The organism is Altererythrobacter sp. CAU 1778, from assembly GCF_054482795.1.
The window spans coordinates 396,138-618,441 of sequence record NZ_JBTLRP010000002.1 but is presented as its reverse complement, the minus strand read 5'-3'; the positions used below and the strand labels follow the sequence as shown (position 1 = coordinate 618,441).

Below are 222,304 nucleotides of genomic sequence, written 5' to 3'. Positions count from 1 at the left end.
GATTGGCCCGACGTCGCAAAGCTTCATTTCGCAGCGCACGCGGCTGCATTACGTCGACTGGGGCAATCACGATGCGCCGCCACTGATCCTGCAACACGGCGGCCGCGATCACTGCCGCAGCTGGGACTGGGTGGCAGAGGAACTGCGCAAGGACTGGCACGTCATCTGCCCCGACCTGCGCGGACATGGCGACAGCGGCTGGAACAGCCACGGTCATTACAACACCATCAATTACGTCTTCGATCTCGCGCAGCTTATCCATCAGCTCGACCTCGCGCCGGTCACGATCGTGGCGCATTCGCTCGGTGGCAACGTCGCGATCCGCTACACGGGCCTCTATCCCGAAAACGTGCGCAAGCTGGTTGCGATCGAGGGCCTCGGTCCCAGTCCCAAGGTCCGGGCCAAGCAGCGCGAAGTGCCCGCGCACAAGCAGTGGATCGACTGGATCGACAAGAAGCGCGACGCCTCCGCGCGCCAGCCCAAGCGCTACACCAGCTTCGAAGACGCGCTCGACCGGATGCACGAAGCGAACAGTTATCTCAGCCGCAAGCAGGCCGAACACCTCACTCGCCAAGGCGCCATCCGCAACGAAGACGGCACCTGGAGCTGGAAGTTCGACCCCCACCTCCACGCCTGGCCACCCGACGACATGGCGATGCGCCAGCAGCACGAGCTGTGGGGCCGTATCACCTGCCCCACCCGTTTCATCTACGGTGCGGACAGCTGGGCTTCCAACCCGGAGAAAGACGGGCGGATGAAGCACTTCGGCGACAATGTCTCGGTCACCGAATACGAGCGTGCCGGACACTGGGTCCACCACGACCGGTTCGACGATTTCGTCGCGGAGCTGCGCGACTTTCTCTGATCCTCCTGCCGCATTGCCAGCGTGGTCGGCCCATCCTATCGCCTTGGCAAAGACACGAGCGAGAGGATCACTGCCATGGCCGAAGCCTACATCATCGACGCCTGCCGAACGCCGCGCGGGATCGGCAAGGTCGGCAAGGGATCGCTGGCGGAGCAGCACCCGCAGCACCTCGCCGCCACGGTCCTGCGCGCCATTGCCCAGCGCAACGGCCTCGACACCGCCACCGTCGACGATGTCATCTGGTCGACCTCCAGCCAGAAGGGCAGCCAGGGCGGCGACCTTGGGCGCATGGCCGCACTCGACGCGGGCTATGACGTCACCTCCTCCGGCATGACGCTCGACCGGTTCTGCGGCGGCGGCATCACCACCGTCAACCTCGCCGCGGGCCAGGTCATGAGCGGCATGGAGGACTGCATCGTCGCGGGCGGGACCGAGATGATGAGCTACACCGGCCAGCGCGCGCGCGAGGAGCAGGCCGCCGGCCTCCCCCCCGCCATGATGGGCGCGGGCAACGCACGCCTCCAGGCCAGCCACCCGCAGTCGCACCAGGGCGTGTGCGGCGACGCCATCGCCAGCATGGACGGCTTCACCCGCGAGGAACTCGACGAGGTCGGCTACCGCAGCCAGCAGCGCGCCGCGCAGGCCATTGCCGAGGGACGCTTCGACAAATCGATCGTGCCCGTAGTGGACGACGATGGCAACACCGTGCTCGACCACGACGAGTTCCCCCGCCCCCAGACCACGCGCGAGGCACTTGCCGCGCTGGAGCCCAGCTTCGCCAGGCTTGCCGACGTGCCGCTCGACCAGCAGGGCACCACTTTCCGCAAGCTCATCAACGCCAAGTACCCCGACCTCGACATCCGGCACTTCCACCACGCCGGCAATTCCTCCGGCGTCGTCGACGGCGCGGGCGCGGTGCTGGTCACTTCGGGTGACTATGCCCGCAAGCATGGCCTCACGCCCCGCGCGCGGATCGTCGCCTTCGCCAACATGGGGGACGACCCCACGCTGATGCTCAACGCCCCCGTCCCCGCCGCGCGGCGCGTGCTGGAGAAGGCGGGCATGACCATCGACCAGATCGACCTGTTCGAAATCAACGAGGCCTTCGCCGTGGTCGCCGCCCGCTTCGTGCGCGAGCTGGGGCTCGACTGGGACCGGGTCAACGTCAACGGCGGCGCCATCGCACTGGGCCACCCCATCGGCGCGACCGGCGCCATGCTGATCGGCACCATGGTGGACGAGCTGGAACGGCAGGAGAAGCGCTACGGCCTCGTCACCATGTGCGCGGCGGGCGGCATGGCCCCGGCGATCATCGTCGAGCGTGTGAGCGCGCTAGCCGACTAGAGCTGCCGCCCGAACGGCATCTTCCCGCCCTGCCGCGCCCGGAAGCGAAGCTCACCACAGGTGACACGCCGTCTGCGGAGAAACCCGCGCCGCCTTGCAGGCGAGCCGCACATTGCCGTTGAACTGGAGACTGGCAAGAAACTCCGCCTGCCGCGCAGGCGAGAACAGCGCCGAGCCGGACAGCGAAGCCCCCGCAGAGGCACTGGAAGGAGCAGCCGCCACCCCCTCCCCTGAAGCCTGCGCGAGCGCGAAGTCGGGATGGGCGATGATGGCGTTCATGGTTCACCTCATGGGTTTGGGGGAACCGGGTTAGTTAGGCTGGGAATGGGGTGTAGGACAGCAGGGATTGACCAATCGGACTTCACCGTAAGGACGCAAGTCAATCAACTATAGCACGCAGCAGTGGATAACTCGCTAAAATAAAAACCATCGCTGATTTAGGTGCTATAAGGTGGAGAAGGGTAAGTTTGAAGCGTTTTAAACAGGGTTATCCACAGAATGGCACAATCCGAAGCATATTTAAGGGGGATTCTCGGTCTCTTGGCTAGACGCGAATTCCCGCCCGACGTCCTTGCCGATCTGGTAGGAGCCAAGAAGCAGCGGGAGGCCTACAATATGTGCGACGGCACTTTGGGGCAGGCGGAAATCGTCAAGAAGCTTAAGCTGGACAAAAGCAATTTCCGAAAAACGCTCAACCGTTGGGTCAATGAAGGCATCGCAATCCGGATCGAACATGAGAACGAAGTCCGTCCGATGCATCTCTATCCACTACCCGCATCGCACCTGAAGTAGGTTGAATACTATGCAAAATGACGAAGTATTGGCTGACAAGCTAGACATTCTCATTCGCCTTCAAGCAGCCGCGCTGGTCCGTGACTTTGACACACAGAAAGAGAAGATCGCGTTTCTAGCTCAGGCTGGCTTGGCCTCCTCAGCAATCGCCGAACTCCTCGGCACCTCCCGCAACACGGTGAGCGTAGCGATTTCGAATATGAAGAAAGGAGACAAGTCTAATGCCAAAGGCAAGTGACCCGCAGCTCGACGAGCTCAGCACCATACGAAAATTGTTGGTGTTGGCGCTCCTGCGATCCGGCATGACCCAAGGAGAACTCGGGGCCGCGCTTGGAATACACCGGACACAGGTTGGTCGAATGTTTCCGAAAGGAGCGCTCGTCGGAATAAAGAAGGATGGCGACTGATGGCAGAAGCTGATCAAAATCTCATAGCTGAGATGAAAGACGTGAAGCTATTGCTCATTATGCAGCTTCTCCGAGACGGCGTTACACAATCACAAATTGCGAGAACGTTGGGCATTAGCGATGCAAAACTGAGCAAAATGCTTCCGAAAGGCCTTGGAAGGGAATTGGCCAAAGGTCGGAAGGTGCCGGACGAGGAGGCCTGACTGATGAAAGATGAGCTAGCAGAAGGTATACTCTCCGAGCTTCAAATGCTCAGAAAATTGAAAATGATCGAGATGCTCGATGCGGGGTATTCTCAATCGAAGTTAGCAAATGCTTTGGGCGTTAGTCAGTCCACGATCAGTCGCATGATGGCGCCGACCAAAAGCAAAGAAAAGGCAAAGCCTGACTGATGCAAATAGTATCTGATCCGACTGCCAACCGTCCCGAGCAACTTGAGGATGCGGTGAACACGATTGGGCGCTCGAAGCACAAGCTAGACGTCTTTAAGGCCATCTATCGTGGTCAAAAACAGATGAAATCGGTGTCGGAAATCGAGAAAATTACGGGGCTTCCGAAACGCCGAGTTCTTGATGCCGGCAAGGCCTTGGCCGACGGGAATGTCGTACAGCAGACTCGAGATACAAAAGGCGAGACTGCTTATGCTAAGCTAAGGGCCATATCCTTTATTCGCGATAAAATTATCTCGGGAGTTGCGAAACCTGAGAAAATTGCCGCCATGGCAACCAAACGTCGACCTCCTGATGCAAATGCCCAGAAGCTATTTAAAACGAACTCACGAACGGTTAGAAAAACTCGTTCATTAAAGGCAACAAGCGCGCAGCATCGAATAGCAATGTTGACAGCAAGCCCTATCGGTGAAGATCCAATTGATGTTTCACTGGAAGCTAGGGAAATCGAAAACGAGCGGCAAAAATCTGCTGCACGCGATAAATTTGATGTACGGCTGTTTCCTGCAGCGACGACCGAGAGTCTCCTTACTGCAATCAATGACTATCAGCCCGAAATCTATCATTTCTCAGGTCATGGAAGTAGCGCGGGCCTGTCCTTTGACAACTCCACAATTAAGGACGTTGGCGGCACTCACGTACAGTTTCCCATACTTCGCAAGCTCATGATGACGGCACCTCAGAGACCTAAGCTAATTTTTCTGAATGCTTGTGAGAGTTTCGGCGGCTCCACTGACCTCACTGAAGTCGCCGACGTCATAATCTCAATGAGCGATAGCGTAACCGATTCAACTGCGTTTCACTACTCTCGCAGGTTTTACGCATCGTTGTTTTCTGGACTAAGTATCGCAACCGCTCATGATCAAGCCAAAGCGATACTAGAAATTGACGATGCCTCCGGAGCACTACTCCCAAAGATTACGTGTGCTGAAGGGATCGACGCCGCCAAAATCTCATTTTCGTAAGGATCACTCCGCAGCCTCCCGCTGCCGCTCCAGCATCGGCTTGAGATACGCCCCCGTATAACTCCCCTTCACCTCGGCTACCTCCTCCGGGGTGCCTTGCGCGATCACCTCGCCGCCCCGCACGCCGCCGTCCGGGCCGAGGTCGAGGATGTGGTCGGCGACCTTGATGACGTCGAGATTGTGCTCGATCACCACCACGCTGTTGCCCTGGTCGACCAGCCGCTGGAGCACCTCCAGCAGCTTGCGCACGTCTTCGAAATGCAGGCCGGTGGTGGGCTCGTCGAGGATGTAGAGTGTCTGGCCGGTGCTGCGTTTCGACAGTTCCTTGGCCAGTTTCACGCGCTGCGCCTCTCCTCCCGATAGCGTGGTCGCCTGCTGGCCGACCTTGACGTAGCCGAGGCCGACTTCGTTCAGCATGTGCATCTTGTCGCGGATGGGGGGGACGGCCTTGAAGAAGCCCTCCGCATCCTCGATCGTCATGTCGAGCACGTCGGCGATGGAGAGACCCTTGAACTTCACCTCCAGCGTTTCGCGGTTGTAGCGTTTGCCGTGGCATTCCTCGCACGTCACGTAGACGTCGGGCAGGAAGTGCATCTCGATCTTGATGAGGCCGTCGCCCTGGCACGCCTCGCACCGGCCGCCCTTGACGTTGAAGCTGAAGCGGCCGGGCTTGTACCCGCGCGCCTGCGCTTCCGGCAGGCCAGCGAACCAGTCGCGGATCTGGGTGAAGGCGCCGGTATAGGTCGCCGGGTTCGATCGCGGGGTGCGGCCGATGGGCGACTGGTCGATCTCGATCACCTTGTCGCAATATTCGAGGCCGGTGACCTTGTCGTGCGCACCCGCGACCACCCGCGCCCCGTTGAGCGTGCGCGCGGCGGCGGCGTAAAGCGTGTCGATGGTGAAGCTCGACTTTCCGCTGCCAGATACGCCGGTGATGCAGGTGAAGGTGCCGAGGGGCAGGCTGGCCGTGACGTTGTTGAGGTTGTTCGCCCGCGCGCCGTGGACGGTCAGCTTCTTGCCGTTGCCCTTGCGCCGCGTGGTGGGGACGGCAATCGCCCGCCGCCCGGTGAGGTAGTCCGCGGTGAGAGACTTCTTCGACTTGAGCACCTGCTTCAGCGTGCCCTGCGCCACCACCTCGCCCCCGCGCACGCCCGCGCCGGGGCCGAGATCGACCACGTGGTCGGCGGTGCGGATGGCATCCTCGTCATGCTCGACCACGATCACCGTGTTGCCGAGGTCGCGCAGGCGCTTGAGCGTTTCCAGCAGCCGGTCGTTGTCGCGCTGGTGCAGGCCTATGCTCGGCTCGTCGAGGACGTAGAGTACGCCCGAAAGCCCGCTCCCGATCTGGCTGGCGAGGCGGATGCGCTGGCTCTCACCACCGCTCAGTGTCCCACTGGTCCGGTCGAGGTTCAGGTAATCCAGCCCGACATTGTCGAGGAAGCCCAGCCGTTCGTTGATTTCCTTCAAAATCGCCTTGGCGATCTGCGCCTGCGTGGCGTTCAGCTGCCCGTCGAGACCGAGGAAATAGGCCTTCGCGTCGGCGACGCTCATCTGCGTGGGGGTGGCGATATCCGTGCCCGCGACCTTTACCGCGAGCGCTTTCTCGTTGAGGCGTTTGCCATTGCAGGTCTCGCACGGCTGCGCGGTCTGGAACTTGGCCAGCTCCTCACGCATCCACGCGCTTTCGGTCTGCAGCATCCGGCGATTGAGATTGCCGATCACGCCTTCGAACGGCTTGTTGACCGTGTACTGCTTGCGCCCGTCCTTGAACGTCAGCGGCACGCGCTTGCCCTTCGTGCCGTGCAGGATGACGTCGCGATGCTCCGCCTCCAGCTCTTCCCACGGCGTGGTGAGGTCGAAGCCGTATTCCTTCGCGAGAGACCCAAGCACCTGCATGTAATAGGGCGACGGCGGATTGCTCTTCGCCCAGGGCACGACCGCGCCCTTTTTTAAACTCAGCGCCTCGTTGGGTACGACCAGTTGCGGGTCGAACAACTGCTTTTCGCCGATGCCGTCGCACGTCGGGCAGGCCCCCTGTGGAGCGTTAAAGGAAAATAGACGCGGCTCGATTTCCTCGATGGTGAAACCGGAAACCGGGCAGGCGAACTTCTCGGAAAAGACGATGCGGTTGGCGGGCAGGCCAGCGCCTTTCATCGCCCCGCCCGAAGCGCCGTCGTCCTCGCGCCCCGGCACGACGCCATCGGCCAGGTCCACGTAAGCCAGCCCTTCGGCCAGCTTGAGCGCTTGTTCGAAACTGTCCGCCAGCCGGGTCTCGATACCTTCCTTTACCGCGATCCGGTCGACGACCACTTCGATGTCGTGCTTGAACTTCTTGTCGAGCGCGGGAGCTTCCTCGATCGCGTACATCTCGCCGTCGATCCGCACGCGCGTGAAGCCCGCCTTCTGCCATTCGGCCAGTTCCTTGCGGTATTCGCCCTTGCGCCCGCGCACGACCGGCGCGAGCAAATAGAGTCGCGTGCCTTCGGGCAGTGCCATCACCCGGTCGACCATGTTGCTGACCGTCTGCGCCTCGATCGGCAGGCCGGTGGCGGGCGAGTACGGGATACCGACGCGCGCCCACAGCAGGCGCATGTAATCGTAGATCTCGGTGACGGTCGCCACGGTGGAGCGCGGGTTGCGGCTGGTCGTCTTCTGTTCGATGCTGATTGCTGGCGAAAGCCCGTCGATATGCTCGACATCGGGCTTCTGCATCATCTCGAGGAACTGGCGCGCATAGGCGGACAGGCTCTCGACATAGCGTCGCTGCCCCTCCGCATAGATCGTATCGAAGGCGAGCGATGACTTGCCGCTCCCCGAAAGGCCGGTGATCACGATCAGCGCATCGCGCGGCAGGTCGATGTCCACGCCTTTGAGATTGTGTTCGCGCGCCCCGCGCACGGAGATTTTCGTAAGAGCCATGAGGGCCGTGTTCCGGTAATGTTCGCGTGTGTCAAGAGAGCCGCAATGCCGCTCCCCCGCGCAGGGATATGGTGAGCAGCCGATGTGGTGGATGCGCGCCGGATTGCAATGCGACGCGACCCGGCCCGGCGCTTGGTTCCGTATGCGGATCTGCAACGCCGCGATGCGAGGTCGGTCCGACATTCCTGCACATGACGCGGGTCCGAAGAGCTTTTTGTCGTGTCGGCGGAGCTTTGCGAAAGCGGAGTCGTTGTCGCGAAATGACGAGTTTCGATCTGGCGGTCGATCCGCCCGCCCTGCCGCGAGAACCTGCGGGGCGACCCTTCGACGACATCAGGCTCGCCCGCGCGCGGATCGCTCTGACGTATCTCTGGGGTCATCGCCGGTTTCCCGACCTTCACCGCGCGCTGCGCTTCACGGAAATGGTCCAGCTTCGCAAGCTGCACGATCGCTCCGCCGCCCTGCCCGTTTTGATGGACAAGATCGCCGCCAAGGCGCTCGCGTCGGAGGTGCTGGGGCCGGAATGGACCATACCGACCGCGTGGAGCGGAACGCGGCTGCCTGACGATCCCCCTTTTGCGGTGCCCGCAATCCTCAAGGCGCGGCATGGCTGCAACCAGAACATCGTGTTTCGCGAGGCGCCGACGCGCGTCGCGTGGCAAATTGCCCGCACAAGTTCCACGCAATGGGTGAAGCGACCCTACGGCAAATGGCTCGACGAATGGGCCTATCGCGACGTGCCGCGCGGCCTGATTGCGGAACCGCTGGTGGGCGATGGCCCCGAGTTGCCGGTGGATTACAAGATCTACGTGTTCGGCGGCCAGGCAACCCATGTGCAGGTTCACCTTGGCAGAGGCCGACGCCATCGCTGGATCCTGCACGACCGCGACTGGCAGCAGCTGGTACCCTGCGGCGACGCTCCTCCGCCACCTGACAAACTGAGTGACATGCTGTCCGCTGCGGAGGCGCTGGCGCGCGACGTCTCGTTTCTGAGAGTCGATTTCTACGAAGTTGCGGGCCGCCCGCTGTTCGGGGAGTTTTGCCTCTATCCCGGCTCAGGCCTCGATCCCTTTGCCGCGGACTGGATCGATTTCGAACTCGGAGAACTATGGGCGAATGCCCTCTGCGCTTTTACGCGTCGATGCTTCCGTACGCCGTGCACCAGACCCGGTGAAGCGTGGACCTTTCCGGTGGGCGCAATCGTTGAATAAATGACAGCAAGATTATTGCCTGAACGGAACTGCGGCCAAGAAAGCGGAGGGGGCCGTGTCCCGAGGGTTCAACACCGGACCACGAAGGAGCCACCATCCATAGATTAGACATACCCTCCCGCACCTATTCGAAGAAGTTTCCCCCGACAGGCCTGATAGATACTCGCCCCGTCCACCGAGATTGGGGCAAATCAGCGGCGCTCGTGCAAAGGCTCAAGGAACGCCGTAAATATCGGCGCGACCTGCGCCTGATGCGTATCCGCCAGGGTCTCCGCGCGTCACGGCGCAATCGCAAACTGGCGCTAGCCCTGTCCGCCGGGACGCTGGCGCTTCATGGGACAGCACTGAGCGCGCAATATTACGACCTCTCCCCGCAAGTGAAGCGGATCGGACCGGAAGACCGGCGCCACAGCAGTTTTCTCAGTGCAAGCGACCTTTTGAAACGCGCCATCGCACAAGAAGAAGGTTTGCGGCTCACCGTCTACCGCGATGTGGCAGGCTATCCGACCGTGGGTGTCGGCCATCTCGTCACTCCGCAGGACCGCCTTTCCGTCGGCGACACGATCACCGAGGCGCGCGCGCTCTCTCTGCTGGAACGCGACCTGCGCACGGCGGAAATTGGGGTGCGCGACCTCGTTGGCGATCTTGCCATCAACCAGTTCGAATTCGACGCGCTGGCGGACCTCGTCTTCAATGTCGGCCGTGGCAATGTCGATGAGGACAGCAGCCCGCGCCTCAATGCCGCGATCCAGGCAGGCGACCATGACGCGATTGCCGAGGAACTGGCCTATCACAACGCCGGAGGAGAGGTGGCCGGTGGCCTCGTCCACCGCAGCGACCGGCGCGTGGCGATCTTTCTCGCGGGCGATTACCGCGACCCGCGCTCCGCCAGCCGGCAGACCTGACGCCAGCTTTAGCTAACCGTTGCAATTGCAATCAATCTGTCGTTCAAGCGCGGCAGGTTAACCCCTTCGGGTTTCTCAAAAGCGGTCGGCGTCCGCCGACCCTTTCCCCGTTATTTTCAGGAGTATTCCATGACCAAGGCCCCTTTCCTCGCCGCGGTGGCTGGCGCCGCGCTGCTTGCAGGATGCACGACCATGAACAACGCAACCGATCCGATCGCCTCGGCGCAGGCCGCTGCCGATTACAACCCGGACATCCCGGAGGGCACCGGCTATTTCGCGCAGCCGAGCACGCTGCCGTTCCACGCGCCGGACTTCACCAAGATTTCGGAAAATGACTACCTCCCCGCATTCGAGCAGGCGATGACGATTCACTCGGCTGAGATCGAGGCGATCAAGAACGATCCGCGCGCGCCGGACTTCGGCAACACCATCGTTGCGCTGGAAACCAGCGGCAAGATGCTCAACCGCGTCGGCGCGGTATTCTATGCGCTCACCGGCTCGAACACGACCGACCGGCTGGACGAGATCGACGAGGAAATCGGCCCGAAACTGTCACAGCATTATGACGCCATCGTGCTCGACCCCGTGCTCTTTGCCCGGGTGAAGACGGTTTACGACAATCGCGCCGCGATGAGCATGACGCCCGAAGACGCGAAGCTGCTGGAGGAAACCTACGACGGCATGGTTCACGCCGGAGCGATGCTGAACGAGGCGCAGAAGGCCGAAGTGAAGCAGATCAACAGCCGTCTGACCGAGGTGACGACGCAGTTCAGCCAGCAGGTCCGATCCGCCACCAACGACCAGATGCTGGTGGTCGACAGCCGCGCCGAACTGGCTGGCCTTTCGGATGCCGAAATCGACGCCGCCGCCAAGCTGGCAGCCGAGAAGGGCATGGCGGGCAAGTTCGCCATCGCGCTTCAGAACACCACTCAGCAGCCTCTGCTGCCGACGCTTTCGAACCGCGCCACGCGGGAAAAGCTGTTCCGCCTGTCCTACGACCGTTCGGACGGCACGAACGACTTCGACACGCGCGCGCTCGTTTCCGAAATCGTGCAACTTCGTGCGCGCAAGGCAGCGTTGTTCGGCGAACCCGACTGGGCGAGCTACGTCATGTACAATCGCATGGCCAAGAACCCCAAGACCGCGCTCGATTTCATGGAAGCGATGGTCCCCGCCCTTGCCGCGACGCAGCGCGAGGAAGCCGAAGTGCTCAACGCGCAGATCAAGGCCGATGGCGAGAACTTCGAGGTCCAGCCGTGGGATTGGTACCGCTACGCCAACCAGGTGAAGGCCGAACGCTACGAACTGGATGAAGACGCCGTGAAGCCGTATTTCCAGCTCGACAAGGTGCTGGAGGACGGCGTGTTCTATGCCGCCAACAAGCTGTACGGCCTGACCTTCGAACGGCGCACGGACTTGCCGCTGTACCACCCCGACACCAGCACCTGGACCGTGCGCGACAACGACGGCAGCGAACTGGCGATCTTCTACTTCGACCCGTTCCAGCGGGAATCCAAGCGCGGCGGCGCGTGGATGAGCAACTTCGTCGACCAGAGCCACCTCTACGGCACCAAGCCAGTGATCTACAACGTGCTCAACATTCCGAAGGCGAACGCGGGCGAAGTCCAGCTCGTCAGCTTCGACAATGTCGAGACGATGTTCCACGAGTTCGGCCATGCGCTGCACGGCTTCTTCGCCAACCAGCGGTATGCCAGCCTGTCGGGCACGGCGACCGCGCGCGATTTCGTGGAATATCCGAGCCAGGTCAACGAGGTCTGGGCGACCGAGCCCAGCGTGCTGGCGAACTACGCGAAACACTACCGCACCGGCGAGACGATCCCGGCATCGATGATCGAAAAGATCAAGCAGGCCGCGCAGTTCAACCAGGGCTACGACTTCGGCGAGGTGGTGGAAGCCGCACTGCTCGACATGAAGTGGCACGCGCTTAGCCCTCAGGAAGCCGCGGCGATCAATACGCCCGAAAAGGTCGACGCGTTCGAGGAGAACGCGTTGAAGGAGCTTGGGCTGGAGATAGGCCTCGTGCCGCCGCGCTACCGCAGCACTTACTTCAACCACATCTTCTCCGACCCCGCCGGTTATTCGAGCGGCTATTACAGCTATCTGTGGACCGAGATGCTCGACCGCGACAGCCGCAAGTGGTTCGCCGACAACGGCGGCCTGACCCGCGCCAATGGCGACCATTATCGGGCCACCGTGCTGAGCCAGGGCGGGACGCAGGACTATTTCGAGATGTTCCGCAAGTTCGCCGGGCGCGAACCTGACGTGCAGCCGATGCTCGAAGCGCGCGGCCTCACCGGCGGCGACGGCGATGCGGAAGCCAGCACCAGCGACGGCAAGCTGCCTGCCTCAACCGTGGGCGAGTAAGCTGCGTTCTCCGGGGTCGCCCAGCCACCGCGCGGCGACCCCCCAAACGTTGCCGATGATTTCGGCACACAGCGCCTGCTCGGCCGCACCGTCTGCGACGAGCGCGCCTTCGTGCAGCACCAGAACGCGGTCGGCGTGGTTCATCGCGAGCGCCAGATCGTGCAGCACCAGGACTACGCCGGTCCCTCCGGAAGCGGCAGCCCTGAGGTAGCGGATCAGCCTCAACTGGTGCCCTATGTCGAGCGCGGCGAGCGGTTCGTCGGCGAGGATCCATTCCGGCTCGCCTGCCAGCACCCGCGCCAGCAGCGCGCGCGCCTTTTCGCCGCCGGAGAGGCGCGAAACGGGGCGCTCCTGCAACTCGCCGAGATCGAGCGCGGCGATGGCCGCGTCGATCGCCTCTTCCCCCCGGTCGCCATGCGGCAGCCGCCCCAGCGCGACGAGATTGCGAACCGCGACATCCCACGCGACATCCCCGTCCTGCGCCAGATAGCCGATCCGTCGGGCGCGCTCCCGCAAAGATATGGCGCTGAGCGGCGCGCCGGCGAGTAATACCTTGCCGCCATCCGGTGCAATCAGCCCGGCGAGCGCGGACAGCAGCGTCGATTTGCCCGCCCCGTTCGGCCCGCAGATAGCGGTAATCCCGCCCCGTTCGAGGCTGGCGGACACGCCTTCGAGGCGTTGTCCGATTGCAAGGTTTTCGGCAGCAAGCGTCACAGCAGCCCTCCCCCTACACCGCGCCGCATCTTGAGCAGCAGATGGAGAAAGAACGGCGCACCCACGAGGCTGAGGGCGATGCCCAGCCGCAGTTCGCTTGCCAGAGGAAGCACCCGGCAGACCACGTCCGCCACCAGCACCAGCAGCGCGCCCGCCAGCGCACTCGGCAGCAGCAGGCGCGAGGGCCGCCGGTCGGTGAAGGGGCGCACCAGATGCGGCACCACCAGTCCGACGAAACCGATGATCCCGGCCACCGCCACCCCCGCGCCGACAGTCAGGCAGACGCTCGCGATCAGCCAGAGTTGCAGGCGGCGCGTATCGATGCCGAGCGAGCGCGCGCTCGCTTCACCCAGCGTCAGCGCGTCCAGCCCGCGTCCCGCCATGGCGAGGCAGGCGACGCCCGCCATCGTCAATGGCGCTGCAAGCCAGACGTCGCCCCAGCTACGGTCGGTCAGCGCCCCCATCAGCCAGGTGACGATCTGCGACTGCGCAAACGGATCGGGCGCGAGGCTGATCGCAAGGCTCATCAGCGATCCCGCAAGGCTCGCAATCATCAATCCCGCAAGCGTGAACAGAGCGATGCCGCCAGTGCGCCCCGCGATCAGCGCGAGCAGCGCCATGGCCCCGCCAGCGCCGATCAGCGCGAAGGCCGGCAGCACCCACACCGCCGCGGCATAGCCGAAATAGAGGCTGAACACCGCCCCCAGCGCTGCGCCGGGCGCAATGCCGAACAGGCCGGGATCGGCCAGCGGATTGCGTAGATACCCCTGCATTGCCGCCCCCGCCGCGCCGAGACCCGCGCCGACGACAAGCGCGAGCAAGCTGCGCGGCAGTCGCAACTCTGCGAGAATGACGGCGGCATTGGGCGTCGTCGCGGGGTCGAGCCACACGCGCCCCGCCAGCAGCGACAGCGGCAGTGCGATGGCAATAGCGACGAGCAGGAGAGGCATGGGTTTGCTCATCGCGCCGCTTCTTCATTCAAACGGTCCGTTACCGGCAACGCAGACCGTATGGCCGCCAACCGCTCTGCCGCGCGGATGATCGTCGGTCCGCCGCAGTACAGCAGCGAGGGATCGAACCGCTCGACCCGCGTTTCCTGCAACTCCGCAAGTGCGGGGTGGGCCAGCATCCGGTCCTCGCCACGCACATCCCCTCCGGCGGCAAGAATGACGCGCGGCGGGTCGGCCAGCACCTCCTCCAGCGGCAAGCGGTCGGCCTGCCCCAGCCCGCGCGAGGCGGCGAAATTGGCAAAGCCGGTGCTGCGCAGCAGGTCCGCGATCAGCGTCGCCTCCCCCGGCACGAGGCCGCCAGATTGCCAGACGAGCGCAGGGACCGGTGCGCCGTCGCTGCGCGCGCTTGCCAATGCCGCGTCGATCCGTGCGATCATCGCATCGCCAGCCGCCTCGTCGCCCGCCAGCAGGGCGAGTTCGCGCACTTGCGCCCTGCTCGCGGCGACGTCGCTGGCGATGCCGAAGGTCCGCACTTCGATCCCGAGCCGAGCGAAGGCGGCGCTGGTGGCGGGCGGCAGGAAGCTGCCCGCCACCACCATGTCCGGGTCGAGCGCCAGCACTTCCTCTACCGTCCCGCCGGTGGCAGCAAAGCGATGCGCGACATCGAGGTCCATAGAGCTGGAGGCCGGGTCGTGACTGTAGTGACTGATGGCGAGCAATTGCCCCGGCGCAGCCACTTCCGCCAGCACGGCGTCGGTGCAGGGGTTGAGGGTGACGATGGTGGGGTGCTCGCCCCCCGCCCGCCCGGTGGTGGCGGCAGGAGCGCATCCCGCCGCCAGAACACCGAGCAGGGCGGCGAGCAGCCTCACATCGCGATCCTTGCTCCAATATAGGCCGCGCGCCCCTGCGTCGCATATCCGGCCACCGTCCGGTAGTCCGCATCGGTCACGTTCTCAATCCGTCCGAACAGCTCGAACGTCTCGCCGACCGGCAGGCTGGCGCGCACATCGCCCAGCGCGTACCCGTCCAGCCGGGTGAAATTGCCCGCGTCGTCGAAGCTGTCGCCGACCATCCGCACGTCGCCACCCAGTGTCAGTCCGGCCAGCGGAGAGGTCCAGTCGGCGGAGACGGTGATCGCATGGCGCGGGCGGCGGGCCAGCCAGTTGCCTTCGTTCGCATCGCCGCGCGTGCGGTTTTCCGCATCGAGATAACTGTACGCCGCGCCGAAGCGCCAGTTCTCGCTCGGCGAAACACCCAGCTCGACCTCGAACCCCTGCGCCGTGGCCCTGGCGGTGTTGTCGTATGTGCCGAAGGGACGGTTAGTGCAGATCGCGTCGGTCACGCCGAAGCAGGAAACGTAGGAGATCAGATTGCGGCTGTCGCGCCGGTACAGCGTCAGCGCGGCGTATACTGGATCGGAGCGTCCGCCATACGCGATTCCCAGGTCATAGCTCGTCGCGCGTTCCGGCTGCAAAGCCTCGTTGCCGTAGTCACTGAACAGCTGGAACAGCGTCGGTGCCTTGAACCCTTCGCCCACGCTGGCGCGCAACCGCCAGTCGGGCGCGATCTCGTAGCTGATGTCCGCGCCAAAGCTCGTCTCTCCGCCAAAGCGGCGATGGTCGTCGTGACGTGCGCCGATATGCGCTGCGAGAGCGCCATATTCGATACCGGCCTGAGCGTAGACGCCTGCGATCGCCGTCGTCTCGCGCGCGTCCGTCGCGGTCTCGTAAGCCAGCCACTCGTACTCGCCGCCGAAGTTCACGATCAACGGGCCAAGCGGGCGCCATTCCCCGCGCAGGTCCACGCGGTCGGAATGGCCGTCGCTGGCAAAGGTCGGGTCGCTGCCGAAGGCGGGGTCGAAATTCTCCCGCTCCGTATCGGCGAAGCTGTAGCGCCCGGTGACGTAGAGCGCGCCGCTGTCGTAGGCGAGGCCCGCGGCGGCGGAATATTGGCGCGTCTCCTGCGTTTCTGCCGTGTCTGCCAGGAGGTAATTCGGCGCAGGGAAACCGTCGATGTCAAGATCGCCCTCCGCGTAGCGCGCATTGGCGAAAGCTTCGAGTTCGTAGGACAGCCGGACGTTACCCTTGGCGGATAGCGCCCATTGCTCGAAGCCGTCGGGCTCGGTGCCATTGGCGGCGGCGGAGAAGCCGTCCGAGCTGTAGTAGCTGCCTGCCAGGCCGACATAAGCGTCGTCGTCGCCCAGTCCGCCCGCCGCACTGGCGATCACGGTATCGTCAGTGCCGTATTCGGCGCTGGCGGAAAGGCCGCTCTCGCGCCGCGTTGTCACGGCGAGCACGCCTCCAAGCGCATCCGCGCCCCAGATGGTGGAGTTCGCGCCGCGCAGCAGGTCGATCGTATCGATGTTGAGGCTGAGCAGATTGCCGAAGTCGAACCCGCCGCCGGGCGAGGCCGGGTCGTTCACCCGAACCCTGTCGACAAGCACCAGCAGCTGCTCCGCTTCCGCCCCGCGCACGCGCAGGCCAGTGAAGGCTCCGGTGCCGCCGTTGCGGCTGAAGGTGACGCCGGGCGCGCGGCGCAGCACGCGGGTGAGGTCCGCGCCCTGCACCACCTCGATCTCCTCGCGCCCGATGACGGTGACCGACTGGCCGGTGTCCTCGACCTCGATCGGCGCGCCGGTGGCGGTGACGGTGATGGTGGTGGGGTCGATTTGGACATCGGAGAAGTCCATCACGATTGGCTCGTCCTGCGCCGCGGCGGGCACGGCGAGAGCCGACAAACAACAACCCAAAAACAGATAATTACGCACAATTCCTCCTATCATAAGCCAAGTCGCTCATGACGGAGGCGCGCCGCGAAATCGCGCTCTCCCGCTTGCCTCCGGTGCACCCCGCCCGGCCTGCGCGAACGACCGTCTCGGGCAGGTCTCCTGGCTCCCGGATCAATGGCCCGCCCCGCCTTCCCGCTTGCGCAGTGGCTGTGTGGAGCGGCCCTCCCCGGTCACAGTTGCGGGGGCAGCCGGGGATTGTGACCCCGTTCCCTCTTAGGCCCGATCCCTCGGGCACCCGTGACGATGGCGCGGCGGTTAGCGGCGCGTTGCCGCTTCGGCAAGCCCCGTCGCGTCAGCGCAGGCGCGCGCATTGGCCGTTAACTTTTGTCCGGCAGGAGTCCCGCGCAGAGACGCGCCCGATTCCACCACTGCAATCGCGCACGCGACGCGTTACGCGCTGTGCGCGACCGCACAAAGGATCACGATGACTGCCACGCCGCCCCTGACCGACGACCGCCCGCGCGACTTTACCGCGCGGATGAGCCGTCGCGGGCGTGCGAAGCCCATATCCGCGAGCGCCCGCAACGCACGCCGCGGTCGCAGCGCGCTGGCGCTGGCAGCGGCCGTGGCAGTTCCGGCCATGGCGACACCATCGGACTGGCCGTTCGGCACACCGGACCACGAAGCCCGGCCCATGGCGGAACCGATGGCGTTCGAAACGCCCGGCGAAAGCTTCCCCGGCTCGGCCTTCTACTACATGGTCGAAGAACCCTACGCCGCGCTGGTCGACTACCGGAGCGACACGCCGCTGCTGGCGAACACCTACACAGATGCGGAGCCCGCCCCGACCCTGCCCGGTCCGGTCGGAGCCGCCGCGCAGCCGCTGGTCGCTGCGGGAAGCGCGCTCGATCGCACGCGCGCGCTCGAGTGCCTGACGATGGCGATCTATTACGAAGCGCGCAGCGAACCCGACGCCGGGCAGCGCGCCGTGGCGCAGGTCGTGCTCAATCGGGTCAAGCATCCAAGCTATCCGAACAGCGTGTGCGGCGTGGTCTTCCAGGGATCGCAGCGGCAGACGGGCTGCCAGTTCAGCTTCACCTGCGATGGCTCCATGCGCCGCCAGCCCGCGAAGCTGTGGTGGGACCGCGCGCGCGGCGTGGCGCTATCGGCGCTGGGCGGCGCGGTCTATCGCCCGGTGGGCCTGGCGACACATTACCATACCACCGCAATTCATCCCTACTGGGCGGACAGCCTGCTGCGGGTCGGCACCATCGGCGCGCACCACTTCTACCGGTTCGGGAATGCCGCGGGTCAGCCCGCCGCATTCCGCAGCGCCTATGTCGGCAGCGAGCCTGCTGCCCGCGCCTTGCCCCGGACGCAGCCCGATCTCGCCAATGCCGCGCCCGATCCGCTCGACGTGGTCAAGGCCTACGAAGAGGCTTATCAGCGCGCGGTGACCCAGCATCAGGCGACGGCGGGGACAGTCGGCAGCGCGCCCGCCGCGACGCCATCCCCAGCGCCGGTCTATTCCGAGGCCGTGCGCGCACGCGGAGGGGAGGATCTCTACAAGGCCCAAGGGCCAGCCGGCTCGGGTTCGGTCCGGCCCGAATACGCCAATTCCGGCAAGTGGCTCGGCGATCCGCCCCCGGGCGATACCCGCCGAGGCGACAGGTAAAGATTGCGGCAACCATGCCGCGAGACGGGGCGTTAGGCTGTCAGGTTTAGAGACCGGCACAACAGGTCGCCAACAAGAGAAAACCTTCATGTCGCTTCGCTTTGCCGCCGCCCGCCAGTTCCCGCGGGCGCGCATGTCCCGTCACCAGGTTCGCAGTGCCATGCGCACCCCCGCCAATGATTGCGGCGCCGCTCCGGCAGAACTCGACGAGGTTCTGCGCGCGGCTCTCTCACATCTCACCCAGCATGGCCTTGACGCGCCCAAGGCTGCGCACCGTCATGCGCTGGCGGCCCTGCGCGCGGGTGATCGCGAAGCGTTCAAACGCTGGACGGCGATCTGCCGCACCTTCGATCGCCGAGCCGCTCGCGCATTGGACCGTCTGGACGCCCACCAGTCGCAAGGCGAGACCGCCTCGTCGCTCTGAGGGAAACTGCGGGAACAGTCCGCCTGCCCACCAGTCTGCACTCTAGGCCGGAGTATTCCGGAACCTTCCGCGCGCGCCCAATATGCACAGGTGTCGGCACAAGCTAATTGCTATTGCGAACCAATTGCATTTAACTATGTGAAATTAGACTTTTTGCCGGTTGCAATCCCTATTTCACGCGCCTAGGCCGCATGGCGAGTTTCCGGGCGCGGCTTCCTCGCGGGACGCGAGCGTGCGCCATTCGGTCTGCCACAGCGGTCCCGTGCGTTTGGAAGGACGGATTCCCTTTATGGCTCGCAAGAAGATCGCTCTCATCGGCTCCGGCATGATCGGCGGCACCCTCGCCCATCTCGCCGCGAAGAAGGAAATGGGCGACATCGTCCTGTTCGACATCGCCGAAGGGATGCCGCAGGGCAAGGCGCTCGACCTCAGCCAATGCGGCCCGATCGAAGGCTTCGACGCGAAGATCACCGGGACCAACGACTATGCCGACATCGCCGGCGCGGACGTGGTGATCGTAACCGCCGGCGTGCCGCGCAAGCCCGGCATGAGCCGCGACGATCTGCTCGGCATCAACCTCAAGGTGATGAAGGCCGTCGGCGAAGGCATCAAGAACAACTGCCCCGACGCATTCGTGATCTGCATCACCAACCCTCTCGACGCGATGGTCTGGGCGCTGCGCGAATTCAGCGGTCTGCCGCATAACAAGGTCGTCGGCATGGCAGGCGTGCTCGACAGCGCGCGCTTCGCGACGTTCCTGGCATGGGAATTCGGCTGCTCGGTGAAGGACGTCAATGCCTTCGTTCTCGGCGGCCACGGCGACACCATGGTCCCCGTCACCAGCTACACCACGATCAACGGCATCCCGGTGAACGACTACGCCAAGATCAAGGGCGTTCCCGCAGAGCGCATCGATGAAATCGTGAAGCGCACCCGCGCAGGCGGCGGCGAGATCGTCCAGCTGCTCGGCAATGGCTCCGCCTATTACGCCCCCGCCACCAGCGCGATCGCGATGGCGGAAGCCTATCTCGGCGACCAGAAGCGCGTCCTGCCCTGCGCCAGCTATGTCGAAGGCAAGTATGGTCTCGACGGTCTCTATGTCGGCGTCCCCACCGTGATCGGCGCGGGCGGCACCGAAGAAGTGATCGAGATCGAGCTTTCGGACGAAGAGAAGAACAACCTCAAGGTCAGCACCGACGCGGTCGAGGAATTGCTCGAGGCCTGCAAGGGGCTGGACGAAAGCCTGAAGTAAGCCGTCATCCCGGCGCAGGCCGGGGCCTCTATCGGCCTAGCGCCGGATTGCGGAAGGTTTCAACCTCCGCTGGGACTCGACGAAGGGACAGATTGAATGAGCATCCTCGTAGACAAGAACACCAAGGTCATCACACAAGGGATGACCGGCGATACCGGCACTTTCCACACGCAGCAGGCGCTCGATTACGGGACGCAGATGGTTGCAGGTGTGACGCCGGGCAAAGGCGGCACGACGCATATCGGCCTGCCCAACTACAACACCGTGGCCGAGGCCAAGGAAGCGACCGGCGCGACCGCATCATGCATCTACGTGCCGCCGCCGTTCGCAGCCGACGCCATGCTGGAAGCCATCGCGGCGGAGATCGAGCTGATCGTTGCGATTACCGAAGGCGTTCCGGTGATGGACATGGTCAAGGTCAAGCGCGCACTGCAGGGCAGCAAGAGCCGCCTGATCGGCCCCAACTGTCCCGGCGTTCTGACGCCCGGCGAATGCAAGATCGGCATCATGCCGGGTTCGATCTTCAAGAAGGGCAGCGTCGGCGTCGTCAGCCGCTCGGGCACGCTGACCTATGAAGCGGTCCACCAGACCACGCAGGTCGGCCTCGGCCAGACCACCGCTGTCGGCATCGGCGGCGACCCCGTCAACGGCACCAACTTCATCGACGTGCTCGAGATGTTCCTCGCCGACGATGAAACCAAGTCGATCATTATGATCGGCGAGATCGGCGGCAGCGCCGAAGAAGAAGCCGCGCAGTTCATCAAGGACGAAGCTGCCAAGGGCCGCCGCAAGCCGATGGTCGGCTTCATCGCGGGCCGCACGGCACCTCCGGGCCGCCGCATGGGCCACGCGGGCGCAATCGTGTCCGGCGGACAGGGCGGCGCAGACGACAAGATCGAAGCGATGGAAAGCGCCGGCATCCGTGTCAGCCCCTCGCCCAGCGAACTCGGCACCACTCTCGAAGGGCTGCTGAAGGAACTGGCGTAGTCCGCGACGCGTACCGAAAGGGCGCAGCATTTTTTGTGAGGCCCCATGGGTAACGAACAGCACGATTTCGATCTCGACGAACGCCAGCAGGGCCCATCGTGGGCGCGCAGCGGATGGCCGCTCGTGGGCGGCGATGCGGAAGACGACCTTACGCAGGCGCTCGACCCGACCACGCTGAAAGTCGCGATCGCCAATGCCAGCGCGAAGGCGGGCAAGCCCGTCGACACCAAGAGCATCGAGCAGGCGGCTGACAATTCGATCCGCGCGATGCTGCTGATCCGGCTGTACCGCGTGCGCGGGCATCTGGCGGCGAACCTCGACCCGCTCGGCCTGTCGCATCGCGAGGCGCCCGACGACCTGACGCTGAAATGGCACGGCTTCGATGGTCAGGAAGACCTGGAGGTCTACGTCGGCGGCGTGTTCGGCTTCGAATGGATTTCCATCGGGGAACTCTACAAGGCGCTGCGCAGCACCTATTGCGGCAATGTCGGCCTCGAATACATGCATATCGCCGACACCGAGGAACGGCGCTTCCTGCAGGACCAGTTCGAAAGCCCGGAAGAAACGATCCAGTTCACAAACGAAGGCAAGGAAGCCATCCTCGCCGCCGTGGTGCGGGGCGAGGAATACGAGAAGTTCCTCGGCAAGAAATACGTCGGCACCAAGCGCTTCGGCCTCGACGGCGGGGAATCGATGATCCCGGCGCTCGAAGCCGTCATCAAGTATGGCGGCGCGATGGGCGTGCGCGAGATCGTCTACGGCATGGCCCACCGCGGGCGGCTGAACGTTCTCGCCAACGTCATGGGCAAGCCCTACCGCGTGATCTTCCACGAATTCCAGGGCGGCAGCGCCAATCCGGAAGACGTCGGCGGATCGGGCGATGTGAAATACCACCTCGGCACCAGCACCGACCGTGAATTCGACGGCATCAACGTGCATATGTCGCTCGTCCCCAATCCCAGCCACCTCGAAGCGGTGAACCCCGTCGTGCTGGGCAAGGTCCGCGCGCAACAGGCCATGCGCGAGGATCTCGCGGCGCACGAACAGGTGCTACCCGTGTTGCTGCACGGCGACGCGGCCTTCGCCGGACAGGGTATCGTATGGGAATGCCTCGGCTTTTCCGGCGTTCGGGGATACAACACCGGTGGGTGCATTCACTTCGTCATCAACAACCAGATCGGTTTCACCACGAGCCCGCAGTTCGCGCGCAGTTCGCCCTATCCCAGCGATGTCGCGAAGGGCGTCCAGGCGCCGATACTGCACGTCAACGGCGACGATCCGGAAGCGGTCACCTTCGCCTGCAAGCTGGCGGTCGAATATCGCCAGAAGTTCAAGCGCGACATCGTGATCGACATGTGGTGCTACCGCCGCTTCGGCCATAACGAGGGCGACGAGCCCAAGTTCACCCAGCCGCTGATGTATGACGCGATCCGAAAGCACCCGAGGGTGAGCGATCTCTATTCCGAAAAGCTCATCAAGCAGGGCGTGATCGACCCCGGCACCGCGCCGAAGCTGCGCGGCGAATTCGACAGCCTGCTGGAAGACGAATTCGAAGCGGCGAAAAGCTACAAGGCCAATCGCGCCGACTGGTTCGGCGGTCGCTGGGCCGGGCTCAACAAGCCGGCCGACGACGAGACCGCGCGCCGCAACGTCGAAAGCGCGATCGACAAGAAACTGTTCGACAGCCTCGGTCGCACGCTGACCACGGTGCCGGACGATCTGACGATCCACAAGACGCTCGGACGCGTGATCGACGCCAAGAGGGCCATGTTCGACAGCGGGGAAGGCTTCGACTGGGCAACCGCAGAAGCGCTCGCCTACGGTAGCCTCGTCACCGAAGGATATGGCGTTCGGCTGTCCGGGCAGGATTCCGGGCGCGGTACCTTCAGCCAGCGTCACGCCGTCTGGGTCGACCAGAACACGGAGCGGAAATACATTCCGCTGACCACGCTGCCGCACGGCAAGTTCGAGGTGTACGACAGCCCGCTGTCCGAATATGGCGTGCTCGGCTTCGAATACGGCTTCGCGCTGGCCGATCCCAAGACACTGGTGCTGTGGGAAGCGCAGTTCGGCGATTTCGCCAACGGCGCGCAGATCATGATCGACCAGTTCATCGCCGCGGGCGAGGTGAAGTGGCTGCGCGCCAACGGCCTCGTCCTGCTGCTGCCGCACGGTTACGAAGGCCAGGGGCCGGAACACTCCTCCGCCCGCCTGGAACGCTTCCTGCAATTGTGCGCGAACGACAATATCCAGGTCTGCAACATCACCACGCCGGCCAATTACTTCCACGTCCTGCGCCGCCAGATGTTGCGCCAGTTCCGCAAGCCGCTGGTAATCATGACGCCCAAGTCGCTGCTGCGCCATCCGATGGCGAAGAGCGCGGCGAGCGAGTTCATGGGCGATCACCAGTTCATGCGGATCAAGTCCGACACGGCAGACATCGCGGACGAAAAGATCCGCCGCCTCGTCCTGTGCAGCGGGAAGGTCGCCTACGACCTGCTGCAGAAGCGCGACGAGGAAGGCGTGGACGACGTCTCGATCGTGCGGCTGGAACAGCTCTATCCGTTCCCCGGCGAACCGCTGGTCAAGCGGCTGGAGCGGATGACCAACCTTCAGGAGGTCGTCTGGTGCCAGGAAGAGCCGAAGAACAACGGCGCGTGGTTCTTCGTGGAAAGCCAGATCGAACAGGCGCTGGGCGAAGCCGGGCACGACGGGATGCGCCCGACCTACGCGGGCCGCGAAGTCGCCGCCTCCCCTGCCACCGGCTTTGCCGAACGGCACCGGATGCAACAGGAAGCGCTGGTGCAGATCGCGCTCGACCTGGCCGATGGCGGGCAGAGTGTGCGCGACAAGCGCTCCGCCGTCCCGCCGCCCGAAACCCGCGGCAAGTAATCCGGGGCTGAACCTCTCCCCAGCTCTCAACCGGTCTCACCGATAGGAAGTGCAATTCCATGGCAACCGAAGTCAAAGTCCCCACCCTCGGCGAAAGCGTCACCGAAGCGACCGTCGGCGAATGGCTGAAGCAGCCCGGCGATGCGGTCGCCGCTGACGAGCCGATCTGTAGCCTCGAAACCGACAAGGTCGCGGTGGACGTACCCTCGCCCGTCGCTGGCGTGCTCGGATCGCATTCGGTCGCGGTTGGCGACACGGTGGAAGTCGGCGCGGTGATCGCGCTGGTCGAGGAAGGCGGCGCTCCGGCGGCGAAATCCGACGACGCGGCCAAGCCTGCTGCGGAAGGGACGCCCGCGCCGCAGCCCGCGCGCGCCGCGCAGGACGTTGCCAAGTCCGATCCGACCGACAGCCAGAGCGGCGATGCGGCGACCACCATGTCGCCTGCCGTGCGCCGCGCGGTGCTCGAACACGGGGTGGACCCGACTACGATCAAGGGCACCGGCAAGGATGGCCGCCTGACCAAGGAAGACGTGATTGCTGCCGCGAAGGCCAAGGGTGGCCGCCAGGACAGCGGCACGATCGACGATGCCGCGCCGGCCCAGGCCGTGACCAGGTCCGACCCCTCTGCCGCCGGCAGCCGCGGCACCGAACGCGTGCGCATGACGCGCCTGCGCCAGACGATCGCCCGACGCCTTAAGAGCGCGCAGGAAGAAGCCGCCCTCCTCACCACATTCAACGACGTCGACATGACCGCGGTCATCGAAGCGCGCGAGAAGTACAAGGACGCCTTCGTCAAGAAGCACGGCATCAAGCTCGGCTTCATGTCCTTCTTCGCCAAGGCCAGCACGCTCGCGCTCAAAGACGTTCCCGCCGCTAACGCGCAGATCGACGGCGACGAAATTGTCTATCACGATTACGTCGACATCTCGGTCGCAGTCAGCGCGCCGAACGGTCTGGTCGTCCCGGTCGTGCGCGACTGCGACAAGAAGAGCTTCGCGCAGATCGAACTCGACATCGCCGATTTCGGCAAGCGCGCCAAGGACGGCACGCTGACGATGGACGACATGAGCGGCGGCACCTTCACCATCTCCAACGGGGGTGTGTTCGGTTCGCTTATGAGCACGCCGATCATCAATCCTCCGCAAAGCGCCGTTCTCGGCCTCCACCGGATCGAGGATCGCCCCGTCGTGGTCGACGGCGAGATCGTCGTGCGCCCGATGATGTATATCGCGCTCAGCTACGATCACCGCCTGATCGACGGCCGCGAAGCTGTGACCGCGCTCAAGATCATCAAGGAAGCGATCGAGGATCCGACGCGCATCCTGATCGATTTGTAAACGAAACCACCCTCGTCACCCCCGCGCAGGCGGGGGTCACGCCCCCTTTTGCGGGGCGGTGATGGAAGAAGACGGTATCTCCGGCTTCGCGGGAATGACGGAAGAAGTTTGATGAGCAAAGAATACGACTACGACGTTCTTGTCATCGGTGCCGGCCCCGGCGGTTATGTCGCGGCGATCCGCGCGGCGCAGCTGGGCCTGAAGACCGCCTGCGTGGAAAGCCGCGCGACGCTCGGCGGAACCTGCCTCAACGTCGGCTGCATTCCGTCCAAGGCGATGCTGCACGCCAGCGAGTATTTCGACGCTGCCGCAAATGGCACGATGGCGGAAATGGGCGTCGAAGTGACGCCGACGCTGAACCTCGACAAGATGCACGCCCAGCGCCTCGACGCTGTAGAAGGTCTGACCAAGGGCGTCGCCTTCCTGTTCAAGAAGAACAAGGTCGACTGGAAGCAAGGCCATGCCACCTTTCAGGATGCCCATACCGTGAAGGTCGGCGACGAAACGATCACTGCGAAGGAAGTGGTGATTGCCACCGGTTCCTCCGTCACCCCGCTGCCCGGCATCGAGGTCGATAACGACAAGCAGGTCGTGGTCGACAGCACCGGCGCGCTGGAACTGCGTTCCGTCCCCAGGAAGATGGTCGTCATTGGTGGCGGCGTCATCGGGCTGGAGCTTGGCAGCGTCTGGCGGCGGCTGGGTGCGGAAGTCATCTGCATCGAATATCTCGACCAGATTCTTCCCGGCATGGACGCCGACATCCGCAAGGAAGCCAACAAGATCTTCAAGAAGCAGGGCATTCAATTCAAGCTCGGCACCAAGGTCACCGGCTGCACGGTGGAAGGCGACACCGCGACGCTGACGATGGAGCCGGCTGCGGGTGGCGAAGCCGAAACGATGGACGCGGACTGCGTGCTCGTGTCCATCGGTCGTCGGCCCAACACAGAAGGCCTCGGCCTCGACGCGATCGGACTGGAAGTGAACAAGCGCGGCCAGATCGAAGTCGATCACGAATTTCGCACCGCCGTCGACGGCGTGCGCGCGATCGGAGACGTCATCCCCGGACCCATGCTCGCCCACAAGGCAGAGGACGAAGGCATTGCCGTGGCCGAATGGATCGCGGGCCAGACCGGCATCGTCAATCACGACGTCATCCCGAGCGTCGTCTACACTCTCCCCGAAATCGCCGGTGTCGGCCTGACCGAGGAAGAGGCGAAGGAAAAGGGCGCGATCAAGACCAGCAAGTTCCCGATGATGGCGAACAGCCGTGCCAAGACAAATCACGAGCCTGATGGCTTCGTGAAGATCATCGCCGATGCGGAAACCGACCGCGTGCTGGGCGTCTGGGCGATTGCCAGCGTTGCGGGCACGATGATCGCGGAAGCCGCGCTGGGCATGGAATTCGGCGCGACGAGCGAGGATATTGCTTACACCTGCCACGCCCACCCGACCCATGCGGAGGCGATCAAGGAAGCCGCGATGGGCGTGCAGGGCAAGCCGATCCACATCTGATGGTCCCGATACGGGATCGCCTGCCCGCCCTCGCGGCGCTTGCGATCCCGGTGTCGGCGGGTGCTGCGTGGATGGCGGCCGGCGGCGCGCCTGCGCATTACCCGCTCGTCAATCTCGGCGCTCTGGCGCTCGCGTGCCTCTGGGCGCTGGTCGGGCGCGGGCCGCATACACGCATGAGCCGCCACCTGCTGTGGATCGTGCTGATCGTCGTGATGCTCAGCCCGCTGGCGATCGGACCGCGCGCCATCTCCATCACGGGTGAAAGCGTGGCGCGCTGGGTGCCGATCGGCCCGATCAACCTACATACCGGAATGCTCGCTGCCCCGGCGCTGTGCATGCTCGCCGCGCGCAACCGGGTGATGGCGCCGTGGATGCTCCTGTCCGGCATGGTGGCAGCGACCGTTCAGCCGGACGCCGCCACTGGCTTCGCGCTGACCTTTGCCGCGGCAGGGCTGTACCACGTCACGAAGGACTGGCGCGTTGGCCTCGTCACCGTTCCCGGCTTTCTCGGCGCGATTTACGCGGCGCTGCATGGCGAATTGCCACCGCAACCCTTCGTGGAGCGCCTGTTGATCGAAGCTGCCGCGCAAAGCGCCGCGTGGTCGGTCGCCCTCGCCGCTGCCTTGCTCGCGGGCTTCCTGCTGATCCTCTACACAACCCCATTCGACCGGGCCAAGCGTTTCGCCCTGGGCGGTGCGCTGTTCGGCTTTGTGGCCATGGCGGTCATGTCGCATTACCCTTACCCGCTGATCGGATACGGCGCCGCACCGATTCTCGGCTTCGGTCTCGCGCTCGGCCTGCACAGGATACCCCTACGATGACGCTTCACCCCTTCCACCTCGCCTTTCCCGTTCACGACCTGATCGCGGCCCGCGCCTTCTACGGCGAGGTTCTTGGCTGCCCGGAAGGACGCTCCGACGCGGACTGGTGCGACTTCGATTTCTTCGGCCACCAGATCGTCGCCCACCAGGCGCCGTCGGTGGTCGCCAAGGGCGCGAGCGGCAGCAATCCGGTGGACGGACACGACGTGCCGGTGCCGCATTTCGGCATCGTCCTGCCGATGGCGGACTGGCGCGTGCTGGCCGACCGGCTGACGGCGGCGGAAGTGGACTTCGTGATCGAGCCGACCGTGCGCTTCGCCGGCGAGCCGGGAGAGCAGGCGACGATGTTCTTCCGCGACCCGAGCGGCAACGCGCTGGAGATAAAGGCGATGGCCGATCCGGCCAACCTTTTCGCGAAGAACTAGCGAGCGGCCGGGTTCGGCGCTAACGGCGCTGGCATGGCATCGCAGAAAACCATGTCCCGCTTCGCCCGCTGGCATATCTGGCTGGCGTGGCTCACGGGCATTCCCATCCTGATGTGGACGCTGACCGGGCTCGTAATGGTCGCCAAGCCGATCGAGGAAGTTCGCGGAAACCACCTGCTTATCGAGCGCACGGAACCGTCGCTGCCAACCAACAACGGCATCACGATCGACCTCGCCCCCGCGGTCCGCAAGCCGGTGAAGGAAATCACCGCGACTATGTGGCGCGGCGCGCCGGTGACGCGGATTACCTTCATGGACGGCAGCATGGAGCGTTTCGACGCGATGGGCCGCCGGATGCCCGCGCTCGACGAGCCGGAGATCCGCGCCATCGTGGCCGAGCAGATCGTCGGCGGCGACCGGATCGAGACGCTGACCTTCTTCGATGCGGACGAAGTGCCGCAGGACTTCCGCCGCCCGTCGCCCGTTTGGCAAGCACGGCTGGCGGATGGCACCCACGTCTATATCGGCGCTCAGTCTGGCGAGGTCGAGGCAGTTCGGACGCGCTGGTGGCGGGTTTTCGATGTCATGTGGGGCCTGCACATCATGGATCTTCAGACGCGCGAGAATACGCATCATCCGACGCTGATCGTCTTTGCGGTGCTTGCCCTGTTGGGATCGTTGTTCGGCACGGTGCTGATGTTCCGGCGGCGCAAGGCGCGCGTGAAAGTGCCGCGGAAAGCCGCAACCCATGCCTGACACGCCACTCGGTCCGCTGTTCGGCATTCTCGACCTTGCCGGGATCGCGGTCTTTGCGCTGACCGGCGCGCTGATCGCGGCGCGGGAAAAGCAAACCTTCGTCACCATGGCATTCTTTGCGCTGATCACCGGGGTCGGCGGCGGTTCGGTGCGCGACCTGCTGATCGGTGCGCCGGTGTTCTGGATGCGCGATCCGCTGGTCGCCCCCGCCTGCCTCGCTGTGGCGCTCATCGCCTGGGTCACGCCGAACCGCTGGTGGGAAGGCAAGCTGCTGGAATATGCCGACGCTGCGGGCCTTGCAGCCTACGCGGTGCTCGGCACGGCCAAGAGCCTCGCCTATGGCATAGCGCCGGTTCCCGCGGTGCTGATGGGCGTTATCAGCGGATGCGTCGGGGGCATATTGCGCGACGTGATCGCGGGCCGCCCCTCCATCCTGATGCGTCCGGAGCTTTACGTGACCGCCGCCGCATTGTCCGCCAGCACGGTTGCAGCGCTGCTCGCGCTGGACGTGACGCGTCCCGTCGCATGGACGATCGCGGCGCTCGCCGGTTTCGGCCTGCGCGCTGCGGCGGTGCGGTGGAAAATAGAACTGCCCGCCTACTCGAGGTAGGCGGGCAGTCGGAAAATCTCAGGCGAAGAGGGTTCAGCCGGACTGGCCGAAGTCGCCCTGCTGGCCGACGGAGTAACGGTCGTCGCCACCGCCCTGACCCGTATCTTCCGGCGCAGCGTCGTATCCGCCCTGGTAATCCGGAGCGACATCGCGCCCGGCGCGCGCGCTGCGATAGGTCTCGTCGTCGAACTGGCGATCGTCCGCCACGGCGGCGCTGTCGCTCCAGTGGCGCTGGTCATCGTAGCGATTGTCGCTGTATTCGCCCGCGTTGATATCGACGTCACGAATGCGGCCATTGTTGTCGATCTCGCAATCGAAACCGCCGCCACGTTCAAGCTGACCGGTCACGCTCCACCCTTCGCCCGTGCGGCGGGCGTTATCGACGGTGGCAACGCGGTCCTCGCCGCGCTCGACCTCGTTCACGCACATATCGACCGCGCGGTCCATGCCACGGGCATCGGCGCCCAGATCGCCGCGCTGGTCGTAGCGCCGATCCTGTTGGCGGTACCGGTAGTCGTCCTGCCGGTCGGGGTAGCGATAGCGATAATCGCGCTCGTCCCGGTCGCGATAGCGGCGGTTGTTCTTCGTCGCGGCATTGGCGATTGCGGCAACCGTGCCGATGACAAGAACGCCGGTCAGGATGTCGCCGACATCGGTACGGTTGCGATAGCGGTACCCGCGATAATCGCGATAGCGATGGTTGTTCGCGACCTCCGCCTCTGCGTCATAGGCCGTGGCTGGGGCGGACGCGTGCGCCGGACCGGCCGGTGCGGCAATGTCCGCGCCGAGCGCAGGGGTTGCAACCAGCGAGAGGCTGGCGGCGGTGGCAAGGAATGTGGTCAATCGGGCCATCGGTTATCCCCCCGAATATGGCGCTGACAGGTGCAGTATGGACGACGAAATAGGCGGTCCAGGCTGGCTAGAGCCTGAACCGCCGGTGCGTCTGCGTGCAGAAGGGAGATCAACGCAGACCGCGAATGCTCTTGAAGTCGATGTCCACGACGCGGCCGTACTGGACGTCGCAGCTGAACTTACCGCTGTCGCCGCGATAACGGCGATCGTAGCGCCTGTCGTATCGGCTATCGTAGCGCGAATTGTAGCGGTTTGAGTAGCCGTAGCCGCTCTGGCCATCGACCACGACGCGACCCTTCACGCGCCAGCCGCGGCGCTTGTCGTCGACGTCCTCGATCTCGGTCACGTCGGCATAGCGATAACCCGCACGGCGCGCCTGGCTCTCGACGGCGCGGACGCACTGGTCGACCGCGCTGCGGCCGGTGTTGCGATAGCGGCCGTTGCGATAGTTGTAGCGGCTGTCGCGATAATCGTAGCGGTCGCGATTACCGACGGAGCCAGCAACGGCTGCGATACCGCCGAGGATCAGCGCACCGGCGATGATCTCGCCTGCGTCGATGCCGTCGTCATTGCGGTCGCGATAGGATTGCGCGGCGACGGGTGTTGCCGCCATGGCCATCGCACCCGCGGCGATGGCTCCGGTCAGTGCTTTGGTCATGAGCGTCATAGGTATCCCTTTCAAATTCTCGTGGGGCGGGTTTTCCGCCATCCGACAATCAAAGTTATACCACTTCGCCGTGAGGTCTCGCTGAACCTCGTTTTCAGCAGCCGTTCAGCTAGTCGAGGTCGAAACTGAACGGCTGCATTTTGGGCAGAAAGCTGATTTTATTCGCTCTTTGGTTCAAGTCCGGTCCATGCGGCGAGGAAAGAGAGGACATCCGCTGCTTCCGCGATCGCCTTGTCGGTGGGCTTTCCTGAACCGTGACCCGCGCGAGTCTCGACCCGGATGATATGCGGCTTGTCGCCCGTGTCGGCCGCCTGCAATGCCGCTGTGTATTTAAAGCTGTGGCCCGGCACCACGCGGTCGTCCGTATCTGCGGTGGTGACCAGAACTGCGGGGTATTCCGTCCCGCTGCGGATGTTGTGATAGGGTGAGTAGGCGCGCAGGATGCGGAAATCCTCCTCCTTGTCGGGATAGCCGTAATCGTCCACCCAGTATCGCCCGGCGGTCCAGCGGTCGAAGCGCAACATGTCCATCACGCCGACGGCAGCGTTGGCGGCGTCGAACAGGTCGGGCCGCTGGTTCGTCACCGCTCCCACCAGCAGACCGCCATTGGAGCCACCCTGAATGGCGAGGCCATTCTCGGTCGCGATCCCTTCTGCCTTCAGGAATTCGCCCGCGGCAATGAAGTCGTCGAACACGTTCTGCTTGTTCGCGCGGCGTCCGGCATCGTGCCATTCCTTGCCGTATTCTCCGCCGCCGCGAAGATTTGCGAGCGCATAGGCTCCGCCCGCCTGCAGCCATGCCATGCGGCTAGCAGAATAGCCCGGTGTCAGCGAGATGCTGAAACCGCCATACCCGTAGAGCAGCGTCGGCGCGGCCTGCCCCGCTTCGGCAATGGAGCGCTTGCGGACAATGAACATCGGCACCTTGGTACCGTCCTTCGACGGGTAGAAACGCTGTTCGACCACGAAATCGTCGGGATCGAAGGCGACTTCGGGCTCGGCAAAGGTGGTCGTCTCTCCGCTCGCGAGATCGAGGCGATAGACCGCGCCCGGCCGGTTGAAGCTGGAGAAGGAATAGAAGGTCTCCTCCTCGTCCGGATCGCCGGTGAAGCCGCCAGCGCTGCCAATCCCGTTCAGCTCGATCTGCCCAACCATCTTGCCGGTCAGATCGTGCATGACCGCCTTGGAGGCCGCGTCCTTCAGATAGGACACAATCATGCGGCTGCCGACCAGCGAGACGCCGTCGATCGGCTCTTCCTTCTCCGGCACGACCACGTCGAAGCGAGGGTTCGCAGCGGCCATGTCGATGGCGACCACCCGCGATTTGGGCGCACCCTGGTCCGTGCGGAAGAACAGGCGCGAACCGATACCATCGATCAGCGACCAGTCGTTTTCGAACCCGGTCACCAGCGGCGTGGCGGTCCAGCCCGCCGCGTCGCGCCTGGAGAGGTCGATGAGGTGCGTTTCGTACTTCGCATCGGTGCCCAGCGAACTGGTGATGACCGCCCAGCGGCCGTCATGCGTGACAGCGGCGGCATGCCCGCGCTCGCGGTGTTCCGGCGTTTCGAACACCAGCTCGTCCTGGTCCTGCGTCGTGCCGAGCTTGTGATAGAACACCTGCTGGCCGTAATTCAGTGCCTGGAAATCCTGTCCGGCTTCCGGCTCCGGGAAGCGCGAATAGAGGAAACCGTCGTTGCCGACCCATGCGAGGTTAGAGAACTTCACCCAACGGGTGTCCTCGCCCACGGTCTGCCCGCTGTCGACGTCCAGCACGCGCACGATGCGCCAGTCGGTTCCGCCGTCCTGCACGCTGTAGAGCACGTACTTCCCGTCGGGTGAGGGCACCCACCCGCTCAGCGCGGCGGCGTCGTCCTCCGACCAGGCGTTGGGATCGATCAGCAGGCGTTCCTCGCCCGCCAGCCCTTCGCGCACGTACAGTGGCGACTGGTTCTGCAGCCCTGTGTTGCGGGTGTAGAAATAGCGATCCCCGGCGCGCGTGGGCGTCGAAAAGCGCTCGTAATTGTAAAGCTCGCCTATCTTCTCGCCAAACCACTCCCGCGCAGGCAGCGCGGCGAGATAGCCTTCCGACACGCGGTTCTGCGAGGCGACCCAGTTGGCGACTTCGGGATTGTTGCGAACGTCGTCTTCCAGCCAGCGATACGGATCGGCAATCGTCTCGCCGAAAATCTCTTCGCTGACATCCTGGCGATAGGTGTCGGGATAGTCGGCCAGCGGTACTTCGGTCGCGTCTTGCGCTGCGAGCGGGCTTGCAGTGGGAATGGCAGTCATCAGGGCAGTGGCTGCCAGTAGGGTGTAGCGGCGCATGGCGAACTCCGTTTTGTCATTTGCTTGCCGATGTAACGACCTCGGCCCCGGTTGCAACCGCAGTTCCGCAAGCTGCAATTGCGCGTGGCGCCGCGCACGATTAGCCATCCGGCATGAGCGATGCCCTGCCGATTGCCGAAGGACAGGCGCTGATCCTGTTCGACGCCGAATGTGTGCTGTGCAGCGCCAACGCGCGCTTCGTGCTGACCCGCGACCGGGCAGAGCGCTTCGTGCTCGCTTCCATGCAAGGACAGCTGGGCGCCAGCCTGTTTGCAAAGCATGGCATCGATCCCGCCGATCCGACCACGATCCTCGTCATCGAAGGCGGGATCGAGCATGGACGCGTCCGGCAAAACAGCGATGCGGTGCTCGCGATCTACGAAGGGCTCGGCTGGCCATGGCGCGCGGCGGGCGTGTTCCGGGCGATACCACGCCCCTTGCGCGACGCGGTTTACGGTTTCGTCGCCCGCAACCGCTATCGCATCTTCGGCAGACGCAAGACCTGCTGGGTTGCGCCACCCGAATATCGTGCGCGGGTGCTCTAAAGGGGGAAGGCTCGGTGAAGATCCTGATACTGGGCGGCTACGGCGTTTTCGGCGGTCGGCTGGCGCAACTCCTGCGCGACGAACCGCGGGCGACCCTCCTGATTGCGGGACGCAATGCGGCGAAAGCGCGGGGCTTTTGCGAAAGCTTCGACGGGGCGGCGACCGCCCTCCCCGCCCCGCTCGACCGCGCCGACATCGCGAGGGGACTGTCGCAGTGGCATCCTAACCTCGTGGTCGACGCATCCGGACCGTTCCAGGACTATGGCGCGCAGCGGTATCGTGTCATCGAGGCCTGCATCGCAGCGGGCTGCGACTATCTCGACTTTGCCGATGCCGCAGACTTCGTTTTCGGCGTCGATCGATACGATGCCGCGGCAAAACAGGCGGGCGTGTTTGTCCTCTCGGGCGTCAGCAGCTTCCCCGTGCTCACGGCCGCCGTGCTGCGCGCGTTGTCGCGGGACATGACGATCGAGCGGGTCGAGGGCGGCATCGCCCCATCCCCTTATGCCGGGATCGGCCTTAACGTGATGCGCGCGGTCGTGGGTTATGCGGGCGCGCCGGTGAAGCTGGTGCGCGGCGGGCGCCCTTCGCACGGCATCGGGCTGGCGGAGAGCCGCCGTTATACCATAGCCCCGCCGGGCCAATTGCCGCTGCGCAATATCCATTTCTCGCTGGTCGACGTGCCTGATCTGCAAGTGCTGCCGCCCGAACACATCGAAATGACCGACATCTGGATGGGTGCCGGGCCTGTGCCAGAGGTGCTGCATCGCGCGCTCAACCTGCTCGCCAAGGCGCGGCACCGGTTTCGCCTCCCCTCACTAGAGCCGCTTTCGCCGCTGTTCTACCGCGTGCTGAACCTCCTGAAATTAGGCGAGCATCGCGGGGGCATGTATGTCCACGCCCACGGCCATCGCGACGGCTCCCGGATCGAACGCAGCTGGCACCTGCTGGCGGAGGGCGACGACGGCCCCTTCATCCCGTCTATGGCAGTGGAAGGGATCGTCCGCAAACTGCTGGCCGGCGAGCGTCCCGAGGCCGGAGCGCGGGCTGCCACAAGAGCGCTGGAGCTTGAGGATTACGATGACCTCTTCGCGGGCCGCGCGATCACGACGGGCTTCCGCGAGCACGGCGGCGCAGTGTCGCTTTACCGGCAGCTGCTGGGTTCGGCGTTCGATACCCTGCCGTCGCAGGTGCAGGCGCTGCACGACAGCGCGGCGGAGCGGGTGTGGAAGGGATCGGCCAAGGTCACGCGAGGCCATGGCCTGCTGGCCGGACTGGTCGCCCGCACCTTCGGCTTTCCACGGTCGGCGGGGGAAGTCGCCGTCAGCGTGCACTTCAAGCCTGAGGCAAACGGCGAGCTATGGTCTCGCGACTTCGGCGGGCAGCGCTTCTCGTCTTATCAGTCCGCGGGAACAGGCAGGAACACGCACCTGCTGGTCGAACGTTTCGGAGCCGTGCGAATCGCGCTGGCGCTGGTCGTCGACGGAGAGCGATTGAAGCTTATCCCACGCCGATGGTCTTTCGTCGGCATCCCCATGCCCAAGGCTCTGCTGCCACGCGGCGAAAGTTTCGAGACGCAGACCGGCGGACAGTTCACCTTCGATGTTACCATAACGCTGCCGCTGATCGGCCATGTGGTGCGTTATTGCGGGACGCTCGCCCCGGTCTGATCAGCAGACAGAAAAGGGGCCGCCGGATCGCTCCGACGGCCCCTCAAATCTTTTGCGAGGGAAGCGCCTCAGGCGTCTTCCATTTCCTCGTCAGCGTTCGTCACCGGACCGCTGTCGACGCCCTTGGCAGCTTCGTCGCGGTCGACGAGTTCGATCACGGCCATCTGCGCCGCGTCGGAGGCGCGGTAGCCGGCCTTGATGATGCGGGTGTAGCCACCTTCGCGGTCGCCGTAACGTTCCGCCAGGGTCTCAAACAGCTTCTTTTCCTGCGGAGCGTCGAGCAGGCGAGCGTGCGCGAGGCGACGGTTGGACAGGCCACCCTTCTTCGCCAGCGTGATCAGCTTTTCGACGTAGGGACGCAGTTCCTTGGCCTTGGGCAGGGTCGTGGTGATCTGCTCGTGCTTGATCAGCGCGGCGGCCATGTTGCGCAGCAGGGCCGTACGATGCCCGCTCTTGCGACCCAGCTTACGCTGCGAAATTCCGTGACGCATATCTCTTCTCTTTCGTTCGTTAGGAGCCCGTATGAGGTAGCCCGTACCCGGTGACCGTTCAGGCCGTCACCTCCGCCATTTCGATCCGCTGCGAGCCGCAAGGGATCATGGGCTCCGGGACAAATCCCGGAGCTCATGCAATCATCAGCCGAGCAGTTCCTGCTCGAGCTTCTTGGCCATTTCCTCGATGTTCTCGGGCGGCCATCCGGGGATGTCCATGCCGAGGCGAAGGCCCATGCTGGAAAGCACTTCCTTGATCTCGTTGAGCGACTTGCGGCCGAAGTTCGGCGTGCGCAGCATCTCGGCTTCGGTCTTCTGAACCAGATCGCCGATGTAGATGATGTTGTCGTTCTTGAGGCAGTTGGCCGAACGGACCGACAGTTCCAGTTCGTCGACCTTCTTGAGAAGGTAGCGGTTCAGCTGGTTGGCGTCGTCTTCCTGCGGCGCTGCGGCCTGGCCGATCATTGCCGACTGCGGCTGCGGGATGCCGTCTTCGAAGTGGACGAACAGGGTCAGCTGGTCCTGCAGGATGCGCGCGGCATAGGCGATCGCATCTTCCGGGGTGACCGTACCGTCGGTTTCGATCGTCAGGCTCAGCTTGTCGAAGTCGAGTTCCTGCCCGACGCGGGCATTCTCGACCTTGTAGCTGACCTGGCGAACCGGCGAATACAGGCTGTCGACCGGGATCAGGCCGATCGGCGCGTCGGCCGGACGGTTGTTGACCGCGGGAACGTAGCCCTTGCCGGTGTCGGCGGTGAGTTCCATGTTCAGCGTCGCGCCTTCGTCCAGGTGGCACAGCACCAGGTCGGGGTTGAGCACTTCGATGTCGCCGGTGACGGCGATGTCACCAGCCTTGACGTCGCCCGGACCGGTCGCGGAAAGCTGGAGCCGCTTGGGGCCTTCGCCTTCCATCTTCAGCGCGATCTGCTTCACGTTGAGGACCATGTCGGTGACGTCTTCACGCACACCGGCGAGGCTGGAGAATTCGTGCAACACGTTCTCGATCTTGATCGAGGTGATCGCTGCACCCTGCAGCGAGCTGAGCAGCACACGGCGCAGCGCATTGCCCAGCGTCAGGCCGTAGCCACGCTCGAGCGGTTCGGCGACGAAAGTAGCCTTACGCTTCTTGTCGTTGCCTTCCTTGATGTCGAGGGTGTTCGGCTTTTTCAGTTCCTGCCAGTTCTTCATATTGACGGACATGGATATCCCCTGGGGTGTTGGTTCTTGCAAGGACGGCCGCTGAGCGCTGGGAAGCGCCGCGGCCGATCCGATTGATCGGCGGGCCGAAGCCCGCCGGGCAGGTTCGAAATCAGACGCGGCGGCGCTTGGACGGCCTCACGCCATTGTGCGGGATCGGCGTTACGTCGCGGATCGAGGTAATGGTGAAGCCGACGGCTGCAAGACCGCGCAGCGCGCTTTCGCGGCCGGAGCCCGGGCCCTTCACTTCGACTTCCAGCGTCCGCACGCCGTGTTCGGCAGCCTTCTTGCCGGCGTCGTCCGCTGCGACCTGCGCGGCGTACGGCGTCGACTTGCGGCTGCCTTTGAAGCCCATCATGCCGGCGCTGGACCAGCTGATGGCATTGCCCTGCGCGTCGGTGATGGTGATCATCGTGTTGTTGAAGCTGGCGTTGATGTGCGCCACACCACTGGTGATGTTCTTCTTGTCACGCCGCCTTACTCGGCCGGGTTCGCGTGCCATAATGTTTATCCTGTCTTCAGAGAATCGTAAGTCGAAGAAGTCGAAGCAAGCCTAGCGGCTTACTTCTTCTTGCCCGCGATCGGCTTCGCCTTGCCCTTGCGAGTGCGCGCATTGGTGTGCGTGCGCTGGCCGCGGACCGGAAGGCCGTTGCGATGACGAAGGCCGCGATAGGACCGAAGGTCCATCAGGCGCTTGATGTTCATCGCGGTGTTGCGGCGAAGGTCGCCCTCGACCGTGTAGTCGCCGTCGATCGTTTCACGGATCTGCAGGACTTCACCGTCGGTCAGGTCCTGAACGCGGCGGGTGTGATCGATGCCCAGCTTGTCGGCGATATCCACAGCGGTCTTGCGGCCGATTCCGTGGATGTAGGTGAGCGCGATAATCACGCGCTTGTTGGTGGGGAGGTTTACCCCGGCAATACGTGCCACTTACGTCTCCATGCTCCACAGCGGACATCGACATGATGCCGCCATCTCATAGCGGTTTCCCGACAGGGCAACGGGGCGGTCCCCGGTGCTGAAACGACAAAAAGCCCGGTTGGCGCACCTGTAGGGCTGGCGCCGCCCGGACACGATTGTCACTGTCGAATGAAAGGCGCACTTACGGTGATTCGCGCGCGACGTCAACCGGCGAGTGGAGGCGCAAGGCCCCACTCCCGTCCTGATAACGGCCATTGTTAGCGCAAATGCAAACAGGCGTCAAAACCCGGCATCCCTCGCCCCGCCGAACGGAGCGAACAATCCGGCGAGCCGGGCGCCGATCGACCGGCTCAGCCTTCCAGCACGCCTTCGATGGCGGCGGTGACCGTTTCCATGTCGGACATGCCGTCGATCCGCGTCACGATGCCGCGTTCGTCGTAGATCGGCAGGATCGGCGCGGTCTTCGCGCGATATTCGTCCATGCGGGTGCGGACGGTTTCCTCTTTGTCATCGGGACGGCGCTTGAACTCGGTCGAGCCGCATTCATCGCACACGCCCTCCACCTTCGGCGGCTTGGCGGTGTCGTGGTAGAGCGCACCGCAACTGGCGCAGGAGAACCGGCCCGTGATGCGTTCGACCAGCGCGTCGATATCCACTTCCAGCTCGATCACGTGGTCGAGGGTGCGGCCGTGCTTGGCCAGCAACGTGTCGAGCGACTTCGCCTGCGCTTCCGTGCGGGGATAACCGTCGAAGAGCGCACCGACGCCCTCACCAAGGGCGGCGAGTTCCGCGTCGATCAGGTCCGAGACGATTTCGTCCGAGACGAGTTCGCCCCGGTCCATCACTTCCTTGGCCTTCACGCCGACCGGCGTCTGCGCCTTGACGGCGGCGCGCAACATGTCGCCGGTGGAAAGCTGGCGCATGCCGTGATGTTCGACCAGGCGCTGGGCCTGGGTGCCTTTGCCGGCACCCGGAGGCCCGAGAAGAATGATGTTCAAAGCGTGTCCCCCATGGACCTGTTCCGATTCGGGCCGAGCGGCCGGTCTCGGCAAAACCATGCCCTAGCGCAGTCGACCCTTCAACTTCGCCTTTTTGATGAGATCGCCGTACTGGTGCGCCAGCAGATGCGACTGGATCTGGGTGATCGTATCGACCGTGACGTTGACGACGATCAGCAGGCTGGTGCCGCCGAGGAACAGCGGAACCCCGGTCTGTGCGATCATGTATTCCGGTATGATGCAGACCAGCGCGAGATAGATCGCACCCACCACGGTGATGCGCGTCAGCACGTAGTCTAGATATTCCTGCGTGCGCTTGCCCGGCCGGATCCCCGGAATGAAGCCGCCGTTCTTCTTCAGGTTCTCGGCCGTCTCTTCGGGATTGAAGACCACGGCTGTGTAGAAGAAGGCGAAGAAGATGATGAGCGCGCCATAGAGCGCCATGTAGAGCGGCTGGCCGTGCTGAAGATACTGCAGCATCGACTGCAGGATGGTGCCGGTGGTGCTGCTGGTATCGAGGTTGTTGCCGGCAAACTGCGTCACCGTAAGCGGCAGCAGCAGCAGCGAGCTGGCGAAGATCGGCGGGATCACGCCCGCGGTGTTGAGCTTCAGCGGCAGGTGGCTGCGATCGGCCTGCATCATGCCGCGCTGCGTGGCGCGCTTGGGATACTGGATCAGCAGGCGACGCTGAGCGCGTTCGACGAAGCAGATCACCAGAATGACGACCACGATCATGATGATCAGGCCCGCTACGATGGCGGGATTGATCGCGCCCGAACGGGTGCCTTCGAACATGTTGGCCGTAAAGGTCGGGAACTGGGCGACGATGCCCGCCATGATGATCAGCGAAACGCCGTTGCCGATACCACGTGCGGTGATCTGCTCACCCAGCCACAGCAGGAACATCGTGCCGCCGATCAGGCTGATGACCGCGCCGATGCGGAACATGAGGCCGGGATCGACCACGGCCTGAATGCCGCTCTGCACGCCCAGCGCCTCGAGGCCTGTGGCAATGAACCAACCCTGGATGCCGCACAGCAGCACGGTGCCGTAGCGGGTGTACTGGTTGAGCTTCTTGCGCCCCGCCTCGCCTTCCTTCTTCAAGGCCATCAAGGATGGATGCAGGGCCGCGGCCATCTGCACCACGATCGAGGCGGTGATGTAAGGCATGACGCCCAGCGCGATCAGGCTCATGCGCTCCAGCGAACCGCCGGAGAACACGTTGAACATGTCGAGAATGCCACCGCGCTGCGTGTCGTAGAGCGAAGCCAGCGAAACCGGATTGACCCCGGGCAGCGGCACGAAACTGAGGAAACGGAAGACGATCAGCGCACCGATCGTGAACCAGATCCGCTGGCGCAGCTCCGTGGCCTTGCCAAAGTTGGACAGGTTGAAATTGCTTGCGAGAGCGTCGGCGCGTGAAGCCATGACCGGTATCGTATCCTAGCGTTTCGCCGGTCCCTCCCGGCATAGAGGGGCTAGATAGGAAGCGGGGGCCGACTTGTCGAACCCCCGCTCCACATTATTCGCTTATTCCGCGGCCGCCTTCTTGGCGTTCTTGCCCTTGGGGGCCTTTTCCGCCTTCGGCTGCTTGGGCGCGATCACTTCGACGCTGCCGCCAGCCTTTTCGACCGCCTGGATGGCACCCTTGGATGCGCCGGCGACGACGAACTTGGCCTTGGTCGTCAGCTCACCCTTGCCGAGCAGGCGGACGCCGTCCTTGCCACCGCGCGCGAGGCCAGCGGCCTTCAGCGCAGCGTGGTCGACGTCGTTCTTGGCGTCGAGCTTGCCCGCGTCGATGAACTTCTGGACCATACCCAGGTTCACTTCGGCGTAATCCTTGCCGAACGGGTTGTTGAAGCCGCGCTTCGGCAGACGCATGTGAAGCGGCATCTGACCGCCTTCGAAGCCCTTGATGGCGACGCCCGAACGGCTCTTCTGGCCCTTCTGGCCACGGCCACCGGTCTTGCCCTTGCCCGAGCCGATACCGCGACCCACGCGGATGCGGGTCTTGCGGGCGCCGGGATTATCGCGGATGTCAGTCAGTTTCATAGTCTTGCACTCGCTTTCGCTTTGTTCGCGCTGGAAATGGAAAGCGGCCCGCTAACGCAGCAGGCCGCTTCCGTCAAATTATGCTTTCGCGTCGATCAGTCGACGATCTGGACCAGATGCGGGACCTTGGCGAGCGCGCCGCGCACCTCGGGGGTGTCCAGGCGGGTCACGGTCTTGTGCATCTTGTTCAGGCCAAGACCGATCAGGATCTTGCGCTGGCTCTCGGGACGGCGAATCGGCGAACCGATCTGCTTGAGAGTGATGGTTTTATCTTTGGCCATCGATCTTACTCCGCAATCGCTGCAGCGTCGGCTTCAGCCTCTGCCACGCTGGCGCCGCCGCGACCCAGCAGATCCGCGACCTTCTTGCCGCGACGCTGAGCCACCGACTTCGGCGAGCTCTGGTTGGTGAGCGCGTCGAACGTGGCGCGGATCATGTTGTAGGGGTTCGAAGTGCCGACCGACTTGGTCACCACGTCCGCAACGCCCAGGCTTTCGAAGACGGCGCGCATCGGGCCGCCCGCGATGATGCCGGTACCGGCCGGAGCCGACCGCACGGTGACCTTGCCAGCGCCGAAACGGCCCTTGCCGTCATGGTGCAGCGTGCGGCCATCCTTGAGCGGAACGCGAATCATCTTCTTGCGCGCCGAAGCAGTCGCCTTGGTGATCGCCTCGGGCACTTCGCGAGCCTTGCCGTGGCCGAAACCGACCCGGCCCTGACCGTCGCCGACCACGACCAGCGCAGCAAAACCGAAGCGCTTGCCGCCCTTCACCGTCTTGCTGACGCGGTTGATGTGGACGAGCTTTTCGATGATGCCGTCGTCTTCTTCCTCTCGGCGTCCGCCACGACGGTTGTCACGACCACCGCGGCCACGGCCACGATCGTTGCCGCCGTCGCGACCACCACGGCCACCACGGCCCTGACGCTCGTTCTGGCGCTCGCGCGGCTGACCCTCGGCGCCCTGTGCGGGCGACTGGTTGTCGGCAGCTTCGGAAGGGGTGTCGGCAATGGCCGGCTCTTCCTTGGTCACCGCGTGCTCGGTTTCCGCCGTCACGACCTTGTCTTCGGTCTGTGCCTCGGGGGTCGCCTCGGGGGTGTTGTTTTCGTCAGCCATCATCAGAACTCCAGCCCGCCTTCACGGGCGGCATCGGCCAGCGCCTTGACGCGGCCATGGAACAGGAACCCACCGCGATCGAACACGACAGTGGTCACGCCGGCCTTCTTCGCAGCAGCGGCGATATCCTTGCCGACCTGCACCGCAGCATCGACATTGGCGCCGGAAGCCTTGGCACCCAGCGTCGAGGCGGCTGCCACGGTCTTGCCTTCGGCATCGTCGATGACCTGGGCGTAGATGTGGCGACCGGTGCGGTGGACCGACAGGCGCGGACGCGAACCGGCGCGGCTCTTCAGAGCGCTGCGCACGCGGCGGCGGCGGCGTTCGAACAGGGAAAGCTTTGCCATCTTACTTCTTCTTCCCTTCCTTGCGGAAGACATACTCGCCGGCGTACTTGATACCCTTGCCCTTGTAGGGTTCGGGCTTGCGCCAGCGGCGGATTTCGGCGGCGAACTGGCCGACCTTCTGCTTGTCGATGCCCGACACTTCGATCGTGGTCTGATCGGGCGTCTTCACATCGAGGCCTTCCGGCACGTCGAGGTCGACATCGTGGCTGTAGCCGAGCTGAAGCTTCAGCTTCTGGCCCTGCGCCTGCGCACGGTAACCGACGCCGGTTATCTGCAGAGTCTTCGAAAAGCCGTCGGTCACGCCTTCGACCAGGTTCGACACCAGCGTACGCTGCATGCCCCAGAAGGAACGCGCCTGCTTGCTGTCGTTGGCCGGCTTGACCTGGATTTCGTCACCTTCGACCTTGTAGTCGATCAGGTCAGACAGGCCGAGCGAGAGGGTGCCCTTGGGGCCCTTCACGTTAAGCGTGCCGTTGTCGATATTCGCGGTGACCCCGCTGGGGATCGCCACCGCGCGCTTGCCGATGCGGCTCATCAGAACACCTCCGCCAGCACTTCGCCGCCGACGTTTTCGCTGCGCGCTTCCGCGTCGGAAAGCACGCCCTTCGGCGTCGAGACGATGGTGATGCCAAGGCCGTTGCGCACGTTCGGCAGTTCCTTGCTGCCCGAATATACGCGGCGACCCGGCTTCGAAACGCGCGAGACGTGCTTGATAGCCGGCTCGCCTTCGAAATACTTCAGCTCGATACGCAGCTGCGGGTGCTTGCCCGATGCGTCGTCGCTGTAGCCACGGATGTAACCTTCGCGCTGGAGCACTTCCAGAACGTTGGCACGAAGCTTCGACGCGGGCGAGAGGACGGAGTCCATCTTCGCGCGCTGGCCGTTGCGGATGCGGGTGAGCATATCACCCAGGGGATCGGTCATTGCCATCTATCGTGTCCTCACCAGCTCGACTTGGTCAGGCCCGGAATCAGGCCCTTGTTGCCGAGGTCGCGCAGTTCGATACGGTTGATGCCGAACTTGCGGTAATAGCCGCGCGGGCGGCCGGTGGTGGCGCAACGGTTACGGATCCGGGTCGGATTCGCATTGCGCGGGATTTCAGCCATCTTGAGGCGCGCGATCAAACGCTCACCATCGTCAAGCGAGGTGTCGTCCGCGATAGCTTTCAGCTTCGCGTATTTGTTCGCGTACTTCTTGACGAGCTTCTTGCGACGCTCGTTCTTGTTGATGGAACTCAGTTTCGCCATGGACTTAAGCTCTCTTCCTTAGCGGCCTCAGGCCGCTTCTTTCTCTGCGTCGGCCGAAGCATCAGCCGGGAACGGGAAACCGAACAGGCGAAGCAGCTCGCGCGCTTCTTCGTCGGTCTTTGCGGTGGTGGTGACGATGATGTCCATGCCACGCACCTTCTCGATCTTGTCGTAGCTGATCTCCGGGAAGATGATCTGCTCCTTGATGCCCATGGCGTAGTTGCCACGGCCGTCGAACGAACGCGGATTGAGGCCACGGAAGTCGCGGATGCGGGGCATCGCGATCGTCACCAGACGGTCGAGGAATTCGTACATGCGGTCGCGGCGCAGGTTCACCTTGCAGCCGATCGGCATGCCGTCGCGCAGCTTGAACTGTGCGATCGACTTCTTCGCCTTGGTGATGACCGGCTTCTGGCCGGCGATCAGTTCCATTTCCTCGGCGGCGGTCTGGACCTTCTTCTTGTCCTGGCTCGCTTCGCCCACGCCCATGTTGAGCGTGATCTTGTCGAGCTTCGGAACCTGAAGACGGTGCGTGTAACCGAACTTCTCGGTCATCGCCTTGACGATTTCGTCTTCGAACTTCTTCTTCAGACGAGGGGTATAATCAGCCATCGATGGTCTCCCCACTCTTCACGGCTACGCGGACCTTCTTGCCGTCCTTCGTTTCGAAACGGACGCGGGTCGCCTTGCCATCCTTGGGATCAGCCAGTGCAACCTTGGAGATGTGCATCGGCGCGGGATTGCGATCGATGCCACCCTGCGGGTTCGCCTGGGTCGGCTTGCGGTGACGCACGGCCACGTTCACGCCGTCGACAACGACCTTGCTGTCGCGGGGCATGACCTGGAGCACGGTGCCGGTCTTGCCCTTGTCCTTGCCGGACAGAACGACGACCTCGTCACCCTTCTTGATCTTCGCAGCGGACATTACAGCACCTCCGGAGCGAGCGAGATGATCTTCATGAAACCGCGGCCGCGCAGTTCGCGCACGACCGGGCCAAAGATACGCGTGCCGATCGGCTCTTCGTTCTTGTTGACGAGGACCGCGGCGTTGCTGTCGAAGCGGATCACGCTGCCGTCGGCACGGCGCACGTCCTTCTTGGTGCGCACGATCACCGCACGGTGAACGTCGCCCTTCTTGACCTTGGCACGCGGCTGGGCTTCCTTCACGGAAACCACGATCACGTCGCCTACGGAAGCAGTCCGGCGCTTCGACCCGCCCAGTACCTTGATGCACTGGACGCGCTTTGCGCCGCTGTTGTCCGCGACGTCGAGATTGGATTGCATCTGGATCATCGATCCGGTTCCTTCTCACTGGCTTTCCGGGACCCGCCTTGACTGGCCCGGAAGTTCCAAAAACAATTACGTCGTGCTGGCGGCAGCCGCTTCGACTTCGATGTCGGCTTCAACGGCCTGCGTGCCGCCTGCAACGACCCGGTCCTTCACGGCCCAGGTCTTGGTCTTCGAGATCGGCTTGGTCTCCTCGATGCGGACGACATCGCCAATCGTGTATTCGTTCTGCTCGTCGTGCGCGTGATACTTCTTCGAACGACGGATGATCTTCCCGTAGAGCGGGTGCTTCACCTTGCGTTCGACCAGCACGGTCACGGTCTTGTCGGTCTTGTCGGAGGTGACGGTCCCGGTCAGGATACGTTTCGGCATCGTTTAACTCCTCAAGCTTTCGCAGCAGTGGCGCGTTCGCCCTGCAGCGTCTTGATGCGGGCGATCTCGCGACGGACTTCCTTGATCCGCGCGGGACGCTCCAGCTGGTTGGTCGCGGACTGGAACCGCAGATTGAACTGCTCGCGCTTCAGCTCGACGAGCTGGTCGCTGAGCTGGTCGTCGGTCTTCGTCCGGAGGTCTTCTACCTTGCTCATCTATCAGCCCTCCAGGTGCGAGGTGTCGCCGAGACGGGCAACGACCTTGGTCTTGATCGGCAGCTTCATGGCCGCACGGCTGAACGCTTCGGCAGCGAGCGGACCCGCGACACCGTCGAGTTCGAACAGGATGCGACCCGGCTTCACGCGGGCAGCCCAGAATTCGACCGAACCCTTGCCCTTACCCTGACGGACTTCGGCAGGCTTCTTGGAAACCGGCACGTCGGGGAAAACGCGGATCCATAGACGACCCTGGCGCTTGATGTGACGCGTGATCGCACGGCGAGCCGCTTCGATCTGGCGGGCGGTGATCCGCTCCGGCTCCAGCGCCTTCAGCCCGTAGGAGCCGAAGTTGAGCGCGGTGCCACCCTTGGCGTCGCCCTTGATCCGGCCCTTGAAGGCCTTGCGATACTTGGTTTTTTTCGGTTGCAGCATTGCTCTTACCTAACTCAGCGTGCCGGCCGGACGCCGGACGTCTGGGCTTCCATCATGAGGCGGTCCTGGGCCATCGGATCGTGACCGAGGATTTCGCCTTTGAAGATCCAGCACTTGATACCGATGATGCCATAAGCGGTCAGCGCCTCGGCCTCGGCATAGTCGACATTGGCGCGCAGCGTGTGAAGCGGAACGCGGCCTTCGCGATACCACTCGACGCGCGCGATTTCCGCGCCGCCAAGACGGCCGCCGCAAGTGATCTTGATGCCTTCGGCACCCAGACGAAGGGCCGACTGAACGGCGCGCTTCATTGCACGGCGGAAGGCGACACGGCGGATCAGCTGATCGGCGATGCCCTGAGCGACGAGCTTGGCGTCGATTTCCGGCTTGCGGATCTCGACGATGTTCAGCTTCACTTCGCTGTCGGTCATCTTCGCCAGCTTGGTGCGCAGCTTTTCGATGTCTGCGCCCTTCTTGCCGATGATGACGCCCGGACGGGCCGCGTAGATCGAGATGCGGCAAAGCTTAGCCGGACGCTCGATCACCACCTTCGAGATCGCGGCCTGCGGCAGCGAGTCGATGATGTACTTGCGGATCTCGATGTCTTCCTTGAGCAGCTTGGCGTAGTCGCGCCCTTCGGCGTACCAGCGGCTGTCCCAGGTGCGGTTGATCTGCAGGCGCAGACCGATCGGATTGCTCTTCTGGCCCATCTTACGCCTCTTCCTGCTCGCGCACCACGATCCGCAGCCGGCTGAACGGCTTCAGGATGCGCGTGCTCTTGCCGCGGCCACGCGTGTGGAACCGCTTCATGGTGATCGACTTGCCAACGCTCGCTTCGGCGACGACCAGGGCGTCGACGTCGAGGTCGTGGTTGTTTTCCGCATTGGCGATCGCCGAAGCGAGTACCTTGCTGGCGTCGCGTGCCATGGCCTTCTTCGAGAACGCGAGGATATTCAGAGCATCCTCGGCCTTCTTGCCACGGATCAGCGCCGCCACCAGGTTCAGCTTCTGCGCCGAACCCCGGATGGTGGTGCCGACTGCCAGCGCCTCGTTATCGGCGACGCGGCGGGGTGCTTTCTGCTTGCTCATCAGCGCTTGCCCTTCTTGTCGGCGGCGTGGCCGGGGAAGTTGCGCGTGGGCGCGAATTCGCCGAGCTTGTGGCCGACCATGTCTTCGTTGACCGAGACGGGGATGAACTTCTGGCCGTTGTACACGTTGAACGTGAGACCAACGAACTGCGGCAGGATCGTGCTGCGGCGCGACCAGGTCTTGATCGGCTTCGCATTGGTGGCGTCCTGTGCGTCTTCGGCCTTCTTCAGAAGGCTGAGCTCGACGAACGGACCTTTCCAGACGGAACGTGCCATGTCCGATTACCTCTTCTTCTTGGCGTGGCGCGAACGGATGATCATCTTGTCCGTCTGCTTGTTCTTGCGGGTGCGAGCGCCCTTGGTCGGCTTGCCCCACGGGGTCACCGGATGGCGGCCACCGCTGGTGCGGCCTTCACCACCACCGTGCGGGTGGTCGACCGGGTTCTTCGCGACACCGCGCGTCAGGGGCTTCTTGCCCTTCCAGCGGTTGCGACCGGCCTTGGCCAGGTTCTGGTTGGCGTTGTCGGGGTTCGACACCGCGCCAACCGTGCCCATGCACTCGCCACGGATGTAACGCTGCTCGCCCGAATTGAGGCGAACGATCACGAGACCGCGGTCGCGGCCGACCAGCTGAACGTAGGTGCCTGCCGAGCGGGCGATCTGGCCGCCCTTGCCCGGCTTCATTTCCACGTTGTGGCAGATCGTGCCGACCGGCATCTGGCTGAGCAACATCGCGTTGCCCGGCTTCACGTCGGTCTTCTCGCCGGCGATGACCTTGTCACCTACGGCAAGACGCTGAGGCGCGATGATGTAGGCCAGTTCTTCGTCGGCATACTTGATCAGCGCGATGAAAGCGGTGCGGTTGGGATCGTATTCGATCCGCTCCACGGTGCCTTCGACGTCCCACTTGCGACGCTTGAAGTCGACGAAGCGGTACTTCTGCTTGTGACCGCCGCCGATGCCGCGCGAGGTCACGTGGCCCTTGTTGTTGCGTCCGCCGGTCTTGCGCTTGCCTTCGGTCAACGCCTTTACCGGCTTGCCCTTGTAGAGCGCCGACTTGTCGACGAGGATCAGGCCGCGGCGTGCCGGGCTGGTCGGGTTGTAGTTCTTGAGTGCCATTGTCCTGGTCCGCCTCAGATACCGCTGGTGACGTCGATGGACTGGCCTTCGGCCAGCGTCACGATCGCCTTCTTCATGTCGGTGCGCTTGTAGGGCTTGCCCTTCCAGCGCTTCGTCTTGCCCTTGGTGACGATGGTGTTCACACCCATCACCTTCACGTCGAACAGCGCTTCTACCGCTTCCTTGATCTGCGGCTTGGTCGCGTCGTTCGCCACCTTGAAGACGACACCGTTATGCTCGGAGAGCAGGGTCGACTTCTCGGTGATGTGCGGAGCGAGGATCACGTCGTAGTGACGCGCATCGATTTCCTGCTTCTTAGCCATTGAAGCGCGCCTCCAGTTTTTCGACCGCGTCCTTGGTCAGGACCAGCGTGTCGTGCTTGAGAATGTCGTAGACGTTGGCGCCCATGGCCGGCAGCACGTTGACACCCGGCAGGTTGCGAGCGGACTTGGCGAAGCCGTCGTCCACGCTCTCGCCGCCGATCACCAGGACCTTGCCGTTCCAGCCATTCTTGTCGAAGTGGCTCTTGAGCGCCTTGGTCTTGGCGTCCTTGAGTTCCAGCGAGTCAACGACCACGAGGCCGTCCTTCGCCTTGCTCGACAGGGCCATCTTCAGGCCGAGTGCGCGGATCTTCTTGTTGAGCGACTGCTCGAAGTCACGCTTGCGCGCACCGTGAGCCTTACCGCCGCCGATGAAGATCGGAGCGCCGCGATCGCCGTGACGAGCGCCGCCCGAACCCTTCTGCTTGCCGAACTTCTTGCCGGTGCGGGCAACATCCGAACGCTCGCGCGTGGGACGTGCGGTGGCGCGGCGGTTTTCCAGCTGCCAGGTGACGACGCGGTGCAGGATGTCCGCACGCGGTTCGACACCGAAGACGGCGTCGTTCAGTTCGACGTCGCCGGCGGCCTTGCCGTCCAGTTTCTGAACCTTGACCTTCACGATCAGGACTCCTTGTTTTCGTCAGCCGCCGGAGCATCCGCTGCGGTGGTGGTTTCGGTGTCGGCACCGGCTTCCTGTTCGGCGGCCAGCTTTTCCTGCTGCTCGGCCGAAACTTCGGTGTGCACTTCGTGCTCTGCAGCGCTCTCGACCAGACCCGGAGCAGCTTCGTCGCTCTTGGTTTCGTCGGCGTTGCGACGCATGGCGCCCGGGAACGGAACACCTTCGGGAAGCGGAAGCTTCACGGCGTCCTTCACCAGCAGCCAGCCATTCTTCGAACCGGGGACAGAGCCCTTTACGAAGATCAGGCCACGCTCGGCGTCCGTACGGACGACTTCGAGATTCTGCTGCGTGCGCTGACGGTCGCCCATATGGCCGGCCATCTTCTTGTTCTTGAAGACCTTGCCCGGATCCTGACGCTGACCGGTCGAACCGTGCGAACGGTGGGAGAGCGAGACGCCGTGCGTCGCGCGCAGACCCCCGAAGCCCCAGCGCTTCATCGCGCCGGCAAAGCCCTTACCGACGGTGTGGCCGGTGATGTCGACCTTCTGGCCGGCAATGAAGTGATCGGCGGTGATCGTGGCGCCCACGGGAAGGAGACCTTCCTCGTCAGCGACGCGGAATTCCGCGACCTTCTTCTTCAGGCCGACTTCCGCCTTCGCGAAAGCTTCGCGCTGCGGCTTGGCGACGTTCTTCTGCTTGGCTTCGCCCGCGCCGAGCTGGACGGCGAAATAGCCGTCACGGTCGCCCGTGCGCTGTGCGGTAACCTGGCAATCTTCCAGCGACAGGACGGTGACCGGCACGTGGCGGCCATCCTCCTGAAACAGGCGGGTCATCCCGACTTTCTTTGCGATCACGCCAGTGCGCATCGTCAAAACTCCTACACAGAGGCACACGAGGCCCATCCCCGCGTGCATGCCAGCCCGTTTTATGATGCGTCGCCCCGTCCGGGCTGAGTTGCCCTCCCCTTGCGGAAGAGAGCGAGACGGGGGACGCAGGCCCGGACAGATCGTCCGGCGGTATCCCGATGTCTTGCCGAACCTTGCGGTGCGGCGGGGCTATCGAGTGCCCCTGAAAATTCCGGCTGGCTTAACGTCCCGCCGGGGACGGCACGAGATCAGGCGAGCTTGATCTCGACGTTCACGCCAGCGGCCAGGTCGAGCTTCATCAACGCGTCGACGGTCTGGGCGTTGGGCTGCACGATGTCGAGCAGCCGCTTGTAGGTGCGCACCTCGAACTGCTCGCGCGACTTCTTGTCGATGTGCGGACCGCGGTTCACGGTGAACTTCTCGATACGCGTCGGCAGGGGAATGGGGCCGCGAATAAGGGCGCCGGTACGACGTGCGGTGTCTGCGATTTCGCCAGTCGCCTGGTCGAGAACGCGGTGATCGAACGCCTTCAGGCGAATACGGATATTCTGAGCTTCCATTACCTATACCGATGCGAAAGAGCCAATGGACCGTTGGATTTGAGGCCTCTGATCCACAAAAAAGAAAAGCCCGCCCCGCTGGACCCGGTTTTCCGGATGCGGGCGGCCTTCCCTGAAATTCGTTTCGGTCGCTGACGAATCTGCAACCGTTGGCGCGCGTATACGTATCGACCCGCTTCCTGACAACCCCCGAAAGCCGGGAAATTCGCTGTCAGCCCGCGGAGCCGCCACGCTGCCTGCCCGAAAGCAGGATTGCGCACTCATAAAAAGGCAAGGGCCCGCCCCTCTGACTAGAGGAGCGGGCCCTGCTTTTGCAAACCGGCCAAGGCCGGAAGCCAATTACTTCGTGATGTTGGCCACGACGCCCGAGCCGACGGTGCGACCGCCTTCACGGATGGCGAAACGCAAACCTTCGTCCATGGCGATCGGTGCGATGAGCTTGACCGAGATGGTCACGTTGTCGCCCGGCATCACCATTTCGGTGCCTTCCGGCAGGATCACTTCGCCGGTCACGTCGGTGGTGCGGAAGTAGAATTGCGGACGGTAGTTGGCGAAGAACGGCGTGTGACGGCCGCCTTCGTCCTTCGACAGGACGTATACTTCTGCGCTGAATTCCGTGTGCGGGTTGACCGAACCGGGCTTCGCGAGAACCTGTCCACGCTCCACGTCTTCACGTGCAACACCGCGGATCAGGGCACCGATGTTGTCGCCGGCTTCGCCGCGATCGAGCAGCTTGCGGAACATTTCGACGCCGGTGACGGTCGTCTTGCTGGTGTCCTTGATGCCGACGATTTCGACTTCGTCGCCAACGTTCACGACGCCGGTTTCGACGCGGCCGGTGACAACCGTACCACGACCCGAGATCGAGAACACGTCTTCGATCGGCATCAGGAAGTCCTTGTCGACCGGACGATCGGGCTGCGGGATGTGATCGTCGACAGCCTTCATCAGCTCGATGATCGAATCCTTGCCGATGTTGTCGTCACGGCCTTCGAGAGCGGCCAGAGCCGAACCCTTGACGATAGCGATGTTGTCGCCGTCGAAGTCGTAGCTCGAAAGCAGTTCGCGGACTTCCAGTTCGACGAGCTCGAGGATTTCCTCGTCGTCGACCTGGTCGACCTTGTTCATGTACACGACCAGAGCCGGAACGCCGACCTGACGGGCAAGCAGGATGTGCTCGCGCGTCTGGGGCATCGGGCCGTCGGCTGCGTTCACGACCAGGATCGCGCCGTCCATCTGAGCGGCACCGGTGATCATGTTCTTCACGTAGTCGGCGTGACCCGGGCAATCGACGTGCGCATAGTGGCGCGCTTCGGTTTCGTACTCGACGTGTGCGGTCGAGATCGTGATACCGCGCTCACGCTCTTCGGGAGCCTTGTCGATGTTGGCGAAGTCGACGGCCGAACCGCCGTAGGTTTCCGCCATGACCTTCGTGATAGCCGCGGTCAGCGTGGTCTTGCCGTGGTCGACGTGACCGATGGTGCCGATGTTGCAGTGCGGCTTGTTCCGCTCGAATTTTTCCTTAGCCATTTTTCAAATAACCTCTGATTGAAATTGAATCCCTGCGGGGAGAGAGTCGGCACCCGCCGAAACAGGCGCCGCCCCTAGCTGTATCGCTCGCCTTAGGCAAGCTTCTCCTTGACTTCCTGCGCGACGTTGGCGGGCACTTCGTCATAGTGGCTGAACTGCATCGAGTACTGCGCGCGTCCCTGGGTGAAGGAACGCAGTTCGTTCACGTAGCCGAACATGTTCGCGAGCGGCACGTTGGCCTCGACCGCCTGGGCATTGCCGCGGCTGTCGGTGCCCTGGATCTGGCCACGACGCGAGTTGAGGTCGCCGATGACGTCGCCGAGGTAATCCTCGGGAGTCACCACTTCCACCTTCATGATCGGCTCGAGCAGCTTGATGCCGGCCTTTTCGGCGACTTCGCGCATCGCACCGCGACCCGCGATTTCGAACGCGATCGCGCTCGAGTCGACGTCGTGGTACGCACCGTCATACAGGTTGACGGTGAAGTCGATGATCGGGAAGCCGACAAGATGGCCGCTCTCGGCCTGCTCGCGGAAGCCCTTTTCGATCGCCGGGATATATTCCTTCGGAATGTTACCGCCCTTGATCTCGTCTTCGAAGACGAAGCCCTGGCCGCGCTCACCCGGGGTGACCTTGACCTTGACGCGGCCGAACTGGCCGGAGCCGCCCGACTGCTTCTTGTGGGTGTAGTCGACGTCGACCGACTTGCCGAGATATTCACGGTAAGCCACCTGCGGTGCGCCCACGTTCGCTTCGACCTTGAATTCGCGCTTCATGCGATCGACGAGAATGTCGAGGTGAAGCTCGCCCATGCCCTTGATGATCGTCTGACCGCTTTCGTGGTCGGTGCTGACGCGGAAGCTCGGATCCTCGGCAGCCAGGCGGTTGAGCGCAACGCCCATCTTTTCCTGGTCGGCCTTGGTCTTCGGTTCCACCGAAAGCTCGATCACCGGCTCGGGGAATTCCATCCGCTCCAGAATGATCGGCTTGGCCGGATCGCACAGCGTGTCGCCGGTTGTGGTTTCCTTCATGCCGGCAAGTGCGACGATGTCGCCCGCGAATGCTTCTTCGATGTCCTCACGGTTGTTGGAGTGCATCAGCAGCATGCGGCCGATCTTTTCCTTCTTGTCCTTCACGCTGTTCAGGACCTGGCCCTTGGAGAGCTTGCCCGAATAGATGCGGGTGAAGGTGAGCGAGCCGACGAACGGATCGTTCATGATCTTGAAGGCCAGCGCGGCAAACGGCTCGTCGTCGCTCGACGGACGGGTCGCTTCTTCGTCGCTGTCGGGCAGGACGCCCTTGATGGCCGGAACGTCGAGCGGGCTCGGCATGTAGTCGACCACGGCGTCGAGCAGGGGCTGAACGCCCTTGTTCTTGAACGCCGAGCCGCACAGCACGGGCACGAAGTCGCGCGCCATGGTGCCCTTGCGGATCAGCTGCTTGAGCGTCGCCGCGTCGGGTTCTTCACCTTCGAGGTAGGCTTCCATCACGTCGTCGTCCTGCTCCACGGCAGTCTCGACCAGCTTTTCGCGATATTCGGCAGCCTTGTCGGCCATGTCTTCGGGGATGTCGATGAACTCGTACTTCGCGCCGAGATCTTCGTTCTGCCACACGATGCCGCGCATGTTCACGAGGTCGACGACGCCCTTGAGGTCGCTTTCCGCGCCGATCGGGAGATACAGCACCAGCGGGGTCGCGCCGAGGCGTTCGACGATCGAGTTCACGCAGTAATAGAAGTCGGCACCGGTCCGGTCGAGCTTGTTGATGAAGCACATCCGGGGAACGCCATACTTGTCGGCCTGGCGCCACACGGTTTCCGACTGCGGCTCGACGCCGGCAACGCCGTCGAACACGGCAACCGCGCCGTCGAGCACGCGCAGCGAACGCTCGACTTCAATCGTGAAGTCCACGTGGCCGGGAGTGTCGATGATGTTGATGCGGTGCTTGGGCTGGTCGGCACGCAGATCTTCCGGGGCCGAGCGCGGGTCCATGGTCGGATCTTCCGCGGTCCAGAACGTCGTGGTCGCAGCCGAGGTGATGGTGATGCCGCGTTCCTGCTCCTGCTCCATCCAGTCCATCGTTGCGGCGCCGTCGTGGACTTCGCCGATCTTGTAGGACTTGCCGGTGTAGTAGAGGATACGCTCGGTCGTGGTGGTCTTGCCGGCATCGATGTGCGCCATGATGCCGATATTGCGATAACGCTCCAGCGGATAATCGCGGGCCATAAGGAATTCCTCGAAGGTTCGGGGTGAGTGGTCGCCCGCCCCATATAGTTACGTATGTGACAGCTTGAAGGCCGGGACGCAGCGCCCCGGCCCGTCAAGCCAACGCCTTACCAGCGGTAATGCGAGAAGGCGCGGTTCGCGTCCGCCATGCGGTGCGTGTCTTCGCGCTTCTTGACCGCGTTTCCGCGGTTGTTGGCGGCATCCATCAGCTCGCCCGAAAGACGTGCGGCCATGGTGGTTTCCGCACGCCCGCGCGAGGCCGAGATCAGCCAGCGAATGGCGAGGGCCTGAGCACGCTCGGCGCGAACTTCGACCGGCACCTGGTAGGTCGCACCACCGACACGGCGGCTGCGGACTTCGACCTGCGGCTTGATGTTGTCGAGAGCGGTATGGAACAGCTGGATGGGATCGGCCTTGGCCTTGGTCTCGACCACGTCGAGCGCGCCATAGACGATACGCTCCGCAGTGGACTTCTTACCGTCGAGCATGAGGTTGTTCATGAACTTCGAAAGGACCTGATCACCAAACTTGGGATCGGGCAGGATGACCCGCTTTTCGGGACGACGACGACGTGACATTTTCTAAACTCCTTCGGAGAGGTCGCTCACATCCATGAGCGCCCTGCGGCACCAGCCCGCTTCCGCACCCGGCCACCAGAGGATTACCGGGTGAGAGAGCGGGCCGTTGCCGCGCTAAACCTTACTTCGGACGCTTGGCGCCGTACTTCGAGCGGCTCTGCTTGCGATCCTTGACACCCTGCGTATCGAGCACGCCGCGAAGGACGTGGTAACGAACGCCGGGAAGGTCGCGCACACGACCGCCGCGGATGAGCACGACGGAGTGCTCCTGCAGGTTGTGGCCTTCGCCCGGAATGTAGCTGATGACTTCGCGCTGGTTGGTCAGGCGAACCTTGGCCACCTTGCGCAGAGCCGAGTTCGGCTTCTTCGGGGTCGTCGTGTAGACGCGGGTGCAAACGCCGCGCTTCTGCGGATTCTGCTCCATCGCAGGGACCTTGGACTTGGCCTTCTGCGGAGTGCGGCCCTTGCGGACCAGCTGGTTGATTGTCGGCATGAGTCTCTTTCTCTTCACCGTTAGATGGTGACGACTGGGGTTCGATGGTGATGCGCTGCTGGATCGTGCCTTGCATCGCACGCGACGCCGTGAGGCACCGGGGCGGCATATCTGCACGAGCCTGAAACGCTCCACCCACCGGCCACAGGCCACCGGGTTACTTTGACGGCTGCCCCGAGCGAAGTAACCTCCGCTGCAATAGAAAAGAGCCCGATCGCATGAGCGACAGGCCCCCGGGACATGACCGGCAATGTTCAGCTCTATCTGACCGACACGTGACGAATCCCACATCGGATGACCGCGCACATACGGATGAAGGGCCTGGTGGTCAAGCATCGCAGGCAGGCGAAGCCCTGCTGGGAGCCGCGTGCGGTAGAAACCCCTGCCGTCGGCTTAACCTCATCAACAAATATAAACAAGCCGGTTTCACACTTTCTTAGGGGGTGCCGGACTACTTCCCCGCACAACTATCATTGCGCTTCTGGCGCGAACGGGGGCTATTCGAGATGCACAGTGCAGAAAATCGCGCGTTGAAACGGCGTGCGTTCGGCCGGTTGCTGAAGGACACGACGGCAAACGTTCTGCCGCTTGCTGCTGCCGGTATGCTCGTGCTGGTCGGCCTTGTCGGCGGCGGCGTCGACGCTTCGCGCGCCTACATGGTCAAGAACCGCCTCCAGAACGCCTGCGACAGCGCCGTGCTGGCCGGCCGCCGCGCCGTGAGCGCCGATGGTTTCGACGAAGATGCCGAGGCGCAGGCCCGTTCCTACTTCAACACGAACTTCGATCAGTCGAGCGAAGGCACGACCGCAACCGTCTTCAACCCGTCATCCCCCGATGATGGCAATACGATCGAAGGCGCCGCCACGACCAATCTCGACACCATCCTGATGGGAGTGTTCGGATTCCAGAACCTCAGCCTGGCGGTAAGCTGCTCGGCCTCGATGTCGGTCGGTAACAGCGACGTCGTGATGGTGCTCGACAGCACCGGCTCGATGGCTGAAACCCTGGAGGGCACGAGCGTCACGCGACTGAGCGCGCTTCAGGACGCGATGAAGAACTTCTACGACACCGTGAACGGGGCAACGCAGGGCACCAACGCCCGTATCCGGTACGGTTTCGTGCCCTATAGCTCGTCGATCAATGTGGGCCGTCTTCTCGACGAAGATTGGATTTCCGACAGCCACACAATCCAGTCGCGCGTCCCGAAATTCACCGGCAGGAACGTAGTCGTGCTAACCGGATGGGGTGAACCCTATTACGGCTCTTCCACCGGATCGAGCGAAATCACCTCGGCCAACTGGGTGCTGGTATCGGGCCCCTATTCGAAGCAGAACCAGTGCAATGACGCTGAGCCTGTCGACACGGCCTGGGTCAATCGTGGCACGACATCCACGTCGACGGACACGAAGATCGACGGTGAAGGCCGCAAGGTCACAACCACCACGACTTCCCAGCCACAGCGCCGCACCGATTACGAATGCTATCGCGGGAACGACAAGAAATACTACGTGATCTCGCGGCAGCAGGATCGTGACTTCTATAATCACCAGCATGAATATCGTAATCCGGTCTACACGACGGAAACGGTCAACGAATTCGACTACTGGATCTACAAGGATGTTGGGCCGACCGATCCCTACGCGCCGGATTTCGCGACCTACAAGACCTTCAACCCGGCCCAGTCGCGCACCGGCACAAACGGCACGCCGAGAACATTCACTTGGGACGGGTGTATCGAGGAACGCGCCACCGTCAGCGCCAGCGAATTCACCGTCGCCGGATCCACGATCTCGCCTGCGGACGCGGCCGACCTCGATATCGACGGCATTCCCGACAGTTCGAACCCGGCCACGCAGTGGAAGCCGATGTGGCAGGGTATCTCGTACTACCGGACGGTCGTTCAGGACGGGCGGGAATATCTGACCAACAACCCCGAAACGCAACGCGGTCGCGCCACTGGGACCTATTGCCCGTACCAGGCGCAGCTCCTTACCGAGATGGATGAAAGTGCATTCGATGGTTATGCCGACAGTCTGACGGCCCAGGGGTCGACCTACCATGACATCGGAATGATCTGGGGTGCGCGCCTGTCGTCACCGACCGGCCCGTTTTCCGCCAATGTCACGGACTCGCCGGACAATGGTGGCGCAGTCGCGCGGCATATCATCTTCATGACCGACGGCGTTATGGCACCGAACTATAATATCCAGAGCACCTACGGTGTCGAATGGCATGACCGCCGGGTCACCAACGACGGCTACACCGATCAGGCGAAGCGCCACACTGCGCGGTTCCTGGCGGTATGCGCGGCGACCAAGGCCAAGGGCATCCGCGTCTGGGTGATTGCCTTCGCCTCCGGCCTCACCACGCAGCTGGAACGGTGTGCATCGAGCGACAGTTCTTTCACCGCCTCCAACGCGGACGAACTGAACAAGGCGTTCCAGGAAATCGCCAAGGACGTCGGCGAGCTGAGGATTACGCAGTGATCCGCGCTTTCCGCCTGCTTGCCCGTCTCCGCCGCGACGATAGCGGGGCGACCTTGATGGAATTCGGCCTCATCATCACCGTCTTCATGACGCTGATGATGGGCGTGTTCGATATCGGCCACCTCGCCTACACCCAGTCCGTACTCAACGGCGCGGTGCAGACGGCGGCGCGGTCCAGCTCGCTCGAAACCGCGGATACCGCCGCGGCGGATGCCAAGGTTACCGAACTGGTGCAGAACATCGCCCCGGGTTCGGTAATCAGCGCCAGCCGCGTCAGCTATTACGACTTCAATGACATCGACCGCGCCGAATCGTGGAACGACGAAAACGGCGATGGCGACTGCAACGACAACGAGAACTACGTCGACGAAAACGGCAATGGCAGCTGGGATGCCGACATCGGTTCGTCCGGCAACGGCGGCGCGGGTGACGTCGTCGTGTACGAAGTGACGGTGAACTACAAAACGCTGTTTCCCAATCCCTTCCTCATGGCCGATTTTTCAAACCGCGACCTGAAGGCGTCGGTGATCAAGAAGAACCAGCCGTTTGCCGATCAGACGGCCTATGGCGACGATGCGGGGGTATGCGAGTGATGTCGGTGAATAGCCTTGCCACCCGCGCCCGGCACGCAGCCGCCCGCTTCTGGCACGAAACGCGCGCGGTCTCGCTGACCGAGTTCGCGCTGATCCTGCCGATCATGCTGACCCTCGGTCTATACGGCACGGAAATCGCACGGTTGGCGACCACCAAAATGAAGATCAGTCAGATCGCCCTGTCGCTGGCCGATAACGCATCGCGACTGGGACAGACCGACAATAGCGGTGTCACGCCGACGATTTCCGAAGACGGCATCGACGCCGTGCTGGACGGTGCCATACGCGACGGCAGTGCCATCGGGCTCGAAGGGAACGGCCGGATTATCCTCTCCAGCCTCGAATACAGCGACTTCGACGACCGGCAGTACATCCACTGGCAGCGCTGCAAGGGCGATCTCGACGTCGATTCGAACTATGGCGACGACGGCGTCAATAACGGCCTGACCGGTGACCAGATTGACGGCATGGGTTCCGGTGCGACGCAAATCACCGCGCTCAGCGGGCAGGCGGTGATGTTCGTGGAAATCGAATACCAGTACGATCCGCTGTTCGAAAACCCGTTCGGCACCGGCTCGCGCACCATCCGCGAAGAGGCGGCCTACCTCATCCGTGACGACCGCAACCTGGGGCCGGGTCTGACCGGCGGCACAACGGACTCGAGCTGCTCGTAAGCCCCGCGCGCCGTCTCACGCTTCGGCAGTGAGGAAATCCACCAGCGCGCGGACCTTCTTCTGCCGCCACTGCGGCCGCGGAGCGACCAGCCAGTAGGAGCGGCGCCCCGGCTCCGGCCCTTCGAGCACGTCGAGCAGACCGTCGTCGATCGCCTTTTGCGCCAGCAGCAGCGGCAGCATCGCCCTGCCCAGCCCTGCCATCGCGCTCGACAGCGCCTGTCCGGCATTGCCGACCTGGAGCGCGGCATTGCCCGGTTCGGGCACGGGCGCTTCGGGCCAGTGCACCCACTCGTCCGCCCCGCCCTTCGCCGCCACCACCACGCGCTGCGCGGGTGCAAGTTCAACGCCCTCGAGCTCGCCCGGTCCGTCGCAAAGCCGGATCGCGAGATCGAGATTGGCTTCGGTGAAGTCCGTGTCCTCTCCCGCGATCAGCTGGAAGCGCGCCGTCGGATTGGTCTCGCGAAATTTCGTCAGCCGCGGGGCGAGCCACTGGGCGTAGAATTCGCGCGGGGCGGCGATCGTGTACTTGTCGCTCGCCTGCCCGGCCTGGATCGCCTGCACGCTTTCCTCGAACCGCAGGAAGCCTTCGCGCAGCGCGTCGAGCCCCGCGCCGGCTTCGTCGGTCAGTTCGAGCCCCTTGCTCGTCCGGCGAAACAGCACCACGCCGAGCACGTCTTCCAGCGCTCGAATCTGCTGGCCTACGGCGGCAGGCGTCACTGCCAGCTCGTCCGCCGCGCGCGTGAAGGAAAGGTGCCGGGCAGCGGCATCGAACACGCGCAAGGCGTTCAGGGGCAAGAGAGTACGCTTCATTGTGCGCCGCGCATTAGCGCCAGCAGCCGCTCGCTGCAACGCCGGGCGTGCCGCGACGCCGGGCAACCCGATTTTAACCCTGTGCTGGCACAGGTGCACCATGGACCGCGTTTTCAAGCCACGCGAAGAGCGGCAGCAGGCAACCGTCGATCTGACGGCGCTCTTGCTCACCCTAGATGAACGGCTGCGCGAGGTGCAACTGGTCGACCTGTCGGTACAGGGCTGCCGCCTGCGCGGCGTGATCGACGTTATCGAACCGGGCACCGCCGTCGCCATCCGCCTGCCCGGGCTCAGCGAATACGTCTTCGGCAAAATCGCCTGGGGGCGCGGCGACATGGTCGGCATCGAATTGCTCGAGCCGCTGTTCGAGCCGGTCTATCGTTATCTCAAGGACAAGCTTTTCGGCGCCCAGTCGGCAGCCTGACCGTCGACTATCTGGCTTCAGCCGGAGCGGCGAGCGGGAAGAACGGGATAGCCACTTCGAGCGGCGTGCCATCGGCGCGGCGGAAGGTGTAATGCCCCTCCATCGACCCGTGCGGCGTCGCGAGCGGGCAACCCGACACATAGTCATGGCTGCGACCCGGTTCGATGCGCGGCTGTTCGCCGACCACGCCCTCTCCATCCACGTAGTTCACCATTCCGCGCCCGTCGGTGATCCGCCAGTGGCGGGTGCGAAGTTCGACCGGCTCATCGGAATCGTTCTCTATCCGGATGTGATAGACCCAGAACCACTTTTCCGCATCCGGGTCGGATTGCTCCGGCAGGTAATTCACCGCCACGCGCACCACGATGTCGTCGGTGATGGCGGCGTGCTGAAAGAGATCCTTGAGCATGACCGCTATGCTAACGCGAAAGCGGGGGGAAAGGCAAAAGCGGTGCGATGGGCTGTCACCGACAATCCTCGATCACGCGGCTGATTTCCACCCAGCTCGGCAGGTAGAGCGTCGGCGCGCCCTGCGTTTCGAAGGCAAAGCGCCCGCGCGAAAAAGCGATCGCATCGAGCAACGAATCACGTGCGCCCAGGCTCGTGGTGACGAAGGGCTGCCCCGCGATCGGTGCACCGGTGAGCGCGCGCGAGGCGGTTTCGGTCCGCACCGCCAGCGGGACGGCCTGCGTCGCGCTGGCCCGGCGCAGGATCTCGACCCGGCCCGATCCCGTTACGCAGCGAAGGGCAAACTCAGCCTGCCCCGACGATCCGGTAAACACCGCCTCGGTCGCGGCACCGTTGACGCGGTAGCTCCAGTCGCCAGGCGTCTGCGGCGCGTCGATCCAGTTGCGCGGCGGAGGCGGCGGCGCCGGTGCTGCCTGCGGTGCGGGAGTTGGAGCAGGCGTCGGCTCCGGCGCAGGCTCCTGCGAAGACGGAACGCAGGCGACCAGCGTCGCGGCCAGAGCGGCGGCGGGGATCAGGCGAATGGCGGGAAAAAGGTTCATGCCGGGCATAGTGCAGCGAACCGGGCGCTGGCTCAAGCCGCTTCGCCGCGCTATCGGCCCGTTTCGATGGGAAAACCTGCCAAAACACGCGTCGACCAACTGCTCGTGGAGCGCGGCCTTGCCGAAAGCAGCAGCCGTGCGCAGGCGCTGGTCATGGCGGGGCTTGTCTTTTCTGCCGACACAAAGCTGGCGAAACCCGGCCAGGCCCTGCCCGCCGATGCGCCGATCGAGGTGCGCGGGCGCGACCATCCGTGGGTCAGCCGGGGCGGCATCAAGCTCGCTCACGCGATCGAGCACTTTGCACTCGATCCCACGGGCGCGGTGGCGATGGACATCGGCAGTTCGACCGGCGGCTTTACCGACGTCCTGTTGCAAGGCGGCGCGAGCCACGTCTTCGCAGTCGACAGCGGAACCAACCAGCTCGCCTGGTCCCTGCGGCAGGACGAGCGGGTCACCGTGCTGGAACAGACCAGCGCGCGCATCCTGACACCCGATCACATCGACCGCGCCTGCGATTGGGTGGTATGCGACGCAAGCTTCATCGGCCTTGCGAAGGTGCTGGAAGTCCCGCTCTCCCTCGCCGCTCCGAAATGTCGCCTCGTTGCTCTGATCAAGCCGCAGTTCGAGGTTGGTCGGGAAGAGGTCGGCAAGGGCGGCGTGGTCCGCGATCCGGCCCTGCACGCGCGGGTATGCGAAGAAGTGCGGGGCTGGCTGACGGATATCGGCTGGGAGGTCGAAGGCGTGGTCGAAAGCCCGATCACCGGGCCCCAGGGCAATGTCGAATTCCTGATCCACGCAACGCGCGGCTGACAAGCCTTCGCCCCCGGATACGGTCCGGGGAACCCGAACCTTGCTGCACGGTTAATGAAACGACGTCCAGCCGCTGCCCTTCAGGTCAACGCACGCTCGCGGGAGGATGTCGCATCCGGCCGTGAATGCGGCCCAACAGTGAGGACTGGATATGCGTAGACTTTCCCTTGCCTGCATGGTCGTTACCGGCCTCGGCCTTTCGGCCTGCACCAACTACAACGATCCCGAACCCGCCCCGCCGATGGGCGCAGGCGCGCTGGTCGGCACCGTCGCCGCCGATCGCGACGGCGATGGCATCGCGGACGGGTATTACGACGCCAATGGCAATCATTACGCCTTCCAGGCTCCGCCTTGCCCGGAACCGGAACCGATGCCCACCTATCAGCCCACGCCTACCGGCGAGCGCGGCTGACGATATGAACCGCGGGGCGCGATCTCTCCCTTGAAGGGAGGTCGCGCCCCGACGATCTCAGGGTAATATGAAGAACCAGATCGCCAGCGCCGCGCTCGCCGCCATTGCGCTTGTCGCCGCACCGGCCAATGCGCAGGATAGCGCCGAGCCGAGCGTGGCGGCGTTGCCCCTCGCGGCGGCGCAGTCTCAGGCGAATGTCTCCGTCATGGGCGCATCCGACCGTGCGGTCGCGGAACAGATCCGCCGCAAGGCCCGCTCAAAGTACAAGAAATTCTACGCCGATCGCGGCTACTGGCCGATGTGGGTGGAGAACGGTGCGGTCCGTCGAGCGGCCGACACTCTCATCACGCTGATGCAGACGTCGCGCATCGATGGTCTGAGCCCCGCCGACTACGATATTTCCGACCTTCGCGAAGCTGTCGTCCGGGCCCGTTCGGGAAGCGCGGAGGATCTCGCCCGCGCCGAGCTGATGCTGTCGCAAGGTTTTGCCGGTTTCGCCCGCGACATGCAGCGCGTGAGGCAAAGCTCGCTGACGTATTACGACGACGCCGCCCGCCCTGCGCCCGCCGACGAGGCGGAGGTTCTGCGCCGCGCGGCCCTTGCCAGTTCAATTGACGATTACGTCGCACAGCTTGGCTGGATGAACCCGGCCTATGGCGGTCTGCGCAACGCGCTGGCGCGCCATTCCGAACGGATGGACGCAGCGCCCGGCCTGACCATTCCTGCCGGGCCGACCTTGCGCGCGGGACAGTCCGGCAACCGGGTCCGTCTCCTTCGCCTCAAGCTCGGCTTGTCCGAAGGCACGGCTTTCGATGCAGAGTTGAGCGAAGCCGTCGCGGCGTTCCAGCGCGACCACGGGCTTTCCGCCGATGGAATCGTCGGGCGCAACACGCTCGCCGCGCTGAACACCCAACCGATCGACCAGTCGCGCAAGCTGCGCCTCAATCTCGAGCGGGCGCGCGACCTGCCCGGACCTTGGGAACGCCACATCCTCGTCAATGTCGCGGCGCAAGAACTGACGCTTTACAACGACGGGAAGGTCGAAGGGCGCATGAAGGTGGTGGTCGGAACGCCAGAAACGCCGACCCCGATGATGGCGGGCATGGTGCGCTACGCTACCCTCAATCCCTACTGGAACGTGCCGGTGGATTTCGTGAAGCGCCGCATCGCGCCGGGCGTGCTGGCGGGGGCCTCGTTGCAGAAGCTCGGATACGAAGCCCTGAGCGACTGGACGCGCGACGCCCGCCCGCTCGATGCCGATGCGATCGACTGGCGCGCCGTCGCCAGCGGGCAGGAGCAGGTGCGCGTCCGCGAACTGCCCGGTCCCGGCAATTCGATGGGCAGCGTCAAGTTCATGTTCCCGAACGACCAGGGCATCTACCTGCACGACACCCCCAACCGCGCCCTGTTCGGCAAGGATTCGCGCGCCTTCAGCAATGGCTGCGTCCGGTTGGAAGACGCCGGCGAACTGGGCCGCTGGTTGTTCGGCAGCAGCATCGCGGCGGAAGGCGACGCGCCCGAACAGAACCGCAGCGTGCCGCGCCCGGTCCCTGTCTACCTGACCTATCTCACCGCCGTTCCGGGCGATCGCGGCATCCGCTTCCTGCCCGATATCTACGAACGGGACACCATGCGTCCGATGCAGGTCGCCGGGCGATAAGCCGCGCATAAAGGTTTGCCCAGTTTGGGAACAAGCCTGCCGCGCCCATTGCCCTTGCTGCCCGCGCTCGGCATCACTTGCACTCCCGCGAATCGAGCAAGGACAGCCATCGAATGAACTTCATCGCGTCCGCCGGCCAATTGCGCGCCAGCTTCATCCGCTGGGCGTTGTTCCTCGTGCCGGCGATCGTGTTGCTGGGTTTCCTCTCCGGGCGCCTCGCGGGCAGCGGACCGGGAAACGGGTGGTTCGACGCGCTGGTGAAGCCGGGCATCTACCCCCCTCCCGCCACATTCGGGATCGTCTGGACGATCCTTTACATCATGATGGGCCTTGCCTTGACAATCGTGGTCACCGCGCGCGGCGCGCGGCTGCGCAGGGCGGCAATCATTGCCTTTGTGGTGCAGTTCCTGCTTAATCTCGCCTATACGCCAACCTTCTTCGCCGCGCACCAAATGACCGCCGCGCTCGGCGTGATCATCGCGCTGGCGCTTGCGCTCGTCGTCACGATCGTGCTGTTCTGGCGCGTGCGCAGGCTGGCAGGATTACTGCTGCTTCCCTATCTGGCATGGGTCCTGTTCGCGGGCGTGCTCAATTACGAGTTCCTGCGGCTCAACCCCGCTGCTGACGGCACCGACGCTCCGCCGCCGACCGTCCAGCGCTACGAATTCTGAGAAAAGAGGCCTATCGCCATGCAGTCCGAAAATCCGATGATCGCCGATTTCGTCAAGATGCTGAACGGCGCGGCTGGCACCTTCGCCGGAATGACCCGCGAAGCGCGTGAAGGTGCGCGGGAAAAGGTGCGCGAAGCCATGGGCGGGCTGGACTTCGTCAGCCGCGAGGAATTCGATGCGGTCAAGGCGATGGCCGCGAAGGCCCGCGACGAGAACGAGGCGCTCGAAGCTCGCATAGTGGCGCTGGAAAAGACGCTCGCTAACAAAGGTTGAGCGATACGGCGGGAACGCGGCGCACCGCACGGATGTTTGTTCGGGCGAAAGGTATTCGCCCATGTTCACGCAGCTCAATCCGCCGATGCCCGTTTTCGTGGAGGATCGCGGCAAGGGTCTTGCCGTCGCCGTGATCGACTACGGGCCGGAACACAATCTCATCTGGGTGACCGCGATCGACGATACTGGCGAGCTATGGTGCGCGCCCAATCCAAAGGTGCGGATGCAGGCCAACTGGTCGATGGGCCGCGGGCGCAGCGCATCGGAAGACCGGCACAAGAACGGCGCCGCCGACCTGATCGTAACGTCGAGCCAACCGCAGCCTGCAAACCCCTGACCTTGCCGCAGCGGCCTTGCGTGGGCCGCCGGCCGCGATAATGCCGCTCCATGCACCTCCGCGCCCCAGCCATCGTCATCGCCGCGCGCAGTCATGGCGAAACCGGCGTCGTGGCACGGCTGCTGACGGCAGATCATGGCGTCCTTGCGGCTTATGTCGCGGGGGGTCGGGGGCGGCAGATGCGCCCGGTCGTGATCCCGGGCAACCGCGTCTCGGCAGAAGTGCGTGCGAAGTCCGACAGCCAATTGCCCTTCGCGAAACTCGAACTGGTGGAAAGTCGCGGCCCATGGCTCGGCGAACCCCTCGCTGCAGCAGCGATCGGCTGGTCGACCGCGCTCGCTGCCAGCGTCCTGCCTGAACGGCAGGAATATCCCGCCCTCTACGAAGCGCTCGAGGGACTGCTTCAGGCCATCTGCCACGCTCCTTCGGCGCGCGGCTGGGCCGTGGCGCTTGTCGGTTACGAAGGCCTGATGCTGCGCGACCTCGGCTATGGCGGACCGCAGAAAACATTGACGATGCCATCTGCCGAAACGCAATGGCCTGAAATCCTTGCGCTTCTCGACCGGCTGGCGCCACTGCTGGAACGGCATCTGCTTGCCGGGCGAGCGGGCGATGTTATGGCCGCGCGCAACCGCCTGCGCGCCATGCTCGGGCGCATCGGAGAATAGCAAGACCCATGAAAGTCGCGATTTTCGCAGGTGACGGTATCGGCCCGGAAGTGATGCGCGAAGCCGTCCGCGTGCTCGAAGCGCTCGACCTTCCCGGCCTCACCCTTTTCGAAGGCGACGTGGGCGGTGTAGCCTATCGCCGCCACGGCCACCCGTTGCCGGCCGAAACGCTGCAAATGGCGCGAACTGCCGACGCCGTGTTGTTCGGCGCCGTGGGTGACCCCGATTGCGATTCGCTGGAGCGGCACCTGCGCCCCGAACAGGCCGTGCTGGGCCTTCGTTCCGAACTGGGACTGTTCGCCAATCTTCGCCCCGCGAGCAGCCTGCCGGGCCTGGAGGATATGTCGGCCCTTCGGCCCGAGATCGCCCGCGAGATCGATTTGCTGATCGTGCGGGAACTCAATGGCGACGTCTATTTCGGGGACAAGGGGATCCGCCAGACGCCCCGCGGCGAGCGCGAAGGGTGGGACATGATGTCCTATTGCGAAAGCGAGGTCCGGCGCATCGCGCACACGGCTTTCCGCGCGGCACAGGGGCGGCGCGGCATGCTGACCAGCGTCGACAAGGCCAATGTCCTCGAAACGAGCCAGCTCTGGCGCGACGTGGTGAACGAGGTCGCAGGCGAATATCCCGACGTCACCCTGAGCCACATGTATGTCGACAATGCCGCGATGCAGCTGGTGAAGAACCCCGGCGCTTTCGACACGATCGTCACGGGCAATCTGTTTGGTGACATCTTGTCCGACCAGGCCAGCATGTGCGTCGGTTCCATCGGCCTGCTCGCGAGCGCCAGCCTGGGCGATCGTCAGACCGAATACGGCACCTTCGGCCTTTACGAGCCCATCCACGGGAGCGCGCCTGACATTGCCGGGCAGGGAATCGCGAACCCGATGGCAACGATCCTGTCGGTTGCGATGATGTTGCGCCATTCCTTCGGCAAGGAAGCCGAGGCCCGCGCGCTGGAGGCTGCCGTGGCCGCTGCTCTGGATGGCGGCGCAAGGGGCCGCGATCTCGGCGGCACCAGCGACACGCAAGCCGTCGGCGCAGCCATTCTTGCTGCTCTGCACAATCATTAGTTTTGAGGCGCAACCTTTCGTGGCAAAAAAACCACGTAACATCCGCCATTCTCGCGATAGTTCGGGAACAAAGCTTGCAATGGAATGTTGGGCCAACTAAACGCGACAACGGATTTATTTGAGGGAATGGGGCAATCGCCCTGCACAACAGGAGTTCCAGAATGATGATTCGCAAGCTTGCGCTGTCGGTTGCGGCCGCATCTCTTGCCGCTACCCCGATCGCTGCCTCGGCAGCTCCGGTGCGCGCTCCGGCCGATGTGGCCGAATACGAAAACATGGCTGGCGGCGGCATGGTCCCCGTTATCCTGACTATCCTTGCTGCTGTCGCGATCATCGTCGCAGTGCAGGAAAGCAACGAAGACGACGAAGAAGCTCCGGTCAGCCCGTAGTATTTTCGTCCTTTCGAGAATTTAGAAACGGGGTCCTTCGGGGCCCCGTTTTTCGTTTGCCGATTGTCGTTTGTTCTTTGCCCATTCGCATCAAACTGCATTCGGGCCCGACGAAGCGTTTTCCCCGCCAGACGTATCACACGGATTTTGCGAATTTTTCGGAACATTGTGCGTTGCAACATGTTATGGGAGTGAACTCCAACCGAAAGGATTCTCATGTTCAAACAACTCGCAGCCGCGACAAGTGCACTTGCGCTTACCGCGACGCCGCTGGTGGCACAGGCCGCCGCAATGGACGCACCTGTCCGCGCAGCAGCCCCGATGGCCGAAAGCAACGGGCTGGTCGGTGGTGAGTTCGGCAAGGGCCTGCTGATCGCCGCTATCGCAGCAGTCGGCATGGCCATTCTGCTCATCTCGGACGACAATGACGACGACGATGACGTGCCGTTCAGCCCGTAGGCCGAACACACAGAATTAAACGGACGACGGGGCCTCTACGGCCCCGTTTTTCGTTGCATAGCCCGGCCCCCGCCCCGTAAGCCGCGCGGCGATGAAGAAAACGACAGGCCTCGACCGCGAAATCACCCGCAACTGGCGCCCCGCCACCCAGGCCGTGCGCGCGGGGACGTGGCGCAGCGAGAACGGGGAGACCAGCGAAGCGCTCTTCCTCACCAGCGGCTACACCTATGACGATGCGCAGACCGTGGCAGACCGCTTCGCCGGCAATGCCACCGGGATGACGTATTCCCGCCTGCAGAACCCCACGGTCGCCATGCTCGAGGAGCGTATAGCTGTCATGGAGGGCGCAGAGGCGTGCCGCACGCAGGCGAGCGGAATGGCCGCCATGACCGCCGCGCTGCTGTGCCAGCTTTCGGCGGGCGATCACGTGGTCGGTGCCCGCGCGGCCTTCGGATCGTGCCGCTGGCTGCTCGATCACCTGTGCCCGCGGTTCGGTATCGAAACGTCGGTTATCGACAGCACGGACAACGCCGCCTGGGAAGCTGCGATACGGCCCAACACCAAGGTGTTCTTCTTCGAAACGCCTGCCAATCCCACGCTCGACGTCGTCGACATGGAATATGTCTGCGGCCTCGCCAAAGCGCATGGCATCACCACCGTGGTCGACAACGCCTTCGCAACCAGCGCCCTGCAGCGCCCGCTTGAATTCGGCGCCGATGTGGTCGCCTATTCCGCCACGAAGCTGATGGACGGACAGGGCCGCGTGCTGGCCGGGGCGATCTGCGGAACGCAAACGTTTATCGACGACGTGCTGCTGCCCTTTCAGCGCAACACCGGCCCCAATCTTTCGCCGTTCAATGCATGGGTCGTACACAAGGGTCTCGAGACGCTCGACCTGCGTGCACGCCGCCAGAGCGAGAACGCGCTGGAAGTCGGCCGCTTCGTCGAGGACCGGCTGGTCAAGGCGGGCGGGCGCATCCTTCATCCGGGTCTGCCCAGCCACCCGCGCCACGAGATGGCGATGAAGCAGATGGTGATGACCGGCCCTATCTTCGCGTGGGAAATGCCGAAAGGCCGCGCGCAGGCCTTCGCCCTGCTCGACGCGCTGGAACTGGTCGATATCTCGAACAACATCGGGGATGCGCGCAGTCTCGCCTGCCACCCGGCCAGCACCACGCACGCGAATATGGGCGAAGAAGCGCGCGCCGAAATGGGCGTGACCGAGGGGCTGATCCGCATCAACATCGGCCTGGAAGATCCGGCCGACGTGATCGAGGATCTCGACCGCGCCCTCACCGCCGCAGGGATCTGACCGGCCCTCCGGTTGTGCATCGCAGCATGAGCCGCTAGGGCCGCCTGCGACTTACCGCGCAGGCGCACCAGCGCGCTCGCAAGCAATCGGGGCAATCTCATGCAAGGCACACTCGCCACGGCGCCGGACTGGCGCCGCGACTGGTTCGGCAATATCCGCGCGGATGTCCTCGCGGGGATCGTCGTCGCGCTGGCACTGATCCCGGAAGCGATCGGCTTCTCCATCATCGCGGGCGTCGACCCAAGCGTCGGTCTCTATGCCTCGGTCGCCATTGCGCTGGTGATTTCGTTCACCGGGGGGCGACCCGGCATGATCTCCGCCGCCACCGCCGCCGTTGCGGTGGTCGTGGTGCCGCTGGTCCGCGAGCATGGGGTGGATTACCTCTTCGCCGCGACGATCCTAATGGGCGTGATCCAGGGCATTGCTGCGCTGCTGCGGCTCGACCTGCTGATGCAGTTCGTCTCCCGCTCCGTCATCACCGGCTTCGTCAACGCGCTCGCGATCCTGATCTTCATGGCGCAGTTGCCCCAGCTGATCGGCGTGGGGTGGGAGACTTACGCTCTGGTCGCAGGCGGTCTTGCGATCATCTACCTGTTTCCGCGGCTCACCACCGCTTTCCCCTCGCCGCTGGTCGCGATTCTGGTGCTGTCGGCCATCACCATCGGCTTCAACATCGACGTGAACACGGTGGGCGAGATGGGCGAGCTGCCGGACGGCCTGCCCGGCTTCGCGATGCCGGAGGTACCGCTGACCTGGGAGACGCTGCGGATCATCCTTCCGTATTCGCTCACCATGGCGGCGGTGGGCCTGCTCGAATCGCTGCTGACTGCGCAGATCGTCGACGACCTGACCCACACGGAGAGCGACAAGCAGCGCGAATCGGGTGGCCAGGGCGTTGCCAACATCGCCGCTGCGCTGTTCGGCGGAATGGGTGGCTGCGCGATGATCGGGCAATCGGTGATCAACGTTGCCTCGGGCGGGCGCGGGCGGTTGTCCACCTTTACGGCAGGCGCGTTCCTGCTCTTCGTGCTCGTCCTACTGGGCGAATGGGTGGGCCGCATTCCCATGCCTGCGCTGGTCGCAGTGATGATCATGGTATCGATCGCCACATTCAGCTGGAATTCGATTCCCAACCTGCGCCGCCATCCGCTGCCATCTTCCGCCGTCATGCTCGCGACCGTGCTGGTCGTCGTGGCAACCCACGACCTCGCCATCGGCGTGCTGACCGGCGTGCTGCTGTCGGGCATCTTCTTCGCCAACAAGGTGCGCGGAATGTTCGCGGTGGAGCGCGTGCGCCGCCCGCACAGCGCGGTGTATCACGTCACCGGGCAGATATTCTTCGCCTCGGTCGACCGGTTCGTCCGCTCCATCGGACCGGAGAGCGCGTATGACGACCCCTCCACCCATGTCGTGATCGACGTGGCGGGCGCGCATTTCTGGGACATTTCCGCCATCGGAGCGCTCGACAAGGTGGTGGACCGGATGCGTCGCAACGGCCGCCACGTGCGTGTTGTCGGTCTCAACCGCGCCAGCGCCGACCTGTTCGACCGCTTCGCGCTGGAAGACCGCATGGGGCTGGAACTCGGCCTCGCACCGCACGCGCCGGATGCCAGGAACGCCTGATTGTCGGGAGAACCCGACCCGCAGCAATCGTGGGCCGGAAAGACCGATTGTGACGGGGAAAAATGCAAATGCAAGACTTGTCTTGCGGGCCGTTTCGACTCACATTGCACTCAAGGCCAGCGGTGAACGCGGGTCTCGGCCCCCGGTGAAATGGCAGGGTCTTGGCTTACAAGCGCGAAAGGAGGTGATCCGATGTCTCATGGTTCAGCAGAGGGGTCGGCAAGTTTCCGCACGGAGCATTATCGCTAAGCTTTTCGGACAAGCGATAAAGGTTTCGTGAGCGGCACTTCCTGGCCGCTGACCATGCGGAAGGCGGTTGCGGGTACGGGCCCGCGCCGCCTTCTTCATTTGGCCATTCCCAATTCGAGCAGCAGAAAAACTGTTCGCGACCCGATAAACTGCCGCCTTGCGCGGGGTCGAACGGCGATATAACCGCCGCATCATGCAGTTCGAACACTTCCCCAACGCCTCCCCCATGCCTGCGGACCAGCGCGACGCCGCGCTGGCCGATCCCGGCTTCGGCACGCTGTTTTCCGACCACATGGTGGTGATCGACTACGACGCCGACAGAGGCTGGCACTCGGCCCGCGTCACCGCGCGTGAACCGATCAGCCTCGATCCGGCCGCGGCGGTGCTGCATTACGCGCAGGAAATCTTCGAAGGGCTGAAGGCCTACCGCACGGCCGATGGCGGCACGGCGCTGTTCCGGCCCGAAGCCAATGCGGAACGTTTCAATCGCTCGGCCGATCGGCTTGCCATGCCCAATCTGCCCGAGGAACTGTTCGTGGAATCGATCCGCGAACTGGTCGCGGCGGACAAGGACTGGTTCCCCACCGTCGAGGGCGGATCGCTCTACCTGCGCCCCTTCATGTTCGCGAGCGAGGCGTTCCTCGGCGTGCGTCCGGCGAAGCAGTACAAGTTCATCGTCATCGCCAGCCCGGCAGGCAATTACTTCAAGTCCGGCGCGCCTGCGGTCTCGATTTGGGTGTCCGACTATTCGCGCGCTGCGCCCGGGGGGACCGGCGCGGCGAAGTGCGGTGGCAACTACGCCGCTAGCCTCGTCCCGACGCGCGAAGCCTTCGATCGCGGACACGACCAGGTGCTGTTCCTCGACGCGGCGGAACACAGATATATCGAGGAACTGGGCGGCATGAACCTGTTCTTCGTGTTCGATGACGGGCGCATGATCACTCCGCCACTGACCGGCACGATCCTGCCCGGCATTACCCGCGACAGCCTTATCGCCCTCGCCAGAGAGGAAGGGCTCGACGTGAGCGAGGAGATGTACAGCCTCGAACAGTGGCACGCCGACGCAGACAGCGGGAAGCTGGTGGAGACGATGGCCTGCGGTACTGCGGCAGTCGTCACCGCGGTCGGCAAGGTCGAAGGCAAGGACGGCAGTTTTACCATCGGCAGCGGCGGGCCGGGCCAGTTGACCAGCAAGCTGCGCAACCGCCTCGTCGGCATCCAGCGCGGGACGGAGCCGGACACCCACGGATGGGTGACGCGCCTCAGCTAGATTGCGTCAGCCGGTAACGCCGAGCCTGCGCGCTGCGCGGTAGGCGGTCGACTTTATCCAGTTGCTGGCGGGATAGGCTGCTGGGCTGCGGGGCTGCATACCCAGCCGCCTGACCAGCCCGTTGAAGCCGCGCGCACTCGCTTCTGCCTCGCTCCACGCGCTGCGCCAGGTGATGGAAAGCGAGACGGAAACCTCGCTGCCGTTGCGCACGAAATGCGGCGCCTTCACGGGCACGTGGATTGCTTCGCCAGCACGGATGGTAATTGCCTCCCCGCGCGGCAGGAACGCGTCGTCCCACGGCAGATTGCGGTGATGCTTGCCGGTATGGAACCGCTCGTGCAGTTCTGGCGAGCACAGGGTCTCGTCATCGGGGGGAAAGACGGTCATCGTCTTCTCACCGCGCAATTGCAGCAGGATGTTGTGCTCCGGGTCGAAGTGGAACGGTGTCATCGAACCGGGCGAGCTGATGAAGATGAAACCTTCGCTGCGGTGGCGCGGGCCGGTCGTCCGGGCGATTACCGGGTCGAGTTCCGAGAGCAAGTCTTCCAGCAGATCCCGGTATGCGGGCACCTGCTCGATCCTTTTCAACACCATCCACGCCCCTGCGGTTTCGATCTGGCGGATCGTTTCGGCGGGGGTCATGGCTGCTGCGGGAATGTCTTCCGGCGCGATCCCGATGGGCAGGTCGCCTGGATTGTACTCCACGCTGTCCTCGCCCAGGTCCACCGCCAGCGCCACGAGGGCTTCGAGCGATAGGCGCGCATCGCCGCGCAGCCCGTGCGCGAGCTTGGCCGGATTTACGGGATATACCTCGGCGAACCGGGCCAGAGTATCTTCGGAAAATGCCATGGGTCGCATGGCAAGATATTTACCGCGTCACGGTTAAAGCTTCGTTGGGGAAGGCCTCACGCTGCGGTGAGATAGCTCTGCGCCTCAGGCCCTTCTTCCAGCAATGCGATCAGCCCGCGTTCCTCGCGCGTCATCCACCGCGTGCTACGCGGCAGACGCAGCTTGGCCCTGAAACCTTCCTGATCGTCGATCAGCGCGATAACGCCGGGATGGATGTAGCTCTTGCGCGTGACGGCGGCCGTGTTGCCGAGATGGGCGGCCACGCTTTCGATCACCGACTTTATCGTCAGCGGAGCGGATGCGGACGCGATCTGCGAATAAGCCATGACACTGGCGTGCCACGTGCGGAAGTTCTTGGCGGTGAAGTCCGCGCCCATCGTCTCGCGAAGATAGGCGTTCACGTCATCGCTGGAAACGGCCTGCATCGTATCGCCGTCTTCGTATTTGAAGAGATGCTGCCCGGGCAGGTCCTGCATCCGCCGGATCACGCGGGCCAGCCGCCCATCGGTCAGGGTAACGACGCGGTCCTTCCCCGACTTGCCGCGATACCGCAGCTTGAGCGTGCGACCGGTCACTTCCGCATGACGTTGCCGCAGCGTGGTCGCACCGAAGCTCTTGTTCGACTTGGCGTAACTCTCGTTCCCCACGCGCAGTGCGCCGAGATCGAGCAGGCGCACGACGCTTGCAACCGCGCGTTCGCGGCTCAGCGTGCGGCACTTGAGATCGTCTTCCACGCGCTTGCGGACCAGCGGCAGGAGGTTGCCGAACTTGGCACAACCGTCGAACTTCTCGCCTTCGCGCATGGCGCGGAAATCGGGGTGGTAACGATACTGCTTGCGCCCGCGTGCATCGTAGCCGGTGGCGAGGATGTGGCCGTTGGACGCGGGGCAGAACCACTCGTCGGTATAGGCCGGCGGCAAGGCTATGGCGTTGAGGCGTTTCTTCTCCGCCGCATCGCGGATCAGCTTGCCCTGCGGGTCGTAATAGGCCCAGCCCTTGCCCGCCCGCTTGCGCGAAATTCCCGGCATCGAATCGTCGATGTAGATGAGTTTGCTCGAAGGCGGTGCGACCGATGCCATGGTGAGCGCTAAATGCGCCGGAGCGTCAGGCGGTTCCCGTGACCAATCGCGGCGAAGCCCCCTTCCCTTCGCGAACCGCTGCGCTATATGGCCCCCACGCTGCTGGGGTGTAGCCAAGCGGTAAGGCACCGGTTTTTGGTACCGGCATGCGCAGGTTCGAATCCTGCCACCCCAGCCAGCGATTACTCCCGGTGTTTCAGCAGCCTCCATGCGAGGAACGCCGCAAGCGCCCCGCCGGCAAGGTTTGCCGCCAGTTCGCCGTAATAGATCGCATCGGCACCTATTGCGCCACGCGTGAACCACGCCACCGGGACCATCACCAGAAAGACGCGCGCTGCCGATTGCGCCAGCGAGGTATTCGCCCGGTCAATCGCGTTGAACGCTCCGTTGGTGATGATCAGCACGCCGAAACCGGCATAGCCCCATACCGAAATGGCGAGGTAGCGGTTGAATTCGCGCACCACGGCCGCATCCTCGCTGAAGAACCCGGCGAACCAGTCCCGCGCGAAGAACAACACCAGCGCTATGGCGAGCGCGTACAGGACGGCGAACACCGCCGCTTGCATCCATGCCGACCGCGCCCGGCCATATTCCGAGGCGCCCCAGTTCTGGCCGACGATCGAACCGATCGCTCCCGACATGGCAAGCAGCGGGACCAGCATGAACGCCTGCAATCGTCCGCCTGCGCCAAATCCCGCGACCGCTGCGGAACCTTGAGCCGCGATGAAGCCCGTCAGCACGCTGAGGCCGATGGGATTGATGGCATTTGCGAAGGCCGCGGGCACCGCCACCTTGAGGATCGGCGGCACGGTCTTGCGCGGCTCGCTGCCTTTCAGCGCGCGCGGGTCGAACGGCAATTGCGTGCTTCGCAGCAGCCATAGCCCGCCGAGGGATGCCAGGCCCCATCCGGCAATCGAGGCATAGGCCGCGCCCGCCACGCCGAAACCCCCGAAACCGCCCACGCCGGTGATGAGAATGGGGTCGAGAATCCAGTTCGCGATGGCGAAGATAACCAGCACCGCAGAACTGCGTTTCGCCGCCCCCTGCCCGCGCAGCACGCCGTTGACGCCCATCTGCAACAGCAGCAGCGGCAGACCGAGCACGATGGGAAACATGTAGTCGTCGATGATCGGCAGCACGTCCTCGCCTGCCTGCATCAGCCGGAACAGTGGCAGCCGCAGCGCGGCCAGCGCGCCCGCCAGCAACAGGCCGCAGACGAGAGCCAGCGCGATACCCAGATTGCCGCGCTGGTGCGCCTTCTTGTCCGCGCCTTCGCCCAGGGCGCGCGAGACGACGGAGCTCAAGCCCGCCATGATACCGATGCCGAGGCTGGTAACCGCGAGCAGCACTGGCGAGGCAAAGCTGATCGCAGCGAGTTCCGCCGTGCCGAGTTGACCGACGAAATAGGCATCGACCACGCCGACCGAAACGATGGCGGCAACGCCAAGGATACCAGGAGCCGTTTGCCCCACGAGGTGTCCGCGGACGGAACCGCGCGTCAGCTTGGCCGATCCGCTCATCGCAGCGTCAGGTAGTGTCGGCACTCTCCCCTTACAACTGCGCGACCACTGCCTATGTCTTGTCGACAGAAGGAGACGCACGCATGGCCGACGAACCCCACGATCCCGCCAACAACCAGCCCGCCGGATACGAACCGGCAAAGGTCTGGAACTGGGACAAGGAAAGCGGGGGGCGTTTCGCCAGCATAAACCGGCCGATCTCCGGCGCGACGCGCGACAAGGATCTCCCGGTCGGTGACCATCAGATTCAGTTATATTCGCTCGGTACGCCGAACGGGCAGAAGGTTACCATCCTGCTGGAGGAGCTGCTCGCCGCAGGCCATTCGCAGGCGGAATACGATGCCTGGCTGATCAATATCGGAGAGGGCGACCAGTTCTCCAGCGGCTTTGTCGAGGTCAATCCGAACTCGAAAATCCCGGCGATGGTCGACCACAGTTTCGATCCGCCGCTGCGGTTGTTCGAAAGCGGATCGATGATGATCCATCTTGCCGATCGTTTCGGCGCCTTCCTGCCCACCGACCCGGCCGCCCGGGCCGAAACGCTCAACTGGCTGATGTGGCAGATGGGCAGCGCCCCGTTCCTGGGCGGCGGTTTCGGCCATTTCTACGCCTATGCGCCGTTCAAGATCGAATATGCCATCAACCGCTACGCGATGGAGGTGAAGCGGCAGTTGCACGTGCTCGACACCCGACTGGCAGATAGCGAATTTATCGCCGGGGCCGATTACACCATCGCCGACATGGCAATATTGCCGTGGTACGGCTCCATGGCGAAAGGCGTTCTCTACGACGCGGCGCAATTCCTGTCGGTGCACGAATACACCAACGTCATTCGCTGGGCCGACCAGTTGCGGGCACGGGAAGGCGTGAAGCGGGGGATGATGGTCAACCGCACCTACGGCGAACCTGCGAATCAGCTGCGCGAGCGGCACGCCGCCAGCGATTTCGAACACAACACGCAGGACAAGGTCGAAGAACGCGGGGGCGAACGGCTGTAGCCGCTTACTCTGCCGGCTCCACCGTCTGACCGGGAGCCGGGTCGAGGATCATCGTGGTGCCTTGCACCCGCCAGCCCTGCAGGCGGGAGAGGAAGTTCATGCCGACGACGTTGGTCTTGCCAAGGTTCGGCGCGATCACCGCATCCAGCCCCTGCGCCTCGATATTGCCGAAGCGCAGCGAGTCGATCGTGCCGAGTTCTGCCGACACGATGCCGTTGGCGGTCTTGAGCTGGACCGGGATCCCCCCGGTGCGCGGGGCCACCCCACTCGCCTGCGCCGTTTCGGTGCCGAGCGCGGTCAGCGTGGCACCGGTATCGACGAGGAAATCGGCGGGCCGTCCGTTGATTTCCGCCCGCACCCAGAAATGGCCGTCCTGCGCCAGTTCGATGCGAGTCTCTCCCCCGGTGACGCTTTGCTCAGGCAGGCCGATTTCCGGCACGGCTATATCGAAGCGCGGATCGAACCGGCTGACCTGCAATACCACCATGACGAACACCGCCACGAGACCCAGCGTACTGACGCGGCGCAGCAACCGCCCGAAGCCGGGAAGACGTGCTGCGAAAAACGAGCCCATGATCCCGAGCACCACGGCGATTGCCGCCGCGATCAGCAGGCCGGATTGCGGCACGCTGGCGACGGCCCCCGCCAGTTGCGTCCAGAGGTCGGAAAGGTCCACTCAGACCATATAGGGGCTGCATGGCGGCTTCGCCAATTCGGCTCGTCGCATCAGGGCGCCTCGCGCACCTCGCTCGCGTCGGCGAGGATGAGGGAGAAGCGCCCCTGCGCATCCGTCCAGCGTTCACGCGGGGTCCAGCCGCCTGCCAGCAGCAGCGTGGCGGAACTGCGCCGCCCGAACTTGTGGCTGTTCTCGGTATGGATCGTCTCGCCCTTAGCCATCTGGAAATCCTGGCCGGAGACTTCGAAGGCAATGTCGTCCTGTGCCACCAGATGCATCTCGATCCGCGCGAAGGTGTCGTCCCAGCGGGCCTCGTGGCGCAGGTGTTCGACGGGAATGGTGCCGCCCAGCTCGCGATTGATCCGCCGTGCGAGGTTGAGGTTGAACTCCCCCGTCACGCCCGCAGCATCGTCATACGCGGCGATCAGCACGTCGCGATCCTTGATCAGGTCCATCCCGATCAGCAGCTGTGACGTATCGCCCAGAATTTCGCGCATATTGCGCAGAAGGTCGACCGCGGTGCGCGCGACCATGTTGCCGATGGTCGATCCGGGGAAGAAACCGAGCAGAGACATATCCGTAACGGCGTCGGGCAGCTTCACCGGCTTCATGAAGTCCGCTTCCACCGGATAGACCGGCAGGTCTGGAAACTTCCCCGAAAGATCCTTCGCTGCGGCGCGCAGGAAATCGCCAGAGATGTCGAGCGGGACGTAGGCCGCCGGATCGATCGCGCCGAGCAGCAGCGGTGTCTTGACCGAGGAACCGGAGCCGAACTCCACCACCGCACGTCCCGGCCCTATGAGACCGGCGAAAGCCTCCCCCCTCGCCTTCAGGATTTCGGTTTCGGCGCGCGTCGGATAATATTCCGGCACCTGCGTGATGTCTTCGAACAATTGCGACCCGGCATCGTCGTAGAGCCAGCGCGCGGGGATCGCTTTCTGCCGCTGCGTGAGGCCCGCAAGCACATCGGCGCGGAACGCCCGGTCGACGCCATCTTCGTCACGCTCGACCAGCGCGAGCCCCTGTTCGGTTGCCATCAGATATCCTTCGCAAGGCGCAGGCCGGTGAATTGCCAGCGCTGGTGCGGGTAAAAGAAATTGCGGTAGCTGGCGCGCGAATGCCCGCGCACCGTGGCGCAGCTCGCGCCTTTCAGCACGCCCTGGCCGCTCATGAACTTGCCGTTGTATTCGCCGACCGCGCCCTCGACCGGCTTGAAGCGCGGATAGGGGAGATAGGCGCTGCGAGTGAACTGCCAGCAATCGCCGAACAGCCCGTCCGAACCGGTGGGCAATGGCGGGGCTGCGACATCGAGCTGGTTGCCCCCAGACGGATCATGCGCAGGTTCGCTCTCGGCGTGCTGGCCGCGCGCGACCGCTTCCCATTCGAACTCGCTCGGCAGCCGGGCACCCGCCCATGTGGCGAAGGCATCCGCCTCGAAGTGGCTGACGTGGGTGACAGGGGCGTCCGGGTCGCGGGCTTGCCAGCCGGCGTGCGTGAACTGCTCGCCTTCGCGCCAGTAAAGCGGCGCGCTGATGCCTTCGGACTGTACCCAGGCCCATCCATCGGACAGCCAGAGCGATGCGGTGTCATAGCCACCGTCGGCGATGAACGCGTCCCATTCGCCATTGGTCACGAGCCGGTCGGCCAGCGCGAAGGGTTCGAGCAGCACGCGGTGACGCGGGCCTTCGCAATCGAACGCGAAGCCAGCTCCGTCGTGGCCGACCATGCCGATGCCGCCGGGATGGCTGGTCCAACCAGACGAAGCCGATCCGTCGCGGGTGTCATCCGCGGGCAAATCGAACATCGCCGGGCCGATCGGGTTCTGGAACAGCGCGTGCTTAATGTCGGTCAGCAAAAGCTCGATATGCTGCTGCTCATGCGCGACGCCCAGAGCGATCAGTTCGGCACATTCCTCCCGCTCCAGCAGGGGGGCCATCGCTTCCGTCACGTGGGCGCGATAGTCGAGTACGCCCGCCAGCGACGGGCGCGAGATCATGCCGCGACGTGCGCGTGCGTGCCGTTCCCCCTCCGCTTCGTAGTAGGAATTGAAGAGGAAGGCGTAATCGTCGTCGAACGTGCGGTAGCCGGGCAGATGATCGCGCAGCAGGAAGGTTTCCCAGAACCACGTCGTATGCGCGAGATGCCATTTTGCCGGGCTCGCATCATCCATCGACTGGATGACAGCGTCCGCTTCGCTCAGCGGCTCGACCAGCGCTTCGGTAAGCGCGCGGGTGGCACGAAATCGATCGGCCAGACCGGCATCGCTATCCGTATGGACCTCAGCCTGGGGCCATGCTGGGGGCAAGGGGCTTCTCCTGTCTTGCGTCGGGAATTCGGCCATGCCGGAGCCAGCATGGCGGAAAGCTGTCGCAATTCAAAGTCCCGCAACGGAACATTTGTTCCGCTTCGCCGGCTCAGCCCACAAATGTTATGTGGTCAGATCGCCTTCAGGCCGCGTCCTTGCGCCGCTCGCTCGCTTCGAGATTGAGCATTTCCGCGATCAGGAATGCGAGCTCGATCGATTGCGCGGCGTTGAGGCGCGGGTCACAATGGGTGTGGTAGCGATCTCCCAGGGCATCGTCGGTGATCGCCACTGCGCCGCCGACGCATTCGGTCACGTCTTGTCCGGTCATTTCGACATGGACGCCGCCCGCATGAGTGCCCTCCGCGCGGTGAACGGCGAAAAAGCCCTTAACCTCGGTCAGGATGCGGTCGAACGGCCGCGTCTTGTAGCCACTGTCGGACTTGACGACATTGCCGTGCATCGGGTCGCAGCTCCACACCACCGGGTGCCCTTCGCGCTTTACCGCGCGCACCAGCGGCGGCAGGCCCGCCTCGACCTTGTCGTGGCCGAAGCGGCTGATCAGCGTGATACGCCCCTTCTCGCGCCCCGGATTGAGCGTGTCGAGCAGGCGCAGCAGCGCGTCCGGATCGAGGCTGGGGCCGCACTTCATGCCGATGGGATTGCCGATGCCGCGCGCGAATTCGATGTGCGCGCTGCCGTCGAACCGGGTGCGGTCGCCGATCCAGACCATGTGCGCGCTGGTATCGAACCAGTCGCCGGTCAGCGAATCCTGCCGCGTCATCGCCTGCTCGTAAGGCAGCAGGAGCGCCTCGTGACTGGTGAAGAAGCTGGTGCCCTGCAATTGCGGCACGGTGGAAGGATCGACCCCGCATGCTTCCATGAAATCGAGCGCTTCGCCGATGCGATCGGCAGTCTTGGCGAAGCGGTCCGCCCAGGGGCTGCGACCCATGAAGTCGAGCGTCCACTGGTGAACCTGCCGCAGATTGGCATAACCGCCGCCCGCAAAGGCGCGCAGCAGGTTGAGCGTAGCGGCGGCCTGCGAATAGGCGCGCACCATGCGTTGCGGATCGTTGCGCCGCGAAACGGGGTCGAATTCGATCCCGTTGATGTTGTCCCCGAAGTAGCTCGGCAGCGTGGTGCTGCCCTGCGTTTCCGTCTGCGCGCTGCGCGGCTTGGCGAATTGCCCCGCCATGCGCCCGACCTTCACCACCGGCATCTTGCCGGCGAAGGTCAGCACCACCGCCATCTGCAAAATCACGCGGAACGTGTCGCGGATGTTGTTGGGATGGAATTCGGCAAAGCTCTCCGCACAGTCGCCGCCCTGCAGCAGGAAGGCGTTGCCATCGCAGACATCGGCAAGGTCGCGCTTCAGCGCACGAGCCTCGCCCGCGAAGACGAGCGGCGGATAGGAGGACAGCGTAGCCTCGGCCTCGGCCAGTTCGGCCTTGTCCTCGTACTCGGGCAGGTGCCGCGCTTCGTGCGACTGCCAGCTATCGGGTGTCCAGTTCTGTGCCACTTTTAAAGATCTTCCGTCAGAGCGTCCGAAAACAACGAACGGGCCATGATAGGCCCGCGCCCCCATTCTGGCAAAGGCTGGGCCGCGGGCAAGGGCAATTTCCCTTCTCCGCGCCCATGGTCAGCTATTCGGCAGCCAATGCCCGCGGCGCGGTATAGCCTGCCGCAAGTTCCTGCCCTTCCGGCAGAACGGCAAGACGCCAGCCGTCGCGCGCGCCGAGATAACGCTGCGCCAGCACCTTCATCGTTTCGGGCGTGGTCTCCGTATAATCGGACAGCAGCGTCCGCATCATCTGCACCCGCTGGGGATAGCGGGTCGCACCTTCCAGATTGAGCAGCCAGAACTTGTGCCCGGTCAGCGCGCGGTTGATGCCCTGCCGCAGCGGCTCCGTCACTCGCTCCAGTTCGTCGGCGGACGGGCCGTTGGTGGCAAGATCGTCTGCAATGCTGTCGGCGGCGGCGAAGAAATCGGGCACCCGCTCCGGCGAGAGCTGTGCAATGGCGAGAACCTGTCCGCCACTGTCGACATCCACGGGCCAGCTGCTGAACACCTGCGGCGCGTAGCTGGCGCCCGCCTGTTCGCGCAGCGCATCGAGCAGGCGGTTGGAGAACACCTGCGTCAGGATCTCGAGCTGGCGGGACTGGCGCAGTTCGCCCAGCCCCCCGCCGGTTGGCCAAGCCACGACGGCTGCGGCCTGATCGGCCTCGCCGCGGTGGTGGAGCACCTGCGGCGCGGTCTGCGCGGCGGGGAGGGCATATTGCTCCGCCTCCACGCCGGCGGGCAGCGGTTCGCGCGGAGCCAGCGCGCCGAAGGTGTTTTGCAGCGCGGTAATGGTCGCTTCGGTATCGACGTCGCCGAACACCATGACCTCCATCGGGCCTTGCTTCAGGATCGGCTCCCACACCTCGCGGAAACCTTCCGGAGAGGTGGCACCAATGGCGGCGGCGTCCGGCGTCTTGAAGCGCGGATCGCGGGCGCGCAGGAGGTATTCGAGGTCCCTCTCAATCACGCCGGCCGGGTTGGCGGCGAAGCTGTCGTAGCCCAGCCGCGCGGCGGCCTGCGCGCGCAGCACCGGGTTCACGTCCCAGCGCGGCTGTGCGAACTTGGCGGCAAAGAGGTAAAGCTGGTCGGCGATATCCTCGCGCCGCGTATCCGCCTCGAAACTGAAGGTGCCGTCGCCAATCGCGAAGTTGAAGCCGAACTTGCGGCCGGTTGCGATGCGGTCGAGGTCTTCCTCGCCCAGCTCGCCAAGGCCCGATCCTACCAGCGCGATCTGGCCGAGCGCGGCATAAGCGCCGTCCTCCGGTGCGAACTGGCGATAGCCCGCGCCGAAGCGAACCTTCACCGTGGCGCGGCCCGGCTCGTTGTCGGTTTCCCACACCAGCGCACGCACGCCATTGGCGAAATCGACACGCTCCATGTCGAGAATACCGACATTGCCGCGCTGGGCAATGGTTCCGGGCGCACCGATCGGCGGCAGGTCGTCGAAGGAGATGGCGCGCGCCGCGATGCGGGCGTTGGCGTCTGCCGTGACCGGGGCGGACAGCGCGCTGACGAACCGCGCCTGCGCGCCATTTGCATCGTCGGGCGCGATCATCAGGCCGCGCACGACATTGCCGGCAAACAGCTTGCGCGTGGATTCATGGACGGCTTCGGGCGTGAAGCGCGGCTTCATGTCCTCGAACACCTGCAGGATGACTTCCGGCGCGGCGACCGTCTCGCGAATGTCGATGGCGCGCACCATGTCGTCGGCCAGCTTGGCGCCGGCCTGAATTGCCGCCTGCTCGACGAGGTTGCGATAGCCGATGTCGAATTCCGCCACCTCGCGGTCGATCTCCTCCTGTGTCGGAGGCGAGGCGATGGCGTCCTCTATCACGCCGCGCACGTCGCCGATGGCAGCCTGCCAGTCGTCGCCGAGCGGTGCGAAGGAAACGAAGGTCGCATCCGCGCTGCGGCTGACGTCGTCCTGCTGCACCTGCGCGTAGAGATACGACCCGCCGCTGCGCGCACGCGCTTCCAGCCGCCGATTGAGGATCGCCTGCGCCACCGCGTCTGTAATAAGTCCGCGATTGTATTCGAGGTTGTCGGTCACCTGCTCCCACGGGCGCAGGTAGGCGTAGGTGATGGTGCGCGGAAGATCGGGCTCGACCGTGATGTTGACCTCGCCCACCGGATTGTCGGGATCGGTCCCCGCAGGGGCAACCGGATCGCCGAAATCGGGCGCAAGCGTAGGCTCACCGGCCACCTGCCAGTCGGAGAAATACTGCTCGACCAGCCGGGCGAGGACCATCGGGTCGATATCGCCCACGGCGACGACCGTGGTGTTCTCCGGCCGGTACCAGCGCGAATGGAACGCCTGAACCGCCTGCGGCGTCGCGCCCTGCAAGGTCGCGATCGTCCCGATGGGGGAACGGTTGGCGAGCGGCTGCCCGGCGAAGAAGGTCTGGCGCGAAGCTTCCGACACGCGCAATTGCGCGCCCGAATTGTCGCGCCGCTCGGCAAGAACGATCGGCACCTCGGCGGCAAGGTTCGCGCTGCTCAGGGCCGGCTCGCGGATCATGCCCGACAAAAGGCGCATGGATTCGGTGACCTTGGCAACATTCGCATTGGGAAGGTCGAGCTTGTAATTGGTGTGCGTCGGGCTGGTCTCGGCATTGGTGTCACTGCCGAAGGTAGCGCCGAGCCGCTGCCAGGTCGGGATCGCCTGCCCCTGTTGGAGATGTTTCGATTCGCGGAAGCTCAAGTGTTCGAGCAGATGCGCGAAACCCTGCTCCGCGTCGGTTTCGTAGAGCGAGCCCGCGTCGATGCGAATGCGGATCGCCACCTGACCGGGAGGCACGCCATTGTTGCGTACGGCATATCGCAGGCCGTTCTCCAGCTCCCCGAAGTTCCACTGCGTGTCGCGGGGAATGTCTGACCCGCGATAAAGCCATGGATCGTCGACCTGTAGCGAGGCCGGTGGCGGCGCATTTGCCTCGGCGGCTGGCGGCAGTGCGACCTGTTGCGCCGTGGCGGGCACGGCCAGCATCAGCAGGGGCAGGATGAACGAGGCGGAACGCGCGACGCGCAGGGGCAGATTCATGGGGCTACTCATACAGGGGAAAGGAATGAAGCAAGGGTGAATGGCAGGCAAGAAGCCATCGCTTGTGAGGGGCTGTCCGGCCACCTAGATAGGGACCATGTTCATCGAAACCCAGACCACGCCCAACCCCTCCACCCTCAAGTTCCTGCCGGATCGCGAGGTGATGGCCGGCGGCACACGCGACTTCGCCTCGCCCGAAGAGGCCGAGGCTAGCCCGCTCGCGCAGGCGATCTTCGACAGCGGAGAGGTCACCGGCGTGTTCTTCGGCAGCGATTTCATCTCGGTCACCGCCGCACCGGGCGCTGACTGGGCGCAGCTCAAGGGTCAGGTGGTTTCGATCATTCTCGACCATTTCGTCTCCGGCGCACCGCTGTTTGCGCCCGGTACGGCGGCAGGCATCGCCGTGCCTCCGGAAGATGACGGCGAAGTGGGCGACGATCCGGCTGACGCGGACATCGTGGCACAGATCAAGGACCTTATCGAGACCCGCGTTCGCCCGGCCGTGGCTGGCGATGGCGGCGACATTCGCTATCGCGGGTTTCGCGAAGGCGTCGTCTTCCTGACGATGCAGGGGGCCTGCGCCGGATGCCCGTCATCCACCGCGACGCTTAAGCATGGAATCGAAGGCTTGCTGAAACATTATGTCCCGGAGGTCGTTGAAGTGCGCGCAGCCTGAATTTCAACACCATCAACGGAGACTTACCCTTGTCCGACCAACTTGGCGCCGACGCGCTCGACCAGATTTTCCGCGAAGCCCGCAGCTATAACGGCTGGCTCGACAAGGACGTCAGCGACGATCAGATCCGGCAGATCTACGAATTGCTGAAGATGGCGCCCACGTCCGCCAACATGCAGCCCGGTCGCTTCGTCTGGTGCAAGTCGCAGGACGCCAAGGACAAGCTGGCCGAGACCGCCAGCGATGCGAACAAGGAAAAGATCCGGACCGCGCCCGTATGCGTCGTGATCGGCTACGACATCGATTTCCACGAACACCTCCCCTGGCTGTTCCCGCACACCGACGCGAAGAGCTGGTTCGAAGGGGACGAGGACGCCCGCAAGGAAGCCGCCTTCCGGAACTCCGCGCTTCAGGGCGCCTATCTAATCATCGCGGCCCGCGCGCTGGGCCTCGACTGCGGCCCGATGTCGGGCTTCGACCAGGACGCGGCGACCAAGGCCTTCTTCGCAGACGAGCCCAAGTATCGCGCCGACTGGATCTGCTCGATCGGCTACGGCGATCGCAGCACCATCTTCGACCGCAGCCCGCGGCCCGATTTCGACAAGTTCAATCGCATCGACTGACCTGTCATACTAACGGCGCGGCGCATTTACTTGCGCCGCGCCGCAGCTATAGCGCACCGCCATGCGCACCCTCGCGATAGACTGTGCTACGCCCGCCTGTTCGCTCGCCCTGTTCGAGGGGGAGGAACTGTTGGCCTATTCGCACGAGGTACTTGGCCGCGGCCATGCCGAACGGCTAGTGCCGAAGATCGCGGAACTGCCCGAGCAAGGGCGCGCCGACCGGATCCTCGTGTCGCTTGGTCCCGGCAGCTTCACCGGCGTTCGCATCGGCCTTGCCTGCGCACGCGCGCTCGGACTGGCGTGGGGCGCGGACGTGCTGGGATACCCCACGCTGGCATTGGTCGCAGCGATGGCTCGGGCAGAGCAATCCGGTGCCGTATTCGTCAGCATGACCGGCGGGCATGGTGAGTGGTTCGTGCAGGATTTCGCGGCGGACGGAACGCCTGTCGACGCCGTGCGCTCGCTCTCGCCGCAGTCAGCGGCGGCAGTCTGCCAGCGAGACCTAGCGGCCGGTTCCACCGCCCTCGCCCTTGCAGAAACGGCGGGACGCGAATTGCGCGCGCTCGATCTGTTGCCCGATGCACGGTTCGCGCTGAGCCTTCCGCCGATGTTGCTGACGCAGGATTTTTCGCCCATATACGGCCGCGCGCCTGACGCCAAATTGCCGGGCGTGTCCGCATGACCGACGATCTCGACCGCATCATGGCGGTCATGGAGAGCGCCTTCGATCCGGCCTTCGGAGAGGCATGGAACCGCCGACAGGTCGGCGATGCCTTGCTGATGCCGAACACCCATTACCTGATAAGCCATGCGGACGACCGGCCTGCGGGATTCGTGCTCAGCCGCTCCGTACTCGACGAAGAGGAGCTTCTGCTCATCGCAGTCGCTCCCGATTTGCGCGGGCGCGGGATCGGCAGCGAACTGATCGACCGGCTGTTCACGGCGGCGCGCGGGCGCGGGGTAATCCGCGTGTTCCTTGAGATGCGCGACGGCAACCCGGCGGAAAAACTCTATTGCGCCAAGGGGTTCGCCCCAATCGGCAGTCGCCGTGAATACTATCGCGGGGCAGATGGTCAGCGCAGGGACGCGATTACTTTCGCCCGAGACCTTACCCGCAAATAGAGTTGCCGGTTCGCTGCGTTTCCTGACGAGGGAAACTCTCATTGCGTCAGGTGCCGTTTGGTGTAGTGCGCACCTAGAACTAGGGCTATACCTAGGGTCGCATAAGAACAAATGGAGAAAGACGTGGACGAACTGCAGATCGATCTGCGCGAAACATTGTTGACCTTGACCAGCGACATTGTCGCCGCACACGTCAGCAACAATGACGTCGCCGCTGAAAACGTGAAAACCCTTATCGAAGAAGTGTACGGCGCACTGGCTGGACTTGGCAGCCCGGCGGCAGCCGAAGAAGAACGCCCCGAACCCGCCGTTACTGTGCGCGCGTCGGTCAAGAAGGATCACATCGTCTGCCTCGACTGCGGCAAGAAGATGAAGATGCTGAAGCGTCACCTGATGACCGAACACGGCATGAGCATCGACGATTATCGCTCGCGCTGGAACCTGCCCGCCGACTACCCCATGGTCGCCCCCGACTATGCCGAGACCCGTCGCACGCTGGCGAAGAAGATCGGCCTTGGCCGTCAACCCGGCCAGAAGCGCGGCCGCAAGAAGAAGTCGGCCTGACTTTTCCCGGCCAGCTTGAGAAAAACGCCCCGCGCCATTAGGTATGCGGGGCGTTTTCTTTTGCGGAGCGGCAATCCTTGCACCAGACCATCGACCTCGAACAGCTTTGCGCAGAGCGCGGCCTCCGGATTACGGAGCAGCGCCGCGTGATTGCGAAAGTTCTGTCGGAAAGCACCGATCATCCCGATGTCGAGAAGGTCCACGAACGTGCAGCGGCGATAGATCCGAAGATCTCGATCGCCACCGTTTATCGCACCGTGCGCCTGTTCGAGGAGGCCGGCATCCTCGATCGTCACGATTTCGGTGACGGCCGCGCCCGTTACGAAGCTGCGCCCGAGGCCCACCACGATCACCTGATCGACGTGGAAACCGGCAAGGTCGTGGAATTCGTCGATCCCGAACTCGAAGCCTTGCAAAAGGTCATTGCCGAACGGCTCGGCTACCGGCTGGTCGATCACCGCATGGAACTCTATGCCGTGCGGATCGACCGCGACAAGGACCGGGCGACCGGCTGACCCCTCGGCACATGGTGACCGCTCTCGCCGCACAAGACACGCGCATCGCGCCGCTCGGCTGGGTGCTGATCGTTCTGCGGCTCGCGCTGATGCTCGCCCTGCTGCTGGTTTGCGCGCCGCTGCATCTGCTGTGGCGGCTGCTGGGCCTGAGGCGCTTTTGGCCCCGCGTGTTCCTTGCCGGTGTCGGCAGTATTGCAGGCCTCAAGTTGACGCGCCGGGGGAAGCGCGTGCCGGGGGCATTGCTACTCTCCAACCATGTCAGCTGGCACGACATCCCGGCGCTCAGCCACGCCGCGAACAGCGCGTTCGTCGCGCATGACGGTCTCTCCGCCCACCCCTTCTTCAAATGGTTGTGCGAGATGAACGACACGGTGTTCATCGCCCGCCACAACCGGGCCTCCGTCGGCGAGCAGGCGCGGGCCATGCGAGAGGCGCTGGCCGATGGCGGCACGCTGACACTCTTCCCGGAAGGGACGACCGGCGATGGCACGCAATTGCTGCCGTTCAAGAGCGCGTTGTTGGGCGCGATGGAGCCGCTACCCGAAGGCGCGACAGTGCAGCCGGTGCTGCTCGAATATGCCGATCCGCTTGCCGTGGCGTGGATCGGGGACGAACCGGGTGTCGAATATTTCAAGCGCACGCTCGCGCGGATGAAGCCGGTGCGGCTGACCGTCCATTTCTTCCCGCCGCTGTCCGGCCCCGACGTGGCGGACCGCAAGGCGATGATCGCAGCGGCGCATTCCGCCCTCGCCCGGCAGATGCTTTAACGCCGCCGCGTTTTCGCCTAAGGGCGCTCCCATGTCAGAAATTACGCCCCCGAAGACCTACCGGGTCAAGAGCTTCGGCTGCCAGATGAACGTCTACGATGGCGAGCGGATGGCCGAACTGCTGGCCGAAAAGGGCATGAGCGCCGCGCCCGAGGGCGAGGATGCCGATCTCGTCGTGCTCAACACCTGCCACATCCGCGAAAAGGCGGCGGAGAAGATCTATTCCGACATCGGCCGCCTGACGAAGGGCAAGACGCAGAAGACACCGCCGATGATCGCGGTCGCGGGCTGCGTCGCCCAGGCCGAGGGGGAAGAGATCATGACCCGCGCCCCGGCCGTGTCCATGGTGGTCGGCCCGCAGGCCTATCACCGCCTGCCCGAATTGATCGACCAGGCCGTTGCGGGCAAGCGCGCGACCGATACCGATATGCCCGCCAATGCGAAGTTCGACGCCCTGCCGCGCCGCCGGCGCAGCGGGCCGAGCGCCTTCCTGACGGTGCAGGAGGGTTGCGACAAGTTCTGCACCTACTGCGTCGTGCCCTACACGCGCGGCGCGGAAATCTCCCGCCCCTATGCCGATCTGGTCGACGAAGCGGCGAGGCTGATCGAAGCCGGCGCGCGCGAGATCACCCTGCTGGGGCAGAACGTCAATGCATGGTCGGGCGAGGACGAGAAAGGCCGCACCGTCGGTCTCGACGGCCTCATCCGGGCGCTGGCGAACCTGGATGGCGTTGCACGCCTCCGCTACACGACCAGCCATCCGACGGACGTCACCGACGGCCTGATCGCCGCGCATGGCGAGATCGACAAGCTGATGCCGTTCCTTCACCTGCCGGTGCAGAGCGGCGGCGACCGCGTGCTCAAGGCCATGAACCGCAGCCACACGGCGGAAAGCTACCTCCGCCTGCTGGAACGCTTCCGCGCCGCGCGGCCCGACATCGCGCTGAGCGGCGATTTTATCGTCGGCTTCCCCGGAGAGACAGAGGCGGAATTCGCCGACACGCTCGCGCTGGTAGGCGAAGTTCGATACGCACAGGCCTTCAGCTTCAAGTACTCGCCGCGCCCCGGCACCCCCGCAGCGACGATGGACGGTCAGGTGCCTCTGGAGGTGATGGACGAGCGCCTGCAACGCCTGCAAGGCGCGCTCAACCGCGACCAGCTGGCCTTCAACCAGGCGAGCATCGGCAAGACCTGCGAAGTCCTGGTCGAGCGCAAGGGAAAGCATCCCGGCCAATGGCTCGGCAAGTCGCCCTGGTTGCAGTCCGTCTGGTTCGAAGGCGACGCAGCGATCGGCGATCTGGTGCAGGCGGAACTGGTCGAAGCCGGACCCAATTCGATCAGCGGAAAGTTGCGCCAGCCCGCCCTCGCCTGACGCGGCCTTTCGTGACAGGGCCGTGACTTTCCACCGCCCCGTCGCGCGCCCACTTGCGCCCCGCCTTCGAGCGCTTACCTTGCGACTCGACCTTTAGCGAAAGGAGCCTATGGGCCGCAGACCGTCACGCACCCACTCCGGCAACGGAGATCCGGTGATTTCTCCCGACCCAATCCCGCATCGCGAAACGCGCCGCGTGCAGGTCGACATGAGCTTCGAAAACCAGAGCTTGCTGGTCCCGCTGTTCGGTCAGTTCGATGCCAATCTGGTGCAGGTGGAAAACCGGCTCGGCGTGTTCATCTCCGCCCGCGGGGACAAGCTGCATATCGAAGGGCCGGAAGACAGCGTGGCGCGCGCGCGCGACGTTTTGCAGACCATGTACGACCGGCTGGCGCAGGGGCAGGACCTCGATCAGGGCGCGATCGAGGCGCTGATCGCCATGTCCAACGAACCCACGTTCGACGGGATTGTCGCGGCCTCCGACGATGGTCCGCCGATCATGATCCGCACGCGGCGCAAGACCATCGTGCCGCGCAGCGCCATGCAGGCGCATTACATGCGGAGCCTGCTGCGCGACGACATCATCTTCGCGCTTGGCCCGGCAGGTACGGGCAAGACCTACCTCGCGGTTGCGCAGGCGGTGGCGCAGCTCATCAGCGGAAGCGTGCAGCGGCTGATCCTGTCGCGCCCGGCAGTCGAGGCGGGCGAGAAGCTGGGATTCCTCCCCGGCGACATGAAGGACAAGGTCGATCCCTACCTGCGGCCACTGTACGACGCGCTGTACGATTGCCTCCCGCCCGAACAGGTGGAGCGGCATCTGGCGAGCGGCGTGATCGAGGTCGCGCCCATCGCCTTCATGCGCGGTCGCACGCTGGCGGATGCCTTCATCATCCTCGACGAAGCGCAAAACACCACGCGCGAGCAGATGAAGATGTTCCTCACCCGCTTCGGCCAGAACAGCCGCATGGTGATCTGCGGCGACCCGCGGCAGGTCGACATTCCCGGCGGCGACCGCATGAGCGGCCTCGCCGATGCGGTCGACAAGCTGGAAGGCATCGACGGCTTCGGCACCATCCGCTTCACCGCCGCCGACGTGGTGCGCCACCCGATCGTGGGACGCATCGTGGAGGCTTACGAAGGGACGGGTTGAGGCAACTTAAACGGGTTATTAGGCGCGTAGGGGCTAGTGCCATGAGCCATGAAAAACGAGGCGGAGCGAGCGAGCAGGCTCGCAATCCTGATTGATGCAGAAAACGTGCCCTCGCGTTATGCTGCTGCAATCTTTCAAGAAGTTGCATCGATTGGCGAAGCAAGTGCTCGGCGAATATATGGCGATTTCTCCAGCGACCCGCTGAACAGCTGGACCAAGGTTTTATCCAAGCACGCGATCATCCCGCATCAAAACTTTCCGAACACGGCCGGAAAAAATTCCTCCGATATCGCGCTGATAATTGATGCGATGGATCTGCTGCATAGCGGTCGGTTCGACGGCTTTTGCCTTGTCTCATCCGACGGTGACTTCACGAGGCTTGCCGCGCGCATCAGGGAACTCGGCTTGGATGTCTATGGATTTGGGGAGCGAAAAACACCCGAAAGCTTCCGAAGAGCTTGCAAACGCTTCATTTACATAGAGAACCTGATTGCAACGGCAGATCAGACAGCTGCCAATTCTCAATGCGGCGGGACCACCAGTACCCGCGAAGTGACACAAAATCAGTCCCCGAAATCAGCGGTCAAACACATTCAACTCGCGCTAAACCAATTGGACGACGCGGACGGATGGTATTTTCTGGCCGCAGTGGGCAATCAACTCGCTGCTTTGCAGCCCGACTTCGATCCTCGCACTTTTGGGTGTCCCAAGTTGGTCACACTTATTGAGCGCTCGGAAAAATTCGACATACGGCGCGAAAATCTGAAGGTTTATATTCGGGAAAGGTAGCGATTGCTTAGTTAGCGGCCTGGCGTCCGAGGACGGCGGAGACGGCTAATTCTGTGCATGCGCATTGGTAGACACACCAAGACCAGAAGCGGCAGCGTCGAACACAAATGCTTTGCGCATTTTATTCTCCATATCGACCCGCTTGATAATCAGCAGGCTGTCCGAACAGGGCGCAGCGCCCGCATCGGACAGAAATTTCCGTCCCTCATCGAGGCGATAGACTTCGCCTTCGCCCGTGATGGCGCTCCCTTCCCTGAACTCCTGCCCGTAAGTGACGGAGCGGAATACACCGGCCTCCAGATCGAGTTCGGGTCGCGTTCGAAAGACGGCCTGAAGGAAGTTACCGGGCGCGGTCTCGACACCGACACAACCGTCTCTCACGGCGATCGTGCCGGAGAAGTTGCCGATCAGGACCTGCGGGTCGTTGGCATCGGCCAACCATGCAACGCGGGCGCCTTCGCTCGTACCGGCCTCGGAGCACGCAGTAATACCGCAGAAAGCAACGAGGGTAAGAAACGCCTTCATAACAGAAGAACCGGGGTTCGATATCGGAGTTCCGCCCACCGTAAATGTGCTTATCGTTTCCTACCCGCCCCATAGCGATGTAGTGGCCGAAACATGAATATCCGGCCGTTTTCCCCTGATTCCCTGCAACGAACGGAGAGTGTCGGTGCAGCTTGAAATAGACCTTGAAGACTGGCCCGAAGCCGATTGGGAAGCCCTCGCCGCACGCGTCGCCTCGGCCCTCTCCGCTCACGAAACCGCGCTTGCCAATCCGCGCCTCTCCGCCAGCCTGCTGTTCACCTCCGACGATCAGGTACACGCGCTCAACCGCGAATGGCGGGGCCGCGACAAGCCGACCAATGTGCTGAGCTTCCCTATGCTGGAGCGTGCAGAACTCCTGCACCTCGCGCCCGAAGGCCCCCCGGTCCTCCTCGGCGACATCGCCCTTGCGCATGAAACCTGCGCGCGGGAGGCGGCCGAAAAGGGTATCGCGGTGGAAGAACATGCCGCCCACCTGATAGCCCACGGATTGCTCCATCTGGCCGGCCACGATCACGAAATCTCCACTGCGGATGCGGAGGAAATGGAGGGCATCGAGATCAAGGTGCTTGCACAATTGGGAATTGCGAACCCATATGGACGCGACCACGACATGCAGGAGCATTGAGCAGGGCGATGCCCGACCATTCGAAAAGCGACGATTCCCAATCTGGAGAATCGGAGAGTAGCGGCGGGCTTATCGGCCTGATCCGTAACCTGATGGCGCCCGGAGAGCGCGAGCCGAGCCTGCGCGAGCAGCTGGAAGACGCGATCGACGAGCACGAGGAAGACCACGCCGACGAGGACGAGAGCGTCCCTAATGGCGACCTCTCCTCGGTAGAGCGGCAGATGCTGCGCAACCTCCTGCATTTCAGCGAACACGATGCCGACGACGTCGCGATTCCGCGCGGGGAGATCATCGCGGTCAATGCGGATTGCAGCTGGACCGAGCTGGTCGGGCAATTTTCGGAACACGGCCATTCGCGCCTGCCAGTGTATCGCGAGACACTCGACCAGGTGGTCGGCATGGTTCACATCAAGGACGTGTTCCCCTTCCTGGCCGACGGCAAGCCGCCGCCCGACGACTGGACCGTCCTGATGCGCCAGCCGCTTTACGTGCCGCAGTCGCGCAATGCGCTGGACGTGCTGGCCGATATGCGCAGCCGCCGCGTCCATCTCGCGATCGTGGTGGACGAGTATTCGGGTACCGACGGCATCATCACCATCGAGGATCTGGTCGAGGAAATCGTCGGCGATATCGAAGACGAACACGACGATGCGCCGCGCGACCTCGTCGTGCCGATTGGCGAAGGGATGTGGGATGCCGATGCCAAGATCGAACTCGACGATCTGGCCGATATCGTCGACCCGGCGCTCAACCGCGTCGAAGGTCAGGTCGATACGCTGGGCGGCCTCGCCTTCGTGCTGGCGGAAAAAGTCCCCGCGGTCGGCGACGTCCTCGTCCACGAAAGCGGCTGGCAGCTCGAAGTGACCGGCGGCGACGACACGCACGTCACCCGGTTGCGGCTCCACCCCCCCGTGACGGCGGAGGAAGCGCTAGAGGAATAGCGATGGAGCGCGGCCAATCGCCGCTCGACATTGCAATTCATGCAACTATGACTTGCTAATGGCTATCCGTCGTCTTCCCCCCTTGCGCGCCCTAGAGGCTTTCATGCGCGTCGTGCGCGTCGGCTCGGCACGTGCCGCGGCGGACGAGCTCAACCTTTCGCCCAGTGCCCTGTCGCGCCGGATCGTCAATCTGGAGGAGTTCACGGGCAAGAAGCTGTTCACCCGCGCGCACCAGTCGATGAAGCTGACCGACGAAGGGCAGGCATTTTACGATGCGGTCTCGCCGCATCTGGACGCGCTCGCGGCGGCGGTGGACAGCCAGTCCGAGAACCAGTCCGTCACGCGCCTGCACCTCGGCGTCCTGCCGCTGTTCGGCAGCCAGCGCCTGTTCCCGCGCATGGCCGAACTGCGTAAGCGCCACCCGCGCCTGCACATCGACATCGACACCGGCGCGCACCTGCGCGACCGGGTCGGCGACACGCTCGACGCGGCCATCCTGCTGATGCGCGAGCCCGACGACAGCTTCCATTCCGTGCGGCTCGACCACAACATGGTCTATGCTTTCTGTTCGCAGCAAATGGCGCAGGAACTTGGCCGCGAACCCTCGATCGAAGCGCTGCAGAAGCAGACTTTCCTGATTCACAACGAATTGCCCGAAAGCTTCAACGCCTGGAAGGAAGCGCTCAGCCTGGAAGGATTGGACGACGTCGCCGTCGATCATTACGATTCAGGCCAGTTGATCCTCGAAGCTGCGGCACAGGGCCTCGGTATCGCGATCATGCACGACAATCATTACGACCGCGCCGCCGATCAGCGACTGGCGCGGCTGTTTCCCGACCGGAAGGTCGAAAGCCCCTACAGCTACTGGTTCGTGTGCCGCCCGCGCGCGCTGGAGCAGCGGCAGGTGCGCCAGTTCCACGACTGGCTGGTGGACGCAGGCCTCTAGGCCGCTTCTCCGCCGCCGTCCTTCGCACCCGGCACGCTGTCGAGGGCCATGGCCGGCGCGCCGACCACGCGCTTGCGCTCCCGCAGCGCGGCCGCGAGCAGCGGCATTTCATGCTGGAGAAAAGCCTGGGGCGACATGCCCAGGAAGTCATGCGCGTCGCGCACGAAGTGCGAATAGTCGTGGTAATCGGGATCGATCACCTTGGCGCGATTGCCCGGCGACGCAGCCCTGATCGCATGGAGCGAGCGCAGGAAGCGCGCGCGTCGCAACAAGAGTTTGGGCGCGAAGCCGAAACAGCGCGCCGCAACTCGCTCGACGGTGCGAATGGTCAGGCCAGTCGCGTTCGCAAGATCGGCGACCGTGCGGTTGGCAGCATCCACCAGTGCCGCTTCGAGCTTCCCGGCGGCATCGTCGTAAGCCGTGGGCTTGCGCAGTGCCGCGCCGAGAAGCGCCTCGAAGCGCTGCGGGATGTCTTCGTCATCCTGCATATCAGCAAAAACATCGGTCACGGTGTCGCCCGCAACCTGGCCGAGATCGGGAAGCTGGCCGATCTGGTCGGCCCAGTCCTTCGCCGGATCGCGAAAGAGGCGCAGCCAGCCCCGCGGGCGCAGACCGGCCGATATGAGCACGCCTTGGGCTGAGACGGACCAGATGACTTTGCTGGTGGGTCCGAAGAGCGCGTTGCGCGGCGGGGTCAGAGCCTCCCCCTCCCCCCGCGTCAGCTGCCAGTCGACCGTCTCGAGCGAGATGCGCAGGCTCGCCCAGGCAGGTTCGAACGCGCCACGATGCCCCTGCGGATCGTCGTCCACGACGTAAAGTTGGTAGCTGCTGACATAGGGCGCGAGTTCGGCCGACGGCGACCAGAAGCGCACGCGCGGAACCGGCGATAGCCCGCAGGCGAGCCTGCCCGATTCATGATGTCCAGATTTGTCATGCACGCGCCATTCCCCTTGCGCGACCGGCCCGCATTGAGGCGGGCACTGGTTGGCCGGGAATTGTAACCCCCCGACGGACATGCGGGCTCTCGCCGAAATTATCCGGCGAAAGCCCGCGTCAGCAGAGGATCAGGAGACGGTTGCCTTGGTGATCGTGCCGGGGTTTGCCGGCGGCTCGCCGACCGGCAGTGCATCGACATGTTCCATGCCGCTCTCGACCTCACCCCAGACGGTGTACTGCTTGTCGAGGAAGGTCGCGTCGTCGAACACGATGAAGAACTGGCTGTTGGCGCTGTCCGGATCGGGGGTGCGGGCCATCGAGCAGACGCCGCGCGTATGCGGATGATCGTTGAACTCCGCCTTCAGGTTCGGCTTGTCGCTGCCGCTGGTGCCGGTGCCGGTCGGATCACCGCCCTGCGCCATGAAGCCGGGGATGACGCGGTGGAACACGACGCCGTCATAGAAGCCTTCGCCAGCCAGTTCCGTGATGCGTTCCACGTGACCGGGCGCGAGGTCCGGACGCAGCTTGATCACGACGTCGCCGCCCTTCCCGTCGCCATTGTCGAGAGTGAGGGTCAGTTTCTGGTCAGCCATGAATCAAGTCTCCTGTAAAAATCGTGGGCCCGATATAGGGGGCGTCCGCGCATTGTCACCCTTGCTTGCAATTACTCCGGTGAAGGCTAGTTGGCAGGCATGGCCGAGCAAGACCTCCTCGACGATCCGCAGACGGCCGACGCGCCGCAGAGCGAGGCCGACGACCGGCTGGACGAGGACAACCGGCTGAAGCGCGAGTTCGTCGACGAGGTGCGCGAAGCCCTCGATGCGGGCGATCCGTCGCGTCTCTACGATCTGGTCGAACCGCTGCACCCTGCCGATCTGGCCGATTTGTTCGAATTGCTCGATCCCGACCATCGTCTGACGCTGGCAGAATCGATCACTGACCTGATGACCAGCGAGGTCGTGGCCGAACTGAACGATCACGTGCGCGAGACGATGGTCGAAGCGCTCGACCCCGCGGCTGCGGCGGAAATCGCGGAACAGCTCGACACTGACGATGCCGTGCAGATGCTCGAGGATCTCGACGAGGTCGACCAGCAGGCCATTCTCGCCAAGATGGAGCCGGAAGACCGCGCCGCGATCGAAACGGCGCTGTCCTATCCGGAGGAAACTGCCGGGCGCCTGATGCAGCGCGAGCTGGTTGCGGTGCCGCAGCATCTCACGGTCGGAGACCTGATCGACTACCTGCGCCAGCGCGACGAATTGCCGACCGAATTCTGGGAAGTCTTCGTCGTCGACGAGCGGTATCACCCGCTCGGCACTTGTCAGCTCAGCTGGATTTTGCGGGCCCCGCGCCACGTCGCGCTGGAAGACGTGATGAAGCGCGACCAGACCTTGATCCCGGTCGAGATGGATCAGGAAGAAGTCGCGCTCCGCTTCCTGAAATACGCCCTGATTTCCGCCGCCGTGGTCGATGGCGACGGGCGACTGGTCGGCCAGCTGACGGTCGACGATATCGCTCACATCATCCAGGAAGAAGCGGAAGAGGACGTCATGCTGATGTCCGGCGCGGGCGACGGCGACATCAACGAACCGCTGCGCGAAGCCTACTCGGCGCGCGTGCGCTGGCTGATCGCCAACCTCGGCACTGCGCTGGTCGCCAGCTTCATCATCGCCATGTTCGGTGCCGCGATCGAGCGTCTGGTGGCTCTTGCCGTGCTGATGCCGATCGTCGCGAGCATCGGCGGCAATGCCGGCACGCAGACGATGGCGGTGGCGGTGCGCGCTATCGCGATGAACCAGCTGACCAGCGCGAACACCCGCCGCGTGCTGTGGCGGGAATTGCGCGTCGCGATGATGAACGGAGCGACCGTGGCAGTGCTGGTCGGGGTGGCGGCCGGATTCTTCTTCGGCTGGCCGATGGGCGCGGTGATTGCCACGGCGATGGTCATCAACATCGTCACCGCTGGCCTTGCCGGGGTGCTGGTGCCGGTGTTGTTCGATCGGCTGGATCAGGACCCGGCGGTTGCATCCAGCGTGTTCGTCACGATGATCACCGATTCCATGGGCTTCTTCGCATTCCTCGGCCTCGCGGTCGCGGCGGGCCTCGCGGGCTGACTTGAGCCGGGCACCGCGCGCCCCTACCTTGACCCCCATGTCGCTCCACATGACCAAGATCGCGTTCGGCGCGCAGACCTACGCCGACCTCGCCGGATGGTTCGCCAACCGGCGCGAGATGCGGCTGACGACGCGCTACCTGCCCAAGCGGCACGAGGAAATGGTCGGCGGATCGCTTTACTGGGTGCACAATCATGCGCTGGTCGCGCGCTCTCCGATCATCGGGTTCACGCAGGCCACGGACGGGCGCTGGCATATCGAGCTGGAGCCCGTGCTGATCCGCACCTGGCCCAAGCCGAAGCGCGCGCATCAGGGCTGGCGTTACCTCAAGGCGGACGATGCCCCGCGCGACCTGGAGGAGGGGGAGGACATAGGCGATGCCCTGCCCGGCAAGCTTGCGGGCAAGCTGGAAAAGCTGGGGTTGCTCTAGTCGGCCAGTCCCTCGCGCTCCACCACGCGGCGCAGGGTGCTGACGTAGACGTCCGGTTCCTGCGCGCCGGGGACGAGATACTTCCCTTCGATCACCATTGCCGGAACGCCGGTGATATTCGCGTCGTAGGCCTGCTGTTCTTCCATCCGGACGTATTGGGAAAGCTGCTCGTCGCCAAGCGCCGGCGCGGCGGCAGCGCGGTCGAAGCCCTGCTCTGCGGCAATATGCAGCAGCACGTCGCGATCGCCGATCTGTCGCCGCTGTTCGAAATGAGCGGCGAACAACGCGAGCTTCAGCGCGGTCTGCCGCTCCGGACCGTGCTCTGCCAGCGCCCATGCCAGCAGCTTGTGGGCGAGGAAGGTGTTCCACATCATCGCCGGCGGCGCTTCGCCCTCGCCGCGATAATCCAGCTGCGCCCCGGCCCTGTCCGCAATGGCACGCATCTGGCCGCGCACCTCGCTCGCCTGCTCCGGCGTGCGGCCATATTTCCGCGCGAGATGCGCGATCTGCTCCTCGCCGGTCTCCGGCATGTCCGGATTCAGTTCGAAGGCGTACCAGCGGATCGTCGCCGCGATCTCGCCTTCCAGCTGGTCCAGCGCCTTTTCCAGTTGCCGGTAACCGATCAGGCACCACGGGCACATGACGTCGGACCAGATGTCGATCGTAACCTTGGTGCTCATGGTTTGCCCTCCAGCCACCAGTCGACCAGGTGCCGGGCGATGGCAAAGGGCTGCGGCAGCATCAGGTCGCCGCTGCCCTCGCGCCCGGCATCGCGCGCTTCCTCAAGCTCGGCACGGCTGAACCAGCGCGCTTCCTCGAGTTCGGTCTTGTCGATGGTCAATTCCGTGTTCTCTGCGACCGAATGGCAGCCGATCATCAGCTGGCTCGGAAATGGCCAGGGCTGGCTTGCGACATAGGTCACGTCCCGCACCCGCACGCCAGCCTCCTCCTGAACCTCGCGCGCGACCGCTTCCTCGATCGTCTCGCCCGGTTCGACGAACCCTGCGAGCGCGCTGAACATGCGTTCCGGGAAACGCGGCTGGCGACCAAGCAGCAGATTGTCTTCGTGCTCGACCAGCATGATCGTGACGGGATCGGTGCGGGGGAAATGGTCCGCGCCGCATCCGCCCGCGTCTTCGGGGCAGTGCCGCTGCCACCCGCCCTTGGCGATCCGCGTCGTCGTTCCGCAACGCGCGCAAAATCGGTGCCGGGCGTGCCAATCGACGAGACTGCGCGCGCCGCCGTAGATCGCGAGATCCTCTGCCCCCAGCATCGTCATCGCCTGCCACGCGCGCGGATTGGCGTAGGCGGGGCCGGTCGCCCCCTCGCCCGGAACGGCAGCGAAATGCGCCTTGCCCTCGCGCATTCCGAGGAAACACAGCTCGCAATCCTCCGCTGCGTCGGCCAGCGTTCCCCACACGAGCGCGCCGTCGTCACCGATGGCAGGCTCTAGCCCTTCCAGCCGCAGCAACCGCGCGCGCCAGTTCATCTGACCGGCCAGCTGGTCCTCATCCATCCGGATCTGGTCGGCCCGCTCTATCGGCGAGCCGGAGAAGGCCAGCGGCGGTCTTGCGCGCACGTCTGGCCTAGCGCGCCATCGCGGCGAGATCGGCTGCAAGCGCAGCCTGCACCTGCGGCATCATGTCGTAGGCGTTGGCAGGCATGTACTGCGTATAGAGGCCCATCCGCATATTGCGTCCGTAATAGACCGACGACAGCGTGCCAGCCGCGCCGCCCCAGCCGAAGCTTCCCGCATCCGCCCCCAGGCCGACGCGGCCACCCGCGCCGAAGTTCGCGCCCGCCGCAAAAGTGCCTGCCATGTCGATATCCGTGGAAAGCATCGGGCTGGTCGCCAGCCGCACTGCTGGCTCGCTCATCACGCGGGTGCCGTCGATCACGCCGAAGCCGAGCAGCATCTGCTGGAATCTATCGTAGTCGCGCGGCGAACTGACGAGGCCCGCGCCGCCGAAGGGGAACGCCGGATCGTCGCGATAGACAGAACCTGCCGCCGGGTCGATCGGCAGCAGATTGCCATTGACCACGCCGTAGTTGGTGGTCAGCCGTCCGACCTCGCTGGCCGGCACGCGGAACCAAGTGCTGGTCATGCCACAGGGATCGAAGATGCGGCTTTGCAGGAAGGCATCGAAGCTCATGCCAGATGCCACTTCGATCACCCGCCCTAACAGGTCGAGCCCGACCGAATAGCTCCAGCGCGTACCGGGCTGCGCGACGAGCGGCATCGTCGCCAGCCGGTCGGCAAAGGTTTCGAGACTGCGCACGGTGTCGCCGCGACCGAAGATTGCCGCGGCCGGGATCTTGGTGACCTGACCGGGCACAAGCCCGGCCTCGGTATAGGCCTTCTGGATCGGCCCTTGCTGAATGATCGAATAGCCAAGGCCAGAGGTATGCGTCATCAACTGGCGGATGGTGATCGGGCTGGCCGCCGGTTCCAGATCGTCCGGGCCGATGCCGCCATCATAGACCTTCTGAACCTTCATGTCCCTGAAGGCGGGCAGTATCTCGTAAAGCGGCTGGTCGAGCGAAAGCTTGCCATCGTCGATCAGCATGGTCGCCGCGATGCCGGTGATCGGCTTGGTCATCGAATAGATACGGTAGAGGCTGTCGCCATCGGCCTTGGTGAAGCCGCCCAGGCTCAGCGTACCGCCGGAGATGAATTCCGGATCCGCATCGCCCATTCCCAGCGAAAGAACGATGTTCGCAACCCTGCCGCTATCGACATAATCCGCGATGAATCTCGCGAGGTTCGGCCATCTCGCCGCCGCTTCCTGCGCCGAGAGGAAGCCGGGCATCGCGCCCATGGCCGCGCCCGCACCGAACAGGGCACTGCCCCGCAGCAGTTTGCGGCGCGAGATCGCAATGTCGTTAAAATCCAGCGGCCTCATACGGTCTCTCCCTTATTCTCTCGCACTGCGATGTGCGGGAAGAGAGGCAGGCGGTCAATCGGCAACGGCGGGGGGTCTTGCAAGCTTTTCGTGTATTATCCATATAAGACACATGCTCAATATACTCGCATGGCTGCTCGGCCTCCTGTCGCTGGTGCTGGTGATCCCGGCCACCATTCCCTTTCTTGGCTGGGCCAACTGGTTTGCCCTGCCGTTGATAGTGCTCGGCGTGGTGCTCGGCGCCATTTCGTCGAGCAATGGCGGTCGCAATTTCTGCCTGATCGTCGGGCTGGTCGCGGTCGTGCGGCTGAGCCTCGGCGGCGGGATCATCTAGGCGAGCGCCAGCCGCGCAGCGTTGGCGAAGACGGTCGGAAGACCGGCTTCGTCGATCTGGGAGACAGGCCACCACTGACCCTCGCCTGCCGGTGCCTTCGTCGTAATGGTCGCGAGCACCGACAGCGTGAGTTGCGCGTGAGTGAAGCCGTGCGATACCGCGCCGCAATCCCGCCATTCGGCTAAGATCGGGGGCTGGCCGTCCCCATCGTCGCGCGCCGTCCAGCCGTCGTCGGGCAAGGCTCGCATCCCGCCGAGGAGCCCCGTGCCCTCGCGCCGCACCAGCCAGATCGCATCGTCGCGCAAGATGCAGAAGGCGGTTCCGCGCCGTTCGGGTCGCACCTTCTTCGGGGGCTTCACAGGCAAGCGCTCGGGATCGCCCAGCCGCCGCCCCGCGCAATGCTTCGACAACGGGCACAGCAGGCACCGGGGCCCTCGTGCCGTGCAGATTGTGGCCCCCAAGTCCATCATCGCCTGCGCAAAATCACCTGCGCGCTCGCTCGGTGTGATGGCATCGGCGCTGGATCGGATCGCTTTCCTGCCCTGCGGCAACGGCTCGGCAATAGCGAACAGCCTTGCGACCACCCGTTCGACATTGGCATCGACCACCACGGCTCTTTGGCCAAAGGCAATGGCCGCAACCGCCGCTGCGGTATAATCGCCCAGCCCCGGCAGTTTGCGCAGTTCGGCCTCGGTGTTCGGGAACCGGCCAAGCTCCGCCACGACTGCCGCACACTTGATGAGGTTGCGGGCGCGGGAATAGTATCCCAGTCCCGCCCAGGCTGCCATCACCTCCGCCTCTTCGGCAGCAGCCAATGCTTCGACTGTCGGCCATGCCGCGACGAACTTCGCGAAGTAGGGTTTGACCGCCGCGACCGTCGTTTGTTGCAGCATGACCTCGGACAGCCACACGCGATACGGGTCCGGCGGCGGCGCACCGGGAATGGCTCGCCAAGGCAGCGCGCGCGCATGGGCATCGTACCAGTTTAGCAGCGTGTCGGCGATGTCGGTGCTGGCAGTCACGCGGCGCCTATGGCATGGGCGGCAGCGCAATGGAACGCGACACTCCCGATACATCTCCCAACAGCCCTTCGCCCAAGCCGCGCGCCAGAAAACCTGCGCCTCGCAAGTACACCCGCCCCCGCGGCGGGGCGGCTAAGCCGATCGCCGATCTTATGCCCGACATAGGCCGCACCGCCTTCCGCCGTTTCGGTTTCGTGCAGAGTTCCGTCGTCACGCGCTGGCCGGAGATTGTCGGCCCGACCCACGCGCGCGTCTGCATGCCGGAAGCCATCCGCTTCCCGCCGGGCGAGAAGAGCGAGGGCATCCTCCAGCTCGTCGTCCAGCCGGCCAGCGCGCCGCTGATCCAGCACGTCATTCCCGAGATCATGGAGCGGGTGAATCGCTTCTTCGGCTATCAGGCGGTCTCGCGGGTCAAGATGCGGCAAGGCGAGGTTAAGCCGCCGGAAGCCAAGGCGCCGCGCAAGGCTGCGCCGTCACTCAAGCCGATCCCGATGGAACTGGGCGACAGCCTGCGCGACATCGGGGATCCGGAACTGCGCACCGTACTGGAATCGCTTGCCCGCAGCCTGGGCGACAAAGGGGACTGATTGACGTGAGAACGAAGCGCTTGGCGATAACCCTGGCAGCTCTGGCAGGAGTCGCCGGAATAGGCGTCGCGACCGCACAAACAGCCGGAACCGGGTCCGTGACGCAGACTGCGGCAGGTCATCGCATCGGCGGCGACGAAGCCCCGGTTAAACTGATCGAGTTCGTCAGCTACACCTGCCCCCATTGCGCCAATTTCGAAAAAGACGCGGAAGGCGCGCTGAAGCTGGTTTTCGTACGTTCGGGCAAGGTCTCCGTCGAAGTGCGCCACATCGTGCGCGATCCGGTCGATCTCACCGCGGCGCTGCTCGCCAATTGCGGCCCGAAGGAAAAGTTCTTCCAGAATCACACGGCGCTTATGCTCGCCCACCCGCAATGGATGGCCAAAGGTCGCGCCGCGACGGCCGCCCAGAAGCAGCGCTGGACGAGCGGAGACTATGCCTCCCGCCGCCGCGCCATCGCGTCCGACCTCGATTTCTACAAACTGATGGAACAGCGCGGCTACAAGCGCACGCAGGTCGATGCCTGTCTGAACGACGATGCCGCCGCGCAGGCGCTGGTGTCGCAGACCTACAAGAATTCGCAGGAATTCGAGGTCCCCGGCACCCCCTCCTTCGCGCTCAATGGTGCGATGCTGGACCAGGTCCATAGCTGGGAAGCGCTCGAACCGAAGCTGCAAGCGGCGGTGAAATCCGCGAAATAGAGCCTTCGGGCCACCACATCTTGTGCAAAAACCGCCCCGCAACGCCCTAACGCGCTTGTTGCGGGGCTTCGCCTGTATAGACTGATCCCTTCGTCAAAGGAGTTCCCATGCGTTTTCGTCACATCGCCCGCGCTACTCTCGCTTCCAGCCTCGCGCTGGCACTCGTCGCCTGCGGCGGCGGAGAAGATGCGACTGCAAGCGGAGACGAGGAAGTCGCAGAAGTCGAACCCATCGCCGCTATTCCCGCCCCCGACGGTCAGACCTGGGCGGAAATGGCCACGGAAACGCCGGAGGGCGGGATCCTCGTCGGCAATCCCGATGCGCCGATCAAGCTGGTGGAATACGCCAGCCACACCTGCAGCCACTGCGCCGATTTCGCCGGTGAGGCAGCGGAAGAACTGCGCAGCGATTATATCTCCACCGGCCGCGTCAGTTTCGAACTGCGCAATCTGATCCGCGACGGTCTCGATCTTACCATCGCGCAGCTGGTGCGTTGCGGCGAACCGGAAGGCGTACAGCCGCTCGCCGACCAGGCCTGGGGCAATCTGAACCAGATGTTCGAAACGGCTCAGGCCAACGGCGCGGCGATGGAAGCGGCGATGCAGGCAAAGGAAAACGTGCGCTACAAGCAGATCGCCGAGGCATCGGGGCTCTACGACTTCTTCGCGGCGCGCGGCATTTCGCGTGACCAGGCGGCCGCCTGCCTCTCCGACCCGGCGAAGGGGCGCGCGATCCTCGAACGATCGCAGACCCAGGCGAACGAGCTGAACATCGAAGGCACGCCGACCTTCTTCCTCAACGGCCGCAACATCGGCACGCACAACTGGGCCTCGCTCGAACCGCTGCTGCAGCGCGCCGGGGCACGCTAAGGCCCGGAACAGGCGCACAGGGGGAGGCAACCGCAGGCGATGATCATCAAGAAGCTCAAGCTGTCCGGCTTCAAGAGCTTCGTCGAGCCTGCGGAATTGCGTATCGAACCCGGCCTGACCGGCGTCGTCGGCCCCAACGGCTGCGGCAAATCCAACCTGCTGGAAGCGATCCGCTGGGTGATGGGCGAAAACTCGCCCAAATCCATGCGATCGGGCGGGATGGAGGATGTCATCTTCGCCGGGACGGAGCGCCGCCCACCGCGGGACTTCGCCGAGGTGCTGTTGCAAGGCAAGGCATCCGACGGCGAGGATTTCGAGGTCATGCGCCGGATCGAACGCGGTGCGGGCAGCGCCTACCGCGTAAACGGGCGCGACGTGCGGGCGAAGGACGTGTCGCTGACCTTCGCCGACGCCGCGACCGGAGCGCATTCGCCCGCCCTCGTCAGCCAGGGCAAGATCGCGCAGGTCATTGCCGCCAAGCCGACCGAGCGGCGCCAGATGCTGGAAGAAGCGGCGGGGATCGCGGGCCTCCACGTCCGCCGCCGCGACGCCGAGAACAAGCTCAAGCAGACGGAGCGTAATCTCGCCCGCCTCGAAGACCTCATGGCAGGTCTCGATACGCAGATCGCCTCGTTGCGCCGGCAGGCCAAGCAGGCGGAACGCTACAAGGCGCTGTCCGAGGAGATCCGAACCGCCGAGGCGCGCCTGGTGTTCGCCCGCTGGCGCGACGCCGCGCGTTCCGCCGACGAAGCACGCGAAGCGGCAAAGGGCGCGGATGCACGGGTGGAGGAAGCGCGGCAGGTTGCCGCCGACCTCCAGAAGCAACAGCACGCGCTGGCAGAGGCTCTCGTCGCCGCGCGGGACGAGCACGCCGACCGCCGCGACGATGCCAGCGCGCACGGCCATCGCATGGCCGCGCTCACGAGCCAGCTCGAAGCGGCGGAGGAAAGGCTAGCCGACCTCGACCGCCAGAAGCAGCGACTTGAGGAAGACCGTGGCGAAGCCGACCGGCTGACCAAGGACGCTGCCGAAGCGCTCGCCCGGCTCGACCGCGAACTTGCAGCGGGGGAAGCTCGCCTGGTCGAGGACGAAGCGGCCCGGCCCGCGTTGGCGAGTCAGGCCGAGAAAGCCGAAAGCGCCGCTCGCGCAGCCGAACTCGCGCTTGCCAAGGCCACCGCCGACCATGCCGGCGTGGAAGCCGAATGGCGTGTCGCGGAAGCAGCCATCGAACAGGCGCGTACGCGGGTCGGTCGGCTGGACGGCGAAGCCGCGCGGCAGAAGCAGGCGCGCGAGGCGCTATCGGCAGAAGGCGATCCCGCCGCCGCCGTCGATGCAGCCCGCGTGAGAGTGGAAGACGCAGCCCGCGCGCTGGCAACGGCCCGCTCTGCGCTCGAACAGCTGCAATCGCGCAAGTCCGCGCTGGTCGCAGCGCGGGACGATGCCGCATCGGCGCTGGCCAGCGCAAAAGCGGAACTCGTCGGAACCGAACGCGAATACAATGCATTGGAACGAGACCGCAGTGCCCGCCTCCGGCAGGCAAGCGGCAAGCACGGCCTGCCACGCGCTATCGATTCCCTTCGGGTCGCACCGGGGTTTGAGAAAGCTACGGCGGCCGTGCTTGGTCGTGATGCGAAGGCGGGGCTGGGTAAGCCCGACGCCGGATCGGACGGGCGCTTCTGGACCGGACAGAAAGCTTCCGCGAAAACCACCGACAGCCTGATCGACCATGTCGAGAACTGCCCCGCCGAACTGGCCGCGCGTTTCGCAATGGTGCGCGTCGTCGCTCAGGACGACGGGCAGGACCTTTCCCCCGGCGAATGGCTCGTCACCCGCGATGGCGCGCTGCGCCGCTGGGACGGTTTCATCGCACGCGGTGAAGGCAGCAGCGAGGCCGCGCTGCTCGAAGCGGACAACCGGCTCAAGGAACTTGAGGCTCTGCTCCCGGCGCAGCGCAAGGCGCGCGACGCGGCGGAGGCTGCACAGCACGCTGCCGCGAGCCAGCTGAGCGAAGTGCAGACATCCGTCGTGGCAGCCGACCGGGCTCTTGCCGAGGCGGCGGAGGCCGAGCGCAATGCCCTGCGCGCCGTTGATCAGGCCGAGGCGCAGCGCGAACGGCTGGCGTCGCGCATGGCTGAACTCGACCGCGCGCAAGGCGAGCTGGCGGACCAGCGCAAGCATGCCGACAGCGATCTGGCGGCGGCGCAGGAGGCACGCGCCGCCCTGCCCGATCCCGCCACCGGGCGCGCCACGTTGGAGGCCGCGCAGGCGAAGAACGAAGCGGCCCGCAGCGCGGTGCAAGCTGCCCTCGCCGCGCTGGCTGCGCATGATCAGGGCCTCGCCGTCGCGCGCGAACGTGTCGCGGCCCAAAGGACCGACATCATCGGCTGGCAGGCACGATCGGGCGATGCGGCGCGGCGTCTGTCCGACATGGCCCAGCGGCTCGACGACATTGCGGAAGAACGCGCCGTCGTGGCCGCCAAGCCCGAAGGGCTGATGCGCGAGATCGAGCAGGGCGACGCCGTGCGCGCGCGGCTGGGCGAGGAACTTGCCCGTGCCGAAGCCAACGTCGCCGAAGCCAGCGAAGCCGCGCAGGCCGCCGACCGCGCGCTCCACCAGGCCAACGAGGCATTCAGCGCCGCGCGCGAGGCTCGCGCCGGGCTCGCGGCGCGGGCGGAAAACGAGGAAAATCGTCGCAAGGAAATGGCCGCCATTTCCGGTGAGCGGTTCCAGTGTCCTCCCCCGCTGCTGATCGAACGCTTCGGCCTCGAGGAGGCCGGTATTCGCGCAGCGTCCGAAGAATCCGAGGAAATGGACCGCCTGACAGCAAGCCGCGAGCGGATCGGCCCGGTCAATCTCGTGGCGGCCGACGAACTCGCCAAGCTGGAGGAAGAGCACGGCACCAATGCCGCCGAGCAGGGCGAACTGGCTGAAGCCGTCAATCGCTTGCGCGGATCGATCGGCAGCCTCAACCGCGAAGGGCGCGAACGGCTGAAGGCGGCATTCGAGGAGGTCGACACTCACTTCCGCCGCCTCTTCACGCGACTGTTCGAAGGCGGACAGGCACATCTTGCGCTGATCGACAGCGACGATCCGCTCGAGGCCGGGCTGGAGATTTTTGCCCAGCCGCCGGGCAAGCGCCTGCAATCGCTTACCCTGCTTTCGGGCGGCGAGCAGGCGCTGACCGCGGTCGCGTTGATCTTCGCGCTGTTCCTCACCAACCCCGCGCCGATCTGCGTGCTGGACGAGGTCGACGCCCCGCTGGACGACGCCAACATCGAACGCTTCTGCGACCTGCTGGAGGCGATGACGAAGGAAACCGAGACGCGTTACCTGATCGTCACTCACAACGCCGTCACCATGAGTCGGATGCATCGCCTGTTCGGCGTGACGATGATCGAAAAGGGCATCAGCCGCCTCGTCAGCGTCGATCTCTCCGAAGCCGAGCTGTTGGCGGCGGAGTGAAACCTTCCGCAAGCGACATCTATGACCCGGCCTTCGTCAAGCAGGTCTTCGATCGCTGTTCCGAGAAATACATCGCCTTCAGCTATATCTGCTCCGCCGGATTTACCGAGCGGTGGCGCAAGCAATCCGTCGCACTGCTCCGAACCGACGCGAACACCCGCGAAGGTCTGGACTTGATGGCGGGCACTGGGGAGGTATGGCCGCACCTGCTTGCCGCTCATCCGCAGATCGAAAAAATCGTGGCGGTCGACATCTCATCGGGGATGCATCGGCGCGCTCTGAACAGGCTGCACGCAATGCGCGCGCACCAGATCGGCTTCATCGAGGACGACGTGCTCGAAAGCGCTCTGGAGGCTAACAGCGCCGACTTCGTCATCTCGACCTTTGGTCTCAAGACCTTTCGGCCGGAACAACATCACAGGCTGGCCAGACTGACCGCGCGGGTTCTGAAGACGGGCGGCACTTTCGCCTTTATCGAGGCATCCGATCCGAAAGGCTGGCTGCTCCGCCCGCTCTATCTCCTGCACCTGAAAGTGATCCTGCCCGCGATCGAGCGCGTTTTCCTGAAAGGCGCGCAGGATTTCGCGATGATCGGAACCTATTCGACCAATTTCGGCAATTCGTCGGAGTTCGGGGAGATGTTGCGCGAAGCCGGTCTGGAAGTGACCTATCGCAAGCACTTCTTCGGCTGCGCCACCAGCGTGAGCGGCATCAAGCCGCTCTGATCATTCCAGCACGAATCTCGGCCCCGGACCTCCGGCTCCGGCGCGGTCGTCCTTGTTGTAAAGCTGGCACTTGGCGAGGCTGAGGCAGCCACAGCCGATACACTGGTCGAGCTGGTTGCGAGTCCGTGTGAGCAGCTGGATGCGCTGATCGATCGCGCCGCGCATGGCCCGGCTGATCTTCTGCCAGTCCGCCACGGTCGGCGTGCGCCCCTGCGGCAGCTTCGACAGGTGCCCCTCGATCTCCGGCAGGCTGAGGCCCAGCTTCTGAGCGATCAGTATGAAGCTGATGCGGCGGATGTCGCTGCGCAGGAAGCGCCGCTGGTTGCCACCGGTTCGAAGCGATTCGAGCAGCCCTTTTTCCTCGTAGAACCTGATTGCGCTGACTGCGACGCCGGTGCGACGCGACAGTTCTCCGATGGGAATGAAGCGCGTATCCATCTGTCCTCCGCCCTCCCGATAATTTTCAACATTCGCTTGACCTCAAGTTAGCTTGAGATCGCATGATTGGCAAATCCGCTGATTCGGCGCGCCTCCGCCCGCCGAAATTGCAGACACTTGAGAAGGATATTCCATTCATGCCCGCAGCAGCCACTGTCCAGCCCGGCCGTCTCGAACACGCCAATATCTCCGTCACCGATCCGGAACGCAGCGCCTCGCTTCTGAAGGATCTGCTCGGCTGGCAGGAACGGTGGCGCGGCCCTTCGATGAAGCATGGCCGCACGATCCATGTCGGTTCCGATCACGACTACGTTGCGCTCTACACCGGCGACCATGTGACGGGCGAATATCGCAAGGGCGACCCGCTCAACCATCTCGCCTTCACCGTCGACGATCTCGACGCGGCGGAGGAGGCTGTCCGTTTTCACGGCCTCGAACCTTTCAATCACGGCGATTACGAGCCGGGTCGGCGGTTCTATTTCTTCGACTGGGACGGAATTGAATTCGAGATCGTCAGCTACAGGTCACAGTAGCGAGACCTGGCCTTTGCCCGACCACGGCTCACCCGTGCGATCGAGTGTGAGCTCGCCCTCCCACGGACGGCACAGGGCAAAGGCCTGTTCCGGCGAGCCGCCCGTCCAGACCGACTGATTTTCCGTCGAAAGCAGCACTGGCATCCTCGTGTGGCATTCCGCCGCCGCTCCGCAGCTGTCGGTCATGACCATGGAGTAGCAGTCGCCCCATTCGTCCGAGCTGCGCCAGACGCCCGCGACGGCGAACAGTTCGGCATCCGGTCGGGTCAGCCAGCTGCGCGTCTTGCCACCCTTCGGCCCCTCGGCTTCCGCCCATGCGCTGACCGGGATCAGGCAACGCCGTTCCTCGAAACTGTAGCGCCAGAAAAAGCTGTCGAGCTTGTCCGTGCGCGCGTTGTTGACCGGTTTCGGTTTCAGTTTCTGGCCGCTCTTGCCGGTCATCACCAGAGGGAAGCCCCAGGTCATCACCCGTGTCTCCCCCTCCGCCACGACCATGCCGGGATAGCCCGGATAGACCTCGGTGCCGAAATTTCGCCCGCCCGCGCCGTTCACGGCCTCGAACCATTGCGCGACCTCGTCCGGCCCCTTGGTCATGCGGTAGAGATTGCACATCAAGCGTTCCCCACGACCAGGCAGGCGAGCGCGACCAGCAGCCCGGCAAAGCGATTGGAACGGAATCGGGCCAGCGCATTGCCGCCGTCTTTCGGGTCGAGCGTCGTCACCTGCCATGCCAGATGAACCGCGGCGGGCACCAGCGCGAGCAGCGCGACCCAATCCGGCCGCAGCAGCCAGAACGCTAGCGCCCACAGCGCCAGCGCGCCCGCGTAGAACAGGGCAACGCCGCCGCGCACGCCCTCGCCCAGCCGCAGCGCGCTAGAGCGGATGCCGACAAGTGCGTCGTCCTCGCGGTCCTGCAGGGCATAGATCGTATCGTATCCGATCACCCAGAGCGCGGAACCGGCATAGAGCGCGGCCACCACCTCCCAGCGGTCGGGCCGGAGCGCGACCCAGCCGACCAGCACACCCCAGCTGAACACCAGCCCCAGCCAGGCCTGCGGCCACCATGTGATGCGCTTCATGAAAGGATAGGCTGCCACCAGCACCAGGCTGCCCAGTGCGACGAGCTGCGCCATGGGTTGCAATTGGAGCAACACCACGAGGCCGATCAGGCACAGCGTAAGCAGCCATCCCCACGCCAGCCGCTTCGAAACCCGCCCGCTCGCAACGGGGCGCAATGCCGTGCGCGCGACCTGCCGGTCGAGCTTCGCATCGACGATGTCGTTATAGACGCACCCTGCGCCGCGCATGGCGATGCTGCCGAGCAGCAGCCATAGCATCAGCTCCCACTGTAACCCCGCCCCGGTCAGCCACACGCCCCAGGCGCATGGCCAGAACAAGAGCCACCAGCCGATCGGCCGGTCGAAGCGTGCCAGTTGCGCGAGGTCGCGCGGAAGCTGCGGCAGGCGCGCGACGAAGCCGGAGTGCTGGCTATCGGGGACGACATCGGGCGCGGCGGTTTCGCTCATGTAGACGGCAATAGCGGCAGAGCGACCGGTTGCGAAGGCGTTGCATCCGTTGGCCAAACGCGCAATCACCCGCACCAACACAGGGAGCTTCCTTCATGCACGCCATCCGCACCGCCGCCGCCCTCCTCCTCGCCACATCCGCGACGCCGATCGCCGCGCAGGATATGCCGGAAACGGAAGCTGGGAAGGAAGCGCTGGCCATTCTGACCGAAGCGATTGCCGTCCCCACCGTTCAGGGCCGCGCGATGGTGCCAGAACTGGCGGAAAAGCTGACCGCACGACTGGTGGCCGGCGGCTTCGCGGCGCAGGATGTGACGTTCACGCCGGTGGGCGAAACCGGGTACCTCACCGCGCGCTACGCAGGCCGCAACTCAGAGGCCAAGCCGCTGGTCGTGATCGCGCACATGGATGTCGTCGAGGCGAAGCCCGACGACTGGGAACGTGATCCGTTCACACCGGTGGTGGAAGACGGCTACATCTTCGGTCGCGGCGCGCTCGACAACAAGAGCGGCGTGGCGCTGTCGATGGCGGCACTGCTCGAAATGAAGCGGCGCGGCTGGGTGCCGGGCCGCGACGTCATCCTGGGTTTCTCCGGCGACGAGGAAACGCAGATGGAAACGACGCAGGCGATGGCCGCGACGCTCTCCAACGCGGCGCTGGTCCTGAATGTCGACGGGGGCGGCGGCTATCTGGCCGAAGACGGCGCACCGATGGTTTATGCGATGCAGGCGGGCGAGAAGACCTATGCCGATTATCGCCTTTCGATGAAGGATCCCGGCGGCCACTCCAGCCGCCCCGGCAACGTCGACATCATCGCGGAAATGGGCGCAGCGCTGGACGCCATCTGGAAGCACAAGTTCACCCCGCAACTGAGCCCGCTGACGCAAGCCTACCTCAGCGGCAGCGCAGAGGGCGCGCCGCCCGAACTCGCCGCCGCGATGCGCGCCTTCGTCGCCGATCCGACCGATGCGGAGGCCGCCGCGACCCTTTCTGCCGACCCGCAGTGGATCGGCGCCATTCGCACCACTTGCGTGCCGACGATAGTTAGCGGCGGACACGCGCCCAACGCAATGCCGCAATCGGTGGAGGCGAATGTCAATTGCCGCATCTTCCCCGGCACGCCCCGTGCAACGGTGCAGGCCGAGCTGGAGCGGATCGTCGCCAACCCGCGCATCACCTTCGAATTTCAGGACAACGGCACGCTCGAATCGATCGAGAGCCCGCTCGACGACGATGTCATGGCCGCGGTGACACAGGCCGTGCAGGCGCGCGCGCCGGGCCTCGGCGTCGTACCGAACATGAGTTCGGGCGCGACCGATTCGATGCATTTCCGTTCGCAAGGCATCCCCGCTTTCGGCGTATCGCCGGTGTTCATTCGCGGAGATGACGAATATGCCCATGGGCTCAACGAACGGCTGCCGCTGGCGATGCTCGATCCCGGCGTGACACAGTTGATCTCGGTCATCGAAGCCCTCGCGGACTGACCATGCCCGCTACCCCCGCCTGGCCGCCGCGCAGCGCACCGCGGCTGTTCGTCGACGCGCCGGTCAGTGATGGCGCGACGATCGCGGTCGAAGGTCAGCAAGCGCATTACCTTTCGCGCGTGATGCGGGTGACGGCAGGCGACGTGGTCATCGTGTGCGACGACATCACCGGCGAATGGGCGTGCGAGGTGGCCGAGGCAGGAAAACGTCAGGTCGTGCTGCGCGCGGTGGAAAAGCTGCGTGAGCGCGAGTCGGTGCCCGATCTCTGGCTGTGCCCCGCGCTTCTGAAAAAGGACCGTTTCGACATCGTGCTGGAGAAGGCGACCGAACTGGGCGTGGCCGAAATCCGCCCCGTGCTGACCCGCCGCTGCGTGGCCGACAAGCTCAACCTCGACAGGGGGCGCGGCATCACCGTGGAAGCGGCCGAACAATGCGCGCGGACGGCGCTGCCCCGGCTGGAAGCCCCGCAAAAGCTCGAGGCGATGCTGCGCGACTGGCCGGCGGACCGGGCGCTCTATTTCGCGGACGAACTCGGGGGAGAAGCCGCGGCGAAGGCCTTTACGGGACGATCAGGGTCCGCGGCAATTCTCGTTGGCCCGGAAGGCGGTTTCGACGAGGCGGAGCGAGAGGTCATTCGTGCGCACCCCGCGGCGCGCCCGATCACGCTCGGCCCTCGCATCCTGCGCGGGGAGACGGCCGCCATCGCCGCGCTTGCCCTGTGGATGGGTACGAGTGGCGACTGGCAGGCCTGAGCGGCGATTATGGCTTCCCACCTTCGCATGGGTTTTCTAGGGCAACCGATATGAGCACGCGCCAGGCATCTTCCGCCGACGACCCCGTCATCGAAACCCGCGATCAGCTGATCGCACCCATGGCGAAGGGCGAAAAACCCAAGTCGGCGTGGCGGATCGGCACGGAACACGAGAAGTTCGTCTACAAGCGCGATGATTTCCACGCTCCGTCCTACGACGAGCCCGGCGGCATCCGCGACATCCTGATGGCGCTGCAGGAGTTTGGCTGGAAGCCCGTCGAGGAGAACGGCAAGGTCATTGCGATGGCCGGGGAAGACGGGACCGTCAGCCTCGAACCCGCAGGCCAGCTCGAACTGTCGGGCGCCCCGCTCGAAAACCTGCACCAGACCTGCAACGAGACCGGGCGCCACCTGCAACAGGTCAAGCACGTGGGCGAAGAATGCGGTGTCGGTTTCATCGGCCTCGGCATGTGGCCGGACAAGACACGCGAAGATCTGCCGATGATGCCCAAGGGGCGCTACGACATCATGCGGCGGCATATGCCCACGGTCGGCGACCTCGGCCTCGACATGATGCTGCGGACCTGCACCATCCAGGTCAATCTCGACTATTCGTCCGAAGCGGACATGGTGAAGAAGTTTCGCACCAGCCTGGCCCTGCAACCGCTCGCCACCGCGCTGTTCGCCAACTCGCCCTTTACCGAAGGGAAGCCGAACGGGATGCTGTCCTACCGCAGCCACATCTGGAGCGACACCGACCCTGCACGCACCGGAATGCTGCCGTTCGTTTTCGAAGACGGTTTCGGCTACGAACGCTGGGCGGACTACATCCTCGACGTGCCGATGTATTTCGTCTTCCGCGACGGCAAGTATATCGACGCGGCCGGACAGAGCTTCCGCGACTTCCTCGACGGCAAGCTGGCCGCGCTTCCGGGCGAAAAACCGACCCAGAGCGACTGGTGGGACCATATGTCCACCGCCTTCCCCGAAGTCCGGCTCAAGAGCTTCCTGGAGATGCGCGGCGCGGACGGCGGGCCGTGGAGCCGCATCTGCGCCCTGCCCGCCCTCTGGGTGGGGCTGCTTTATGAAGACAGCGCGCTCGATGCGGCCTGGGATCTGGTCAAGGACTGGTCGATGGAAGAGCGCGAGAACCTGCGCAATTCCGTCCCCCGCCTGGCGCTGGATGCCCCGATTCCCGGCGGTCGCGTGCTCGGCGATATCGCGGGCGAAGTGCTGGCCATCGCGCGTTCCGGCCTCGCCAAGCGAGCACGGCTGAACAGCAGCGGCGACAACGAAACCGGCTTCCTCGAAACGCTCGACGAGATCGTCGAAAGCCGCAAGGTGCCCGCCCAGCGCCTGCTCGATCGCTATCACGGCGAATGGGGCGGCGACATCAGCCGGATCTACAAATACAGCTTCTGATCATTCCGCGGGTTGAACCGCCGCTCCGGTCGCGGTGCGCGCCTTCAGCCGGTTGAGCGCCCTGGTAAGACGGCTGGTGATGAGGCCATGCTCCGCCATCCACGCGTGGTATTCGCGATACCGCTCGTCTTCCAGCAGCAGATGCGCCTCTTCGGTCTTGGCCCGCCAGAAGTAGATCGCGCTGAAGAGGGCGAGGAAGACCGTGTTGCGCACCATGTCGGTCCACGATCCGTTCGTGACCAGGAACGGCATGATGGAGCACCACCAGAACAGGTTCTTCGACAGATAGGCCGGGTGGCGCGTGAACGCGTAAGGGCCATTGGTGATGACCCCGCGGTAGGTAAGGTTTGAGAAGCGCAGGCCGAACGCCATGGTCGCCCAGGCGTAGATTGCCGTCAGGAACACGAGCCATGCGCCCCACAGCCACAAAGCTGCCGTGTGCCCTTCCAGCCAGTAGGCCCAGTCCGACGTGTTGACCTGATAATTGAAGATGCCGATCGCGTTCAACGGCGGATAGCACAGCAACGCCGCCAGCCATCCGGCAAGGAACGGGTTGCCGCTGCGGATATGCGCATCCAGCGGGCGGAAAGTGACGAGGTAGCCGACGGTGCCCAGCTGCACGTCGATCAGGAACAGGATCTCGAACAGGATCACTGCGAGGCTCGCCGGGCTGTCGATCAGCGCGGCGAAATCCGCCTCGACGACCTGATGGAATCCGGCGGGCAGGATCGACAGCATGAAGGCGCCGAAGAAGCCCTTGATCATCCACGCGCGCCAATGCTTTTTGACCTGCTCCGCATCCCACGCCTCGCGGCCGATCAGCAGCGCACCGAAGTGCCAGCAATGGTCGCGCGGATTGATCATCAGCCGGTCGATCCAGAGCATGTAGGGGATGGAGAGCACCACCAGCGGGATTGCCGCCGCGCCGATGATCTCCATCGCGAAGAGGTATTGCCCGTCCCAGTACCAGCGCGCCACGCAGTAGAACACGGCAAGGCCCGCCCATGTCGCCCACAGTCCTGCGATCTTGGTGATCGTGTCGTCGATATTGCTGCCCAACGGGCGCGGGCTGTCCCAGTCGATCCCGGTCGAGGGACGGCGGTGGACTTTCTCGACGAGGAGCGACCACGCCACCATCGGGATGCTGGTCGAAAGCAGCGCGGCGACGGCTGCGTAAGGTCCGGACATCGGCGCACGCGGTCCCGGCAGGGCGAAGGCTTCGGCTATCCCTGCCCAGTTGCGGCAGATGACGATCCACACGACCAGTCCGGCGAGGCCGACGAAACCCGTCGCCGCCGAGACATCGCTGGCTGGCCTTGCGCCGGAGGAATGCTGCGCGCCCATCCGCCGCCCCTACCCGGCAAAGGGTTAAGGCGGCGGTAATTGCGTTTGCGTTTTCCGCCTATCTCCAGGCGCGGATATTGCCGTCGTCGTCGAGCATGTAGAGCGTCTGGTTCGCCATGACCGGCGGCAGCGAAACGCCCGCCTTCAGTTCCGTGAAGGGCGCGGTCGTGCCGGTCGCGGCATCGGCGCTCAGCACCACGCCTTCGGAGCTGGCGATCCACAGGCGATTGTTGGCGAGCACCGGGCCGGTCCAGAAGATTGCCCCGCGCTTGTCCTTCTCGTCCTTCCAGCGGCCCAGCTGCGTGATCCAGCGCACCTTGCCGGTCGCCCGCTGGATCGCCATCAGCCGCGCGTCGTCGGTCAGCGTGAATATCCACTCGCCTGCCAGCGCGGGAGTCGAAATGCCCGCGAGGTTCAGTTCCCAGACCCGCTGGCCGGTGACCAGTTCGTACGCGGCCATGCGACCGCCCTGCCCCAGAGCGAAGACGTAGCCCGAATCGATGATCGGATCGGCATCCACATCGGTCAGCGTGCCGACCTGCGTGGAGATGGAGGTCCGTGCCAGCGCGTCGGCCCACAGGGTGCGCCCGTTTTCATAACGATAGGCCGAAAGCTCGCCGGTCGAATAACCCGCGATAACCGTGCCCTGCGCTGCCGCCGGGGATGCCACGCCGAACACGCCCGCCAGCGCGGCGGAACCGGATTCGTTCCACAGGAACTCGCCATCCGCGGCGTTGAGCGCGTAGATCTGGTTGTCCTGCGACATAACGTAGACGGCGTTGAACGCCACGGTCGGCGAGCCGCGCAGCGGCCCAGCCGGGCGCGCGCGCCAGAATTCGCCGCCGGTGTTGGCATCGAGCGCATAGACGTCGCCCGCGCCGTTGGTCGCATAGACGCGGCCGCTGTCGTAGGTGACGCCGCCGCCGAATGCCGATCCGGTAAGCTCCTTCGCCAGTTCGCCGCGGAAGGCCCAGGCCTTTGCACCGGTCTGCGCGTCGAATGCGTGGACGGTCCCGTCGGTGTCGACTGCGAACAGCTTGCCGCCACCGATGACAGGAGCGGCGGCGAGGCGGCGCTTGTTGGTGCTGCCCGTGATGCTCGCGCTCCACGCCAGGGTCGGCGCGTTGCCGAAGGCCAGGTGCCCGACGCTGTTGGCGGCGTTGCCACCGGGCTGCGCCCATTCCGGATTGACCTGCGCCGGCGGCAGCACGACGGAGACATTGGCGATCGATGCATCGACTTCGGTCCCGGCCACGATGCGCGAAAGGATCGGCACGCGATTGCCCACGGTCGGCGTGCTGGGTTCGTCATCCCCGCCGCCGAAGATCGAGCATCCGGCCAGCGCCAGCGTGGCGATCCCGAAGGTGACGGCCCGCAAGGCGCGCGCCGTGGTGGAATGGGTCATCGCAAGCTTCCTTGAAATCATTGCGGCGCAGCCGCGCCTTCGGGGGTGGCGCCTTCGGCAACCAGCAGTTCTTCGGGGTCCTCGATCGCATCGAAACCCAGCACGCCCGCAAGCTGGCGCGTGCGCGAGCGGACCGAGCCGGGCGCGTCTTCGTCCTTGGCGATTTCGGCCAGGATCGGTCCGGCCAGATCGGGTTTGCCCTGCTCCAGGTAAGCGGCCGCCAGCAGCTCGCCAGCCGCGGCGAACCACGGCGCGCCCGGCGTCGCCAGCGGCTTCAGTTTCGCAACGACATCGGCAGGAGGGGTATCGTCGAATGTGATCGCCGCTTCGCGAATGGTCGCGAGATTGCGGTAGAGTTCCGGCACGTCCCCGTCGGCAGCGATCGCGGCGTAGAGCTTGGCCGCTTCGGCGGGCTTGTTCTGCTGCAACGCTATGCCAGCCTGAACCATGCGCGCCGATGCTGCCTGCCCGGCCGCATCGCCCGCCGCCAGCGGAGCGAACGCCTTGCTCGCCGTATCGAGGTTGCCGGCTTCGAGCTGATCCATGGCCTTGACCATTTCCTCGGAAGCAGCCTCTCGGCCCTCTTCCTGCTGGCCAGACCAGAACAGATAGCCGCCGAAACCGACGAGGCCGAGCAGCAAGGCCGCACCCAGCGGCTTGCCGTATTTGCGGCCGAAATCCTCGAGGTCCTGCTGGCGCACCGCGTCCTCGACTTCGCGCATGAAGACGTCTTCTTCGCTCGATCGCTTCTGTTCGGTGGTGGCGGGAGGTTTGGCCAAGGTAATCTGTTCCGTTCTTAGAGCCGATCGGCGTGTGCGGCGCTGTTTAGACGAAGCGCGGCTCAATTCAATCTTTCCGCTCCCCTGATCCCCAAACCCGGTGAACGGTCGATGAAGCCAGGCCCGGCGGGACTATGGCAGATCGCGCAAACCCAGTGCGCGGGCATAGAGGCGGCGATAGGCCGCGGCCATGTCCGCAAAGCCATATTCGGCACGCGCACGGCGGCGGTTCGCCTCTCCCACTTCGGCGCGAAGCTGGGGGCTGTCGGCAAGCGTCTTCAGGGCTGCGGCCAGCGCCTGCTCGTCGCCGGCAGGCGTGACGAACGGCGCGTTTTCCTTCGCCACCATGGTCGCGATGTCACCCACGCCAGGCGCGACGACCGGCACACCGGCGGCCATCGCCTCCACCACGCTGATCGGGAACTGCTCGCTGTAGGAAGAGAGCGCGAAGATATCGAACAGCGGGACGACCTTTTCCGGCGCGGCGAAGCCCGGCAGATGGACGCGGTCCTCCACGCCCGCCGCCTTGGCCGCCTGACGGATGGCGCCGCTCTCCGGCCCCTCCCCGCAAATCACCAGCTGCCAGCCTTCCGGCAGGGCGGCGAAGGCGCGAACCAGTCGGGGCAGGTTCTTGACCGCACGCAGCCCGGCCAGCGTGCCGACCCAGCATTCGTTCTTGCGCTTGATCAGCGATGGCAGGACGTCGGGCTTCGCACGCATGGCGAAGGCATCGAGATCGATGCCGTTGGGAATGCGATGCACCCGGCGCTCCGGCTGCTGCCACGCGTCGAGCGCAATCTGCCGCAATCCGCGCGAAGGCACGACCAGCGCTGCGGTGCGCCCGAAGCCGATCCGGCGAAACCAGTTGCGCGTCACCTTGAGACCGTCCGCCTCGTCCTGATTGAACCCGTCTTCGTGATGGATCAGCGGCGGCAGGCCCATGGACTGGGCGAACAGCGTGTGCGCCATCACCGCGTCCATCGCACCCCAATTGTAGGTGAGCACCAGATCGAAATCCCGCATGGCCTCCGCAAGCCTGCGATAGCGCGCCACGGAAGGGCGTCCGCGCAAAGGCGGAAATTCAGGCGAGAGGGTAATGCGCGCCGTCCTGTCGATGCGGCGGGCTGCGCCCGTTCGCTCGGCATCGCCGGAAACGATCGTATGGTGCAATCCTGGGCCGAAAGCGTTGATGAGCGCGACCGAGCGCAATTCCTTTCCGCCCGGATCGAAGGCGGAATGGAGGTGGAGGACGCGCTTCTGCGCCCCGCTCATTGCGCTTTCTCCACCAACCGTGCGAGCGCGTCCTGCGCCAGCGGCTCCGCGAGCGTGGGGGCATGGCCCGTGCCCGCAATCTCGACCACTTCGAGGCCCTGAATGCGGCGCTGCATCTCGCTTGCCGTGGCGTGCGAGAGCAGGTCGGAAAACGCCCCGCGCAACAACGTCACCGGACGCCCGCCCAGCGCCTCGAAAGCAGGCCAGAGGTCGCCGCCCCCACTCTCCCCGCCCGGCTGATTGAGCGGTTCTGCGATCCGCATGTCGTAGTCGAAGACGATGCGACCGTTGCCACCGACCGTCATGGTGCGCTTTGCGAAGTCGAGCCAGTCGGACAGCTCGTATGCGGGAAAGACGTCGTCCTGCTGCTCTCGCAGGCTGCGCGCGGCGTGCATCCATGTGGGATAGCTGCGGCCGTGGCCGACATAGTCCTTGATCCGCTCCAGCCCCGCAGGCTCCACGACAGGGCCGACATCGTTGAGCAGCACGCCTGCCAGCGCGACCTTGCCTTCCTGCGCGAGCAGCGCGGTGACGATCCCGCCGAGCGAGGTGCCGACGCTGACGAACGGGCCAAGCCCCGCCTGCTCCACCAGCGCTTCCACATCGCGGGCGTATTGGGGCGGATTGTAGGTTGCCGCATCCTTCGCATATTCGCTGGCCCCGCGACCGCGAAAGTCGACGCACAGGATGCGCCGCACCCCCATGAAGCGGTCCACCACCGGCGCGAAATCGCGCGCATTGCGAGTCAGGCCGGGCAGGCACACCAAAGGCGGCACATCGTCAGGCCCCGCGTAATCGCGGTAGTGCAGTTCCAGCCCATCCTCGCTGGTCCAGCTTCGGTCCTCAAATGCGTGCATAGTGCTGGAAAAGCCCCCGGGCTCGGCCTTCGCGCAGGGGCGAGCGGGCCGGTTGTTTGGCGACGCGCCTTGAAGCCAGCGCGTCCGACGGCCACATATCGCGCGATGCGACCCGAACCGCAAGCAGCGCCCTACCGCCCCGAGCCGCGAATTCAAGAGATTGCCGACTGGATCGCCGCGCCGGTCGATGCAGCGAATTTCCCGGAGACGCGGCTGCGCTTTCGCAACGACCGCTGGGCGCAGTCCGTCGGCCTCGACTATCTCACGGACGACCAGTGGTGCGCGCATTTCGGCCGCTTCGCTCCGCTCGAAGGCAATCTGCCACGCCCGCTGGCGCTCAAGTACCACGGCCACCAGTTCCGAACCTACAACCCGCAGATCGGCGATGGGCGCGGGTTCCTGTTCGCCCAAATGCGGGATGCGGAAGGGCGGCTGCTCGACCTTGGTACGAAGGGTTCGGGCCAGACTCCCTACAGCCGCGATGGCGACGGGCGACTGACGCTCAAGGGCGCGGTGCGCGAAATCCTCGCGACCGAGATGCTGGAGGCGCAGGGGGTCCACACCTCCAAGACCTTCAGCGTGATCGAGACCGGAGAGCAGCTGGCGCGCGGGGACGAACCATCGCCAACCCGTTCCGCCGTCATGGTGCGGCTGAGCCACGGCCATATCCGCATCGGCAGCTTCCAGCGCCTCGCCGCCCTGGACGAGCGCGATCACCTCGCCGCGCTGGTCGACTACGCGCTCTCGACCTATCCCGGCCCCATGCCGCCCGCAGATGCGCCCGCGCGCGACGAACCGGCGGTCATCCTGCTGCACCAGGTGGTCGAGCGTCTGGCCGATCTCGTGGCATCCTACATGGTCGCGGGCTTCGTCCACGGCGTGCTCAACACCGACAACATGAATATCTCGGGCGAGAGTTTCGACTACGGCCCGTGGCGCTGGCTGCCGCGCTGGGAAGGCGGGTTCACGGCCGCCTACTTCGACCAGACTGGCCTCTATTGCTTCGGACGCCAGCCGGAAGCCATTCACTGGAACTGCGCGCAACTCGGCAACGCGCTGCTGCCTCTAGCGGAAAAGGACGCGCTGGTCGCCGCGATCGATCGTTTTGCGCCGCTCTACCATTCGAACGTCGCGCGGCGGATGTGCTGGCGGCTCGGCGTCGCCTCGCAAGGCGAGGAGCGCGACCTCGCGCTGTTTCGCGCACTGGGCGAGGCGATGCGGCTGCGCGAAACAGTGCCGGAGGAATTCTTCCAGAGCCTGCGCGGGCTGCAAGACGTGCCCGAAGAACTTGCCGACGCGCTGGCCGGTTACGACAGCGTTGTCGATGCTCCCGCTCCCGCCCAGACAATGCTGATCGAGGAGGTCGAGGAGATCTGGGCTGCGATCGATCAGCGAGACGACTGGCAGCCGCTGCACGACAAGGTGGCTGCGCTGCGGACCTACGGCGCCACGCTCGGCCCGGCGCCGGAGCCTGCCGGGCATGGGTGAGTTCTTGTTTCCAGCGAAACTTTCCAACGCTCGCCATTGTGTCTATCGGGCGAGCGACAACTGCATTCTCTATTCGGGTCCGGAGGGCCGCCATCGCGCATGAGCACACAGGAAATCATCTCGATCGAACCTGCCACGGGCCAGGAATTGTGGCGCGCAAAGGTCGGAAATGTCGATGAAACCGTAGATCGTGCACGTCGCGTATGGCCCGCTTGGGCGGCCAAGCCGCTGGCCAATCGCATCGAACTGATGCGCCGCTTCGCGAACGAGGTTCGCAAGGAATACGAAAATTTCGCGGAGCTGATTGCACGCGAAACCGGCAAGCCGCTGTGGGAGGCGCGCACGGAAGTCGACGCCGTCATCGGCAAGGTCGAAATCTCGATCAAGGCCTATGCCGAGCGGACCGGCCAGAGAAAGCTCGACAGCGCCCTGCAAGGCACGGCGGCCCTGCGCCACAAGCCCCATGGCGTCATGGCCGTGCTCGGCCCCTACAATTTCCCCGCGCACCTGCCCAACGGCCACATCGTTCCGGCACTGATCGCGGGCAATGCGGTGATCTTGAAACCGAGTGAGAAAACACCGGCTTGCGGCGAACTTCTGATCAAGTGCTTCAACAAGGCGGGCGTCCCGGCGGCAGTCTGCCAACTGCTGGTCGGCGCGCGCGACGAGGGCGAGGCGCTGGTGGCCCACCCCGGCGTGGACGGCATCCTGTTCACCGGTTCGGCGCAGGTCGGCATCGCGATCAACAAGCGGCTCGCAACCAATCCCGGCAAGATCCTCGCGCTCGAAATGGGCGGCAACAATCCGCTGGTGTTGTGGGACACGCCAAAGATGTCCGACGCGGCCGTGCTGGCGATCCAGTCCGCCTTCACCAGCGCAGGCCAGCGTTGCACCGCCGCACGCCGCCTGATCGTCAAGTCGTCCATCTATGACGAGGCGATGGAGGAGATCAAACGCCTTGCCGACCGCGTCATCGTCGGCGCGCCGTTCGACGAAGTGCCCCCCTTCATGGGTCCGGTGATCGACAACGACACGGCCGACGCGCTGGTCGAGAGCTTCGTCTACCTGATGTCCAACGGGGGCAAGGCGATCAAGCACATGCGCCGCCCGCAGGACGACCTGCCATTCCTGACGCCCGCGATCATCGACACAACCGCGATGGCCGACCGGCCGGACGTCGAACTGTTCGGCCCGCTGCTGCAGGTCATCCGCGTCGATGATTTCGACGAAGCGATCCAGGAAGCGAACAACACGCGCTTCGGCCTTTCCGCTTCGCTAGTCGGGGGGACGCCGCAGGAATACAATCGCTTCTGGGCGAATATTCGCGCGGGCATCGTCAACTGGAACCGTCCGACCAACGGCGCATCATCGGCAGCACCGTTCGGCGGCGTCGGCTTGTCGGGCAACCATCGCCCGGCGGCATTCTACGCGGCGGATTACTGCGCCTACCCGGTCGCCAGCACCGAGATGGAACAGCCCCGCGCGACAGTAGGCGTGGGCTTTCGCGACAGCTGATAAATGAGAACCCCCGCCGCGCTAGGCGACGGGGGTCCTCCATGGCTCCGTAACTGCGACCCGGAGCCATGTTCGGTATATTCAGCCTTAGCGGCAGCGCGATCCGCCACGTTCGACTTCACGGCCCAGCAGGGCACCGGCGGCTGCGCCGAGCACCGTTCCGAGCGTACGGTCGCCGCGGCTGTCGATTTCGCGGCCCAGCAAGGCACCAGCGGCACCGCCGATGATCAGGCCGGTCGTGCCGTCTTTCTTGCGGCAGTAGGTGCGGCCATCATCGCCACGCCATACGCGGGTGTTGCGGTAAACCGGCTCGTCGTAATAGCCGCGGCCATAGCTGTTGTAGCGATCGTAGTTCCGGTCGTAGTTGCGACCGCGCTTCCAGCGCTTGTCCTTGCGGCCGTGGTTCCATTCCAGCTGCTCGCTGGACGGGCCGTAGTGCGAGACCTGCTCGACCGCGTTGTAGGTGTTCGTCGCGGCCGCAGCCGGAGCAGCGGTCAGTGCGACGGCCGGTGCGGAAAGCGCCAGTGCGGCGGCGGAAAGTGTGATCGTTTTCATGTTCGTGCTCCTTGTGCCTCCCCGTTGTTGGTTAAGGTTTAGAGCAGCCAAGCTGAACGGATAGCAACTGCGCTGTCAGCTTTGAAAATAGCGGCGAGCCGTTTTTCAGCGGCGATGGAATGACGATTGTGGTGGGTCGAACACCGGCCTAAGGCCGCGCCATGAGCAGGGACCCCGCGACGCTATGAATGACGAAACGCGCGCCGCAGCGAATCGCTCTGGCCTGCCATTTGCGCTATCCGCCTACGGGATATGGGGCTTCCTGCCGCTCTACCTGTTGCTGGTGCGCGAAGTGCCCGCGTTCGAATTCGTCGCGTGGCGAATCATCTGGACGCTGCCGATTTGCCTCGCGATCGTCGCGGTACGGCGGCAGTGGGCTGACATTCGCGCCGCGCTGGCGGATCGCCGCGCGCTGCTGGTCCTGCTAGCGAGCGCGGTGCTGATCGGCATAAACTGGTTCGTCTATGTCTGGGCGATCCAGGCGGGCGAGGTGTTCGCGGCGTCGCTCGGCTATTACATCAATCCGCTGGTCAACGTGCTGCTCGGCACGCTTCTGCTGGGCGAACGCCTGAGCCGCGCCGGATGGGTAGCGGTGGCGATCGCTGCCGGGGGCGTTGCGCTGCTGCTGGCGGGCGCGCTGACGACGTTGTGGATCAGCCTGACACTGGCGTGCAGCTTCGGCACCTACGGGATGCTCCGCAAGCAGGTGAATGTCGGTTCGCTGCCCGGCTTGACGATCGAATCGGCCATTCTGCTGCTGCCCGCTGCCGGCATCGCCGCGTGGTACGCCCAGTCGCCCGCCGGATCGTCCTTCGGCCATGATATCGGTCTTAGCGCCGCAATCATGCTGGGGGGACTTGTTACGGCGGTGCCGCTGCTGATGTTCGCGCTCGCCGCGCGGCGGATGGACTATTCCGTGCTCGGCTTCGTGCAATTCCTCGCGCCGACCATCGTCTTCATCCTCGGCCTGACGGTCTTCGCGAAGGAATTGCAGCCGGTGCAGCTGGCGTCTTTCGTTGCGATCTGGCTGGCTTGCGCGGTGTTCGCCTGGGACTTGCTCCGCAGTTCTAGGAAGCGGCCAGCCGCCAGCTGAGTTGCTGCCCGGCGTGGAAGGGGACGATCGGCTCCCCGCCCGCATCAAGCGCGTCGGGGACCAACGTGTCCTGCCTCACCAGCGTCACCGTTCCTTCGTTCAGCGGCAGGCCGTAGAAGCGAGGGCCGTTTTCGGAGGCGAATGCTTCGAACCGGTCGATGGCGCCCTCTTCCTCGAACACGGCGAGGTAGCTTTCGAGCGCGTAGGGCGCATTGAAGATGCCCGCGCAGCCGCAGGCGCTTTCCTTGGCGTGCCGGGCGTGCGGCGCGCTGTCGGTGCCGAGGAAGAACCTGGCCGAGCCGGAAGTTGCCGCCCTACGCAGCGCCAGCCGATGCTTCTCGCGTTTGGCGACGGGCAGGCAATAGGCGTGCGGATTGATCCCACCCGCGAAGATCGCGTTGCGATTGATGTGCAGGTGCTGCGGCGTCACCGTGGCGGCGACGTTGGCACTTGCGCTCTCGACGAATTGCACCGCATCGCGCGTGGTGACGTGTTCGAAAACCACCTTCAGCGCCGGGAAGTCCGCGACGATGCGCGACAGGTGCCGCTCGATGAACACGGCCTCGCGGTCGAAGATGTCGATATCGGCGGAGGTGACTTCGCCATGTACGCACAGCACCATGCCGATCGCCTGCATCCGTTCCAGCGCCGGGTAGATGTTTGCCACATCGGTGACGCCGCTGTCGGAATTGGTGGTCGCACCCGCCGGATAGAGCTTGGCCGCGGTGAAGACGCCCTCCGAAAATCCGCGCGCGAGTTCCTCCGGATCGGTGTTGTCGGTGAGGTAGGCGGTCATCAGCGGGGTGAAGTCGACGCCTTCTGGCACGGCGGCGAGGATGCGTTCGCGATAGGCGCTGGCCTGCGCCGTGGTGGTCACCGGGGGCGTCAAATTCGGCATCACGATAGCGCGGGCAAACTGGCGGGCGGTGTGCGGCACAACGGCGCGCATCATGTCGCCATCGCGGAAATGCAGGTGCCAGTCGTCAGGACGGCGGATGGTCAGGGATTCGCTCATGGGTTTGCCTATGGCGCGCCCGTTCCTATCTGTCATCCATGACCGCCACCAGACTGTTCGACCGCGCCGTGATCCGCCTCACCCCTGAAGTGGAGGGCGAGGACGTCAGGGCGTTTCTTCAAGGTCTGGTGACCAACGATGTCGGCGGCACGCTGCCCGCCTATGCCGGATTGCTGAGCGCGCAGGGCAAGGCGATGTTCGACATGATCGTGTGGCCGGCGGGCGACGGCGCCCTGCTGCTCGATTGCGAGGCATCGCAGGCCGAAGCGCTGGCAAAACGGCTATCGCTGTATCGCCTGCGCCGCAAAATCGCGATCGCCGTGGACCCGCACGTCGGCGTTCACTGGCAGGCCGAGCAAGGTGACGGCGGCGCGCGCGATCCCCGTCTGCCCGCACTTGGCCAGCGCTGGCTCGCCCCTGTTGCGGAGAGCGACGCGGGAGCCGACGACGCCTACCTCGCCCACCGGCTTTCGCTGGGCGTGCCGGAAGGCGCGGAGGAGCTGGGCGACATTCTCTGGCTCGAGACAAATGCTGCCGAATTGAACGGCGTCAGCTTCACCAAGGGCTGCTACGTCGGGCAGGAAAACACGGCGCGGATGAACTGGCGGCAGAAGATCAACCGCCGCCTGATTGTCGTGCCGCTCGATCGATCACAGGAAAAGCGCCGCAAGGCCGCTTACCCGGCGCTTGGCTTTGCGGTCGATCACCTACGGGTGGACGACATTCCGGCAGAGTTCGTTCCGGCGTGGATGACGCTCAATTCGGCGGAGGATTAGGCCGGCTCCGCCCCGTTCCGCTCGAGGCCTTCGGTCAGCATCCGTTCGGCGAGGTCGCGGGCGCTGTCTTCCGGCAGTTTCAGCGACTTGGCGAGCGGTTTGCCCATCAGCGCATTGCCCAGCGCCATCAGCACCAGGGCGAGCGTGTCCTGGTGGACCAGCATTACCCCGCCATGCGCGTCCGCCTCTTCAGGCGCGAGTTCGTCGACCAGTTCGTGGATCGTCTCGATGATCGGGTCGAGCGCGTCTTCGTTGCCCGTCAGCAGCATCCAGCTTGCCAGCGCGCCCGCACCTTCGCGGTCGAACGCGTCGAAGGTCAGGTCGACCACTTCGCGCGGGGAGCCGATCCCCGCCCTGCTCGCGCGGACGGCATCGCCGATGGTGTCGCACACCGTCCCGGCGAGATAGCCCGCCAGCGCCTTCTGCAACCCCGCGGCCGATCCGAAATGGTGCAGCAGATTGGCATGGGTCCGCCCCACGCGCGCTGCCACCGCCTTCAGCGTGACGGCCTGCGGCCCTGCCTCGATCAGCAATCCGCGCGCCGCCTCCAGCGCGGCGGTACGGCTTTCCTCAGGCGACAATCGCTTCCTTATTGACATTGATGTAAGTAAGACTACCTTGGAGACACAGATTTTTGCCGAGGATTATCGTCATGAATGCCCCCGCCGCCCTCGATCTAGACCGCAAGACACCTGCGGACAAGCGCGCGCGAAAGGCGCCGGATGACCTCACCCTGACGGTGCGGGACGAGCGGTTCAATCGCGAGGCGATGCCACGCCGCTGGTGGGCGGGCGAACCATTCGGCACCGCCTGGCACAATGCCCTTTCCGCCACTTTTCCGCGTGGCGAGGCGTTCTTCATCGAGGCGGTGAAGGCGCATCGCCCCAAGGCCGGCGATGGCGCCGACCCCAGGCTGGAGGCCGAGATCCGCGCGTTCGTGAAGCAGGAAATCAACCACACGCGCGAACACATCGCCTTCAATCGCTTGGCCGAAGATCACGGCTACGACATCAAGGCGATCGACAGGCGGGTCGAACAATTGCTCGCGCTGACCAAGGGTCGCCCGCCGATCGCCAATCTCGCCGTAACCATGGCGCTGGAACACTACACGGCGATGATGGCGCATGAATTCCTTGCCAACCCCGCCCACTTCGCCGCCGCCGATGCCGAGGTCCGCGACATGTGGCGCTGGCACGCGGTCGAGGAAATCGAGCACAAGGGCGTCGCCTACGACACCTGGAACCACGCGACCAAAGACTGGACGGCGTGGCGCCGCTGGCGGGTCCGCAGCCTGGTGATGCTGCTGGTTACCGGGCGCTTCTTCAAGAACCGCTGGATCGACACGATCAGCCTTCTTGCGCAGGACGGTATCAACGGCTGGAAAGCGCGCTGGGGCCTGTTCAAGTACCTCACCGTCACGCCGGGCGTGGTGCGGCGAATATTCCCGTCCTGGCTCGCCTATTTCCGCCCCGGCTTCCACCCGTGGGACCACGACGATCGCGAACTGATCGGCAAGTACGAAGGCGAGTTCCGCGACGCCTTGCTGCCCGCGCACTGAGCCTCAAACGGCGCGCGCCGCCCGGTATCAGGCGGCGCGCTTCCATTCAGTCGGGCAGCAATCTCCTGCCAGGTCGATCGCGTAGTGGAGGCAAGGATCGGCTCGGCCCCGCGCGACGCTGTGCAGTTTGGAGCTTTGCCCGGTCGGCTTGAAGCCCGCCTTGCGCAGCACCGCACCCGACGCCGGATTGTCGACGAAGTGCACGGCGCCCAGGTGCTTCATGCCCATCATCCGGGCAATTTCGATGAGCCCGCAAGCGGCCTCGGTCGCGTAGCCGTGGTTCCAGTATTCGCGCGCGAACCAGTAACCGATCTGCAATTCGCCGGCGTGTTCGACGAAGCCGATCTGCCCGATGTATTGCGCCCCGCCGTCGGGGGACGGCAGCGTCACGGCAAAGGTCGGCATTGCGGGATCCGGCGTGCGCGCGGCAAAGGCGCGGGCATCGGCCTCGGCATAAGGCCACGGCGCCTGCGCGAGATTGCGCACGATCGGCAGCTCCGCGATGCCGGAGAGAATGGCAGGCCAGTCTTCTGGGAAGATCGGCCGCAGGAACAGCCTGTCTGTACGGTGGAACATCGCATTCTCTCCTCGTGTCTCCACGCGCCGGGCTCCTAGGCCGGCCGCGTGACAATTGCATTGCGGCGAGCAGAAATTTTCGCCGCGCGAATTTTTCGAAGAGGGAGAAACGACAAGAGGGAGACGGACCCCCTGCATTCACAGGAAAGTCCCATCTCCCTCTTCGTCTGCCGGGTCGTTAGACCGGCTGGGACCGTCCTGTCTGGACGATCCCTTTCACGGAGCGTCCGATTATTCCGCGGCTTGCGCCATTACGTCTACCGACACGTATTTGCGGCCGAGCTTGCCATCGTGGAAGCGGACGCGGCCGGCGCCGAGCGCGAACAGCGTGTGGTCCTTGCCCATGCCCACGTTGGTGCCCGGGTAGAACTTCGTGCCGCGCTGGCGCACGATAATGTTGCCGCCGATCACTTCCTGACCGCCGAACTTCTTCACGCCGAGACGACGACCGGCTGAATCGCGACCGTTGCGCGAAGAACCGCCTGCTTTCTTATGTGCCATCGTTCGTGATCCTTACTTTGTGTCGGTCTTCTTGGCCGCTGCCTTCTTGGCAGGAGCCTTCTTCGCCGGAGCCTTGTCGTCAGCAGCCTTCTGGGTCGCTGCGGTCTTCTTCGGCTCTGCCTTCTTGGCAGTGGCCTTGGCTTCCTTGGCGGTATCCTTGGTTTCCACTGCAGCGACGTCGGCGTCGGCCACCTTGGCCTCTTCCTTCTTCGGAGCGGCCTTCTTCTCGGCCTTCGAATCGCCCACCTGCGTGATGCGCAGCAGGGTCATCTGCTGGCGGTGCCCGTTCTTGCGGCGATAGTTGTGGCGGCGGCGCTTCTTGAAGACGAGAACCTTTTCGCTCTTCGCCTGAGCGATGATTTCTGCCGAAACCGTCACCTTGGCAGCGTCGGCCATGCTGTCGCCTTCACCGGCAAGCAGGACATCGCCCAGCGTGACGGTATCGCCCGCTTCGCCAGCCAGCTTTTCCACCGCGATCTTGTCTCCGGCGGCCACCCGATACTGTTTGCCGCCTGTGCGCACTACTGCGAACATGGTACTTCCATCCGTTCGTTTTGACTGCCGTTCCATACATCCCGATGACCGGAAACGAACGACAAGGAGGCGCCACAAGGGCGCCGGAAAGAGGGGAGCCGTTAGGACACGTCCGCGCCGCTGTCAACGCCGCTTGGCCTGTTCTCGCGTGAATTTGTGGGTGGAAGCGATGGATTGCAAGCGTTCCGGTGCTAAGGAACATTGCCATGACGCGCCCCACCCCTGCCCTGCTCGCCGCGATGCTCGTCCTGAGCGCCTGCGCGGGATCGTCCGATGCCTATCCCAGCCTAGCGATTCGCGACGTGGAACGCGCCGCGGCGAATCCCGCCCCGCCGCCCGAACCGGAGCCTGCACCCACCGCCGACCCGGCCGACCTGGCGCGCGCGGACGTGCTGCTGGGCGAGGCGCGCGCGGCGCATGAGCGATTCCTCGCCGCCCTCGCCCGCGCACGTCAGGCAGCCAGCGCTGCGGGCGGTCGCGGCGACGTGGCTTCCCCCGCACAGGGAACGGCGCTGGTGCAACTCGCAACGCTCGACAGCACGCACACCGAGCTGCTCGAACCGCTGGCGGAACTGGAAACGCTGCTGGCCGAAGTCAGCCTCGCGGGGCTGGAACCCGGTGCCATCGCCTCCGCTCATGCCGAAGCGCTCGCCCTTTCGGAGCAGGAGGAGGCGTCCATCGAAGGCGTTGCGCGGCAGATCGGCCGGTGAAGCTCTCGTGCGAGCGATGCCCGGTGCGCGACAGCGCGGCTTGCTCGGTCCTGTCGGAAGATGAGCGCGAGACACTCGCCCGCTCGGGCCGCAGTCGCACGCTGGCGCGCGGCGAAACCCTGTTCATCGCTGGCGAGGAAGCGCAGGCCTGCGCCACGCTGACGAAGGGGGCGCTGAAGGTCTGCTCCACCGACGAGGACGGAACCGAGCATATCCTCGCGCTGATCCATCCGGCGGGCTTTACCGGAGAGCTGTTCGTCCCTTTCGCGCGTCACGACGTCGTCGCGCTGACCGACAGCGAGCTGTGCCTTTTCGCACGCTCCGACATGGACCGCGCGCTGGAACGGCATCCCGCGCTAAGCCGCGCCTTGTTGCGGCGGCGCGAGGAGGATCTCTTCGCCGCGCGCGAGCTTTCGGCGCTGGCTGCGAAGAACAGCGCACGCGACCGCGTGGTCGGGCTGCTGTCCGCACTGGCGCAGGCGGCGAGCGATTCGCCCTGCCATGCCGCGACCCGGCTCGACCTGCCGCTCTCCCGCAGCGAGATGGCCAGTATGCTCGGCCTTACGATCGAGACCGTCAGCCGCCAGATCGGCGAGCTGGAGAAAAGCGGCGCGATCCGCCGCAACGGCAGACGCGGGATCGAAATTCTCGACCCCGCCGCCTTTGCTGCGTGACACCGGATGTGATCAGCTGACGATCGCCCGGATGGCGACGATTGCCAGGCCCCAGCCGAACACCACCACCGGGATAATCAGCGCCTGGATCGCGGCAGCCTTGCCGGTGCAGGGCCCGGTGCTGGTCATGATGCCGTTGCGCAGGAAGGCATCCCAGCTACTCGCCCTGGAGCCGTTCCGTTCCGGCGCCATGCGAACCCAGAGGGCGGGCACACCGAAGAAGCCGAGCACGAACACTGCGAAGATCACCATCGGCAGCACCATTTCCGGAGAGGGGAGCGCAATGGCCATGGTGGCGAGAAAGCCGAGGAACAGGCCGAGCATGGCGACATAGATACCGTGCGGCATCTCGAACGTGCGGTCGGCCACCGGCGCAGGTGCAGGTGCAGGCGCAGGGAATATGGCGGGCGCCGCTCGCAACTCGGCGTGGACGATCGCCTTGTCGGCCACCAGTTCGCGGGTCATCAGCTTGCTCATCGGATCGTCTCCTGTTCGATGAGCCGGTTATGCTCCCGATTCGCGCGACGAACCTTGATGCAGATCAAATTGTGTGAATTTCCGTAGCTTCCCACGCGGCCAAGCTTGCGTGATCGTCCGCGCGCGGCGCGATCCAGTGCCAGCCGTCCGCGCGCCGCTCGCGCTTCCAGAACCAGCTGCGCGACTTGAGATGATCCATCAGGTAATCGACCGCGTCCAACGCCCCGCGCCGGTGCCGTGCGGCGGCCGCGACCAGCACGATTGCCTCGCCCGGCTGCATCGTGCCGACCCGGTGCCAGGCGAGCACCCCGTCGAGGGCGAAGCGCTGCTGCGCCGAAGCGGCCAGCGCCTCCATCCCGCTTAGCGTCAAAGGTTCGTAATGCGTGAGTTCGAGCGTCTTCACATCGCCATCGGGCCGCACCTTGCCGACGAAGCTGGCAATGCCGCCCGCTTGCGGGTTCGCGGCGTTGAAGGCCGCCAGTGCCTCTCCCGCAGAGAGGCCGGAGGTCAGCAGGCGCACATCGGCAGGTGTCGAGAGCGTGAGCCTAGCCACCGCTGACCGGCGGCAGCAGCGCCACCTCGTCTCCGTCCTGCGCCAGCAACGCGGTCTTGTCGGCCAGCACGCGCCCGGCGCAGGCGACATTCACCCGGTCGAGCCGCAATTGCTCGGCTGTGGCCGGGGCGACGGCGGCGAGCAGCCCTTGCCAATCGAGCGGCGCGTCGACGCTGCGTTCGGCAGCTCCCTCGCAGTCCTGCAACGGGCCGAGGAACAGCAAACTCACCGCCATGTCAGCCGCCCGTTACCGACATATGGCGCGGCTGGGCAGGCGCGGCGCCGCGTTCCGAATTGTCGAACGCATGCCGCTCCGGCTTGATCGCCATCGCCATATCCAGCGCCGCGACGATACCCGCCTCGGGATCGTCGGAGCGCAGGGCTGCACGAAGGTCGACCTGCTCCGCCCCGCCGAGGCAGGCGTAGAGCTGCCCGGTCGCTGTCACGCGCACCCGGTTGCACCCGGCGCAGAAATTGCTGGTGAGCGGTGTGATGAAGCCGATCCGCCCTCCGGTTTCGGCCACCGCGGCATAGCGCGCAGGGCCGCCCGTGCGATCGCCGGTGTCGGTCAGGGTCCAGCGCCGCTCCAGCTCGTCGCGTACCGCCGTCAGCGGCAGATACTGGTCGATCCGGTCGGCCTCGACCTCGCCAAGCGGCATCACCTCGATCAATGTGACGTCGTGGCCACGCTCGTGCGCCCAGGCGACGATGTCCGGTATCTCGCGCTCGTTCGTGCCTTTCAGCGCCACGGTGTTCAGCTTGACCTTGAGGCCAGCTTCCTTCGCTGCCGCGATGCCGACGAGTACGTCCTTCAGCCGGTCGCGCCGCGACAGCGTCTCGAAGACGTCGGGATCGAGCGTGTCGAGCGAGACGTTCACCCGCCGCACGCCGGCGCGGTGCAAATCGGTCGCGAAACGCGCGAGCTGCGTGCCATTGGTGGTGAGCGTCAGCTCCTCGAGCCCGCCTGGGCCGATCTCCCGTCCCAACGCGGTGACGAGGTCGATCATGTCGCGCCGCACCAGCGGCTCCCCACCGGTGAGGCGGATCTTGGTCACACCGCGCGCGATGAAGGCCAGCGCGAGGCGGTGCAGTTCCTCAAGGCTCAGCACTTCGGCGCGCGGGAGGAAGCGCATAGCCTCGGGCATACAGTAGGCGCAGCGCAGGTCGCAGCGGTCCGTCACCGAAAGGCGCAGGTAGCTGATGCGCCGGGCAAAGCTGTCGACGAGGGGCTGGCGGCACGTCACGCGAGCGAAGCTACCGCATCTCCTGCACCTTGGCTATCCAGCATGAGGTACTGGCCGGTAATACCCGGCGCCGCTTCCAGATACAGCAGGGCCGCAGCGACCGAATCCGCTTCGCCTGCAACCGCGTTCACCCGGACCGGGGAATGCGTGCGTGCGAGGCTGCGCACGACGGCGAGCTGCCAGTCGCGATGGGTGTGATCCGCCAGCTCGAAAATCAGGACCAGACTTTCCGGGCCCTGATCCATGACCTGTGCGATGTGCATCAGCCATTCGGCGTGAAACGTTGCCGAAGCCGCCACCGGATCGCTTCCCAATCCGGTAATCCTCAAGACCTTCTGACCCGCCATCAGCGCCGTTGGCGATGCAACGTTATGCCGATCTGCTCGCCCGCCTCGCTGATCGCCAGCTTCACGATCTTCACCGTGACCGCCAGCACGCGGGTATCCTGGAGGAACAGCGTTTCGCAGATGTGGTCGGCGACCGATTCGACCAGTTTGAAATGCACCCCCGGCGGCAGTGCATCCGACGCGGCAAACTTCAAATCCATGTAGTTCTTGCTGTCGGCCAGCGGCGTGTCGGGATCGTAGCGGTCGAGCGGCCTCAGCGCGACGTCGATGGTGAAACGCAGCGGCTGGGCCTTGCCGGTTTCTTCCGAATAGATGCCGGTCAGCACGTCATGCTCGAACTCGGCAAGCTGGAGGGTCAGCGAATCGCTCATACTCAATGCCTTAGCCCGGAATCGACCAGCGCGCGAAGATCGCGGTGGGCAGCATTCGCGCGCGTTCACCCACTTCCTTCACCGCCAGGTCGCCGTGTTCGATCACGCCGGGAAGGTGGCGCAGTTTTTCTTCCAGCAGCCCGCCGAGCGACAGGCTGCTCATCCGCACGGCATAGACCGTCAGGAACAGGAAGCGGCTGTCCGCATCGAGCAGTGCGGCACAATGGCCGACCAGCTCCCCCAGCCCTTCCTCAATGCGCCACGTTTCGTTCTTCGGGCCGCGTCCGAACTTGGGCGGGTCGAGAATGATGCCGTCGTAGCGATTGCCCCGTCGCACCTCGCGCGCAGCGAACTTCATCGCGTCGTCTACCAGCCAGCGGATGGGGCGATCTTCCATACCCGAAAGCACGGCGTTCTCGCGGGCCTGCGCCACCGACTTCTTGCTCGCATCGACATGCGTCACGCGTCCGTGGCGGCTCAGCGCAAGCGAGCCGACGCCGGTGTAGCCGAACAGGTTGAGCGTATCCGCATCGGTGCGATCGCCCAGTTGGTCGCGCATCCAGCTCCACACCGGCGCCATGTCGGGGAAGAACTGGAGGTGGCGAAATGGCGTCGGGCGGGCCGTGAAGCGCACATCGTCCCACGCCAGCGGCCAGCCTTCGGGCGGCAGGCTAGCGGATTCGGTCCAGCGACCACCGCCATCCTCGTCCGCACCGGGAATGAATTCGCTATGCGCTTCCCAGCCCCATTCGCTGGCGTCGCGCGGGGACCACATGGCCTGCGGTTCGGGGCGAATGAAGCTGTAGTGGCCGAAACTTTCGTGCTTCCGCCCGTCGCCCGAATCGAGCAAGCGATAGCCGTCCCACCCTTCGCCCACCATCAGCTGCGGCTGTGCGATAAGCTGGGCCATCAGGCAGCCGGGGTGGCGCGCTCCGCCACGAAATCGCGTACCGCGTCGTAAGTACCGGGGAGTTCGGAATACTCCTCCTCCCGCCCGAAAAGGTCGCCTATCCGCGCAGGTATCGTCGGACGCACACCGGTCGCCCGCTCCACCGCGCCGCGGAACTTGGCCGGGTGCGCGGTGGCGAGGGTCACGACCGGCACGTCCGCCCCGCTGTCCAGATGGCGTGCGGCATGGAGGCCGACGGCGGTGTGCGGATCGATGATCTGCCCGGTGTGCTCATGCGCCCAATGCATCGCGGCGGAAGTTTCTTCGGGGCTGACGGCGACGCTGGTGAACAGCGCCGACATGCCTTCGCGCTGGGCATTGGTGAGCTGCATGGCCCTGGCCTGTTCGAACGCGCCCATCTGCCCCGACAGGGCGGCGCCGTCGCGCCCGCCGGCGTCGAACAGCAGGCGTTCGAAATTGGAGGAAACCTGGATGTCCATCGACGGCGTGATGGTGGGCGTTACGCTGCCGGTCGAATAGTCGCCCTTGCGGATTGCGCGGTCGAGAATGTCGTTGACGTTGGTTGCCACCACGAGCCTCTCGATCGGCAGGCCCATTTTCGCCGCGACATATCCGGCGAACACATCTCCGAAATTGCCCGTCGGCACGCTGAAGGCGACCTTTCGCTCCGGCCCGCCCAGTTGCAGGGCGGCGGCGAAGTAATAGACCACCTGAGCCATCAGCCGCGCCCAGTTGATCGAATTCACCGCACCGATGTTGAACCGCGTGTTCATCTCCGGGTCGCCGAACATCCGCTTCACCATCGCCTGCGCGTCGTCGAAGCTGCCTTCGATCGCGATGTTGAAGACGTTTGGCGCGCGCATCGTCGTCATCTGGCGGCGCTGGATGTCGCTGACCCGCCCCTTGGGATGAAGCATGAATATCTGCACGCCTTCGCGCGCGGCGACTGCGTGAATGGCCGCGCTGCCGGTGTCGCCGCTGGTCGCGCCGACGATGGTCAGATTGCTGCCGCGCCGCGCAAGGAACGTCTCGAACAGCAGTCCGAGTAATTGCAGCGCGACGTCCTTGAACGCCAGCGTCGGGCCGTGGAACAGCTCCAGCAGCCAGTGCTGTTCGGTCAGTTGGGCGAGCGGCGTGACCGCGTCATGCGCGAAGCTGCCATAGGCCTGCTCGCACAGGGCCAGGAGTTCCTCGTCGGTCAGGCTGCCCGCGACGAACGGCTGCATGATCCGCGCGGCAAGCTGCGCGTATGGCAGCCCGCGCATCGCCGCGATTTCGCCTTGCGTGAAGCCTGGCCATTCGCGCGGCAGGTAGAGCCCGCCATCGCCGGCCAGCCCGGCCAGCGTGACGCCTTCGAAATCGAGCGCTGGAGCCGCGCCGCGGGTGGAGATGTATTCCATGCTGCCAGCGCGGTTAGCCGCGCCTGCGGCAGTGGGCAAGCAAGAGGCGCTTTAGCGGCCCGAACCGCGTTGTTGTCGCTTGAGCGCCAGCACGTAGATCACCAGCGCGGCCAGCGCGAAGAAGAACCATTGCCCCGCATAGGCGAGGTGGTTGTTCGGCAGTTCGTCAGGCGATGGCGCGGCGAGCGGCTGGAGGTCCGGCGCGACGGCTTCGCTTGCGATCAGGCGCGGCCCGGGCGCGATGATCCCTGCGACCTCCCCGCCCTGCCACTGGGCAGGCTGCGGATCACGCTTCCACCCGATGTCGACGGTGACGGGCGCCTCGCCGCGATAGACCTCGCAGGAGGCGCGCTGCGCCCAACCGCTTTCGCCCGCCGCGCTGCGACCGGATGTCGGCTGGATCGACACGACCCGCAGGCAGTCGACGGTGCTGCGATGGAACAGCAGCCCCTCCCCCTCGCCGGTCAGCGGGAACGGCACCTCAGTATCGGCCTGCATTGCGGCGTCGTAGCGGGCGATCAGGGCCTCCTTCTCGCCCTTGCGGCCAAGCTGCCAGAAGCCGAGCGCAATCATCGTCGCCACAGCGGCGATCACCACGACCGTTGGTATCAGGGGAAAGCGCGGCAGGCTCATAAGTCTCGCGACCCCGCTTCTCTCGCGCGGTTGCGGTATTCCTGTTGCAGCAGCCAGCCCTTGCCGATGCGCAGGCCGCCCACCGTCAGGCCGAACACCAGCGGCACCCACAGGATTATGTGCAGCCAGAACGGCGGGGCAAAGGCGATTTCCACCCAGATGGCGAGTGCGCTCGCGATCCCGCCGACAATGGTGATCAGAAATGCCGCCGGCCCGTCACCCACGTTGAACTGGTCGAAGTCCAGCCCGCAATTGCCGCACCTGGGTGCGAACTTCACCATCCCGGCGAACAGCGTGCGCTCTCCGCACCGGGGGCACAAACCGAGAAGGGCAGCCTCGCGCTTGGCGGGCTGCCCTTCTGGTGTTTCGGAACTGTCGCTCACCAACGGGTCAATGCGCGGCGATCGGTGCGCCCCAGCCGCCCCAGATGTAGACGGCGACGAAGAGGAACAGCCACACCACGTCGACGAAGTGCCAGTACCACGCCGCCGCTTCGAAGCCGAAGTGCTGGCGCGGGGTGAAGTGGCCCTTGTAGGTGCGGACGAGGCAGACGATCAGGAAGATCGTGCCGATCAGCACGTGGAACCCGTGGAACCCGGTCGCCATGTAGAAGGCCGAGCTGTAGGTGTTGCCGCCGAAACCGAAGCCCGCGTGGCTGTATTCGTAGGCCTGAATGGCGGAGAACAGTGCGCCCAGCAGGACGGTCGCCCACAAGCCCTTCTTCAGCCCGTCGCGATCACCGTGAATCAGCGAGTGGTGCGCCCAGGTGACCGTGGTGCCCGAACACAGAAGGATCAGCGTGTTGAGCAGCGGAAGATCGAACGGATCGAGCACTTCCAACCCCTTGGGCGGGAAGCTGAGCAGGGCGGCTGCGCCGTCCTGTCCGATCATGTTGTTGGCGATACCGTCGACGATTTCCACCGGTGCGGGGAACAGCGCGAAGTCGAACCAGCTCCAGAACCAGCCGACGAAGAACATCACTTCCGATGCGATGAACAGGATCATGCCGTAGCGCATGTGCAACTGCACGACCGGCGTGTGATCGCCCGCCTGCGCTTCGCGCACGATGTTGCTGAACCAGCTGTAGAAGGTGAAGACCAGGCCGATCAGGCCGGCGACGAGCACGGGCCTGGCGAAGGCCAGATCGTGCATGAAGAACACCATACCGGTCGTGAAGGTCAGCGCCGACAGCGAGCCGATGATCGGCCAGGGGTCGGTCGGCAGAATGTGATAGTCGTGTGTCTTTGCGCCAGCCATCGTAATTTCCTGTTCGCTTTCGGGCCGGGCCTTACTGCGCTGCCGCGCGCCGGTCCAGCCGCTTCATGCCTTAATCCAGTGCCCTAATCCAATGCACGGTGGAACGTGTAGCTGAGCGTGATCTGCTCCACGTCCTTCATGTTCTCGTCGTCCAGCGCGGCGGGATCGACGTAGTAGATCACCGGCATCCGCATTTCCTGCCCCGGCTCCAGCCGCTGTTCGGTGAAGCAGAAACACTGGATCTTGTTGAAGTACCGCCCTGCCTGCTCCGGCTCGACATTGAAGGTCGCGGTGCCGGTGACGGGCTGGACGGAGTTGTTCCTCGCCGTGAAGAACGCGATCTTGCGTTCCCCATAGGTCAGTTCCTGCGTCCGCTGTTCGGGCGCGAAGCTCCACGGCATATCGCGCGCGGTGCTGCCGTCGAACCGCATGGAAATCGGAACGTCGGTGACTTTCACGCCGGCCGCTTCTGTTTCGGTCACGCGCTGGGTCGTCCCGCCGAAACCGGTGGCCTGGCAGAACAGCTGATAGAGCGGCACCGCAGCATAGCCCAGGCCGAGCATGGCCAGCGCGCCCGCCAGTGCGAGCAGCGCGGTGCGATTGCGCGAATCGATTGCCGGAGCCGCGTTCGCCATCACTGGCCTCCGATCCGCACGATGGTGATGGTGTAGAACAGCACCACGAAGAAACCGAGCAGCAGGCCCAGCGCGATGTTGCGCGACTTGCGGCGGCGCGCGACTTCCTTGTCGAAGTCGGGGTCGCGATGGGGTTCGGTGGGTTGCATCAGATCACTCCCTGCGCAGCAAGCAGGCGGTCCGCCACCAGCGCGCCGAACAGCGCGAACAGGTAGAGGATGGAAAAACCGAACAGCCGCTTTTCCGGCAGCATCCGGTCTCCCGGCGCCGAGCGACGCAGGCCGACCTGCGCGGACAGCACGACGAACGCGGCAGACAGCAACGCGGCTGCCACGCCATAGATCACGCCCGCGCCGCCGATGAACCACGGTGCCAGCGCGATCGGTGCCAGAACGACGGCATAGATCAGGATCTGCTGGCGGGTCGCCTTCTCGCCAGCGACGACCGGCAGCATGGGGATGCCTGCCTTGGCGTAATCGCTCTTCACGAACAGCGCGAGCGCCCAGAAATGCGGCGGCGTCCAGAAGAAGATGATGGCGAACAGCAACACCGGCATCAGCGTGACGTCGCCCGTCACCGCGACCCAGCCGATCAGCGGCGGAAACGCCCCGGCGCCGCCGCCGATGACGATGTTCTGCGGAGTACGCGGCTTCAGCCACATGGTGTAGATGACGGCGTAGTAGACGATCGAGAAGGCGAGAATTGCCGCCGACAGCCAGTTGACCGCCAGGCCCATGACCATCACCGACATCGCCGAAAGCGCGACGCCGAAGTCGCGGGCGTCGGTGCGCGACAGGCGCCCTTGCGGAAGCGGACGGTTGGCCGTGCGCTTCATCACCGCATCGATATCCGCTTCCCACCACATGTTCAGCGCTGCCGCCCCGCCCGCGCCCAGCGCAATGCACAGCACGGCGGTGAAACCCAGCACGGGATGGATCGAGCCGGGCGCAGCCAGCAATCCGCACAGGCCGGTGAAGATGACAAGCGTCATCACGCGCGGCTTGGTCAGCGCGTAGAAGTCGCGCCAGTCGGCCGGCAGGGCCTGAACGGAAGGGTTTGCGGTTGCACTCATGTCGTTCGTCGGTCGGTTATCGGGTCGAAGGGGGCGCTCCGCTGTCGGAACGCCCCCGTCGCCTGTCCTGTCGCCTGTCACCCCGCGGGCCGCATCGCTGCCGCCCGCAGCCACGCCATCAGGCCTTGGCCGGCTGCGGGCTGATGTGATCGTCCGCCGTGTGGTGATCTTCGATCACCGGCAGCGTTTCGAACTGGTGGAACGGCGGCGGGCTCGACAGGCTCCATTCGAGCGTCGTTGCGCCTTCGCCCCAGTAGTTCGCTTCCGCCTTCTTGCCTGCGGTGAAGGCGTAGACGAGGTTGATGAAGAACACGAGCACCGAGACCATGACGATCAGGTAACCGAAGCTCGAGACTTCGTTCCAGAAGGCATAGGCCGGCGTGTAGTCCGGATAGCGGCGCGGCATACCCTGCATGCCCAGGAAGTGCTGCGGGAAGAAGATCACGTTCACGCCAATGAAGAACAGCCAGAAGTGGATGTGGCTCAGCAGTTCGGAGTGCCAGCGCCCGCTCATCTTCGGGAACCAGTAGTAGAACCCGGCGAACATCGAGAACACGGCGCCCATCGACAGCACGTAGTGGAAGTGCGCCACCACGTAATAGGTGTCGTGGAGGTTGTCGTCGATCCCGCCGTTGGCCAGGACCACGCCGGTCACACCGCCCACGGTGAACAGGAAGATGAAGCCCAGCGCCCAGACCATGGGCGACTTGAACTCCAGGCTGCCGCCCCACATCGTCGCGATCCAGCTGAAGATCTTGATGCCGGTCGGCACTGCGATCAGCATCGTGGCGGCCGTGAAGTACATCTTCGTATTCACGTCGAGACCGACGGTGTACATGTGGTGCGCCCACACGATGAAGCCAATCACGCCGATGCCGACCATGGCGTAGGCCATGCCGAGGTAGCCGAACACCGGCTTGCGGCTGAAGGTCGCGACGATCTGGCTGATCATGCCGAAGCCCGGCAGGATCATGATGTAAACTTCGGGGTGACCGAAGAACCAGAACAGGTGCTGGTAGAGGATCGGGTCGCCGCCGCCTGCCGGATCGAAGAAGGTCGTGCCGAAGTTACGGTCGGTCAGCAGCATCGTGATTGCGGCAGCCAGCACCGGCAGCGCCAGCAGCAGCAGGAATGCAGTGACCAGGATCGACCAAACGAACAGCGGCATCTTGTGCAGGGTCATACCCGGCGCACGCATGTTGAAGATGGTCGTGATGAAGTTGGTCGCCCCGAGGATCGAGCCCGCACCTGCGAGGTGGAGCGCGAAGATCGCGAAGTCGACAGCCGGACCGACCGACCCGCTGGTCGAAAGCGGCGCATAGACCGTCCAGCCGGTACCGGCACCCATGCCGACGCCGCCCGAGAAGAACATCGACATCATCAGGCTGGAGAAGCCCGCGACGGTCAGCCAGAAGCTGACGTTGTTCATGCGCGGGAAGGCCATGTCCGGCGCGCCGATCATGAGCGGGACGAACCAGTTGCCGAAGCCACCGATCATGGCGGGCATGACCATGAAGAACACCATGATGAGGCCGTGCGCGGTGATCAGCACGTTCCAGGTGTGCAGCGCCTGGTCGAAATCGAAGGAACCGCCGTTCAGGAAGGACGCGACGTGGCCCAGCACCTGGATGCCAGGCTGCTCCAGCTCGGCGCGCATCAGGCCTGAAATCGCACCGCCGACGATACCGGCGATGATCGCGAAGATCAGGTAGAGCGTGCCGATATCCTTGTGGTTCGTCGACATGAACCAGCGCGCGAAGAACGACGGCTTGTGGTCGTGATCATGCGCGTGATCGTGGCTTGCGTCGTGAGCCGTGAAGTTGTCCGCGGTGGTGGCCATCGTATCGTACCTTGAACGTGTCGTTTGAAATCAGTTGCCGGTCGTCATCGCGCCCGGAACGCCCGGTGCGGTGTCTTGCGTCGGAGCTTCACCTGCCGCCGGAGCGCCTTCTTCCGCCGAGGCCGGAGCGACCTGTTCGGTGTCGAGCCCGGTGGTGGGTGCGGCTTCTTCGTCAGCGCCGCGAACCGTGCCACCCTTGCTGGCGAGCCAGGCTTCGAACTGCGGACGCGGAACGGCTTCGACGGCGATCGGCATATAGCCATGGCGCGCGCCGCACAGTTCCGAACACTGGCCGTAGTAGATGCCCGGTTCCTTGATGAACAACTTCTTTTCATTGATGCGGCCCGGAACGGCATCCAGCTTGAACCACAGCGAGGGCACGGCGAAGGAGTGGATCACGTCCTTGCCGAAGGTCTGGATGCGGATTTCCTCGCCGACCGGCACGACCATGCGATTGTCGACTGCCAGCTGGGCCGGCTCGCCACGCTTGATCGCCTCTGCCTCATCCAGCATGTTCGAGAGAACCTCGAACCCGCCGTTGTCGGGATATTCGTAGCCCCAGTACCACTGGTAGCCATTGACCTTGACGGTCAGCGCGTCCTTTTCCGGGCTCTTGTACTGCGCGAGCAGGAGCTGGATCGAAGGGACCGCGATGACCAGCAGGATAACCACCGGCACGAAGGTCCAGATGATTTCGATGAGCGTGTTGTGGCTCGTCTTGGAAGGCACCGGATTGGCCTTCTTGCGATACTTCGCCATCACCCACAGCAGCAGGAAAAGAACCAGCAGGCTGATCGCGAAGATCACCGGCAGCAGGATGACGTCGTGCATCCAGATCGCCTGTTCGCCAGTCGGCGAATACTGGTCCTGGAAGGTGATCCGGCCATCGACGGGCTGGCCCTTGATCATGTCGGGGCCAAGCGGGGTGTAACCGCCGGTCGCGGCTGCATCGGCCGTGGTGGCCGCAGCATCCGCCGTTTCGGCAGCGGTGGCATCGACCTGCGCCGGCGCGACGGTCGTGCTGGTGGTCGGAGCAGCCGCAGCCGCTTCGTCCTGAGCCAGCGCCGGAGCGCCGAGAGCCAGCGCAAAACCCGCCGTCAAAATGGTCATCAAACGGGCCGGGCCCCGGGCGATATCGCCGAATTTCATCGTTCTGATGCTTTCCGCTTACTTGTGATTCCCCACCCCCGTCAGGGGCGCTTGGGGGCGGCCTATACGCGCGGTTGCCCCATGCCTCAAGCGGTTCTAGGGAGATTTTTGGGCAAGGTGGCTTGCGACAGTTGCAAGCGCGCGCGGGTGCCGTAACGGCTATGCGGGGCGAGCCATTCAGCAGGGATCGAAATTTACATGACCGAAGAAGAAGTGCTGCAGGAATTCCGCGCAGCCGACGCATTGCTCCAAGGACATTTCAAACTCTCCTCCGGCCGCCATAGCGCGCACTACCTTCAATGCGCGCGCGTACTGATGAACCCGGAACGCGCCGCGCGGCTGGCGGTGGCGCTGTGCCAGAAGCTGCCGCGCGAACTCCGCAGCGCTGTCGACAAGGTGGTTTCGCCCGCGATGGGCGGCATCATCATCGGTCACGAGATGGGCCGCGCGCTGAACAAGGACGCAATTTTCGTGGAGCGCCCCTCCGGCACCTTCGAACTGCGTCGCGGCTTCGACATAGAACAGGGCGAGAAAGTTCTGCTGGTCGAGGACGTCGTCACCACCGGTCTTTCCAGCCGCGAAGCAATCGCGGCCGTCGAGGGTGCGGGCGCGACGGTCATCGCCGCCTGCTCGGTTGTCGACCGCTCGGCGGGGCAGGCGGACCTCGGCGTGCCTTACGTCTCGCTGGTCGAGATCAACTTCCCGACCTACGCGCCGGACGAAGTGCCTGCCGATCTCAGGGCCGTGCCCGTAACCAAGCCGGGCAGCCGCAAGGCGTGAGCGCGGTTCACGCCCCTGGCAAGCTGCGGCTCGGCGTGAACATCGATCACGTCGCGACAATCCGCAACGCCCGCGGTGGCGACCATCCCGACCCGGTTCGCGCGGCGGAGATCGTCGCGGCCTGCGGCGGGGACGGCATCACCGCGCATCTGCGCGAGGACCGCCGCCATATCCGCGACGACGATCTCAAGCGCATCCAGGACGCGACTGACCTTCCGCTCAACCTCGAGATGGCGGCGACCGACGAGATGCTGGCCATTGCCCTCGCCCATCGCCCGCACGCCGCCTGCATCGTGCCCGAGAAGCGCGAGGAAGTGACGACCGAGGGCGGGTTGGACGCCGCAGGCCTGCACAACCGGCTGGTCCCGATCGTCGACAGGCTCAAGGAGGCGGGCATTCGCGTCAGCCTGTTCATCGAGGCGTCCGAACGCCAGCTCGACGCCGCGCTGCGCCTCGGCGCGCCGGTGGTGGAATTCCACACCGGCGAATATGCCCATGCCTCGGGCGAGAAAGTCGCGGTCGAACTGCGCCGCATCGCCGACATGGCCGCCCTCGCCGCCAAAAACGGGATCGAGCCGCACGCCGGCCATGGCCTTACCTACGAGAACGTCCAGCCCATCGCCGCCATTCCGCAACTGGCCGAGCTCAACATCGGGCACTACCTTATAGGAGAGGCGATCTTCTCCGGTCTCGAACCCGCCGTCCTGCGGATGCGCGAACTGATGGACGACGCGCGGTGAGGTTCGTGCTGACCGTATCGACGCGATGGGCCGCGAAGGCGATCGACCGGATCGTCGCGTGGAACGAAGTCCTTCCATGATCATCGGCCTCGGCTCCGACCTCTGCAATATCGAGCGCATCCAGAACTCGCTGGACCGCTTCGGAGCGCGGTTCACGGCGCGTGTCTTCACGGAGATCGAGAATGCCAAGGCCGCGCGGCGGCCGCACACGCAGGCAGGCACCTATGCCAAGCGGTTCGCCGCGAAGGAGGCGTTTAGCAAGGCGGTCGGCACCGGGTTCAAGCGCGGCGTATTCATGAAGGACATCGGCGTCGTCAACGCCCCTTCCGGCGCGCCGACATTGGCGCTATCGGGCGGCGCGAAGGCGCGGCTCGACGCGCTGACCCCCGCCGGGCACGAGGTCGTCATTCACCTCACGCTCACCGATGACCACCCATGGGCGCAGGCTTTCGTGATAATCGAGGCCGTGCGCGCGTGAACTCCCCTTCCGTTTCCCTGTCCATGTTCCGATCCGCGCCGAAGACCACCACGGAAGAAGACGCCCCGATCGACTGGCTCGCTGAAATTCGCGGGCTGGCGCTGATGCTGCTCGCGGTGCTGGGGTTCCACACCTTCATCGCCAAGCCGTTCTACATACCGTCGGAGAGCATGATGCCGAACCTGCTGGTCGGCGACCGGCTGGTGGTGAGCAAATATCCCTACGGCTGGAGCTGGGTCTCCGCGAGCTTCCACGTCCTCCCGCGCAGCGACTGGCACATCGCGCCCGCCGTGCCCGAATATGGCGACATCGTCATCGCCGTGCCGCCCGACCGGGCAGAGGATTACATCAAGCGCGTCGTTGCCCTGCCCGGCGACCGGATCGCGCTGAAGAACGGCCAGATCGTACTCAACGGCAAGCCTGTGCCGCAGGACGTCGTGCCCGACCTTCGCGTGGCAGTGGATGGCAATGCGCCCTGCAACAGCGGTGACTATCCCGGCCTGAAGCAGGAGGTGGGCGGCGCGCCGGTCTGCGAAATGCCCGCCCTGCGCGAGACAATGCCCAATGGCGCAAGCTACGTCGTCGTCGATCATCTGCGCCAGCGGCTGGACGACATGGACGAGATCACCATTCCGGCCGGCCACGTCTTCCTGATGGGCGACAACCGCGATCATTCGTCCGACAGCCGCGCGCTGGCCGAACCGTTCGACAATGGCCTCGGCGGGCCGGTGCCGCTGACCAGCGTCGGCGGACGAGCGGAATTCATCACCTTCTCGCTCGACGGCAGCCTCGGCTGGAACCCGGCGACATGGTGGGACGCATTGCGCCCCGACCGCGCGTGGACTAGCCTGCGCCCTTCAAGGGTTGCAGGGAACGACAGGGATGCCGAATAGCGACGCTCCCCCGGCGAAAGATGCCGGGAAAGACGATGTGGGCAACAGCCCGACGCGGATCGACGATCCCGCCACGCGTTCCGAAGTCCACAAGGCCTTCATCTGGAGCATGGTGGTCGGCGGGGTCATCCTCGCGATCTATCTCTCGCAATCCATTCTCGTGATCTTCGGCGCACTGGTGCTTGCCGCCATGCTCGATGGCGGGGCACGGCTGCTGGGGCGGGTGCTGGACATCGGACGCACGTGGCGTGTCGTTATCGTGCTGCTGGGCGTCGCTGCCTTCTTCATCTGGCTGGTGATCTTCGCCGGCACCCAGATCGCGCAGGAAGCGGGTGAGCTGCCTGCGACGATCAACCTGCAAGCCGAGAAAGCCATCGCCTGGGCGCAGGGCAACGGCATCGCGATCAGCTGGGACGAAGTGCGGGGCATGGCCGGGCAGCTGGTCAGCGGCGTCGGCACAATCACCCGCGCCATCGGCGGGCTGTTCGGCGGCCTGACCACGTTGCTGCTCATCACCATCATCGGCATTTACGTCGCTCTCGATCCGCGGCTCTACGAACGCGGCGTCGCGTGGTTCGTCCCGCGCGAACAGCGCGAGGAATTCTACGTCACCGCATCGCGCATGGGCGCGACGTTGCGCCGCCTGATGGCCGGACGTTTGCTCGGCATGGTGGTGGAAGGGATATTCACCTGGGCGCTGCTGGCGATTTACGGCGTGCCGATGGCGGCCCTTCTGGGCCTGCTTACCGGCCTTCTTGCCTTCATTCCCAACATCGGGGCTTTCGTGTCCGGCGTGCTGATGATCACGGTGGGCTTTTCAGGGGGGCCGGAAATGGGCCTCTACACCATCTTCGTCTACGTCGCGGTGCAGACGATCGACGGCTACATCCTGATCCCGATGATCGCCAAGAAGACGGTGGACCTCGCGCCCGCGCTGGTGCTCGCCGCGCAGCTTATGCTGGGGGTATTGTTCGGAATCCTCGGGCTGGCGCTTGCCGATCCGCTGATGGCCATGCTCAAGACCGCGCTCGAACGCCGGGCGGAACGCCAGGGCGATGACCCAGCTGCCGGAGACGCCTGACCCATGGCCCGCAAGTTCCTCTATATCGTCGCGATCCTGATCGTGCTGGTGATCGCAGGGCTGTTCGCGCTGCGGATCTGGTCGAAGGAACTGACGGAGATCGCCTTCGTCCCCCAGTCCGAATTCGTCGAACAGGACCCGCTCGCCGACAACGCCTACCAGGACCCGTCGATGTGGTTCGCGCGGCCCGGCATGGGCAACGCCGACGTCACCCGCTGGACCCCGCCCACCGCCGCCGCGACAGACCAGCCCGCGGCGGAGCGCACGCTCGGCCCGGTCGCGGACGACGAGGCGGAGACGGAAACTGACGCGCCCGCCGAACAGACGCAGGACTTCGCCGTCTTCTTCGTTCACCCCACCAGCTACATCCCGGTGAATTACCGCGATGAAGTGAAGTGGAACGCCGATCTCGACAACGAACTTGCCAACGACCGCGCCCAGCTGTTCCTGCGTGGTCTCGCCAGCCCCTTCGCGCTCGACCAGGCGGAGATCTGGGCGCCGCGCTATCGCCAGGCCAGCATCGGCGCCTTCCTGACCGACAAGCCCGAAGCGCAGATGGCGCTCGACGCGGCCTACCGGGATGTCGAGCAGGCCTTCGACTATTTCCTCGCAACCGTGGGAGAGGACAAGCCCATCGTCATCGCCGGACACAGTCAGGGCGCGCTGCACATCCTGCGGCTGATGAAGGATCGCGTGGCGGGCACGCCGCTGCAAGCGCGCGTTGCTGCGATCTATCCGGTCGGCTGGCCCGTCTCGGTCACGCATGACCTACCCGCGCTGGGCGCACCCGCCTGCGCCAGTGCGAACCAGCCGGGCTGCATCATGAGCTGGTCGAGCTTCGCCGAACCCGCCGAGCCGGAACAACTGATGGAAACCTACGCCAAGTCGATCGGCTTCGACGGGCAGCCGCGCGGCAGCGACATGATCGTGTGCTCCAACCCGCTGCTGGGCCGCATCGGCGGAGAGGCGCAGGCCAGCGCCAACCTCGGCACGCTGGTCCCGAACGAAGACCTCAGCGACGGCGAACTGGTGGCAGGCGCGGTGCCCGCACGCTGCGACGAGCGCGGCCTGCTGCTGATCGGCGACCCGCCCGAAATGGGCAGCGCGGTGCTGCCGGGCAACAATTACCACGTTTACGACATCCCGCTTTTCTGGAGCAATCTGCGCACGGATGTGGAGCGCCGGGTGAAGGCATGGGCGCAGCAACCGTAACCGCCAGCGCGGCGGAGTTTCGCGACGCGCTGCCGGCAGGCGGGGCGCTGATCGGGCTCGACCTCGGCACGCGGACCATCGGCACCGCCTTCTGCGATGCGGGCTGGCAGTTCGCGACCGCGGGCAAGACCCTGCCGCGAGGCAAGTTCTCCCGCGACCGCGCGCTGCTGGAGGAGCTGGCGAAGCAGCGCCGCGTAGCTGGGTTCGTGATCGGCCTTCCGCTCAACATGGACGGCAGTTCCGGCCCGCGCGCCCAGTCCGCCCGCGCCTATGCCGCCAACCTCGCAGCACTGGGCCTGCCGGTGCTGCTGTGGGACGAGCGCTGGTCCACGGCCAGCGCAGAGCGCGACATGATCGGCCAGGACTTCAGCCGCGCCAAGCGCGCCGAGCGCATCGACAGCCACGCCGCGGCGGTAATCCTGCAAGGCGCGATCGACACGCTGGCCGGCGCCGCGTTCTAGGCATTTGCCAACGCGCGGCGGCGCTCCTTGGCTTCCTGAGCGACAAGCGGGGGGCCGAGCCGTTCGGCCCGCGCCCACGTGGAATCGCGCGCTGGCGCATCACCTTCGCTTTCGGCCAGCGCCGTCCACGCCGACAATCGCATCCTGTCGCTGGGGTGCGACCGCGCGAAGCGAGCCGCGACGTCCCGGCACTCCTCGTGTCCCAGAGCGACGCCGATTTGCAGCAGGGCTTCGCTGCTCCCGCGATTGACGATTCCCGCCACCGCGCCGTTCTCCAGATCGAAAGCATACTGGTCGAGCCATCCCTGGGCCGGGTTGGAATGCATCACGTTGAGCGACACCGACAGACTTTCCCCCGGACGCTGGCGATGAACGTCCCGGTGCGCGCGGTAATGCATCACCTTGCCGGGAGAGAGCTGCGAAGTCTCGACGAAGCGCAACCCGCCAGTCTCGCCAACGTACCCCTGCACCGCACCGTAATCGTACTCGTAATAGTCGCTCCAGTAGCCCGGCCCGCAATAGCCCACCGTCAGAAAGTCGAAATTGTGATCGTGCGGCAGGCCGTAGACGAAGCTGCCCATGCCCCCAGCCCTCAGCATGGCATCGTCGGCGCCGGGCCAGATGTTGGCGCGCAGGAAAAACGCTTCGTGGTGCGAGGAAAGCACGATCGCCTGCGGTCCGTAGGCCGAGGCCTGCGAGACATCGCCGTCGCGCGCCTTTTTCAACTCGTCGACCATTATGTCGCCGAGGAACTCCCGGTTGGCCGACAAACGCTTCAGCCAACCGGCGGCATGGAGCAGGCTGTCTTCCTCGCATGGCGCGAAGCCATATGCGTCGATGGCAGCCACGCACTCGCCCAGAGTGCAGGCGGCGGTGTCGGGCAAGTCGATTACTCTGGGCATCACGCAGCCTTTCGTTCGATCAGAGTGGCAAGAACCGGATGCGCGGCAAGCAGATGGTCGCGTAGTGCCCGTGCCTGACCCGACAGCGGATCATCGGCCTCGTCGGACACTTTTTGCAGCGTCGAGAAGCCCCGCCCCGTGTCCAGTGCGAGGCATTGGCGCAGCGCCTCCCACCGTGTCGCGGGGTCGCCCTGCATGGCCTCTTCGGACAGGGTCTGGGCCGCGCGCGGATGCTGCAGCGCGGCGAGCACGTCGATGGCGAGCCTGCGGCGGCTCTCTGCCATCGTCCCATGAGCGGTCGCGACCACCGCGCCGCTTGCAAGCGCGATCTGCCGCGTGGGTTTGCACTGTGCCTGTTGCCGGACAAGGCGCAAGGTAACCAGCGGATCGTGCACCTGGCGGGTGACGATACCCTTGTCGCCACCGGCGATCTGGAATTGCGATCCCGACCCCAGCGCGATGGGCCTCGTCTCCAGCCGCGTTCCCTTCAGGCAGCACATCAAAGCCTCGGCGCGGCCTGCCAGCACGAGGTCGTGCCGCTCTACATCGCTCATCGTGACGCAGTCCGGCTCGCACATGGCGCGCCCGCGCTGGCACAGCAGCAGCTGGCTCTGGCCCGACACTGCGAGCACCAGCGTCGCGCCTTCCGGAGTGACTTCGTGGCGAAACGGCACCATGCCGAGCGGCGCCTGCGAAACACACGCCGCGAAGATCGCCAGCGTGACCCCGGCAACGGCGCTTCCAGCGGCAAGCGATGTCAGTGCTCCATTCAGGTGAGGGCACTCCGCCAGATCCGACCCCGCGCCGAAGCGCTGCAGATCGGCCAGCACCGGGGCGATGACGGCGTGCTGCATCCATTGCGCTCGCGCCGCTGCGACAAGGCGCTGGGCCTCGTGCTGCGGGGCCGCATCGCCCCGCAGCTTCATCGTTTCGCTCTGCTGTCTCACATGAAGAGCGCCGAAGTGAAGGAGTCCGGCGGCGCCTGTTCATAGACATAGACCATGATGATCACGATGCGGTCGTCCGATCCCGGTCCGCTGATCGATCCGAACACGCCTGCGACGGCGTCTATGCCCGGAATGCTATCCAGGCTGATCTTGGGCAAATTCATCAATATTGCTCCCTCAAATGCGGCCGGACGAAAGTGCCGACCTGCATCAAGAAGTGCGGGAGCAATGCGAAGAGTGGAAATTGAATAATTGTAATCATACAATTACTATTAAGGATGCCCGCACTGACAGGCTGACAACTCAACGGGTCGGAGAAATCAGCTCGACGATGACGCCCGCAACATCTTCCGTGCCTGTCGCGCCGCGAGCCATGCGGATCGCATCAGCCCGCGCACGGGAGAGGACGGTTTCGGGCACGTCGGCATCGTGGATCACCACGTCGGCCATGCCGAGCCAGCGCGCCTGACGCAGGGTGAGATCGTCCGGGTCGGTGCTGACGAGCGCGATGCGGCGACGTTGGGGCTCCGGCATGGCGGCTGCGTGCAGCCACGCGTCGAACTGCGAAGCGCTGCCTTCGTCAAAGGGATCGAGCGCCCCGCCCTCGCACAGCGCTGCGTCGAGCGCGCGGCGCCGCTCCGCGCCATCGGGGAAGCGCGCGCGCAGGGCGGCGCGACCGGCGAACAGCCGCTCCGCCAGTTCGCCGAGCGAGGATGGCAGCAGCCGCTCCAGCCGCAGCCGCAAATGCTTGGCCAGCCCGGCGGAGGCGCCGCCCGTTGCCACCGCGACCAGCACGGGATCGCGGTCGAGAATGCTGGGCGTGGTGAAATCGCACAGTTCGGGCCGGTCCACCACGTTCACCAGCAGTCCGGCGCAGCGCAGTCGGATCGCGTCGCCTTCCGCCATGGCGGCATCGTCATGCGCGACGAAGGCGAGCCGCGCGCCGCGGTCGATCGCGTCCTGCATTTCATCGAGAATGTCCGCACCCGCACGGCGCAGCAGCTGGCGCTTGGCCTCCGCCGCGTCCCCCTGCCCCAGCACCAGCACCGGCTGGCCGTTCAGGCGGTGGAACAGCGGCAGGCTATGCATTTCAGTCCGCCAGCCAGTCGGGCACGCGTTCCGCATCCATGATCGCGGCGGCGTCGATACGGTCTGCGACCACCGCCAGCCTGTCGCCATCGACCATCGCCTCGGCCACGAAGCCGCGGCTGTTGTAGGAACTCGCCATGGTCGCGCCGTATGCCCCGGCGGTGCGGAACACGGCCAGGTCGCCTGCAACCAGCGCATCGCACTCGCGGTCGGTGGCGAAGGTGTCGCCGGTTTCGCAGATCGGGCCAACGATGTTGGCGGTCATCCGCTCCCCCGTGGGGCGGACGGCGTCGAAATCGTGCCATGCGCCGTAAAGTGCGGGCCGCGCGAGGTCGTTCATGGCCGCGTCGACGATAACGAAGGGCGGCCCGTTGCCGCCGCGCTTCACCCGGACCACGCGGGTCAGCAAGACGCCGGCATTGCCTGCGATGACGCGACCCGGCTCGAACGTCAGGCGCACGTTCCAGCCCGCCGTCGCCCGCGCGACCATTGCCCCATACTCGGCGGGAGAAGGCGGATTGTCGCCGGCACGATAGGGCACGCCCAGCCCGCCACCCAGATCGACATGCGTGATCGTGTGCCCCGCCGCGCGCAGGTCCGCGATCAACGCGCCGACCTTGGCGAACGCGGTCTCCAGTGGTTCGAGGTCGAGCAACTGGCTGCCGATGTGGATGGCGATGCCGCGCAGGTCGAGGCCCGGCTGATCTGCCAGTTCGGCATAAGTCTCGGACGCGCGCATGATCGGCACGCCGAACTTGTTTTCCGCCTTTCCGGTCGAAATCTTGGCGTGCGTTTTCGCATCGACATCCGGATTGACGCGCAGCACGGCGGGCGCTTCGATGCCGCGCGCCGCGGCAAGCTCCGCCAGTTCGCGCCCTTCTTCGCGCGATTCGATGTTGAACTGGCCGATGTTCCTGTCGAGGCCAAGCTGCAGCTCCGCGCGGGTCTTGCCCACGCCGGAGAAGACGATCTTTTCCGCCGGCATCCCCGCTGCGAGGGCGCGGACCAGCTCGCCGCCGCTGACCACGTCCGCGCCGAACCCTGCGCGCGCCAGCACCTTGAGCACGGCGATATTGGGGTTGGACTTGACCGCAAAGGCGATCAACGGGTCGTCGAGACCTGCCAACGCCTCCCGGAATACCCGCGCGTGCCGTTCCAGCGTGGCGCGCGAATAGACGTAGACCGGCGTGCCGACCTCCTCAGCAATGCGCGCGAGCGCCACATCCTCGGCGTAAAGCTCGCCGTCACGAAGCTGGAAATGATCCATCGCCTATTCTTCCGGCGGGAGGTCGAACGGATCTTCCTCGCGCTCCTCGCTGCGGCGGCGCAGTTCGATGCTGCGTTCGGGCACCGCCAGCGTCGGCGGCTCCAGAAGCTGCTCCGCAGTCGGTCTCGCATCGACGCCATAGGGCGCGACCGGCAGGCTCTCGCCCGCCTTGGGTTCCAGCTCCTGCTTCGATCCGCAAGCGGTCAGCAATATCGCCGTTCCCAGCGCAAGACACAGGCGCATCAGCGCGTCTCCTTCAGATAATCTTGGGCGCGCGCGACCTGTGCGCGCACCTGGTCCGGCGCGGTGCCACCGTAGCTCGCCCGGCTGGCGACCGATGCATCGACTGACAGCGCATCGAAGACCCGCGCGTCGATCCGCGCGTCGATGCGCTGCAATTGCTCCAGCGTCAGGTCGGACAGAGCAACGCCCTCGCTCTCGGCCAGTTTCACTGCCGCACCGGTGATGTGATGCGCCTCGCGAAACGGAATGTCGCCTTCGCGCACCAGCCAGTCGGCAAGGTCGGTCGCCGTGGCATAGCCAAGCTCCGCCGCCTGCCGCATCCGCGCGGTTTGGAAGGAACTGTCCGCGACCATGCCGGTCATCGCCGCGACCGAGAGCGCGATGAGACCATGCGCTTCGAACACGGGCGGCTTGTCGTCCTGCATATCCTTGGAATAGGCGAGCGGCAGGCCCTTCATCGTGATTGCCAGCGATGTCGCGCAGCCGATCACCCGCCCCGCATGGCCGCGCACCAGCTCGGCTGCGTCGGGGTTCTTTTTCTGTGGCATGATCGAGCTGCCGGTCGAAAGCGTGTCCGGCAGGCGCACGAAGCCGAAGGGCTGGCTCGCCCAGATGATGAACTCCTCCGCCAGCCGCGACAGATGCAACGCGATCTGGCTGGCGGCGAAAAGGTATTCGAGCGCGAAGTCACGGTCGGACACGGCATCGAGGCTGTTGGCCGTGGGGCGGTCGAACCCCAGCGCCCTGGCCGTCGCATCGCGGTCGATCGGAAAGCCCGTGCCCGCCAGCGCCGCGCTGCCGAGGGGGCTTTCGTTCAGCCTCACGCGGGCGTCGGCGAGGCGCGAACGGTCCCGCCGCAGCATTTCGAAATAGGCGAGCAGGTGATGGCCCAGCGTTACCGGCTGCGCGGTCTGGAGGTGGGTGAAGCCCGGCATGATCGACGCGGCATGCTCTTGCGCCCTTGCGGCGAGCGCCCCCTGCAAATCCGCCAGCCCGGCATCGAGCTGGTCGATCGCATCGCGCACCCACAGGCGGAAGTCGGTCGCCACCTGATCGTTGCGACTGCGCGCGGTGTGGAGGCGCCCGGCCACCGGACCGATCAATTCGGTCAGCCGCGATTCCGCCGTCATGTGGATGTCTTCGAGGTCCCAGTCTTCCGGCACGCCATCGGCTTCGTATTCGGCTGCGACACGGTCCAGCCCGTCTGCGATGGCGCGGGCGTCCGCATCCGAAACGATGCCCTGCGCGCCCAGCATGGCGACGTGCGCCTTGCTTGCCGCGATGTCCTGCCGCCAGAGAGCCTTGTCGAACGGGATCGATGCATTGATTTCGCGCATGATCGCGCTAGGGCCGGCAGCGAACCGTCCGCCCCACATCTGGTTGGAGCCTGCCGTGCCCCGTTTCGTCTCGCTGTCGCTCACTTGCGCCGTCGCCCTTTGTCTTGCCGCCTGCGATAGGGAAACGCCCGAAACCGCGCAACAACAGGAAAACTCCGCTGCATCCAAGCAGAGTGACGCCGGCGGCAGCGAACTGGCCGGAGAGGTGGATCGCAGCTTCGCCGGGTCGGACCTGCCGGACTTCACCTTCCAGACCCCGGCGGGCAAAAGCCTGTCGCTAGCCTCGCTGAATGGGACGCCGGTACTGCTGAACCTGTGGGCCACCTGGTGCGCGCCCTGCGTGGTCGAGATGCCGATGCTGGATGAACTCGCAGCGGATTACGACGGAGAGCTGCGCGTCCTCACGGTCAGTCAGGACATGAAGGGCGCGGAACTGGTCGAGCCGTTCTTCGCAAAGGGCGGCTACAAGAACATCGAGCCATGGCTCGATCCGCAGAACGACCTCGGCTTCCACTTCGGCGCAGGCGCGGTGCTGCCGACAACCGTGCTCTACGATGCGCAAGGCAAGGAAGTGCTGCGCGTGGTCGGCGGATACGAGTGGAACGGCGAGGAAGCGCGCGCGCTGGTCGAAGAGGCGCTGTAGGAACGGGGCGTGGCCTGCGCCTCGCCTGAATGTTTTCCGGCCGATCGCGAAAAACTGGTGGGCGCTGACGGGCTCGAACCGCCGACCCTCTCGGTGTAAACGAGATGCTCTACCAACTGAGCTAAGCGCCCGAACGCCATGTCCGGCTGCCAGCGCTTCTAGCGGCCAATGGTGCAAAATCAATTGCCATTGGCGCGAGAGTTTCCCGCACGCTAAGCGCGGGCGCCATGACAGGAACGATCCGCATCCTCGCGACCGGTGGCACGATCGCCGGCAAGTCCGGTTCTCCGCTGGAGCGTGACTATCGCCCCGGCCAGATTTCGATTCGCGCTTTCATCGGGCAGGCGGCGGATCTCGGCGTCGAGGCGGTGTTGGAAGGCGAGCAGATCGCCAATATCGGGTCGGAAAATATCGGACCCGACATCTGGAGGCTGCTGCACGAACGCTGCCTTGCGGCAGTGGCCGATCCGGAGTGTGCAGGTCTGGTCATCACGCACGGCACCGACACGGCGGAGGAGACCGCCTTCCTGCTCGACCTCACGCTGCCGACCGCAAAGCCGGTGGTGGTGGTGGGCGCCATGCGGGCAGCCGATGCCGTCGGCAGCGATGGCCTGCGCAATTTCGCCAATGCGGTGCGGGTGGCGGGCGACGCGGACAGCGCGGGGCGCGGCGTATTGCTGGTGATGAGCGACCGCGTGCTGTCGGCCCGCGATGCGCGCAAGGCCCGCACGACGGGAACGGACGCCTTCGCCGGATACCCGCGAACGGCCATTGCCGCGGTGGCGCCGCAGTCGCTCGAATGGTTCGGCGCGCCGTGGCGCGTGAAGGAAAAGGCGCGCTACCCCTTCCCCGCCCGGTTCCCCGAGGTCGCCGTGATCCTCGCCGTCGCGGGAATGAGCGCGAAGCCGGTGACGCAGGCGGTCGAAGGCGGCGCGAAGGGGATAGTGGTTGCCGGTTTCGGAGACGGCAACATGCCCGACGCCGTGCGGCTGGAACTGGCCGCCGCTGCCAGGGCGGGCGTTCCGGTCGTCCGCGCGAGCCGCACCGACGAAGGCCTGGTCGACCGCGAGCGGGAGGACGACGCCAATGGCTTCGTCGCTGCCCGCGCCCTCGGCCCGGCCAAGGCGCGCATCCTGCTGCAATTGCTGATCGCCGATGGCGTGACGGAAGCCAGCGCAATCCAGCGCGAATTCGACCGTCGCTGAACCGCGTCGCTAGACGACCGCGACCTTCTTGCCCTGCAAGGCGGCGAAATAGCGCGCCATGGCATCGGCCGTGCGGTCCGTCAGCGCGATGAAGACGCGGCGCTTGTCGGCATCGTCGGCCACGCGTTCGAGCAGGCCGGCTTCGGTCATTTGTGAAATCCAGCGCAGCGCGGTGGTGGGCGGCACGCCGCTGGCGATGCACAGGCTCGTGACGGACACGCGCGTATGCTCGGCCCGGGCTGCGGTGAGGTCGAGCAATATGTCCTAGGCCGGATCGGCAAACAGTTCCGCGTCGAAGAACTCCGCCCGCATCTGCCGCTGGCGAATGACGCTGCGGACCAGCCGCGGATCGGGAGACGACACGCGGGCGGAACGCAACCGGTCGCCGCCCTGCGGCCCTTCACCGGCAAAGTCCTGCCCCGGCGATTCGAACCGGAACACGTTGCCGCGACCGCCTTCGTCGGCGGCGGTATTGCCGCCGAGCCGTTCCAGCCGTTCGGCAATGCGGCCGACCTGCTCCGTCAGGCGGAGCAGCATCAGGCGATCGTCTTCTGGCATTTCGCGCAGCCGCATGTTGGGTACAGACGCGAGGACGCGGCCAAGCGCAATTACGCGGTCCGCCCTAGTGGGATTAACGAGGATCTGCGGATTGCACTGGTCGAGGCAGGCGAACACCTCGTCCAGCGCGGCGGGCGTGGTGGCGATGACCACCTGCGCCCCCGAACGCGCCGCACGCATGTCCAGCCGCGCGAGGGCCGCACAGGCGGCAGACGACATTTCCGCACATTCGACAAGGATCACTTCGCCCAGCGCGCGCACGTCCCCGTCCAGCAGGTCTTCCACCGACCCGCTCGCGCGAATGGCGAAGCCGGCCGCAGCAACATCATCGCGCCACTGGCCGATCACCGCCGGATCATTGCCGAAGATCGACACCGCCAGGGTCAGCGCCGCCGTCGCTGGTGCGGGGGCGTAGGCAAAATCGGCTTGCGGCATCAGAATCACTCCTGCTCAGATGTGAACAGGATAAGAACATAAGGTGACTAAAGCAAGTAAGTCTACCTAGGTACTGTCGTCAGGGCCGGATCTCTATCGGCGTCCCGTCGTTAATGGTGCCCCACAATTCCGCGATCTCTGCGTTGGAGACGGCGATGCAACCATCGGTCCAGTCGCCGGGCAGCCGGGCGATGGGCGAGCCGTTCGGCTGGCCGTGAATGAAGATGTCGCCGCCCGGCAATCGCCCCCGCGCCGCCGCGTATTCGCGGTCCACGGCATTGGGATAATCGATCCGCAGGCTCAGGTGATAGGCGCTGGCGGAATTGCGCGTGTCGATCGTGTACCGCCCTTCCGGCGTCCGCTCGTCCCCTTCGAAGCGTTTGTGCCCCGCCGGCGCGTCACCCAGCGCAATGCCGGTGTAGCGTTTCAGCAACCGGCCATCGCGATAAAGCTCCAGCACCCGGTCCGACTTGTCGACCAGCACGAAATCCGCTTGCTGCCCGTGTGGCTGTACGACCTGCGGTGCGGCGCAGGCCGTTACCAGCAACAGGACGAGCGAGAGAGCGAGGCGACGCATCGCCCGACCCTAGCACCGGCCATCAATCCATGAAGGGGTCGCGCACGAGAATCGTGTCGTCGCGTTCCGGGCTGGTCGAAACCAGCGCCACCGGCGTCTCGATCAGCTCTTGGACGCGCTGGATGTACTTGATCGCCTGCGCGGGCAGATCGGCATAGGATCGCGCGCCCGCGGTCGAGCCCTTCCAGCCTTCCATGGTTTCGTAGATCGGTTCCACGTTGGCCTGATCCGCCGCGTGGCTGGGGAAGTAGTCGAGGATCTTGCCATTCAGGCGATATCCGGTGCAGATCTTCACCTCGTCCATGCCGTCGAGCACGTCGATCTTGGTCAGGGCCACGCCGGTCACGCCGCTGATCGAGCAACTCTGGCGAACGATCACGGCATCGAACCAGCCGACCCGGCGCTGCCGCCCGGTGACGGTGCCGAATTCATGGCCGCGTTCGCCCAGCCCTTCGCCAATGGCGTCGTTCAGTTCCGTCGGGAACGGACCGCTGCCGACGCGGGTGGTGTAAGCCTTGACGATGCCGAGCACGAAGCCGGTCGCGTTAGGTCCAAGCCCGCTGCCACTCGCCGCCGTGCCGCTGACGGTGTTGGAGCTGGTGACGAAGGGATAGGTGCCGTGGTCGACATCCAGCAGCACGCCCTGCGCGCCTTCGAACAGGATCTTCGCGCCGGCCTTGCGGACCTTCTTCAGCCGCTTCCACACCGGCTGCGCGAATTGCAGCACGAACGGCGCGATCTCGCGCAGTTCGGTGAGCAGAGCCTCGCGGTCCACTGGCGGCTGGTCGAAACCTGCGCGCAGCGCGTCGTGATGCGCGCACAGGCGATCGAGCTGCGGCTCCAGCGCGTCGAGATGCGCGAGGTCGCACACGCGAATCGCGCGGCGGCCGACCTTGTCTTCGTAAGCCGGGCCGATGCCGCGACCGGTCGTGCCGATCTTGCCGCTGCCCGCCGCGGTTTCACGCAGGCCGTCGAGGTCGCGGTGGATCGGCAGGATCAGCGGGCAATTGTCGGCAATGGCGAAGTTCTCGGTCGTGATGGAGACGCCCTGCCCCTCCAGCTTCTCGATCTCTGCCTTCAGCGCCCAAGGGTCCAGCACCACGCCGTTGCCGATGATGGAAAGCGTGCCGGTCACGATACCGCTCGGCAGCAGGCTGAGCTTGTAGGTGGTGTCGCCCACCACCAGCGTGTGGCCGGCATTGTGCCCGCCCTGGAAGCGGACCACTGCGTCGGCGCGGCTGGCCAGCCAGTCGACGATCTTGCCCTTGCCTTCATCGCCCCATTGGGCGCCGATCACGGTGACGTTAGCCATGGATATGCCTTTTCCCCTGCCAGGGAATATCCGCAAGGTCCTTCGACAGGACTCGACCAGGGGACGTTATGAAGGGACGCCGGAAGGGCGCCTCCGAATGCGGTGCGCGGGTTAGGCAGGGGATGGCTTCGCGTCAAGCGCGGCTCTTCGGGAAACATCCGCGCCGCTGCGCCATTGTATGGGAAAAGGAGACTTCATGACTGACCGTAACGACCAACCTACCCTCGAACTCAACGATGGCCGCCGCATACCCCAGCTGGGCTTCGGCACCTGGCAAATCGAGGTCGACGATGCGCCCCAGGCCGTCCAGACCGCGCTCGAAACCGGATACTGGCTGGTCGACACCGCCGCCATCTACAAGAACGAGGAAGGCGTCGGCAAAGGCATCGGCGAATGGTCCGACATTTTCCTCCAGACCAAGATCTGGAACGAGAGTCAGGGATACGACCGCACTCTGAAAGCCGCCGAGAAGAGCCTTGCCCGGCTTGGCCGCGACCATGTCGACATGCTACTGATCCACTGGCCGCAGCCCGAGCGCGGCCTGTTCGTGGAAACGTTCAAGGCGCTGATCGAACTGCGCGACCAGGGCAAGGCGAAGTCGATCGGCGTGTCCAACTTCCGCCCCGACGATCTGAAGCGCGTGGCGGATGAAACCGGCGTGGTCCCGGCGCTCAACCAGGTGGAACTGCACCCCAGCTTCCAGCAGCGCGAACTGCGCGCCGTGCACGAGGAAATGGGCATCGTGACGCAAAGCTGGTCCCCGCTCGGCCAGGGCGGCGGAATGGACAGCGACGCGGTCAAGGCCATTGCCGACGAGACCGGTCGGGCAGCAAGCGCGGTGATCCTGCGCTGGCACATTCAGCATGGCCTGTGCCCGATCCCCAAGTCCACCAACCCCGACCATATCCGTGCGAACTTCTCCGCACTCGATTTCGAACTGACGCAGGACCAGATGGCAAAGATCGACGCGCTCGACAGCGATGACGGTCGCATGGGCCCGGAACCGGGCAAGTTCAACGACTGACAAGGGATGCACTCCGCCGTCCGCGCTGCTAGGCGCGGCGGCGATGAGCGACTCTTCCATCTGCGTTGCCGCCTTGTACAATTTTGCGCGGTTCGATGATCCGGCGGCGCTGAAACCGGCGCTGCTGGCATTGTGCGAAAGGCAGGGCGTGCGCGGCACGCTTTTGCTGGCGCGCGAAGGCGTCAACGGCACCATTGCCGGGTCGGACGAAGCGATTGCAGCGGTCGTGGCGCATATCCGCACCCTGCCCGGCTGCGCCGCGCCCGAACTCAAATACTCGCGCGCCGCGGCAATGCCCTTCCACCGCATGAAGGTGCGCGTGAAGCGCGAGATCGTGACCATGGGGCAGCCGGACATTGACCCGCTGGAAGGCACCGGCACGTACGTCGATCCGCAGGACTGGAACGCGCTGATCGACGATCCGGACACCATCGTCATCGACACCCGCAATGATTACGAGGTCGGCATCGGGACCTTCGCGGGCGCGATCGACCCGCAGACGCCGAGCTTCCGCGACTTTCCGGCGTGGTTCCGCGAACATCGCGCCGCGCTGACGCAAGGCGCGAACAAGCCGAAGATTGCCATGTTCTGCACCGGCGGCATCCGCTGCGAAAAATCGACCGCGTTCCTCAAGGCCGAAGGCGTGGAGGAGGTCTATCACCTCAAGGGCGGGATCCTCTCCTATCTGGAACAGGTGCCTGAAAACGACAGCCGCTGGCAGGGCGAATGCTTCGTCTTCGACGAACGGGTGAGCGTCGGCCACGGCCTCGCGCAAGGCTCGCACAGCCTGTGCCGCGCATGCCGCCGCCCGCTCTCGGCGGAAGACCGCGCAGCACCAGAATTCGTCGATGGCGTTTCTTGCGGCTATTGCATCACCGAACGCAGCGACGACCAGCGAGCCCGGTATGCGGAGCGTGAGCGGCAGGTGCAGTTGGCCGAGGCGCGCGGACAGGACCACGTCGGGCGCAGGGAGGAACCGCGCGAGGATGGCTGAGCCGGTGCTCTACAGCTTCCGCCGCTGCCCCTATGCCATGCGCGCGCGAATGGCGCTGCACATCGCCGGAATCCAACCAGAGCATCGCGAGGTGCTGCTGCGCGAAAAGCCTGCCGCCATGCTGGAAGCCTCGCCCAAGGGAACGGTGCCGGTGCTGGTGCTGGGCGACAGCGCGGTGCTGGATGAGAGTATCGACATCATGCGCTGGGCCTTGGGCCGCAACGATCCCAAAGGCTGGCTCGCGCGCGAGGATACAGGGCTAATCGCGAGCAATGACGGCGCGTTCAAGCACCACCTCGACCGCTACAAATACGCCAGCCGACATGACAGCGACCCCGCCGAACATCGCGATGCCGCGCTCGGAATCCTGCGCGGATACGAGACTCGGCTGGAAGCGAGCGCGAACCTGTGTGGGGAACAGCGCGGCATGACCGACGCCGCGATCATGCCCTTCGTCCGCCAGTTCGCGCACACCGACCGCGCATGGTTCGACGCGCAGCCTCTGCCGTTTCTTCAGGCCTGGTTGGAACGTTGGAAAAGCTCGCCGCTTTTCGCCGCGGTAATGGCGAAACACCCCGTCTGGCAGGCTTAGAGCGCGACCGCCTCGCCATCGCTGAGCGTATGGCTGCAACCCAGCGTCTCCGCCGTATCGCCCTGCGACAAGGCTGCGCGGGTGCGCCAGCCCTCTGCGCGCAAGGCGCCCGCCCGCGCGGCATCATGTCCGAGCGGGAGGAACAGCAAGCGCTCTTCGCCCGGCTCGACGATCTCGGCCAGCGGTTCTGGATAGAGCGAGAAGCCGGTCGCTGCCTCGTCGCGCCCGGCGATGCGATAGGTGCCGCCCCGGCCCATCGCACCGCGCACGCCATCGGCGTAGATGGTGAAGCCGAACCATGTCTGGTATTCGAAACCGTGCCGCTCCGTCGGGTCGAGCGTTACGCGCGCGCGGTCGCCAACGGCTGCGGCAATGGCGCGGAAGCCCTCGATCCGGCTCGCCAGCGCGCCGCCTGCATCGAGGCTGGAAAGGCACGCGATAGCATCTTCGAACGGGCCGGTCGCGTAGAGCAGCGGCAGATAGGCCTCGCCGCCCGCGTCTTTCAGGCCGCCCGCATCCTTCGCGTCCAGTTCGCGCCGCACGCCCGCGATCTGCCCCTCGTCCAGCGGCAGCGCATCGCGTGCCAGCGTGTCGACGAGATCGGGCATGGTGAAATCGACCGAGATGCCGCGCGCGCCCGCGGCTTCCAGCGACTCGACCGCCAGCGCGACGATCTCCGCCGCTGCGGCGACGCTGTCGTTGCCGATCAGCTCCGCCCCCAGTTGCGAGCGTTCGCGCGCCGGGTCGAGCCCGTCCCCGCGCATGGTCACGACAGGCCCGGCATAGCACAGCCGGAGGGGCCGCGCTGCGCCGGCAAGGCTGGTCGCGGCGATGCGGCCGACCTGCGGGGTGATGTCGCTGCGCAGCGCGAGCGTGCGATAGCTGGCCGGATCGACGAAGCGGAACATCTGCCGCGTCTCGACCCCGTCCATGCGCCCGGCGAAGGATCGCTCAAACTCGATCAGCGGCGGATCCACACGGTCGTAACCGTGCGAATCCATCACCGACAGGATGGCGCGCATCAGCCGGACGAAGCGCGCGGCCTCGCCCGGCAGGCGGTCCTCCAGCCCTTCGGGCAGCAGGTCTCCGCTCGCGCGTTCCATCAGAAAGCGAGCGCCTTCACGACCTTCACGCCTTCCAGCTTGCAGGCCTTGTCGACGACGTCCTGCGGGATCGGCTGATCGACGCTCAGCAGCAGCACCGCTTCCCCGCCCGTGTCGCGGCGGCCGAGGTGGAAGGTCCCGATGTTGATGCCGCTTTCGCCCAGCAGCGTCCCAATACGGCCGATGAAGCCCGGCGCGTCTTCGTTGACGATGTAGAGCATGTCGCCCTTCAGATCGGCTTCGATGCCGATGCCGAAGATCTCGACGAGGCGCGGCGATTCGCTGCCGAAGATCGTGCCCGCGACGGACCGGTCGCCCTGGCTGGTCGCCACGGTGACGCGCAGCAAGGTGTTGTAGGCGCCATCGCGGTCGTGCCGCACTTCGCGCACGTCGAGGCCGCGTTCCTTCGCCATGTAGGGCGCGTTGACCATGTTCACCGCGTCCGAATAGCGCCGCATGAAGCCCGCCAGCACGGCCGCCGTGATCGGCTTGCCCTGAAGCTGCGCCGCGGCACCTTCGCGTTCGATGCTGATCTGCGTCAGATTGCCGTGCGCCAGCTGGCTGACCAGAGAGCCGAGCCGCTCTGCCAGGGCCATGTAGGGCCGCAGCTTGGGCGCTTCCTCGGCGCTCAGCGAGGGCATGTTAAGGGCATTGGTGACGCCGCCGTTGACGAGGTAGTCGGCCATCTGCTCGGCCACCTGCAGCGCCACGTTGACCTGCGCTTCGGTGGTCGAGGCCCCCAGGTGCGGGGTGCAGATGAAGTTGGGTGCGCCGAACAGCGGGTGGTCCTTCGCCGGCGGCTCGGTCTCGAACACGTCCAGCGCCGCGCCTGCGACCTGCCCGCTTTCGAGCATGTCCTTCAGCGCCGCCTCGTCGATCAGCCCGCCGCGCGCGCAGTTGACGATGCGAATGCCCGGCTTCGCCTTCTCCAGTCGTTCGCGGCTGAGGATGTTGCGGGTCTGGTCGGTCAGCGGCGTGTGCAGAGAAACAAAATCCGCCCGTGCCAGCAGCGTTTCCAGATCGACCTTTTCGACGCCCATTTCGACCGCGCGGTCTTCGTTCAGGAAGGGATCGTACGCGACGACCTTCATCCGCAGGCCCAGCGCGCGGCTGGCGACGATCGAACCGATATTGCCCGCGCCGATCAGGCCCAGCGTCTTGCCGGTAACTTCCACGCCCATGAACGCGCTCTTGGGCCATTCGCCGGCCTGGGTGCGCGCATTGGCTTCGGGAATCTGGCGGGCGAGCGCCATCATCATCGCAATCGCGTGCTCAGCAGTGGTGATCGAGTTACCGAACGGCGTGTTCATCACCACCACGCCCTTGCCGCTGGCGTAGGGAATATCGACGTTGTCGACCCCGATGCCGGCGCGGCCGATGACCTTCAGATTGGTCGCCGCGTCCAGCATGGCCGCAGTGACCTTGGTCGAGGAACGGATGGCGAGGCCGTCGTAATCGCCGAGGCGCGCGGTCAGTTCTTCCGGCGTTTCGCCGGTGATCACGTCCACGTCGCAGCCGCGCTCTTCGAAAATGCGCGCGGCGTTGGGATCCATCTTGTCGGAAATCAGAACTCTGGGTTTCGTCATGGGTAAATTCCTTGCGTGATCCCCCGGCGAAGGCGGAGGCTCATTCGGAATGGAAACAATAGCGAGAGGTCCCCGCTCGCGCGGGGACGCACATCAGGCCTGCAGGCGCGCGTAGGCCCACTCGATCCACGGCAGGAGGCGCTTCAGGTCCTCCTGTTCGACGGTGCCGCCGCACCAGATACGCAGGCTGGGCGGAGCGTCGCGATACCCGTTGAAGTCGTAACCGACGTCGCGATCCTCCAGCATCTTGGCGATGCGCTTGGGCACGTTGGCCTGCTCTTCGGGCGGGAGGCTATCGTAATAGTCGCCCTGGAAAACGAAGCAGACGCTGGTGTTGGTGCGCTGCGCCGGGTCGGGGACCATGTTCCGCAGCCACGGCGTCGATTCGATCCAGTCGGTGACGATCTTCGCGTTGGCATCGGCCCGTTCGAACAGCGCCTTGCGACCGCCGATCGCCTTCGCCCATTCCAGCGCAAGGATATAATCCTCGTTCGCCAGCATGCTCGGCGTGTTGATCGTCGCACCTTCGAAGATCGAGGTATTGAGCTTGTCGCCCTTCTTGATGCGGAACAGCTTTGGCAGAGGCCAGGCCGGATCGTAGCTTTCGATCCGCTCGACCGCCTTGGGGCTCAGCACCAGCATCCCGTGCTGCGCTTCGGAACCCATCACCTTCTGCCAGCTGTAGGTCGTGGCATCGAGCTTCGGCCAGTCCATTTCCTGCGCGAAGACGGCGCTGGTGGCGTCGTTAATCGTCACGCCGCTGCGCCCTTCCGCGAGCCAGTCCGTGTTCGGAACCCGCGCGCCCGAGGTCGTGCCGTTCCAGGTGAACACCACGTCGTTGTCCTGCGGGATGGAAGTGAGGTCGGGGATCTCGCCGTAATCGGCGTCGAGGACGGTCAGGTCCTTCAGCTTGAGCTGCTTGACCGCGTCCTGAATCCAGACGTTGCCGAAGCTTTCCCAGGCCGCGACGGTCGCGGGCGCGGCGCCGAGCATGGTCCACATCGCGCATTCCAGCGCGCCGGTGTCCGATGCGGGCATGATGCCGACGAGGTAATCCTCCGGCACGCCGAGCAATTCCTTCGACAGGTCGATGGCGTATTTCAGCCTCGCCTTGCCGGTTGCGGAACGATGCGAGCGTCCCAGTGCGATGGTGTTGAGTTTGTCGGCAGACCAGCCAGGATGCTTGGCCGTAGGACCGGACGAAAAGAAGGGGCGCTCTGGCTTGAGCGTCGGTTCAGCAGTCATGTATTCTCTCCTTGCAGAGAGCTCGCGCGGCGTTGGGACCGCGTGGCCCGGAGCCGCGATGGATGGTGGAAGTCATCAAGTCAAGCATGCAAGCGCCAGCTTGTTCCGATTTGTTAACCGAACCGCTTTTGCCAACGGCGCGCCGATTAGGGCTGGGTTCAGCGCCACAAAGCCACCACACCGCTGCAATGTTCGTCCGCGCAGCCTCTGCCCTCGTCCTGTCTTCCGCGATCCTTGCAGGCTGTTCGGTCCTGCCGGAGAGCGAGCGTCGCAGCGAACCCGCCCCGCGCACGGCCACCCAGCGCCCGACCATCGCGCCCGATGCGAACACCCGCGCCTGCCTGGCAAGGCTTTCATCGAGCGGGGCGCAATATTCCGCGCTGGCCGACCAGTATCGCGGGCCGGGCTGCGCAACGCTGGGAGCGGTGCAGATGAGCGCCGTTGCCGGCGATAGCCGCACGCTGCCGGTCGCCAATCTGGGACCCGTCGCCTGTCCGCTGGCGCAGGACTTCGCCGCATGGGCGCGCTACGGCGTCGACCGCGCGGCGCGGCAAATGCTCGGTTCCGCGCTGGTGCGGATCGAGACGATGGGCAGCTATTCCTGCCGCAATGTCGCAGGCTCCAGCCGCCGCTCAGCCCATTCGACCGCCAATGCGATCGACGTCAGCGCCTTCGTGCTGTCCGACGGGCGGCGCGTCACCGTGACCGAGGGCTGGAATGACCGCGACCCGGCCGTGCGGGAATTCCTGCGCGTAATCCATCGCAGCGCCTGCAAGCGGTTCGGCACCGTGCTCGGCCCGGACTACAATTCCGCCCATCACGACCACTTCCACGTCGAAAGCTCCGGTTCGGGGTTCTGCCGTTAGAACGCCGCTCGCTCGTCGTCCTCCGGCGCGTGCCGGAACACCGATTCCAGCCCCGCCTCGATCGACAGCCGCACCGCCTCCGCGACGTGTGACACGGCCAGCTTCTTCATCATGTTTGCGCGGTGGATTTCGACCGTGCGCGGGCTGATGCCGAGGATGCGGGCGATTTCCTTGTTGCTGTGCCCTTCGACCAGCAGTTCGACCACCTCGCGTTCGCGACGGCTCAATCGCTCGATCTTCTCGCGCGCCTCTATCCGGCGGCGGCGTTCGCGCTCGAAATCGACCGCCTCCTGCGCCACCCGGTCGAGCGATGCGCCAAGCTGCGGCGCGGCGATCGGCAGCGACAGGAAGTCGAGCGCCCCGCCCTTCATCGCCCGCACGACGAGATCGGGGTCGGGCTTTTCCGACACGGCGATCGCGGGCAGCCAGATTCCGCGCCGGGTCAGCTGGCCGAGCATGGTCGCGATGCCGCCGCGCTCGTCCTCGTCGCGGGCAACGATGATCCCTTCGCGCGGAGGGTGCCGCAGCAATTCCTCGAAGTCGGCATAGACTTCCGCGTGATGGCCGAGGTCATAGGCGGCGCGGGCCAGCTCGGCCCGCATCCGGCTGTCGCGATCGATGAAGTGGATGATTTGTCGTTTTGTCATGGCGACGGCTGTGCGGCGGCCATCGCGTCAATGCAGCAATATCAGGGTCCATTCCTATCGGTATTGCTGCCTACACGGTCGGGAAATTCCGGCTTTCTGCGCCGGATTTACATCCGAAACGGAAGAGAGATACGGGCTATTCCGCTCCGGAATCTTCCGCATTGTAGAAGGAATAGTCGGGCAGCGAGTGGAACGCCATGCGCAGCGCATCGCCCCACTGGTCGGAAATCGCCGCGAAATAGGGGTCGTTCTGCTCGATCCGCCGGTCATGGGTCGCAGCGAATTCGTCGCGGCCCAGCACCAGCAGGTCGAGCGGCATTCCGACCGACAGGTTCGCCTTCAAGGTCGAATCGAAGCTGACCATCAGCAGCTTGACCGCATCCTCGAAGCTCATCGTCCGGTCGTAGCCGCGAATCAGGATCGGGCGGCCATACTTGGTCTCGCCGATCTGGAAGAACGGCGTGTCGAAGCTCGCCTCGATGAAGTTGCCTTCGGGGTAGATCAGGAACAGGCGCGGCTCCATGCCCTTGATCTGTCCGGCGAGGATGATCGAGGCGGTGAAGCGCGGCTTGCCCTGCTGGTGGTTGCGATGCTGCGTGTCGTGGATCGATTCGCGCAGCAATTGCCCGATCTCGGTCGCGACCTGGAACATGGTGGGCGCCTCGAGCAGCGAATTGTGCCGTTCGTCGGGCGCCTTGGAGCGTTCCTCAAGCTGGCTGATCACCGCTTGCGTGGTGGCGAGATTGCCGGCGGTCATCACCGCCAGCACGCGTTCTCCCGGCACTTCCCAGCGGAACATCTTGCGGAACACGGAAATGTTGTCGACGCCCGAATTGGTCCGCGTGTCGCTCATCAGGACGAGGCCCTTGTCCAGCACCATTCCCACGCAATACGTCATTCCAAATCCTCGCTCGCGGCGCGCCCGCCGTGGGGCCGCCGTTCAAAATTGCCTGCTGCGGCCTGTCTCTATTGCTGGACGCTCTGCTGCTCAACCGCCAGATCGACTTCGAGCTCTTCTTCCGAGCCGCCGAAGGTGATGCCGGTGATCGGCGCCGCCTCGCGATAGTCGCGGCCCGTCGCCACGCGGACGTAGCGCGCATCGGGGCTGATGCCGTTGGAGACGTCGAACCCGACCCAGCCGAGCCCGTCGACATGAGCTTCCGCCCAGGCGTGGCTGGCTTCCTGCTCGATCCGGTCGTTCATCATCAGATAGCCGCTGACGTAGCGGGCCGGATGGCCCAGTTCGCGCGCCGCCCCGATGAAGATGTGCGCGTGGTCCTGACACACGCCGGTGCGGTGCTTAACCGCGTCTTCCGCCGTGGTCGTCGCCACCGTCGCGCCCTTGGTATAGGCCACCCCTTCGAGCACGGCGGCGGACAGCGCGTGCAGCCGCTCCACCGCCTTGTCTTCCCCGCGCCCTTCGAAGGTCCGGATCAGCTTTCGCATTTCCGGGCCGGGCCGCGTCAGCCTGGTCTGGCCGAGGAACGCCCAGATCGGCAGATGCCCCGAATGGCGCCCGATCACGCCTGCCTGATCGCTCGTTTCGACGACGCCGTTGCAACTGACCGCGACCTCCGTCGCTCCGCTTTTGACGGAGATCAGGACGGTGTGGTTGAAGTTCTGGTCGTCATATTCCAGCTCGACGTTCGCGTTGTCGTAGTCCGTCGTCCAGTTGATGATCGCCTGCCCCTGCGTTTTCTTGGGCGTCAGCCGCACACGCTGAAGCGCGTGGATGACCGGTTCCTTGAAGCGGTAGCGGGTGGTGTGGCGGACGGTCAGGCGCATGGCTCAGCTCACGAAACGGAAGTCGGTGGAAATGGCCTGCGACAACGACTGGTTGTCATCGATGAAGTTGAGCAGGAACTGGTGGAGGCCGATGTCGAAGACCTCCTCGATCGAGCCTTGGGAGAAGCGCGTGGCGATCTCGCGCATGACCTCGTGGCTGTAGGATTCTCCGCCATGCTCGCGCGCCAGTGCGGCAAGGTTTTCCTGCAATTGCGAATAACAGAACGCGAGACTGCGCGGGAAGCGTGCGTCGAGGATCAGGAACTCGGCAATACTGCGCGGGTCCATCCGGCCGGCGTTCAGCCAGCGATACGCGCGCTCTGCCGATAACGAACGCAGCACCGTGTCCCACTGTCCGCTGTCGAGGCTCGACCCGACGAAGGACAGCGACGGCAGCAGCAGGTAATATTTCACGTCGAGTATGCGCGCGGTGTTGTCGGCCCGCTCCACAAACGTGCCCGCACGGGCGAAACAGTAGATCTCGTTGCGGAGCATGGAGCCGTAGGTCGCCCCGCGCGCCAGCGAGCTGGACCGACGGATCTGCGCCAGCGCGGTCCCTATGCTCGATTCGCGGACCGGGCGATTGAGGAGGTCGCGCAGTTGCATCCAGCTTTCGTTGACCGCTTCCCAGACCTCCGCGGTGATCGCGGCGCGGCTCTCCCGCGCGTTCTGGCGCGCGGTGTTGACCAGCTCCATCACGTTGAGCGGGTTTTCCTTGTCGCGCAGGACGTAGTTGCAAACCTCGACGCCCGAATAGTCGCCGCCCGCCGCCTCGTAGCCGGCCTTCACGCCGAGCGTCTGGACGACCGAACGCCATTCGGTGCTCGCTTCCTCCGCGCTTCGGGTGAGCGCCATGCGGAACCCGGCCTCCAGCAGTCGCGCGGAGTTTTCCGCCCGCTCGAGATAGCGGTACATCCAGAAGATCGATCCTGCGGTCCGTCCCAGCATATCAGTCTTCCAGCACCCAGGTATCCTTGGTCCCGCCACCCTGGCTGGAGTTCACCACGAGCGAGCCCTTCTTCATCGCCACGCGGGTCAGACCGCCGGGCGTGATGTCGACATTGCCGGGCGAGACGAGCACGTAGGGGCGCAAATCGACGTGGCGCGGGGCGAGGCCCTGCCGGGTGAAGATCGGGCACGTCGACAGCGCCAGCGTCGGCTGGGCGATGTAGTTGCCCGGCCGCTCTTCTATCTTCTTGCGAAACTCCGCGATCTGCTTGCGGGTGGACGCCGGCCCAACCAGCATCCCGTACCCGCCGGAGCCGTGGACTTCCTTCACCACCAGCTCTGCAAGATTGTCGAGCACGTATTTCAGGCTTTCCTCCTCGGCGCAGCGGAAGGTCTCGACATTGGGCAAAAGCGGCTTTTCGCCGGTGTAGAACTCGACGATTTCAGGCATGAAGGCGTAGATGCCCTTGTCGTCGGAAATACCCGTGCCCGGCGCATTGGCGATGGTGATGCGGCCCGCGCGGTAGACATCGAAGATGCCCGGCACGCCGAGAATGCTGTCGGGATTGAAGGTCAGCGGATCGAGGAATTCGTCGTCCACCCGGCGATAGATCACGTCGACCGGCTGATACCCGCGCGTCGTGCGCATCTGGACCCGCCCGTCGACCACGCGCAGGTCGCTGCCTTGCACCAGTTCCGCGCCCATCTGGTCGGCAAGGAAGGCGTGTTCGTAATAAGCGGAATTGTAGATCCCGGGCGTCAGCACGGCGACGGTCGGGTTTTCGGAGGCGCAATCGGGCGCGCAGGCCGCAAGGCTCTTGGCGAGACGGCGAGGATAGTCCGACACCGACTGCACCCGCACCTTGCTGAACAGTTCGGGGAACATCGCCATCATGGTTTCGCGGTTCTGGAGCATGTAGCTGACGCCCGAAGGCGTGCGTGCATTGTCTTCCAGCACGAAAAATTCGTCCGGCCCGGTGCGGACCAGATCGATGCCGACGATATGCGTGTAAACCCCGCCCGGCGGCGTGAAGCCGACCATTTCGGGCAGCCACGCCTCGTTCCCGCGGAACAGGCGTTCGGGCAGGCGACCGGACCGGATGATTTCCTGCCGGTGATACATGTCGTGCATGAAGGCGTTGAGCGCCCGCACCCGCTGGTCGATCCCACGGGAAAGCCGCCGCCATTCGCCGCCGGAGATGACGCGCGGCACCTGGTCGAAGGGGATCAGCCGTTCCTCGGCGTCATCCTCTCCATAGACGTTGAAGGTGATGCCGGTGGACCGGAAATAGCTTTCCGCCTCGAACGACTTGCGCTGCATCAGCCGCGCATCCTGCGCCATCAGCCATTCGCTGTAGCCCTGATACGGCTCTCGCACCGATCCGTCGGGATTCTCCATCTCGTTGAAAAAGGTGCGGTCCATCAGGTTTTTATTTCTTCTCCGTCTTCCAGTTCGGCGAGCACCGCGGCGATAGACTCCGGTGCGTAGGAAAAGCCGATATGCGTGCAGCGCAGCGCCACCGCCTTGTCGCGTTCGCCTTCCGCACCACAGGCGCATCGCGCCCTGATCATGCCGTCGCGCGGGCTCCACATCGCCACGGTGGGGACCGGGGGCTTGGCCGCCGTGTCGCTTTCGATCGGCGGTTTGTCGACCGAATGGCCGGTGATCAGTTCATAGACGCGCCAGACGTTGTTGGCCCGCTTGGACCCCGAAAAGGGTGAGCCCATCGAGATCACCTTGGCGATCTTGTCGGGGTGCCGCTGCGCCAGTTCGCGCGCGAACAGCCCGCCGAGGCTCCACCCGACGAGATAGACCTTCTGCCGACCATAACGTTCGTAGATCTCGACCAGCCGCTGTTCCAGCACCGCGAACCGTTCGGGATCGGGACCGAAGTTGAAGCCCAGCCCCCAGCGTTTGACCTTGTGGCCCGCCCGCTCGATCTGGCGGGCGAAGTACCGCATTCGCGCAGGGTGCACGCCGAAGCCCGGCAGCAGCAGCACCATGCGGGGATTGGCGGACCGGGCAACGTCCATCGTCCGGGTGAACCGGCGCACCGGTTCCAGCGCCCATTCGAGTTCGCCCAGCAACAGCTTCAGCGGAGGGCCGCTCACGTCTTCCGGATTGGGCTGGCGCGCCAGGGCGACGCGGCGGGCAAGGACACCGGCATCGCCGGCATCACGCTCCGCTCCTGAAGGGGTCACCCCTTGCGCCAAGTCTCGCCCCTTGCTGGTGTCACCGTGCCGTCATGAAACACAACGGGCGCACAAGCAAAGGTTTCCCGCACTGCAACAAGAAAAGGCGCGCCTGCCCGGACGCGCGGAATCAGCCCGTCGTGCAGTCGCCGGTGCGCTGGGTATCCATCTTCATCTTCATGCGGACGGAGCCCATCGGCAGGTTCTGGTTCATGGTCATGACCATCGACTGGCTTTCTTCGCCCGTCTCGCCCTGCAACTGGACCACGCCTTCGGTCATCTGACCCTGCGTGCCGATCTTGCAGGCCATTTCCGCATCGAGCCGAGTACCGTCGACATCGAAGCGATTGAAGGTGCAATCGCCGTCGGCCATCTTTTCCGAATAACCGCGCCAGCCGTCTTCGACATCGGCCTGCGTCAGGCAAAAACTGTGGCCCTGCGACAGCTCGCCCGATGCCGCATCCTTCATCTGGCCGACCATGCTGTCGGGAACGCCCGGAACCTCGAATTCCAGCAGTTCGACACGCGCGTCGTACTGCCCCGGCAGCGGCTTGACCGCGCCTTCCATCGCGGCGGCGACTTCGTCTTCGGTGGGCGCGTCGGCTTCCTCGTTGGAGCCGCAGGCGGCCAGCGCGAAGGCGCCGGTCAGTACGATGGCGGAGATCAGGCGCATTTTCGATTTTCCCTCAATGATTGCGCCGATGCTACCAAGCCCGCCCCACCCTGCCAACCGCTTTGCCCGCGGCGATTGCCATGTGTTGCAGGACAGGACATCTCGCCCCATATCGGCCCGCATGGCCGAACTCGTGATCCGCAGGGGCTTGGAAGAGCCCGACACCACCGGGGAGTTCGTCCCCCACAAACCTGCCCGACCGGAAAAATCCATGGGCGGGCGGCGCTTCGAACTGGTGTCGGAATACGAGCCCGCGGGTGACCAGCCGACCGCGATCGCGGAACTGGTGGCAAGCGCGCGCGACGGGGAGCAGACGCAGACACTGCTGGGCGTCACCGGTTCCGGCAAGACCTTCACCATGGCCAAGGTGATCGAGGAATTGCAGCGGCCCGCACTGATCCTCGCGCCCAACAAGATTCTCGCCGCGCAGCTTTACGGGGAGTTCAAGAGCTTCTTCCCCAACAACGCCGTCGAATATTTCGTCAGCTATTACGACTATTACCAGCCCGAAGCCTACGTCCCGCGCAGCGACACCTACATCGAGAAGGAAAGCTCGGTGAACGAGGCGATCGACCGGATGCGCCATTCCGCCACCCGCGCGTTGCTGGAACGCGACGACGTGATCATCGTCGCCTCCGTATCCTGCCTCTACGGCATCGGCTCGGTCGAGACGTATTCGGCCATGATTTTCGACATCAAGACCGGCGACACCGTCGACCAGCGCGAGCTGATCCGCAAGCTCGTCGCCCTCCAGTACAAGCGCAACGACGCATCCTTCCAGCGCGGCAATTTCCGCGTGCGCGGCGACAATCTGGAACTGCACCCGAGTCACCTCGAAGACACTGCCTGGCGCATCAGCTTCTTCGGCGACGAGATCGAGGAGATCGCCGAATTCGACCCCCTGACGGGCAAGAAGGGACAGGTGCTGGAGAAGGTGCGCGTCTACGCCAATTCGCACTACGTGACGCCCGGCCCGACGATGAAGCAGGCGAGCGCCGCCATCAAGTTCGAGCTGGAAGAACGGCTGAAGGAACTGCACGAAGAAGGCCGGTTGCTCGAAGCACAGCGGCTGGAGCAGCGCACCAATTTCGACCTAGAGATGATTGCCGCGACCGGCAGCTGCAACGGGATCGAGAACTACAGCCGGTTCCTGACCGGGCGCCTGCCCGGCGAACCGCCGCCGACCCTGTTTGAATACCTCCCCGAAAACGCCCTGCTGTTCGTAGACGAAAGCCACCAGACGATCCCGCAGATCGGCGCGATGGCGCGCGGGGACCACCGCCGCAAGATCACGCTGGCCGAATACGGCTTCCGCCTGCCCAGCTGCATCGACAACCGCCCCTTGCGCTTCAACGAATGGGACGCGATGCGCCCTCAGACCTTTGCCGTCTCCGCCACGCCCGGCGGGTGGGAGCTGGAACAGACCGGCGGCGTCTTTGCCGAACAGGTCATTCGCCCCACCGGCCTGATCGATCCGCCGGTCGAAATCCGCCCGGTCGAGGACCAGGTCCAGGACTGCATCAACGAGTGCAAGGAAACCGCGAAGAAGGGCTACCGCACGCTCGTCACCACGCTGACCAAGCGGATGGCGGAAGACCTCACGGAATTCATGCACGAAGCGGGCGTGCGCGTGCGCTACATGCACTCGGACGTCGAGACGCTGGAGCGTATCGAGCTGATCCGCGACCTGCGCCTCGGCGTGTATGACGTGCTGGTGGGCATCAACCTGCTGCGCGAAGGGCTCGACATTCCCGAATGCGGGCTGGTCTGCATTCTCGATGCCGACAAGGAAGGCTTCCTGCGCTCCGAAACCTCGCTGATCCAGACCATCGGCCGCGCCGCGCGCAATGTCGATGGCAAGGTCATCCTCTACGCCGACCGCGTCACCGGCAGCATGGAACGCGCCATGGCGGAGACCGAGCGGCGGCGCGAGAAGCAGCGCGAATACAACGAGGAACACGGCATCACGCCGACCACCATCAAGCGCCAGATCGCCGACATCGTCGCGCATTCGGCGGCAGGCGACGGCGTCACCATCCCGACCGGCGATGACGAACGCAACAACCTCGTCGGCCACAATCTGCGCGCTTATATCGAAGACCTCGAAAAGCGGATGCGCAACGCAGCCGCCGATCTCGAGTTCGAGGAAGCCGGGCGTTTGCGCGACGAAATCCGGCGCTTGGAAAACGACGAGCTGGGTCTTGGCGACAACGAGAAGAAAGCCCCGCTGGTCGGCCGCAGCAACGAAGGCAAACCCGGCACGCGCAAGATGCGATACGGGCGGACGCAGAGGAAGTTCGGGAAGTGAGATACGCCGCCATCGCAGCCCTCGCGCTGCTTGCCACGGCTTGCGACCAGTCCGGCGCGCAGCAGCGGGTCGAGCTGGAGCCGCGTGAGCCCACGGCGTCCGAGCCGCTGCCTTCGCCCGATACCGAAGGGGCTGTTTGGGAGCCGCACACGCTCGACAGTTCGCTGCGCTTCGGCAAGCCGGAACGGGATCCGCTGTTCACCATGCAGTGCGACGATGGCACCCTCGTCCTGACCCGCAACTCGCCCGCCGACGATGGTGCGAAGGCAATGATGGCGATGATCGGCAATGGCCGCATTTCGCGCGTCTATGTCGATGCGACGACCACCGGCGACCAGTCCGCTTGGGAAGGGCGCTATCCCGCAAACGACGAAGCGCTCGATGTCTTTCTGGGCGGCGCGCGGGTCGAAGTCACGGTGCCGGGTGCAGGCACGTTCGATCTGGCGGGAAGCGAGGCTCCCTCGCGGCTGGTTATCGACTGCCGCCGGATGAGCGAGCCGCAGGAAGCGCCTCCGCCAGCGACGTAAGCGCATCGGGGGCAAGGATCTGCGGCAATTGCTGCGGCGATGCGCCCGGTACGTACCATACGTAGAGCGGCACGCCCGCTGCGCCCTGCGCCTCGAGATAGGCGGTGATTTCCGGATCGCGGCGGGTCCAGTCGCCGCGCAGCACCCTCACGCCGTTAGCGGCAAAGGCATCGCGCACCGCCTCGCGTTCGATCGCGACATTCTCGTTCACCTTGCAGGTGACGCACCAGTCGGCCGTCATCCAGACGAACACCGGTCGACCCGCTGCCGTAGCCTCGGCCAGGGCATCGGCACTGAACGGCTGGGCAGCGAGCAGGCCCGCATCGCGTTCGCCCACGCGTGTTTCGATGCTCGCAGGCAGGGCGAAAGCGGCGAAAATCAGGAACGGCGCGACGATCAGGCCGAAGGCGGGCCATGCCAGCTTGCCCGCTCGCTGCAATCGCCCGACCACCACCAGCGCCAGCAACACGCCGAACACCAGCACCATCGCCATCAGCCCGAAGCCGCGCCCGCCGAGCCGCGCGGTGAGCCATACAAGCGCGAGCGCGGTCAGCCCCATCGGCACCGCCATGATCCGGCGAAACCGCTCCATCCACGGCCCCGGCTTCGGCAGCAGCGCCCGCAGGCGCGGCACGAAGCCGAGCGCGAGGAAAGGCAGCGCCAGCCCCAGCCCCATCGTCGCGAACAGCAGCAGCGCATAGGGCGCGGGCAGCAGCAGCGCCGCGCCCAGCGCCGCCGCCATGAACGGGCCCGTGCAGGGCGTCGCCACGAAAGCCGCGAGCAATCCGGTGCTGAACGCGCTTGCGGGTTCGCCGCCGCGCGTCACCGACAATCCGGGCAACTCGTAGATGCCGAGCAGGTTCGCCGTGATCGCCACCGCCAGCACCAGCAGCGCGACGACCACGCCCGGTTCCTGCAACTGGAACGCCCAGCCGACCTGTTCGCCGCCCGCGCGCAGCAGCAGCATCAGCGCGCCCAGCGCCACGCAGGCGAGCACGACGCCCGCCGTATAGGCCAGCCCTTCCTGCCGCGCATGGCCCGCGCTCTCGCCTGCCCGCGCGAGGCTGAGCGCCTTGAGGCTGAGGATCGGGAACACGCAGGGCATGATGTTGAGCAGCAATCCGCCCAGCAACGCGCCGCCCAGCAACAGGAGCAGCGACGGTGTTGCGACTGTGCCGCCGCCCAGCGGCTCGCCCAGCGGCGGAACTTCGCCCGCCTCCGCGAAGAAGCGGACGCCCTGCCCCTCCGCCCCGAAAGCGAGGATGCCCTCGACCGTATCGGGCGCGTTCGAGAGCGCGCTGCGCGGGATTTCCGCCACCAGCAGGTCGCCCGTGCGCGAGAAAGCCTGCGCCGCGGCGTAATCCGCCAGTTGCTCCGTCCCGATGAACAGGTGCGGTTCGCCGATGTCGAGGCTGGCGGGAATGGGAATCGCCAAGCGCAGGCGGTCGTCCGTCAGCGCAAACCGCGCGGTGCTGTCGAGCTGCGCGGGAATGCGCGCCTGCCATGCGGCGAAACGTTCGTCCCAGCCGCCGTCGCCTTGCACCGAGACCATTGCCTGCAATTGGGCGCGCTGCGGGACGCAGATCTTGTCCGTGCAGGCGAGATAGTCTGCCGTGACGGCAATCGGCACCGCGGTCTCGGCCGCAGCACTGGCAGGAACCGAGAGCGGCACGAGCACCGCATACTGCCCCTCGTAAATATGGTTCATCAGCCCGCCGACGACCAGACGCTTCGGCACCGGATATTGCGGCTCGCCCGCCTGCCAGCCCGGCGGCAGCGCCCAGTCGAGGCTCATGCCGAAGCCTGCATCGCCCGGATTGCGCCAGTAACCGTGCCACTCGGCAGAGCGCGGGGTGAAGACCAGTGCCAGCTCCAATGTGTCACCGGGCCGCGCAGGCCCTTCCACCACCAGTTCGGCGGAGAGATTGGCGTCGTTCGGCTGGGCGAGCAGCGGGGATGCAAGCAGCGCGGCAAGCAGGGCCGCAATCAGGGCCGACCAGTAAGCCAATATCCTTGCGCGCATGGTGCAGAGCGCTCTAGGGCTGCGGACCATGGACGACAAGCGCGACCTTCTTATCCTCGGCGGCGGACTGGTGGGCATGACGCTCGCGCTGGCAGCCGCGCGGCGCGGCCTTTCCAGCCACGTCGTCGACCGCGCCGACCCGGCGGAACTGACGGCGGAAGGGTTCGACGCACGCGCCTCCGCCATTTCGACCGCGAGCTGGAACCTGTTTCGCAACATCGGCATCGCCGACCAGCTGGAACGCCACGGCCAGCCGATCACCTCGATCGCGGTCACCGACCAGATGAAGCCGGGCCGGATCGACTTCACGCCCGAACCGCACGAAGGCACGCTGGGCCGGATGTTCGCCAACCGCGAACTGCGCCTCGCCCTGTTCGAAGCCGCTGCCAAGGAACCCTTGATCGACTGGCGCAGCAAGGCCGAAATTACCGTTCGCACGCGCGGCGAATTCGGCGTTTCCGCCACACTCGCCAGCGGCGAGGTGCTGCACGCCGCGCTGATGGTCGGTGCGGAAGGCCGCAATTCGCCCACGCGCGAGGATGCGGGCATCGCCATCGCCAAGTGGGATTATTCGCACCGCGCGATCATCGGCGCCCTGCACCATGAAAAGCCGCATGACGGCGTGGCGTGGGAAATCTTCTATCCCGCCGGTCCGTTCGCGCTGCTGCCGATGCGCGACGATCCGCAAGGCAACCACGTCAGCGCGCTGGTGTGGACGGTGGACGAGCGCGATGGCGACGCCGTGCTGAAACTGTCCGACCGCGCCTTACGCGCCGAGGTCGAGAAGCGCATGGGAGGCATCTACGGTGCGGTCGAACCGGTGGGCAAGCGAATGTCCTGGCCGCTCGGCTTCCACCACACGGTCCGCATCACGGCGGAACGGCTGGCGCTGGTCGGCGACAGCGGACACGGCATCCACCCGATTGCGGGTCAGGGGCTGAACCTGGGCCTGCGCGACGTGGGCGCGCTGGTGGAGGTGCTGGGCGAAGGCATGCGCCTCGGCCTCGATCCCGGCGATGCGCAATTGCTCGCGCGATACGAGACATGGCGGGGGCTCGACAGTTTCAGCGTGGCGCTGGCAACTGATTCGCTGACGCGCCTGTTCGGCGTATCGGGCCGTTCGGCGTCCGCCGTCCGCCGCTTCGGCATGGCGGGCGTGCAGCGCATCGCCCCGCTCAAGCGGTGGTTCATGGACGAAGCGCGCGGCGTCTCCGGCGCGGTGCCGGAACTGATGAAGGGCTGAGAGCCTAGCCCGCGCTGGCCGGGCTGAGCTGTTCCACCCGGTTGCCCTCGCCATCGCGAAGGTTGCGCGGCTCCAGAATCGCGGCGCTTTCTATCCGCTCCAGCGCGAGCTGCGCGCTCGCATAGCGGCGCGCATCGCGCAGCCAGCGCTTGGCGTCTTCGCCGTTCGCGCCCGGCAGGGCTTCCACCTCGGCCACGGCGGCGTTCGCACGTCCGGATTCGAGGAAGCGCCGCGCCCGTTCCAGCCGACGCTGGGGTTGCGGAGACGGGGTATCCTCGCTCCGGATGGTGAACAACTCGCCCATCTCGCGGCGCAGCATGGTCAGCGCGGACTCGTCAGCCGAAGCCTGATCGAGCGTCGGGCTGAGCGTGTTCAGCCGCGCGAGCAACTGGTCGAGCGTAACCGGACGCTGGGAAAATTGCGTCAGCGTGTTCACCGCATTGGGCTGCGCATCGCCGAACCGCAGGCGCAGCTGCTCGCCGAGATAGCCGAGCCGGTCCCCGCGTTCGAGCGAGCGGCGCGTGGCGAAGGCGATCAGCAGCCCTTCGGCCCGCGCGGCATTGCCGGACGCCGCCTGCGTCTGCAGGTCGAGCCGGGTGAGACGCTGTTCCAGCGCGGCGAGGCGGCTATCCATCCCGCCCTGCTGTTCCTCCACCCGCGCCATGGCGGCAACCGGTGTCGACGCTGCATCGGCCCCGGCCTCGCGAGGTTCCATGCTCGGCTGGCTGGATGCGGGCGCGGCAGCGTCCTGTGCCAGCGCGACTTCCTGTCCTTCTGCGGGGAACAGATAGCCCGTACGCCACGCGACGAACACGGTCATCGCAATGCCGAGCAGGAATGCGATTATCGTCGCACTCGCGATCAGGCGCGGCACCGACGGCCCGGCGGGGCGCGTACGCCCCTGTTTGGTATAGGTAAAGTCGTCCATCAAACTCTTGTCATGTGGCCGCCTCGTCCCGGTGCCGGTCGGCGCCGGTGCGGCTTCGCGTCACTTCTGGCACATACCGGCGGCAAAGGCCAACAAAGCCGCATCGTCGGGCGTGTCGGCGCTGCCGATAGCGCGCCAGCCGGATCCCGCCGCGCGCGCGATCCGCGGGCCGAGCGCGGCGATGGCGATCCGTCCGCGCGGAACGCCCATCCGGTCACATTCGGCCGCGAAATGGCGTGCTGCCGCAGCGGAATGCAGCAGGACGCAGGCGCCATCGTGCAACTCGTTCCCCTGGGTCTCGGTCAGGGGTTTGGCTTCGACGCGGTAAGTGATGCGCGCTGCGATCTCGGTCCCGCGCGGCACGGTAAGCGGCAGATGTTCCTCCCCCGCCAGTCGCAGGAGCCGTGCCGGCCGGTCGACGCCCAGCCCGTCGATAAGCGCCTGCAAACCGCCGCTGCCAATGGCGGCGACGTGAAATCCCATCTCCGCCGCGTGGCGGGCGGTGGTTTCCCCGACGGCATAGACGGGAAGGTTGATGAGCCTTGCGGCCTGCCTGCCCGCATGGCGCAGCGCGTTGGCGCTACCAATCAGCAGGCCGTCGAACTGTTCGGCAGGCACGTCCCATTCGCACGGCACGACGGCGAACATGGGCATGGCCAGCACGTCCAAACCCTCGGCCTGCGCCTGCCGGACCGTTGCGGCGTTGCCCGGCTCGGGCCGGATGACGACCAGTTTCACGAGTGCGGCGGACCGGAAAAGACGCTGCGGATCCCTCTGCTCGCGCGGGAAAGCAGTTCGGCAGCCAGCCGCGCCGGCGCCCCGGTATCCTCCGCTGCGAATTCGGCCTCGCCCTCGACCCGCTCCGCCCCGTCGGGGCTGAACAGCGCCGCGCGCATCGCCAGCCGTCCCGCCGCGAAGTCGCACAGCAGCGCGATCGGGCTGTGGCAATTGCCGCCCAGTGCCTCCAGCAGCGCGCGCTCCGCCATCACTTCCGCGCGCGAGGGCGCATGATCGAGCGGCGCGAACAGCGCGGCGACCGCCGGATCGTCGGCGCGGGTCTCTATGCCGATCGCCCCTTGCGCGGGCGCGGGGAGGAATTCCGCGGGATCGAGCGGCGTGCCCACGCCATGTTCGCCCAACCTATCCAGCCCGGCCTTGGCCAAAAAAGTCACGTCCGCCTCGCTCGCCTGCAACCGCGCCAGCCGCGTCGCGACGTTTCCGCGAAAGGTCACCACCTCGCAATCGGACCTTGCATGAAGCAGCTGTGCCGCCCGGCGCGGTGCGCTGGTGCCGACCCGTGCGCCCTGCGGAATGCCCTTGATAGAGCTGGCGCCGACCAGCATGTCGCGCTTGTCGGCACGGGGCAAGATCGCGGCAATCGCCAGTTCCGCGGGGCGCAGCGTCTCGACGTCCTTCATCGAATGCACCGCCGCATCGATCCGCCCGTCAATGAGGCAGGCGTCGAGTTCCTTGGTCCACAGCGCCTTGCCGCCGATCTCCGCCAGCGGGCGATCCTTGATCCGGTCGCCGCTCGCCAGGACTTCGACCAGCTGCACCCGGTCAGGCGTCCAACCATGCGCGGCGCATAATCTGTCCCGGGTTTCATAAGCTTGCGCCATCGCGAGCGGAGAGCGCCGCGTGCCGAGTTTCAGGATGCCGTCGGGGGGAAGAGTTTCAGCCATGTGTCCGCGCTTGCCCTAGCGCCCCATCTCGTCCAGTGGAACCCGCATGACGCTGGTGCTGGGGATCGAGTCAAGCTGCGACGAGACGGCGGCGGCGCTGGTCACGCACGACCGGCGGATCGTCGCCCAGCGCATAGCCTCGCAGGACGAGGCGCATCGCCCCTACGGCGGTGTCGTCCCCGAAATCGCCGCCCGTGCCCATGCCGAACGTGTGACCCCGCTGGTTCAGGCGGTGCTGGAAGATGCAGGCGTGACGCTGGCCGATTGCGACGCCATCGCCGCCACCGCCGGGCCGGGGCTGATCGGCGGCGTGATGGTCGGGCTGGTCAGCGCCAAGGCGCTCGCCATGGCCAGCGACACGCCCTTGTTCGCGATCAACCACCTGGAAGGCCACGCCCTGTCCCCGCGCCTTGCCGATGCGGAACTGGCGTTTCCCTACGCGCTGCTGCTGGTGTCGGGCGGACATTGCCAGATCCTGCGGGTGGAAGGCGTGGGCCGCTACCGCCGCCTTGCCACCACCATCGACGATGCGCTGGGCGAAGCCTTCGACAAGACCGCCAAGCTGCTCGGCCTCGGCTACCCCGGCGGTCCCGCGGTCGAGAAGCTGGCTCTGGCGGGCAACGATGCCGCCGTGCCCCTGCCGCGCCCGCTGGTCGGCAGCGCGGAGCCGCATTTCTCCTTCGCCGGACTGAAAAGCGCCGTCCTGCGAGCGCGCGAGAGCGGCCAGCACGCCGATGCCGACATCGCCGCCAGTTTCCAGCGCGCCGCGATCGACTGCCTGCTCGACCGGCTGCGCGTCGCATTCGCAGGCATGGAGCCGGTCCCTGCGCTGGTCGTCGCGGGCGGTGTCGCCGCGAACCGCGCGATCCGGACCGCGCTGGAAACCTTCGCTGAGGAACGAGGCTTGCGCTTCGTCGCCCCACCGCTGGCGCTGTGTACGGACAATGCGGCGATGATCGCATGGGCCGGGGCGGAACGGATCGCGCAGGGCTTTGCGCCCGATCCGCTCGAAATCGGCGCGCGTCCGCGCTGGCCGCTCGACCCGGACGCGGAGCCTGCGCGCGGTGCTGGGGTGAAGGCATGACGCGCTCGGTCGGCGTAATCGGTGCAGGCGCATGGGGCACCGCCCTCGCACAGATGGTCGCTTCGGACGGCAGCGAAGTCCTGCTCTGGGCGCGCGAGCCGGAGGTCGTGTCCGACATCGCGGAAAACCGCCGCAACTCGGCCTTCCTGCCTTCCGCGCAGCTTCATCCGGGCGTCCGCGCGACCGGCGATCTGGCCGATTTGTCGGGCTCCGACGTGCTGCTGGTGGTCACGCCCGCGCAGCATCTCGGCAGCACGCTGTCCGCCCTGCCCGTTCCGGCGCGCGACCTGGTGCTGTGCAGTAAGGGGATCGAGGCGGGGACCGGAAGGCTGATGAACGACGTCGCCAAGTCGGTCGCGCCGCAATCCGATATCGCCGTGCTAGCCGGTCCGACTTTCGCGCACGAGGTGGCGGGCGGGCTGCCGGCCGCCGTCACGCTCGCCTGCGGTGGCGGCGAGGCGCAGTGGGACCGCATCGCCCCCGCCCTCGCCCGACCGGCTTTCCGGCCCTATTATTCGGATGACGTCGCGGGCGCGGAGATCGGCGGCTCGGTCAAGAACGTGCTCGCCATCGCATCGGGCGTGGTCGACGGTTTGCAGCTCGGCCAGAATGCGCGCGCCGCGCTGATCGCGCGCGGCTATGCCGAGATGCTGCGCTTTGGCGAAGCGATGGGTGCTGAGCGCGATACGCTGGCGGGGCTATGCGGCCTCGGTGACCTCGTGCTGACCTGTTCCTCCACCTCCAGCCGGAATTTCTCGCTCGGCAAGGCGCTGGGCGAAGGTCGCTCCGCTGCCGAACTGATGGCCGACCGCCGCACCGTGGCGGAGGGCGCCTTTACCGCCCCCGTGCTGTGCGAACTGGCTGAGAAGCACGGCATCACCATGCCGATCGCGCAGGGCGTGCTGCGGCTGCTGGAAGGCGCCCCTGCCCGCGATATCGTGACCGACCTGCTCGCGCGCCCGCTTCGCGCAGAAGGCCTCGACGCTTGAGCACGCCAGCACCGACGGCCAGTCCGCTGCCCCCCGAAGGGGCGGACGATAGCGGCGATATTGCCGCGCTCGCCAAGGGTGGGCGGACCAATTTCTTCGGCTTCCTGATCCGGCTGGTCGCGCGCCTGCCGTTCCTGTTCGTCGCCGGGCGGCTCTACGGGGCGGAGGTGCTGGGCATCTTCGCCTACGCGCTGGTGGTGGTCGAGCTGACCAGCCAGGTCGCGACGCTCGGCCAGAAACGCGCGCTTGCCGCGCAACTGGCGGCGGAGAATGCCGAACCCGCGCATATCGTCGCCGACGGCCTGATGCTGACCGTGCTGTTCGGCGGATTTTTCACCGCCGCGCTGATGCTGTTCCCGCAGCCGATGTTTCCCAACGGCGGCGCGACGTGGATTGCCTTGCTGCTGCCGCTGACGATCATTCCCTACGCCTTCACCGAAATCGCGCTGGCGGCGCAGGCGTACAAATATGACATCGCCGCGACCGTGCGCGCGCGCGCCGTGGTGGAGCCGTGGACGATCTCGCTGGTCGCGGTGGCGGCCTATTACGTGGTGCCCAAGGGCGGGCTGGAACTGGCCTATATCGCCTCGATCCTCGCCGCGATGGCGACCGCGTTCCACGCCCTTATCAAGTCCTACGGCGTGCCTCGCGGCTGGCGACCGAGCCTTTCGCGCACGTGGACGCTGGCAAGGGCGAACCTGCCGATCGCGGGCGCCGACATGGTCGAATGGGGTACGCGGCGGCTCGACATCGCGATCCTCGGCCTGTTTGCCGGGCCAGCGACGGTCGGCATCTATTACATCGCGCAGCAGGTCGCCTCGCTGCCGCAGAAGCTGAAGACCAGCTTCGAACCGATCCTCGGCCCCGTCATCACCAAGAACCTGAAGACGAAGAACTATGCCGCCATCGCTCAGCAGGTGTGCCAGGTCGGGTTCTGGATCATCGCCGCGCAGGCGGGCATCGCGCTGGCGCTGGGCATTCCGGGCGAAGCGGTGATGGGTCTCGTCGGGCCGAGTTTCGTCGGCGGCACGGGCGCGCTCGCGCTGCTGCTCGCCGCGGAAGTGGTCGCGGCCACTGCCGTCGTCTCCGAAGCGGCGCTCGTGTACATGGCGCGCAAGCGCAACCTGCTGATCTCGCTGCTGACCATCGCGTTGCAGGCGGGCCTCACCATCGCGCTTATGCTGCTGATCGAACGGTTCGCATTGCCGCCAGGCTACCGCGCCGCCGCCGCGGCAGGATCGCTCGCCGTGGCGCTGGGCGTGGCTTCGCTGGTCAAGGCATGGCTTCTCTCGCGCATTTTGGGCCACCGGGTGAACAACTGGCGCTGGGCGCTGGTCTGGGCGGCCGCACCGGCGGCCGTCGTCGGCTTCGTCTTCACCCAGTTCACGCCCGAATGGATGGAATTGGCGCTCGGCGTGCCGGCCATCCTCGGCGCCTACGGCTATTTCATCTGGAAGCGCGGCTTCGGGCCGGAAGACCGGGTCCTGTTCAAACGCAACGGCGGCGACGACTGATGCGCGCCACCGGGGTTCCAAGCCACGCGCCCGCCCGCTAACAGTCACCCGATGATCCGCAACGCTCCCCTCGCCATAGCCGCAGGCGCCGTGCTGACCGCGGCGGTTGCCCTGCTCGCCGCGAGCGGGGTCGGCGCGATCGGCGAACGGCTTTCGTCTCAGGCAGAGCAGGCGATTGCCGCGAACGGCGGCGAAGGCATCACCGCCCGCTTCACCACCGGCAACGGCTGGGCGACGCGCCACCCCGAACTGCACGACAGCGGCAACGCCACAGAGGATGTGCGCGACCGCGTGGCCAAGGCGATAGCCGCCATTCCCGGCGTCGGCGGCATCAGCTGGGCCGACGGCAGCATCGTTGCGGGCGGTCAGACCGAAGTGCTCAGCCCGCTGCATTGCCAGGAAGATGTCGAGGCGCTGCTCGCCGCGCGCACCATCCGGTTTGAGGAAAGCTCCGCCGCGATCGATGCGGGCAGCCGTTCTTTGATCGACGAGGTGGCGGACGCGCTGCGGCCCTGCCTTGGCAGCATCATCGCGATCACCGGCCACAGCGACACGTCGGGCGATGCCGCCGCCAACCAGCGCCTGTCGCAGGATCGCGCCGACGCGGTGCGCCGCGCACTGATCGACCGCGGCATCCCCGCAGACGGGCTGCGCGCCCGCGGCATGGGCTCGGCGGAGCCGGTGGAAGGGCTCGACCCGGCCGACCCCGCCAATCGCCGGATCGACTTCTCTGTCCTGATGATCGAGCCGCTGAAACCCACCCCGGTCGATACGCCCGGCCCGCGCTAGAAAGTCGAACCCACGCCCATGCCCATCTGGTTGGAACTCGTCGTATTGTCGCTGATTGCCTACACCATGGGCCTCGCCATCGGCTGGGCCATATTCTACCCCCGGCGACCCAAGAGAGGATTGTGAACGATGCAGGGAATTTTCACGGAATACTGGTGGCTGTTCCTGGTCGCGCTGCTGATCGGCATCGCGGTCGCATGGTACGTGCTGGTCGCCTCGCGTCGCACGCGGGTCGACATCGACCGTCGCGATTCGCTCGATGACGGGGCGGAGCGGACGCAGCGCAACCAGGCGCTGATCGACGCGCCCCCCGCCGCTGCGGGAGAGCTGTCGCGCGCCGCCAACACGCAGGACACCGCCCACGCCGTTGCGCAAGCCGATGCGGAAGCGGGCGCTTCGCCAGAACAGCCGCGCTCGGCCATCCCTTCCCCGCAGGTGAAAGCGGCGCAGGCAGCCGCCGCACCCGGAGCCGGGCCTGCGGCCTCGGCCACCCCGCCAGCCGCACCCGCCGCCGCGCCCACCCCGGCTGCGGCGACGATCCCGGCGGACGCTGGCCACGCCGGAGGCAGCGGCGAGGACGACCTCACCCGCATCAAGGGCGTCGGCCCGAAGCTTTCCGCGATGCTGCGCGACCTCGGCGTCACCAGCTTCGCGCATATCGCGGCATGGGACGATGCGGAAATCGCCCGCGTCGACGCGCAGCTCGGACGGTTCCAGGGCCGGATCGAACGGGACAACTGGATCGAGCAGGCCAAGCTGCTCGATAGCGGGGACACGGATGCCTACCAGGCGCGCTTCGGCGCGCAGTAGGCTTCTGCCGACACTTGCCTTTGCGCTGGCGGCAGACTGCCGCTAAGCGCTGTCGCGCAAGCAGGAGAGAGCTTCATCATGACCCCATTCGACTGGGCCGATCCGTTCGGCCTCGACGCGCAGCTGACCGAAGAAGAACGCATGATCCGCGAGGCCGCGCACGGCTTCGCGCAAGGCGAACTCCAACCGCGCGTGACCGACGCCTTCCGCGAGGAAATCGACGCTCCGGAACTCTTCCCGCTGATGGGACAGGCCGGTCTGCTGGGCGCGACCATTCCGGTCGAATATGGCGGCGCGGGCGCGGGCTACGTTTCCTACGGCCTGATCGCGCGCGAGATCGAACGGGTGGATTCGGGCTACCGCTCCATGGCCTCGGTCCAGTCCAGCCTCGTCATGTATCCGATCCACGCGCACGGCAGCGAGGAACAGCGCAGGCAATATCTCCCCGGTCTCGCCAGTGGAGAGCTGATCGGCTGCTTCGGTTTGACCGAACCCGATGCAGGCTCCGACCCGGCTGGCATGAAGACCTTCGCGAAGCGCGACGGCGACGATTACGTCCTCAACGGCTCCAAGACCTGGATTTCCAACGCGCCCTTCGCGGATGTCTTCGTGGTCTGGGCCAAGAGCGCGGAGCATGGCGGCGGGATCCGCGGCTTCGTGCTCGAAAAAGGCATGAAGGGCCTTTCCGCCCCCAAGATCGGCGGCAAGATCAGCCTGCGCGCCAGCACCACCGGCATGATCATGATGGACGATGTGCGCGTGCCCGCCAGCGCCATGTTCCCCGAAGTGCAGGGCCTGAAGGGTCCGTTCTCCTGCCTCAATCGCGCGCGCTACGGCATCAGCTGGGGCGCGATGGGCGCGGCCGAGTTCTGTTTCCACGCCGCGCGCCAGTACGGTCTCGACCGCAAGCAGTTCGGCCGCCCGCTCGCCGCGACGCAGCTGTTCCAGAAGAAGCTGGCCGACATGATGACCGAGATTTCGCTCGGCCTGCAAGGCTCGCTACGGCTGGGCCGCCTGATGGACGAGCATAACGAAGCGCCCGAGATGATCTCCATCCTGAAGCGCAACAACGTCGGCAAGGCGCTCGACATCGCGCGGGTCGCCCGCGACATGCATGGCGGCAACGGCATTTCGGAAGAATACCAGGTGATCCGCCACATGGTGAACCTGGAAACGGTCAACACCTACGAAGGCACGCATGATGTCCATGCGCTGATCCTGGGCCGCGCGATCACCGGGATCGCGGCGTTCTGACCGCCGTCACCTAGAAGGCGCGCAGCTGGGTGGCGGGGTCGATCAGAGCCTGCACCGCCCAGACCTGCACCAGCAATCCGCCGATCGCCAACGCGACGCCGTAGGGTATCTCGCGCGATTTCTTGTCGCCGCCCAGCACGTTTTCGCCTTTGGATCTGCGCGTCGCGAAATACAGGAGCGCCATGACCCCGCCCACCAGCGCGAAGCTGATCAGCAGGTTGAGGAATTGCGAGATGGGAAACCACACCGCCATGGCGGCGTAGAACTTGGCATCGCCCCCGCCCCAGCCGCCAATCGCGAAGATCGCGATGCCGAGCGCGAAGGCAGCGGCGAAATGGGCGAGATACCACACCCCCTCGCTCCACCCGACGGTCACCATCACCATCACCACGCCGACCGCGAAGAAGGCGAGGTTGAGGACATTTCGAATCTTGCGAGTGCGAAAATCGCTGACCGCGCCCGCAATGGCAAAGACGGCGAACAGCGCGAAGAACGCGATTTGCAGGGGAGTCACTTGGGGATCAGTCCTCTTGCTTCGGCCCCAGAGCAACGCGCACCGGGTACTGCGCTTTGGCAGGTGCGCTGGTAATTGCATAGACCGCCGGGCGATCCTGCGCCCCCTTTTCCGGCCCGAAGCCGACCCGCACCGTGCTGGTGGAGCGGCTGGGCGTCAGCGCGCGGACCGCATAGACCTTCGGTTGCGGAGCGGCCTTGGCGACGGCGACCGGCGCGGCGGCCTGTGCCCCGCCCCCGATGTGCACCTCGCGCGCCGAAACACGCTCGATCGGCGCGGCGGTGGTGCCGATCGCCAGCGTCAGGCCGCCCGGCAGGCGACGCTGCTCGACCGTGCGGACAGGCGCGGCAGGCTCTGCCTGGGCCAGCGCCTCGACCGGGGCTGCGGGCACGGCGGCGGGCGCCGGAACGCTTGCCTCCAGCCGCGCGAAGTTGCGGGCGAAGCGCACGTCGTCGGGGGCGCGCTGCATGGCCAGTTCGAAGAACTGCGCGGCGAGATCGCGGCGGCCAATCTGGGCGTAGGCCACGGCCATGCCGTTGAAGGCCTCTGCCGCGACCTTCGGATCGTAGGACGCCTGGCGGAAGGCGATGGCGGCCTGCGCCGGGCGATTGGCCTTCAGGTGCAGGCGGCCTGCCTCCAGCCGTTCCGCGAAATAGCCGCTGAGGTCGACGTCCGCCGCCGAAGCAGGCTCTCGCGACTTGGAGGCAAAGGCGTTGCCGAGGAAGGACTGGCAGCCCCCCAGCATGGCAGCGGTGGCCAGCAGGCCCGTGGCATATGCGATGGTCTTGGTCGTCATGTCGTTATCCCCCCGTCATCACAGGTATCAGTTCACGCACCACCCGCACCGCGGCCGGCAACATCAGCACCCCGATCATCACCGGCAACATGCAGGCGACGAGGGGGATGGAAATCAGCACGGGCAGGCGGTGCGCTTTTTCTTCCGCGCGCATCCGCCGGCGTTCCCGCATCTCTTCCGCGTACACCCGAAGGGTCGAAGCGATGCTGGTGCCGAGTTTGTCCGATTGAATGAGCAGCGTCGCGAAGGAGCGGATTTCGTCCACCCCGGCGCTGTCCGCCAGCTTCCTGAAAGCCTCCTCGCGCGATGCGCCCGCGCGCATCTGCAAGACGGCGAGGCCAAGCAGTTGGGAGATCAGCGGGTGCGAATGGACCATTTCGCGGCCCACGCGGTCCATCGCCGCCTCGATACCGAGGCCCGCTTCGACGCAGACCAGGATCAGATCGAGCGCGTCGGGGAAGCCGTTGACGATCGCCTCGCGCCGCCGGTCCGCCTTGGCCTGCACGAACAGGCTGGGCAGGTACATTCCCATCAGCGCGAAAAGGCAGCCGAAGAGGTACAAGGCCAGCAGGCCCGGCGGGTCGTCGCCCGAAAAGCTGAACAGGACGAACAGGCCCGGCAGGGCGAAGATCAGCAGCAGGCGGACCAGCGTGAAGATGCGCGGTGCGGACGCCGAGGTGTAACCCGCCGCGACCAGCTTTTCACGCAGGCGGTCACCCTTGGTATCGTTGAGATTGAGACCCGACTTCTCGATCATGTCGGCGAGGTTCTTCCACGCCCCTTCGTTGTCGGTGGCGCGCAGGCTCGTCGCGCGTTCGGCAGCGGTGCGCTCGGCGGCGATGTCCCGCAGCCCGGCGCGCACCGCGGCGCGGCGGCTGGCAAAGGTCAGCACGGCGAACGCGCCGATGGCGACGACCGCGAAGATCATGAGCAAGATGGCGAGGCGCGCGAAGCCGCTGGCGAGAAGTGTGTCGAACATCGCCTCAGACCTTCAGATCGATCATCTTGCGGATCGTCACGAAGCCGATGATGTACAGCACGATCAGCCCGCCGAAGCCGATAATGAACATCGGGTCCTGCGCGATGTCGAGGAAGAAGCTGGGGTTGATCAGGAACAGCACCACGAAGGCCAGCACCGGCAGGATGGTCAGCAGCGCGCCGGTCATCCGCCCTTCGGAACTGAGCGCGCGAACCTTCATGAACAGGCTCGCCCGCGCACGGATCACGTCGGCAAGGTTCTGGAGGATTTCGGCAAGATTGCCCCCGGTCTCGTTCTGCACGGAGAGCGAGACCACGAACATCCTGATGTCGTCGAGATTCCAGCGGTCGGCCATCGCCCCCAGCGCGTCGGTCAGTTCCGCGCCATAGGCGACTTCATCCGCCACCAGGCCGAATTCGCTGCCGATGGGATCTTCCATCTCGTGCGTCAGCAGGTCGATCGCCGCGGCGATGGGATGGCCTGCCCTCAGCGCGCGCACGAACACGTCGAGCGCGACGGGGAATTGCTGCTCGATCCGCTTGCGCCGCCGCTCCGCCACGGAATTGATGATGATCAGCGGCAGCAGGAAGGCGAGGCATGCGCCGAATGCCAGCGCAAGCAGCAGCGTGCCTGCCGTCAGCGCGAACCCCGCGCTCGATATGCCGAACAGCAGCAGCGCCATCACCAGCACGAACGCTGCCAGCATCAGGAAAATCGCCTGCCCGGGGCGCACCGGCAGCGCCGCGGCCATCACCGTCCGCTCCAGCGCGGTGAGCCGGTTGCCGATGAACGGCGGCAGGTTCTCATGCGTGGTCGGCTGGTTCTTGCGCAACTCGGCGAGGATTTCCTCGCGCGAGCCGCCTTCGCGGATCATCCGCAGGCGCTTGTTCACCGCTTGGCGGTGCGCGCCGCGCTGCCAGGCGGAATTGAGCACCAGCTGCACGACGATGAAGACCGATCCGAAGATCGCCACCAGAATGCCGATGCGGACGAGCGCGTCGCTCATGAGCCGAACTCGAAGTCGGGTCGGAACAGCTCGGGCGACAGGTGGATGCCCGCCGCCACCGCGTGTTCGTGGAACTTGGGCCGGATGCCGGTCGCTTCGAACTTGCCGATGACGTTGTTGTCCTCGTCACGGCCCGAGATGCGGTAGCGGTAGATGTCCTGCATGGTCACCGTTTCGCCTTCCATGCCGGTGACTTCCGACAGGCTCAGCACCTTGCGGCGACCGTCGGCAAGGCGACCCACCTGCACCACCACGTTGATCGCGGCGGCGATCTGCGCGCGGGCCGAGCGGGCGGGCATATCGATGCCGCTCATGCCGATCATCTGTTCGACGCGGGACAAAGCATCGCGGCTGGTGTTGGCGTGGACCGTGGTCATGGAACCGTCGTGGCCGGTGTTCATCGCCTGCAACATGTCGAACGCCTCCCCGGCGCGGACTTCGCCCACGATGATCCGGTCGGGCCGCATACGCAGCGCGTTCTTGACGAGGTCGCGCTGGTTCACCTCGCCCTTGCCCTCGATATTGGGCGGGCGGGTTTCCAGACGCGCGACGTGTTCCTGCTGCAATTGCAGCTCGGCGCTGTCCTCGATCGTGACGATGCGTTCGCGCGGGTCGATGAAGGCCGACATGGCGTTGAGCATGGTGGTCTTGCCCGAGCCGGTACCGCCCGAAATCAGCACGTTGCGGCGCGAGCCGACCACGGCGCGCATGACTTCCGCCATCGCTGCCGGGACGGAGCCCAGCTCGACCAGCCGGTCGATCCCGATGCGCTTCTTGGCGAATTTGCGGATCGACAGCAGCGAGCCGTCCACCGCCAGCGGGTTGACGATCGCATTGACGCGCGAGCCATCGGCCAGACGCGCATCGACGAAGGGCGAGGATTCGTCGACGCGGCGGCCCACCGCGCTGACGATCTTCTGAATGATCCGCATCAGGTGCCGTTCGTCCTGAAAGGCCGTAGGCACGCGCTGGAGAACGCCGTTGCGTTCGACGAACACCGTCTCCGGCCCGTTGACGAGGATGTCGGTGATGCTTTCGTCCTGCAACAACGGCTCGAGCGGGCCGAGGCCCAGAAGCTCGTTCAGAACGTCGTCGAGCAGCGCCTCGCGCTCGGTCCGGTTCAGTGCCTCGCCGCGCTGGGCGAGCAGTTCGGAGACGATTTCGGAAATGTCGGAGCGAATGCTCTCGCGCGACATCTTCTCCAGCGCCGACAGGTTGATCCGGTCGAGCAGCGCGCGGTGGATCGACACCTTGAGTTCCAGCGCGCGCTTAACATCGTCGCCCTGTTCGGGGTCGAGCATGACGGCGGACGGCGGCGCGACGTCGACGCGCTCTTCCGCAGGGGTGGCGGCTGCCGGTTCCTCGTTCGCTGCGGCTTGCGGCGGGCGTTTCAGGGACCAGCTCATGCTTTCGCTCCGATCAGGCGGCTGCACAGATTGTCGGCCAGCGTATCGGCAGCTTTGACGAAACCCGCGCGGCGGTTCGATTCCGACAGCAGCACGCCGCGATCCTGCGCCTCGGTCAGCGCGTTCCTTTCCGCCGGGAGAGCGACCAGCACTTCGCGTCGCAAGGTGTCGGCAATGTCCTGCGTGCTGATCTTCTGGAACAGCTTGCCGCTGCTGCGGTTGACCGCGATCTTCACCTGGCCCGGCGGCACGTCGACCTGGTCGAACAGCTCGATGCAGCGCTTCGCCTTGCGCAATCCGTTGATTGTCGGGTCGGTCAGCACGATGATCTCGCTGCAGGCCAGCGCGGCGGACAGGGCCCAGTTGGTCCAGTTCGCCGGCAGGTCGAGCAGGACGAAGCCGAAGCGTTCGCGCGCCAGCGTGACGAGCCGCAGCATGGCTTCCACATCGACATCCTCGATCGGCGCGATCTGGTCAGCCGCGCCGAGCAGGAAGACGCCGTCGCCCGCGTCGATCGCCGCGTCTTCCAGCATGTCGCCGTCCAGCCGCGCGCCCGCGCCGAGCAGGTCGAGCACGGTGGTCGAAGGCTTGCGTCCGAACATCACGGCGACGTCGCCGAATTGCAGGTCGAGGTCGATGATGCAGCACTTGCGCTTGCAGGCGGAATGGCTGGCGATGCTGCTGGCAAGCTGGGTCAGCACGCTGCTGGTGCCCACCCCGCCGCTCGCCCCGACCACGGTGACCATCGGCGCCAGCGTCACTTCGCCGCGCGCGGCCTTCGCGGCGCTGGCATCCATGATTTCCGCGAACAGGTCGTCGAATGCGAATGGCAGGCTGACGACGTCGTTGACGCCCTGCCGCATCAGGGAGCGCACCGTCTTCAGGTCCGCGCTTTCGATGGCGGCGATCAGCGGCATGGTGGGGCGCGCGTCGCGCAGCTGGGCAATCCGCTCGATCGAACCGGGAACCGCGGGATCGACTTCGATCACCAGCATTTCCGCAACGCCCACGACGTCGGCGGGCAGCGGGGCGTCGGCGGTCATCGCCCTGGTCTTGAAAGCGAGCTTCTGGTCGCTCGTCAGGCCTGCCTCGAGCTGCGCGATCCACGGCTCCGCCGCGACGACGAACGTGTTGATCGGCACGTCGCGCCCGTTGCTGGAAAGGTCGAGAATGGATCGCATGGTGTTCATGTCTTTGCTCAATTCGCGAAGCTTCCCTGACCATCTTCCATGGTGAGGGAGTAGGAGAGGTCGGGCAGCCCCGCGTCGAAGATCGTGCCGAGGAAAATCGGGCGGAATCCAAGTCCCTTGGCGCGCACCGTAACGATCGGAGAAACGTCAGGCGCGTGCGGATCGCCTGAATAACCAAGGCCGGAGTAATCGTATTCTACCGAGACGTTCTCGGCCGCCAGATCCGGATAGATATCGTCCATTCGCGCCACCAGCGCTTCGTAAGCATCGGTGTTTGCGGTCATTGGAAAATTACAGGATGCGCCGGATGGACATACGCAATTTGCTGCATCGCCGCCCGGATAATCCACTCCGTTGAAAACGTTTCGCGGGACCGGTGTGCCCTGAGCAACCGCGGCAGGATCGTCCGTTGCGAAGCTCCAGTCCTGCAAGCCGCTGCAGACCATGTCCGTTGCAATGGCCCACCGCGCTCCGGTTTGAAGCGACTTCTCAACCTCGTTGATGTTCCAGATATACCGACCCGCATCGATGGTTCCGAGCAGGAACAGCAGGAATATTGGCAGCACCATCGCAAACTCGGCTGCGGACGCCCCCTTTTCTGAACCGCGAAAGCTGTTGATGGTCATCATATGCCAGCCACCACTGCTTCGGCCTCAGCGCGAACGACCGCATCTGTGGTGTCGAAGCCGAGCGTCTGGAACAGCGAAGGGTATGCAACCCTCGCAGCCACAGTGACGCGGGGAGCTTCGCCTAGGTCGCGATAGATGCCGGAGGCGGTCGATTCATCGCAATCGACAGTTACGGTCACCGTGTCGACGCCGTCTACATCGGTTGCATTCCAGCCGGGTACGCGCGGAGAGTTCTGCGATTGCGGGTCGGGTGCACCCAACCGGGTCATCGCCTGAATGTTCGCTTCCACTGTCGCAACGATGGTTCCGTCCGTGCAATCGAAGGCACCGAAACCCTGGCGTCCCGCATATCGAGCGCCATCGCGAACACCCTTAATGACCTTGTGCTCGTTCCACATGTAATTGCCGCCTTCGAACCCGCCGAAGAGCAGGGCAATCATCAATGGCAGGACGAGGGCCATTTCGGCCGCTGCAGTAGCGCGATCGCAGCCCCAATTTTTGAGACCGCGTTTCATTCGATCAGATAAGGCGTATCACGCCTTACCTCCTGGCTGCTGAATACGTCACCACCTGCAATTTTCGACCGGCCAATCACCTCGACATAAATTGCGTCCTTGTAAGCGTTGAAACGGTTTGAGTTGTCGATTGATGGTTCGACAAGAAACACATCGATGAAGTCGTCGATATCGACGGGTTTCGATGTTCCATTCAGTTCGCTGCAATTGGTGACGACAGCAATTGTCAGAACGCGGCGCGTTGCGGGTCCAACGACGCCGCAATCCGGTGCCTTGGAATGAGAATTTTCTATTTCCCAGAGATAGGTCTGATAGCGCGTCCAGCTGTCCCACCCGGATGGCTTGGTAACGCCGGAATGGTTGAGCGCCCAGTAATCCGCGCGTCCCCAAGCCTTGTCGCCGAACCGCCCTGAATCCTCGGAGCCACCGCAGAAACCGTCGCCGGTCGAAGTACCGTTTTCATCGTATGATGTGTAGTGACATAAATCGCGCGGCAGCCCCATTCGAGTTACCGCAGAGTCGAAACGAGTGGTGCTGGTCGAACTGGCTACGTACTTCGGCTGATATGGGGTCGCCGGCATGACGAAGCCTTTGCCATTCTTGTCGTTGGCGGCGAGCTTGCACGACTTGGCGCCTTTGCCCTTGCCTGGTTCGTTGGAAGCCAAGTCCATATACACATTGGGGGCAGCAGTGCAGGCTCCACCCTCGCAAGGAGCCAGCGTGCTGCCGCCGGTGCTGTTGAAATCGTAAATCCCGAACCGCGTGTTGATGGCATCGTATAGGCCCTGCGGGTTACCTGTGCTCACCTTGTTGTCGCCGATCGGTACACAATCGAGAGCAGAATTGTCGAACGCCAGCGCTCTCAGCAGCGCGGCATTGCGGTTCTTTCTCGTATCGAGCGTATCGCTCGATTCATTTTGCACCTGCAAGAACCCGAAGTTGCCTGGCGACCACTTGGTACCGGCACTTGCATCGCCTGGGTCTCCATCCTTGTTGCCGGAATTGCCCGGACTGTGTCCCGTGGCGACGATGCCGGTGCCGGCCAGGGCGTCCCAGTCCGTCTTTATGTCGACCGCCGGATCGTAGGAAGCATCAGGGTGACACACCATGATCGGCGGCACGCGGCAGATGGCCGAGCCAACGCCAGCCATGGCGATGGCTGCGATGCCGCCGGAATTCAGCGCGCCGACGATCGGCGTGAAAGCATAATTGGCCGTCCGCGCATCGACTTCGACTTCGATGAAGTTTGCATCCGCATCGTCGGTGACGGGATCGACGCCATCGGCGCGGTCGGTTTTTTCTTTGTAGAAACGCACGCCGGGAACGGCGCCGCACTGGTTCGAGCTGACGGTGACTGCCGTCCCGCCGTTGATCGTCACGGGAAGCCCGTCGCCATCGTTACCGAGCAGCGTCTGGTTCGACACCAGCCCGATCGCCGCATTGATCGCCCGCGCGCAGGAACCGTCTTCCTTGTCTAGCTGGGTCGCACCGGCGAGCGCGGCCTGATCGGCGGCGTTCTGCAGCTCGGAATCGAGGCCGGCCATTCGCGCGTAGTCGAAAGCCACGCCGCCGACCGCGACGAGAGCGAACAGCGACAGCGCATAGGTCGCGGCGACAGCGCCGCTCTCGTCAGCCCGTATCCCTTGGTGAACCCTTCGTGCCATTGGTCGCCATAACCTCACTTCCGCGACTAATTGCCGCTACCGCCGTCGCCGACGCCTTCGGTCGAGCGGATGGTGTCCGGTTCCTTCACAGTGTCGGTGTTGTAGCGATCCACCGCCTGCGCGGCCTTGTCGGCGCTGGTGGCGAGCGGTTCGTCATATTGCGGGTCGGGATCGACCACCATCGCGGCGTAGGTCTGCCGGTTGGCTTCCCCGAACGCCTCCGGGTCGAATTCGCCCACCGCGGCATTGCCGTAGCTCATGCACCCGGCCAGCAGCAGCGGCAGCGCGGGAAGACAGGCGAGCTTAGTATTCATAACCGGCACCCTCCGTGGTGACAGCCGCAGGCGCGGCGGGCGGCAGTTCCTGCGGCACGTAGGCGCTGCCGTTGAGCAGCGTCTGCACCGCGTCGGGATCGGCCACGCGATCGGTCGGCAGGCGCACCTGGTCGGGCCGGATCGGCTGGACGAGGCGCGGGGTGACGACGATCAGCAGTTCCGTCTCGCCCTTCTGATACTGGCTGGAGCGGAACAGCGAACCGATGATCGGGATCGAGCCGAGCAGCGGCAGCTGGTCGACATTGGTGCGGAAGTTTTCCTGCAACAGTCCCGCGATGGCGAAGCTTTCGCCGTCGCGCAGTTCCAGCGTGGTACTGGCGCGGCGCGTCTGCAGGCCCGGCACGGTCAGGCCGTTGATGGTGACCGAGGCGGAGGCGTCGATCGAGCTGACTTCCGGCTCCACGATCAGGTTGATGACCTTGCCGCCCAGCACCGTCGGCGTGAAGCCGAGGCTGACGCCGAAGGGCTTGAATTCCACGGTGATGCCGTTGCCGCCACCACCGCCGCTTCCGCCGCCACCGCCGCCGTTGCCCTGCAACACGGGGATCGGGAACTCGCCGCCTGCAAGGAAGCTGGCCTTTTCGCCCGAAAGCGCGACCAGCGTCGGTTCGGCCAGCGTCTTGGACAGCCCTTCGCGCTCCAGCGCGTTGAGGAAGGCGTCGATGTTCAGGCTGCCGATGTTGAAAACGGTGTTGAACACGCCGAAGGCGTCCGCGACGGAACCCAGTTCCAGCGAACCGCCACCCGCCAGCGTGTTGCCATCACCAGACGTAATGCCCGCTCCGCTGCCGATGGCACCGGCGAAATCGTCATTGTTTGAGAAGAACGCGTCGGAACCCAGCCGTTCGGTCACCGTGCGGTTCACCTCGGCGAAGCGCACTTCCAGCATCACCTGCTGGCTGCCGCCCACGGTCACGAGGTTGATGACGTTCTCTTCCCCGGCATAGGCTGCCGCGATCCGCGCCGCGCGGCTGGCCGCGCCCGCATCGCTCACCATGCCCGACAGGATGATGGAGCCGTTGGACAGCCGCACGTCGATCGGTTCGTCGGGGACGAGGCTGGTCAACTGCCGCCGGACGCCATCGGCATCGGGGCCGACGGTGATGTCCATCACCGCGATCACGCTGTTGGAATTGTCGTAGAGCGTCAGGCTGGTGGTGCCCATGCTCTTGCCCAGCACGTAAACGCTACGGTTGGAAATCGGCAGCACGTCCGCGATGTCGGCATTGCCGACCAGCGCCTTGCCGATGGTGCGGTCGCTGGTGACGACCTGGCTCTTGTTGACCGGAATATCGAGTTCGCCGGCGTGAACGCCGTATCCCGAATATCCGTCCTGCGCGAAGGCTGGCGCGGTCGAGAGCGCGGTGGCTGCAAGAGCGAGCGCCCCTGCGGTGAGTGTCTGGCGGATCATCGGCTTACCTCCCCCCGAGGCGTCCGACCGAATAGTCGGTCGAATCGGTGCCGCGATAGATTGTCATGGTCGGCCCGGATGGCCGCGCGGGCGCACTCGGCACGCTCGCAGCGGCGGCGCGCGGAGCCGGTGCCTCGCGGTAATAGGCGGCGGGCATAGGTGCCGGAGCGGGAGCAGCGCGTTCGCGTGCTGCGATATACATTGCCGCGTTGCCGACGTCGCGATTGGTCACCGTGGTGCCCGCGCCTGCCAACTGGTTTTCGACATTGCGCAGCGCCAGGCTCATGTTGCCGAGCTGCATGGCGACGGCGAGCTTCTGCGCCTGGAACTGATCGACCATCAGCGTCGCGGTTCTACCGACCTTTGCCTCGGTTTCCTTTTCGTTCGCGGTCTGGTCGATCGCGATGACTTGCACCGCTTCGAGTATGACGTCGGCCATCACATCGTCGCCGGTTGCGCCGTCGCCCGGAATTTGGCGGGTCAGGATTACGTCCACCGCGTCGCCGGGGCGGACGAAGCCGCTCACACTAGAAACGGCGGAGACAGGTATAGAGTAGGCGCGCATTCCTTCGGGAAGGTTCGCGGAAAGGACCGCGCGGCCATCGGCTCCGCTGACCTTGTCGGCCAGCACGGGTTCGCCGGGCACGATCGGGCGCAGGGCCACGCGGCCGCCGCGCATTGCGTTTTCAATGGAAGTGAACGCGCCTTCGGGCACTGAGTTCTGCGGCCAGTTCTTGAGCTGAAGATTATCGGGCGTCAGCGGCGAGCCGAATTCGAGCGGTTGCGACGCCACAACGATACGAGCAAGTTGCCGCTCTGCAGCTTCGCGCTCAGCTTGAGTTTCTACGCCAGAGAAATAGGCGTCAGCGATTATGACGGCAAATATGCCGATAATCACCGCAACTGCGATAAGAACGAAATTACGGCCGCCCATTGGAGCCCCCCTTGCCGTTATGCTAAAAAGTTGGGCGCCCGAAAAGATCGAGCGCCCACTTCAATTAGCAAGCCGGAACGTCGGGAGTGGTGTCATCACCATCCAGATCCTGCATCGTCACGCCCTGGATACACTCAGTCGAGTCGTCGAGAGCACCAGTGATCGCATTGCCGAGGCCGAAAGCAGCAACAGCAATGCCGGTGCCGACGATGGCGAGGATCAGAGCGTATTCGGCTGCCGAAGCGCCGGACTCGTCGCGGAGGAAGTTCTTGATCATTTTCATTACCCCAAATTGCAGGGCGCACCACTGTGGCACGCCGTTCAATGTTGAAGACGCCCGGGTATGCCCGGATCGTCCCCGTCCCGTGGGGTGCTGTTGAAGACCTGCGCGACCATTATGTTTTCTTTGGAAGACAAGCGGTTTGCGCCGGTCTTCATACGCAAGTCCCTCAGGACCATTCAAAAATCATCGAAACCGGTGCTGAGGTCAATGTAAATCAGGTAACGAATTTTTAACCCGTGATTTCACGCGGTTAGCTAACCCAAATCCTTACGATTCTGGTTAATTTCGTAACGATTGTCGCATCGGTGCAACTCCCCTCAGCGCTCGAAACGCGGAAACGTTCCCTCCGTGAGTCGCCCTGTCTGCACGACGGAACGTTTCGATTCGCGCCCCGTTAACCAATCGCACACTCCGATACCCCATAACGCCGACGTGCAAGCAAGCCGTGGGACAACCGACGAACGATGACCGCAGCGTTTCAAGCCTATCAGCAGCGCCTCATGGCCAAGAGCCACGGGATCGCGCGCTTCTTCGAAAAGCGGATGCTGCTGGTGGCGCTGTTCTGGCTGGGCATCGCGGTGCCGCTGTTCGCGGTGAAGCTCCTGACGCCGGCCTATCCCTTCACCGCGATGGGCGACCTGGCGCTGGCCGCCGCGTTCTACGCCGCGATCATCGCCGCGCCGATTGCGGGCTACACCATCACCCGCAGCGCCTTCGCCCGCGCCGACGCGCGCGTGCAGCCGCGCTATCGCTTCGCCTTTCTCGGCCGCTGGAGATCGGTCGACCCGGCCCGCGCCCGCGCCCTGCCCGCTTACGGCCCGGTCGGCTTCATGGCCTCGCTGCTGGTCGGCATGGTGCTGAACGTCCTCATCCGCACCGGCGAATTCGTGATGGCGGTGCCGGTCATGGGCTCGAACGCGCCCGCGTGGGGCGATGCGATGTTCCGCCTGATGGCGATGGACGTTGTGTTCTCCGGCTTCTTCTACATGGCCGCCTTCGCCATGGCGCTCCGCTCCATTCCGCTCTTCCCGCGGATGCTGCTGTTCGCATGGGCAGTCGACTTGTCGATGCAGCTGCTGATCGCAAAACAGCTGTCCGCGATCGGCGGCATCCCGCCCATGGTGGTGGAGCCGCTGGTGACGCTGCTCAACGGCAATATCGACAAGGTGCTGATCAGCGCCGTGATCTGGCTGCCGTATCTCCTCCTGTCGGACCGGGTGAACCTGACGTACCGCTTGCGGCAGGCTGCCTGACCGTTTCACCGACGGCAAACGGGCTTATACCCCCCTTACACCCCCTTTAGTCGCGATGTTAAAGCACGGCTCGTCGCCCATCAGCGTCGGTCCGTCGTCTGCGGTAATATGGTTACCGAACTTGCAACCATACCGATTCAATGTTTTCTAACTCGCATAACTGGCGCGACTCACGAGTCGTAGTGACCCTTGGGGATAGCGCCATTTGCGGGCCGCAGAAGTGAGTTTGGGCTGAGTTTTCAGTTCCTTGTGCTTGTGCGGCCGACACCCGCTCCATCACCCGCTTCTGCGCGAGGGCCAAGGCCCGCCCCGTAGCGATGGGGTTTGAAAATGATGGATTTCACTAGCCGCGACAACGGCCGGTTCGACGACGACAGCGTCAATCTGCAAGACGGTGCAAATCCGCCAGGCCGTAGCGTCAGCGCTGGCCGGGTGCTGTTGCCGGACGCCAATGGCGTGGTCGTCCTGCCCGGCGATGCGACGCTCGAAGATGTCCGTGCGGAAGGCCGCGACCTCGTCGTCGAACTGTCCGACGGCACCCGCTATGTCATCCCCGACGGCGCCATCGTCGTGCCCCAGCTGGTGGTCGGTGGCGTGGCCATCCCGCCGCTCAATCTCGCCGCGCTGCTGGTCGATTCAGAACCCGAGCCTGCGGCGGGTAACCCACGGAGTTCAGGCGGAAATTTTGCCGTAGACCCCGGCGATATCCAGGCCGCCTACGGCCTTGGCGACCTGCTTCCCTACACCGAGTTCGCCCGCCCGGAAGAACCGGAACGCGAAGTCATTCCCGGCTTGCTCGACCGTGAACCCGACGTCGTCATAGAAACGCCCGACAACCCGGCCGGCGTGGTGAATGCCATCGCCACGGTGGACGAGGAAGGCCTCCCCGCCCGCAAGGGCGAACCCGCCGGCACCGGCTCGGAAACCAGTGCCGAGACCACCAGCGGCACCATCGTCTTCGCCACGCCCGACGGCCTCGCCTCGATCGCGCTCAACGGCGTGGTGATCAGCGAGGTCGGCCAGACTTTCGTCACCGATCTCGGCGTGCTGACCATCACCAGCATCGACCTTGCGAGGGGCGAAATCGGCTTCAGCTATACGCTGACGGACAATTCGTTCGGCTCCGACGGGGTCGATCCGTTCGCAGTCACGGTCATCGATCGCGATGGCGACACGGCGAGTGCGACGCTCAACGTACAGATCGTCGACGACCAGCCCATCGTGGTGGCGGACGTCGATGCAATCGCCGCAGGCAACTACGGCCCGGCCACCGGCAACGTCATCACCGGAGAAGGTACGGCAGGCACCACCGCGGACGAAGTCGGCGCGGACGGCGCGACATTGACCGGGATCGCCAATTCCGAAGGTGTGGCCGGCTCCGCCACACAGGAAGGCGCACTCGTCGTGCAAGGCCTCTACGGCACGCTCACCATCGCGCCGGACGGCAGCTATTCCTACGTTCGTGCGCCCGGTACCGCAGGCGGCGTCCGCGACGTGTTTACCTACACGCTGACCGACGGGGACGGCTCCACTGCGAGCACAACGCTGACCATCGACATCGGCGATTCGCCCGCCGTGGTCATCTCCGTCCCGGAAGCGGGCGCTGGCACCATCGTCGACGAAGGCGGCCTGCCTCCTCGTACGGACGGGCCGGTCGGATCTGGCGAAGGCTCCGACGGGATACCCGACAACGACAGCGATGGTTCGGAAGCGACCAGCGGCACGATCACCTTCGCCGCACCCGATGGCGTGGCTACGGTCGAAATCAACGGCGTGGTCGTAACCGGACCCGGTCAGGTCATCACCGTGCCCGAAGGAACGCTGACGATCATCGGCTTCGATCCTGACAGCGGCACGCTCGACTACACCTTCACGCTGGGCGACGACACAAGCGGCGACGATACCAGCGTGACCTTTACCGTCACCGTAACGGACGTGGACGGCGACAGCGACAGCGCCGATTTCACCGTCCATGTCATCGACGACGAGCCTGTGGCGGTGGATGATTTCGCCACGCAAGGCGCGGAAAACGCCAGCATCATCGTCGACGCCTTTGCCAACGACATCACCGGCGCAGACGGTGTCGCGCTCTCCGACATCGCGGTGGTTGGCGGCACGCTGTCCGGCGCGGGCACATTGACCTACAATGGCGACGGCACCTTCACCTACGTCCCCGCACCGGGCGAGGACGGCGACGCCAACGGCCACGTGACTTTCGACTACACCATCACCGATGCCGACGGGGATGTCTCAACCGCCACCGTGACGATCACACTGCTGGGCGATTCCACGCCGAGCATACAACTTGCGGGCGATAACAGCGTCGACGAAGCGGGCCTCCCCGCCCGCGGGAGCGAGCCGGAAGGTTCGGACGCCGCCGCAAACAGCGAGACGGCTGTCGGCACGATCACCCCGGCGACTGGCAACGACACCCTCGCCAGCCTCGTTATCAATGGCGTGAATGTTACCGCCGGCGGAACCGTCACCACGGCCACTGGCATCCTGACCGTCACGGCAAATGCCGACGGGACCTATGGTTACAGCTACACGCTGAGCGACAACACGCTCAACGACCCGGACAGCGACAGCTTCACCCTCACCGTCACCGACAGTGACGGCGACACCGCGACGACAACGCTCGTCATCGGGATCGTCGATGACGCTCCGGCAGCATCCGACGATGCGAACACCCTCGGCGCTGGCGAGTACGGCCCCGTTGTCGGCAATGTCACTGCAAACGACGCCCCCGGTGCCGATGATTTCGACGTGGTCAGCTTCTCCGGCACAGGCGGCAATGTCGCGGCAGGAATGACGGTCAGGGGCACGTACGGCACGCTCACCATCGAGCCAGACGGCAGCTACAGCTACACGCGCGATCCCGGTACGCCGGGCGGCGTTGCCGACAGTTTCGATTACGTCATCCGCGATGGCGATGGCGACACCGCCAGCGCTACGCTGGTCATCACCATCGCCGACAGCCCCGTCACCGTGATCGTTCCGCAGCCGGATCCGGGCGGCGATCCCGCGCTCAGCGATGCCGGTACGGTTGTTTACGAGGCAGGCCTCGCGGGTCCGCCTGCGGGTTCCGCAGCAGCTGGCGATGGCGAACAGACCTCGGGCAGCATCACCTACACGGCGCCCGACGGACCGGCAGTCGTGACGATCGGCGGCGATGTCGTGAATGCAGTCGGCCAGACGATCGACGGCGCTTTCGGCACGCTGACCATAACCTCGATCGCAAACGGGGTGATCGGCTACACTTACGAACTGACTACGAACACCAGCGGCGACACGACGTCCGACGTGTTCCCGGTCACCGTGACCGATCAGGACAACGATACAACGTCGTCCAGCCTCGAAGTGATGATTGTCGACGATGTGCCGACGGCGCGCGCCGATACCGACAGCGTCACCGAAGATAGCCCGCTCGTCGCCGACGGCAACGTCATCACCGGCAGCGGCGGAGCGGACGCGAACACTGCCGACGGGGTGGTGGACACCACCGGGGCTGATGGCGCGAGCGTCACGGCCGTGTCTTTCGGTGCCGTCACGGGCACAGTCGGCGGCAGCACGGCGGGCGCTTATGGCTCGCTCGTCCTCAAGGCGGATGGCAGCTACGAATACCAGCTCGACAACGCCAATGGCGCTGTCCAGGGCCTGGACAGCAGTGAGACGCTGACCGAAACCTTCACATACACCATCACCGATGGCGACGGTGACCCGGCGACGACCACGCTGACGATCACCATCAGCGGCGCGAACGATCCGGTGACGATCGGAAGGCTCGACCTTGCCGCTCCCGAAGTGACTCTCGACGAAGACGATCTGCCGGTCGGATCGGACACTTCGCCCGAACCGCTCAGCCAGTCGGGTACGTTCACCGTCACGTCGCCCGATGGCCTGAACACGCTGACCGTCGGCGGCCAGACGGTGTTCGAAGCCGGGCAGAGCGTCACCTTCCCCGTCACCGTCGACGATCCCGTTTACGGCCTGCTGACCATTACCGGCATTGCCACCACCACCGACGCCGCAGGCGATGTGGTCTCAGCGACGATCTCCTACACCTACGTGCTCGACGGCAATTCGCTGCGGCACGATCAGGCCGGGCAGGACAGCTTTACCGACAGTTTCGACGTCGTCGCGACGGACACCGACGGATCGGTCGACACAGCCTCGCTCGATATCCGCATCGTCGACGACGTGCCCGGCGCGAAGAATGACGGGCCGGTTTCACAAGGCACCGAGAATACCGCTTTCACCATCGATGCGCTTATTAACGACGTATTCGGCGCGGACGGTGTCACCACCACCAATGGGACCAAGGTCTTCGTTTCATCGCAAGCAGCGCAAGGCACCGTCACCTACGATCCTGCAACGGGTATGTTCACGTACACGCCTGCCCCGAACGCAGGCTCCGGCGGCAATTTGTCGGACAGCTTCGAGTACACGATTATCGACGGTGACGGCGACGCTTCGACCGCCACGGTCACCGTAACCCTGCAGCCGGATTCCGAGCCGCAAGGCGGTCAGGTCACGGCGACGCTCGATGATGATGGGCTTGCGAACGGCAACCCAGCCTCGCCCGCCGACCTGTCGGATCTTGATGCCAATGCGGGCGATGATCCGGCCGATGTTAGCGAAGCCAGCTTCACCGGCACGGTCAGCTTCGATCTAGGAAACGATGGCCCCGGTACAGTTGCATTCGACCCGGCACTGAATGGCGCGACCGCCACGATCGGCCGTGAAACTGTGACCTATTCGGTCAGCGGCAACAAGCTGACCGCCACCGGTCCACGTGGCGAATTGTTCACCGTGACGATCACCAACCCGGTCACTGGCGATTACGTCGTGACGCTGCTCGACAACGTTTTTCACGCCGGTGGGCCGAACCAGGAAGCGACCGATGCGCTGGCGACGCTCGGCTTCGTCGTCACCGACAGTGAAGGCGATGCTGGCACTGCGAGCCTCTCGATCGTGTTCGACGACGATGCACCGACCGCATACGACAATGCCAATTCGGTGACCGAGGGCGGCGCGGCAGCTGGCAACGTGCTGAGCGATGCGAACCTGTCGGGCAAGGTGGATCTTCCCGGCGCGGATGGTTTCGCAGGCACTGGTGCCATCGGCACGGTCGCCAGCATTAACGCGCCAGCCAGTGTTCCGACCACCGATTCGACCGGACATCTGGTCATTACCGGCCAGTACGGTACGCTGACAGTCGATCCCGCGACCGGTGCCTACACCTACGAATCCAACGCCAATTCGACCAACGCCGATGTGCAGGACGTCTTCTCCTACACGGTGGTGGATGGCGACGGCGATACCTCCACCTCGACGCTTACGATCGATATCGACAACGTTGCCGGGCAGGTCTTCGACAATGACGCCATCGTCAACGAAGCGGGGCTGGACGGCATCGGCAGCGCGAGCGGTGCCGACAGCGAATTTGACACCGACGGTCAGATCACCGTTGTCGGAGCCGCCCCGGGTACCGTGCTGACCTACCAGATCGTCGGTTCCTCAACCGGCCAGTATGGTACGATCACGCTCGATCCGCTCACCGGTGCCTACACTTACGATCTTACCAGCCCGGTCGATGGAGACGATCCGCTTGTCGCCCAAGGCGGCGACAATGGCGCGAACACCGTCACTGGCGAGGAAAGCTTTTCCTACCGCGTGGTCGACAACAACGGCAATGAGATCGGCACCGGGACCATCCAGGTCAGCATCGTAGACGATGTTCCTGTGGCGAGCGATCAGGCCACCGTCACCGTGGCCGAGGACGCGCCCGGCACGATCGGCGGCAATGTGATGACCGACGGAACGCCCGACACGCAAGGGGCAGACGGGGCCACCGTCACCAGCTTCACGGTGAACGGCGTCACGACTTCGGTTCCGCAAGACGGCAGTCCGGGCAGCTATGCCAACGGCAACGGCAGCTATCTCGTCGACATGTTCGGCAACTGGACGTTCGATCCCGCACCGGGGCTCGACCAGACGAGCGGCGATATCGCGGCCGGCTTCACCTACACGCTGACCGATGGCGACGGCGACACCGACACAGCCGCGCAGCCGATCACCATTACCGACGGCGCAGGGCCGGTTGCTGGCCCGTCCGTTGCGGTGCTCGTGGACGATCAGAACCTCGTGGATGCGAGCGGCAATCCGTTCGGTCCCGATATCGACAGTGATACGATCGCCTTCACCGCAGGCTCCGACGCCATCGCCACAATCCGGTTCGGCAGCACCGCGGGCCTCGATCCGAGCCTCGACTGGGTCGTCTCTCCCGATGGGCAGACCATCGTCGGCTCCGATGGCGCGGATCCGATCGTCACACTGACGCTCGTTCGCGTCGGCGATACGGTCACGGTCACGGCGACGCTTAGTGACAATTACGATAGCCACCCGGTGATCGGAACCGGACTTGCCGGTGACGACACCTTCGCGCTGGGTTCGGTCGACGTCGTCGCTCGCGACATCGACGGGGACGAAGCGACCAGCTCGGTCAGCGTCGCCGTTTCCGACGATGTGCCAGACGCGATCGACGATGCGCCGCAAAGCGTGGCCGAAGACGCCGCAGGCAGCGTTGGCGCCAACCTTCTCGCAAACGACGATGGCGGCGCGGACGTCGATGCCACGGTAACCAGCTTCACTGTCGGCGCGGTGACCACCGCCGTGCCGCAGGATGGCAGCGCAGCCGTGCTCGCGACCACGAACGGCACGTACACGGTGTATGCCGATGGTGCGTGGACCTTCGATCCGAACCCCGGGCTCGACCAGAGCGCCGGCAACATCGATGCAGGTTTCACCTATACGTTGACCGACGCGGACGGCGATTACGACAGCGCCAGCCAGCCCATCACCATCACGGATGGTGTAGGACCGGTTGCCGGTCCGGGCGTCTCGCTGCTGGTGGATGACGGGAACCTCGTAGACGCGAACGACAATCCGATCGGACCCGACAGCGACAGCGGCACCGTCGTCTTTACCGCCGGATCGGATGCCATCGCGACGATCGGCTTCGGTGCGGTCACCGGTCTTCATCCAAGCCTGGACTGGAACGTCTCGGCGGACGGACAGACCATTACGGGTTACGATGGCGCCGACCTGATCGTTACCGTCACTCTGGTACGATCCGGCGACAGCGTCACCGTGACGGCCGAGCTGTCGGACAATTATGACAGCCATCCTCTCGCCGGGGACGACACCTTCGACTTGGGCGATGTTGAGATCATTGCGCGCGATATCGACGGTGACGAAGCCAGCGCCACGGTAAGCGTCGCGGTTTCCGATGACGAGCCGCTGGTCACCGTGACCGGCGTGGAAGACAGCGCAACGGTCGACGAAACCAATCTCAATGTTACCGACTTCGCCGATTTCGCGGGGAGCTTCTCCGTTTCCTACGGCGCGGATGGGGAACTTTCGACCGCCTACACGCTGGGTGTCACCTCTGCCCTTTCCGGTCTGACAGACACCGCGACGGGGCAGCCGGTCGGCATTGCGCTGGAAGGTACCGCCGTGGTCGGCCGCAACACCGCCGGGGACGAGGTGTTCCGCGTGACCGTGGATGGCAATGGCCGCGTCACGCTCGACCAGAATCGCGCTGTCATCCACAGCGACCCCACGCTCGCGAACGAGCCGGTTACGCTGGCAGACGGCCTGATCACGCTGAAGCTGACCGCGACCGACAATGACAACGACGTAGCCGATGCGACGATCGCCATCGGTGCGAACCTGGTCTTCCTCGACGACGCGCCAGTCACGCTCAGCGCGAACCCGACCGGGGTGCAGGCAATCGTCGACGAGACCAGCGGTTTCCCGACCAGCTACACCACCACCTCGTCGGTCGTCAGCGGGGTCATCGACGCAGGGAACGACGGGCTCAAGTCGCTCGCCTTCGCGCTCGACCTGACCGGCGACGGCAGCACGTCGCTCACCACCAGCCAGGGCGGATACGCCATCACGCTGGTCCATGACGAAGCGACCACGCCCAACCTCGTAACGGGCACCTATGTCGATGGCAGCGGCGTAACGCAGACCGCCTTCACAGTGGTGATAGACGCTACCGGCAAACTGACCGTCACACTCAATACCGCGCTCAACCATCCAGTGGACGGGCCGGAAGGTCCGGCGCATGACGATCCGCTCGACCTCGCCGGTCTGGTCAACGCCGTGGTGACCATCACCGACGGTGACGACGATCCCCTTTCGGCCGAAGCGCCGATCGGCAATCTGATTATCTTCAAGGATGACGGACCAAGCGCGCAGGACGACACGAATACGCTGACCGAGGATACCGCTTCGGTCGCAGGCAATCTCCTGACCGATGGCACCGCGGACAGTTACGGCAACGATGGTGCGGGTTCGATCCAGTCGATCAGCGGTTCCGGCGGGGCGGGATCGGTCGGCGGCACCACGCCGGGGGCTTTCGGTACGCTCACGCTGCAACCCGGCGGTGGCTATACCTACGCTCTCAACACGGCGGCCGTGCAATATCTCGACACTGGCGAGAACGTGGTCGAGGTCTTCAATTACACCATCGTCGACGCCGATGGCGACACGTCCAGCGCGACGCTGACGATCACCATCACCGGCACGAACGATGCGCCGACGATCACCCCGGACACTGGCGCAGTGTCGGACGAAGGGCTCGCCTATGGCAATGCCGATGCGTTGGGCAATCCGACGGACACGACCGATGCCTTGAGCGATGGGGGCACGCTGACGATTGCCGATCCGGACGATAGCGCCGCGGACTTTGCCGTTACGCTGGGCACCCCGACGCTCGCGCTGACTTCGAACGGTGACGCCGTGACATGGTCGGGCGCGGGTACCGGCCTGCTGATCGGTTCGGCAGGCGGTTCGGAGGTGATCCGCATTTCCATCACCGACGCCGGCGCCTGGTCCATCCAACTGAGCGCCCCCATCGACCACGTCGACGCCTCTGGCGAGAACGTGTCGAGCCTGGTTGTTCCGGTGACGGTGTCCGACGGAGAGGCTACCGGCGGATCGACGATCGCCATCAGCCTGGAGGATGACAGCCCCGTCGGCTTCACCCCCGTCCATATCGACGACACCACGAATGCCACTGCCACGGCGCAGGACAATCCCCTGCTCAACAACGGCAGCGCAAACGTGACCCGCCTGATCAACGATGCCAACAACGATGGCATCGGAGAGAACTTCATCGGCGGGGACGGTTTCGGCAGCCTGACCTTTATCAACGGCACCAACGGTCAGGCTTTGGCGACGACCGGCGGCAGTGCGGTTACTTCGGGCGGCGATGCGGTATACCTGTTCGGCTTCGGCACGGGCACGCTGACCGCGACGACGAGCGCGACCAACACCGATCCGGGCGGGGTGGTCTTCACCGTGACGCTGGACGAAGGCACCACCGGCGGGTCCGACGCGACCTACCAGATCGAGTTCTTCGCGGAACTCGACGACGGCTCCGGTACGGTGTTCGACGATTTCAGCGCGATCAAGCCGAACCAGTACGACTGGGTGGGCTTCCAGGCTGACGGAACGCTGTTCGACAACACGATCAACGGCAGCGAAGATATCCTGATCACGTCGAAGAATTCGACCACCGGGGTTGCCGGAACGGTCAACATGAGTTCGACCGACATCGGTGCGAACAACCAGTGGATGGAAGTCAACGAGACATTGCGGCTCGACTTCGTCATCGACGGAGCAGGCGCAGGCAGCGAGAAGACGCCGCGCGGCTACAGCTTCGAACAGCATTACGACGTTACCAACGCCTCCTTCTCCGTCATTCAGCTGAAGGGTGGCTCGCTGGCTTCGGTAACGCTGCGCCTGCTCGACGATCCCGATACCGGTAACAAGAAAGACCTGACCGGCACCACCGTCAGCGTCGAACCTGGATCCGTCGTCGTGACCAACAGCGCCGGCGCGGATGTCAGTGGCAGCCGGACGATCACCTACAATGCGGATGGCACCGTCACGGTCGGCGGTCTTCAGTCCGGCGACAGCGTCTCCTTCGAAGGCGTGTCCGCTTTCAACGCGCTGGAAATGATTCATGCCGGCGCTGGCGACTTCTCGATGGGCGCGTTCGGTTTCACCTCGCCGGTGCTCGGCAGCAACCTACCGTTCGAATTCGACGTTCAGGCAAAGGATTTCGACGGCGACACGTCCACCGGCACGATCGGCTTCACCGTGACGCCCGATACGCTAACCCCTGTCGTGCTCGACATCTCGGGCAAGGGGCTGGCCTTTGCCGGAATCGACCAGGGCATTGCCTACGATTACGACGGCGATGGCGTGAAGACGCAGACCGCCTGGGTCATGGCGGGCAGCGCGATACTCGTGCACGACGCCGACAATAACAACACCGTGACAGGCGCTTCGGAATTCGTCTTCGGCGGCAATGGCATGACCGATCTCCAAGCCATCGCTGCCAGCTACGACGAAAACGGTGACGGCAGGCTGGACGCGCAGGACAGCGCCTTCGGCCAGTTCGGCATCTGGCAGGATCACGATCAGGATGCAGAGGCGGATGCCGGCGAATACACGACGCTGACCGACGCCGGGATCACGTCGATCAGCCTGGTGTCGGACGGAACGGCCGGTTCGGCCGCAGGCGGCGACGTCACTATCTTCGGGGAAGCGAGCTTCACCTGGGAAGACGGATCGACCGGCGTGTTCGCCGATGCCGGTTTCCAGCTTGGTGCGGATGTCGATGGCGCGGCAATGGACCTGCTGCTGGCAGCCCATACCGCCGAACTGCCGGACGACCCGGTCGCGATGGCAGAACGTTCGACCGCAGATCTTGCCGACGCCAGGGTCGCGATTGCCGACATCGACGACAACGGCGCAGTCGATGCGATCCTCGACGGGCTGCTCGGCGACGTTCCGCTGGGTGGTCATGGTGTCGGCGGCGACGCGGGGGGCGGATACGTCGGCGCATTCGACTTTGCTGCCGTCAGTCTCACCGGGACAGATTCGTTTTCGCAGATCATCATTGCCGAAATGCACGAAGATGCGACGGCGCTGGCAGCTGCTCAGTCTGCATAAGAAAAGTATTGCGACGCAAAGAACGCAAACGAATACAAGGGGGTACTTCCAATGAATCGCAAACTTCTGGCAATGGCAGGTATGGCCGCAGCGGCGTTCGCCCTGCCCACCGGCCTCGCCGCGCAGGATGTCCAGTCGGGCAGCGACCTGCTCGCGCTGGGCGATGGCGAACTCGATAACGCGCTGGAAACGCGCTACGACGCAGGACTCGCCGCGTCGACCAACGACGCGATCGTCAACGGCAACGACCCCCGCTACCTCTGGGCACTGGAAACCAAGGTCCAGTGCGGCATCGCGATCGGCTATCGCAAGTCAGGTACGCGCGACGAACCGAGCATCCGCAAATGTGCGCTCGCCTACGCGATGCTCAATCGCCAGCCCCGGGTCATGCCGCCACCGGTGCGGCCAGAGCCACCCGCGATCTGCAACGCGCGGGTAGCCGGTACGGTGTATTTCGAGTTCGATTCCGCGGCAGTCCCGGCCAGCACCAGCGAACTGCTCGACGAACTGACCACCACCACCGCGACCTGCAGCTGGAAAAGCTTCGTCGTCGTCGGCCATACCGACCGCTCCGGCAGCAACGCCTATAACGATGCGCTTGCCCTGCGCCGCGCCGAAGCCATCGCTCAATTGATGCGCGGGCGCGGCATTGGCGAAAGCGTGTTGGCCGTCTCCGGCCGCGGGGAGGAAGATCCCGCAGTCGATACTGCCGACGGCGTGCGTGAAGAGCGCAACCGCCGGGTCGAAATCACGGTCCAACGCTAAGGGAGGGGTGGACAGATGAAAACGCTCAAGAATTTCACGCTCGCCGCTTCGGCAATGTTGCTGGCCGGCGCATCGTCGCACGCTCTGGCGCAAGACGGCGCGGTCACCATGACCGAGGCCATCGAGGTGGCCATGGCAAGCAATCCGCAGATCATCGAAGCACAGATGAACACCGAGGCCATCCAGTTCGAGCGCGAACAGGCGCAGGGCCGCTATCTGCCGCGCATCGACCTCGAAGGGTCGGCCGGCATCCGCCGCCTGGAGAACCCGACCCGCCGCAATCTCGGCATCGCCAACAACGAGCTTTACCCGCTCGAAGCGAGCCTGCGGGGCGACTGGACGTTGCTCGACTTCGGTCGACGCCGGGGCGAGGTGCTGCGGCAGGCGGCCCGCGTCGACGGTGCCTCCCTGCGGGTGATCGAACGCTCGGAGTTCGTGGCGCTGCAGGTCGCGCGGCAATATCTCGACGTCTTGCTGCAACAGCGCGTCGTCGCTGCGTCGATGGACAATGTCTCGTTCCACCAGAACCTCGTCGGGGATCTCGGCACCGGGGTGGAGCAAGGCTCGATCAGCATCGCCGACCAGCAGCAGGCGGAGGAGCGGTTGCAGTCCGCCCTCGTCCGTCAGGCCGAGGCCGAGCAGGCACTGGAAGACGCCAGGATCTCGCTGCGCAGCCTGACCGGGCTGGACGTTTCGCAGGTGGTGGTCCCGCCCGACCTCGGCGCGCAACTGCCCACCGGGGTGGAGCAGGCCATCGGCGAGGCACGTCTGCGCAACCCGCTGGTCCGCGAGGCGCAGGCCGATGTCGATGCCGCCAACGCCATGGTGACATCGGCGGAGGGCGAGCTTGCGCCGACCGTGGGCGTCGAAGTCCTCGGCCGGATCGGCGACGACATCGACGGTTTCCAGGGGCGGACCGAAGACCTGCAGGCGCGCGGTTACGTTCGCTGGACCTTGTTTGATGGCGGCATCCGCCAGGCCCAGGTGCAGGAAATGGTCCGCCGTGCCAGCGAGCAGCGCTACCGCCTGCATCAGCGCGTGCGCGATGCGGAAGAGGACGTTCGCACGGCTTGGAACGCGCGTTCCAGTCAGGGCAACATCGTCACCGCCCTCTCGCGCCAGAGCCAGGTGGCAGACGATCTCCTCCTGTCCTACCGCAGCCAGTTCAATGTCGGGCGGCGATCGCTGCTCGACGTGCTGGATTCGCAGAACACCCGCTACAACACGCAGGTTAGGCTGGAGACGGCGCGCTTCTCGGAGCTGTTTGCCGAATATCAAGTATTGGCGGCAACCAACCGTTTCCTCGAAGTGCTTAACGTCGCCCCGGGTACGGGGGCCGGCAAGGCCGAGCGCGAGCAGTTCGATTACGGTCCGCCCACGCCTGCGGAATTGCAGCGCCGCCGCTACGCCCGATAGGGGCGGCGCGGTTCGGCGGCAGAAGAAGGAAATAGCGGTGGCAGATGCCGATCCGATGCGTGCGGACAGCGCGGCCGCTGCTGTGGGTGATGCGCTCACCCTCAGCATAGCCGCGCTTGCTGCGCGTTTCGACCTGGCGCTTCCGCCCGATATCTGGGCCTCGCTGGCGCGCAATTCCGCAGGGCAGGTTCCCTTCCACCAGGCCGACGCCGCGCTGGACCTGTCGGGCCTGAAATTCGAAGAACGCCGCGGCACGCGCCTTCCCCGCGATGCCGATGCCTACCCGGCGCTTGTCCAGATCGACGGCGGCGGCGCAGTTGCGGTGATGGAGGCCAATGGCGGGGAACTGCTGGTCGCCCGGCCCGGCAGCGGTGAAGCGCAATGGGAGCCGCGCGATCAGCTGGCCGGCGAGTTTGCAGGCGGTTTCCGCAGCGTCTGGGGCGATCCCGACCAGTTGCGCGGCGAGGAAGCGCCGTGGCACGCCAAGGGCCGCCATCACTGGTTCTGGAGCGAGTTGCGCAAGGAACGCCGCGCCTTCCGCCCAGTCCTGCTCGCCTCGCTCATCATCAACGCGCTCGCGCTGGCTCTGCCGCTGTTCTCCATGAACGTCTACGACCGCGTCATTCCCAATCGTGCAACCGCATCGCTGTGGGTGCTGGCGGCGGGCGTCTTGCTGGCCTTTGCGCTGGAATTCGCGCTGAGAAATGCTCGCTCCAACGTGATCGACCAGATCGGGCGGCGCCTCGACCTGCGGCTGTCGCAGAAGATCTACACCCGCCTGCTGTCCACTCCGCTGGCATCAAAGCAGGGAAGCACCGGCGCACTGGCGGCGCGGGTGGCGGAATATGCCGTGGTGCGCGATTTCTTCGCCTCGACCACCGTTGTGCTGATCGTCGACCTCGGTTTCCTTGTCCTGTTCGTCGCCACCATTGCCTACATCGCGGGCTGGCTGGCGCTGATCCCGTTGGCAGCCATGGGGGCCATGGCAGTCGCTGGGCTGATCCTGCAACGCCGTGTGACCGACGCCGCGCGCGACGCGCAGGCGGACCACGGCCTGCAGCAAACCATGCTGGTCGAATCCATCGCGGGAATGGAAACGCTGAAGGCCATGTCGAGCGAAGGCAGCATGATCGGCCGCTGGTATTCGCTGGCCGAGATCGGGACGCATTCCCAGCAGCGCCTGCGGAAAATCTCGACCACCGCGGTCGGCATGGCGACGAGCTTCCAGCAATTCTCGACCATCAGCCTCGTGATTAGCGGTTATTACTTGTTCGACGCGGGCGTCATCACGATGGGCGCGATCATCGCCATCGTCATGCTGTCTTCCCGCTCGCTCGCCCCGGCCGGGCAAATCGCCTTCCTGCTGACGCGCTGGAAGCAGGCCAGGGAGACGCTTGATTCAATCGAGAGGCTGTTCGATGCCGATGACGAACGCAAGCAGGGCAGCGCCGCGCTGCACCTGACTCCGCGCAAGGCGAACATCCGCTTCGAGCAATGCGAGTTCCGCTATCCCGATACGGAACGGCCTGCACTGGACGCGATCGATCTGTCGATCTCTCCGGGAGAGCGGGTGGCGATCATCGGCCGCGTCGCATCGGGCAAGTCGACCTTCGGCCGCGTGCTGTGCGGGCTCTACCAGCCCACTGACGGCGCCATGCTGATCGAGGGCGTGGACAGCCGACAGTATCGCCCGCAGGCCATTCGCGATGCCTTCCGCTATGTCGGACAGGACGCAGCGCTGTTTACTGGCACGGTCAAGGACAACCTTGCGCTCGGCAGCAAGGGGGCCGACGACGACGCCCTGCGCGCGGCCCTGCACACCACCGGTGCAGACACGTTCCTCGCTCGCGACGCAGGGGGCTTCGACCGCCCGGTGGGTGAGGCAGGCCGCCGCCTGTCGGGCGGTCAACGCAGTTTCCTCGCCCTGTCGCGCGCATTCGTTTCGCCTTGCGAACTTCTGTTCCTCGACGAGCCGACGGGCGCGATGGACAGCCAGACGGAGTCTCTGTTCGTGGAACGGCTAAAGCAGTCGCTGCGGCGCGAACAGACGCTCGTTGTGTCGACCCACCGCCCTGCCCTGTTCGCATTGTGCGACCGTCTGATCGTGCTCGATCAGGGCCGCGTGGTTGCCGACGGACCCAAGGCGCAGGTCATTGCCGCGTCGGGCGCTGGCTCTGCGAAGGATGCGTCATGACTATCGATCGAGGCACACTGTTCGTCGACGGTCCGGCCGCTCCTGCGCCGGTCCAATTGCCGGAACGCAAGAGCCGCACCTGGCTCTGGGCGATTGCCGCGATGGCGATGATCGCCGTGGCCGGAATCGTCCTTGCCCTCGTCACCCGCGCACCCTCGCCCGGTCTCTCGCCGGCACGCAGCATTGCCGCGCAGCAGGAACGCCAGCTGGCCGGGCTATCGGAGATGACCGACGGCGAACAGGCCGAGATGGTGGAGACCGGCGAGGACGCTGCCGCGCGCAACGATCGCATCCCCTTCACCACGCTCGCGCTCGAAAAGGTTGCCGCATTCCGCCAGCTTTCGGCCAGCGCCCCGGCTTACGACAACGCGCTGAAGTGCATGACGCAGGCCATCTATTACGAAGCGGCGAACGAACCAGAGCAGGGTCAGCGCGCCGTCGCACAAGTCGTGCTGAACCGGATGCGCCATCCGGCCTATCCCAATTCGGTCTGCGGCGTCGTGTATGAAGGCGTGCATCGCCCGGTATGCCAATTCAGTTTCACCTGCGACGGGTCGCTGCTGCGCGCACCGGTCGCCGGGCTCTGGCAGCGTGCGGAGCGTGTCGCCAAGGCCGCGCTGGCCGGAACGGTCGAGGCGAGCGTCGGCACCGCGACGCACTACCACGCCGATTACGTCCTGCCGCGCTGGGCCTTCACGCTTGCCAAGATGAACAAGATCGGCCGCCATATCTTCTACCGGTTTCCGGGGCGCGGGGGCAGCGCCAACGCGCTGCACGCCCGTTGGAGCGGCAGCGAGAGCATCCCCGGCCTCGACATGGATCGCCTGCGCGAAGAACTTGCCGCGCGTGACGACGGGGACATTGCCGCCGAAGCGGAATTCGTGCCCGGCACCACCGTGACGGCACATATCGCCGATCGCCATTCTGCAAACGATGTCGGCGGGCGTCTCGACACGACGAAGGAATGGCGGCTGTCCATTCCAGACCCGGTTGGCAACTCCGGAGCTTATTCCTCTGCGCTGGGCGCACAGGGGGAGGATGCGGTGATCAATTCTCCTGCCGTCGCGCTGGTGGACAACAAGAAGGCCGCTACGCCATGAAGTGGCTCGACAATATTGCCGAGTGGGATGCCAATCGCCGGCTGATCGCGGTCGCCGCCATCGGCATCGCACTGCTGACCTTGTGGGCCGCCTTCGCGGAGGTCGAGCAGATCACGCGCGGTACTGGCAAGGTCATCCCTTCCAGTAAGGCGCAGCTCGTGCAGGCAGCGGACCCTGCGGTCGTGCAGGAAATTCTCGTGCGTGGCGGGCAACGCGTATCGAAGGGCCAGCTGCTGGTTCGCCTCGACGACAGCGAAGCGGCATCCGCCGTTGGTCAGCTGCGGACGGAAAACGAGCGGCTTGAAGCCCGCGCAGCGCGTCTCGGCGCAGAGGGCGGCGCCGCAGGCGAAGGCTGCGGTCTGGGTACCGCCTGCGCGGAAGAAGCCGGGCTGGCGCAGGCCCGCCGGGCTGCGGCACGTAGCCGCGAATCCGCGCTGGCGTCGGCCGTGGAGCAGCGCCGCCGCGACCTTGGCGAAGGGCAGGCGACGGTCAATTCGCTCGAGAACAGCCTGCGGCTCGCCCGCGACGAAGTGAATATGCTGCGCCCGCTTGCCGAACAGGGCATCGTACCACGAACAGAACTGCTCTCCGCCGAGCGTGAGGCCGTCGACATCCAGGGGCGCCTGTCCGCCGCGCGGCAAGGAGTAGCGCGCGCGCAAGCCTCGATCCGGCAGGCGCAGGCGGATCTCAGCTCGGCGCGGCTGGAATTTCGCGAGCAGGCGCTGAACGAGCGTTCCGAGGTCCGCACCCGCATCGCGGTCAACCAGCAGAGCATTCGCGGGGCGGAGGCGCGCCAGCAACGCAACGAATTGCGTGCACCCGCCGACGGCATCGTCAACGACGTGCAGATCACCACCGTGGGCGGCTTCGTCAGCCCGGGAGAGATGCTGATGCAGGTCGTCCCCATCGGTGACCGCCTGCTGGTGGAAGCGCGCGTTTCACCCTCCGACATCGCTTTCATCAAGGTCGGGGACCCCGCCAATGTGAAGGTCACCGCCTACGACTTCTCGATCTACGGCGGCCTGACGGGACGCGTGGCGCAAGTCTCCGCCGACAGTATTTACGACGAGGTCGAGCGGCAGGCCTATTACACCGTGCTGATAGAGACCAACCGCTCGTTCATTTCCAAGAACGGGCAGGAATTCCCGATCGTGCCGGGAATGATGACCGATGTGGAAGTTATAACCGGAAAGCGGACGATCCTGTCCTACCTGTTCAAGCCGGTAGCCAAAGCCTTCGACCAGGCGCTGACCGAGAGGTAATGCCGCTCAGTAGCCGTGCAGCCAGCTGCTGGTGGCGCTGTAGCTGAGGATCGGGCGGTAATCGTTCGCCTCGCGTGCGTCGATCAGCTTGTCCGTGTTGTTGTCCAGCATCGTCCAGCCACCGTCGTGCTTCACGACCAGCACCGCATGGTCGGCATTGCGAACGAGGTCGCGCGCGATGGTCAGATACATGTCCTCGCGCCGCACGCCGGCTGCCGCCAGCAGTTGCAGCTTGGCGATGGCATAGTCCTCGCAATCGCCTCGGCCGCTGGAAAGCGTCTGCGTGGCGCTGGCCCAATAGTCGCGCCGTCCGAAATTGTCGGCGTCCTCGACATAGCGGACTGCGTGATTGACGTAGCTGTTGACGCTGGCGAGCAGGTCGGTGCCTGCGCTCCCCTTGGCCACAGCGCGGCGCAGATACGTGCGCGAGACGCCCTTGCGGCCCACGCGCTTCCAGTCCGCATCGAAGCTGGTCTTCCCGATGCCGAGCCGCTTGCTGGCAAGGAAATCGTCTGGCCCGAAGCGCGGTCTGGACACCGACAGCGGCGGTTGCAGGATCGCGACCTTCGCCAGCGCAACTGTCCGATCAGGCTCACCGCCGGGAGGCGAGCAATCGAAGCCGGGGATGGAAAACTTCTCAGGCAACTTGATCGTCGGGCTCGCCATACCCGCTGCCGGAGCGAATGTGGCGCCGGCTTGCTGCATCTTCAGCCGCTCCAACGCACTGGTTGCTCCCCCGAGAATAGCCGAGGACTTATCCAGCGGCGCGACCACCGCAACGGGCGCGCCCAGCTTTTCGGGGCTGACCGGATGGTAGGCGCAAACGGCCTTCAGCGTGGGTGCCATCATCGCCGGGGCCAGCGCACCGGCATAGGCCGGAACGGCCTGCGCCGACGCCGCTGTAGGCGTCGACGCAAGTCCCGCTGCCGCAGCTGCTACCAACAGGAGGCGACAAGAACTGGGAGGAACCCGAACCATGGTGCCGATTTGCCCGAACAAGGTTCACGCATGGTTCGCGCCAATGGTTAACAGGCGGGAAACGACGCGGGGGCGCGCACCCGTCCATAGAGTCGCTTGACTTCATACCTCCCGCAGCGGCACCTGACGGTGGAGGGAAATCGAGAGGAGAGACGCGACATGGCGATAGACCAGCGCGCTCGGGAATTCCCGGATCGGCCCGCCATCGCGATGTCGGACGGCAGCGAGATGCTGACTTTCGCCCAGCTTGACGATCGCAGCGCGAAGCTGGCCGGTGCCTTACGCAACGGGATCGCACAGCCCGGTGACCGCATCGCCATGCTGATGGACAATTGCGCGGATTGCCTCGTGCTGGCCTGGGCCTGCCGCCGCGCCGGACTGCGGCTGGTCCCGATCAACTGGCACCTCGTGTCGGCCGAAATGCGATACGTGATCGAGGATTCGGATTCGGTCGCGGTGATCGCTCGTCCCCAGCTTGCGCGCGAGCATTCCTTTGCAGGTTCGAACGCCCGCCTGCTGGTGACCGGCTCTGATACGGTGGGACATTACGAGCCTCTCGAACCCCTGATTGCCGCCGCGGCCCCCATCGCGCCGGAAGACCAGCGCGAAGGCGCGATCATGTTCTATTCCTCCGGCACGACCGGGAAGCCGAAGGGTATCCTGCGGCCACTCTCGGAAGAACCGTTCGGCACGCCGAACGCTGTCGAGAGCGTGCTGATGCCCGCGCTGTTTCGCTTTCAGCCGGGCCAGTCGGTCTACCTCTCCCCCGCGCCGCTGTATCACGCCGCGCCGCTCGCCTACTGCGTCGCGGCGCTGTTTCTCGGCGGTACGGTCGTGATCATGCCCCAGTTCGAGCCGGAAGGCGTGTTGCAGGCGATAGAGCGACACCGCGTAACCCACGCGCAATTCGTACCGACGCATTTCGTGCGTATGTTGCGATTGCCGCACAAGGTCCGGGCCGCGCACGACCTCTCCTCCCTGCAATGTGCGATCCATGCTGCCGCGCCTTGCCCGCCCAAGGTCAAGCGCGAGATGATCGAGTGGTGGGGACCCATCATCGAGGAATATTATGCCGGCAGCGAGGGCGTCGGCTTCACCTATATCGGCAGCAGCGACTGGCTGGCGCATCCCGGCTCCGTTGGGCGTTCCCCCGTCGATCCGATCCACGTGCTGGATGAAGACGGGCAGCCCGTTCCCACCGGCGAGATCGGCATGGTATATTTCGAAGGTTCGGTGCCGTTTTCCTATCACAAGGCTCCGGAGAAAACGCAGGGCAGCTACAGTCCGCAAGGCTACGCCTCTATCGGCGACATGGGCTATCTGGACGAGGACGGCTTCCTCTACTTGGCCGACCGCAAGAGCCACATGATCATCTCGGGCGGCGTTAACATCTACCCGCAGGAAATCGAACACGCGCTGGCCGAGCACGCTGCCGTCGCGGACATCGCGGTGATCGGCGTGCCGAACGAAGATCTTGGCGAAGAAGTGAAGGCAATCGTCGAACTGCGGCCCGGCCATTCGGGCGACGACGCAATGGCGGAAGCGCTGATGGCGTTTGCCGCCGAACGGCTCGCG

At 65.0% G+C, this 222,304-nt stretch carries 230 protein-coding genes, 2 tRNA genes and 1 riboswitch (2 of these 233 only partly in view); of the genes, 104 read left to right on the top strand and 128 right to left on the bottom strand.

Annotated features, from left to right (window positions below; translation table 11 throughout):
* Positions 1-865: the 3' portion of an alpha/beta fold hydrolase gene (locus tag ACXYN8_RS11140; protein WP_458889515.1), read on the top strand. It extends 8 nt beyond the left edge of the window; the window shows 865 of its 873 coding nt (coding positions 9-873); the start codon falls outside the window, past its left edge; it ends in the stop codon at positions 863-865.
* A 75-nt stretch (positions 866-940) separates the two neighbouring features.
* Positions 941-2,209: an acetyl-CoA C-acetyltransferase gene (locus ACXYN8_RS11135; protein ID WP_458889514.1), complete on the top strand. Its 1,269-nt coding sequence runs from the start codon at positions 941-943 to the stop codon at positions 2,207-2,209.
* A gap of 51 nt (positions 2,210-2,260) precedes the next feature.
* Here ACXYN8_RS11135 and ACXYN8_RS11130 read toward each other — a convergent pair whose 3' ends face one another.
* The gene (locus ACXYN8_RS11130; protein ID WP_458889513.1) at positions 2,261-2,488 is read right to left on the bottom strand and encodes a hypothetical protein; all 228 of its coding nucleotides are present in this window, start codon (positions 2,486-2,488) and stop codon (positions 2,261-2,263) included.
* Positions 2,489-2,707: 219 nt separating this feature from the next.
* On the opposite strand from ACXYN8_RS11130, the gene ACXYN8_RS11125 reads away from it, so the two are divergent.
* From ACXYN8_RS11125 to ACXYN8_RS11105, 5 genes are all read left to right on the top strand, one after another.
* Complete coding sequence (locus ACXYN8_RS11125) at positions 2,708-3,001, top strand: hypothetical protein (protein ID WP_458889512.1); 294 nt, start codon at positions 2,708-2,710, stop codon at positions 2,999-3,001.
* A gap of 10 nt (positions 3,002-3,011) precedes the next feature.
* Positions 3,012-3,239 (top strand): hypothetical protein, encoded by a 228-nt coding sequence (locus ACXYN8_RS11120; protein WP_458889511.1) that lies wholly within the window; start codon positions 3,012-3,014, stop codon positions 3,237-3,239.
* 168 nt (positions 3,240-3,407) lie between these two features.
* Positions 3,408-3,611 (top strand): hypothetical protein, encoded by a 204-nt coding sequence (locus ACXYN8_RS11115; RefSeq protein ID WP_458889510.1) that lies wholly within the window; start codon positions 3,408-3,410, stop codon positions 3,609-3,611.
* Between the two features lie 3 nt (positions 3,612-3,614).
* Positions 3,615-3,800 carry a helix-turn-helix domain-containing protein gene (locus ACXYN8_RS11110; protein WP_458889509.1) on the top strand — a complete coding sequence of 62 codons (186 nt, stop codon included), beginning with the start codon at positions 3,615-3,617 and terminating at the stop codon, positions 3,798-3,800.
* A complete protein-coding gene (locus ACXYN8_RS11105) occupies positions 3,800-4,822 on the top strand; it encodes a CHAT domain-containing protein (protein ID WP_458889508.1) in 1,023 nt (340 codons plus the stop codon). The genes ACXYN8_RS11110 and ACXYN8_RS11105 overlap by 1 nt, the downstream gene beginning before the upstream one ends.
* Before the next feature lie 3 nt (positions 4,823-4,825).
* On the opposite strand, the gene uvrA is transcribed toward ACXYN8_RS11105, so the two are convergent.
* The gene (gene uvrA, locus ACXYN8_RS11100; RefSeq protein ID WP_458889507.1) at positions 4,826-7,741 is read right to left on the bottom strand and encodes an excinuclease ABC subunit UvrA; all 2,916 of its coding nucleotides are present in this window, start codon (positions 7,739-7,741) and stop codon (positions 4,826-4,828) included.
* A 260-nt stretch (positions 7,742-8,001) separates the two neighbouring features.
* Between uvrA and ACXYN8_RS11095 the strand changes: the two genes are divergently transcribed.
* From ACXYN8_RS11095 to ACXYN8_RS11085, 3 genes are all read left to right on the top strand, one after another.
* Positions 8,002-8,952 (top strand): ATP-grasp fold amidoligase family protein, encoded by a 951-nt coding sequence (locus ACXYN8_RS11095; RefSeq protein ID WP_458889506.1) that lies wholly within the window; start codon positions 8,002-8,004, stop codon positions 8,950-8,952.
* 203 nt (positions 8,953-9,155) lie between these two features.
* A complete protein-coding gene (locus tag ACXYN8_RS11090; RefSeq protein ID WP_458889505.1) occupies positions 9,156-9,857 on the top strand; it encodes a lysozyme in 702 nt (233 codons plus the stop codon).
* A 129-nt stretch (positions 9,858-9,986) separates the two neighbouring features.
* Complete coding sequence (locus ACXYN8_RS11085) at positions 9,987-12,242, top strand: M3 family metallopeptidase (protein WP_458889504.1); 2,256 nt, start codon at positions 9,987-9,989, stop codon at positions 12,240-12,242.
* Here the strand turns inward: ACXYN8_RS11085 and ACXYN8_RS11080 are convergent.
* The 4 genes from ACXYN8_RS11080 to ACXYN8_RS11065 are packed head-to-tail and all read right to left on the bottom strand — an operon-like array spanning position 12,225 to position 16,673.
* Entirely contained in the window at positions 12,225-12,956 is a 732-nt protein-coding gene (locus ACXYN8_RS11080) for an ABC transporter ATP-binding protein (RefSeq protein ID WP_458889503.1), read from the bottom strand. The two genes, ACXYN8_RS11085 and ACXYN8_RS11080, sit on opposite strands and share 18 nt — an antisense overlap.
* Complete coding sequence (locus ACXYN8_RS11075) at positions 12,953-13,918, bottom strand: FecCD family ABC transporter permease (RefSeq protein ID WP_458889502.1); 966 nt, start codon at positions 13,916-13,918, stop codon at positions 12,953-12,955. Before ACXYN8_RS11075 ends, ACXYN8_RS11080 begins: the two co-directional genes overlap by 4 nt.
* On the bottom strand, positions 13,915-14,775 hold the full coding sequence (locus ACXYN8_RS11070) for an ABC transporter substrate-binding protein (protein ID WP_458889501.1): 861 nt from the start codon (positions 14,773-14,775) through the stop codon (positions 13,915-13,917). Before ACXYN8_RS11070 ends, ACXYN8_RS11075 begins: the two co-directional genes overlap by 4 nt.
* Positions 14,772-16,673, bottom strand: coding sequence for a TonB-dependent receptor plug domain-containing protein (locus tag ACXYN8_RS11065; RefSeq protein WP_458889500.1), 1,902 nt, complete (start codon positions 16,671-16,673; stop codon positions 14,772-14,774). The genes ACXYN8_RS11070 and ACXYN8_RS11065 overlap by 4 nt, the downstream gene beginning before the upstream one ends.
* Before the next feature lie 93 nt (positions 16,674-16,766).
* Positions 16,767-16,948: riboswitch (cobalamin riboswitch) on the bottom strand.
* Positions 16,949-17,118: 170 nt separating this feature from the next.
* On the opposite strand from ACXYN8_RS11065, the gene ACXYN8_RS11060 reads away from it, so the two are divergent.
* From ACXYN8_RS11060 to ACXYN8_RS11010, 11 genes are all read left to right on the top strand, one after another.
* A complete protein-coding gene (locus ACXYN8_RS11060; protein ID WP_458889499.1) occupies positions 17,119-18,309 on the top strand; it encodes a cell wall hydrolase in 1,191 nt (396 codons plus the stop codon).
* An 88-nt stretch (positions 18,310-18,397) separates the two neighbouring features.
* Complete coding sequence (locus ACXYN8_RS11055; protein ID WP_458889498.1) at positions 18,398-18,733, top strand: hypothetical protein; 336 nt, start codon at positions 18,398-18,400, stop codon at positions 18,731-18,733.
* Positions 18,734-19,022: 289 nt separating this feature from the next.
* Complete coding sequence (gene mdh, locus ACXYN8_RS11050; protein ID WP_458889497.1) at positions 19,023-19,985, top strand: malate dehydrogenase; 963 nt, start codon at positions 19,023-19,025, stop codon at positions 19,983-19,985.
* A gap of 96 nt (positions 19,986-20,081) precedes the next feature.
* Positions 20,082-20,972 (top strand): succinate--CoA ligase subunit alpha, encoded by an 891-nt coding sequence (gene sucD / locus ACXYN8_RS11045; RefSeq protein WP_458889496.1) that lies wholly within the window; start codon positions 20,082-20,084, stop codon positions 20,970-20,972.
* Positions 20,973-21,017: 45 nt separating this feature from the next.
* Positions 21,018-23,864: a 2-oxoglutarate dehydrogenase E1 component gene (locus ACXYN8_RS11040; RefSeq protein WP_458889495.1), complete on the top strand. Its 2,847-nt coding sequence runs from the start codon at positions 21,018-21,020 to the stop codon at positions 23,862-23,864.
* 59 nt (positions 23,865-23,923) lie between these two features.
* A complete protein-coding gene (gene odhB / locus ACXYN8_RS11035) occupies positions 23,924-25,201 on the top strand; it encodes a 2-oxoglutarate dehydrogenase complex dihydrolipoyllysine-residue succinyltransferase (protein ID WP_458889494.1) in 1,278 nt (425 codons plus the stop codon).
* Between the two features lie 111 nt (positions 25,202-25,312).
* Positions 25,313-26,713 (top strand): dihydrolipoyl dehydrogenase, encoded by a 1,401-nt coding sequence (gene lpdA, locus ACXYN8_RS11030; RefSeq protein ID WP_458889493.1) that lies wholly within the window; start codon positions 25,313-25,315, stop codon positions 26,711-26,713.
* Complete coding sequence (locus ACXYN8_RS11025; protein WP_458889492.1) at positions 26,713-27,534, top strand: hypothetical protein; 822 nt, start codon at positions 26,713-26,715, stop codon at positions 27,532-27,534. The genes lpdA and ACXYN8_RS11025 overlap by 1 nt, the downstream gene beginning before the upstream one ends.
* Complete coding sequence (locus ACXYN8_RS11020; protein ID WP_458889491.1) at positions 27,531-27,959, top strand: VOC family protein; 429 nt, start codon at positions 27,531-27,533, stop codon at positions 27,957-27,959. The genes ACXYN8_RS11025 and ACXYN8_RS11020 overlap by 4 nt, the downstream gene beginning before the upstream one ends.
* A gap of 33 nt (positions 27,960-27,992) precedes the next feature.
* Positions 27,993-28,715 (top strand): PepSY domain-containing protein, encoded by a 723-nt coding sequence (locus ACXYN8_RS11015; protein WP_458889490.1) that lies wholly within the window; start codon positions 27,993-27,995, stop codon positions 28,713-28,715.
* Positions 28,708-29,325, top strand: a complete 618-nt coding sequence (locus tag ACXYN8_RS11010) for a trimeric intracellular cation channel family protein (protein ID WP_458889489.1) — start codon at positions 28,708-28,710, stop codon at positions 29,323-29,325. Before ACXYN8_RS11015 ends, ACXYN8_RS11010 begins: the two co-directional genes overlap by 8 nt.
* A 33-nt stretch (positions 29,326-29,358) precedes the next feature.
* Here ACXYN8_RS11010 and ACXYN8_RS11005 read toward each other — a convergent pair whose 3' ends face one another.
* The 3 genes from ACXYN8_RS11005 to ACXYN8_RS10995 form a co-directional block, all read right to left on the bottom strand.
* Positions 29,359-30,177 carry a hypothetical protein gene (locus ACXYN8_RS11005; RefSeq protein WP_458889488.1) on the bottom strand — a complete coding sequence of 273 codons (819 nt, stop codon included), beginning with the start codon at positions 30,175-30,177 and terminating at the stop codon, positions 29,359-29,361.
* A gap of 109 nt (positions 30,178-30,286) precedes the next feature.
* Positions 30,287-30,835: a hypothetical protein gene (locus ACXYN8_RS11000; protein ID WP_458889487.1), complete on the bottom strand. Its 549-nt coding sequence runs from the start codon at positions 30,833-30,835 to the stop codon at positions 30,287-30,289.
* Between the two features lie 167 nt (positions 30,836-31,002).
* A complete protein-coding gene (locus ACXYN8_RS10995) occupies positions 31,003-33,168 on the bottom strand; it encodes a prolyl oligopeptidase family serine peptidase (RefSeq protein WP_458889486.1) in 2,166 nt (721 codons plus the stop codon).
* 113 nt (positions 33,169-33,281) lie between these two features.
* Between ACXYN8_RS10995 and ACXYN8_RS10990 the strand changes: the two genes are divergently transcribed.
* Positions 33,282-33,713 carry a thiol-disulfide oxidoreductase DCC family protein gene (locus tag ACXYN8_RS10990; protein WP_458889485.1) on the top strand — a complete coding sequence of 144 codons (432 nt, stop codon included), beginning with the start codon at positions 33,282-33,284 and terminating at the stop codon, positions 33,711-33,713.
* Positions 33,714-33,727: 14 nt separating this feature from the next.
* Positions 33,728-35,383: a DUF4166 domain-containing protein gene (locus tag ACXYN8_RS10985; RefSeq protein ID WP_458889484.1), complete on the top strand. Its 1,656-nt coding sequence runs from the start codon at positions 33,728-33,730 to the stop codon at positions 35,381-35,383.
* Between the two features lie 68 nt (positions 35,384-35,451).
* On the opposite strand, the gene rplQ is transcribed toward ACXYN8_RS10985, so the two are convergent.
* The 31 genes from rplQ to rpsL all read right to left on the bottom strand — a co-directional run bounded on the left by rplQ (position 35,452) and on the right by rpsL (position 55,457).
* Positions 35,452-35,874 (bottom strand): 50S ribosomal protein L17, encoded by a 423-nt coding sequence (gene rplQ, locus ACXYN8_RS10980; RefSeq protein WP_458889483.1) that lies wholly within the window; start codon positions 35,872-35,874, stop codon positions 35,452-35,454.
* A gap of 144 nt (positions 35,875-36,018) precedes the next feature.
* Positions 36,019-37,074, bottom strand: a complete 1,056-nt coding sequence (locus ACXYN8_RS10975; RefSeq protein ID WP_458889482.1) for a DNA-directed RNA polymerase subunit alpha — start codon at positions 37,072-37,074, stop codon at positions 36,019-36,021.
* A gap of 109 nt (positions 37,075-37,183) precedes the next feature.
* The gene (gene rpsK, locus ACXYN8_RS10970) at positions 37,184-37,573 is read right to left on the bottom strand and encodes a 30S ribosomal protein S11 (RefSeq protein ID WP_458889481.1); all 390 of its coding nucleotides are present in this window, start codon (positions 37,571-37,573) and stop codon (positions 37,184-37,186) included.
* Positions 37,574-37,632: 59 nt separating this feature from the next.
* The gene (gene rpsM / locus ACXYN8_RS10965) at positions 37,633-38,001 is read right to left on the bottom strand and encodes a 30S ribosomal protein S13 (protein WP_458889480.1); all 369 of its coding nucleotides are present in this window, start codon (positions 37,999-38,001) and stop codon (positions 37,633-37,635) included.
* Positions 38,002-38,342: 341 nt separating this feature from the next.
* Positions 38,343-38,990 (bottom strand): adenylate kinase, encoded by a 648-nt coding sequence (locus tag ACXYN8_RS10960; protein WP_458889478.1) that lies wholly within the window; start codon positions 38,988-38,990, stop codon positions 38,343-38,345.
* A gap of 63 nt (positions 38,991-39,053) precedes the next feature.
* Positions 39,054-40,418, bottom strand: coding sequence for a preprotein translocase subunit SecY (gene secY / locus ACXYN8_RS10955; protein WP_458889477.1), 1,365 nt, complete (start codon positions 40,416-40,418; stop codon positions 39,054-39,056).
* Positions 40,419-40,520: 102 nt separating this feature from the next.
* Positions 40,521-41,042 (bottom strand): 50S ribosomal protein L15, encoded by a 522-nt coding sequence (rplO, locus tag ACXYN8_RS10950; RefSeq protein ID WP_458889476.1) that lies wholly within the window; start codon positions 41,040-41,042, stop codon positions 40,521-40,523.
* Between the two features lie 95 nt (positions 41,043-41,137).
* Complete coding sequence (rpmD, locus tag ACXYN8_RS10945; protein ID WP_458889475.1) at positions 41,138-41,323, bottom strand: 50S ribosomal protein L30; 186 nt, start codon at positions 41,321-41,323, stop codon at positions 41,138-41,140.
* 5 nt (positions 41,324-41,328) lie between these two features.
* On the bottom strand, positions 41,329-42,159 hold the full coding sequence (gene rpsE / locus ACXYN8_RS10940) for a 30S ribosomal protein S5 (protein WP_458889473.1): 831 nt from the start codon (positions 42,157-42,159) through the stop codon (positions 41,329-41,331).
* Positions 42,159-42,503, bottom strand: coding sequence for a 50S ribosomal protein L18 (gene rplR, locus ACXYN8_RS10935; RefSeq protein ID WP_458889472.1), 345 nt, complete (start codon positions 42,501-42,503; stop codon positions 42,159-42,161). Before rplR ends, rpsE begins: the two co-directional genes overlap by 1 nt.
* 1 nt (position 42,504) lies before the next feature.
* On the bottom strand, positions 42,505-43,038 hold the full coding sequence (gene rplF, locus ACXYN8_RS10930) for a 50S ribosomal protein L6 (RefSeq protein ID WP_458889471.1): 534 nt from the start codon (positions 43,036-43,038) through the stop codon (positions 42,505-42,507).
* A complete protein-coding gene (gene rpsH, locus ACXYN8_RS10925) occupies positions 43,038-43,433 on the bottom strand; it encodes a 30S ribosomal protein S8 (RefSeq protein ID WP_458889470.1) in 396 nt (131 codons plus the stop codon). Before rpsH ends, rplF begins: the two co-directional genes overlap by 1 nt.
* An 11-nt stretch (positions 43,434-43,444) precedes the next feature.
* Complete coding sequence (gene rpsN / locus ACXYN8_RS10920) at positions 43,445-43,750, bottom strand: 30S ribosomal protein S14 (protein WP_458889469.1); 306 nt, start codon at positions 43,748-43,750, stop codon at positions 43,445-43,447.
* Between the two features lie 27 nt (positions 43,751-43,777).
* Entirely contained in the window at positions 43,778-44,362 is a 585-nt protein-coding gene (rplE, locus tag ACXYN8_RS10915) for a 50S ribosomal protein L5 (RefSeq protein ID WP_458889468.1), read from the bottom strand.
* Positions 44,355-44,675, bottom strand: coding sequence for a 50S ribosomal protein L24 (gene rplX, locus ACXYN8_RS10910; protein WP_458889467.1), 321 nt, complete (start codon positions 44,673-44,675; stop codon positions 44,355-44,357). The genes rplE and rplX overlap by 8 nt, the downstream gene beginning before the upstream one ends.
* Positions 44,675-45,043, bottom strand: a complete 369-nt coding sequence (gene rplN / locus ACXYN8_RS10905) for a 50S ribosomal protein L14 (RefSeq protein ID WP_458889466.1) — start codon at positions 45,041-45,043, stop codon at positions 44,675-44,677. Before rplN ends, rplX begins: the two co-directional genes overlap by 1 nt.
* Before the next feature lie 66 nt (positions 45,044-45,109).
* Positions 45,110-45,409: a 30S ribosomal protein S17 gene (gene rpsQ / locus ACXYN8_RS10900; RefSeq protein WP_458889465.1), complete on the bottom strand. Its 300-nt coding sequence runs from the start codon at positions 45,407-45,409 to the stop codon at positions 45,110-45,112.
* A gap of 11 nt (positions 45,410-45,420) precedes the next feature.
* The gene (gene rpmC, locus ACXYN8_RS10895; RefSeq protein ID WP_458889464.1) at positions 45,421-45,624 is read right to left on the bottom strand and encodes a 50S ribosomal protein L29; all 204 of its coding nucleotides are present in this window, start codon (positions 45,622-45,624) and stop codon (positions 45,421-45,423) included.
* A 3-nt stretch (positions 45,625-45,627) separates the two neighbouring features.
* Entirely contained in the window at positions 45,628-46,059 is a 432-nt protein-coding gene (rplP, locus tag ACXYN8_RS10890) for a 50S ribosomal protein L16 (protein ID WP_458889463.1), read from the bottom strand.
* Positions 46,060-46,073: 14 nt separating this feature from the next.
* On the bottom strand, positions 46,074-46,769 hold the full coding sequence (gene rpsC / locus ACXYN8_RS10885; RefSeq protein ID WP_458889462.1) for a 30S ribosomal protein S3: 696 nt from the start codon (positions 46,767-46,769) through the stop codon (positions 46,074-46,076).
* A 1-nt stretch (position 46,770) separates the two neighbouring features.
* Entirely contained in the window at positions 46,771-47,148 is a 378-nt protein-coding gene (rplV, locus tag ACXYN8_RS10880; RefSeq protein ID WP_458889460.1) for a 50S ribosomal protein L22, read from the bottom strand.
* Positions 47,148-47,423 carry a 30S ribosomal protein S19 gene (rpsS, locus tag ACXYN8_RS10875; RefSeq protein ID WP_458889459.1) on the bottom strand — a complete coding sequence of 92 codons (276 nt, stop codon included), beginning with the start codon at positions 47,421-47,423 and terminating at the stop codon, positions 47,148-47,150. The genes rplV and rpsS overlap by 1 nt, the downstream gene beginning before the upstream one ends.
* A 6-nt stretch (positions 47,424-47,429) precedes the next feature.
* Positions 47,430-48,266 carry a 50S ribosomal protein L2 gene (gene rplB, locus ACXYN8_RS10870; RefSeq protein ID WP_458889458.1) on the bottom strand — a complete coding sequence of 279 codons (837 nt, stop codon included), beginning with the start codon at positions 48,264-48,266 and terminating at the stop codon, positions 47,430-47,432.
* A 14-nt stretch (positions 48,267-48,280) separates the two neighbouring features.
* A complete protein-coding gene (locus tag ACXYN8_RS10865) occupies positions 48,281-48,589 on the bottom strand; it encodes a 50S ribosomal protein L23 (protein WP_458889457.1) in 309 nt (102 codons plus the stop codon).
* Complete coding sequence (gene rplD / locus ACXYN8_RS10860; protein WP_458889456.1) at positions 48,582-49,205, bottom strand: 50S ribosomal protein L4; 624 nt, start codon at positions 49,203-49,205, stop codon at positions 48,582-48,584. The genes ACXYN8_RS10865 and rplD overlap by 8 nt, the downstream gene beginning before the upstream one ends.
* A gap of 2 nt (positions 49,206-49,207) precedes the next feature.
* Positions 49,208-50,071 carry a 50S ribosomal protein L3 gene (rplC, locus tag ACXYN8_RS10855; RefSeq protein ID WP_458889455.1) on the bottom strand — a complete coding sequence of 288 codons (864 nt, stop codon included), beginning with the start codon at positions 50,069-50,071 and terminating at the stop codon, positions 49,208-49,210.
* A gap of 248 nt (positions 50,072-50,319) precedes the next feature.
* Positions 50,320-50,631, bottom strand: coding sequence for a 30S ribosomal protein S10 (gene rpsJ / locus ACXYN8_RS10850; RefSeq protein WP_034905023.1), 312 nt, complete (start codon positions 50,629-50,631; stop codon positions 50,320-50,322).
* Positions 50,632-50,970: 339 nt separating this feature from the next.
* A complete protein-coding gene (tuf, locus tag ACXYN8_RS10845; protein ID WP_458889454.1) occupies positions 50,971-52,161 on the bottom strand; it encodes an elongation factor Tu in 1,191 nt (396 codons plus the stop codon).
* A gap of 92 nt (positions 52,162-52,253) precedes the next feature.
* Positions 52,254-54,386, bottom strand: coding sequence for an elongation factor G (fusA, locus tag ACXYN8_RS10840; protein ID WP_458889453.1), 2,133 nt, complete (start codon positions 54,384-54,386; stop codon positions 52,254-52,256).
* A gap of 107 nt (positions 54,387-54,493) precedes the next feature.
* On the bottom strand, positions 54,494-54,964 hold the full coding sequence (gene rpsG / locus ACXYN8_RS10835; protein WP_458889452.1) for a 30S ribosomal protein S7: 471 nt from the start codon (positions 54,962-54,964) through the stop codon (positions 54,494-54,496).
* A 121-nt stretch (positions 54,965-55,085) separates the two neighbouring features.
* Positions 55,086-55,457 (bottom strand): 30S ribosomal protein S12, encoded by a 372-nt coding sequence (gene rpsL / locus ACXYN8_RS10830; protein ID WP_007164630.1) that lies wholly within the window; start codon positions 55,455-55,457, stop codon positions 55,086-55,088.
* Between the two features lie 530 nt (positions 55,458-55,987).
* Here rpsL and ACXYN8_RS10825 point away from each other — a divergent pair.
* Genes ACXYN8_RS10825 through ACXYN8_RS10815 form a run of 3 tightly spaced genes read left to right on the top strand, consistent with a single transcriptional unit; the run spans position 55,988 to position 59,210 of the window.
* Positions 55,988-57,943 carry a Tad domain-containing protein gene (locus ACXYN8_RS10825; protein WP_458889451.1) on the top strand — a complete coding sequence of 652 codons (1,956 nt, stop codon included), beginning with the start codon at positions 55,988-55,990 and terminating at the stop codon, positions 57,941-57,943.
* The gene (locus ACXYN8_RS10820) at positions 57,940-58,536 is read left to right on the top strand and encodes a TadE/TadG family type IV pilus assembly protein (protein WP_458889450.1); all 597 of its coding nucleotides are present in this window, start codon (positions 57,940-57,942) and stop codon (positions 58,534-58,536) included. Before ACXYN8_RS10825 ends, ACXYN8_RS10820 begins: the two co-directional genes overlap by 4 nt.
* Positions 58,536-59,210 carry a TadE/TadG family type IV pilus assembly protein gene (locus tag ACXYN8_RS10815; protein ID WP_458889449.1) on the top strand — a complete coding sequence of 225 codons (675 nt, stop codon included), beginning with the start codon at positions 58,536-58,538 and terminating at the stop codon, positions 59,208-59,210. Before ACXYN8_RS10820 ends, ACXYN8_RS10815 begins: the two co-directional genes overlap by 1 nt.
* A gap of 15 nt (positions 59,211-59,225) precedes the next feature.
* On the opposite strand, the gene ACXYN8_RS10810 is transcribed toward ACXYN8_RS10815, so the two are convergent.
* A complete protein-coding gene (locus ACXYN8_RS10810; RefSeq protein ID WP_458889448.1) occupies positions 59,226-60,020 on the bottom strand; it encodes a LysR substrate-binding domain-containing protein in 795 nt (264 codons plus the stop codon).
* 100 nt (positions 60,021-60,120) lie between these two features.
* On the opposite strand from ACXYN8_RS10810, the gene ACXYN8_RS10805 reads away from it, so the two are divergent.
* Positions 60,121-60,444 (top strand): PilZ domain-containing protein, encoded by a 324-nt coding sequence (locus tag ACXYN8_RS10805; protein WP_458889447.1) that lies wholly within the window; start codon positions 60,121-60,123, stop codon positions 60,442-60,444.
* A gap of 7 nt (positions 60,445-60,451) precedes the next feature.
* Here ACXYN8_RS10805 and apaG read toward each other — a convergent pair whose 3' ends face one another.
* Both apaG and ACXYN8_RS10795 read right to left on the bottom strand, forming a co-directional pair.
* Positions 60,452-60,853 (bottom strand): Co2+/Mg2+ efflux protein ApaG, encoded by a 402-nt coding sequence (apaG, locus tag ACXYN8_RS10800; protein WP_458889446.1) that lies wholly within the window; start codon positions 60,851-60,853, stop codon positions 60,452-60,454.
* 55 nt (positions 60,854-60,908) lie between these two features.
* Positions 60,909-61,451 carry a hypothetical protein gene (locus ACXYN8_RS10795; RefSeq protein WP_458889445.1) on the bottom strand — a complete coding sequence of 181 codons (543 nt, stop codon included), beginning with the start codon at positions 61,449-61,451 and terminating at the stop codon, positions 60,909-60,911.
* Positions 61,452-61,517: 66 nt separating this feature from the next.
* Between ACXYN8_RS10795 and ACXYN8_RS10790 the strand changes: the two genes are divergently transcribed.
* The 13 genes from ACXYN8_RS10790 (at position 61,518) to ACXYN8_RS10730 (ending at position 72,660) form a co-directional block, all read left to right on the top strand.
* Complete coding sequence (locus tag ACXYN8_RS10790) at positions 61,518-62,261, top strand: TlyA family RNA methyltransferase (protein ID WP_458889444.1); 744 nt, start codon at positions 61,518-61,520, stop codon at positions 62,259-62,261.
* 151 nt (positions 62,262-62,412) lie between these two features.
* Positions 62,413-62,673, top strand: a complete 261-nt coding sequence (locus tag ACXYN8_RS10785) for a hypothetical protein (protein WP_458889443.1) — start codon at positions 62,413-62,415, stop codon at positions 62,671-62,673.
* Between the two features lie 67 nt (positions 62,674-62,740).
* On the top strand, positions 62,741-64,333 hold the full coding sequence (locus ACXYN8_RS10780; protein WP_458889442.1) for a L,D-transpeptidase family protein: 1,593 nt from the start codon (positions 62,741-62,743) through the stop codon (positions 64,331-64,333).
* A gap of 113 nt (positions 64,334-64,446) precedes the next feature.
* Positions 64,447-65,004, top strand: a complete 558-nt coding sequence (locus ACXYN8_RS10775) for a TspO/MBR family protein (protein WP_458889441.1) — start codon at positions 64,447-64,449, stop codon at positions 65,002-65,004.
* Positions 65,005-65,022: 18 nt separating this feature from the next.
* Positions 65,023-65,277: an accessory factor UbiK family protein gene (locus ACXYN8_RS10770; protein WP_458889440.1), complete on the top strand. Its 255-nt coding sequence runs from the start codon at positions 65,023-65,025 to the stop codon at positions 65,275-65,277.
* A 61-nt stretch (positions 65,278-65,338) separates the two neighbouring features.
* Positions 65,339-65,614 (top strand): hypothetical protein, encoded by a 276-nt coding sequence (locus ACXYN8_RS10765; RefSeq protein ID WP_458889439.1) that lies wholly within the window; start codon positions 65,339-65,341, stop codon positions 65,612-65,614.
* A gap of 50 nt (positions 65,615-65,664) precedes the next feature.
* Positions 65,665-66,282 (top strand): DNA repair protein RecO, encoded by a 618-nt coding sequence (gene recO, locus ACXYN8_RS10760; protein WP_458889438.1) that lies wholly within the window; start codon positions 65,665-65,667, stop codon positions 66,280-66,282.
* A gap of 8 nt (positions 66,283-66,290) precedes the next feature.
* On the top strand, positions 66,291-67,358 hold the full coding sequence (gene leuB / locus ACXYN8_RS10755) for a 3-isopropylmalate dehydrogenase (RefSeq protein ID WP_458889437.1): 1,068 nt from the start codon (positions 66,291-66,293) through the stop codon (positions 67,356-67,358).
* A gap of 161 nt (positions 67,359-67,519) precedes the next feature.
* Positions 67,520-67,747: a hypothetical protein gene (locus ACXYN8_RS10750; RefSeq protein ID WP_458889436.1), complete on the top strand. Its 228-nt coding sequence runs from the start codon at positions 67,520-67,522 to the stop codon at positions 67,745-67,747.
* A 216-nt stretch (positions 67,748-67,963) separates the two neighbouring features.
* Entirely contained in the window at positions 67,964-68,206 is a 243-nt protein-coding gene (locus tag ACXYN8_RS10745; RefSeq protein ID WP_458889435.1) for a hypothetical protein, read from the top strand.
* 91 nt (positions 68,207-68,297) lie between these two features.
* A complete protein-coding gene (locus ACXYN8_RS10740; protein ID WP_458889434.1) occupies positions 68,298-69,518 on the top strand; it encodes a trans-sulfuration enzyme family protein in 1,221 nt (406 codons plus the stop codon).
* A 99-nt stretch (positions 69,519-69,617) separates the two neighbouring features.
* A complete protein-coding gene (locus tag ACXYN8_RS10735; RefSeq protein ID WP_458889433.1) occupies positions 69,618-71,141 on the top strand; it encodes a SulP family inorganic anion transporter in 1,524 nt (507 codons plus the stop codon).
* A gap of 442 nt (positions 71,142-71,583) precedes the next feature.
* Positions 71,584-72,660 carry a branched-chain amino acid aminotransferase gene (locus tag ACXYN8_RS10730; protein ID WP_458889432.1) on the top strand — a complete coding sequence of 359 codons (1,077 nt, stop codon included), beginning with the start codon at positions 71,584-71,586 and terminating at the stop codon, positions 72,658-72,660.
* 6 nt (positions 72,661-72,666) lie between these two features.
* On the opposite strand, the gene ACXYN8_RS10725 is transcribed toward ACXYN8_RS10730, so the two are convergent.
* Together ACXYN8_RS10725 and ACXYN8_RS10720 are read right to left on the bottom strand one after the other, a co-directional pair.
* A complete protein-coding gene (locus ACXYN8_RS10725) occupies positions 72,667-73,509 on the bottom strand; it encodes a cupin-like domain-containing protein (RefSeq protein ID WP_458889431.1) in 843 nt (280 codons plus the stop codon).
* Positions 73,510-73,565: 56 nt separating this feature from the next.
* Positions 73,566-74,588: a DNA topoisomerase IB gene (locus ACXYN8_RS10720; protein WP_458889430.1), complete on the bottom strand. Its 1,023-nt coding sequence runs from the start codon at positions 74,586-74,588 to the stop codon at positions 73,566-73,568.
* Between the two features lie 103 nt (positions 74,589-74,691).
* Here ACXYN8_RS10720 and ACXYN8_RS10715 point away from each other — a divergent pair.
* A tRNA-Gln gene (locus ACXYN8_RS10715) sits at positions 74,692-74,766 on the top strand.
* 4 nt (positions 74,767-74,770) lie between these two features.
* Here ACXYN8_RS10715 and ACXYN8_RS10710 read toward each other — a convergent pair.
* A complete protein-coding gene (locus tag ACXYN8_RS10710) occupies positions 74,771-76,132 on the bottom strand; it encodes an MATE family efflux transporter (protein ID WP_458889429.1) in 1,362 nt (453 codons plus the stop codon).
* Positions 76,133-76,191: 59 nt separating this feature from the next.
* On the opposite strand from ACXYN8_RS10710, the gene yghU reads away from it, so the two are divergent.
* Positions 76,192-77,106, top strand: coding sequence for a glutathione-dependent disulfide-bond oxidoreductase (gene yghU, locus ACXYN8_RS10705; RefSeq protein ID WP_458889428.1), 915 nt, complete (start codon positions 76,192-76,194; stop codon positions 77,104-77,106).
* A 4-nt stretch (positions 77,107-77,110) separates the two neighbouring features.
* On the opposite strand, the gene ACXYN8_RS10700 is transcribed toward yghU, so the two are convergent.
* The 5 genes from ACXYN8_RS10700 to ACXYN8_RS10680 all read right to left on the bottom strand — a co-directional run bounded on the left by ACXYN8_RS10700 (position 77,111) and on the right by ACXYN8_RS10680 (position 84,685).
* On the bottom strand, positions 77,111-77,782 hold the full coding sequence (locus ACXYN8_RS10700) for a retropepsin-like aspartic protease family protein (protein WP_458889427.1): 672 nt from the start codon (positions 77,780-77,782) through the stop codon (positions 77,111-77,113).
* A 50-nt stretch (positions 77,783-77,832) separates the two neighbouring features.
* Positions 77,833-78,819 carry an L-histidine N(alpha)-methyltransferase gene (gene egtD / locus ACXYN8_RS10695; protein WP_458889426.1) on the bottom strand — a complete coding sequence of 329 codons (987 nt, stop codon included), beginning with the start codon at positions 78,817-78,819 and terminating at the stop codon, positions 77,833-77,835.
* Positions 78,819-80,087, bottom strand: coding sequence for an ergothioneine biosynthesis protein EgtB (gene egtB, locus ACXYN8_RS10690; RefSeq protein ID WP_458889425.1), 1,269 nt, complete (start codon positions 80,085-80,087; stop codon positions 78,819-78,821). Before egtB ends, egtD begins: the two co-directional genes overlap by 1 nt.
* Before the next feature lie 142 nt (positions 80,088-80,229).
* Complete coding sequence (locus ACXYN8_RS10685) at positions 80,230-81,603, bottom strand: class II 3-deoxy-7-phosphoheptulonate synthase (RefSeq protein WP_458889424.1); 1,374 nt, start codon at positions 81,601-81,603, stop codon at positions 80,230-80,232.
* Between the two features lie 124 nt (positions 81,604-81,727).
* Positions 81,728-84,685: a M16 family metallopeptidase gene (locus ACXYN8_RS10680; RefSeq protein ID WP_458889423.1), complete on the bottom strand. Its 2,958-nt coding sequence runs from the start codon at positions 84,683-84,685 to the stop codon at positions 81,728-81,730.
* Positions 84,686-84,782: 97 nt separating this feature from the next.
* On the opposite strand from ACXYN8_RS10680, the gene ACXYN8_RS10675 reads away from it, so the two are divergent.
* The 10 genes from ACXYN8_RS10675 (at position 84,783) to ACXYN8_RS10630 (ending at position 92,263) form a co-directional block, all read left to right on the top strand.
* Positions 84,783-85,361 carry a NifU family protein gene (locus ACXYN8_RS10675; protein WP_458889422.1) on the top strand — a complete coding sequence of 193 codons (579 nt, stop codon included), beginning with the start codon at positions 84,783-84,785 and terminating at the stop codon, positions 85,359-85,361.
* Positions 85,362-85,390: 29 nt separating this feature from the next.
* Positions 85,391-85,984 (top strand): malonic semialdehyde reductase, encoded by a 594-nt coding sequence (locus tag ACXYN8_RS10670; RefSeq protein WP_458889421.1) that lies wholly within the window; start codon positions 85,391-85,393, stop codon positions 85,982-85,984.
* A 61-nt stretch (positions 85,985-86,045) separates the two neighbouring features.
* Positions 86,046-86,666, top strand: a complete 621-nt coding sequence (gene tsaB, locus ACXYN8_RS10665) for a tRNA (adenosine(37)-N6)-threonylcarbamoyltransferase complex dimerization subunit type 1 TsaB (protein WP_458889420.1) — start codon at positions 86,046-86,048, stop codon at positions 86,664-86,666.
* Positions 86,663-87,106, top strand: coding sequence for a ribosomal protein S18-alanine N-acetyltransferase (rimI, locus tag ACXYN8_RS10660; protein ID WP_458889419.1), 444 nt, complete (start codon positions 86,663-86,665; stop codon positions 87,104-87,106). Before tsaB ends, rimI begins: the two co-directional genes overlap by 4 nt.
* 123 nt (positions 87,107-87,229) lie before the next feature.
* Positions 87,230-87,670, top strand: a complete 441-nt coding sequence (locus ACXYN8_RS10655; RefSeq protein ID WP_458889418.1) for a Ros/MucR family transcriptional regulator — start codon at positions 87,230-87,232, stop codon at positions 87,668-87,670.
* A gap of 77 nt (positions 87,671-87,747) precedes the next feature.
* A complete protein-coding gene (locus tag ACXYN8_RS10650) occupies positions 87,748-88,185 on the top strand; it encodes a Fur family transcriptional regulator (RefSeq protein WP_458889417.1) in 438 nt (145 codons plus the stop codon).
* Between the two features lie 11 nt (positions 88,186-88,196).
* On the top strand, positions 88,197-88,952 hold the full coding sequence (locus ACXYN8_RS10645; RefSeq protein WP_458889416.1) for a lysophospholipid acyltransferase family protein: 756 nt from the start codon (positions 88,197-88,199) through the stop codon (positions 88,950-88,952).
* 31 nt (positions 88,953-88,983) lie between these two features.
* Positions 88,984-90,324, top strand: coding sequence for a tRNA (N6-isopentenyl adenosine(37)-C2)-methylthiotransferase MiaB (gene miaB, locus ACXYN8_RS10640; protein WP_458889415.1), 1,341 nt, complete (start codon positions 88,984-88,986; stop codon positions 90,322-90,324).
* 208 nt (positions 90,325-90,532) lie between these two features.
* Positions 90,533-91,474 carry a PhoH family protein gene (locus ACXYN8_RS10635; protein ID WP_458889603.1) on the top strand — a complete coding sequence of 314 codons (942 nt, stop codon included), beginning with the start codon at positions 90,533-90,535 and terminating at the stop codon, positions 91,472-91,474.
* A 48-nt stretch (positions 91,475-91,522) separates the two neighbouring features.
* Positions 91,523-92,263, top strand: coding sequence for an NYN domain-containing protein (locus tag ACXYN8_RS10630; protein WP_458889414.1), 741 nt, complete (start codon positions 91,523-91,525; stop codon positions 92,261-92,263).
* Between the two features lie 45 nt (positions 92,264-92,308).
* Here the strand turns inward: ACXYN8_RS10630 and ACXYN8_RS10625 are convergent, their stop codons facing one another.
* Positions 92,309-92,788, bottom strand: a complete 480-nt coding sequence (locus ACXYN8_RS10625; RefSeq protein WP_458889413.1) for a hypothetical protein — start codon at positions 92,786-92,788, stop codon at positions 92,309-92,311.
* A gap of 145 nt (positions 92,789-92,933) precedes the next feature.
* Between ACXYN8_RS10625 and ybeY the strand changes: the two genes are divergently transcribed.
* Genes ybeY through ACXYN8_RS10610 form a run of 3 tightly spaced genes read left to right on the top strand, consistent with a single transcriptional unit; the run spans position 92,934 to position 95,321 of the window.
* On the top strand, positions 92,934-93,434 hold the full coding sequence (ybeY, locus tag ACXYN8_RS10620; protein WP_458889412.1) for an rRNA maturation RNase YbeY: 501 nt from the start codon (positions 92,934-92,936) through the stop codon (positions 93,432-93,434).
* A gap of 8 nt (positions 93,435-93,442) precedes the next feature.
* Entirely contained in the window at positions 93,443-94,375 is a 933-nt protein-coding gene (locus tag ACXYN8_RS10615) for a hemolysin family protein (protein WP_458889411.1), read from the top strand.
* Between the two features lie 58 nt (positions 94,376-94,433).
* Positions 94,434-95,321 (top strand): LysR substrate-binding domain-containing protein, encoded by an 888-nt coding sequence (locus ACXYN8_RS10610; protein WP_458889410.1) that lies wholly within the window; start codon positions 94,434-94,436, stop codon positions 95,319-95,321.
* Here ACXYN8_RS10610 and ACXYN8_RS10605 read toward each other — a convergent pair.
* A complete protein-coding gene (locus tag ACXYN8_RS10605) occupies positions 95,318-96,259 on the bottom strand; it encodes a hypothetical protein (RefSeq protein WP_458889409.1) in 942 nt (313 codons plus the stop codon). The two genes, ACXYN8_RS10610 and ACXYN8_RS10605, sit on opposite strands and share 4 nt — an antisense overlap.
* A 126-nt stretch (positions 96,260-96,385) precedes the next feature.
* Positions 96,386-96,850 (bottom strand): peptidylprolyl isomerase, encoded by a 465-nt coding sequence (locus tag ACXYN8_RS10600; RefSeq protein WP_458889408.1) that lies wholly within the window; start codon positions 96,848-96,850, stop codon positions 96,386-96,388.
* A 99-nt stretch (positions 96,851-96,949) separates the two neighbouring features.
* Here ACXYN8_RS10600 and mgtE point away from each other — a divergent pair, with 99 nt between their 5' ends.
* Together mgtE and ACXYN8_RS10590 are read left to right on the top strand one after the other, a co-directional pair.
* Positions 96,950-98,371, top strand: coding sequence for a magnesium transporter (mgtE, locus tag ACXYN8_RS10595; protein WP_458889407.1), 1,422 nt, complete (start codon positions 96,950-96,952; stop codon positions 98,369-98,371).
* A 37-nt stretch (positions 98,372-98,408) separates the two neighbouring features.
* On the top strand, positions 98,409-98,801 hold the full coding sequence (locus tag ACXYN8_RS10590) for a DUF1489 family protein (RefSeq protein WP_458889406.1): 393 nt from the start codon (positions 98,409-98,411) through the stop codon (positions 98,799-98,801).
* Here the strand turns inward: ACXYN8_RS10590 and ACXYN8_RS10585 are convergent.
* From ACXYN8_RS10585 to ACXYN8_RS10575, 3 genes are all read right to left on the bottom strand, one after another.
* A complete protein-coding gene (locus ACXYN8_RS10585) occupies positions 98,798-99,481 on the bottom strand; it encodes a DsbA family oxidoreductase (RefSeq protein ID WP_458889405.1) in 684 nt (227 codons plus the stop codon). The genes ACXYN8_RS10590 and ACXYN8_RS10585 overlap by 4 nt on opposite strands.
* On the bottom strand, positions 99,478-100,317 hold the full coding sequence (nudC, locus tag ACXYN8_RS10580; RefSeq protein ID WP_458889602.1) for an NAD(+) diphosphatase: 840 nt from the start codon (positions 100,315-100,317) through the stop codon (positions 99,478-99,480). Before nudC ends, ACXYN8_RS10585 begins: the two co-directional genes overlap by 4 nt.
* 70 nt (positions 100,318-100,387) lie before the next feature.
* Positions 100,388-101,704, bottom strand: a complete 1,317-nt coding sequence (locus tag ACXYN8_RS10575; protein ID WP_458889404.1) for a serine hydrolase domain-containing protein — start codon at positions 101,702-101,704, stop codon at positions 100,388-100,390.
* 112 nt (positions 101,705-101,816) lie between these two features.
* Here ACXYN8_RS10575 and ACXYN8_RS10570 point away from each other — a divergent pair, with 112 nt between their 5' ends.
* Positions 101,817-102,038: a hypothetical protein gene (locus ACXYN8_RS10570; protein WP_458889403.1), complete on the top strand. Its 222-nt coding sequence runs from the start codon at positions 101,817-101,819 to the stop codon at positions 102,036-102,038.
* On the opposite strand, the gene ACXYN8_RS10565 is transcribed toward ACXYN8_RS10570, so the two are convergent.
* On the bottom strand, positions 102,035-103,060 hold the full coding sequence (locus ACXYN8_RS10565) for an A/G-specific adenine glycosylase (protein ID WP_458889402.1): 1,026 nt from the start codon (positions 103,058-103,060) through the stop codon (positions 102,035-102,037). The genes ACXYN8_RS10570 and ACXYN8_RS10565 overlap by 4 nt on opposite strands.
* 14 nt (positions 103,061-103,074) lie before the next feature.
* Between ACXYN8_RS10565 and ACXYN8_RS10560 the strand changes: the two genes are divergently transcribed.
* The 5 genes from ACXYN8_RS10560 (at position 103,075) to ACXYN8_RS10540 (ending at position 109,404) form a co-directional block, all read left to right on the top strand.
* On the top strand, positions 103,075-103,647 hold the full coding sequence (locus ACXYN8_RS10560) for a DUF721 domain-containing protein (protein WP_458889401.1): 573 nt from the start codon (positions 103,075-103,077) through the stop codon (positions 103,645-103,647).
* A gap of 98 nt (positions 103,648-103,745) precedes the next feature.
* On the top strand, positions 103,746-104,348 hold the full coding sequence (locus tag ACXYN8_RS10555; RefSeq protein ID WP_458889400.1) for a DsbA family protein: 603 nt from the start codon (positions 103,746-103,748) through the stop codon (positions 104,346-104,348).
* A gap of 107 nt (positions 104,349-104,455) precedes the next feature.
* Positions 104,456-105,217 (top strand): thioredoxin domain-containing protein, encoded by a 762-nt coding sequence (locus tag ACXYN8_RS10550; RefSeq protein WP_458889399.1) that lies wholly within the window; start codon positions 104,456-104,458, stop codon positions 105,215-105,217.
* 39 nt (positions 105,218-105,256) lie between these two features.
* Positions 105,257-108,679: an AAA family ATPase gene (locus ACXYN8_RS10545; protein WP_458889398.1), complete on the top strand. Its 3,423-nt coding sequence runs from the start codon at positions 105,257-105,259 to the stop codon at positions 108,677-108,679.
* Positions 108,676-109,404 (top strand): class I SAM-dependent methyltransferase, encoded by a 729-nt coding sequence (locus tag ACXYN8_RS10540; RefSeq protein ID WP_458889397.1) that lies wholly within the window; start codon positions 108,676-108,678, stop codon positions 109,402-109,404. Before ACXYN8_RS10545 ends, ACXYN8_RS10540 begins: the two co-directional genes overlap by 4 nt.
* Here ACXYN8_RS10540 and soxR read toward each other — a convergent pair whose 3' ends face one another.
* Positions 109,405-109,842: a redox-sensitive transcriptional activator SoxR gene (gene soxR, locus ACXYN8_RS10535; RefSeq protein WP_458889396.1), complete on the bottom strand. Its 438-nt coding sequence runs from the start codon at positions 109,840-109,842 to the stop codon at positions 109,405-109,407.
* A 137-nt stretch (positions 109,843-109,979) separates the two neighbouring features.
* Between soxR and ACXYN8_RS10530 the strand changes: the two genes are divergently transcribed.
* Entirely contained in the window at positions 109,980-110,375 is a 396-nt protein-coding gene (locus ACXYN8_RS10530; protein ID WP_458889395.1) for a VOC family protein, read from the top strand.
* On the opposite strand, the gene ACXYN8_RS10525 is transcribed toward ACXYN8_RS10530, so the two are convergent.
* Both ACXYN8_RS10525 and ubiA read right to left on the bottom strand, forming a co-directional pair.
* Positions 110,367-110,987 carry an SOS response-associated peptidase gene (locus ACXYN8_RS10525; RefSeq protein ID WP_458889394.1) on the bottom strand — a complete coding sequence of 207 codons (621 nt, stop codon included), beginning with the start codon at positions 110,985-110,987 and terminating at the stop codon, positions 110,367-110,369. The two genes, ACXYN8_RS10530 and ACXYN8_RS10525, sit on opposite strands and share 9 nt — an antisense overlap.
* Positions 110,987-111,901 carry a 4-hydroxybenzoate octaprenyltransferase gene (ubiA, locus tag ACXYN8_RS10520; RefSeq protein ID WP_458889393.1) on the bottom strand — a complete coding sequence of 305 codons (915 nt, stop codon included), beginning with the start codon at positions 111,899-111,901 and terminating at the stop codon, positions 110,987-110,989. The genes ACXYN8_RS10525 and ubiA overlap by 1 nt, the downstream gene beginning before the upstream one ends.
* A 95-nt stretch (positions 111,902-111,996) precedes the next feature.
* Between ubiA and ACXYN8_RS10515 the strand changes: the two genes are divergently transcribed.
* The 3 genes from ACXYN8_RS10515 to ACXYN8_RS10505 are packed head-to-tail and all read left to right on the top strand — an operon-like array spanning position 111,997 to position 115,558.
* On the top strand, positions 111,997-113,385 hold the full coding sequence (locus ACXYN8_RS10515) for a M20/M25/M40 family metallo-hydrolase (protein WP_458889392.1): 1,389 nt from the start codon (positions 111,997-111,999) through the stop codon (positions 113,383-113,385).
* A 2-nt stretch (positions 113,386-113,387) separates the two neighbouring features.
* On the top strand, positions 113,388-114,137 hold the full coding sequence (locus ACXYN8_RS10510; RefSeq protein ID WP_458889391.1) for a 16S rRNA (uracil(1498)-N(3))-methyltransferase: 750 nt from the start codon (positions 113,388-113,390) through the stop codon (positions 114,135-114,137).
* Positions 114,138-114,187: 50 nt separating this feature from the next.
* Positions 114,188-115,558 carry a glutamate--cysteine ligase gene (locus tag ACXYN8_RS10505; protein ID WP_458889390.1) on the top strand — a complete coding sequence of 457 codons (1,371 nt, stop codon included), beginning with the start codon at positions 114,188-114,190 and terminating at the stop codon, positions 115,556-115,558.
* Here ACXYN8_RS10505 and ACXYN8_RS10500 read toward each other — a convergent pair whose 3' ends face one another.
* From ACXYN8_RS10500 to ACXYN8_RS10480, 5 genes are all read right to left on the bottom strand, one after another.
* The gene (locus ACXYN8_RS10500) at positions 115,559-116,902 is read right to left on the bottom strand and encodes a methyltransferase family protein (protein ID WP_458889389.1); all 1,344 of its coding nucleotides are present in this window, start codon (positions 116,900-116,902) and stop codon (positions 115,559-115,561) included. It lies immediately after the preceding gene.
* 58 nt (positions 116,903-116,960) lie between these two features.
* Positions 116,961-118,307 carry an outer membrane protein assembly factor BamB family protein gene (locus tag ACXYN8_RS10495; RefSeq protein ID WP_458889388.1) on the bottom strand — a complete coding sequence of 449 codons (1,347 nt, stop codon included), beginning with the start codon at positions 118,305-118,307 and terminating at the stop codon, positions 116,961-116,963.
* Positions 118,308-118,324: 17 nt separating this feature from the next.
* Positions 118,325-119,086 carry a tetratricopeptide repeat protein gene (locus ACXYN8_RS10490; RefSeq protein WP_458889387.1) on the bottom strand — a complete coding sequence of 254 codons (762 nt, stop codon included), beginning with the start codon at positions 119,084-119,086 and terminating at the stop codon, positions 118,325-118,327.
* A gap of 132 nt (positions 119,087-119,218) precedes the next feature.
* On the bottom strand, positions 119,219-120,358 hold the full coding sequence (locus ACXYN8_RS10485; RefSeq protein ID WP_458889386.1) for a glycosyltransferase family 4 protein: 1,140 nt from the start codon (positions 120,356-120,358) through the stop codon (positions 119,219-119,221).
* Positions 120,355-121,215, bottom strand: a complete 861-nt coding sequence (locus tag ACXYN8_RS10480; protein WP_458889385.1) for an alpha/beta fold hydrolase — start codon at positions 121,213-121,215, stop codon at positions 120,355-120,357. Before ACXYN8_RS10480 ends, ACXYN8_RS10485 begins: the two co-directional genes overlap by 4 nt.
* A gap of 105 nt (positions 121,216-121,320) precedes the next feature.
* Between ACXYN8_RS10480 and ACXYN8_RS10475 the strand changes: the two genes are divergently transcribed.
* Positions 121,321-122,703: a protein adenylyltransferase SelO family protein gene (locus ACXYN8_RS10475; RefSeq protein ID WP_458889384.1), complete on the top strand. Its 1,383-nt coding sequence runs from the start codon at positions 121,321-121,323 to the stop codon at positions 122,701-122,703.
* 99 nt (positions 122,704-122,802) lie between these two features.
* Positions 122,803-124,218 carry a succinylglutamate-semialdehyde dehydrogenase gene (astD, locus tag ACXYN8_RS10470; protein ID WP_458889383.1) on the top strand — a complete coding sequence of 472 codons (1,416 nt, stop codon included), beginning with the start codon at positions 122,803-122,805 and terminating at the stop codon, positions 124,216-124,218.
* A gap of 87 nt (positions 124,219-124,305) precedes the next feature.
* Here astD and ACXYN8_RS10465 read toward each other — a convergent pair whose 3' ends face one another.
* On the bottom strand, positions 124,306-124,773 hold the full coding sequence (locus ACXYN8_RS10465; protein ID WP_458889382.1) for a glycine zipper 2TM domain-containing protein: 468 nt from the start codon (positions 124,771-124,773) through the stop codon (positions 124,306-124,308).
* Positions 124,774-124,957: 184 nt separating this feature from the next.
* On the opposite strand from ACXYN8_RS10465, the gene rarD reads away from it, so the two are divergent.
* Complete coding sequence (rarD, locus tag ACXYN8_RS10460; protein WP_458889381.1) at positions 124,958-125,866, top strand: EamA family transporter RarD; 909 nt, start codon at positions 124,958-124,960, stop codon at positions 125,864-125,866.
* Here rarD and pyrC read toward each other — a convergent pair.
* On the bottom strand, positions 125,841-126,881 hold the full coding sequence (pyrC, locus tag ACXYN8_RS10455; protein WP_458889380.1) for a dihydroorotase: 1,041 nt from the start codon (positions 126,879-126,881) through the stop codon (positions 125,841-125,843). The genes rarD and pyrC overlap by 26 nt on opposite strands.
* 38 nt (positions 126,882-126,919) lie before the next feature.
* Between pyrC and ygfZ the strand changes: the two genes are divergently transcribed.
* Positions 126,920-127,657 (top strand): CAF17-like 4Fe-4S cluster assembly/insertion protein YgfZ, encoded by a 738-nt coding sequence (gene ygfZ / locus ACXYN8_RS10450; protein WP_458889379.1) that lies wholly within the window; start codon positions 126,920-126,922, stop codon positions 127,655-127,657.
* On the opposite strand, the gene ACXYN8_RS10445 is transcribed toward ygfZ, so the two are convergent.
* Positions 127,654-128,256 carry a TetR/AcrR family transcriptional regulator gene (locus ACXYN8_RS10445; protein ID WP_458889378.1) on the bottom strand — a complete coding sequence of 201 codons (603 nt, stop codon included), beginning with the start codon at positions 128,254-128,256 and terminating at the stop codon, positions 127,654-127,656. The genes ygfZ and ACXYN8_RS10445 overlap by 4 nt on opposite strands.
* Positions 128,257-128,309: 53 nt before the next feature.
* Between ACXYN8_RS10445 and ACXYN8_RS10440 the strand changes: the two genes are divergently transcribed.
* On the top strand, positions 128,310-129,215 hold the full coding sequence (locus ACXYN8_RS10440) for a metal-dependent hydrolase (RefSeq protein WP_458889377.1): 906 nt from the start codon (positions 128,310-128,312) through the stop codon (positions 129,213-129,215).
* A gap of 27 nt (positions 129,216-129,242) precedes the next feature.
* On the opposite strand, the gene ACXYN8_RS10435 is transcribed toward ACXYN8_RS10440, so the two are convergent.
* From ACXYN8_RS10435 to rplU, 3 genes are all read right to left on the bottom strand, one after another.
* Positions 129,243-129,791 carry a GNAT family N-acetyltransferase gene (locus tag ACXYN8_RS10435; RefSeq protein ID WP_458889376.1) on the bottom strand — a complete coding sequence of 183 codons (549 nt, stop codon included), beginning with the start codon at positions 129,789-129,791 and terminating at the stop codon, positions 129,243-129,245.
* 231 nt (positions 129,792-130,022) lie between these two features.
* Complete coding sequence (gene rpmA / locus ACXYN8_RS10430; RefSeq protein WP_458889375.1) at positions 130,023-130,292, bottom strand: 50S ribosomal protein L27; 270 nt, start codon at positions 130,290-130,292, stop codon at positions 130,023-130,025.
* A gap of 12 nt (positions 130,293-130,304) precedes the next feature.
* Positions 130,305-130,826, bottom strand: a complete 522-nt coding sequence (gene rplU, locus ACXYN8_RS10425) for a 50S ribosomal protein L21 (protein WP_458889374.1) — start codon at positions 130,824-130,826, stop codon at positions 130,305-130,307.
* Between the two features lie 206 nt (positions 130,827-131,032).
* On the opposite strand from rplU, the gene ACXYN8_RS10420 reads away from it, so the two are divergent.
* The gene (locus tag ACXYN8_RS10420; protein WP_458889373.1) at positions 131,033-131,536 is read left to right on the top strand and encodes a hypothetical protein; all 504 of its coding nucleotides are present in this window, start codon (positions 131,033-131,035) and stop codon (positions 131,534-131,536) included.
* A 23-nt stretch (positions 131,537-131,559) separates the two neighbouring features.
* The gene (locus ACXYN8_RS10415) at positions 131,560-132,210 is read left to right on the top strand and encodes a Crp/Fnr family transcriptional regulator (RefSeq protein WP_458889372.1); all 651 of its coding nucleotides are present in this window, start codon (positions 131,560-131,562) and stop codon (positions 132,208-132,210) included.
* Between the two features lie 12 nt (positions 132,211-132,222).
* On the opposite strand, the gene ACXYN8_RS10410 is transcribed toward ACXYN8_RS10415, so the two are convergent.
* The 16 genes from ACXYN8_RS10410 to coxB form a co-directional block, all read right to left on the bottom strand.
* Positions 132,223-132,687 carry a hypothetical protein gene (locus ACXYN8_RS10410; RefSeq protein ID WP_458889371.1) on the bottom strand — a complete coding sequence of 155 codons (465 nt, stop codon included), beginning with the start codon at positions 132,685-132,687 and terminating at the stop codon, positions 132,223-132,225.
* Positions 132,688-132,751: 64 nt separating this feature from the next.
* Positions 132,752-133,240 (bottom strand): molybdenum cofactor biosynthesis protein MoaE, encoded by a 489-nt coding sequence (locus ACXYN8_RS10405; RefSeq protein WP_458889370.1) that lies wholly within the window; start codon positions 133,238-133,240, stop codon positions 132,752-132,754.
* Positions 133,233-133,475, bottom strand: coding sequence for a MoaD/ThiS family protein (locus ACXYN8_RS10400; protein ID WP_458889369.1), 243 nt, complete (start codon positions 133,473-133,475; stop codon positions 133,233-133,235). The genes ACXYN8_RS10405 and ACXYN8_RS10400 overlap by 8 nt, the downstream gene beginning before the upstream one ends.
* Before the next feature lies 1 nt (position 133,476).
* Positions 133,477-134,484, bottom strand: coding sequence for a GTP 3',8-cyclase MoaA (moaA, locus tag ACXYN8_RS10395; protein ID WP_458889368.1), 1,008 nt, complete (start codon positions 134,482-134,484; stop codon positions 133,477-133,479).
* A complete protein-coding gene (locus ACXYN8_RS10390; protein WP_458889367.1) occupies positions 134,481-134,831 on the bottom strand; it encodes a Rossmann fold domain-containing protein in 351 nt (116 codons plus the stop codon). Before ACXYN8_RS10390 ends, moaA begins: the two co-directional genes overlap by 4 nt.
* Positions 134,831-135,202, bottom strand: coding sequence for a dihydroneopterin aldolase (locus ACXYN8_RS10385; protein WP_458889366.1), 372 nt, complete (start codon positions 135,200-135,202; stop codon positions 134,831-134,833). The genes ACXYN8_RS10390 and ACXYN8_RS10385 overlap by 1 nt, the downstream gene beginning before the upstream one ends.
* Before the next feature lie 10 nt (positions 135,203-135,212).
* Positions 135,213-136,112 (bottom strand): class I SAM-dependent methyltransferase, encoded by a 900-nt coding sequence (locus tag ACXYN8_RS10380; RefSeq protein ID WP_458889365.1) that lies wholly within the window; start codon positions 136,110-136,112, stop codon positions 135,213-135,215.
* The gene (gene thrC / locus ACXYN8_RS10375) at positions 136,112-137,512 is read right to left on the bottom strand and encodes a threonine synthase (RefSeq protein WP_458889601.1); all 1,401 of its coding nucleotides are present in this window, start codon (positions 137,510-137,512) and stop codon (positions 136,112-136,114) included. The genes ACXYN8_RS10380 and thrC overlap by 1 nt, the downstream gene beginning before the upstream one ends.
* A 51-nt stretch (positions 137,513-137,563) precedes the next feature.
* Positions 137,564-138,145, bottom strand: a complete 582-nt coding sequence (locus ACXYN8_RS10370) for an SURF1 family protein (RefSeq protein WP_458889364.1) — start codon at positions 138,143-138,145, stop codon at positions 137,564-137,566.
* The gene (locus ACXYN8_RS10365) at positions 138,142-138,528 is read right to left on the bottom strand and encodes a DUF983 domain-containing protein (RefSeq protein WP_458889363.1); all 387 of its coding nucleotides are present in this window, start codon (positions 138,526-138,528) and stop codon (positions 138,142-138,144) included. Before ACXYN8_RS10365 ends, ACXYN8_RS10370 begins: the two co-directional genes overlap by 4 nt.
* Positions 138,529-138,535: 7 nt before the next feature.
* Complete coding sequence (locus ACXYN8_RS10360; RefSeq protein ID WP_458889361.1) at positions 138,536-139,402, bottom strand: cytochrome c oxidase subunit 3; 867 nt, start codon at positions 139,400-139,402, stop codon at positions 138,536-138,538.
* An 83-nt stretch (positions 139,403-139,485) separates the two neighbouring features.
* Complete coding sequence (locus tag ACXYN8_RS10355; RefSeq protein ID WP_458889360.1) at positions 139,486-140,037, bottom strand: cytochrome c oxidase assembly protein; 552 nt, start codon at positions 140,035-140,037, stop codon at positions 139,486-139,488.
* A complete protein-coding gene (locus ACXYN8_RS10350; RefSeq protein ID WP_458889359.1) occupies positions 140,037-140,186 on the bottom strand; it encodes a hypothetical protein in 150 nt (49 codons plus the stop codon). Before ACXYN8_RS10350 ends, ACXYN8_RS10355 begins: the two co-directional genes overlap by 1 nt.
* The gene (locus ACXYN8_RS10345; RefSeq protein WP_458889358.1) at positions 140,186-141,109 is read right to left on the bottom strand and encodes a heme o synthase; all 924 of its coding nucleotides are present in this window, start codon (positions 141,107-141,109) and stop codon (positions 140,186-140,188) included. The genes ACXYN8_RS10350 and ACXYN8_RS10345 overlap by 1 nt, the downstream gene beginning before the upstream one ends.
* A gap of 118 nt (positions 141,110-141,227) precedes the next feature.
* Complete coding sequence (gene ctaD / locus ACXYN8_RS10340; RefSeq protein ID WP_458889357.1) at positions 141,228-142,949, bottom strand: cytochrome c oxidase subunit I; 1,722 nt, start codon at positions 142,947-142,949, stop codon at positions 141,228-141,230.
* A 30-nt stretch (positions 142,950-142,979) separates the two neighbouring features.
* Complete coding sequence (gene coxB, locus ACXYN8_RS10335; protein WP_458889356.1) at positions 142,980-144,059, bottom strand: cytochrome c oxidase subunit II; 1,080 nt, start codon at positions 144,057-144,059, stop codon at positions 142,980-142,982.
* Positions 144,060-144,296: 237 nt separating this feature from the next.
* Here coxB and pyrE point away from each other — a divergent pair, with 237 nt between their 5' ends.
* From pyrE to ruvX, 7 genes are all read left to right on the top strand, one after another.
* Complete coding sequence (pyrE, locus tag ACXYN8_RS10330; RefSeq protein ID WP_458889355.1) at positions 144,297-144,878, top strand: orotate phosphoribosyltransferase; 582 nt, start codon at positions 144,297-144,299, stop codon at positions 144,876-144,878.
* Positions 144,875-145,618, top strand: a complete 744-nt coding sequence (locus ACXYN8_RS10325; protein ID WP_458889354.1) for a pyridoxine 5'-phosphate synthase — start codon at positions 144,875-144,877, stop codon at positions 145,616-145,618. Before pyrE ends, ACXYN8_RS10325 begins: the two co-directional genes overlap by 4 nt.
* 76 nt (positions 145,619-145,694) lie before the next feature.
* Positions 145,695-146,096, top strand: coding sequence for a holo-ACP synthase (gene acpS, locus ACXYN8_RS10320; RefSeq protein ID WP_458889353.1), 402 nt, complete (start codon positions 145,695-145,697; stop codon positions 146,094-146,096).
* 23 nt (positions 146,097-146,119) lie between these two features.
* Positions 146,120-146,989: a signal peptidase I gene (lepB, locus tag ACXYN8_RS10315; RefSeq protein ID WP_458889600.1), complete on the top strand. Its 870-nt coding sequence runs from the start codon at positions 146,120-146,122 to the stop codon at positions 146,987-146,989.
* Entirely contained in the window at positions 146,979-148,070 is a 1,092-nt protein-coding gene (locus ACXYN8_RS10310; protein WP_458889352.1) for an AI-2E family transporter, read from the top strand. The genes lepB and ACXYN8_RS10310 overlap by 11 nt, the downstream gene beginning before the upstream one ends.
* Positions 148,071-148,073: 3 nt before the next feature.
* Positions 148,074-149,282, top strand: a complete 1,209-nt coding sequence (locus ACXYN8_RS10305; RefSeq protein ID WP_458889351.1) for a DUF3089 domain-containing protein — start codon at positions 148,074-148,076, stop codon at positions 149,280-149,282.
* On the top strand, positions 149,264-149,743 hold the full coding sequence (gene ruvX / locus ACXYN8_RS10300) for a Holliday junction resolvase RuvX (protein WP_458889350.1): 480 nt from the start codon (positions 149,264-149,266) through the stop codon (positions 149,741-149,743). The genes ACXYN8_RS10305 and ruvX overlap by 19 nt, the downstream gene beginning before the upstream one ends.
* On the opposite strand, the gene ACXYN8_RS10295 is transcribed toward ruvX, so the two are convergent.
* The 7 genes from ACXYN8_RS10295 to argH all read right to left on the bottom strand — a co-directional run bounded on the left by ACXYN8_RS10295 (position 149,740) and on the right by argH (position 155,567).
* Positions 149,740-150,645 carry a transposase gene (locus ACXYN8_RS10295; RefSeq protein WP_458889349.1) on the bottom strand — a complete coding sequence of 302 codons (906 nt, stop codon included), beginning with the start codon at positions 150,643-150,645 and terminating at the stop codon, positions 149,740-149,742. The genes ruvX and ACXYN8_RS10295 overlap by 4 nt on opposite strands.
* Entirely contained in the window at positions 150,645-151,592 is a 948-nt protein-coding gene (locus ACXYN8_RS10290; RefSeq protein WP_458889348.1) for a hypothetical protein, read from the bottom strand. Before ACXYN8_RS10290 ends, ACXYN8_RS10295 begins: the two co-directional genes overlap by 1 nt.
* Entirely contained in the window at positions 151,589-151,756 is a 168-nt protein-coding gene (locus ACXYN8_RS10285) for a hypothetical protein (protein WP_458889347.1), read from the bottom strand. Before ACXYN8_RS10285 ends, ACXYN8_RS10290 begins: the two co-directional genes overlap by 4 nt.
* 139 nt (positions 151,757-151,895) lie before the next feature.
* Entirely contained in the window at positions 151,896-152,681 is a 786-nt protein-coding gene (locus ACXYN8_RS10280) for a precorrin-2 dehydrogenase/sirohydrochlorin ferrochelatase family protein (protein WP_458889345.1), read from the bottom strand.
* A gap of 1 nt (position 152,682) precedes the next feature.
* Entirely contained in the window at positions 152,683-153,948 is a 1,266-nt protein-coding gene (lysA, locus tag ACXYN8_RS10275; RefSeq protein ID WP_458889344.1) for a diaminopimelate decarboxylase, read from the bottom strand.
* Between the two features lie 3 nt (positions 153,949-153,951).
* Positions 153,952-154,191 carry a hypothetical protein gene (locus ACXYN8_RS10270; RefSeq protein ID WP_458889343.1) on the bottom strand — a complete coding sequence of 80 codons (240 nt, stop codon included), beginning with the start codon at positions 154,189-154,191 and terminating at the stop codon, positions 153,952-153,954.
* Positions 154,191-155,567, bottom strand: a complete 1,377-nt coding sequence (gene argH / locus ACXYN8_RS10265) for an argininosuccinate lyase (protein WP_458889599.1) — start codon at positions 155,565-155,567, stop codon at positions 154,191-154,193. Before argH ends, ACXYN8_RS10270 begins: the two co-directional genes overlap by 1 nt.
* Before the next feature lie 16 nt (positions 155,568-155,583).
* Between argH and ACXYN8_RS10260 the strand changes: the two genes are divergently transcribed.
* Positions 155,584-156,171, top strand: a complete 588-nt coding sequence (locus ACXYN8_RS10260) for a TlpA family protein disulfide reductase (protein WP_458889342.1) — start codon at positions 155,584-155,586, stop codon at positions 156,169-156,171.
* 55 nt (positions 156,172-156,226) lie between these two features.
* Here the strand turns inward: ACXYN8_RS10260 and ACXYN8_RS10255 are convergent.
* Positions 156,227-156,302, bottom strand: a tRNA-Val gene (locus tag ACXYN8_RS10255).
* Between the two features lie 96 nt (positions 156,303-156,398).
* Here ACXYN8_RS10255 and ACXYN8_RS10250 point away from each other — a divergent pair.
* Positions 156,399-157,376, top strand: coding sequence for an asparaginase (locus tag ACXYN8_RS10250; protein ID WP_458889341.1), 978 nt, complete (start codon positions 156,399-156,401; stop codon positions 157,374-157,376).
* Positions 157,377-157,385: 9 nt separating this feature from the next.
* On the opposite strand, the gene ACXYN8_RS10245 is transcribed toward ACXYN8_RS10250, so the two are convergent.
* The 4 genes from ACXYN8_RS10245 to ACXYN8_RS10230 all read right to left on the bottom strand — a co-directional run bounded on the left by ACXYN8_RS10245 (position 157,386) and on the right by ACXYN8_RS10230 (position 160,258).
* A complete protein-coding gene (locus ACXYN8_RS10245; protein WP_458889340.1) occupies positions 157,386-157,595 on the bottom strand; it encodes a winged helix DNA-binding protein in 210 nt (69 codons plus the stop codon).
* Positions 157,596-157,640: 45 nt separating this feature from the next.
* Positions 157,641-158,369 carry a MarR family transcriptional regulator gene (locus ACXYN8_RS10240; RefSeq protein WP_458889339.1) on the bottom strand — a complete coding sequence of 243 codons (729 nt, stop codon included), beginning with the start codon at positions 158,367-158,369 and terminating at the stop codon, positions 157,641-157,643.
* Positions 158,370-158,448: 79 nt separating this feature from the next.
* Positions 158,449-158,946: a L,D-transpeptidase family protein gene (locus ACXYN8_RS10235; RefSeq protein ID WP_458889338.1), complete on the bottom strand. Its 498-nt coding sequence runs from the start codon at positions 158,944-158,946 to the stop codon at positions 158,449-158,451.
* A 22-nt stretch (positions 158,947-158,968) separates the two neighbouring features.
* Positions 158,969-160,258 (bottom strand): adenylosuccinate synthase, encoded by a 1,290-nt coding sequence (locus tag ACXYN8_RS10230; protein WP_458889337.1) that lies wholly within the window; start codon positions 160,256-160,258, stop codon positions 158,969-158,971.
* 196 nt (positions 160,259-160,454) lie between these two features.
* Between ACXYN8_RS10230 and ACXYN8_RS10225 the strand changes: the two genes are divergently transcribed.
* From ACXYN8_RS10225 to ACXYN8_RS10215, 3 genes are read left to right on the top strand one after another with little or no spacing between them, the layout of a single operon-like run.
* Positions 160,455-161,282 carry an aldo/keto reductase gene (locus ACXYN8_RS10225; RefSeq protein ID WP_458889336.1) on the top strand — a complete coding sequence of 276 codons (828 nt, stop codon included), beginning with the start codon at positions 160,455-160,457 and terminating at the stop codon, positions 161,280-161,282.
* A 43-nt stretch (positions 161,283-161,325) separates the two neighbouring features.
* Positions 161,326-162,276 carry an oxygen-dependent tRNA uridine(34) hydroxylase TrhO gene (trhO, locus tag ACXYN8_RS10220; RefSeq protein ID WP_458889335.1) on the top strand — a complete coding sequence of 317 codons (951 nt, stop codon included), beginning with the start codon at positions 161,326-161,328 and terminating at the stop codon, positions 162,274-162,276.
* A complete protein-coding gene (locus ACXYN8_RS10215; protein WP_458889334.1) occupies positions 162,269-162,868 on the top strand; it encodes a glutathione S-transferase in 600 nt (199 codons plus the stop codon). Before trhO ends, ACXYN8_RS10215 begins: the two co-directional genes overlap by 8 nt.
* Here the strand turns inward: ACXYN8_RS10215 and ACXYN8_RS10210 are convergent.
* From ACXYN8_RS10210 to ACXYN8_RS10200, 3 genes are all read right to left on the bottom strand, one after another.
* Positions 162,865-163,971: an ATP phosphoribosyltransferase regulatory subunit gene (locus tag ACXYN8_RS10210; protein WP_458889333.1), complete on the bottom strand. Its 1,107-nt coding sequence runs from the start codon at positions 163,969-163,971 to the stop codon at positions 162,865-162,867. The genes ACXYN8_RS10215 and ACXYN8_RS10210 overlap by 4 nt on opposite strands.
* Positions 163,971-165,557 (bottom strand): phosphoglycerate dehydrogenase, encoded by a 1,587-nt coding sequence (gene serA / locus ACXYN8_RS10205; protein WP_458889332.1) that lies wholly within the window; start codon positions 165,555-165,557, stop codon positions 163,971-163,973. The genes ACXYN8_RS10210 and serA overlap by 1 nt, the downstream gene beginning before the upstream one ends.
* Before the next feature lie 93 nt (positions 165,558-165,650).
* Entirely contained in the window at positions 165,651-166,802 is a 1,152-nt protein-coding gene (locus ACXYN8_RS10200) for a phosphoserine transaminase (protein ID WP_458889331.1), read from the bottom strand.
* Positions 166,803-166,990: 188 nt separating this feature from the next.
* Here ACXYN8_RS10200 and ACXYN8_RS10195 point away from each other — a divergent pair, with 188 nt between their 5' ends.
* On the top strand, positions 166,991-167,668 hold the full coding sequence (locus ACXYN8_RS10195; protein WP_458889330.1) for an extensin-like domain-containing protein: 678 nt from the start codon (positions 166,991-166,993) through the stop codon (positions 167,666-167,668).
* Here ACXYN8_RS10195 and ACXYN8_RS10190 read toward each other — a convergent pair.
* The 7 genes from ACXYN8_RS10190 to ACXYN8_RS10160 form a co-directional block, all read right to left on the bottom strand.
* Positions 167,665-168,315: a response regulator transcription factor gene (locus ACXYN8_RS10190; protein WP_458889329.1), complete on the bottom strand. Its 651-nt coding sequence runs from the start codon at positions 168,313-168,315 to the stop codon at positions 167,665-167,667. The two genes, ACXYN8_RS10195 and ACXYN8_RS10190, sit on opposite strands and share 4 nt — an antisense overlap.
* Positions 168,316-168,451: 136 nt before the next feature.
* A complete protein-coding gene (locus ACXYN8_RS10185; protein ID WP_458889328.1) occupies positions 168,452-169,213 on the bottom strand; it encodes a peptidase in 762 nt (253 codons plus the stop codon).
* A gap of 68 nt (positions 169,214-169,281) precedes the next feature.
* Positions 169,282-170,100 (bottom strand): transglutaminase family protein, encoded by an 819-nt coding sequence (locus ACXYN8_RS10180; protein ID WP_458889327.1) that lies wholly within the window; start codon positions 170,098-170,100, stop codon positions 169,282-169,284.
* Positions 170,101-170,103: 3 nt separating this feature from the next.
* The gene (locus ACXYN8_RS10175) at positions 170,104-171,048 is read right to left on the bottom strand and encodes an alpha-E domain-containing protein (protein ID WP_458889325.1); all 945 of its coding nucleotides are present in this window, start codon (positions 171,046-171,048) and stop codon (positions 170,104-170,106) included.
* A 1-nt stretch (position 171,049) separates the two neighbouring features.
* Positions 171,050-172,471, bottom strand: a complete 1,422-nt coding sequence (locus ACXYN8_RS10170) for a circularly permuted type 2 ATP-grasp protein (protein WP_458889324.1) — start codon at positions 172,469-172,471, stop codon at positions 171,050-171,052.
* Positions 172,471-173,250: an esterase/lipase family protein gene (locus tag ACXYN8_RS10165; RefSeq protein WP_458889323.1), complete on the bottom strand. Its 780-nt coding sequence runs from the start codon at positions 173,248-173,250 to the stop codon at positions 172,471-172,473. The genes ACXYN8_RS10170 and ACXYN8_RS10165 overlap by 1 nt, the downstream gene beginning before the upstream one ends.
* 121 nt (positions 173,251-173,371) lie before the next feature.
* Positions 173,372-173,914 (bottom strand): DUF3617 domain-containing protein, encoded by a 543-nt coding sequence (locus ACXYN8_RS10160; RefSeq protein ID WP_458889322.1) that lies wholly within the window; start codon positions 173,912-173,914, stop codon positions 173,372-173,374.
* Between the two features lie 121 nt (positions 173,915-174,035).
* Between ACXYN8_RS10160 and uvrB the strand changes: the two genes are divergently transcribed.
* A complete protein-coding gene (uvrB, locus tag ACXYN8_RS10155; RefSeq protein WP_458889321.1) occupies positions 174,036-176,222 on the top strand; it encodes an excinuclease ABC subunit UvrB in 2,187 nt (728 codons plus the stop codon).
* Positions 176,219-176,749 carry a hypothetical protein gene (locus ACXYN8_RS10150; RefSeq protein WP_458889320.1) on the top strand — a complete coding sequence of 177 codons (531 nt, stop codon included), beginning with the start codon at positions 176,219-176,221 and terminating at the stop codon, positions 176,747-176,749. The genes uvrB and ACXYN8_RS10150 overlap by 4 nt, the downstream gene beginning before the upstream one ends.
* Here ACXYN8_RS10150 and ACXYN8_RS10145 read toward each other — a convergent pair.
* Positions 176,694-178,772, bottom strand: coding sequence for a protein-disulfide reductase DsbD family protein (locus ACXYN8_RS10145; protein WP_458889319.1), 2,079 nt, complete (start codon positions 178,770-178,772; stop codon positions 176,694-176,696). The two genes, ACXYN8_RS10150 and ACXYN8_RS10145, sit on opposite strands and share 56 nt — an antisense overlap.
* Between ACXYN8_RS10145 and ACXYN8_RS10140 the strand changes: the two genes are divergently transcribed.
* Positions 178,771-180,015 (top strand): FAD-dependent monooxygenase, encoded by a 1,245-nt coding sequence (locus tag ACXYN8_RS10140; RefSeq protein ID WP_458889318.1) that lies wholly within the window; start codon positions 178,771-178,773, stop codon positions 180,013-180,015. The genes ACXYN8_RS10145 and ACXYN8_RS10140 overlap by 2 nt on opposite strands.
* 4 nt (positions 180,016-180,019) lie before the next feature.
* Here ACXYN8_RS10140 and ACXYN8_RS10135 read toward each other — a convergent pair whose 3' ends face one another.
* The 3 genes from ACXYN8_RS10135 to hemC are packed head-to-tail and all read right to left on the bottom strand — an operon-like array spanning position 180,020 to position 182,625.
* Positions 180,020-180,943: a hypothetical protein gene (locus tag ACXYN8_RS10135; RefSeq protein ID WP_458889317.1), complete on the bottom strand. Its 924-nt coding sequence runs from the start codon at positions 180,941-180,943 to the stop codon at positions 180,020-180,022.
* A 60-nt stretch (positions 180,944-181,003) separates the two neighbouring features.
* Positions 181,004-181,681, bottom strand: a complete 678-nt coding sequence (locus ACXYN8_RS10130) for a uroporphyrinogen-III synthase (RefSeq protein WP_458889316.1) — start codon at positions 181,679-181,681, stop codon at positions 181,004-181,006.
* Positions 181,678-182,625 (bottom strand): hydroxymethylbilane synthase, encoded by a 948-nt coding sequence (gene hemC, locus ACXYN8_RS10125; RefSeq protein WP_458889315.1) that lies wholly within the window; start codon positions 182,623-182,625, stop codon positions 181,678-181,680. Before hemC ends, ACXYN8_RS10130 begins: the two co-directional genes overlap by 4 nt.
* 46 nt (positions 182,626-182,671) lie before the next feature.
* Here hemC and tsaD point away from each other — a divergent pair, with 46 nt between their 5' ends.
* The 6 genes from tsaD (at position 182,672) to ACXYN8_RS10095 (ending at position 189,065) form a co-directional block, all read left to right on the top strand.
* Positions 182,672-183,709 (top strand): tRNA (adenosine(37)-N6)-threonylcarbamoyltransferase complex transferase subunit TsaD, encoded by a 1,038-nt coding sequence (tsaD, locus tag ACXYN8_RS10120; protein ID WP_458889314.1) that lies wholly within the window; start codon positions 182,672-182,674, stop codon positions 183,707-183,709.
* Positions 183,706-184,698 (top strand): NAD(P)H-dependent glycerol-3-phosphate dehydrogenase, encoded by a 993-nt coding sequence (locus ACXYN8_RS10115; protein ID WP_458889313.1) that lies wholly within the window; start codon positions 183,706-183,708, stop codon positions 184,696-184,698. The genes tsaD and ACXYN8_RS10115 overlap by 4 nt, the downstream gene beginning before the upstream one ends.
* Complete coding sequence (locus ACXYN8_RS10110; protein ID WP_458889312.1) at positions 184,695-186,212, top strand: lipopolysaccharide biosynthesis protein; 1,518 nt, start codon at positions 184,695-184,697, stop codon at positions 186,210-186,212. The genes ACXYN8_RS10115 and ACXYN8_RS10110 overlap by 4 nt, the downstream gene beginning before the upstream one ends.
* 51 nt (positions 186,213-186,263) lie before the next feature.
* A complete protein-coding gene (locus tag ACXYN8_RS10105) occupies positions 186,264-187,001 on the top strand; it encodes an OmpA family protein (protein ID WP_458889311.1) in 738 nt (245 codons plus the stop codon).
* A 129-nt stretch (positions 187,002-187,130) separates the two neighbouring features.
* Entirely contained in the window at positions 187,131-187,811 is a 681-nt protein-coding gene (locus tag ACXYN8_RS10100) for a hypothetical protein (protein ID WP_458889310.1), read from the top strand.
* A gap of 78 nt (positions 187,812-187,889) precedes the next feature.
* Positions 187,890-189,065 carry an acyl-CoA dehydrogenase gene (locus ACXYN8_RS10095; protein ID WP_458889309.1) on the top strand — a complete coding sequence of 392 codons (1,176 nt, stop codon included), beginning with the start codon at positions 187,890-187,892 and terminating at the stop codon, positions 189,063-189,065.
* A gap of 10 nt (positions 189,066-189,075) precedes the next feature.
* Here the strand turns inward: ACXYN8_RS10095 and ACXYN8_RS10090 are convergent, their stop codons facing one another.
* The 13 genes from ACXYN8_RS10090 to ACXYN8_RS10030 all read right to left on the bottom strand — a co-directional run bounded on the left by ACXYN8_RS10090 (position 189,076) and on the right by ACXYN8_RS10030 (position 200,727).
* Entirely contained in the window at positions 189,076-189,579 is a 504-nt protein-coding gene (locus ACXYN8_RS10090; protein ID WP_458889308.1) for an A24 family peptidase, read from the bottom strand.
* A gap of 7 nt (positions 189,580-189,586) precedes the next feature.
* The gene (locus tag ACXYN8_RS10085) at positions 189,587-190,375 is read right to left on the bottom strand and encodes a hypothetical protein (protein WP_458889307.1); all 789 of its coding nucleotides are present in this window, start codon (positions 190,373-190,375) and stop codon (positions 189,587-189,589) included.
* A 4-nt stretch (positions 190,376-190,379) separates the two neighbouring features.
* The gene (locus ACXYN8_RS10080) at positions 190,380-191,354 is read right to left on the bottom strand and encodes a type II secretion system F family protein (protein WP_458889306.1); all 975 of its coding nucleotides are present in this window, start codon (positions 191,352-191,354) and stop codon (positions 190,380-190,382) included.
* A 4-nt stretch (positions 191,355-191,358) separates the two neighbouring features.
* Positions 191,359-192,360 (bottom strand): type II secretion system F family protein, encoded by a 1,002-nt coding sequence (locus ACXYN8_RS10075; RefSeq protein WP_458889305.1) that lies wholly within the window; start codon positions 192,358-192,360, stop codon positions 191,359-191,361.
* Positions 192,357-193,766, bottom strand: a complete 1,410-nt coding sequence (locus tag ACXYN8_RS10070; protein WP_458889304.1) for a CpaF family protein — start codon at positions 193,764-193,766, stop codon at positions 192,357-192,359. The genes ACXYN8_RS10075 and ACXYN8_RS10070 overlap by 4 nt, the downstream gene beginning before the upstream one ends.
* Positions 193,763-194,968 (bottom strand): AAA family ATPase, encoded by a 1,206-nt coding sequence (locus ACXYN8_RS10065; protein WP_458889303.1) that lies wholly within the window; start codon positions 194,966-194,968, stop codon positions 193,763-193,765. The genes ACXYN8_RS10070 and ACXYN8_RS10065 overlap by 4 nt, the downstream gene beginning before the upstream one ends.
* On the bottom strand, positions 194,965-195,585 hold the full coding sequence (locus ACXYN8_RS10060; protein WP_458889302.1) for a TadE/TadG family type IV pilus assembly protein: 621 nt from the start codon (positions 195,583-195,585) through the stop codon (positions 194,965-194,967). The genes ACXYN8_RS10065 and ACXYN8_RS10060 overlap by 4 nt, the downstream gene beginning before the upstream one ends.
* On the bottom strand, positions 195,582-196,100 hold the full coding sequence (locus ACXYN8_RS10055; RefSeq protein ID WP_458889301.1) for a TadE/TadG family type IV pilus assembly protein: 519 nt from the start codon (positions 196,098-196,100) through the stop codon (positions 195,582-195,584). The genes ACXYN8_RS10060 and ACXYN8_RS10055 overlap by 4 nt, the downstream gene beginning before the upstream one ends.
* Positions 196,097-197,764: a pilus assembly protein TadG-related protein gene (locus ACXYN8_RS10050; protein WP_458889300.1), complete on the bottom strand. Its 1,668-nt coding sequence runs from the start codon at positions 197,762-197,764 to the stop codon at positions 196,097-196,099. The genes ACXYN8_RS10055 and ACXYN8_RS10050 overlap by 4 nt, the downstream gene beginning before the upstream one ends.
* A 26-nt stretch (positions 197,765-197,790) precedes the next feature.
* Positions 197,791-198,078, bottom strand: a complete 288-nt coding sequence (locus ACXYN8_RS10045; RefSeq protein ID WP_458889299.1) for a hypothetical protein — start codon at positions 198,076-198,078, stop codon at positions 197,791-197,793.
* Positions 198,068-199,510, bottom strand: a complete 1,443-nt coding sequence (locus ACXYN8_RS10040) for a type II and III secretion system protein family protein (protein ID WP_458889298.1) — start codon at positions 199,508-199,510, stop codon at positions 198,068-198,070. The genes ACXYN8_RS10045 and ACXYN8_RS10040 overlap by 11 nt, the downstream gene beginning before the upstream one ends.
* A gap of 4 nt (positions 199,511-199,514) precedes the next feature.
* A complete protein-coding gene (cpaB, locus tag ACXYN8_RS10035) occupies positions 199,515-200,444 on the bottom strand; it encodes a Flp pilus assembly protein CpaB (protein ID WP_458889297.1) in 930 nt (309 codons plus the stop codon).
* 64 nt (positions 200,445-200,508) lie between these two features.
* Positions 200,509-200,727, bottom strand: coding sequence for a Flp family type IVb pilin (locus ACXYN8_RS10030; protein ID WP_458889296.1), 219 nt, complete (start codon positions 200,725-200,727; stop codon positions 200,509-200,511).
* Between the two features lie 464 nt (positions 200,728-201,191).
* Here ACXYN8_RS10030 and ACXYN8_RS10025 point away from each other — a divergent pair, with 464 nt between their 5' ends.
* The 7 genes from ACXYN8_RS10025 to ACXYN8_RS09995 all read left to right on the top strand — a co-directional run bounded on the left by ACXYN8_RS10025 (position 201,192) and on the right by ACXYN8_RS09995 (position 219,751).
* On the top strand, positions 201,192-201,980 hold the full coding sequence (locus ACXYN8_RS10025; RefSeq protein WP_458889295.1) for a DUF2569 domain-containing protein: 789 nt from the start codon (positions 201,192-201,194) through the stop codon (positions 201,978-201,980).
* A gap of 330 nt (positions 201,981-202,310) precedes the next feature.
* Complete coding sequence (locus tag ACXYN8_RS10020; protein ID WP_458889294.1) at positions 202,311-213,014, top strand: DUF5801 repeats-in-toxin domain-containing protein; 10,704 nt, start codon at positions 202,311-202,313, stop codon at positions 213,012-213,014.
* Between the two features lie 51 nt (positions 213,015-213,065).
* The gene (locus tag ACXYN8_RS10015; RefSeq protein WP_458889293.1) at positions 213,066-213,779 is read left to right on the top strand and encodes an OmpA family protein; all 714 of its coding nucleotides are present in this window, start codon (positions 213,066-213,068) and stop codon (positions 213,777-213,779) included.
* 15 nt (positions 213,780-213,794) lie between these two features.
* Positions 213,795-215,195 (top strand): TolC family protein, encoded by a 1,401-nt coding sequence (locus ACXYN8_RS10010; RefSeq protein ID WP_458889292.1) that lies wholly within the window; start codon positions 213,795-213,797, stop codon positions 215,193-215,195.
* A 37-nt stretch (positions 215,196-215,232) separates the two neighbouring features.
* A complete protein-coding gene (locus ACXYN8_RS10005; RefSeq protein WP_458889291.1) occupies positions 215,233-217,389 on the top strand; it encodes a type I secretion system permease/ATPase in 2,157 nt (718 codons plus the stop codon).
* On the top strand, positions 217,386-218,489 hold the full coding sequence (locus tag ACXYN8_RS10000) for a cell wall hydrolase (protein ID WP_458889290.1): 1,104 nt from the start codon (positions 217,386-217,388) through the stop codon (positions 218,487-218,489). Before ACXYN8_RS10005 ends, ACXYN8_RS10000 begins: the two co-directional genes overlap by 4 nt.
* Complete coding sequence (locus ACXYN8_RS09995; protein ID WP_458889289.1) at positions 218,486-219,751, top strand: HlyD family type I secretion periplasmic adaptor subunit; 1,266 nt, start codon at positions 218,486-218,488, stop codon at positions 219,749-219,751. Before ACXYN8_RS10000 ends, ACXYN8_RS09995 begins: the two co-directional genes overlap by 4 nt.
* A 6-nt stretch (positions 219,752-219,757) precedes the next feature.
* On the opposite strand, the gene ACXYN8_RS09990 is transcribed toward ACXYN8_RS09995, so the two are convergent.
* A complete protein-coding gene (locus ACXYN8_RS09990; RefSeq protein ID WP_458889288.1) occupies positions 219,758-220,693 on the bottom strand; it encodes a transglutaminase-like cysteine peptidase in 936 nt (311 codons plus the stop codon).
* 195 nt (positions 220,694-220,888) lie between these two features.
* On the opposite strand from ACXYN8_RS09990, the gene ACXYN8_RS09985 reads away from it, so the two are divergent.
* A protein-coding gene (locus tag ACXYN8_RS09985) for an AMP-binding protein (RefSeq protein ID WP_458889287.1) crosses the window boundary here: on the top strand, positions 220,889-222,304 show its 5' portion. Its footprint extends 111 nt past the window's final position; the window shows 1,416 of its 1,527 coding nt (coding positions 1-1,416); the start codon lies at positions 220,889-220,891; its stop codon lies off the right edge, out of view.

What these genes read in the sequence shown, in the direction of transcription:
- ACXYN8_RS10280 (WP_458889345.1), bottom strand. Translation starts at nt 152,681, where the DNA reads ATGCATAGCCTGCCGCTGTTCCACCGCCTGAACGGCCAGCCGGTGCTG.
- rplP (WP_458889463.1), bottom strand. Translation starts at nt 46,059, where the DNA reads ATGCTGCAACCGAAAAAAACCAAGTATCGCAAGGCCTTCAAGGGCCGG.
- ACXYN8_RS11125 (WP_458889512.1), top strand. Translation starts at nt 2,708, where the DNA reads ATGGCACAATCCGAAGCATATTTAAGGGGGATTCTCGGTCTCTTGGCT.
- ACXYN8_RS10350 (WP_458889359.1), bottom strand. Translation starts at nt 140,186, where the DNA reads ATGCAACCCACCGAACCCCATCGCGACCCCGACTTCGACAAGGAAGTC.
- ACXYN8_RS10410 (WP_458889371.1), bottom strand. Translation starts at nt 132,687, where the DNA reads ATGAGCAAGCTGATGACCCGCGAACTGGTGGCCGACAAGGCGATCGTC.
- ACXYN8_RS10530 (WP_458889395.1), top strand. Translation starts at nt 109,980, where the DNA reads ATGCCCGCAGCAGCCACTGTCCAGCCCGGCCGTCTCGAACACGCCAAT.
- pyrC (WP_458889380.1), bottom strand. Translation starts at nt 126,881, where the DNA reads ATGAGCGAATCCCTGACCATCCGCCGTCCTGACGACTGGCACCTGCAT.
- cpaB (WP_458889297.1), bottom strand. Translation starts at nt 200,444, where the DNA reads ATGGGCGGCCGTAATTTCGTTCTTATCGCAGTTGCGGTGATTATCGGC.
- ACXYN8_RS10085 (WP_458889307.1), bottom strand. Translation starts at nt 190,375, where the DNA reads ATGACGACCAAGACCATCGCATATGCCACGGGCCTGCTGGCCACCGCT.
- ACXYN8_RS10055 (WP_458889301.1), bottom strand. Translation starts at nt 196,100, where the DNA reads ATGAAACGCGGTCTCAAAAATTGGGGCTGCGATCGCGCTACTGCAGCG.
- ACXYN8_RS10140 (WP_458889318.1), top strand. Translation starts at nt 178,771, where the DNA reads ATGGTGCAGAGCGCTCTAGGGCTGCGGACCATGGACGACAAGCGCGAC.
- ACXYN8_RS09995 (WP_458889289.1), top strand. Translation starts at nt 218,486, where the DNA reads ATGAAGTGGCTCGACAATATTGCCGAGTGGGATGCCAATCGCCGGCTG.
- rpsS (WP_458889459.1), bottom strand. Translation starts at nt 47,423, where the DNA reads ATGGCACGTTCCGTCTGGAAAGGTCCGTTCGTCGAGCTCAGCCTTCTG.
- rpsC (WP_458889462.1), bottom strand. Translation starts at nt 46,769, where the DNA reads ATGGGCCAGAAGAGCAATCCGATCGGTCTGCGCCTGCAGATCAACCGC.
- ACXYN8_RS11020 (WP_458889491.1), top strand. Translation starts at nt 27,531, where the DNA reads ATGACGCTTCACCCCTTCCACCTCGCCTTTCCCGTTCACGACCTGATC.
- apaG (WP_458889446.1), bottom strand. Translation starts at nt 60,853, where the DNA reads ATGCTCAAGGATCTCTTTCAGCACGCCGCCATCACCGACGACATCGTG.
- lysA (WP_458889344.1), bottom strand. Translation starts at nt 153,948, where the DNA reads ATGGATCATTTCCAGCTTCGTGACGGCGAGCTTTACGCCGAGGATGTG.
- ACXYN8_RS10200 (WP_458889331.1), bottom strand. Translation starts at nt 166,802, where the DNA reads ATGACTGCTGAACCGACGCTCAAGCCAGAGCGCCCCTTCTTTTCGTCC.
- ACXYN8_RS10095 (WP_458889309.1), top strand. Translation starts at nt 187,890, where the DNA reads ATGACCCCATTCGACTGGGCCGATCCGTTCGGCCTCGACGCGCAGCTG.
- ACXYN8_RS10240 (WP_458889339.1), bottom strand. Translation starts at nt 158,369, where the DNA reads ATGCCGCAAGCCGATTTTGCCTACGCCCCCGCACCAGCGACGGCGGCG.
- ACXYN8_RS10625 (WP_458889413.1), bottom strand. Translation starts at nt 92,788, where the DNA reads ATGAAGGCGTTTCTTACCCTCGTTGCTTTCTGCGGTATTACTGCGTGC.
- ACXYN8_RS10720 (WP_458889430.1), bottom strand. Translation starts at nt 74,588, where the DNA reads ATGGCATCGGTCGCACCGCCTTCGAGCAAACTCATCTACATCGACGAT.
- ACXYN8_RS10420 (WP_458889373.1), top strand. Translation starts at nt 131,033, where the DNA reads ATGACGCGCCCCACCCCTGCCCTGCTCGCCGCGATGCTCGTCCTGAGC.
- ACXYN8_RS10145 (WP_458889319.1), bottom strand. Translation starts at nt 178,772, where the DNA reads ATGCGCGCAAGGATATTGGCTTACTGGTCGGCCCTGATTGCGGCCCTG.
- ACXYN8_RS11085 (WP_458889504.1), top strand. Translation starts at nt 9,987, where the DNA reads ATGACCAAGGCCCCTTTCCTCGCCGCGGTGGCTGGCGCCGCGCTGCTT.
- tuf (WP_458889454.1), bottom strand. Translation starts at nt 52,161, where the DNA reads ATGGCTAAGGAAAAATTCGAGCGGAACAAGCCGCACTGCAACATCGGC.
- ACXYN8_RS10160 (WP_458889322.1), bottom strand. Translation starts at nt 173,914, where the DNA reads ATGCGCCTGATCTCCGCCATCGTACTGACCGGCGCCTTCGCGCTGGCC.
- ACXYN8_RS10770 (WP_458889440.1), top strand. Translation starts at nt 65,023, where the DNA reads ATGCAGTCCGAAAATCCGATGATCGCCGATTTCGTCAAGATGCTGAAC.
- ACXYN8_RS10295 (WP_458889349.1), bottom strand. Translation starts at nt 150,645, where the DNA reads ATGCCCAGAGTAATCGACTTGCCCGACACCGCCGCCTGCACTCTGGGC.
- rpsH (WP_458889470.1), bottom strand. Translation starts at nt 43,433, where the DNA reads ATGGCAATGACCGATCCCCTGGGTGATATGCTCACCCGCATCCGCAAC.
- ACXYN8_RS10230 (WP_458889337.1), bottom strand. Translation starts at nt 160,258, where the DNA reads ATGGCTAACGTCACCGTGATCGGCGCCCAATGGGGCGATGAAGGCAAG.
- ACXYN8_RS10390 (WP_458889367.1), bottom strand. Translation starts at nt 134,831, where the DNA reads ATGGCGGGTCAGAAGGTCTTGAGGATTACCGGATTGGGAAGCGATCCG.
- ACXYN8_RS11055 (WP_458889498.1), top strand. Translation starts at nt 18,398, where the DNA reads ATGTCGCTTCGCTTTGCCGCCGCCCGCCAGTTCCCGCGGGCGCGCATG.
- ACXYN8_RS10380 (WP_458889365.1), bottom strand. Translation starts at nt 136,112, where the DNA reads ATGGCCCAGCTTATCGCACAGCCGCAGCTGATGGTGGGCGAAGGGTGG.
- ACXYN8_RS10105 (WP_458889311.1), top strand. Translation starts at nt 186,264, where the DNA reads ATGATCCGCAACGCTCCCCTCGCCATAGCCGCAGGCGCCGTGCTGACC.
- hemC (WP_458889315.1), bottom strand. Translation starts at nt 182,625, where the DNA reads ATGGCTGAAACTCTTCCCCCCGACGGCATCCTGAAACTCGGCACGCGG.
- ACXYN8_RS10175 (WP_458889325.1), bottom strand. Translation starts at nt 171,048, where the DNA reads ATGCTGGGACGGACCGCAGGATCGATCTTCTGGATGTACCGCTATCTC.
- ACXYN8_RS10360 (WP_458889361.1), bottom strand. Translation starts at nt 139,402, where the DNA reads ATGGCTGGCGCAAAGACACACGACTATCACATTCTGCCGACCGACCCC.
- sucD (WP_458889496.1), top strand. Translation starts at nt 20,082, where the DNA reads ATGAGCATCCTCGTAGACAAGAACACCAAGGTCATCACACAAGGGATG.
- ACXYN8_RS10285 (WP_458889347.1), bottom strand. Translation starts at nt 151,756, where the DNA reads ATGAATTTGCCCAAGATCAGCCTGGATAGCATTCCGGGCATAGACGCC.
- ACXYN8_RS10740 (WP_458889434.1), top strand. Translation starts at nt 68,298, where the DNA reads ATGAAGAAAACGACAGGCCTCGACCGCGAAATCACCCGCAACTGGCGC.
- ACXYN8_RS10510 (WP_458889391.1), top strand. Translation starts at nt 113,388, where the DNA reads ATGCCCGCTACCCCCGCCTGGCCGCCGCGCAGCGCACCGCGGCTGTTC.
- ACXYN8_RS10050 (WP_458889300.1), bottom strand. Translation starts at nt 197,764, where the DNA reads ATGGCACGAAGGGTTCACCAAGGGATACGGGCTGACGAGAGCGGCGCT.
- ACXYN8_RS10170 (WP_458889324.1), bottom strand. Translation starts at nt 172,471, where the DNA reads ATGGACCGCACCTTTTTCAACGAGATGGAGAATCCCGACGGATCGGTG.
- ACXYN8_RS10025 (WP_458889295.1), top strand. Translation starts at nt 201,192, where the DNA reads ATGACCGCAGCGTTTCAAGCCTATCAGCAGCGCCTCATGGCCAAGAGC.
- rpmC (WP_458889464.1), bottom strand. Translation starts at nt 45,624, where the DNA reads ATGAGCAAGGTAGAAGACCTCCGGACGAAGACCGACGACCAGCTCAGC.
- rplQ (WP_458889483.1), bottom strand. Translation starts at nt 35,874, where the DNA reads ATGCGTCACGGAATTTCGCAGCGTAAGCTGGGTCGCAAGAGCGGGCAT.
- recO (WP_458889438.1), top strand. Translation starts at nt 65,665, where the DNA reads ATGCACCTCCGCGCCCCAGCCATCGTCATCGCCGCGCGCAGTCATGGC.
- ACXYN8_RS10805 (WP_458889447.1), top strand. Translation starts at nt 60,121, where the DNA reads ATGGACCGCGTTTTCAAGCCACGCGAAGAGCGGCAGCAGGCAACCGTC.
- ACXYN8_RS11075 (WP_458889502.1), bottom strand. Translation starts at nt 13,918, where the DNA reads ATGAGCAAACCCATGCCTCTCCTGCTCGTCGCTATTGCCATCGCACTG.
- ACXYN8_RS10780 (WP_458889442.1), top strand. Translation starts at nt 62,741, where the DNA reads ATGAAGAACCAGATCGCCAGCGCCGCGCTCGCCGCCATTGCGCTTGTC.
- rarD (WP_458889381.1), top strand. Translation starts at nt 124,958, where the DNA reads ATGAATGACGAAACGCGCGCCGCAGCGAATCGCTCTGGCCTGCCATTT.
- ACXYN8_RS11110 (WP_458889509.1), top strand. Translation starts at nt 3,615, where the DNA reads ATGAAAGATGAGCTAGCAGAAGGTATACTCTCCGAGCTTCAAATGCTC.
- ACXYN8_RS10515 (WP_458889392.1), top strand. Translation starts at nt 111,997, where the DNA reads ATGCACGCCATCCGCACCGCCGCCGCCCTCCTCCTCGCCACATCCGCG.
- ACXYN8_RS10990 (WP_458889485.1), top strand. Translation starts at nt 33,282, where the DNA reads ATGAGCGATGCCCTGCCGATTGCCGAAGGACAGGCGCTGATCCTGTTC.
- ACXYN8_RS10615 (WP_458889411.1), top strand. Translation starts at nt 93,443, where the DNA reads ATGCCCGACCATTCGAAAAGCGACGATTCCCAATCTGGAGAATCGGAG.
- fusA (WP_458889453.1), bottom strand. Translation starts at nt 54,386, where the DNA reads ATGGCCCGCGATTATCCGCTGGAGCGTTATCGCAATATCGGCATCATG.
- ACXYN8_RS10675 (WP_458889422.1), top strand. Translation starts at nt 84,783, where the DNA reads ATGTTCATCGAAACCCAGACCACGCCCAACCCCTCCACCCTCAAGTTC.
- ACXYN8_RS10345 (WP_458889358.1), bottom strand. Translation starts at nt 141,109, where the DNA reads ATGAGTGCAACCGCAAACCCTTCCGTTCAGGCCCTGCCGGCCGACTGG.
- ACXYN8_RS10370 (WP_458889364.1), bottom strand. Translation starts at nt 138,145, where the DNA reads ATGAGCCTGCCGCGCTTTCCCCTGATACCAACGGTCGTGGTGATCGCC.
- uvrA (WP_458889507.1), bottom strand. Translation starts at nt 7,741, where the DNA reads ATGGCTCTTACGAAAATCTCCGTGCGCGGGGCGCGCGAACACAATCTC.
- rpsJ (WP_034905023.1), bottom strand. Translation starts at nt 50,631, where the DNA reads ATGGAAGCTCAGAATATCCGTATTCGCCTGAAGGCGTTCGATCACCGC.
- rplO (WP_458889476.1), bottom strand. Translation starts at nt 41,042, where the DNA reads ATGAAACTGACTGACATCCGCGATAATCCCGGCGCCCGCAAGACCCGC.
- ACXYN8_RS10525 (WP_458889394.1), bottom strand. Translation starts at nt 110,987, where the DNA reads ATGTGCAATCTCTACCGCATGACCAAGGGGCCGGACGAGGTCGCGCAA.
- coxB (WP_458889356.1), bottom strand. Translation starts at nt 144,059, where the DNA reads ATGACCATTTTGACGGCGGGTTTTGCGCTGGCTCTCGGCGCTCCGGCG.
- ACXYN8_RS10010 (WP_458889292.1), top strand. Translation starts at nt 213,795, where the DNA reads ATGAAAACGCTCAAGAATTTCACGCTCGCCGCTTCGGCAATGTTGCTG.
- ACXYN8_RS11010 (WP_458889489.1), top strand. Translation starts at nt 28,708, where the DNA reads ATGCCTGACACGCCACTCGGTCCGCTGTTCGGCATTCTCGACCTTGCC.
- ACXYN8_RS10545 (WP_458889398.1), top strand. Translation starts at nt 105,257, where the DNA reads ATGATCATCAAGAAGCTCAAGCTGTCCGGCTTCAAGAGCTTCGTCGAG.
- ACXYN8_RS11040 (WP_458889495.1), top strand. Translation starts at nt 21,018, where the DNA reads ATGGGTAACGAACAGCACGATTTCGATCTCGACGAACGCCAGCAGGGC.
- rpmD (WP_458889475.1), bottom strand. Translation starts at nt 41,323, where the DNA reads ATGGCCAAAGATAAAACCATCACTCTCAAGCAGATCGGTTCGCCGATT.
- ACXYN8_RS10445 (WP_458889378.1), bottom strand. Translation starts at nt 128,256, where the DNA reads ATGTCAATAAGGAAGCGATTGTCGCCTGAGGAAAGCCGTACCGCCGCG.
- ACXYN8_RS10210 (WP_458889333.1), bottom strand. Translation starts at nt 163,971, where the DNA reads ATGGAACGCGCGAGCGGAGACCTGCTGCCCGAAGGGCTGGAGGACCGC.
- leuB (WP_458889437.1), top strand. Translation starts at nt 66,291, where the DNA reads ATGAAAGTCGCGATTTTCGCAGGTGACGGTATCGGCCCGGAAGTGATG.
- rplE (WP_458889468.1), bottom strand. Translation starts at nt 44,362, where the DNA reads ATGGCTGATTATACCCCTCGTCTGAAGAAGAAGTTCGAAGACGAAATC.
- ACXYN8_RS10015 (WP_458889293.1), top strand. Translation starts at nt 213,066, where the DNA reads ATGAATCGCAAACTTCTGGCAATGGCAGGTATGGCCGCAGCGGCGTTC.
- ACXYN8_RS11115 (WP_458889510.1), top strand. Translation starts at nt 3,408, where the DNA reads ATGGCAGAAGCTGATCAAAATCTCATAGCTGAGATGAAAGACGTGAAG.
- ACXYN8_RS10100 (WP_458889310.1), top strand. Translation starts at nt 187,131, where the DNA reads ATGCAGGGAATTTTCACGGAATACTGGTGGCTGTTCCTGGTCGCGCTG.
- egtD (WP_458889426.1), bottom strand. Translation starts at nt 78,819, where the DNA reads ATGGCAACCGAACAGGGGCTCGCGCTGGTCGAGCGTGACGAAGATGGC.
- ACXYN8_RS10725 (WP_458889431.1), bottom strand. Translation starts at nt 73,509, where the DNA reads ATGGCATTTTCCGAAGATACTCTGGCCCGGTTCGCCGAGGTATATCCC.
- ACXYN8_RS10680 (WP_458889423.1), bottom strand. Translation starts at nt 84,685, where the DNA reads ATGAATCTGCCCCTGCGCGTCGCGCGTTCCGCCTCGTTCATCCTGCCC.
- argH (WP_458889599.1), bottom strand. Translation starts at nt 155,567, where the DNA reads ATGTGGGGCGGACGGTTCGCTGCCGGCCCTAGCGCGATCATGCGCGAA.
- ACXYN8_RS10070 (WP_458889304.1), bottom strand. Translation starts at nt 193,766, where the DNA reads ATGAGCTGGTCCCTGAAACGCCCGCCGCAAGCCGCAGCGAACGAGGAA.
- ACXYN8_RS10495 (WP_458889388.1), bottom strand. Translation starts at nt 118,307, where the DNA reads ATGACCCATTCCACCACGGCGCGCGCCTTGCGGGCCGTCACCTTCGGG.
- miaB (WP_458889415.1), top strand. Translation starts at nt 88,984, where the DNA reads ATGTCAGAAATTACGCCCCCGAAGACCTACCGGGTCAAGAGCTTCGGC.
- ACXYN8_RS10385 (WP_458889366.1), bottom strand. Translation starts at nt 135,202, where the DNA reads ATGAGCGATTCGCTGACCCTCCAGCTTGCCGAGTTCGAGCATGACGTG.
- rpsG (WP_458889452.1), bottom strand. Translation starts at nt 54,964, where the DNA reads ATGTCACGTCGTCGTCGTCCCGAAAAGCGGGTCATCCTGCCCGATCCC.
- ACXYN8_RS10080 (WP_458889306.1), bottom strand. Translation starts at nt 191,354, where the DNA reads ATGTTCGACACACTTCTCGCCAGCGGCTTCGCGCGCCTCGCCATCTTG.
- ACXYN8_RS10795 (WP_458889445.1), bottom strand. Translation starts at nt 61,451, where the DNA reads ATGAACCTTTTTCCCGCCATTCGCCTGATCCCCGCCGCCGCTCTGGCC.
- nudC (WP_458889602.1), bottom strand. Translation starts at nt 100,317, where the DNA reads ATGGATGAGGACCAGCTGGCCGGTCAGATGAACTGGCGCGCGCGGTTG.
- mgtE (WP_458889407.1), top strand. Translation starts at nt 96,950, where the DNA reads ATGGCCGAGCAAGACCTCCTCGACGATCCGCAGACGGCCGACGCGCCG.
- ACXYN8_RS10180 (WP_458889327.1), bottom strand. Translation starts at nt 170,100, where the DNA reads ATGCGCCTGACCGTCCGCCACACCACCCGCTACCGCTTCAAGGAACCG.
- ACXYN8_RS10000 (WP_458889290.1), top strand. Translation starts at nt 217,386, where the DNA reads ATGACTATCGATCGAGGCACACTGTTCGTCGACGGTCCGGCCGCTCCT.
- lepB (WP_458889600.1), top strand. Translation starts at nt 146,120, where the DNA reads ATGTTCCGATCCGCGCCGAAGACCACCACGGAAGAAGACGCCCCGATC.
- ACXYN8_RS10440 (WP_458889377.1), top strand. Translation starts at nt 128,310, where the DNA reads ATGAATGCCCCCGCCGCCCTCGATCTAGACCGCAAGACACCTGCGGAC.
- rplF (WP_458889471.1), bottom strand. Translation starts at nt 43,038, where the DNA reads ATGAGCCGCATCGGCAAGCGCGCGGTGGCGATCCCCAGCGGGGTCACC.
- soxR (WP_458889396.1), bottom strand. Translation starts at nt 109,842, where the DNA reads ATGGATACGCGCTTCATTCCCATCGGAGAACTGTCGCGTCGCACCGGC.
- ACXYN8_RS10030 (WP_458889296.1), bottom strand. Translation starts at nt 200,727, where the DNA reads ATGAAAATGATCAAGAACTTCCTCCGCGACGAGTCCGGCGCTTCGGCA.
- ACXYN8_RS10785 (WP_458889443.1), top strand. Translation starts at nt 62,413, where the DNA reads ATGCGTAGACTTTCCCTTGCCTGCATGGTCGTTACCGGCCTCGGCCTT.
- astD (WP_458889383.1), top strand. Translation starts at nt 122,803, where the DNA reads ATGAGCACACAGGAAATCATCTCGATCGAACCTGCCACGGGCCAGGAA.
- ACXYN8_RS10810 (WP_458889448.1), bottom strand. Translation starts at nt 60,020, where the DNA reads ATGAAGCGTACTCTCTTGCCCCTGAACGCCTTGCGCGTGTTCGATGCC.
- ACXYN8_RS10730 (WP_458889432.1), top strand. Translation starts at nt 71,584, where the DNA reads ATGCAGTTCGAACACTTCCCCAACGCCTCCCCCATGCCTGCGGACCAG.
- ACXYN8_RS10250 (WP_458889341.1), top strand. Translation starts at nt 156,399, where the DNA reads ATGACAGGAACGATCCGCATCCTCGCGACCGGTGGCACGATCGCCGGC.
- ACXYN8_RS10775 (WP_458889441.1), top strand. Translation starts at nt 64,447, where the DNA reads ATGAACTTCATCGCGTCCGCCGGCCAATTGCGCGCCAGCTTCATCCGC.
- rpmA (WP_458889375.1), bottom strand. Translation starts at nt 130,292, where the DNA reads ATGGCACATAAGAAAGCAGGCGGTTCTTCGCGCAACGGTCGCGATTCA.
- ACXYN8_RS10480 (WP_458889385.1), bottom strand. Translation starts at nt 121,215, where the DNA reads ATGCACGCATTTGAGGACCGAAGCTGGACCAGCGAGGATGGGCTGGAA.
- ACXYN8_RS10815 (WP_458889449.1), top strand. Translation starts at nt 58,536, where the DNA reads ATGTCGGTGAATAGCCTTGCCACCCGCGCCCGGCACGCAGCCGCCCGC.
- ACXYN8_RS10645 (WP_458889416.1), top strand. Translation starts at nt 88,197, where the DNA reads ATGGTGACCGCTCTCGCCGCACAAGACACGCGCATCGCGCCGCTCGGC.
- ctaD (WP_458889357.1), bottom strand. Translation starts at nt 142,949, where the DNA reads ATGGCCACCACCGCGGACAACTTCACGGCTCACGACGCAAGCCACGAT.
- ACXYN8_RS10435 (WP_458889376.1), bottom strand. Translation starts at nt 129,791, where the DNA reads ATGTTCCACCGTACAGACAGGCTGTTCCTGCGGCCGATCTTCCCAGAA.
- ACXYN8_RS10975 (WP_458889482.1), bottom strand. Translation starts at nt 37,074, where the DNA reads ATGTCCGTCAATATGAAGAACTGGCAGGAACTGAAAAAGCCGAACACC.
- ACXYN8_RS10215 (WP_458889334.1), top strand. Translation starts at nt 162,269, where the DNA reads ATGGCTGAGCCGGTGCTCTACAGCTTCCGCCGCTGCCCCTATGCCATG.
- rpsQ (WP_458889465.1), bottom strand. Translation starts at nt 45,409, where the DNA reads ATGCCGAAACGTATCCTGACCGGGACCGTCACCTCCGACAAGACCGAC.
- ACXYN8_RS10045 (WP_458889299.1), bottom strand. Translation starts at nt 198,078, where the DNA reads ATGAATACTAAGCTCGCCTGTCTTCCCGCGCTGCCGCTGCTGCTGGCC.
- ACXYN8_RS11105 (WP_458889508.1), top strand. Translation starts at nt 3,800, where the DNA reads ATGCAAATAGTATCTGATCCGACTGCCAACCGTCCCGAGCAACTTGAG.
- mdh (WP_458889497.1), top strand. Translation starts at nt 19,023, where the DNA reads ATGGCTCGCAAGAAGATCGCTCTCATCGGCTCCGGCATGATCGGCGGC.
- ACXYN8_RS10075 (WP_458889305.1), bottom strand. Translation starts at nt 192,360, where the DNA reads ATGAGCGACGCGCTCGTCCGCATCGGCATTCTGGTGGCGATCTTCGGA.
- ACXYN8_RS10135 (WP_458889317.1), bottom strand. Translation starts at nt 180,943, where the DNA reads ATGGACGACTTTACCTATACCAAACAGGGGCGTACGCGCCCCGCCGGG.
- rimI (WP_458889419.1), top strand. Translation starts at nt 86,663, where the DNA reads ATGACCGACGATCTCGACCGCATCATGGCGGTCATGGAGAGCGCCTTC.
- ACXYN8_RS10465 (WP_458889382.1), bottom strand. Translation starts at nt 124,773, where the DNA reads ATGAAAACGATCACACTTTCCGCCGCCGCACTGGCGCTTTCCGCACCG.
- ACXYN8_RS11120 (WP_458889511.1), top strand. Translation starts at nt 3,012, where the DNA reads ATGCAAAATGACGAAGTATTGGCTGACAAGCTAGACATTCTCATTCGC.
- ACXYN8_RS10745 (WP_458889435.1), top strand. Translation starts at nt 67,964, where the DNA reads ATGTTCAAACAACTCGCAGCCGCGACAAGTGCACTTGCGCTTACCGCG.
- rpsK (WP_458889481.1), bottom strand. Translation starts at nt 37,573, where the DNA reads ATGGCACGCGAACCCGGCCGAGTAAGGCGGCGTGACAAGAAGAACATC.
- ACXYN8_RS11025 (WP_458889492.1), top strand. Translation starts at nt 26,713, where the DNA reads ATGGTCCCGATACGGGATCGCCTGCCCGCCCTCGCGGCGCTTGCGATC.
- rplC (WP_458889455.1), bottom strand. Translation starts at nt 50,071, where the DNA reads ATGCGCACTGGCGTGATCGCAAAGAAAGTCGGGATGACCCGCCTGTTT.
- ACXYN8_RS10630 (WP_458889414.1), top strand. Translation starts at nt 91,523, where the DNA reads ATGAAAAACGAGGCGGAGCGAGCGAGCAGGCTCGCAATCCTGATTGAT.
- ACXYN8_RS10750 (WP_458889436.1), top strand. Translation starts at nt 67,520, where the DNA reads ATGATGATTCGCAAGCTTGCGCTGTCGGTTGCGGCCGCATCTCTTGCC.
- ACXYN8_RS10765 (WP_458889439.1), top strand. Translation starts at nt 65,339, where the DNA reads ATGTTCACGCAGCTCAATCCGCCGATGCCCGTTTTCGTGGAGGATCGC.
- ACXYN8_RS10310 (WP_458889352.1), top strand. Translation starts at nt 146,979, where the DNA reads ATGCCGAATAGCGACGCTCCCCCGGCGAAAGATGCCGGGAAAGACGAT.
- tsaB (WP_458889420.1), top strand. Translation starts at nt 86,046, where the DNA reads ATGCGCACCCTCGCGATAGACTGTGCTACGCCCGCCTGTTCGCTCGCC.
- ACXYN8_RS10195 (WP_458889330.1), top strand. Translation starts at nt 166,991, where the DNA reads ATGTTCGTCCGCGCAGCCTCTGCCCTCGTCCTGTCTTCCGCGATCCTT.
- ACXYN8_RS10790 (WP_458889444.1), top strand. Translation starts at nt 61,518, where the DNA reads ATGGGAAAACCTGCCAAAACACGCGTCGACCAACTGCTCGTGGAGCGC.
- ACXYN8_RS10590 (WP_458889406.1), top strand. Translation starts at nt 98,409, where the DNA reads ATGTCGCTCCACATGACCAAGATCGCGTTCGGCGCGCAGACCTACGCC.
- thrC (WP_458889601.1), bottom strand. Translation starts at nt 137,512, where the DNA reads ATGGAATACATCTCCACCCGCGGCGCGGCTCCAGCGCTCGATTTCGAA.
- ACXYN8_RS11135 (WP_458889514.1), top strand. Translation starts at nt 941, where the DNA reads ATGGCCGAAGCCTACATCATCGACGCCTGCCGAACGCCGCGCGGGATC.
- ACXYN8_RS10995 (WP_458889486.1), bottom strand. Translation starts at nt 33,168, where the DNA reads ATGCGCCGCTACACCCTACTGGCAGCCACTGCCCTGATGACTGCCATT.
- ACXYN8_RS10485 (WP_458889386.1), bottom strand. Translation starts at nt 120,358, where the DNA reads ATGAGCGGGGCGCAGAAGCGCGTCCTCCACCTCCATTCCGCCTTCGAT.
- ACXYN8_RS10235 (WP_458889338.1), bottom strand. Translation starts at nt 158,946, where the DNA reads ATGCGTCGCCTCGCTCTCTCGCTCGTCCTGTTGCTGGTAACGGCCTGC.
- ACXYN8_RS10190 (WP_458889329.1), bottom strand. Translation starts at nt 168,315, where the DNA reads ATGACAAAACGACAAATCATCCACTTCATCGATCGCGACAGCCGGATG.
- ACXYN8_RS10635 (WP_458889603.1), top strand. Translation starts at nt 90,533, where the DNA reads ATGAGCTTCGAAAACCAGAGCTTGCTGGTCCCGCTGTTCGGTCAGTTC.
- rplX (WP_458889467.1), bottom strand. Translation starts at nt 44,675, where the DNA reads ATGTCCGCTGCGAAGATCAAGAAGGGTGACGAGGTCGTCGTTCTGTCC.
- rplU (WP_458889374.1), bottom strand. Translation starts at nt 130,826, where the DNA reads ATGTTCGCAGTAGTGCGCACAGGCGGCAAACAGTATCGGGTGGCCGCC.
- trhO (WP_458889335.1), top strand. Translation starts at nt 161,326, where the DNA reads ATGAGCGACTCTTCCATCTGCGTTGCCGCCTTGTACAATTTTGCGCGG.
- ACXYN8_RS11095 (WP_458889506.1), top strand. Translation starts at nt 8,002, where the DNA reads ATGACGAGTTTCGATCTGGCGGTCGATCCGCCCGCCCTGCCGCGAGAA.
- rpsE (WP_458889473.1), bottom strand. Translation starts at nt 42,159, where the DNA reads ATGATGGCTGACGAAAACAACACCCCCGAGGCGACCCCCGAGGCACAG.
- ACXYN8_RS10865 (WP_458889457.1), bottom strand. Translation starts at nt 48,589, where the DNA reads ATGGCTAAGAAGCAGGAAATCGATGCGCGTCACTACGACGTGATCCTC.
- ACXYN8_RS10400 (WP_458889369.1), bottom strand. Translation starts at nt 133,475, where the DNA reads ATGGCGGTGAGTTTGCTGTTCCTCGGCCCGTTGCAGGACTGCGAGGGA.
- odhB (WP_458889494.1), top strand. Translation starts at nt 23,924, where the DNA reads ATGGCAACCGAAGTCAAAGTCCCCACCCTCGGCGAAAGCGTCACCGAA.
- ACXYN8_RS11015 (WP_458889490.1), top strand. Translation starts at nt 27,993, where the DNA reads ATGGCATCGCAGAAAACCATGTCCCGCTTCGCCCGCTGGCATATCTGG.
- ACXYN8_RS10505 (WP_458889390.1), top strand. Translation starts at nt 114,188, where the DNA reads ATGAGCACGCGCCAGGCATCTTCCGCCGACGACCCCGTCATCGAAACC.
- ACXYN8_RS10475 (WP_458889384.1), top strand. Translation starts at nt 121,321, where the DNA reads ATGCGACCCGAACCGCAAGCAGCGCCCTACCGCCCCGAGCCGCGAATT.
- ruvX (WP_458889350.1), top strand. Translation starts at nt 149,264, where the DNA reads ATGGGCGCAGCAACCGTAACCGCCAGCGCGGCGGAGTTTCGCGACGCG.
- ACXYN8_RS10060 (WP_458889302.1), bottom strand. Translation starts at nt 195,585, where the DNA reads ATGATGACCATCAACAGCTTTCGCGGTTCAGAAAAGGGGGCGTCCGCA.
- ACXYN8_RS10270 (WP_458889343.1), bottom strand. Translation starts at nt 154,191, where the DNA reads ATGCGCCTGTGTCTTGCGCTGGGAACGGCGATATTGCTGACCGCTTGC.
- ubiA (WP_458889393.1), bottom strand. Translation starts at nt 111,901, where the DNA reads ATGAGCGAAACCGCCGCGCCCGATGTCGTCCCCGATAGCCAGCACTCC.
- ACXYN8_RS10115 (WP_458889313.1), top strand. Translation starts at nt 183,706, where the DNA reads ATGACGCGCTCGGTCGGCGTAATCGGTGCAGGCGCATGGGGCACCGCC.
- ACXYN8_RS10570 (WP_458889403.1), top strand. Translation starts at nt 101,817, where the DNA reads ATGCTCAATATACTCGCATGGCTGCTCGGCCTCCTGTCGCTGGTGCTG.
- tsaD (WP_458889314.1), top strand. Translation starts at nt 182,672, where the DNA reads ATGACGCTGGTGCTGGGGATCGAGTCAAGCTGCGACGAGACGGCGGCG.
- ACXYN8_RS10550 (WP_458889399.1), top strand. Translation starts at nt 104,456, where the DNA reads ATGCGTTTTCGTCACATCGCCCGCGCTACTCTCGCTTCCAGCCTCGCG.
- ygfZ (WP_458889379.1), top strand. Translation starts at nt 126,920, where the DNA reads ATGACCGCCACCAGACTGTTCGACCGCGCCGTGATCCGCCTCACCCCT.
- acpS (WP_458889353.1), top strand. Translation starts at nt 145,695, where the DNA reads ATGATCATCGGCCTCGGCTCCGACCTCTGCAATATCGAGCGCATCCAG.
- ACXYN8_RS10305 (WP_458889351.1), top strand. Translation starts at nt 148,074, where the DNA reads ATGGCCCGCAAGTTCCTCTATATCGTCGCGATCCTGATCGTGCTGGTG.
- lpdA (WP_458889493.1), top strand. Translation starts at nt 25,313, where the DNA reads ATGAGCAAAGAATACGACTACGACGTTCTTGTCATCGGTGCCGGCCCC.
- ACXYN8_RS11130 (WP_458889513.1), bottom strand. Translation starts at nt 2,488, where the DNA reads ATGAACGCCATCATCGCCCATCCCGACTTCGCGCTCGCGCAGGCTTCA.
- ACXYN8_RS10500 (WP_458889389.1), bottom strand. Translation starts at nt 116,902, where the DNA reads ATGGGCGCGCAGCATTCCTCCGGCGCAAGGCCAGCCAGCGATGTCTCG.
- rplB (WP_458889458.1), bottom strand. Translation starts at nt 48,266, where the DNA reads ATGGCACTCAAGAACTACAACCCGACCAGCCCGGCACGCCGCGGCCTG.
- ACXYN8_RS10585 (WP_458889405.1), bottom strand. Translation starts at nt 99,481, where the DNA reads ATGAGCACCAAGGTTACGATCGACATCTGGTCCGACGTCATGTGCCCG.
- rpsN (WP_458889469.1), bottom strand. Translation starts at nt 43,750, where the DNA reads ATGGCGAAACTGAGTTCCATCAACAAGAACGAGCGTCGCAAGAAGCTC.
- ACXYN8_RS10020 (WP_458889294.1), top strand. Translation starts at nt 202,311, where the DNA reads ATGATGGATTTCACTAGCCGCGACAACGGCCGGTTCGACGACGACAGC.
- ACXYN8_RS10355 (WP_458889360.1), bottom strand. Translation starts at nt 140,037, where the DNA reads ATGGCGAACGCGGCTCCGGCAATCGATTCGCGCAATCGCACCGCGCTG.
- ACXYN8_RS10040 (WP_458889298.1), bottom strand. Translation starts at nt 199,510, where the DNA reads ATGATCCGCCAGACACTCACCGCAGGGGCGCTCGCTCTTGCAGCCACC.
- ACXYN8_RS10610 (WP_458889410.1), top strand. Translation starts at nt 94,434, where the DNA reads ATGGCTATCCGTCGTCTTCCCCCCTTGCGCGCCCTAGAGGCTTTCATG.
- secY (WP_458889477.1), bottom strand. Translation starts at nt 40,418, where the DNA reads ATGGCTTCACGCGCCGACGCTCTCGCAAGCAATTTCAACCTGTCCAAC.
- pyrE (WP_458889355.1), top strand. Translation starts at nt 144,297, where the DNA reads ATGACCGAAGAAGAAGTGCTGCAGGAATTCCGCGCAGCCGACGCATTG.
- ACXYN8_RS11000 (WP_458889487.1), bottom strand. Translation starts at nt 30,835, where the DNA reads ATGACCAAAGCACTGACCGGAGCCATCGCCGCGGGTGCGATGGCCATG.
- rplR (WP_458889472.1), bottom strand. Translation starts at nt 42,503, where the DNA reads ATGGCAAAGCTTTCCCTGTTCGAACGCCGCCGCCGCCGCGTGCGCAGC.
- rplV (WP_458889460.1), bottom strand. Translation starts at nt 47,148, where the DNA reads ATGAGCAAGCAGAAAGCACCCCGCCGCGTCGCCGATAACGAGGCGCTG.
- yghU (WP_458889428.1), top strand. Translation starts at nt 76,192, where the DNA reads ATGGCCGACGAACCCCACGATCCCGCCAACAACCAGCCCGCCGGATAC.
- rpsL (WP_007164630.1), bottom strand. Translation starts at nt 55,457, where the DNA reads ATGCCGACAATCAACCAGCTGGTCCGCAAGGGCCGCACTCCGCAGAAG.
- ACXYN8_RS10185 (WP_458889328.1), bottom strand. Translation starts at nt 169,213, where the DNA reads ATGACGTATTGCGTGGGAATGGTGCTGGACAAGGGCCTCGTCCTGATG.
- ACXYN8_RS11005 (WP_458889488.1), bottom strand. Translation starts at nt 30,177, where the DNA reads ATGGCCCGATTGACCACATTCCTTGCCACCGCCGCCAGCCTCTCGCTG.
- ACXYN8_RS11060 (WP_458889499.1), top strand. Translation starts at nt 17,119, where the DNA reads ATGACTGCCACGCCGCCCCTGACCGACGACCGCCCGCGCGACTTTACC.
- uvrB (WP_458889321.1), top strand. Translation starts at nt 174,036, where the DNA reads ATGGCCGAACTCGTGATCCGCAGGGGCTTGGAAGAGCCCGACACCACC.
- ACXYN8_RS10560 (WP_458889401.1), top strand. Translation starts at nt 103,075, where the DNA reads ATGGGCGGCAGCGCAATGGAACGCGACACTCCCGATACATCTCCCAAC.
- ACXYN8_RS10225 (WP_458889336.1), top strand. Translation starts at nt 160,455, where the DNA reads ATGACTGACCGTAACGACCAACCTACCCTCGAACTCAACGATGGCCGC.
- ACXYN8_RS10575 (WP_458889404.1), bottom strand. Translation starts at nt 101,704, where the DNA reads ATGAGGCCGCTGGATTTTAACGACATTGCGATCTCGCGCCGCAAACTG.
- rplN (WP_458889466.1), bottom strand. Translation starts at nt 45,043, where the DNA reads ATGATCCAGATGCAATCCAATCTCGACGTCGCGGACAACAGCGGCGCA.
- serA (WP_458889332.1), bottom strand. Translation starts at nt 165,557, where the DNA reads ATGACGAAACCCAGAGTTCTGATTTCCGACAAGATGGATCCCAACGCC.
- ACXYN8_RS10735 (WP_458889433.1), top strand. Translation starts at nt 69,618, where the DNA reads ATGCAAGGCACACTCGCCACGGCGCCGGACTGGCGCCGCGACTGGTTC.
- ACXYN8_RS10600 (WP_458889408.1), bottom strand. Translation starts at nt 96,850, where the DNA reads ATGGCTGACCAGAAACTGACCCTCACTCTCGACAATGGCGACGGGAAG.